The sequence below is a fragment of the Hwanghaeella sp. 1Z406 genome, assembly GCF_048892425.1.
In the GTDB taxonomy this organism is placed as follows: Bacteria; Pseudomonadota; Alphaproteobacteria; order UBA8366; family Aestuariispiraceae; genus Pacificispira.
This window is the reverse complement of the sequence record NZ_JBLZHU010000002.1, coordinates 405010-625938: the sequence shown is the minus strand read 5'-3', so window position 1 is coordinate 625938 and position 220929 is coordinate 405010. Positions and strand designations below refer to the sequence as shown.

At 55.8% G+C, this 220929-nt stretch carries 207 protein-coding genes, 6 tRNA genes and 2 pseudogenes; 62 read left to right on the top strand and 153 right to left on the bottom strand.

Features of this window, described 5'->3' with window-relative positions; all coding sequences use genetic code 11:
• From ACOSDR_RS07320 to ACOSDR_RS07305, 4 genes and pseudogenes are all read left to right on the top strand, one after another.
• Positions 1–121: pseudogene (locus tag ACOSDR_RS07320) on the top strand (ISAs1 family transposase); the annotation flags it as partial.
• 218 nt (positions 122–339) lie between these two features.
• Positions 340–1530 carry a tRNA 2-thiouridine(34) synthase MnmA gene (gene mnmA, locus ACOSDR_RS07315; protein ID WP_420730814.1) on the top strand — a complete coding sequence of 397 codons (1191 nt, stop codon included), beginning with the start codon at positions 340–342 and terminating at the stop codon, positions 1528–1530.
• A 90-nt stretch (positions 1531–1620) separates the two neighbouring features.
• Positions 1621–1697: transfer RNA gene (locus tag ACOSDR_RS07310), tRNA-Met, on the top strand.
• A gap of 165 nt (positions 1698–1862) precedes the next feature.
• Positions 1863–4202 carry a molybdopterin-containing oxidoreductase family protein gene (locus ACOSDR_RS07305; protein ID WP_420730813.1) on the top strand — a complete coding sequence of 780 codons (2340 nt, stop codon included), beginning with the start codon at positions 1863–1865 and terminating at the stop codon, positions 4200–4202.
• Positions 4203–4222: 20 nt separating this feature from the next.
• On the opposite strand, the gene ACOSDR_RS07300 is transcribed toward ACOSDR_RS07305, so the two are convergent.
• Together ACOSDR_RS07300 and ACOSDR_RS07295 are read right to left on the bottom strand one after the other, a co-directional pair.
• The gene (locus ACOSDR_RS07300; protein WP_420725948.1) at positions 4223–5341 is read right to left on the bottom strand and encodes an aromatic ring-hydroxylating oxygenase subunit alpha; all 1119 of its coding nucleotides are present in this window, start codon (positions 5339–5341) and stop codon (positions 4223–4225) included.
• Between the two features lie 37 nt (positions 5342–5378).
• The gene (locus tag ACOSDR_RS07295) at positions 5379–6533 is read right to left on the bottom strand and encodes an aromatic ring-hydroxylating oxygenase subunit alpha (RefSeq protein WP_420725949.1); all 1155 of its coding nucleotides are present in this window, start codon (positions 6531–6533) and stop codon (positions 5379–5381) included.
• Between the two features lie 124 nt (positions 6534–6657).
• Between ACOSDR_RS07295 and ACOSDR_RS07290 the strand changes: the two genes are divergently transcribed.
• Positions 6658–7587, top strand: a complete 930-nt coding sequence (locus ACOSDR_RS07290; RefSeq protein ID WP_420725950.1) for a LysR family transcriptional regulator — start codon at positions 6658–6660, stop codon at positions 7585–7587.
• 44 nt (positions 7588–7631) lie between these two features.
• Here ACOSDR_RS07290 and ACOSDR_RS07285 read toward each other — a convergent pair whose 3' ends face one another.
• From ACOSDR_RS07285 to ACOSDR_RS07275, 3 genes are all read right to left on the bottom strand, one after another.
• Complete coding sequence (locus tag ACOSDR_RS07285; RefSeq protein WP_420730812.1) at positions 7632–9302, bottom strand: hypothetical protein; 1671 nt, start codon at positions 9300–9302, stop codon at positions 7632–7634.
• Positions 9303–9401: 99 nt separating this feature from the next.
• Positions 9402–10148 carry a hypothetical protein gene (locus ACOSDR_RS07280; protein ID WP_420725951.1) on the bottom strand — a complete coding sequence of 249 codons (747 nt, stop codon included), beginning with the start codon at positions 10146–10148 and terminating at the stop codon, positions 9402–9404.
• Between the two features lie 145 nt (positions 10149–10293).
• Positions 10294–11094, bottom strand: a complete 801-nt coding sequence (locus ACOSDR_RS07275) for a GntR family transcriptional regulator (protein ID WP_420725952.1) — start codon at positions 11092–11094, stop codon at positions 10294–10296.
• Positions 11095–11220: 126 nt separating this feature from the next.
• Here ACOSDR_RS07275 and ACOSDR_RS07270 point away from each other — a divergent pair, with 126 nt between their 5' ends.
• On the top strand, positions 11221–12159 hold the full coding sequence (locus ACOSDR_RS07270; protein WP_420730811.1) for a hypothetical protein: 939 nt from the start codon (positions 11221–11223) through the stop codon (positions 12157–12159).
• Between the two features lie 449 nt (positions 12160–12608).
• Here the strand turns inward: ACOSDR_RS07270 and ACOSDR_RS07265 are convergent, their stop codons facing one another.
• The 13 genes from ACOSDR_RS07265 to ACOSDR_RS07205 form a co-directional block, all read right to left on the bottom strand.
• Positions 12609–12992 carry a RidA family protein gene (locus ACOSDR_RS07265; RefSeq protein WP_420726292.1) on the bottom strand — a complete coding sequence of 128 codons (384 nt, stop codon included), beginning with the start codon at positions 12990–12992 and terminating at the stop codon, positions 12609–12611.
• 16 nt (positions 12993–13008) lie between these two features.
• Positions 13009–14169, bottom strand: a complete 1161-nt coding sequence (locus ACOSDR_RS07260; RefSeq protein ID WP_420730810.1) for an iron-containing alcohol dehydrogenase family protein — start codon at positions 14167–14169, stop codon at positions 13009–13011.
• Between the two features lie 13 nt (positions 14170–14182).
• A complete protein-coding gene (locus tag ACOSDR_RS07255) occupies positions 14183–15658 on the bottom strand; it encodes an aldehyde dehydrogenase family protein (RefSeq protein ID WP_420730809.1) in 1476 nt (491 codons plus the stop codon).
• Between the two features lie 37 nt (positions 15659–15695).
• The gene (locus ACOSDR_RS07250) at positions 15696–15917 is read right to left on the bottom strand and encodes a hypothetical protein (RefSeq protein WP_420726289.1); all 222 of its coding nucleotides are present in this window, start codon (positions 15915–15917) and stop codon (positions 15696–15698) included.
• Positions 15918–15986: 69 nt separating this feature from the next.
• Positions 15987–16985: a TRAP transporter substrate-binding protein gene (locus ACOSDR_RS07245; RefSeq protein WP_420730807.1), complete on the bottom strand. Its 999-nt coding sequence runs from the start codon at positions 16983–16985 to the stop codon at positions 15987–15989.
• A 48-nt stretch (positions 16986–17033) separates the two neighbouring features.
• On the bottom strand, positions 17034–18950 hold the full coding sequence (locus ACOSDR_RS07240; RefSeq protein WP_420730806.1) for a TRAP transporter large permease subunit: 1917 nt from the start codon (positions 18948–18950) through the stop codon (positions 17034–17036).
• Positions 18934–20748 (bottom strand): gamma-glutamyltransferase family protein, encoded by a 1815-nt coding sequence (locus tag ACOSDR_RS07235; RefSeq protein WP_420730805.1) that lies wholly within the window; start codon positions 20746–20748, stop codon positions 18934–18936. The genes ACOSDR_RS07240 and ACOSDR_RS07235 overlap by 17 nt, the downstream gene beginning before the upstream one ends.
• A gap of 99 nt (positions 20749–20847) precedes the next feature.
• Positions 20848–21534, bottom strand: a complete 687-nt coding sequence (locus tag ACOSDR_RS07230; protein ID WP_420730804.1) for a FadR/GntR family transcriptional regulator — start codon at positions 21532–21534, stop codon at positions 20848–20850.
• 80 nt (positions 21535–21614) lie between these two features.
• A complete protein-coding gene (locus ACOSDR_RS07225) occupies positions 21615–23459 on the bottom strand; it encodes a TRAP transporter permease (protein ID WP_420726284.1) in 1845 nt (614 codons plus the stop codon).
• A gap of 104 nt (positions 23460–23563) precedes the next feature.
• Positions 23564–24559 (bottom strand): TAXI family TRAP transporter solute-binding subunit, encoded by a 996-nt coding sequence (locus ACOSDR_RS07220; RefSeq protein WP_420726283.1) that lies wholly within the window; start codon positions 24557–24559, stop codon positions 23564–23566.
• 161 nt (positions 24560–24720) lie between these two features.
• Positions 24721–25713, bottom strand: a complete 993-nt coding sequence (locus ACOSDR_RS07215; RefSeq protein ID WP_420726282.1) for an ABC transporter substrate-binding protein — start codon at positions 25711–25713, stop codon at positions 24721–24723.
• Entirely contained in the window at positions 25710–26915 is a 1206-nt protein-coding gene (locus tag ACOSDR_RS07210) for a Gfo/Idh/MocA family protein (RefSeq protein ID WP_420730802.1), read from the bottom strand. Before ACOSDR_RS07210 ends, ACOSDR_RS07215 begins: the two co-directional genes overlap by 4 nt.
• Positions 26905–27840 (bottom strand): PDR/VanB family oxidoreductase, encoded by a 936-nt coding sequence (locus ACOSDR_RS07205; RefSeq protein ID WP_420730801.1) that lies wholly within the window; start codon positions 27838–27840, stop codon positions 26905–26907. The genes ACOSDR_RS07210 and ACOSDR_RS07205 overlap by 11 nt, the downstream gene beginning before the upstream one ends.
• Before the next feature lie 155 nt (positions 27841–27995).
• Between ACOSDR_RS07205 and ACOSDR_RS07200 the strand changes: the two genes are divergently transcribed.
• Positions 27996–29270, top strand: coding sequence for a Rieske 2Fe-2S domain-containing protein (locus tag ACOSDR_RS07200; protein WP_420730800.1), 1275 nt, complete (start codon positions 27996–27998; stop codon positions 29268–29270).
• Between the two features lie 92 nt (positions 29271–29362).
• Here ACOSDR_RS07200 and ACOSDR_RS07195 read toward each other — a convergent pair whose 3' ends face one another.
• Both ACOSDR_RS07195 and ACOSDR_RS07190 read right to left on the bottom strand, forming a co-directional pair.
• Positions 29363–29911: a MarR family winged helix-turn-helix transcriptional regulator gene (locus tag ACOSDR_RS07195; RefSeq protein WP_420726278.1), complete on the bottom strand. Its 549-nt coding sequence runs from the start codon at positions 29909–29911 to the stop codon at positions 29363–29365.
• Between the two features lie 172 nt (positions 29912–30083).
• A complete protein-coding gene (locus ACOSDR_RS07190; protein WP_420730799.1) occupies positions 30084–31361 on the bottom strand; it encodes a 4-aminobutyrate--2-oxoglutarate transaminase in 1278 nt (425 codons plus the stop codon).
• 149 nt (positions 31362–31510) lie between these two features.
• Between ACOSDR_RS07190 and ACOSDR_RS07185 the strand changes: the two genes are divergently transcribed.
• Complete coding sequence (locus ACOSDR_RS07185) at positions 31511–32092, top strand: cupin domain-containing protein (protein ID WP_420730798.1); 582 nt, start codon at positions 31511–31513, stop codon at positions 32090–32092.
• A 132-nt stretch (positions 32093–32224) separates the two neighbouring features.
• Here ACOSDR_RS07185 and ACOSDR_RS07180 read toward each other — a convergent pair whose 3' ends face one another.
• The 10 genes from ACOSDR_RS07180 to ACOSDR_RS07135 form a co-directional block, all read right to left on the bottom strand.
• A complete protein-coding gene (locus ACOSDR_RS07180) occupies positions 32225–33133 on the bottom strand; it encodes an NAD(P)/FAD-dependent oxidoreductase (protein WP_420730797.1) in 909 nt (302 codons plus the stop codon).
• Positions 33123–33587, bottom strand: a complete 465-nt coding sequence (locus ACOSDR_RS07175) for an Rrf2 family transcriptional regulator (RefSeq protein WP_420726274.1) — start codon at positions 33585–33587, stop codon at positions 33123–33125. Before ACOSDR_RS07175 ends, ACOSDR_RS07180 begins: the two co-directional genes overlap by 11 nt.
• 225 nt (positions 33588–33812) lie before the next feature.
• Complete coding sequence (locus ACOSDR_RS07170; protein ID WP_420726273.1) at positions 33813–34745, bottom strand: glutaminase; 933 nt, start codon at positions 34743–34745, stop codon at positions 33813–33815.
• Entirely contained in the window at positions 34738–36249 is a 1512-nt protein-coding gene (locus ACOSDR_RS07165; RefSeq protein WP_420730796.1) for an aromatic amino acid lyase, read from the bottom strand. The genes ACOSDR_RS07170 and ACOSDR_RS07165 overlap by 8 nt, the downstream gene beginning before the upstream one ends.
• Before the next feature lies 1 nt (position 36250).
• Complete coding sequence (locus tag ACOSDR_RS07160) at positions 36251–37258, bottom strand: ornithine cyclodeaminase family protein (RefSeq protein WP_420726271.1); 1008 nt, start codon at positions 37256–37258, stop codon at positions 36251–36253.
• 340 nt (positions 37259–37598) lie between these two features.
• Positions 37599–38153 carry a hypothetical protein gene (locus tag ACOSDR_RS07155; RefSeq protein WP_420730795.1) on the bottom strand — a complete coding sequence of 185 codons (555 nt, stop codon included), beginning with the start codon at positions 38151–38153 and terminating at the stop codon, positions 37599–37601.
• A gap of 10 nt (positions 38154–38163) precedes the next feature.
• A complete protein-coding gene (locus tag ACOSDR_RS07150) occupies positions 38164–39744 on the bottom strand; it encodes a PepSY-associated TM helix domain-containing protein (RefSeq protein ID WP_420730794.1) in 1581 nt (526 codons plus the stop codon).
• A gap of 490 nt (positions 39745–40234) precedes the next feature.
• Positions 40235–42613, bottom strand: coding sequence for a TonB-dependent siderophore receptor (locus tag ACOSDR_RS07145; protein WP_420730793.1), 2379 nt, complete (start codon positions 42611–42613; stop codon positions 40235–40237).
• Positions 42614–42837: 224 nt separating this feature from the next.
• On the bottom strand, positions 42838–43899 hold the full coding sequence (locus tag ACOSDR_RS07140; protein ID WP_420730792.1) for a FecR family protein: 1062 nt from the start codon (positions 43897–43899) through the stop codon (positions 42838–42840).
• Positions 43900–44017: 118 nt separating this feature from the next.
• Positions 44018–44518, bottom strand: a complete 501-nt coding sequence (locus ACOSDR_RS07135) for a sigma-70 family RNA polymerase sigma factor (protein WP_420730791.1) — start codon at positions 44516–44518, stop codon at positions 44018–44020.
• Between the two features lie 349 nt (positions 44519–44867).
• Between ACOSDR_RS07135 and ACOSDR_RS07130 the strand changes: the two genes are divergently transcribed.
• Positions 44868–45491: a DJ-1/PfpI family protein gene (locus tag ACOSDR_RS07130; protein ID WP_420730790.1), complete on the top strand. Its 624-nt coding sequence runs from the start codon at positions 44868–44870 to the stop codon at positions 45489–45491.
• On the opposite strand, the gene ACOSDR_RS07125 is transcribed toward ACOSDR_RS07130, so the two are convergent.
• Together ACOSDR_RS07125 and ACOSDR_RS07120 are read right to left on the bottom strand one after the other, a co-directional pair.
• Positions 45481–45849, bottom strand: coding sequence for a carboxymuconolactone decarboxylase family protein (locus tag ACOSDR_RS07125; RefSeq protein ID WP_420730789.1), 369 nt, complete (start codon positions 45847–45849; stop codon positions 45481–45483). The two genes, ACOSDR_RS07130 and ACOSDR_RS07125, sit on opposite strands and share 11 nt — an antisense overlap.
• 12 nt (positions 45850–45861) lie before the next feature.
• The gene (locus ACOSDR_RS07120; RefSeq protein ID WP_420724993.1) at positions 45862–46623 is read right to left on the bottom strand and encodes an HpcH/HpaI aldolase family protein; all 762 of its coding nucleotides are present in this window, start codon (positions 46621–46623) and stop codon (positions 45862–45864) included.
• Between the two features lie 226 nt (positions 46624–46849).
• Between ACOSDR_RS07120 and ACOSDR_RS07115 the strand changes: the two genes are divergently transcribed.
• From ACOSDR_RS07115 to ACOSDR_RS07100, 4 genes are all read left to right on the top strand, one after another.
• Positions 46850–47662, top strand: a complete 813-nt coding sequence (locus ACOSDR_RS07115; protein WP_420724994.1) for a class II aldolase/adducin family protein — start codon at positions 46850–46852, stop codon at positions 47660–47662.
• Between the two features lie 30 nt (positions 47663–47692).
• The gene (locus ACOSDR_RS07110) at positions 47693–48634 is read left to right on the top strand and encodes an N-carbamoyl-D-amino-acid hydrolase (RefSeq protein ID WP_420730788.1); all 942 of its coding nucleotides are present in this window, start codon (positions 47693–47695) and stop codon (positions 48632–48634) included.
• A 9-nt stretch (positions 48635–48643) separates the two neighbouring features.
• Positions 48644–49498: a D-amino-acid transaminase gene (locus tag ACOSDR_RS07105; protein WP_420730787.1), complete on the top strand. Its 855-nt coding sequence runs from the start codon at positions 48644–48646 to the stop codon at positions 49496–49498.
• Between the two features lie 394 nt (positions 49499–49892).
• Positions 49893–51524 carry a GMC family oxidoreductase gene (locus ACOSDR_RS07100; RefSeq protein ID WP_420730786.1) on the top strand — a complete coding sequence of 544 codons (1632 nt, stop codon included), beginning with the start codon at positions 49893–49895 and terminating at the stop codon, positions 51522–51524.
• A 12-nt stretch (positions 51525–51536) separates the two neighbouring features.
• Here the strand turns inward: ACOSDR_RS07100 and ACOSDR_RS07095 are convergent, their stop codons facing one another.
• The 21 genes from ACOSDR_RS07095 to ACOSDR_RS06995 all read right to left on the bottom strand — a co-directional run bounded on the left by ACOSDR_RS07095 (position 51537) and on the right by ACOSDR_RS06995 (position 72756).
• Complete coding sequence (locus ACOSDR_RS07095; RefSeq protein WP_420730785.1) at positions 51537–52496, bottom strand: Gfo/Idh/MocA family protein; 960 nt, start codon at positions 52494–52496, stop codon at positions 51537–51539.
• Positions 52497–52896: 400 nt separating this feature from the next.
• Entirely contained in the window at positions 52897–53784 is an 888-nt protein-coding gene (locus ACOSDR_RS07090; protein WP_420730784.1) for a DNA adenine methylase, read from the bottom strand.
• A gap of 3 nt (positions 53785–53787) precedes the next feature.
• Positions 53788–55215 carry a hypothetical protein gene (locus tag ACOSDR_RS07085; RefSeq protein ID WP_420730783.1) on the bottom strand — a complete coding sequence of 476 codons (1428 nt, stop codon included), beginning with the start codon at positions 55213–55215 and terminating at the stop codon, positions 53788–53790.
• A gap of 298 nt (positions 55216–55513) precedes the next feature.
• On the bottom strand, positions 55514–56296 hold the full coding sequence (locus ACOSDR_RS07080) for a short-chain dehydrogenase/reductase (protein WP_420730782.1): 783 nt from the start codon (positions 56294–56296) through the stop codon (positions 55514–55516).
• Positions 56297–56320: 24 nt separating this feature from the next.
• A complete protein-coding gene (locus tag ACOSDR_RS07075) occupies positions 56321–56620 on the bottom strand; it encodes a Dabb family protein (protein WP_420730781.1) in 300 nt (99 codons plus the stop codon).
• Between the two features lie 24 nt (positions 56621–56644).
• Positions 56645–57568 (bottom strand): branched-chain amino acid ABC transporter permease, encoded by a 924-nt coding sequence (locus ACOSDR_RS07070; RefSeq protein WP_420730818.1) that lies wholly within the window; start codon positions 57566–57568, stop codon positions 56645–56647.
• A gap of 47 nt (positions 57569–57615) precedes the next feature.
• Entirely contained in the window at positions 57616–58500 is an 885-nt protein-coding gene (locus ACOSDR_RS07065) for a branched-chain amino acid ABC transporter permease (RefSeq protein ID WP_420730780.1), read from the bottom strand.
• A gap of 13 nt (positions 58501–58513) precedes the next feature.
• Positions 58514–59236, bottom strand: coding sequence for an ABC transporter ATP-binding protein (locus tag ACOSDR_RS07060; protein ID WP_420725002.1), 723 nt, complete (start codon positions 59234–59236; stop codon positions 58514–58516).
• On the bottom strand, positions 59229–59981 hold the full coding sequence (locus ACOSDR_RS07055) for an ABC transporter ATP-binding protein (RefSeq protein WP_420730779.1): 753 nt from the start codon (positions 59979–59981) through the stop codon (positions 59229–59231). Before ACOSDR_RS07055 ends, ACOSDR_RS07060 begins: the two co-directional genes overlap by 8 nt.
• Positions 59982–59988: 7 nt before the next feature.
• A complete protein-coding gene (locus ACOSDR_RS07050) occupies positions 59989–60771 on the bottom strand; it encodes an SDR family NAD(P)-dependent oxidoreductase (RefSeq protein WP_420730778.1) in 783 nt (260 codons plus the stop codon).
• Between the two features lie 150 nt (positions 60772–60921).
• Positions 60922–61767: an IclR family transcriptional regulator gene (locus ACOSDR_RS07045; RefSeq protein ID WP_420725005.1), complete on the bottom strand. Its 846-nt coding sequence runs from the start codon at positions 61765–61767 to the stop codon at positions 60922–60924.
• Between the two features lie 112 nt (positions 61768–61879).
• Positions 61880–62629 (bottom strand): SDR family NAD(P)-dependent oxidoreductase, encoded by a 750-nt coding sequence (locus ACOSDR_RS07040; protein ID WP_420725006.1) that lies wholly within the window; start codon positions 62627–62629, stop codon positions 61880–61882.
• Between the two features lie 15 nt (positions 62630–62644).
• Positions 62645–63850 carry an ABC transporter substrate-binding protein gene (locus ACOSDR_RS07035; protein WP_420730777.1) on the bottom strand — a complete coding sequence of 402 codons (1206 nt, stop codon included), beginning with the start codon at positions 63848–63850 and terminating at the stop codon, positions 62645–62647.
• Between the two features lie 79 nt (positions 63851–63929).
• Positions 63930–64328 (bottom strand): cupin domain-containing protein, encoded by a 399-nt coding sequence (locus tag ACOSDR_RS07030; RefSeq protein WP_420725008.1) that lies wholly within the window; start codon positions 64326–64328, stop codon positions 63930–63932.
• Between the two features lie 195 nt (positions 64329–64523).
• Positions 64524–65693 (bottom strand): quaternary amine ABC transporter ATP-binding protein, encoded by a 1170-nt coding sequence (locus ACOSDR_RS07025; RefSeq protein WP_420725009.1) that lies wholly within the window; start codon positions 65691–65693, stop codon positions 64524–64526.
• Between the two features lie 5 nt (positions 65694–65698).
• On the bottom strand, positions 65699–66571 hold the full coding sequence (locus tag ACOSDR_RS07020; protein ID WP_420725010.1) for an ABC transporter permease: 873 nt from the start codon (positions 66569–66571) through the stop codon (positions 65699–65701).
• Positions 66572–66687: 116 nt separating this feature from the next.
• Positions 66688–67692 carry an ABC transporter substrate-binding protein gene (locus ACOSDR_RS07015; RefSeq protein ID WP_420725011.1) on the bottom strand — a complete coding sequence of 335 codons (1005 nt, stop codon included), beginning with the start codon at positions 67690–67692 and terminating at the stop codon, positions 66688–66690.
• A 282-nt stretch (positions 67693–67974) separates the two neighbouring features.
• Positions 67975–68550, bottom strand: coding sequence for a DUF3726 domain-containing protein (locus ACOSDR_RS07010; protein ID WP_420730776.1), 576 nt, complete (start codon positions 68548–68550; stop codon positions 67975–67977).
• A complete protein-coding gene (locus ACOSDR_RS07005; protein WP_420730775.1) occupies positions 68547–70256 on the bottom strand; it encodes a hypothetical protein in 1710 nt (569 codons plus the stop codon). Before ACOSDR_RS07005 ends, ACOSDR_RS07010 begins: the two co-directional genes overlap by 4 nt.
• A complete protein-coding gene (locus ACOSDR_RS07000; protein WP_420730774.1) occupies positions 70256–71299 on the bottom strand; it encodes a membrane dipeptidase in 1044 nt (347 codons plus the stop codon). Before ACOSDR_RS07000 ends, ACOSDR_RS07005 begins: the two co-directional genes overlap by 1 nt.
• A 5-nt stretch (positions 71300–71304) precedes the next feature.
• Complete coding sequence (locus ACOSDR_RS06995) at positions 71305–72756, bottom strand: aldehyde dehydrogenase family protein (RefSeq protein ID WP_420730773.1); 1452 nt, start codon at positions 72754–72756, stop codon at positions 71305–71307.
• Positions 72757–72857: 101 nt separating this feature from the next.
• Here ACOSDR_RS06995 and ACOSDR_RS06990 point away from each other — a divergent pair, with 101 nt between their 5' ends.
• On the top strand, positions 72858–73775 hold the full coding sequence (locus ACOSDR_RS06990) for a LysR family transcriptional regulator (RefSeq protein WP_420730772.1): 918 nt from the start codon (positions 72858–72860) through the stop codon (positions 73773–73775).
• Between the two features lie 130 nt (positions 73776–73905).
• On the opposite strand, the gene ACOSDR_RS06985 is transcribed toward ACOSDR_RS06990, so the two are convergent.
• Positions 73906–74403: an Lrp/AsnC family transcriptional regulator gene (locus tag ACOSDR_RS06985; RefSeq protein WP_420725017.1), complete on the bottom strand. Its 498-nt coding sequence runs from the start codon at positions 74401–74403 to the stop codon at positions 73906–73908.
• 155 nt (positions 74404–74558) lie between these two features.
• On the opposite strand from ACOSDR_RS06985, the gene ACOSDR_RS06980 reads away from it, so the two are divergent.
• From ACOSDR_RS06980 to ACOSDR_RS06970, 3 genes are all read left to right on the top strand, one after another.
• Positions 74559–75590 (top strand): mitochondrial fission ELM1 family protein, encoded by a 1032-nt coding sequence (locus tag ACOSDR_RS06980; RefSeq protein ID WP_420730771.1) that lies wholly within the window; start codon positions 74559–74561, stop codon positions 75588–75590.
• Between the two features lie 96 nt (positions 75591–75686).
• Positions 75687–77060, top strand: coding sequence for a cytochrome ubiquinol oxidase subunit I (locus tag ACOSDR_RS06975; RefSeq protein ID WP_420730770.1), 1374 nt, complete (start codon positions 75687–75689; stop codon positions 77058–77060).
• A gap of 5 nt (positions 77061–77065) precedes the next feature.
• A complete protein-coding gene (locus tag ACOSDR_RS06970) occupies positions 77066–78076 on the top strand; it encodes a cytochrome d ubiquinol oxidase subunit II (RefSeq protein WP_420725020.1) in 1011 nt (336 codons plus the stop codon).
• On the opposite strand, the gene ACOSDR_RS06965 is transcribed toward ACOSDR_RS06970, so the two are convergent.
• The 5 genes from ACOSDR_RS06965 to ACOSDR_RS06945 form a co-directional block, all read right to left on the bottom strand.
• Complete coding sequence (locus tag ACOSDR_RS06965) at positions 78073–78711, bottom strand: MliC family protein (RefSeq protein WP_420730769.1); 639 nt, start codon at positions 78709–78711, stop codon at positions 78073–78075. The two genes, ACOSDR_RS06970 and ACOSDR_RS06965, sit on opposite strands and share 4 nt — an antisense overlap.
• A gap of 13 nt (positions 78712–78724) precedes the next feature.
• The gene (locus tag ACOSDR_RS06960) at positions 78725–78997 is read right to left on the bottom strand and encodes a DUF6460 domain-containing protein (RefSeq protein WP_420725022.1); all 273 of its coding nucleotides are present in this window, start codon (positions 78995–78997) and stop codon (positions 78725–78727) included.
• A gap of 99 nt (positions 78998–79096) precedes the next feature.
• A complete protein-coding gene (locus ACOSDR_RS06955) occupies positions 79097–80683 on the bottom strand; it encodes a lysine--tRNA ligase (protein ID WP_420730768.1) in 1587 nt (528 codons plus the stop codon).
• A gap of 372 nt (positions 80684–81055) precedes the next feature.
• Positions 81056–81643: a D-sedoheptulose 7-phosphate isomerase gene (locus ACOSDR_RS06950; RefSeq protein ID WP_420725024.1), complete on the bottom strand. Its 588-nt coding sequence runs from the start codon at positions 81641–81643 to the stop codon at positions 81056–81058.
• Positions 81644–81652: 9 nt separating this feature from the next.
• Positions 81653–84022, bottom strand: coding sequence for a Lon protease family protein (locus ACOSDR_RS06945; RefSeq protein WP_420730767.1), 2370 nt, complete (start codon positions 84020–84022; stop codon positions 81653–81655).
• 137 nt (positions 84023–84159) lie between these two features.
• On the opposite strand from ACOSDR_RS06945, the gene ACOSDR_RS06940 reads away from it, so the two are divergent.
• Complete coding sequence (locus tag ACOSDR_RS06940; RefSeq protein WP_420730766.1) at positions 84160–84945, top strand: MOSC domain-containing protein; 786 nt, start codon at positions 84160–84162, stop codon at positions 84943–84945.
• Between the two features lie 66 nt (positions 84946–85011).
• Here the strand turns inward: ACOSDR_RS06940 and ACOSDR_RS06935 are convergent, their stop codons facing one another.
• From ACOSDR_RS06935 to bchF, 16 genes are all read right to left on the bottom strand, one after another.
• Positions 85012–86829, bottom strand: coding sequence for an ABC-F family ATP-binding cassette domain-containing protein (locus ACOSDR_RS06935; RefSeq protein WP_420730765.1), 1818 nt, complete (start codon positions 86827–86829; stop codon positions 85012–85014).
• Between the two features lie 71 nt (positions 86830–86900).
• A complete protein-coding gene (idi, locus tag ACOSDR_RS06930) occupies positions 86901–87455 on the bottom strand; it encodes an isopentenyl-diphosphate Delta-isomerase (protein ID WP_420730764.1) in 555 nt (184 codons plus the stop codon).
• The gene (gene hemA / locus ACOSDR_RS06925) at positions 87452–88666 is read right to left on the bottom strand and encodes a 5-aminolevulinate synthase (protein ID WP_420730763.1); all 1215 of its coding nucleotides are present in this window, start codon (positions 88664–88666) and stop codon (positions 87452–87454) included. Before hemA (ACOSDR_RS06925) ends, idi begins: the two co-directional genes overlap by 4 nt.
• Positions 88667–88718: 52 nt before the next feature.
• The gene (puhE, locus tag ACOSDR_RS06920; protein ID WP_420730762.1) at positions 88719–89537 is read right to left on the bottom strand and encodes a putative photosynthetic complex assembly protein PuhE; all 819 of its coding nucleotides are present in this window, start codon (positions 89535–89537) and stop codon (positions 88719–88721) included.
• A gap of 15 nt (positions 89538–89552) precedes the next feature.
• Positions 89553–90599 carry a magnesium-protoporphyrin IX monomethyl ester (oxidative) cyclase gene (acsF, locus tag ACOSDR_RS06915; protein WP_420730761.1) on the bottom strand — a complete coding sequence of 349 codons (1047 nt, stop codon included), beginning with the start codon at positions 90597–90599 and terminating at the stop codon, positions 89553–89555.
• On the bottom strand, positions 90599–90928 hold the full coding sequence (locus tag ACOSDR_RS06910) for a hypothetical protein (protein ID WP_420730760.1): 330 nt from the start codon (positions 90926–90928) through the stop codon (positions 90599–90601). Before ACOSDR_RS06910 ends, acsF begins: the two co-directional genes overlap by 1 nt.
• A gap of 13 nt (positions 90929–90941) precedes the next feature.
• Positions 90942–91424, bottom strand: coding sequence for a photosynthetic complex assembly protein PuhC (gene puhC / locus ACOSDR_RS06905; protein WP_420725033.1), 483 nt, complete (start codon positions 91422–91424; stop codon positions 90942–90944).
• A gap of 38 nt (positions 91425–91462) precedes the next feature.
• Complete coding sequence (gene puhB / locus ACOSDR_RS06900; protein ID WP_420730759.1) at positions 91463–92125, bottom strand: photosynthetic complex putative assembly protein PuhB; 663 nt, start codon at positions 92123–92125, stop codon at positions 91463–91465.
• A complete protein-coding gene (gene puhA, locus ACOSDR_RS06895; protein ID WP_420730758.1) occupies positions 92122–92898 on the bottom strand; it encodes a photosynthetic reaction center subunit H in 777 nt (258 codons plus the stop codon). The genes puhB and puhA overlap by 4 nt, the downstream gene beginning before the upstream one ends.
• Positions 92899–92937: 39 nt before the next feature.
• Positions 92938–94377: a BCD family MFS transporter gene (locus ACOSDR_RS06890; protein WP_420725036.1), complete on the bottom strand. Its 1440-nt coding sequence runs from the start codon at positions 94375–94377 to the stop codon at positions 92938–92940.
• Positions 94374–95072 (bottom strand): magnesium protoporphyrin IX methyltransferase, encoded by a 699-nt coding sequence (gene bchM / locus ACOSDR_RS06885; protein ID WP_420725037.1) that lies wholly within the window; start codon positions 95070–95072, stop codon positions 94374–94376. Before bchM ends, ACOSDR_RS06890 begins: the two co-directional genes overlap by 4 nt.
• Before the next feature lie 14 nt (positions 95073–95086).
• On the bottom strand, positions 95087–96013 hold the full coding sequence (gene bchL / locus ACOSDR_RS06880; RefSeq protein WP_420725252.1) for a ferredoxin:protochlorophyllide reductase (ATP-dependent) iron-sulfur ATP-binding protein: 927 nt from the start codon (positions 96011–96013) through the stop codon (positions 95087–95089).
• A 17-nt stretch (positions 96014–96030) separates the two neighbouring features.
• Positions 96031–99807 carry a magnesium chelatase subunit H gene (locus tag ACOSDR_RS06875; protein ID WP_420730757.1) on the bottom strand — a complete coding sequence of 1259 codons (3777 nt, stop codon included), beginning with the start codon at positions 99805–99807 and terminating at the stop codon, positions 96031–96033.
• Entirely contained in the window at positions 99779–101368 is a 1590-nt protein-coding gene (bchB, locus tag ACOSDR_RS06870) for a ferredoxin:protochlorophyllide reductase (ATP-dependent) subunit B (protein WP_420725039.1), read from the bottom strand. Before bchB ends, ACOSDR_RS06875 begins: the two co-directional genes overlap by 29 nt.
• Positions 101369–101372: 4 nt before the next feature.
• Positions 101373–102680 (bottom strand): ferredoxin:protochlorophyllide reductase (ATP-dependent) subunit N, encoded by a 1308-nt coding sequence (locus ACOSDR_RS06865; RefSeq protein ID WP_420730756.1) that lies wholly within the window; start codon positions 102678–102680, stop codon positions 101373–101375.
• Positions 102677–103231, bottom strand: a complete 555-nt coding sequence (bchF, locus tag ACOSDR_RS06860) for a 2-vinyl bacteriochlorophyllide hydratase (RefSeq protein ID WP_420730755.1) — start codon at positions 103229–103231, stop codon at positions 102677–102679. The genes ACOSDR_RS06865 and bchF overlap by 4 nt, the downstream gene beginning before the upstream one ends.
• A 489-nt stretch (positions 103232–103720) precedes the next feature.
• Here bchF and ACOSDR_RS06855 point away from each other — a divergent pair, with 489 nt between their 5' ends.
• The 7 genes from ACOSDR_RS06855 to ACOSDR_RS06825 all read left to right on the top strand — a co-directional run bounded on the left by ACOSDR_RS06855 (position 103721) and on the right by ACOSDR_RS06825 (position 110425).
• Positions 103721–104620: a cobalamin B12-binding domain-containing protein gene (locus ACOSDR_RS06855; protein WP_420725042.1), complete on the top strand. Its 900-nt coding sequence runs from the start codon at positions 103721–103723 to the stop codon at positions 104618–104620.
• 35 nt (positions 104621–104655) lie between these two features.
• Positions 104656–106083, top strand: coding sequence for a transcriptional regulator PpsR (gene ppsR, locus ACOSDR_RS06850; protein ID WP_420730754.1), 1428 nt, complete (start codon positions 104656–104658; stop codon positions 106081–106083).
• 115 nt (positions 106084–106198) lie between these two features.
• On the top strand, positions 106199–107113 hold the full coding sequence (chlG, locus tag ACOSDR_RS06845) for a chlorophyll synthase ChlG (protein WP_420730753.1): 915 nt from the start codon (positions 106199–106201) through the stop codon (positions 107111–107113).
• On the top strand, positions 107114–108442 hold the full coding sequence (locus ACOSDR_RS06840) for a BCD family MFS transporter (RefSeq protein ID WP_420730752.1): 1329 nt from the start codon (positions 107114–107116) through the stop codon (positions 108440–108442). It abuts the gene before it with no gap.
• Positions 108443–108466: 24 nt separating this feature from the next.
• Positions 108467–109669, top strand: coding sequence for a geranylgeranyl diphosphate reductase (locus ACOSDR_RS06835; protein ID WP_420730751.1), 1203 nt, complete (start codon positions 108467–108469; stop codon positions 109667–109669).
• A 4-nt stretch (positions 109670–109673) separates the two neighbouring features.
• Positions 109674–110171, top strand: coding sequence for a TspO/MBR family protein (locus tag ACOSDR_RS06830; RefSeq protein ID WP_420730750.1), 498 nt, complete (start codon positions 109674–109676; stop codon positions 110169–110171).
• Entirely contained in the window at positions 110168–110425 is a 258-nt protein-coding gene (locus ACOSDR_RS06825; RefSeq protein WP_420730749.1) for a hypothetical protein, read from the top strand. The genes ACOSDR_RS06830 and ACOSDR_RS06825 overlap by 4 nt, the downstream gene beginning before the upstream one ends.
• A gap of 28 nt (positions 110426–110453) precedes the next feature.
• On the opposite strand, the gene ACOSDR_RS06820 is transcribed toward ACOSDR_RS06825, so the two are convergent.
• Entirely contained in the window at positions 110454–111221 is a 768-nt protein-coding gene (locus tag ACOSDR_RS06820) for a diguanylate cyclase domain-containing protein (RefSeq protein WP_420725049.1), read from the bottom strand.
• Positions 111222–111327: 106 nt separating this feature from the next.
• On the opposite strand from ACOSDR_RS06820, the gene purE reads away from it, so the two are divergent.
• Positions 111328–111840 carry a 5-(carboxyamino)imidazole ribonucleotide mutase gene (gene purE, locus ACOSDR_RS06815; protein WP_420725050.1) on the top strand — a complete coding sequence of 171 codons (513 nt, stop codon included), beginning with the start codon at positions 111328–111330 and terminating at the stop codon, positions 111838–111840.
• Positions 111833–112942 carry a 5-(carboxyamino)imidazole ribonucleotide synthase gene (locus ACOSDR_RS06810; RefSeq protein WP_420730748.1) on the top strand — a complete coding sequence of 370 codons (1110 nt, stop codon included), beginning with the start codon at positions 111833–111835 and terminating at the stop codon, positions 112940–112942. Before purE ends, ACOSDR_RS06810 begins: the two co-directional genes overlap by 8 nt.
• Here ACOSDR_RS06810 and ACOSDR_RS06805 read toward each other — a convergent pair.
• Genes ACOSDR_RS06805 through def form a run of 3 tightly spaced genes read right to left on the bottom strand, consistent with a single transcriptional unit; the run spans position 112908 to position 114567 of the window.
• Positions 112908–113258: a hypothetical protein gene (locus ACOSDR_RS06805; protein WP_420730747.1), complete on the bottom strand. Its 351-nt coding sequence runs from the start codon at positions 113256–113258 to the stop codon at positions 112908–112910. The genes ACOSDR_RS06810 and ACOSDR_RS06805 overlap by 35 nt on opposite strands.
• A 9-nt stretch (positions 113259–113267) precedes the next feature.
• Positions 113268–113972, bottom strand: a complete 705-nt coding sequence (locus ACOSDR_RS06800) for a COQ9 family protein (protein WP_420730746.1) — start codon at positions 113970–113972, stop codon at positions 113268–113270.
• A 25-nt stretch (positions 113973–113997) separates the two neighbouring features.
• Positions 113998–114567, bottom strand: a complete 570-nt coding sequence (def, locus tag ACOSDR_RS06795; RefSeq protein WP_420730745.1) for a peptide deformylase — start codon at positions 114565–114567, stop codon at positions 113998–114000.
• Positions 114568–114709: 142 nt separating this feature from the next.
• Here def and rpsU point away from each other — a divergent pair, with 142 nt between their 5' ends.
• Complete coding sequence (rpsU, locus tag ACOSDR_RS06790; RefSeq protein ID WP_169624038.1) at positions 114710–114913, top strand: 30S ribosomal protein S21; 204 nt, start codon at positions 114710–114712, stop codon at positions 114911–114913.
• Between the two features lie 109 nt (positions 114914–115022).
• Here rpsU and ACOSDR_RS06785 read toward each other — a convergent pair whose 3' ends face one another.
• Positions 115023–116330, bottom strand: coding sequence for a DUF2254 domain-containing protein (locus ACOSDR_RS06785; protein WP_420730744.1), 1308 nt, complete (start codon positions 116328–116330; stop codon positions 115023–115025).
• A gap of 2 nt (positions 116331–116332) precedes the next feature.
• Entirely contained in the window at positions 116333–117079 is a 747-nt protein-coding gene (gene ubiG / locus ACOSDR_RS06780) for a bifunctional 2-polyprenyl-6-hydroxyphenol methylase/3-demethylubiquinol 3-O-methyltransferase UbiG (RefSeq protein WP_420730743.1), read from the bottom strand.
• A 143-nt stretch (positions 117080–117222) separates the two neighbouring features.
• Between ubiG and ACOSDR_RS06775 the strand changes: the two genes are divergently transcribed.
• From ACOSDR_RS06775 to ACOSDR_RS06730, 10 genes and pseudogenes are all read left to right on the top strand, one after another.
• Positions 117223–118443: an aspartate kinase gene (locus tag ACOSDR_RS06775; RefSeq protein WP_420730817.1), complete on the top strand. Its 1221-nt coding sequence runs from the start codon at positions 117223–117225 to the stop codon at positions 118441–118443.
• A 228-nt stretch (positions 118444–118671) separates the two neighbouring features.
• Positions 118672–120957, top strand: coding sequence for a phosphoenolpyruvate--protein phosphotransferase (gene ptsP, locus ACOSDR_RS06770; protein ID WP_420730742.1), 2286 nt, complete (start codon positions 118672–118674; stop codon positions 120955–120957).
• A 145-nt stretch (positions 120958–121102) separates the two neighbouring features.
• Positions 121103–122647: a RodZ domain-containing protein gene (locus ACOSDR_RS06765; protein WP_420730741.1), complete on the top strand. Its 1545-nt coding sequence runs from the start codon at positions 121103–121105 to the stop codon at positions 122645–122647.
• 108 nt (positions 122648–122755) lie between these two features.
• Positions 122756–123883, top strand: a complete 1128-nt coding sequence (ispG, locus tag ACOSDR_RS06760; protein WP_420730740.1) for a flavodoxin-dependent (E)-4-hydroxy-3-methylbut-2-enyl-diphosphate synthase — start codon at positions 122756–122758, stop codon at positions 123881–123883.
• Positions 123884–123926: 43 nt separating this feature from the next.
• The gene (hisS, locus tag ACOSDR_RS06755; RefSeq protein ID WP_420730739.1) at positions 123927–125186 is read left to right on the top strand and encodes a histidine--tRNA ligase; all 1260 of its coding nucleotides are present in this window, start codon (positions 123927–123929) and stop codon (positions 125184–125186) included.
• A gap of 3 nt (positions 125187–125189) precedes the next feature.
• A complete protein-coding gene (gene hemA / locus ACOSDR_RS06750; protein ID WP_420730738.1) occupies positions 125190–126524 on the top strand; it encodes a glutamyl-tRNA reductase in 1335 nt (444 codons plus the stop codon).
• Entirely contained in the window at positions 126521–127603 is a 1083-nt protein-coding gene (prfA, locus tag ACOSDR_RS06745) for a peptide chain release factor 1 (protein ID WP_420730737.1), read from the top strand. Before hemA (ACOSDR_RS06750) ends, prfA begins: the two co-directional genes overlap by 4 nt.
• A complete protein-coding gene (prmC, locus tag ACOSDR_RS06740; RefSeq protein ID WP_420730736.1) occupies positions 127600–128499 on the top strand; it encodes a peptide chain release factor N(5)-glutamine methyltransferase in 900 nt (299 codons plus the stop codon). Before prfA ends, prmC begins: the two co-directional genes overlap by 4 nt.
• Positions 128500–128662: 163 nt before the next feature.
• Positions 128663–128839 (top strand): annotated as a pseudogene (locus ACOSDR_RS06735) (DUF4167 domain-containing protein); the annotation flags it as partial.
• On the top strand, positions 128840–129505 hold the full coding sequence (locus ACOSDR_RS06730; RefSeq protein ID WP_420730819.1) for a hypothetical protein: 666 nt from the start codon (positions 128840–128842) through the stop codon (positions 129503–129505).
• A gap of 72 nt (positions 129506–129577) precedes the next feature.
• Here ACOSDR_RS06730 and folD read toward each other — a convergent pair whose 3' ends face one another.
• The 3 genes from folD to ACOSDR_RS06715 are packed head-to-tail and all read right to left on the bottom strand — an operon-like array spanning position 129578 to position 131117.
• On the bottom strand, positions 129578–130471 hold the full coding sequence (folD, locus tag ACOSDR_RS06725) for a bifunctional methylenetetrahydrofolate dehydrogenase/methenyltetrahydrofolate cyclohydrolase FolD (RefSeq protein WP_420730735.1): 894 nt from the start codon (positions 130469–130471) through the stop codon (positions 129578–129580).
• Positions 130472–130503: 32 nt separating this feature from the next.
• The gene (locus tag ACOSDR_RS06720; protein WP_420730734.1) at positions 130504–130821 is read right to left on the bottom strand and encodes a DUF167 domain-containing protein; all 318 of its coding nucleotides are present in this window, start codon (positions 130819–130821) and stop codon (positions 130504–130506) included.
• Positions 130821–131117 carry a YggT family protein gene (locus ACOSDR_RS06715; protein WP_420725068.1) on the bottom strand — a complete coding sequence of 99 codons (297 nt, stop codon included), beginning with the start codon at positions 131115–131117 and terminating at the stop codon, positions 130821–130823. The genes ACOSDR_RS06720 and ACOSDR_RS06715 overlap by 1 nt, the downstream gene beginning before the upstream one ends.
• 202 nt (positions 131118–131319) lie before the next feature.
• Between ACOSDR_RS06715 and ACOSDR_RS06710 the strand changes: the two genes are divergently transcribed.
• Positions 131320–131395, top strand: a tRNA-Ala gene (locus tag ACOSDR_RS06710).
• A 54-nt stretch (positions 131396–131449) separates the two neighbouring features.
• On the opposite strand, the gene ACOSDR_RS06705 is transcribed toward ACOSDR_RS06710, so the two are convergent.
• From ACOSDR_RS06705 to ACOSDR_RS06695, 3 genes are all read right to left on the bottom strand, one after another.
• Complete coding sequence (locus ACOSDR_RS06705) at positions 131450–132199, bottom strand: DUF6969 family protein (protein ID WP_420725069.1); 750 nt, start codon at positions 132197–132199, stop codon at positions 131450–131452.
• 121 nt (positions 132200–132320) lie between these two features.
• A complete protein-coding gene (locus ACOSDR_RS06700) occupies positions 132321–132713 on the bottom strand; it encodes a hypothetical protein (protein WP_420730733.1) in 393 nt (130 codons plus the stop codon).
• A gap of 184 nt (positions 132714–132897) precedes the next feature.
• Entirely contained in the window at positions 132898–133512 is a 615-nt protein-coding gene (locus ACOSDR_RS06695) for an FMN-dependent NADH-azoreductase (protein ID WP_420730732.1), read from the bottom strand.
• Positions 133513–133749: 237 nt separating this feature from the next.
• Between ACOSDR_RS06695 and rmuC the strand changes: the two genes are divergently transcribed.
• Positions 133750–135204, top strand: coding sequence for a DNA recombination protein RmuC (gene rmuC, locus ACOSDR_RS06690; protein WP_420730731.1), 1455 nt, complete (start codon positions 133750–133752; stop codon positions 135202–135204).
• A 43-nt stretch (positions 135205–135247) separates the two neighbouring features.
• Here the strand turns inward: rmuC and ACOSDR_RS06685 are convergent, their stop codons facing one another.
• The 4 genes from ACOSDR_RS06685 to hflK form a co-directional block, all read right to left on the bottom strand.
• Positions 135248–135547, bottom strand: coding sequence for an NfeD family protein (locus ACOSDR_RS06685; RefSeq protein ID WP_420730730.1), 300 nt, complete (start codon positions 135545–135547; stop codon positions 135248–135250).
• Between the two features lie 3 nt (positions 135548–135550).
• Complete coding sequence (locus ACOSDR_RS06680) at positions 135551–136498, bottom strand: SPFH domain-containing protein (RefSeq protein ID WP_420725074.1); 948 nt, start codon at positions 136496–136498, stop codon at positions 135551–135553.
• 146 nt (positions 136499–136644) lie between these two features.
• Positions 136645–137526 (bottom strand): protease modulator HflC, encoded by an 882-nt coding sequence (gene hflC / locus ACOSDR_RS06675; RefSeq protein WP_420725075.1) that lies wholly within the window; start codon positions 137524–137526, stop codon positions 136645–136647.
• On the bottom strand, positions 137523–138674 hold the full coding sequence (gene hflK, locus ACOSDR_RS06670; protein WP_420725076.1) for an FtsH protease activity modulator HflK: 1152 nt from the start codon (positions 138672–138674) through the stop codon (positions 137523–137525). Before hflK ends, hflC begins: the two co-directional genes overlap by 4 nt.
• A 302-nt stretch (positions 138675–138976) precedes the next feature.
• On the opposite strand from hflK, the gene apbC reads away from it, so the two are divergent.
• The 7 genes from apbC to ACOSDR_RS06635 all read left to right on the top strand — a co-directional run bounded on the left by apbC (position 138977) and on the right by ACOSDR_RS06635 (position 144837).
• On the top strand, positions 138977–140086 hold the full coding sequence (gene apbC / locus ACOSDR_RS06665) for an iron-sulfur cluster carrier protein ApbC (protein ID WP_420730729.1): 1110 nt from the start codon (positions 138977–138979) through the stop codon (positions 140084–140086).
• A 15-nt stretch (positions 140087–140101) separates the two neighbouring features.
• Complete coding sequence (locus ACOSDR_RS06660; RefSeq protein ID WP_420730728.1) at positions 140102–141037, top strand: CAP domain-containing protein; 936 nt, start codon at positions 140102–140104, stop codon at positions 141035–141037.
• Positions 141038–141078: 41 nt separating this feature from the next.
• Positions 141079–141501, top strand: coding sequence for a DUF4399 domain-containing protein (locus tag ACOSDR_RS06655; protein ID WP_420730727.1), 423 nt, complete (start codon positions 141079–141081; stop codon positions 141499–141501).
• An 11-nt stretch (positions 141502–141512) separates the two neighbouring features.
• On the top strand, positions 141513–142268 hold the full coding sequence (locus ACOSDR_RS06650) for an HpcH/HpaI aldolase family protein (RefSeq protein WP_420725080.1): 756 nt from the start codon (positions 141513–141515) through the stop codon (positions 142266–142268).
• 82 nt (positions 142269–142350) lie between these two features.
• The gene (locus ACOSDR_RS06645; protein WP_420730726.1) at positions 142351–143463 is read left to right on the top strand and encodes an S-(hydroxymethyl)glutathione dehydrogenase/class III alcohol dehydrogenase; all 1113 of its coding nucleotides are present in this window, start codon (positions 142351–142353) and stop codon (positions 143461–143463) included.
• A 22-nt stretch (positions 143464–143485) separates the two neighbouring features.
• The gene (locus tag ACOSDR_RS06640) at positions 143486–144415 is read left to right on the top strand and encodes a diacylglycerol/lipid kinase family protein (RefSeq protein ID WP_420730725.1); all 930 of its coding nucleotides are present in this window, start codon (positions 143486–143488) and stop codon (positions 144413–144415) included.
• Positions 144416–144432: 17 nt separating this feature from the next.
• A complete protein-coding gene (locus ACOSDR_RS06635) occupies positions 144433–144837 on the top strand; it encodes a hypothetical protein (protein WP_420730724.1) in 405 nt (134 codons plus the stop codon).
• Positions 144838–144840: 3 nt separating this feature from the next.
• On the opposite strand, the gene ACOSDR_RS06630 is transcribed toward ACOSDR_RS06635, so the two are convergent.
• Positions 144841–145659, bottom strand: a complete 819-nt coding sequence (locus tag ACOSDR_RS06630; protein ID WP_420730723.1) for a hypothetical protein — start codon at positions 145657–145659, stop codon at positions 144841–144843.
• Between the two features lie 185 nt (positions 145660–145844).
• Between ACOSDR_RS06630 and fghA the strand changes: the two genes are divergently transcribed.
• Together fghA and ACOSDR_RS06620 are read left to right on the top strand one after the other, a co-directional pair.
• Positions 145845–146687: an S-formylglutathione hydrolase gene (gene fghA / locus ACOSDR_RS06625; protein ID WP_420730722.1), complete on the top strand. Its 843-nt coding sequence runs from the start codon at positions 145845–145847 to the stop codon at positions 146685–146687.
• Between the two features lie 12 nt (positions 146688–146699).
• Positions 146700–147089: a DUF427 domain-containing protein gene (locus ACOSDR_RS06620; RefSeq protein ID WP_420730721.1), complete on the top strand. Its 390-nt coding sequence runs from the start codon at positions 146700–146702 to the stop codon at positions 147087–147089.
• Positions 147090–147095: 6 nt separating this feature from the next.
• Here the strand turns inward: ACOSDR_RS06620 and ACOSDR_RS06615 are convergent, their stop codons facing one another.
• On the bottom strand, positions 147096–151163 hold the full coding sequence (locus tag ACOSDR_RS06615) for a PAS-domain containing protein (RefSeq protein ID WP_420730720.1): 4068 nt from the start codon (positions 151161–151163) through the stop codon (positions 147096–147098).
• Between the two features lie 222 nt (positions 151164–151385).
• Between ACOSDR_RS06615 and ACOSDR_RS06610 the strand changes: the two genes are divergently transcribed.
• Positions 151386–152279, top strand: coding sequence for a trypsin-like serine peptidase (locus ACOSDR_RS06610; RefSeq protein ID WP_420730719.1), 894 nt, complete (start codon positions 151386–151388; stop codon positions 152277–152279).
• A gap of 33 nt (positions 152280–152312) precedes the next feature.
• On the opposite strand, the gene ACOSDR_RS06605 is transcribed toward ACOSDR_RS06610, so the two are convergent.
• From ACOSDR_RS06605 to ACOSDR_RS06580, 6 genes are all read right to left on the bottom strand, one after another.
• Positions 152313–153146, bottom strand: a complete 834-nt coding sequence (locus ACOSDR_RS06605; RefSeq protein WP_420730718.1) for a sulfite exporter TauE/SafE family protein — start codon at positions 153144–153146, stop codon at positions 152313–152315.
• A 23-nt stretch (positions 153147–153169) separates the two neighbouring features.
• The gene (locus tag ACOSDR_RS06600; RefSeq protein WP_420730717.1) at positions 153170–154390 is read right to left on the bottom strand and encodes an MFS transporter; all 1221 of its coding nucleotides are present in this window, start codon (positions 154388–154390) and stop codon (positions 153170–153172) included.
• 55 nt (positions 154391–154445) lie between these two features.
• Positions 154446–156455, bottom strand: coding sequence for a biotin carboxylase N-terminal domain-containing protein (locus tag ACOSDR_RS06595; protein WP_420730716.1), 2010 nt, complete (start codon positions 156453–156455; stop codon positions 154446–154448).
• Positions 156456–156692: 237 nt separating this feature from the next.
• Positions 156693–157028: a GIY-YIG nuclease family protein gene (locus ACOSDR_RS06590; RefSeq protein ID WP_420725254.1), complete on the bottom strand. Its 336-nt coding sequence runs from the start codon at positions 157026–157028 to the stop codon at positions 156693–156695.
• Between the two features lie 416 nt (positions 157029–157444).
• The gene (locus tag ACOSDR_RS06585) at positions 157445–158977 is read right to left on the bottom strand and encodes an acyl-CoA carboxylase subunit beta (protein WP_420725092.1); all 1533 of its coding nucleotides are present in this window, start codon (positions 158975–158977) and stop codon (positions 157445–157447) included.
• A 91-nt stretch (positions 158978–159068) separates the two neighbouring features.
• Positions 159069–159983: a LysR substrate-binding domain-containing protein gene (locus tag ACOSDR_RS06580; protein ID WP_420730715.1), complete on the bottom strand. Its 915-nt coding sequence runs from the start codon at positions 159981–159983 to the stop codon at positions 159069–159071.
• Positions 159984–160081: 98 nt separating this feature from the next.
• Between ACOSDR_RS06580 and ACOSDR_RS06575 the strand changes: the two genes are divergently transcribed.
• Together ACOSDR_RS06575 and ACOSDR_RS06570 are read left to right on the top strand one after the other, a co-directional pair.
• Positions 160082–161215 (top strand): TauD/TfdA family dioxygenase, encoded by a 1134-nt coding sequence (locus ACOSDR_RS06575; RefSeq protein WP_420730714.1) that lies wholly within the window; start codon positions 160082–160084, stop codon positions 161213–161215.
• Positions 161216–161256: 41 nt separating this feature from the next.
• Positions 161257–161877: an HD domain-containing protein gene (locus ACOSDR_RS06570; protein ID WP_420725095.1), complete on the top strand. Its 621-nt coding sequence runs from the start codon at positions 161257–161259 to the stop codon at positions 161875–161877.
• Between the two features lie 67 nt (positions 161878–161944).
• Here the strand turns inward: ACOSDR_RS06570 and ACOSDR_RS06565 are convergent, their stop codons facing one another.
• Positions 161945–162670 carry an ATP12 family chaperone protein gene (locus tag ACOSDR_RS06565; RefSeq protein ID WP_420730713.1) on the bottom strand — a complete coding sequence of 242 codons (726 nt, stop codon included), beginning with the start codon at positions 162668–162670 and terminating at the stop codon, positions 161945–161947.
• Between the two features lie 153 nt (positions 162671–162823).
• On the opposite strand from ACOSDR_RS06565, the gene ACOSDR_RS06560 reads away from it, so the two are divergent.
• Positions 162824–164269, top strand: a complete 1446-nt coding sequence (locus ACOSDR_RS06560; protein ID WP_420725097.1) for a sensor domain-containing diguanylate cyclase — start codon at positions 162824–162826, stop codon at positions 164267–164269.
• Positions 164270–164281: 12 nt separating this feature from the next.
• Here the strand turns inward: ACOSDR_RS06560 and ACOSDR_RS06555 are convergent, their stop codons facing one another.
• The 38 genes from ACOSDR_RS06555 to rpsL form a co-directional block, all read right to left on the bottom strand.
• Complete coding sequence (locus ACOSDR_RS06555; RefSeq protein WP_420730712.1) at positions 164282–167284, bottom strand: AsmA family protein; 3003 nt, start codon at positions 167282–167284, stop codon at positions 164282–164284.
• Positions 167284–167967: an HAD-IA family hydrolase gene (locus ACOSDR_RS06550; protein ID WP_420730711.1), complete on the bottom strand. Its 684-nt coding sequence runs from the start codon at positions 167965–167967 to the stop codon at positions 167284–167286. The genes ACOSDR_RS06555 and ACOSDR_RS06550 overlap by 1 nt, the downstream gene beginning before the upstream one ends.
• A gap of 20 nt (positions 167968–167987) precedes the next feature.
• Positions 167988–168983: an RluA family pseudouridine synthase gene (locus tag ACOSDR_RS06545; protein WP_420725100.1), complete on the bottom strand. Its 996-nt coding sequence runs from the start codon at positions 168981–168983 to the stop codon at positions 167988–167990.
• A 28-nt stretch (positions 168984–169011) separates the two neighbouring features.
• Positions 169012–169392 carry a fluoride efflux transporter CrcB gene (gene crcB / locus ACOSDR_RS06540; RefSeq protein ID WP_420725101.1) on the bottom strand — a complete coding sequence of 127 codons (381 nt, stop codon included), beginning with the start codon at positions 169390–169392 and terminating at the stop codon, positions 169012–169014.
• Between the two features lie 71 nt (positions 169393–169463).
• On the bottom strand, positions 169464–170210 hold the full coding sequence (locus tag ACOSDR_RS06535) for a TerC family protein (protein WP_420730710.1): 747 nt from the start codon (positions 170208–170210) through the stop codon (positions 169464–169466).
• Between the two features lie 10 nt (positions 170211–170220).
• Entirely contained in the window at positions 170221–171561 is a 1341-nt protein-coding gene (locus ACOSDR_RS06530) for a replication-associated recombination protein A (protein ID WP_420730709.1), read from the bottom strand.
• 4 nt (positions 171562–171565) lie between these two features.
• Complete coding sequence (locus ACOSDR_RS06525) at positions 171566–172990, bottom strand: Do family serine endopeptidase (RefSeq protein WP_420730708.1); 1425 nt, start codon at positions 172988–172990, stop codon at positions 171566–171568.
• Between the two features lie 143 nt (positions 172991–173133).
• On the bottom strand, positions 173134–173550 hold the full coding sequence (rplQ, locus tag ACOSDR_RS06520; protein ID WP_420725105.1) for a 50S ribosomal protein L17: 417 nt from the start codon (positions 173548–173550) through the stop codon (positions 173134–173136).
• Between the two features lie 113 nt (positions 173551–173663).
• Entirely contained in the window at positions 173664–174698 is a 1035-nt protein-coding gene (locus tag ACOSDR_RS06515; protein ID WP_420725106.1) for a DNA-directed RNA polymerase subunit alpha, read from the bottom strand.
• A 125-nt stretch (positions 174699–174823) separates the two neighbouring features.
• Entirely contained in the window at positions 174824–175210 is a 387-nt protein-coding gene (gene rpsK, locus ACOSDR_RS06510) for a 30S ribosomal protein S11 (RefSeq protein ID WP_420725107.1), read from the bottom strand.
• 73 nt (positions 175211–175283) lie between these two features.
• A complete protein-coding gene (gene rpsM / locus ACOSDR_RS06505; RefSeq protein WP_420725108.1) occupies positions 175284–175652 on the bottom strand; it encodes a 30S ribosomal protein S13 in 369 nt (122 codons plus the stop codon).
• A 311-nt stretch (positions 175653–175963) separates the two neighbouring features.
• Positions 175964–176608: an adenylate kinase gene (locus tag ACOSDR_RS06500; RefSeq protein WP_420725109.1), complete on the bottom strand. Its 645-nt coding sequence runs from the start codon at positions 176606–176608 to the stop codon at positions 175964–175966.
• Complete coding sequence (gene secY, locus ACOSDR_RS06495) at positions 176605–177957, bottom strand: preprotein translocase subunit SecY (protein ID WP_420725110.1); 1353 nt, start codon at positions 177955–177957, stop codon at positions 176605–176607. Before secY ends, ACOSDR_RS06500 begins: the two co-directional genes overlap by 4 nt.
• A gap of 211 nt (positions 177958–178168) precedes the next feature.
• A complete protein-coding gene (gene rplO / locus ACOSDR_RS06490) occupies positions 178169–178708 on the bottom strand; it encodes a 50S ribosomal protein L15 (RefSeq protein WP_420725111.1) in 540 nt (179 codons plus the stop codon).
• Between the two features lie 55 nt (positions 178709–178763).
• Positions 178764–178958, bottom strand: coding sequence for a 50S ribosomal protein L30 (gene rpmD / locus ACOSDR_RS06485; protein WP_420725112.1), 195 nt, complete (start codon positions 178956–178958; stop codon positions 178764–178766).
• Complete coding sequence (gene rpsE, locus ACOSDR_RS06480; protein WP_420725113.1) at positions 178951–179568, bottom strand: 30S ribosomal protein S5; 618 nt, start codon at positions 179566–179568, stop codon at positions 178951–178953. Before rpsE ends, rpmD begins: the two co-directional genes overlap by 8 nt.
• Positions 179569–179586: 18 nt before the next feature.
• Positions 179587–179949 carry a 50S ribosomal protein L18 gene (gene rplR, locus ACOSDR_RS06475; RefSeq protein WP_420725114.1) on the bottom strand — a complete coding sequence of 121 codons (363 nt, stop codon included), beginning with the start codon at positions 179947–179949 and terminating at the stop codon, positions 179587–179589.
• A 12-nt stretch (positions 179950–179961) separates the two neighbouring features.
• Positions 179962–180501: a 50S ribosomal protein L6 gene (rplF, locus tag ACOSDR_RS06470; protein ID WP_420725115.1), complete on the bottom strand. Its 540-nt coding sequence runs from the start codon at positions 180499–180501 to the stop codon at positions 179962–179964.
• A 16-nt stretch (positions 180502–180517) separates the two neighbouring features.
• Entirely contained in the window at positions 180518–180916 is a 399-nt protein-coding gene (rpsH, locus tag ACOSDR_RS06465; RefSeq protein WP_420725116.1) for a 30S ribosomal protein S8, read from the bottom strand.
• Between the two features lie 13 nt (positions 180917–180929).
• Entirely contained in the window at positions 180930–181235 is a 306-nt protein-coding gene (rpsN, locus tag ACOSDR_RS06460) for a 30S ribosomal protein S14 (protein ID WP_420725117.1), read from the bottom strand.
• Between the two features lie 19 nt (positions 181236–181254).
• Positions 181255–181815, bottom strand: coding sequence for a 50S ribosomal protein L5 (rplE, locus tag ACOSDR_RS06455; protein WP_420725118.1), 561 nt, complete (start codon positions 181813–181815; stop codon positions 181255–181257).
• Positions 181816–181850: 35 nt separating this feature from the next.
• Positions 181851–182168 carry a 50S ribosomal protein L24 gene (rplX, locus tag ACOSDR_RS06450; RefSeq protein WP_420725119.1) on the bottom strand — a complete coding sequence of 106 codons (318 nt, stop codon included), beginning with the start codon at positions 182166–182168 and terminating at the stop codon, positions 181851–181853.
• A gap of 1 nt (position 182169) precedes the next feature.
• Entirely contained in the window at positions 182170–182538 is a 369-nt protein-coding gene (gene rplN / locus ACOSDR_RS06445) for a 50S ribosomal protein L14 (RefSeq protein ID WP_420725120.1), read from the bottom strand.
• Between the two features lie 28 nt (positions 182539–182566).
• Entirely contained in the window at positions 182567–182806 is a 240-nt protein-coding gene (rpsQ, locus tag ACOSDR_RS06440; RefSeq protein ID WP_420725121.1) for a 30S ribosomal protein S17, read from the bottom strand.
• Between the two features lie 31 nt (positions 182807–182837).
• Positions 182838–183050: a 50S ribosomal protein L29 gene (rpmC, locus tag ACOSDR_RS06435; protein ID WP_420725122.1), complete on the bottom strand. Its 213-nt coding sequence runs from the start codon at positions 183048–183050 to the stop codon at positions 182838–182840.
• Positions 183051–183062: 12 nt separating this feature from the next.
• A complete protein-coding gene (gene rplP / locus ACOSDR_RS06430; RefSeq protein WP_420725123.1) occupies positions 183063–183476 on the bottom strand; it encodes a 50S ribosomal protein L16 in 414 nt (137 codons plus the stop codon).
• A gap of 120 nt (positions 183477–183596) precedes the next feature.
• Positions 183597–184310 carry a 30S ribosomal protein S3 gene (gene rpsC, locus ACOSDR_RS06425; RefSeq protein ID WP_420725124.1) on the bottom strand — a complete coding sequence of 238 codons (714 nt, stop codon included), beginning with the start codon at positions 184308–184310 and terminating at the stop codon, positions 183597–183599.
• A complete protein-coding gene (rplV, locus tag ACOSDR_RS06420; protein WP_420725125.1) occupies positions 184310–184690 on the bottom strand; it encodes a 50S ribosomal protein L22 in 381 nt (126 codons plus the stop codon). Before rplV ends, rpsC begins: the two co-directional genes overlap by 1 nt.
• 2 nt (positions 184691–184692) lie before the next feature.
• On the bottom strand, positions 184693–184971 hold the full coding sequence (rpsS, locus tag ACOSDR_RS06415) for a 30S ribosomal protein S19 (protein WP_420725126.1): 279 nt from the start codon (positions 184969–184971) through the stop codon (positions 184693–184695).
• 11 nt (positions 184972–184982) lie between these two features.
• The gene (gene rplB / locus ACOSDR_RS06410; RefSeq protein WP_420725127.1) at positions 184983–185813 is read right to left on the bottom strand and encodes a 50S ribosomal protein L2; all 831 of its coding nucleotides are present in this window, start codon (positions 185811–185813) and stop codon (positions 184983–184985) included.
• A gap of 38 nt (positions 185814–185851) precedes the next feature.
• A complete protein-coding gene (locus ACOSDR_RS06405; RefSeq protein ID WP_420725255.1) occupies positions 185852–186139 on the bottom strand; it encodes a 50S ribosomal protein L23 in 288 nt (95 codons plus the stop codon).
• Between the two features lie 32 nt (positions 186140–186171).
• On the bottom strand, positions 186172–186792 hold the full coding sequence (gene rplD, locus ACOSDR_RS06400; protein ID WP_420725128.1) for a 50S ribosomal protein L4: 621 nt from the start codon (positions 186790–186792) through the stop codon (positions 186172–186174).
• Positions 186793–186805: 13 nt separating this feature from the next.
• Complete coding sequence (gene rplC, locus ACOSDR_RS06395) at positions 186806–187600, bottom strand: 50S ribosomal protein L3 (protein ID WP_420725129.1); 795 nt, start codon at positions 187598–187600, stop codon at positions 186806–186808.
• A gap of 16 nt (positions 187601–187616) precedes the next feature.
• Positions 187617–187925: a 30S ribosomal protein S10 gene (rpsJ, locus tag ACOSDR_RS06390; protein ID WP_169626973.1), complete on the bottom strand. Its 309-nt coding sequence runs from the start codon at positions 187923–187925 to the stop codon at positions 187617–187619.
• Positions 187926–188026: 101 nt separating this feature from the next.
• Positions 188027–189217 (bottom strand): elongation factor Tu, encoded by a 1191-nt coding sequence (tuf, locus tag ACOSDR_RS06385; protein ID WP_420725130.1) that lies wholly within the window; start codon positions 189215–189217, stop codon positions 188027–188029.
• A gap of 70 nt (positions 189218–189287) precedes the next feature.
• On the bottom strand, positions 189288–191366 hold the full coding sequence (gene fusA / locus ACOSDR_RS06380; RefSeq protein ID WP_420725131.1) for an elongation factor G: 2079 nt from the start codon (positions 191364–191366) through the stop codon (positions 189288–189290).
• Between the two features lie 12 nt (positions 191367–191378).
• Positions 191379–191849, bottom strand: a complete 471-nt coding sequence (gene rpsG, locus ACOSDR_RS06375; RefSeq protein ID WP_420725132.1) for a 30S ribosomal protein S7 — start codon at positions 191847–191849, stop codon at positions 191379–191381.
• A 17-nt stretch (positions 191850–191866) separates the two neighbouring features.
• Positions 191867–192238, bottom strand: coding sequence for a 30S ribosomal protein S12 (gene rpsL, locus ACOSDR_RS06370; RefSeq protein WP_420725133.1), 372 nt, complete (start codon positions 192236–192238; stop codon positions 191867–191869).
• 654 nt (positions 192239–192892) lie between these two features.
• Here rpsL and ACOSDR_RS06365 point away from each other — a divergent pair.
• Together ACOSDR_RS06365 and ACOSDR_RS06360 are read left to right on the top strand one after the other, a co-directional pair.
• The gene (locus ACOSDR_RS06365; RefSeq protein ID WP_420730707.1) at positions 192893–194038 is read left to right on the top strand and encodes a substrate-binding domain-containing protein; all 1146 of its coding nucleotides are present in this window, start codon (positions 192893–192895) and stop codon (positions 194036–194038) included.
• An 80-nt stretch (positions 194039–194118) separates the two neighbouring features.
• Entirely contained in the window at positions 194119–195258 is a 1140-nt protein-coding gene (locus ACOSDR_RS06360) for a substrate-binding domain-containing protein (RefSeq protein ID WP_420730706.1), read from the top strand.
• Between the two features lie 63 nt (positions 195259–195321).
• On the opposite strand, the gene rpoC is transcribed toward ACOSDR_RS06360, so the two are convergent.
• From rpoC to ACOSDR_RS06300, 12 genes are all read right to left on the bottom strand, one after another.
• On the bottom strand, positions 195322–199677 hold the full coding sequence (gene rpoC / locus ACOSDR_RS06355) for a DNA-directed RNA polymerase subunit beta' (protein ID WP_420730705.1): 4356 nt from the start codon (positions 199675–199677) through the stop codon (positions 195322–195324).
• 83 nt (positions 199678–199760) lie between these two features.
• A complete protein-coding gene (rpoB, locus tag ACOSDR_RS06350; protein ID WP_420725137.1) occupies positions 199761–203939 on the bottom strand; it encodes a DNA-directed RNA polymerase subunit beta in 4179 nt (1392 codons plus the stop codon).
• A 300-nt stretch (positions 203940–204239) separates the two neighbouring features.
• Positions 204240–204617: a 50S ribosomal protein L7/L12 gene (rplL, locus tag ACOSDR_RS06345; protein ID WP_420725138.1), complete on the bottom strand. Its 378-nt coding sequence runs from the start codon at positions 204615–204617 to the stop codon at positions 204240–204242.
• A gap of 54 nt (positions 204618–204671) precedes the next feature.
• The gene (rplJ, locus tag ACOSDR_RS06340) at positions 204672–205181 is read right to left on the bottom strand and encodes a 50S ribosomal protein L10 (RefSeq protein WP_420725139.1); all 510 of its coding nucleotides are present in this window, start codon (positions 205179–205181) and stop codon (positions 204672–204674) included.
• Between the two features lie 349 nt (positions 205182–205530).
• A complete protein-coding gene (gene rplA, locus ACOSDR_RS06335; protein WP_420725140.1) occupies positions 205531–206229 on the bottom strand; it encodes a 50S ribosomal protein L1 in 699 nt (232 codons plus the stop codon).
• A gap of 5 nt (positions 206230–206234) precedes the next feature.
• On the bottom strand, positions 206235–206666 hold the full coding sequence (gene rplK, locus ACOSDR_RS06330) for a 50S ribosomal protein L11 (protein ID WP_420725141.1): 432 nt from the start codon (positions 206664–206666) through the stop codon (positions 206235–206237).
• Between the two features lie 159 nt (positions 206667–206825).
• A complete protein-coding gene (gene nusG / locus ACOSDR_RS06325) occupies positions 206826–207356 on the bottom strand; it encodes a transcription termination/antitermination protein NusG (protein WP_420725142.1) in 531 nt (176 codons plus the stop codon).
• A gap of 75 nt (positions 207357–207431) precedes the next feature.
• A complete protein-coding gene (secE, locus tag ACOSDR_RS06320) occupies positions 207432–207623 on the bottom strand; it encodes a preprotein translocase subunit SecE (RefSeq protein ID WP_420725143.1) in 192 nt (63 codons plus the stop codon).
• A 374-nt stretch (positions 207624–207997) separates the two neighbouring features.
• Positions 207998–208073: transfer RNA gene (locus ACOSDR_RS06315), tRNA-Trp, on the bottom strand.
• Positions 208074–208155: 82 nt separating this feature from the next.
• Positions 208156–209346 (bottom strand): elongation factor Tu, encoded by a 1191-nt coding sequence (gene tuf, locus ACOSDR_RS06310; protein WP_420725130.1) that lies wholly within the window; start codon positions 209344–209346, stop codon positions 208156–208158.
• Between the two features lie 118 nt (positions 209347–209464).
• A tRNA-Gly gene (locus ACOSDR_RS06305) sits at positions 209465–209538 on the bottom strand.
• A 100-nt stretch (positions 209539–209638) separates the two neighbouring features.
• Positions 209639–209723, bottom strand: a tRNA-Tyr gene (locus ACOSDR_RS06300).
• Between the two features lie 204 nt (positions 209724–209927).
• Here ACOSDR_RS06300 and rlmB point away from each other — a divergent pair.
• The 3 genes from rlmB (at position 209928) to ACOSDR_RS06285 (ending at position 213342) form a co-directional block, all read left to right on the top strand.
• Positions 209928–210824, top strand: a complete 897-nt coding sequence (gene rlmB / locus ACOSDR_RS06295) for a 23S rRNA (guanosine(2251)-2'-O)-methyltransferase RlmB (protein WP_420730704.1) — start codon at positions 209928–209930, stop codon at positions 210822–210824.
• Positions 210825–210878: 54 nt separating this feature from the next.
• A tRNA-Thr gene (locus ACOSDR_RS06290) sits at positions 210879–210954 on the top strand.
• A gap of 852 nt (positions 210955–211806) precedes the next feature.
• Entirely contained in the window at positions 211807–213342 is a 1536-nt protein-coding gene (locus tag ACOSDR_RS06285; RefSeq protein ID WP_420730703.1) for an O-antigen ligase family protein, read from the top strand.
• 14 nt (positions 213343–213356) lie between these two features.
• Here the strand turns inward: ACOSDR_RS06285 and ACOSDR_RS06280 are convergent, their stop codons facing one another.
• On the bottom strand, positions 213357–214118 hold the full coding sequence (locus ACOSDR_RS06280; RefSeq protein ID WP_420730702.1) for a YdcF family protein: 762 nt from the start codon (positions 214116–214118) through the stop codon (positions 213357–213359).
• A 9-nt stretch (positions 214119–214127) separates the two neighbouring features.
• On the bottom strand, positions 214128–215177 hold the full coding sequence (locus tag ACOSDR_RS06275; RefSeq protein ID WP_420725147.1) for a tetratricopeptide repeat protein: 1050 nt from the start codon (positions 215175–215177) through the stop codon (positions 214128–214130).
• 116 nt (positions 215178–215293) lie between these two features.
• Between ACOSDR_RS06275 and fliN the strand changes: the two genes are divergently transcribed.
• Positions 215294–215617 carry a flagellar motor switch protein FliN gene (fliN, locus tag ACOSDR_RS06270; RefSeq protein ID WP_420725148.1) on the top strand — a complete coding sequence of 108 codons (324 nt, stop codon included), beginning with the start codon at positions 215294–215296 and terminating at the stop codon, positions 215615–215617.
• A gap of 3 nt (positions 215618–215620) precedes the next feature.
• On the opposite strand, the gene ACOSDR_RS06265 is transcribed toward fliN, so the two are convergent.
• On the bottom strand, positions 215621–215845 hold the full coding sequence (locus ACOSDR_RS06265) for a sulfurtransferase TusA family protein (RefSeq protein WP_420725149.1): 225 nt from the start codon (positions 215843–215845) through the stop codon (positions 215621–215623).
• A gap of 224 nt (positions 215846–216069) precedes the next feature.
• On the opposite strand from ACOSDR_RS06265, the gene ACOSDR_RS06260 reads away from it, so the two are divergent.
• Genes ACOSDR_RS06260 through ACOSDR_RS06250 form a run of 3 tightly spaced genes read left to right on the top strand, consistent with a single transcriptional unit; the run spans position 216070 to position 220765 of the window.
• Complete coding sequence (locus tag ACOSDR_RS06260; protein WP_420725150.1) at positions 216070–217008, top strand: sulfite exporter TauE/SafE family protein; 939 nt, start codon at positions 216070–216072, stop codon at positions 217006–217008.
• Positions 217005–217781, top strand: a complete 777-nt coding sequence (locus ACOSDR_RS06255) for a TIGR02186 family protein (RefSeq protein WP_420730701.1) — start codon at positions 217005–217007, stop codon at positions 217779–217781. Before ACOSDR_RS06260 ends, ACOSDR_RS06255 begins: the two co-directional genes overlap by 4 nt.
• 35 nt (positions 217782–217816) lie before the next feature.
• A complete protein-coding gene (locus tag ACOSDR_RS06250) occupies positions 217817–220765 on the top strand; it encodes a molybdopterin oxidoreductase family protein (protein ID WP_420730700.1) in 2949 nt (982 codons plus the stop codon).
• The last annotated feature ends 164 nt before the right edge of the window (positions 220766–220929 follow it).

Below are 220929 nucleotides of genomic sequence, written 5' to 3'. Positions count from 1 at the left end.
GCGCAAGCTCGCCCTCAACATCATCAAAGCCAATGACGACAAAGGCTCCATCAAGGGCAAAATCAAACGCGCCGGATGGGATGATGCCTTCCTCACAAAGCTCTTCGCTCATATGCGATAGCCCTGCCTCAAGGGGGAGGGAGCAAACAGACCCGTCCTCCCCCCTCAAGGGGGAGGGAGTAGATAAAACCGTCCTCCCCCCTCAAGGGGTTGGGCGCAGACAGAACCGTCCTCCCCCTCAAAGGGTTGGGCGCAGATAGTGCATCCCACTGCGGGATTACTATATCCCCCTGACACCACCCTTGCGTTCCAGCCCCCTTTTCCTATATCTCAGGCCTTATGAGCAACGCAGAAACCCTTCTCGCCGGTTTTGACCCGGCCACCCTAGACATGCCCGCCGGTGCGCGCGTGGTTGTTGCCATGTCCGGGGGCGTTGATTCCTCCGTCACCGCCGCGCTGTTGAAAGAATTGGGCTATGACGTGGTGGGGATCACGTTGCAACTGTATGATCATGGCGCGGCGATCCAGAAAAAGGGCGCCTGTTGCGCCGGTCAGGACATCCATGACGCCCGCAATGTCGCCGACCGGATTGGCATTCCCCATTATGTGCTGGATTACGAAAGCGCCTTCCGCGATGCGGTGATTGAGGATTTTGCCGATTCCTATGCACGGGGCGAGACACCGATCCCCTGTGTGCGCTGTAACCAGACCGTAAAATTCCGCGACCTGTTGAGTACCGCACGGGAACTCAACGCCGTCGCACTCGCCACCGGCCATTATATCCGGCGTCAGCGCCCCGCAGACGGCCCGTCCGAACTGCATGCCGCCGTGGACCCCGGCAAGGACCAGAGCTATTTCCTGTTCGCCACAACGCAGGAGCAATTGGATTACCTGCGCTTCCCACTGGGCGGATTGACCAAGGCGGAAACCCGCCTGCTGGCCGATTATTTCGACCTGCCCGTCGCCGACAAGCCAGACAGCCAGGACATCTGTTTCGTGCCCGACGGGTCTTATGCCCGCATTGTGGAGAAGCTGCGCCCGGAAGCCGCCCGCCCCGGCAATATCGTGCATCTGGATGGCACTGTGCTGGGCCAGCATGACGGCGTGTTGCGCTATACCATTGGTCAGCGCAAGGGGATCGGCATTGGCGGGCGCGCCGACGACACGGACCGGCTGTATGTCATCCGCCTGGACCCCGAAAACGCACAAGTCATCGTCGGCCCGCGTGAGGCCCTGGCGGTCAGCAGCCTGACCCTGGGCACGGTCAACTGGCTGCACCCGTCGCGCCTGTCCGATGGGCCGCAATCGGTGCTGGTCAAGATCCGCAACACCATGGCCCCGGTGCAGGCCACCGTCGCCACGACACCGCTGGGCGATGTCACGGTCGCCTTCGACCAGCCGCAATTTGGCGTGTCCCCCGGTCAGGCCTGTGTTTTCTATGCCCCGAACGACGACGCCCAAAGCCGCGTTTTGGGCGGTGGATGGATTTTACGGCAAGGAATGTCGACCCAAGGCAATGTCGCCGCTTGACAGGCCGGGTCAGTCTTTATATTGAAGCGCACCTCCGCAGTGCAAAGGCCCCCGCGCCCCAGCCTGCAGAGAAGATGCCCAGCGCATCGTGGCGGATTAGCTCAGCTGGTTAGAGCGGCGGAATCATAATCCGTGTGTCCGGGGTTCGAATCCCTGATCCGCCACCATTTTTCTCCAAGCACTTCCACTAAAGCCAAATCCCACAACTTTCCCTGTGCGGACGAGCCATTGCGCATTAGCGTGTTGTGGCTACTATTTCGCATGGACCGTCGTAACCCTACCCCCGTTGACCCAATCCGTTTCCCCCTGGGCGGACCCTTGGAGCGTTTATCATGACTAAGCAACAGCGTGTGCCTGCCTTTTGTACGCAATGCCGGTCGCGGTGTGGGTGCGAGGTGTTGGTTGAGGATGGGGCGATTGTGGGGGTTGAGCCGATGCCCGGTCATCCCAGTGGCAAGACGCTGTGTCCCAAGGGGAAGGCGGTGACGGAACTGGTCTATCACAAGGACCGCCTGACCCAGCCGTTGCGCCGCACATCCCCAAAAGGGGCCAAGGTGCCGACCTGGGAGCCGATTTCCTGGGATGCGGCGATGAGCGAAATCGCGGGCCATATGGGGCGCATTCGCGACGCGCATGGGACGGAGCAGGTTGCCTTTTCCGTTACCACGCCCAGCGGCACCCATATGTCGGATTGTATTTCCTGGGTTGAGCGTTTCATCCGTGCCTATGGCAGCCCCAATACGATTTATGGGACAGAGATTTGTAACTGGCACAAGGATTTTGTGGCCCGGCTGACCTATGGCAGCGATATCGGCACGCCGGATTTCGCCCATACGGATTGCGTTCTGCTGTGGGGTCATAACCCGGCAGCGACCTGGTTGGCGCGGTCGATTGAGGTGCAAAAGGCGATGCGGCGCGGCGTCAAGATGATCGTCGTCGATCCCCGCCCGACCCTGTATGCCAGGCGGGCGGAGTGCTGGCTTAAGGTGCGGCCCGGCACCGATCAGGCGCTGGCCTTGGGGCTGGCGAATCTGATGCTGAAATCTGGCCGGTTTGATGTCGCCTTTGTGCGGGAATGGACCAATGCGGCCTTTCTGGTGCGCGATGATACCGGTGCATACCTGCGCCAAAGCGATGTGGACCCACAAGGGGACGCGGCCGTCATAATGGCCGCTGGATCAGGGGATGACTCGCTGTTGGCCTTTGACACGGCGGGGCCTGGACAGTGGCGGGCGGACCCTACAAAGGCCACCCTGATGGCCAGGAATCAGGTGTCCACCGCCACGGGAGACATCCCTTGCCGGACCGCATTGCAGATCTTCGCAGAGGCGGCGGCGGAGTATCCCCCCGCCCGTGTGGCGGAAATCACCGGCATTCCGGAAGAACAGCTACAGAAGGCGGCAGATATTCTGGCCGACAGCGCATCGGTCGCCTATTACGCCTGGAATGGCGTGGGGCAGAGTGCGACGGCAAGCCAGACCGACCGCGCGATTTCCATTCTGTATGGCTTAACCGGCAGCTATGGCCGCGCGGGTGGCAATATCCCCGGTGGGGCGGCCCGATTCAACGATATTGCGGGCCATGACCTGCTGACCGACGCACAGCGCGACAAGGCTCTGGGCCTGGACACGCGCCCCATTGGCCCTGGCAAATTGGGATGGGTGACGGCACGCGATGTCTATGACGCGGTCCTGACGCAGAAACCCTATCCGATAAGGGCCTTGATATCCTTTGGCGGTAATATCCTGGCAGCCCAGCCTGATCCCGCGAAAGCCAGGGAAGCCTTCGAAAAACTAGAGTTCCATGTCCATACGGATTTCTTCCTGAACGCCACCGCAGAATACGCCGACATCGTCCTGCCCGTCGCCACGTCCTGGGAGCGCGAGGGCCTGAGACCCGGTTTCGATGTCAGTCTGGAAGGCATGCGCAAGGTTCAACTGAGGCCTGCCATCATCCCGCCCATCGGGGAGTCGCGCAGTGATACGGATATTGTTTTGGATCTGGCACAACGCCTGGGGCTGGCCGATGTTATGTTCGACTGTGACGCCGATAAGGGACACGCCCATATTCTGGCCCCGTCGGGCGTTGAGTTGGAAGAATTGAAAGCAAACCCGGAAGGGATCACACTGCCAGACAGCGTAAAATTGTCTGCCTATCTGGAGAATGGTTTCGCAACCCCGACAAAGCGACTGGAAATCTATTCCGAACAATTGTTGCAGAGCGGGTATGATCCGGTGCCGACTTTGGATGCCGGGGCGTTGCCCGCCAATACGGACACCGCCTACCCCCTGCGCCTCAGTTCTGCGAAGACCATCACCTATTGCCATTCCCAGGGCCGAAACATCGCTTCACTGCGGCGACTGACCCCGGACCCGGTTCTGGAACTGTCATTGGAAACGGCTGAGGCCTATGGCATCGCGCTGCATGACTGGGTTGAGATTTCCACCAAGGCCGGGCGCTTCATCGCCCGAGCCAAACCAACCAAGGACCTGGCCCCAGACGCGGTCTTTGCACAGCATGGCTGGGCAGTCAGCAACAGCGACGATGCCCCCAATCCGGACGGAAACAGAATGGCGACCAATTTCAATCAGGCAATCTCAACAGACCACCGGGACCCGATCAGTGGATCAATCCCCTTGCGTTGTTCCTGGTGTGATATTCGCAAAATCTGACGGTAGCCGACTTTTCCACCTCAGCCGACCGCCGCGATTTTAGGCATGGCAGGCAGTTGCCGCGCCAGATATCGATGGAAGTCTGCGATGGTGCCTTCGTAATCCTCCGGGGCCAGGGGGCCGGATGTGGCATGACGAGAGGTTAGGGCCTGTTGCATCTTTTCCAGTTTGATGCGGTCTTCCAGATTGACCTCCTGCCATAGGGCAATGCGGGCATCGAGCTCATCCTGTGTCAATTCATCGCCATAGGTGGACAAGGTCCAACGCACCCGAATGCGGTCAACGGCAAGCGGCTGGATTCCAAAGGACACCAACAGCGTTGCGGCTTGGCTGGCAATCTGAGTAGGGAAGACAGAAAACAGAGTGGAGCGGCGGCGTTCCTCTACACGTAACGTGTCTGCCCCAAGCCCCCTTGTTGCGGCCGTATCGGGATAATTGGCACAATAGGAGGTGAAAGCCTCGCCAGACAGTGCCTTCCGGCTAAGGCCTGTCGGAGTATAGGGATGCAGCGTCTTTGGATGCACGACGGAGAGATGATAGGACTCCATGAAATTCTCAACCAGGCATTTCCAATTGGTCTGCCATTCCTCCTCAAAACTCTGAACATAGCGCATCCCCTGGGTGCGATAGGGGGCCAGCACCTGATTGAGCGCCTCCAATCGAGGCGCCAAGGGTATCGCACCATCGTCCAGGTTGGCATAGATAAAACCGTTCCAAACCTCGCAGCGAAATTCTGGCAGGCGGCAGGTTTTTGCGCCAACACCCTTCTCCTGCATACGCGGCGCGGCACTCAATTGACCGGAACGATCATAACTCCAAGCATGATAAGAACAGACAAAGCGCCGTGTGGAACCGCTGCCTTCCGCCAGCAGCATGCCACGATGGCGGCAGACATTGGACAAGACCCGAACCTGTCCATCATCACCACGCACGACCAACAGGGCCTCCGCAAACAGGCGGGCGGTGAAATAATCCCCAGGATTGGGAATTTCATCTACTCGGCCCAGGCAATGCCATTCGCGGGACAGGAAGGTCTCGACCTCATATTGGAAATAATCGGGGTCGGTATAGAACCGACCGGGCAGCGTCTGAGCCTGATCCGCTGGCAGGGTCGCAATGATGCGGAGCGTGTCGGTCATGTGAGAGATTGATGCGCTCGGAGCGTCCATCGAGGTCTCACTCTGCCGCAAGCGCGGTGGAACGATCAAATCCCGCCGTTCGGTCCGCGATGTAATGCATGAAATCATACAAGGGGCGTTCCAGATAGGATAAATGCCCGGCCTTTGCTGAGTTAGCATTCATGCCCTTATACACTTTCTCCGTACAGCCTTTATCTTCCTCATTCACCGCGTCCAGCAGGGTCTTCAGCGTCGCGATATATTCATCCGCCTTTGGATCATTGATGAAGTCCGGCGACAGGCCCCCACCAAAAACCATAGCGACCTGGTCTGGCCCTTTGGGGTGCAGCGATAGATACCAAAAATAACCTGGCGTCAGAGTGATCAGGTGACTGGGGTATAGCGTCAGCAGCCCGGTCGTCTTGCGCCAACGGCCCTGTAGCTTGGTATTGCTGGGATGGGCATTGCCAATCGCCAGGGATGCCTCTTTGGTAATCCAATGATAATTGAAGGCGGGCAATCCCGGCGGACACTCCATCTCCTCCAGCTTGGAAAAGCCGCCCACCGTTGCCGCATGGCAGACCGGCAGGTGATAGGATTCCATGAAATTTTCGGCCAGGACCTTCCAATTGGTGTTCCAGACATGAGTTTCACGAAAGCATTCGACATAGTCTTCCATGCCATATTGCGCGATCATCTCCCGCAGGGGCTCCAGCGCCTCAGCAACAGAGGGACGATCATTGTCCAGCGTGATATAAATCCAACCCAGCCATTCTTCGCACCGTATGGCGGGCAGTTTGTAATCTTCCTTACAGAATCCTGTCGTCTGGCCCATGAAGGGCGCGCCACGCAATTGTCCGTCCAGACCATAGGTCCAGGCATGATAGGGGCATACAACAGCGCGGGTATTGCCACAGCCCTGCAGCATGGTCGACATGCGGTGCAGGCAGACGTTTGAGAATGCCTTAATCGCCCCCTCCCGATCTCGGATCACAAAGACGGGCTGGCCCGCCAATTCATAGGTCAGATAATCCCCCGGATTGGCCAAACTGCTGACACGACCGACACAGACCCAGTCTTTGGAGAAAATGGTTTCAAGCTCCTGCTGCAGAAACGCCTGACTGGTATAAACACTGGGCGGCATTGCGCGGGCGTCTTCAAACGGACGTTCGGCTGCTTTCAACAATTCGGCATTCGGCTGGATCAACGACATGATAGCAGTCCTTCAAAAATGGGCGCGTCGAAAAACAGGGAACAATGATCGTATTGAACAGAAGATTGAACTTTTCTGAAGATAGGCACAAACTCAATTATCCTAGCTTTAAAGAAGATAAAATATGGTTCGATACACCCTGCGCCAATGTACCTATTTTCGGGCTGTTGCCGAACAGGGCGGCATTGCACAGGCATCACGCGCGCTGAACATTTCCCAACCCTCCATCGCGCAAGCCTTGGACAAATTGGAGGATATTCTTGGCATTGTTCTGTTCGAGCGTCATCACGCCCGAGGTCTGACCCTGACTTTGCAGGGTCGCTTGTTTCTGCAACATGCGGTCGCGCTGGAAGAACAAGCTGAACAAGTTGCGCGCGAAGCCTCTGCCATTGCCGCAGAGGCATCAGGGGAAATCCGTCTGGGTGTTTTTTGGACGCTGGCACCGTTCTTTGCGCCGGGCCTGATCCGATCCTTCGCTGACACCGCGCCGGGGATAACGGTGCAACACAGGGAGATGTCACTGAGCGACCTTGCCGATGCGCTGCGCAACGGGACGCTGGATCTTGCCCTGACCTATGATCGGGGGGGCGCATTACAGGGGCTGACTTTTGTGGAACTGGCATCAATCCAGCCAATGGTCGTTTTGGCGGCGGATCATCCTTTGGCCAATCGCCGGTCCATCCGTCTGTCAGAACTGGCAAAGGAGCCTTATGTCATGTTCGAAGGGGCGGGCAGCCGCGCCTATTTTGAGGATTTGCTGGCAGAATGCGGAATCGATCCCCCGATATCCTATGTCTCAAAATCAATGGAAACCGTCAGAAGCGCCGTGGCAGCCGGGTTTGGCTTCACCTTACTGGTTATGCGCCCGCCATCGACAACCTATGACGGACGAAGGGTTAAAACTTTACGCATCGTAGACGTGGTTCGCCCCTTGAAGGTGGTTCTGGCTTCCCGCGATGCCGCCCATTTTGGGGCAATCCTTCAGCGTTTCACGGATCACACGATCACCTATTTCCGATCCGAAGGGGGATCGACTGGTCACCAATTTCGATAGGGCAATCTCACCAGAATCCGACGCAACCGCGGCATGTCGATTGCTTACATTTCTGAGGCGCAGGCGGAGTAATACGCGTTCTGGGCGCCTTCTAGGTCATCAATCATGTTGCAACTAACAGCCTTTGCATAACGCCGCATAGCATTTCGGCAAGCATTGCTGGCCGCTGAAATTGGTACACTGTGAGTCCGGCCTGTCGCAGGGCATGTAAATGAATACTTCTCAGACGTCCTGTTTAACGACGTATTGGAAGAACCGGCACCCGTGGCGCTTGAAGCGGGCTGTTGTTGCAGCTGTTGGTCCGCCTGATCATGCATTCGCGTAATATTGTCAGAGGTTCCGTTGATGACATCTGTCAGGCCACCGACCATAAATTCTGTGGCAGTATCATAACTCCCCTCCCCGGCCAGAGCACCTGCGCCTGCGATAATCGCGGCCCCGGCGAACAATTGTGTGATGTTGAAATCATCGCCCGGAGCATTTGCGCCGGGATGAACACCGCCATTCCGGGCATAAGCCAAGGCGGTATTTCCAAACGAGTCTTTCTTGTTCGGGTCACCACCAGCCGCGAGGAAGGCCTTAAGCTTGCCTGCTGGGAGCCATCTCCATTCAAGCTTATGCACAATGTCGCGCATGGTTGTATTGCGAGCAGCCAGATGTGTCGGGCTGACATTGGGGCAAACAATCACCGGTTCCCCATCGCGCATCATGCAAAATGGCAGTGTTTCGTTCACGTCCCCGGGAAAATTTTTGAGAATAAAGGAAACCGTCTTGAAGCTCCGATCTGTTAATTCCTTTTCATAGGCATCGGCTAAATCCCCTTGGACCGTCGCATCGACCATCGTCGCGGGACCGCCAAGTCTGGCATAAATTTCCTCCGAAGGTGTGCCAAATTGCCGGATTGTATCGTAGCGCCATCCAGGTCGCATTGACGCAGCATACCGGAACAGCAACCCGCGGCCAGGGGGTGATGTGTAGGTATCTTTTGGCTGTGCGTTAATGCGCTGAATGGTGCCAATGTCGTGATAAAAGGAGGACCAGGAACTTTCTTCAGGGGACAAGATAGAGAAATGCGAAGTGCTCTTTGGAGCTGGTTGGCTCGCCAACTTCGCAATACTGGGGATTACTCCAAGCGGCATACCTTCACGATAGTCGCCAGCTTGCTTTGCAACACCAATAGCAAGCCTTTCGGCTAATTCCGGACGGGACGCCGCGACCGCAATCTGAAACGCATTACCCCAGGTGTAGGGTGTGTTGAAGATATAGTCGTGATACAGGCGTTGCTGACTATCCATGTAATATTTATTAGGGCCACGAATGTCGGCGACTTCCATAATAATGTCGGGATGAGCGCCGCGATAAATCAGGCCGGCGACGTTTATAGTGGGCGCCCCTGGCGTGCGTAGCCAGGCAATCTGCTCGCGCACGCCGGGGGCTTCGAGATCCGGTGCAGCCTTCAACAACTCATAAGCCTGCGCAATCCTATCGTCATTGGGATTCGACGTCGTTTCGCATGCGGTTACCAATAGGATCGGAAAAAACCAAAACAAAGCAAAAATTAATTTTCTCAACGCTCTCGGCCCCCGCACCTTTCCCCAATAGACGATTTTGCCTGCCTGCTTTAATACAACAGCACTGTCAAAAAATACTACACCCTGAGAATGCGCGTCAACCCAATGAAAACATACAAGTATTCGAATGGGTACTTCGAACATCAAGGTGTTTAGAAGTTACGATACTGAGCAAGTTGCATGCGCGTCTTCCCGCGCAGGACAGGGCAAAACAGCGACCCTCTTTTAGATTCACATTTGGATTCAATAGCTAAACAGGCGCGCCATCTTCCAGGCTTTCTTCTTGCCTGAGAAGATTTCCGGGACACCGATATAGCTGCCATCCAGGAACAGATTGTAATAGGCGGGCACAACGCGACTGGTTATTCGGGCCTTGATGGAAAGTGGATCACGGTCATGCTCGAAATCCGGCTTTTTCGCGCGAATGGCCTCGATCAATGACATTGGATCCATACAGAAATCATAGAAATACGATATCTTGGTTGTAACACTAAGATCACCCTTTTCGTAGAACAGCATCGGCAAGTCGACTGGCAGCGAAAAGACCAGACCGGCCTCGTCTTCGAATACCAATCGGAAAGATAGACCCTGCTGGACTGCCTGGCGCAGCACCTCCAGATTATTGCGATCTTCCGAATCCCAAACCTTCTCAATCGGATCGCGGAGGATGAACTTAAAATCGCTGTATTGGCGCATATTGCAGAGGGTCAGTTGTTGGGTCTGGTCCCGAAGAGCGCTTTCAAAGTCTTTTCGCTGAGTCGAAAAGTAGAGAGGCGCGCTGTTCGTATAACCAAAATGCAGAGCTTCCTGAATTCCTTTGCCCATTTGATAAGGCAGATGTTCGCCATCGGTCATCGCCCAGAACTGATCTCCAGACAGGCAGACTCTATCAAGACGATAGCACTCCTCATACCGGGGCAGTGGGTTTGTATAATACTCCCTTAAAGAGTCGTCCGGCACCATAACCGCAACAATCTGCCCACCCGCCATAATCTTTTTTCGGGCGTTATTTAGGGTGTAGTTGAAACTGGACATTCAATCACTTTCATCAAGGGCAATCAGCACGATACCAACAACGCGTGTCGACCAGAGTACCGGACGCGGATTGACTGTCCATTCTTTAAGTTCGGTTCCTTTAGTTCAAGGCTTCCCCGCGTGCCATTTCCAGCAGGCCCGTGTGTTCCGGACCATCCAGCGGAAGCTCAAAGGCGCAACTGACAAGGTCGCCACGATGAAGACTGCGCCCCGTCAGCAGGATCGCGCCTTTCGGGTCCAGATAGGTCATTGCCCGTTCCAGAACCGGAGCCCCTTGATGGATGCTGAGGTTCAGTGCCAGGTCTTTATCGGCCAACAGGGCGCTCATTTGCCACTTAGCGCGGGCCAAAGGAACCGCGCGCCGTAACCGCGCAATGATCGATTGTACTGCATTATCAGCGGTGAAATTCGCCTGATCGGCAATGGGGGCGGGCATAACACGCTCGTCCAGGGCCAGTGGCAGGCCGTTGGCGGATCGTAACCGGCGAATATGAACAGCCGTTTCATCCGACTGCGCCCCAAAGAGTTTTTGTTCCCGCATTGTCATTGGACGACGATCGAAACTGAGAACCCGTGTTGTTTGACTGTGCCCCGCCGCCGCATATTGCTGATCGATATCCAGGACAGGGTCCAATTGTTCAACAAAGGCGCGATCCGTTACAAAGGTACCGCGACCACGATGCCGCTCAAGCAGGCCTGCTTCGACCAAGTCATCGATCGCCTGGCGAACCGTCATTTTGCTGACACTGAAACGCTGGGCCAGCGCCAGATCGGTGGGAAATTGCGCCGCCGTATCAGGCCAGCTTCGTATGTCAGCCAGCAGTGCCTGACGGATCTGTAGGAACAAAGGAACCGGTGAATTTCTGTCAATTTGGTTTCCCGCGAATGGCTCCGACACCATAGTCACTCCTAAAAATGAATTCTCTTCAGAATCCCACTAGACGAATTAGTCTATAAGACTATACTAATTGATCAAAGGGCCATCCAGCCTTTTAATGATCACTGTTTTGACACCGGGAGCGACGATATGGAAGCCTCAATGCTGGAAGAAACTGTTCAGAATCCGAACCCCTATCCTGTCGTCGGTAAATTGCAGTATGATGATATCTGGCAACTGTGCCTGCAGGCGCGCGATATGGCTTGGGACCCGGCCCAGGATATAGATTGGGCCGCATTGGCGAAAGAAACCGCATCCCTTCCTGCCGAGGTTAGGGAAGCAGGCGCTGAATGGTGGTCCCTGCGGGCCTGGATGGAACATGGTGCCACACCGTATGGCGCGGAACGGCTGCGCCAGGCAATCTATGAACACCTGCCTTTTGAGGTGAAACAGCATGTGGCGAACTTCATCATGGAAGAATTGCGCCATCATGAGGCCTCCTTCCGCATCGCAGATGCCCTGGGTGGGTATCAGCCAACACCGCGCAGTGATTATTTCCAACTGATCATTCCAAAATTCCACACGGAGTCAGAAGAAAAGCAAATGTCCTTCTATGCGGGGATGGCGGTCAACACGCTGTTTGAACAATTGTCCGGCGAATTGTTGACTGCTCGTTACAAAAACGCGACCTTCCCGGAAATTCGCAAGGCCTGTCAGTTGATCCTGCGCGACGAAGCCCGGCACATTCAATTTGGCCGCATCCTGATGCGTCGTTTCTTTGAGCAATTAAGCCAGGAAGAAAAAGTCCTTCTGGGTGAGAAATTTGCCAAAAAGCTGCGGGGCAGCCTGTTGAACGGTGTTTATTCCGTTGTGAACCTGCCGAAGGAAGAGCGTCAACGCTCCGCACGCGCCCGTGCTTTGGCGACAGAATATGGGCTGGGTGCGACCCATCCAGATGAAGAGGTCGATATCATCGTCGCGGCCTTAAGCAAAATCCGCGAAGATGTCGCCCCCTATAATGTCCCCATCCCCCTGATCCCAGAAATCGAAGGCGATGGTAAGCGCGAAAGCACGCTGGCGGTCGAGTAAGAGCCCGCCAACGCCGCGCTCCTTAAGATGGTATTGGTGTCGAGGGTCAGAACCGAATCCAGGGCCACCCGTGCAACTGGTGCCCGCTGCCCTAGACCCCGGATCCGGTCCGGGGTGACGATGTATCAGACAAGGGCACCCTCACCCCACATCCCCGTCATACCCGCGCAGGCGGGTATCCAGGGCCCCCCGCACCAATCCCGCCTGCCGCCCTGGACCCCGGATCACGTCCGGGGTGACGATGTGTCAGACAAGGGCACCCTTCCCCTGAGGGGCGTAGCGTCTCGAAGGGGGAGCCCTCTGAAAGCACGACACTTACAGCGCCTCCTTCGAGACGGCACTATCGCGCCTCCTCAGGATGAGAATGGGAATTTTTGGCATTGCGCGACCCGCCCCTCTGCGCCCTTTGCGGCTCATTTTCAAAAAAGGAAACCGCAAAGGAACTGGGCTTAGGCCTTGGCGGCGACGACTTCGACCTCAACCCGCAATTCAGGTTTCACCAGGCCTGCGACAAAGATCAGGGTGGATGTCGGCTTATGCCCAGCCAGGGCGGCGGTGCGGGCAGCGCCATAGTCTGCGAGGTCTTCCGGACCCAACAAGTAGGCCGTCATCTTCACAATGTCTGAAATTTCCATCCCTGCGGAAGCCAGAATCTCTGCGATATTCTGCCAGACAAGCTCCGACTGCGCCTTGGTGCCGGCTGGAATCGTGCCATCCTTTGCCATACCAATCTGACCGGAGACATGCAGTATCCGAGCGCCTGGCGCGGTTTCGAGGCCATGGACATAGGCCCCAACCGGGGCGGCGATGCTGTCAGGGTTGTGAATTGTCATATCAGAGTGTCCCTCCTTAAAGGTTAAGATTGGGCTGCAGCCCTTCGGTCGGCTGGCGCATATGTTCCAGGATCACGCGAATCTCGGCAGCACTGGCAAGGCGCGGATTGACCTTGATCTGGCCGCTTTTCGCAGCCCCTTCCGCCACCAGATCCCGTTCTGCATCGGTCGGGACAAATTTGTCCAGACCGATATCCAGCGCAACCTTCTTACGCATCGCAGACAGGCCAGCCGCGGAGCTCGCCCCCTTAAAGATCCCAGCCACGATCTCACCTTTTGCCCCTAGGGCTGGCTGGTTGAAAGCCATGCTCCACGGCAGCGCCAAGGCATTCGCCAGGCCATGCGGCACATGATGCAAGGCACCCAATGCACCCGCAATCGCATGTGCCAATCCCAAATGCGCGGAATTAAAGGCGATGCCAGCCTGCATTGATCCAATCAGGCAATTCCCCCGTGCCTCGATATCATCTGGCTTTTCAAAAGCAATGGGCAGCGACACGGCCAGAAGCTCCATCGCAGACCGGGCAAACGGATCGGTCATTACAGTCGCAAATTTCGACGTGTAAGCCTCCACCGCATGGGTGATGGCATCATAGCCTGCGGTTGCTGTTACACCTGGCGGTGCCGTTACACCCAGTTCCGGATCCAACAGTGCCAGACGCGCCGCCATATTAGGGGATCTTAGGACCATCTTATAGTCGGTCCCTGTCTTTGCGATGACCGCGGATTCTGAAACCTCGCTGCCGGTGCCTGCCGTCGTGGGAACCGCAACGAACAGGCTGTCATGGGCGATCATCGGCATGCCCATGGCACCGACAATATTCTCAATGGGCCCTGGATTACTGAGCAACATGCGCGCTGCTTTGGCAGTGTCCAGGGTGGAGCCACCCCCGACCGCCAGAATCAAATCCGCCTCAGCCTGCGAAAGGGCCGCACGGGCGCCTTCAACTGTATCGGTATCAGGCTCATGTTGTGGGACTGCGTGAAAGACAGGGGCAAAATCCTTCAGGATTTCTGATAGCCGATCCTGTAACGGCCCCCCCATGAAATAAGCATCCAGCAGAATAGCAGCCTTCCTTCGGCCCTCTGCCCTTGCCAAATCCGGCAGGGCTGACAGACAGCCCGGCCCAAATTGCACACGGTGTGTAGAATGAAGGAATACGAAGGGACCAGACATTGATCAAAACTCCTTAAGAACTGATATCCATAATAACGGCCTTGGATTGCAGATAGGCGTCCAAGCCCTCCAGCCCCAATTCGCGGCCATATCCGCTTTGCTTATACCCCCCAAACGGGGTTTCGATTCCAACCACGGCAGGGGTGTTCACACTGACGGTTCCAGCCTGAATCTGACCGGAAATCCGGTGCGCCTTGCCGACATCCCGTGTCCAAAGAGTGGCGGCTAGGCCATAGTCACTGTCATTGGCGGCGGCGATAGCGGCATCCTCATCTGATACACGAATGACGGCCATGACCGGACCGAATACTTCTTCCTGGGCCAGCACATCACCGGATTTCACCTGATCGAAAATTGTCGCGGACACATAGGGGCCGGTGTGATCCGGGGCCTCCCCGCCACAGACCAAAGACGCGCCTGCCTTCTGTGCATCCTGACACATCCCCAGAATTCTGGATTGTGCTTTGGTATCGATGACAGGGCCCAATTGCGTTGCAGGATCTGACAGGTCCCCGATCTTCAAGCCTGTAGCGATTTTTGCCAGGCGCTCAACGACCTCATCGGCACGGCTTTCACTGACAATCACCCGTGTGCGGGCGGCACATTTCTGTCCAGCATGCCCGAAACATCCCGCTGCAGAGGCAGGAATTGCCTTCTCCAGATCGGCATCGTCCAGAATGATGGTCGGGGACTTGCCACCCAATTCCAGGGTAACGCGCTTGACCGTATCGGCGGCAATCCGGGCAACCTGCTTCCCTATTTCTGTAGAGCCTGTGAAGCTGATCTTGGTGACACGCGGATGACGGACCAATGCCATGCCTGCTGCTTCTCCCGGCCCAGGCACAACGTTCAGGACCCCAGCCGGCAATCCGGCATCACTGGCCAGTTTCGCAAACAACAGGGCCGTCAGCGGTGTCAGGCTGGCAGGTTTCACAACCACCGTGTTTCCCGCCGCCAGAGCCGGCGCCACCTTCCACACCATCATCAGAAGGGGGAAGTTCCACGGCACGATCAATCCACATACGCCAAGGGGTTCACGTCGGATGTAACGATGCACCGTCTCCGCAGAGGCAACAACGCGCCCATCAATCCGATCTGCAAAACCGGCGAACCAGCGCAGGGTCATGACCGCCGATACGATATCGATCCGCGCATCCGACAACGGCTTCCCGGCATGATGCGCCTCCAGTGAAATCCACTGATCCATTTCTGCCGCCAGACGATCTGCCATGGCATACAGCAGGGCGGCCCGGGCGGATGGTGCCATTGCACGCCAGGCGGGCCACGCCTTATCCGCACTTGTCACTGCCGCATCAATCACATCGGCGTTTCCAGACCCGACGTCGCAGATCGTGTCGCCAAACTGTTTGCCATATACAGTCAAACGCGACGGGGACACGATGAAAGCGCCATCGATGTAAACAGTACCCTCAGGATAGCGGGCCCGCAGATCCGCGCTGGCAGTCATTAACGGCATGGCCTGGGCCATTGCTCTCTCCATTCTATCAACAGGATACGCGGTGCCTCTAGTGTGAGTGCAGCGCGTCTATCAGGGACAAGACAACCGGCATTGGGCGACAGTCTTTCAGCAAATCAACGGCTGCAGCGCGATGATCCGGATCACCGAAAATCGATTCATGCGTGGCATTTGGAAAGCCCTGATGGCGCAGTGCTTCAACCACCATGGTCAGGATTTCCTGATCCATTGGCCCGTCGCGCACCCGGTCTTCTTCGATGAAATCTGCCATGCCGGACCTCTCACTCTTGAATCGGAAGGCGTCGGGTCCGGGGCGCAAAACCCCAGACCCGACCCTCATTTACTTGGTATTCACAATGGTTTCGATTTTTTCGATCCCACCGACCTTATCGGCATAACTGGCCCAGAACGGTGCCATCGCCTTTTGCCATTCGGCGGTATCCTGTTCGACCACCGTTGCGCCCATTTCAACAGCTTTCGCCAGGGATTCTTCCTGTTCCCCAGCAGCCAGACCATTGAAATAGGGAATCGCTTCCGCTGCGGCTTCTTCCAGCGCGGCTTGCTGTTCCGGTGTCAGCGATTCCCAGAACGGCATGCTCATATACATCACGCCCAGCGCCCAGATATGGGATGTTCTGGCAAAGTTTGGCACGACTTCGTACAATTTCAGCGCTTGATAGCCCGACATGGTCATATCCATGTAATCCACCACACCGGTTTCCAGCGCATTATAGGCTTCTGTAATCGGAACCGGCGTTGGGCTGGCTCCAAGTGACTCCCACAAGGCAATGTGCAGCGGGCTTTGAATAACCCGCATCTTCAATCCTTTCACATCGTCCGGACCAGTAATCTTGGCCTTGGAAATCACATGACGTGCGCCATAGGTGATGAAGCCAAAGGCTTTGAAACCCTGTTTTGCGAACAGGTCCTTGAACTCATCCCCGATTGGGCCAGCCATCACCTTGTCGATATGGGCCTGGTCGCGGAAGATGAATGGCATGTCGAAAAGAGACGTTTCCGGAACCCATGTGGACATATTGGCCAGGGTTGATATCCCTGCCTGAATGGAGCCCAAACGGACGCCTTCGACTTCCTCTTTCTCACCACCCAAGGCACCGTCCGGGACGATGTTAAAGGTGATCTGACCCGGAATCTTCTTCTCGACCAATTCATTCATCTTGGTCCAGATCTTGCCTTGCGGCTTGTCTATTCCATAGATAACACCGACCGTGATCTGTGTTGGATCCGCCTGAGCGACCCCGGCCCAGGTCAGTGATAATCCCATCGCCACGGCCAGCAACAGCCCCGGTCCTGTCTTCAGTGTGCGTCTAACAAACATCCCTCTGCCTCCTAGTGTTGTACCTGTGAATATCTGGCTTTTCCGTCATTAGTTTCCTTGTAAAAGCCAACCAAGACCGAGCGACACCGCGGGTACGTAAGTGATGATCACCAAGGCGATCAACAGCGCGCCCAACAGGGGATACATCGCACGGAAAACGTCATGCACCGGCGTTTTTGAGATCGCCGATGAAATAAAGACCAACATACCAACCGGGGGCGTTAAACCACCCAACATCAGATTAACGACCACAATCAGACCGAAATGGATCGGATCTACGCCCATGCTGACCATAACTGGCATCAATAGTGGCGTTAAGATCAGGATCGCTGCGCCAATATCCAGGAACATGCCAAAAAACAGCATCAGCACATTCGCCAGCAACAGCACGATATAGGGATTATCCGACAGGCCGGTGATCAGTGCCGACAGCGATTGAGGAATCTGTTCTGTTACCAGAACGAAGGTGAAAGGCGCCGCCGCACCGATTAAAAGGCCAACCATCGCCGCTTCCACCGCTGCCCCACGCAAGGTCTGCCAAAGTTCCCGCCAGGTGAATGTACGATAGACCGCAATCCCTAAGACAAAGGCATAGGCAACCGCCAGAACACCAGCCTCTGTCGGAGTGACAACGCCGCCGCGAATCCCACCGATGATCACGATCGCCAACCCCAGAACCGGCAGCGCCTTGATCCCGGCGCGTCCCCGATCGGACCAACTGGCGGCCTGATTGGCGGTGCCATAGCCCCGCATCCGGGCAATTACATAAATACACAGCATCAGACTGGCGCCCATCAACAGGCCAGGGACAACACCTGCCAGCCACAAACTGCCAACAGAAAGATTCGCGACCGACGCCAGAATCAACAGGGCGATAGAAGGCGGAATGACATTGGGCAATGTCGCAGCCGCCGCCGTGACGGCACAGGAAAAGCCCGGCGAATAGCCATGCTTGACCATCTGCGGCACCAACAGCTTTGTGCCCAACGCAGCTTCCGAATAGCTGGACCCGCTGATTCCGGCATAAAAGCCGCTGGACACGATGTTCACCTGTGCGAAGCCACCGCGCAAATGCCCTACCAGCTTGAAGGCGAAATCCATCAGGCGTGACGTCAGCCCCCCCACATTCATCAACGCCCCTGCTGCGATGAAAAACGGGATCGCCAATAACAGGAACTTACTGGACCCATTCACCATCGTCTGAACCACGGCGGCGGGGGGCATTACCGCACCAGCGGCATTGGCGGCAAAGGCTGCAAAAATCATGGCGAAAGCAACCGGCGTTCCAATCGCCATGGCGACCAGAAAGCTGACAATCATCGTGGTGCCGGGATCAAGGCCCTTAAGGCTGACCAAGCCTCCTGGCTGCAACAGAAAATACAGGCCAAAGGCAAGCGCGATGCTGATGATCCCGCGCCAGGGGCGTTTCCCCTCATCCAGACCTTGCAGCGCCAAATACAAAAGACCCAACGCGCTGGTCACGGGGATCAGTGCAAACTTAACCCAACTTGGCAGATTAAGGGCGTAATTCACGCCACCGACCGCATCAATCAAGGTCATCCCGCCCAACAACAGCATCACCGTCGCATAGGCGATGATCAAATCGCTGAGAAAGCCAGCCGCCGTCTGCAATGGTACCGGCAGCCGTTCGACCAGAAACTGAATCGACAGATGCGCCCGCCCTCTATGCGCCAGGGGAACCGCCAGAAAGATCACGCCAATGAAAAGCCATTGCGCCGCCTCCCCGCCCCAGGTCAGGGAATTGTTGAAGCCATAGCGTCCGATAACATTGGCCAAAACAATCAGAATCAACGCGATCAGCGCCAGCGTTGCCGCCCCGCCAATGACGCTATCGAAAAACCCGAGAATCCGTTGAGCCGCCAACCGTAATCCCGTCGCAGATTGCCCGCTGTTTGCATCCCGCTCTTTTGTGTATCCAGACAGGGCGTCATCGACCAACGGCATAGCCCAGCCCTCCTCTTGGATTTGCGGCCGCCCGCACGCGGCCATCTGGGTCTCGCGCAGCGGCGGTCAGACGGCCTTCCGACCAATCATCGCCAATGCTTAAATCGTGGCCCCGATGCTTCAGATCATCGCATACCTGGGAACCAAACCGACCCTCAACCACCAGGCGACCGGGTGAAGCATGGCGGGGATAGAACGAATTGGGCCAATGTTCGCTATGAAACGAAGGGGCTTCTATCGCCTCTTGAAGGCCTATTTTATGCACCAGATGCCGGATCAGAAAAGCCGCTTGCCATTGATCCTGCTGGTCCCCACCCGGTGTGCCACAGGCAAGATATCCCCGACCGGCCTTATCCAGAACAAGCGTTGGCGTCAGTGTGGAGCGCGGGCGTCGATCCGGTCCCAAACCCGATGGGGCGACAGGGTCCAGCCACATCATCTGTGCCCGCGTTCCAAGGGGAAATCCCAGAGACGGAATGGCGGGCGAGGATTGCAACCACCCACCGGATGGGGTTGCTGACACGATGTTCCCGGCAGCATCGATCACATCGATATGACAGGTATCCCCGCTGACGCTGGCACGATAGCCCAGCGCTTCAATCGATTGAACCGTCGGCTCCCCGCCGCCATAGGCGGCCAGCAAGCCGGTTTCCCGTTTGCGGGCACAGGCGGCGGCATAATCGATCGGTGCGCCACAGCCTGCAATATTGCCCGGTCGCCAATCATTGCAGGCCCGCGCGGAGATCTCGTCACGCCGCAAGGCCGCATAGTCTTGTGACAACAATCGGTTCATCGGGACACGGGCGGTTTTTGGGTCCCCGTAGAATACTTCCCGATCCGCGAAGGCCAGTTTCAAGGCTTCGGTCACCCGATGCACAAATTCTGCCCCATTGGGGTCCAGTGCCGCCATCTCTTGGGCCGGCAACAAGGCCAGCGCTTGCAACAGAACAGGCCCCTGCGTCCAGCTATCGCATTTCAGCACCTGATAGCCTGCATACTCCAGCGACAGGGCTGGTTCGAACCAGGCCCGCCAACCCGCCAGATCTGACCCCCGCAACAATGCGCCATTCACCTGACCAGACACATCCATCACTTCTGTCTGGCGGCAAAAGGCATCAATTTCCTGGGCGACAAAACCATCGGACCATATCGCACGGGCGGCTTCAATCTGTGCCAGCCGATCCGATCCGACCGCTTCTGCTTCATCCAAAAGACGGTGAAAAACGGAATACAAAGTTGGATTGCGCAGCAATTCCCCTACCGCCGGGACCGTACCATCAGGAAGAAACACCTCCACTGAGGTCGGCCAGTAGCGCTGAAAAACGGATTGTGCCGCCACAAGCGTGGCATGCAGGCGGCCATCCACAGGGACGCCCCGATCCAGATAGTCCAATGACGGTTCAATCACTGTGCGCAGTGGTAATGTTCCCTTTTCCGCCAAAAGCAGCATCCAGGCATCAAATGCCCCGGGCACCACGGCAGACAGTAAACCTGTCCCTGGAATGCGATCCAGACCTAGGGCGCGTATCGCGTCTATCGTCGCTGTTTTTGGTGTCGGCCCCTGTCCGCATACGGCCTGCGCGCGCCCATCGGCGGCATCATAAACCAGCATTGCAACATCCCCGGCGGGACCATTCAGATGGGGGGCCACCGCTTGCAGCACGAAGCCACCGGCCACAGCCCCGTCAAAGGCATTCCCCCCCAGTTCCAACATGCGCATCGCAGCTTGACTGGCAGCGGCATAGGTCGACGTCGCGACGCCGAACCAACCCTGTACCTCTGGCCGTGACACTTGCATGCTCACTCTCCAGCCTTTAATTGATCCAATTTTGAACCAATGTGACGATTTAGTGAACCAATAGTGACGCAATCCTAAAATAATTCCAACAGGAATCTGTCATGTAATCATTAAATTTGTCCGAACTCGGCTCAGATGGCTTAAAATCGCCTCCCTGGCCTGTTCTCCATCACGACGTACCAGGGCTTGAACAATGGCCGTATGATCCTGTTGGTAAATCTGCCGACGCTCGTCGGTCAACCCGCGGCGGCGCAATCCAAACCAGGCCGGGGATTGCCGGGCCTTATGAATCCCTTCGACGATTGTGATCAGATATTGGTTCTTTGACGCCTCAGCGATGGCCCGATGCAGTTTATTGTCCCAATATTCGAATTCCGCCATGGTTTCTGATTTTGCACCGGCGGCAAGGATGTCTTCCATAGATGCCAGTTCTGCATTGCTGGCACGAATGACAACCAGCTTCGCCAGCAAGGGCTCAATCAGCAAACGTGCCTCCATAACCTCTTCCGGGTTCACGGTGCTGGCGTCAGGGTCAGAAACGCTCGATACGCCAGGCGGCGCACACGCAAAAGTGCCCCGCCCGACATGGCGGTCGATCCAGCCATCCTTGACCAGTTGCAGCATTTGTCGGCGCACCGTGTTGCGGCTGATGGCGAATTGATCCGCCAGCTCGCGCTCCGTCGGTAACTGTGTCCCGGGGGGCCAATGCCCCTCCAGAACCTGCGTTTCCACAAATTGACGCAACGCCGCCAGGGCCTTACGGGCATGCCCCCGCATATCGGACATCGGATCACCCTTTAATGAACCATTACTGGACCATTGTGATCCATCTATCCGATAAATGCCACTGTTTCTTTATCGCGTCCTTAGGACAAAACATACTGCGACAGGGGACGAATGAAAATTATCAGCAAGCCCGCAGCCCCCAAAAGTACCCGAACCGGGGCATTGAGACGCTGTTTCCAATAACCTTCCTGGGCGATGACGAACAAGGTCAGACCGACAGCTGTAAACACTGTGGCCATAATGATCCCGATCACACTGCCCTGCAGCAGCAATGCCTGATCAAAGACAAAGGCAAAGGGGATCAGGAAGGCACCGATGGCAATACGCACAGCCGCCCCTGCAATCTTCATCGGGGCCTCATCCGCGATCGCACTGGCGGCATAGGCCGCTACGGCAACGGGTGGTGTCAGGGCGGACATCACCGCAAAATACAGCAGGAACAAATGCCCGGCCATCAGATCAATCCCCAGATCATGCATGACCGGGGAAATCAGAACCGCCGCCAGAATATAGGCGCTGGGCGTTGGCATACCCAGTCCCAGAAGAATGGTCAGCCCTGCCGCGACAATCAGGGAGATCAGGACGTCCTGATTGGAAATCAGAAAAACCAGTGTCCCGAATTTGGAAGCCAGCCCGGTCATGGTGATGCCGCCAATGACCAGTCCCGCTGCTGCGCAGGCCCCCGTGACGGCAACCATCTTAATGCAGGTATCAGACAGGATATCGAACACCTTGGCCGGGGTTAACCGGGTGCTGCGCCGGACCATGGACACCGCAAGAACAGTCAATGTCCCATAAATTGCGGCATAGGTGGGCGTATACCCATTCACCAGGGCCCAGGTAATAACGACCAGAGGTACCAGAAACAGGCCACCCTCTTTCATGGTTTGCATCAGGGCTGGAATTTTCGACATATCCATACCCTGCAGGTTTTCCTTACTGGCCCGCAGATGAACCTGCATATAGATCGGCAGATAGTACAGAATCGCCGGTATCAAGGCCGCAATGGCGATATCGATGTAAGGAATGCCGATCTGCTCTGACATGATAAAAGCAGCAGCGCCCATGACAGGCGGCACCAGGCTGCCCCCGGTTGAGGCTGCGACTTCGACGCCCCCGGCAAAGGCGGAATTATAGCCAAGCCGTTTCATCATCGGGATGGTGACCGACCCCGTGGTCACAACATCAGAGGTCGGGCTGCCGGATATCGTTCCATACAAGCCAGAGGAGATAACGGCGATCTTTGCCGGTCCGCCCTTTGACCCACCCGTCAATGACGCTGCGAAGTTAAAGAAGAAGTCCGCTCCACCTGTTTTAGAAAGTGTCGTCCCAAACAGAACAAACAGAAAGGCATAGGTCGCAGCCACCCGGATCGGCACACCAAACAGGCCGTCGGTTGTAAACACCATGATATCCAGGAAATGCTCCAGGGTGATTTCACCGTGGCTCAAGGGACCGGACAACTTGTCGCCAAACAGGTTATAGGCGATGAAGGCGATAACAATAAATGTCAGCCCCAGGCCAACCGTGCGTCGCATCGCCTCAATCGACAAAATGATCAATGTCAGGGATGCCAGAACATCCAGGTCAGACAAGGGATCCAGCAATGTGATCCGTTGTGAAATGGTATCACTTTCTGTCACGAAGTAAGCGCCACAGGCAAAAGCAGCCGCCGCCAGAATCCATTCATAAAATGGAAACTTATCCGGGTTGGACTTTGTTGTCGGCGTGATCAGGATGAAGGTTAAGACCAGCATCAAAGATAAAAAGGTAATGGTCAGGGGTAAAATATCGGTTCGGGAGAACCCTGCCGCATAAATCGTCCAACCGGCCACCACAGCGGCATAGACTTTTGTGACCAGGGCAAGGGTCCCAACAGGGCGTCTGCGCAGACCGGTATCAAATGCAATAGAGAGAAAAGACACAGCTTTGTTCCAAACCTGAGATGCGGATGTGATAGTCGATTTGAGGATGCACACCCCCGCCAAACCAAACCGGTTCAACGGGGGTGCAGACGTCCCTATCTAGATTACTGCAGGCCTTTTGCCTTAAAGACAGCAGCGGCGGCCGGGTGATACGGCGCAGCCGTTCCAGACGCCATCAGCTTGGCATCCAAAGACCCCATCGCTTTATGAACACTGCTGACCTGATCGGCATGATCGGCCAACGCTGTGGCCAAATCCTCGACCAACTTGGGGTCCGCGTCTTCCCGCACGAAAAGCTGGGCGGAAACCGTCACCGTCAGCGTATCGTCCGGTGCCCAGGGATAGGAACCGCCTTTGATTACGAATTCACTGATATTCCATTCCTTGGCAACGGCATCAGCCGTTTCCTTTTGAACCGGCACCAGCTTCAGATCAATTGCGGAAGCCAGCTCCCGGATCGACCCATGACCCACGAACAAAGAATTCAGAATTGCATCCGCCCGACGGTCACGCATCAATTCGCCCTGTTCCTTGGACGCGGCATAGGTCACACCGCCACCCCAGGATTCAATGTTTTCAGGAGACGCACCCACCGTTGTCAGCATCGTCGCCCCAATATCACTGACCACATTACCTTTTCGATTTAACAGGATCTGGATCGGCAGTTTCTGGGTCGCGATGTCTTCCATCGTATTGATGTTATGCTCGGTCGCATAGTCCTTGTTCACCAACAATTGCATCGGTGCCCAGGTATACATAACCGCCAGGGTCCGCATCGAATCGACCGGGGCCTTGAAAGGCTCGGCCCCCGCCAGCGCTGATTTCACCTCAGCATCATGAATGATGGCGATATCACATTTCTTTTGATCCAACTGCACGACATTGGCAAAGCCGCCGCCAGAGGTTTGATAGGTAACCGTCGAACCAGGGAATGCGGCCTTGACTGCATTGTCGACACCAGCACCCAACAGAGACCACAGGCCCCCAGGGCTGGCGCCACATAAGGTCAGGTTATAGGCCGCATTGGCCGGCGCAGATGCCAGCGCCGCCCCAGCAACAACCGATAGTGCAAGCAGACTCGTTTTGATGGATTTTCTCATTCTATCCTCCCAATTGAGCCCGTAATCCGGGCTATTATTTGCTGCCGGAGTATCCGGTCAGCTCCATCGCCATCGGTTCTTCCGACGGACATATTATTAGATATCTAATTATTACTGTAGGCTGGCTTTTTTAGGCCTGTCAATTTACCAAACGCCTCCCCCTACAAACTGTAGGCCTCGTAGGTTGATGGATGAAACAACTCTTCGACCGTCACACGCCTTGGTGACAAGCCCTGGCGGTGATGTTGCTCCAGGAAATAGTCCAAAACCTTGTAGTTTGACGCGGTGCCGTAAGACCAGAAATCCGGGCCTATTAGTGCCCTGGCCCGTTGCAGCGTATCTTCCACGAACGGCATGGTTACCTTAGTCGCGGATGTATCATCCAAGGCCGATTGCGACAGCGCCTTTGCCTGGGTAAAGGCCTTCTGGAACGCCCCCGGAAGCCAGGGATGGTCTTCGACCAAGGATCGGCGCAATCCCAGTAAATGCATGATCGGGAACAGCTGTGTGCGCTTGTAGTACTCTTCCGCGACCCCAACAGTATCTTCAAACAAGCGCCCAACACGGGGGTCGCCTTCGTTAAAGCTGCGCGGCCAACGGGGACCGACGAAGGCATCGATCTCCCCTTCCGCCAACATATGGTTCAGGGTCGCCCCCTCAGGCGCCTGCTCCAGCTTTACATCTGCGGGCAGGTCAATTTTCAGTTTCTCCGGGCGACCCGCTGTATCCATGCCACCCCGCACCCATTGGACGTCAGAGGGTTTTACACCGTATTCATCCTCCAGAATCGCGCGTACCCAGACATTGGCGGTCAATTGATATTCCGCGATTCCGATGCGCTTACCGATCAGATCCTTCGGCGTCTTAATGCCCTTGGTCGTATTGATATAGATCGACGTATGACGGAAGGCCCGCGAAAGGAACACCGGAATGGCGATGTAATGGGGGTCGGGCCGCGTCAGGCTGACAACATAGGAGGAAAAAGAGATTTCCGACGCATCATAGGCCTGATGCCGAAAGGCACGGAAGAACATTTCTTCTGGAACCTGCAACATGCAGACAGGATCAACACCATCGATCTGCACGCGCCCGTCGTAAATCGCACGGGTTCGGTCATAATCCCCCATCGCGATGGACAGCTGTAGTTTACTCATATCTGATTTTTCCTCTCTTCTGTGCGGCGCACGGGAACCTGATGGTGCATGCGAATATCTGTGCCAGCTTCTGATGATTGCAGTATCCCATGACACACTTCCAGGCTGGCAAGCCCCCATCTGGCATCCTGGATCGGGCTCTGTGATTGCCGAACCGCAGCAACCAGAGACTCCATCACACCCTTGCGGGGGATGGCATCCAAAGGGGTTGATAAGAAGTCACTCTGTGTATGCCCATAGACCCAAACTCCATCAGGGGTCAGACGCAAATCGGCCCCGTCGCAACTGACCAAAATCGTTCCGAAATGTTCATTATGGGCCGGAACAGCCGGGTCTGGAGAGGCCCCAAAAGTGCGCTCTGTTTTCAGACGGATTTCATCCTGGGGCGTTTGGACCGATTGCAACGCCTTGCGCGCCTTGCCATAGGCCGTGGGATCGGTGTCATGGCCCAATTCCCCAATCCAGTCACAGAATTCATCACTGTTGAAATGGGCAAAACCGGAATAGGTCAAACTGGCAAACGCCCCTTGCGCAAAAGTCAAATGGGCGGAATAAGCGCATTCGGTGGGTCGTTTATCATCCCATTGTCCGGTTGTCGCCCGCACGGTGGAGACCATGCCGCCTGCCAATAAGCGCACAATATCAATCTGGTGCACGCCCTGACTGAAGATCACGCCGCCCCCTTCCGATGTCATCAGTTCTTCCGGTCGGCGGGGGCGATACAGAAAATCCGTGTAATTCAACGCATGCACCATGCGCACCTGACCCAGGCTGCCGCTGTCAATCAAAGCGCGCGCCTTCAGGACCGGCGCGTCGAAGCTGTGGCTGGGCCCGACAATGACAATCTTTCCGGCACGCTCTGCTGCCTGGGCAATCGCCTCCCCATCTTCCAGAGTGACGCATAACGGCTTGTCGAGCAGCACATGTTTACCCGCCATAACCGCGCAAGTGGCGTGGGTGCGATGCATCTGGTGCGGGGTTGCGATATAGATCGCATCCAGTGTCGGGTCTCCACACAAGGCCTCAACACTGTCATAGGCAGCCCCGCCAAAGCGCTGCACAAATGCAGTGCGTGACGATTCCCGAGGGGCCGCACAGGCGGCCAATTCCACCCTGGGATCATTTTCAAAGCTGGGCAGCATCAGCATAAAGGCGCGGCCCAGACCCGCCACGCCCAGCCGGATCGGTGGATCACAGGTCAAGGGTCAGGTCCCCTTCTTTGGCCCTGGATACGCAAATCATGATGCAGGATGATTTTTCCTCAGGCATCAAAACCATGTCGCGATGATCAACTGTCCCGGCGCTGTAGCGTGTCTTGCAGGTACCGCAGGTGCCACTTTCGCAGGAACTGACGGCAGACACGCCAGCCTCTCGCACTGTCTCAAGGATCGTGCGGTCTGCCGGCACGGTCAGGGTCTTGCCGGATTTGGACAGATGAACCTGAAAGGCCACATCATCGGCGCGCACAACTTCGACCGGTTTGAAATCTTCGAAGTGAACCGCAGATTCCGGCCAATGCCCGGTCATGCCGCGCACTTCTTCCATCAAGGGCTTCGGACCACAGCAATAGATATGCGTGTTCGATGGACGCTCAAAATGATCCCAGAAGTCATAGACCTGATCCAGGTCACCCATATCATGATGAATGATCACCTCCCCGGTAATCTCATCAGAATGCAGCACGTCCAGATAAGCCGCCTGATGTGCGGAACGTGTGCAATAGATCACCTGAAACGGTTTTCCCTCGGCACTCAACTGGCGCGCCATAGACAGGATTGGGGTGATGCCGATCCCGCCCGCAATCAGCAAATAGTTTGGTGCGTCCACCAGGGGAAAGTCGTTGCCTGGCTGATCTACCTTCAACGTGGAACCAATCTCGGTCTCTTCAACCATCGACCGGGACCCGCCCCGACTGTCTGGCTCATGTTTTACCGCGATGACATAACGGTGATGTTCTGTGGGGATATTGCTCAGCGAATAATGCCGCATCGCCTTGCTGGGTGTTTCCAACGACAGATGCCCGCCCGCCGTAAAAGGCGGCAGGCCTGACCCATCCGCAGCGGTCAGTTCAAATTCCCAAATGCCCTCGGCAATTTCCCGTTTGCCGCGGATCACCAAATCCATCATGCCAGAACGCCCATCCGTAACTATTTGTTTTTATGGCGTATCACCTCATTTTGGGTGATGCGTTTCCTCATCTCTTAGAAACACTCTAGACGGAAAGACTCGATTGCGCTAGTTTTTCTTAGATATCTAATAATAAAAAATTTGGAGGACACTAGATGCTAACATCAGAAGAAAATGATCTGCTGTGTCGGGTCGAAAATGACGCCCCGATGGGACAGTTGATGCGCCGCCATTGGGTTCCTGTTTGCATGTCTGAAGAAGTTGCAGAGCCAGATGGCGCGCCTGTGCGGCTGCGCATCCTGGGTCGGGAATATGTCGCCTTTCGGGACAGCGACGGTCGGTTGGGGGTTCTGGACGGGCATTGTCCGCATCGCGGTGCATTGCTGGCGCTGGGTCGCAATGAAGACTGTGGCCTGCGCTGCCTGTATCACGGCTGGAAAATCGATGTGGAAGGCACCGTCCAGGAGATGGCGTCGGAGCCGCCTGAAAGCGCCCTGAAGACAAAGGTAAAGCATGAGGCCTTCCCGGTGGAAGAGAGCGGGGGATTCGTCTGGGCTTATCTGGGGCCCCGCGACGCCATGCCTGCCTTTGAACCGCCCCCCTTCGCGGCCGATAAATCTGCACAGGTCAGCATTCTGAAAATCAAGATCCCCTGTAATTGGGCGCAAATTCAGGAAGGACAGATCGATTCCGCTCATTCCTCCTCTCTGCATTATTCTGATATGAAACCAGCGCGGGTCGGTGGCGCGGAAGCGGATGATAAAAGCTGGTATCGTCCCTCGACCGACAAATCTCCAAAACTCCAGATCGAACGGACGCCCTATGGCTTTCACTATGCGGCCATTCGTCGGCCCATCAAGAATGCCGCCACCCACAATTACATTCGGGTCACGGAATATCTGGCCCCCTTTGTTTCCCTTATTCCACCCAACAATATTTACAATGTCGCCAGCGTGAATGTGCCGGTCGATGATACGACGACGATGTTTTACTTCATCGCCTGGGGCAATCCGGAAACCTGCACCCCGACCGACGAATGGCGACGCTTCTGCCATGCGGTTCCAGGGGTGGATTTAAATCCTGACTGGTCCCCGATCCGCACATTGGATAACAATTTCCTGCAGGACCGCGACGCAATGCGCGGCGATGATAGCTTCACCGGCATTCCCGGTATTCCCAATCAGGACATCGCGATGTGGGTCGGCATGGGTCCCATTGTGGATCGCAGCAAGGACATTCTGGGGGCTTCCGACATGGCAATTGTGGAATTCCGTCGCCTGATGGTCGATGCCGCCAAAGTCATGGCCGAAACCGGCGAAGCCTTTGGCGTCGGTGCCACCCTGCAAGGCGTCCAATCCTATCAGGAGGTCATACCCAAAGAGGTCGATTGGCGCACCAAGGTCGCCCGGGAAAGCCAAGCCGCCGAATAAAGTCCGAGATTTCATATTTTACCCCTCCCTCCTTGAGGGGAGGGAGAAAACAGAGCCGCCCCCTCGTCAAAAAGGAAGGCGCCAAACGCCGTCTAAACAGCGTGGCTGCGGGTGGCTGGGACGGAGACGCCGTCGCGCAAGGCAGCGGCCTCGTCTTCATCCAGATTGCGCGCCATCACCAGAAGCGCAGCGCGCAAATCTGCAATTTGCTGTTCGCTCAACCCCCGCAAAGAGGTTTCATTCACATCCTCCGCCAGGGGTTGCAAAAGTTTGCGGGCATCCCTGCCTTCCTGGGTCAGGTATACCAGCAACCGCTTTCGATCTCCGGGGGGATGTTTACGTGTCAGATAGCCCAGCGCTTCCAATTTACGCAAGGCCGTATGGGTGGTGGGTTCCATCAGACCCGCGCGTTGACTGAGTTCCCGTTGGGACAATCCATCCTGTTCCCATAAGATGCGCAGGAAAACCCAGCCACCAAACTGCACCCCATGATCCGTTAGACGCAATTGCAGGGATCGCGTCACGCCACGCGCCACATATCGTACCAGATGCGCCATACGATCCTGGGCCAGATGCTCCGCCTCGCCCCCCGGGGTGACACCTGCTTTCAGCGCCGCTGCCGCGTCGATATCATCGGTCATAATGTTTCCAGTTTTCCTGTTTCTACCGCGCGAGTCGCAAAAAGGCCCATAAGCTCAGTATCATACACTTTTGCGGCGAAACAAGCTTAGATATCGAAGAATGGACGTAAAAGAAAAGGACCTGCAGCAGACATCCGATTGGATGGATGCTGCAGGTCCTTGCCGTCAAACTTTACGCAACGCGGGCTTCTTTGATCGACTCTTCCAGGATATTCAGGGCCTCACTGAAAACCGTATCCTGAATTGTGATCGGCGCCAGGAAGCGGATGACATTGCCATGAACACCACAAGTCAGAAGGATCAGGCCCTTTTCCAATGCCTTGGCGCGAACCCGATTGGCAAAATCGGCGCTGGGCAGGTTGGTCTTCACATCATTGAACTCAACCGCATTCATAAAGCCAGGCCCCCGGATATCGACAATTTCCGGCACGGAGTCCCGCAGGCTTTCCAGGCGCTGTTTCAAACGCTGGCCCAGCGAATTGGCGCGATCGCACAGCTTTTCCTCGTCAATCACGTCCAGAACCGCATTTGCCGCGGCGATGCCCAACGGATTGCCGCCATAAGTGCCACCCAGACCGCCCGGTGCGGGGCCATCCATGATCTTCGCCTTGCCGGTCACGGCTGCCAGCGGGAAACCACCCGCCAGGCTTTTCGCCATGGTCACCATATCCGGCTCGATCCCATAATGCTCCACCGCCAGCATTTTACCGGTCCGGGCAAAGCCGGTCTGTACCTCATCCACAATCAACAGAATGCCATGCTGGTCACACAAGGCGCGCAGGCTTTTCATGAAGCTGACCGGGGCCACGTAAAAGCCGCCTTCCCCTTGAACTGGCTCAATCACAATCGCTGCGACCCGGTTTGGATCAACATCCGCCTTAAACAACTTATCCAGGGCCGCCATTGAATCCGCTTCGGTCACACCATGCATTTCAACCGGAAATGGCGCATGGAATACATCTGCGGGCATCGATCCAAAGCCCAGCTTGTAAGGGGCGACCTTGCCCGTCAGAGCCATGCCCATAAAGGTCCGGCCATGGAACCCGCCGGTAAAGGCGATCACCGCATTCCGTCCGGTTGAGGCCCGCGCGATCTTGATGGAATTTTCCAGCGCTTCCGCCCCGGTCGTGACAAATATCGTCTTCATCGGTTCAGACGACGGCACCAGCGCATTCAATCGCTCAGCCAGGGTCACATAATTCTCGTAGGGGACGACCTGGTGGCAGGTATGGGTGAAACGATCCAATTGCGCCTTTACTGCCTCAATCACCTTGGGGTGACGATGGCCGGTATTCAGCACCGCAATGCCAGATGCAAAATCGATATAGCGATTGCCCTCCGCATCCCAAATTTCTGAGTTTTCCGCGCGCTCTGCATAGATCTGTGTCATCACACCGACCCCGCGCGAAATTGCATCTACACGCCGCGCTTCAATATCCTTGTTCTGCATTCTTTCATTCCTTTGGGTTTCGAGGGTTTAGAATGCCCCGCGTCGAAATTCACAGTCGACATTGCATAACAATTGCTCAATATATTTATCACCGAGGCGGTCCGTCCGCAATATCACCTTAGGGACAGGATGCAAGAAGGAGAGAGTGGGTGCGTGACGTGGATATCGGTGCAAGATTGAAGGCCTTTCGCGAGGCCCAAGACCTTTCGCAACGGCAACTGGCGCAAGTGGCGGGCGTTACCGGCTCTATGATATCCATGATCGAACAGAACCGCACCAGCCCCTCTGTCGCAACCCTGAAAAAGATCCTGTCCGGCCTGAAAATCTCTCTGGGCGCTTTTTTTGAAGAGACCCCGGCTGATGGCGTGAAATGGCATTTCACGCGCGCCGAGCTTGGCGAAATCAATCCAGAGATCAAACGCGGCGCCCCGCCAGAAGCCGCCAAGGCGATCAGCTTCTTACAAGTTGGCGGGGCTGGCACCAGCGCCTTGCAAATGCTGTATGAACATTATCCACCCGGTGCCGATACCGGCCCGGAATTATACAGCCACGAAGCAGAGGAGGCTGGCATCGTCATTGACGGCCAAATCGAAATCACAGTTGGCAGTGAAACCCGGCTGCTGAACACAGGCGACGCCTATCTGTTCAACAGCCGCCTGGCCCACCGTTTCCGCAATCCAGGCAACACCCCCTGCATCATCGTCAGCGCCTGCACCCCTCCGACATTTTGATCAAACGTTAAGTACGAGCTGCCGGCGGCGCTTTAAAATCGTGCATACACGCGCCATAAAGGACGCTGCGAGCGGATCTGATCCCGCAAAGAATTGCATGCTTCAACCGCCTGTTCGATCTAACGCATATATTCAAGCAGCGAGCGGCTCGAACACGAGCGACTGGTGCAGGAAAACACCGGCGGTCACGCCGTCGGCCGCTGCCCAGCTTGCGTTATGCGGGGCGCGTGCAATATCGCCCGCGGCATAGACACCGGCCACTGTTGTCTGCTTCTTCTCATCCGTGCGGATCATCGTGCCCAATGGCCCTTCATCCAAAGCGCAGCCGAGCTGTTCAGCGATATGGCTGTTAAGGCGCGAATTTGGGACGAGATACAACGCGTCGATCAGTGCCTCCCGCCCATCCGAAAGAAGCAGAGCGGACAGCCCCCCACTGTCACCCTTAAGCGCGTCAATGCGCGCCGCCTCGATCAAGACTTCACGCTTCGCCAGCTTTGCCTGTATCTCTTCGTCGGGCATTTCATTGCCATTGAGATAAAGGGTCGTCGGCCCCCAATCGGCGATGAGTTGAGCTTGATGTGCCGACATCGGCGCCGAATACAAAACACCCTGGCGCTTTCCAGCAAATTCGAAGCCGTGGCAATAGGGACAGTGAAGCACGCTCTTGCCCCAGCGCTCGGCAAGGCCAGGCACGTCTGGCAACACGTCGGAAACGCCAAAGGCAAGAACCAACTTGGAGGCCGTGAGCGTTTTGCAATTACTCACCGCGACTTCGAACCCGCCAGGCACCGGACGGGCGCCATCGGCTTCTCCGGCAATCATCTGAACGCTCGGATAGTGTTGCAGTTGTGTCCGCGCCGAGTTGATAATGACGCGGGGATCATGGCCGTCATGGCCGAAAAAGCCGTGCGATTCCGCCGCGAAGCGGTTGCGCGGATTGCCCGCATCGATAACGCAGACGGATCGTCGCGCTCGGGCGATATGAATGGCTGCGGAAAGCCCGGCAAAGCTTCCACCTATGACAATAGCATCAAGTTGCATGAATGGTCTCCAGATCAATAGTTATCCCGCTTGCCACTATGCGAGCGTGAAAATCAGCGCTGAGTTGCGCCAGCGTCACCGCGCCAAACCGCTCAAGTAGCAGCGCCTTGGCGTCGCGGAAAGCGTCGTTGAGCGCGGCATTCACCGACTGCTCGACAAGGCATCCCGGCGCTTCTGTCCGGTTACCCATGGCGAAGAGTTCAGGCTTTTCGAGCGCTTCGTAAACATCAACCAAGGTGATTGCGGCAAGTGGCCGGGCGACTGTCCAGCCGCCACCATGCCCCTTCTCGGACCGGACAAACCCGCGATCACGCAATCCCGCCAATATCCTTCGTATGACGACGGGGTTCGTGTTCATTGCCCGCGCCATGGCTTCAGATGTCACCGGACCATCTGCTTCGGCCATGTGCAGCAGGACGTGAAGAACACCTGACAGTTTGCTATTGCGTTTCATGTGACTTTATATGTTACGTGAAACGGAGAAGTCAAAGAGAAATTGTATTTTCGCAAGCCCGCTCCGCAACGCACCTGACTTGCAGTCGCTCCTAAGGATAAGAGATATGCAGAATAAGAATTCCGTCACGTCCGCGCTGGCGGGAGTCCAGGGCAACTCACATAGATCATGACAGCCGCCCCTAAGCCCCGGATCAAGTCAGGAGTAGCGGAGAAACAAACCTCCTCACCGATCTGCAGTGAAAACGGTCCAATTCATGGCGGTGGACAGGCGTTCCAGAGCGATGGTGCCCAGTTTGGAATTGCCGACTTCGTTCAGGCCAGGCGACCAGACGGCGATGGAGGCCTTGCCGGGAACGATGGCCAGAATGCCGCCACCGACACCGGATTTCCCGGGAATACCGACACGGAAGGCGAAATCGCCCGATGCATCGTAATGCCCGCATGTCAGCATCAGGGCATTGATGCGCCGCGCCCTGGCCTGGGACACGACATAGCCACCATCAGGATGACGCCCGTCCAGCATCAGAAACCGCCCTGCCAGGGCAAGCTGCTGGCAATTCATCTCTATGGCGCATTGATGGAAATAGGTGCCCAATACCCGGTCCACAGGATTTTCCAGATTGCCAAAGGCGCGGATGTAATTGGCCAATGCGATGTTGCGGAAGCCCGTTTCTGCTTCCGACTTAGCAATTTCCTCATTTATGGTAATGGTGTCGTCGCCGGACAGATACCGCATGAACCGGATGATCTCGCCAATCGCTTCCTTGGCATGATGGCCGGCCAGATTGACATCATTGATGACAATCGCCCCGGCATTGATGAAGGGATTGCGGGGAATGCCCTGTTCCCGTTCCAACTGAACGATGGAATTGAAGGCAGAGCCAGACGGTTCCCGCCCGACCCGCTTCCATAGGTGATCGCCAATCTTGCCCAGCGCCAGGGTCAGCGAGAAGACCTTGGAAATTGACTGGATAGAGAAACCGATATCGGCATCGCCGCCGGTCAGCATCTCCCCCTGTGCGGTCGCTACGGCGATGGCGAAACGGGACGGGTCCGCGCTGGCGAGCCCTGGAATATAGGTTGCAACCTTCCCCCGATCTGGGATGGCACGCATATCCGTGACGATCTGGTCGATTATGCCCTGTAGGTCATTCACGATTGGGGCCTTGAAGATCGCCGGTCGCGATGCGGTGCGCCAGCGTCATAATATCCCCCCCAAGCGGTCGATCATCTACCAAGGGGGCGGAGGTTTCGCGAATCCGCGCCAGGCTGGCGGTCAGCCAGGGGCCCATCTGATCCGCTGCGCCGCGCAACTCCACCGCCTGGGCCGCGACGATCAGTTCAATCGCCGTCAACATTCTTGCATGGTCAACCACCTGTGCCAACGCGCTGACCGCCGTGGGAGAATTGGTCAGACAATCTTCCACCCCATTGGCATTGATGCTGGGCCACAGGGCGACCGGCTGCGCCGCATGCTGCACTTCCGACAGCAGCGATTCCACAACCTTCATCACCGGCGCAAAACCATTGGATCCGCTTTGCGATTTTGCCAGGAATGTCGGTAGATTGCTGAATACCGGATTTAAGTGTTTTGACACCCGCGCGACCTGAGCCACCGTGACATGCACGAAAGCCCGGCTGATCGCTTCAATAACGTGAGTCAGTTCCGCGGTGAAATAGGCCCCGCCCGACACGATCCGATCTTCTGCCAGCAATGTCACCGGATTGTCACTGGACCCGTTGAGTTCAATTTCCACCGTGATCCGCGCGACATCCAGCGCAGCCGCCAGCGCCCCGTGGATCTGGGGAATGTTGCGCAGAGAGATCGGATCCTGCAAACGCCGGGCGGCTCCTTCCTGATACAACAGGCTGCCTTTTAACTTCGCATGCAGGTCCGCCGCGGCACGGCTTTGGCCCGGCAGGGGCTTTGCTCCCAAAACACCGTCGGAGATCGGGGCCAGATTGGCGCGAAACGCCTCCATCGACAGAGCCCCGGCTGTTTGCAGTGCATCGAAGACGGTTTCCGCCTGTGACACGGCAAGGGCCGCAGCGCCAGCGGCACAACTTGAGTGATTGGCCAGGGCCAGCCCATCGCGGGGGCCCAGAACCAGCGGCTCTATGCCATGGTCCCGCATCATTTGTACGGCAGGTCCAGTCTTGCCATCAGCGTTCTGCATTTCCCCCTGCCCGGTCAGACACAGGCCGATCGTGGCATTGCGGATCAGATCCGCCGCCCCGATGGAGCCCAAGGACCCCACCACCGGCGTCAGCCCCGCATTCAGGCAGGCCAGTAAGTGATGGGCAACAGCGGGACTGGCCCCGGAATACCCCTTCAGCAGTGTATTCAGCCGCACGATCATGCTGGCCCGGATGTTTTCCACCCGGTCGGGCGGCCCCACTGCATGGGCGCGACCCAGCAGGGTCTGTTGCGAAAAATCCGCCAGGGTCTTGGCATCCAGGACTTCTGTCACCCGCGCGCCCAGGCCCGTAGTGACGCCATAGACCGGAACCTTATCCTCAATCGCCCGGTCGATCAGGCCGCGCGCCCTTGCCATCTCTGAAAGGCCCGCCGGATCCAGATCCAGCAGGCGCCCCATGACCGCTGCTTGGGCCAGGTCTTCAATGGTAAGGGATCGGCCATCCAGAACCAGCGGGGTCATATCAGTCTTCCCGATAGAGCAGGTTCTGCGTCACACCCATTTTGCGGGCCTTTTCCAGAATGGCGGCCCCCAGCGCGATATCACCCGTCGACATGCCGCGATGCCAGAACAGGATCGTCTCCTCATCGGACTCACGGCCCGGCTTCAGGCCGGCGGCAATTTCACCGATTTCCGCATAAAAGCTTTCTTCTGTGATCTTCCCGGCATTGATTTGCGGGCGCAGCGCGCCCAGGCTTCCGGCCCGCATTTGACCCAGATCATCCATCACGAATTTATCGAACCCGTCGGTGAAATCCAGCGGCAGGCTGCTCATCGTGCCATAGGGAACGACCAGCGTGCCGGGCTTGACCCAGGACCGCTGAAACATCGGTGTAGGTTCGTTCAGCCGGGTGGCTTCGATCATGATATCAGCGTCTTTCAGACAGGTTTCCCAATCTTCCGTGACGATTACTTTCTTGCCCAGATCCCGGCTCAGCTTCTCGCCAAAGGCATCGCGGCTTTCCTTGCGGCGGGAATGGACGCGGATTTCTTCGAAATCAAACAGATGATCCAACAGACGAACATTCCAATAGGCCGTGCCACGGGCCCCAACATGACCCAGCACGCGCGGGTTCTTCGGTGCCAGCCATTTCGCGCCCAGCGCCGTCAAGGCGCCCGTGCGCATATCGGTGATCCCGGCAGCATCAATCACAGCCTTTGGCATGCCGGTGCGAGGGTCGAACAAATTCAGCAGCGCCAGTTCCGACGGCAGTCCCTGCTTATAGTTATCGACATAATCGCCGACGATCTTCACCCCGGCATAGCCCAGCGGCTCAACATAACCACGCAGCACGTTGAAATGGCCATTAAAGGCGGGGTCTGGCGTCAGATGCATGCGGGGTTCAATCACTGTTTTGCCCTGCCCGGCTGCGATCAATCCCTGTTCAATCGCCGCCAGTATTTCCTCATCCGTCAGCGCAATCGCATCAATGTCCGCCTTGCCCAGATACTCAATCTCATGCCGTGCCATACCAAATCCCTAAATTGCCATACGTTGATTTCGCAAGCGCTAGAAAGCAACGAAATCATCGTCATGTCAAAGTGATCAGCGATATTTTTTTGACGGTTTTGATGATCCGACCGGATCATCACAATCGGGAAGGAAAGCACGCGCAGAAACCGGACCGATAAGAAGTAAAGGGGCAGCAGGCTGGCTGGCGATTTGGCTGGCGTGCCGGCTGCGTGACGACCAAGCGGGTCAACCGGCCAAAGCCGAAATCCCAATGCGAGGTGTCACAACTTTTTGCCCTAGTGCGCCCGCTCTGACGCTTCTGTTGACGGAAGATATGGATAAACGCACAAGGAAAAGGTCATTGTCCCACTGCCTCGCGACCGAGTAATCGTTCTTGAACCTTGAGTGTGTTTCGGCCACTGGTCTCGACATCGATGGCTTGGAGGCGTTGCGGCGCAGATTTTATTCTTTGAACCTCGGATTCCAGTTGATTGATCCGTGCTTCCAGTGCGGCTATGCGTTCGGTGCCGTCTCGAAGGAATACGGTGACCGCACGAGCGCTCCGCGCGGCCGAAACGAAGCTCGACCAGCCAAGAACGGTGATGCGGCCTGTTCTGTTCAAACAGGCTTGGGCTGTTGCGCGCCACGCCTCGGCGCGCGCCGGGTTTGTGGCGGCGACTCCCCAGCCGACGACGGTTAGCCCGCCCAGCCAGATGGTGAATCCGGCACCGTTCCCCGACATCAGGAGCCATATGCCCGGCACCGACAGGATGAAGAGGGACGACCACACCCGTCTGCGCTTCTCGTATGGGGGACGACCAAACACGCGCCGACGTTTCGGGTCCGTATGGGCGAGATAGACGAGGACGGCTGTGCTTATACAAAGCCCGGCGATGACGGTGAGGGTATCCATGTATCCTCCGTCATTCCGCCGGTGTCGGTTCGGGTGTCGGAAGCGCGTGCATCCGCCGTGCCCACCACACAAGGCCCGCCCCCAAGAGGAGCAGCGTCAGGTCGACCGACAGCACGGTGCCTTGACCCTGAGCGATGGCGGTCGCCCAGTCGAGGCCGCCGGTCGCCATTCGGACGACAGGCAGCAGGATCAGGCCGATACCCAAAAGAAGACGATAGAACCGGCGCAAGCTGTCTTCGTCCCTCGCCACGAACCCCGGCACCACGCCCGGTGTGAGCCCGATCAGGAAGCCGGCCGGGGTCCACCAAAATTCATCCGCCGCTGCCCCGAGCGCCAGGAAGTAGGCATAGGCGCACATGAGCATGGCTACCGGGAGACCGTAGCCGACGACGGTCACCGCACGCCCGAAGCGCTGCCACAGGGGCTCGTCTTCGCGCCGGCGCACCCACAGCCGGAGGCCCGAGATCACCACGAACGCCATGGCGGAACCCAACCCAACCCAAACGGCTTTCGACAGCACGCCGGCGAAATCACCGGTATGCAGGGGCCACATCAGTCCATTGATCAATGACCCGCTAGACGGTAGCCGGCCAACGTCTGGTTTGAAATATTGGAACGCGCCCGTGGTGCCGTCATAGACGGTCTGCTTGTAGACTAGTTCACCAGACGGAGCTGGGTGATATATCCGCACCACAGCATCTCGGCGTCCGTAGTTCTTGATCGAGATGAAATTAACAGGCGCACCCGCACGCATGGTCGAGTCGGCTATCATTTCATCCAGACTTGCGAGCCGCGCAGAGCTTGGATCCGACATAACCAGTGGCGCGTATAGCGTTTCGCTCGCCTTGTCCTGGTCGCCGCCGAAAGCGGTCTCGAGCAGTAGCGGATAGACTACCGTCCCCGAAAAACTGAAGTACGCTCCTGTGAATCCAAGAAGAAAAGCGAAGATAAGGCCCCAAGTACCTGCTAGTACGTGGCGGTCGCGGAATGACACAAGCCGTTGTCCACTACGTTCGGGAACGAACAGATCGCGGATCATGTGCCGATGCAAGATCAAACCGCTGATCCCAGTTGAGATCATCAGAAGCCCCAGCACGCCTGTCAAAATCAATCCCCAAGGCGAGGGCACATACAATTGGACATGTAGATCGACTAAGAAGTGTTCAAGCGCGCTGTCGACGTACCAATGGGTGTCGTGGTAGACGAAGCCGTCGCGCCTCTGGAGCAGTTCACCCGTGTCTGCATTGAGGATGAACATGCTCCCATAAGCCTCATTCCAACCAGTGGCGGAGTTCAGCACGTTGGCGTGCGGGAACACGGTTAATTCGCCGCGAATGCCGTCGTTGATACTGATCTCCCTCTGATAGCCCTTGCTCATCTTGTCGATGAAAGGCCGTACCTTGGCGTCCAGGCCCGGACCAAATGGATGTGAATGGCTCGTGCCACCGATGGACCACACCTCTAGTTCATGTGCGAACACAACTACGATGCCGGTCAATACGACGGCATAGAGCAGCAGTCCAAGGACAGTTCCGGACCAACCGTGCACAGCCATCAGACGTTTCAACTGCGTTTGCGTGAAAGCAGTCATGAGTAGCCTCTTTCTCGACCCCATTCCCTGGAATGGAAGAGGAATTGGATCGAGCATTGCGTCGATCCTCTCCTCCCTTGATCCAAGTGAGAAGGTCGGTAAGAGGGGTGGCTGAGCGAGGATATCATCACACCCATCCCGCAATGGCGAATACGCTTAGCAAACCACATACAGCGATGATGCCGGCCGTTATCGTGGCGCAACGGAGTAGGTTTTCGTCCACGCATGCATACGTGAACAGCAGCCCCCAGACCAATGGCGCCAAGATCGTCGGCCAAGCGACATGGTTCACTCCGGCCACGCCTTGCGGAAACCAAACAGGCATCGACATCGTGATCAGCAACGCTGCGACCACCTCTCCCGGACCGGCTAGCAACCAGCGGATAATGGTCGGATGGGCTGCGACGGCCCTGCGAAGGTAATCTAGGGATCGGAAAGGTTTGGCTATCACGCCGGCCCGCCATACCACTTCTTGGCTCGCCATATCTTATTACCAGCGGTATGTGATGTTTGCTGTGACTGTCCGGCGGCTCCCGAAGAAGCAGTTTCTATCACTGCTTCTGCACGTTGATATGTACTCTTTATCGAGTAGATTGGCCGCATTGAGGGACAGTCGGAAACCTTCGAACGTTCCATTCGGCACGTCATAATGTAGAGCGGCGTCAAAAATTCCGTAGCCCGGAACCGTCAGCGTATTTGAGCTGTCGAGCGTTGAGCTTGCATATCTATAGCCTGCACCAAGACCGAAGCCATCCAGCGCACCGCTTTGCGCTGAATAATCTGCCCAGATAGAAAACAGGTGCTTTGGAACTCCATAAGGGCGAAATCCTAGTGTTCCATCATTACTCTTTGTAATCTCAGCGTCGGTGAAGCTATATGCGCCTGTCAGGTTCAATTCTTCTGTAACGTTATGTTTAATTTCCAGCTCTACACCTCGAGATCTTATTTCACCAGTCTGTGTACGAAAGCCGGGGTTGTTGGGGTCCGCTGTCGGCAAATTTTTCTGAGTTAACTCAAACAGAGAAACTGTGGCGAGAGTGTTCGAGTTTTCTGGTTGAAATTTAACACCAATCTCATACTGCGTACCTGTGGTCGGCGCGAACGGATTTCCGCCTGCGTCAGTTCCGCCAATCGGATCGAATGACTCCGCATAGCTGATGTAGGGTGCGACTCCGTTGCCGAAGAGATAGGTTAGTCCCGCATGCCCGGTAAACGCAGAATCCCTCTGTCGCGTGGTTGAGCCGGAGAAGTTGTTAGTAGTGTCAATCCCCGCCCAGTCATGTCGTCCACCAAACGTTAGTATAAATTTTTCATAGAACTTTACTTGATCCTGAACGTAGACGCCGACTTGGTATGAATCCTGATCTTGGTCCAGATACGGTGATGGTACCGTAATCGACTGTCCATAGACTGGGGAGAACGCATCGAGGCCAGGCGCGGCGCCATCAGCAAAGACTTGCGCTAATGCTGTTTTCTTGTAGTCCGCTCCTACGAGCATCGTATGAGAGGTGGGGCCGAAGTCAGCTCGAACTTGCGTATTTGTATCGGTGGTCAATGACCAACTATTTTCATCTGCCACGAACACGCGCCGCTGCAGCGTTCTATTGTCTGCTAGGAATCTCAAAGAATAAACATCTTTATAGTTCAAATCGGAATGGGTGTATCTCAGGTCATGGTTAATTTCCCAACCACTATTAATATGATGATTAAGATCGTATCCAAGGGAGTATTCCGAGATTACGAACTTGTCGAAATCCGGTTCCCCGGTGTTTAGGTTTGACGAAATGGTTCCATTTGGATTTGAAAATAGAGTGCCAGAAGCTGGCAAAAATTGTGCATCTACCGTGTCGTCTTTCTGATAGCTGCTCAGAATAGTGAACGTTGTGTCTTCCGACGGATTCCAGGTGAAAGCCGGAGCCAGGTAGAGTCGCTTGTCGTCTGTAAAATCGATTTGCGTATGGCCATCTCGAACCAGACCTGTGAAACGAACTAGGAGGTTTTTTGCATCATCGATCGGCCCACCAATGTCGAACTTTCCGCCATGCTGACTGAATGTTCCTGCCTCTCCACCAACTTCCGAATGAAACTCGTCCATTGGGCGTTTGGTGACAAGATTGACGATGCCTCCAGGGTTGCCTGAGCCGTATAGTGTCGATGCTGGTCCTTTGAGTACCTCCACGCGTTCGAAACCATAAACTTCATGGTTTGCAAAAGCGTAGGACCCGGTTTCGCCCCGCATTCCGTTGACGTAAGTATCCCCGGAGAACCCCCTTATCACGAAATCGGAACGGCTCAGATCCACGCCACGTTGTTCTGTCGCTACGCCTGATGTGTAGCGCAGTGATTGATCAACCGATTGGATGTTCAAGTCAGATATTTGGTCTGCAGTTATTACGGAGATGGACCGCGGCACTTCGATCAATGGCGTATCTGTCTTTGTTCCGGTCGCGCTGCGGTGAGCGACATACCCTTCGACTGGGCCATAGGCCGATTCCGCCTGACCCTCTACGGTGACGGGGTCCAGTACAATTGTCCCGTCCTTGCCTTGTGCAAGTTTTTCGATGGCGACAGTCGATCCCGACATGGTGTAAGTGAGACCGCTGCCGGCGAGGAGTTGGCGGAGGGCTTGCTCGCTTGTCATTATGCCCTGCACGGCGGGGGCGGAGACGTCTCGTGCCACTGTGCCGTCGACCGTGACTTGGACGCCGGATTGTTGGCCAAAGGCGACCAGGGCGTCGGTCAGGGGTTGGGCCGGAATGTCAAAGTTTTGCTCGCCTTGGAGCTGGGCAACTTTGGGCGTCGCTGCCATGGCTTGTTGTGCCAGTGCCGGGGAAACGACAAGGGTCGTCGCCAGAGCCGTTGTCACCATCAGCGCGGCGGCCAGAACCTTTCCCCGATTGCCAACGCATGCCGTTTTATTCACCCCCACCATCGCACCAAATCTCCGCCTTTAAGTGTCATCTCGATAGCAACCGCACACAGTCAAATATTGAGAATGCGTCGCAATATCGTCTCTATAGAGGGAACGTCGGCAGAAAGGGGTTTTCTCAAAAAAGTTTGAATTTTCTGAAAAAATATAAAAATCCGTCGCCTTTAGGACCTGGAAACCACGACAAGCCAAGGCGTGATGCGCCGGACCACGGCGTTCTGGGCCCGTGCAATCCCGCGCAGCGCCTCCACCGGATCGGCGAGGTTATAAACACCAGTGACTGATTGCGCGGCCAGGGCATCATCGGTGACGATGATCTTGCCGGTGTAATAACGGCGTAATTGATCAACGACGATGCCCAATGGCTCGTCGCGGGCGATAAGCTGGTTTTGGCGCCATGCTGCAACCTGCTGCACCGGGCTATCGCCGCGCTTACTGTGACCGGACCAACTGATGCGGACGGCCTGTCCCGCGGTTAGAGTTTCAGTCACGGGGGGATTGACCGCCGCCGTGTCCACGCGCACGACGCCATGTGAAACTGCAATATCTGTTTCATCCGCGCCCCGCCGCACATCAAAGGCGGTCCCAAGCACGGTGACAGTGACGGCCTCAACCCCCACCTGGAACGGGCGGTCCGGGTTGGGTGACACATCAAAATAGGCCTCTCCCGCCAGAAGCCGGATTTGCCGGTCACCGGGCGTATAGACAACGGAAATCGCGCTTTCCGGGGCCAGGGTTACCATGCTGTCATCCGCAAGGCGCACGGTTCTGGTTTCCGCCGTGCCGGTCGCATAGTCCGAGCGCAAATTCCGCAACAGATCAGGTCCAACGACTGCCAGCATAAGACAGGCCGCGGCCGCAACGGCGCCAAATGCCACGACCTGGCGACGGCCGATATGCCTAGCTCCAAGATATGAGGCGAAACGCGAGGCTTCCGGGCGTGCATTCTGTGAGACGGGGGTCGATACAGACGGGCCTCCCCTTTCACCGCGCATATCTGCCAGCATTGGCTGCCATTTATCCGCAAAGACCGGCACCGCCCTGTCCATAGCCTTAGAGGCGCGTTGCATATCCTGCCATGCGGAAACATGAACCGGGGACTTACTCAGCCAGGCCTCAAATGCGGTGTGCAGAGCGGCATCATCCGGGTCGTCCTTCAGCAGGATCATCCATTCGGTGGCTTCCCGCGACGCCTGTTTTTCACCGGAAAATTTGTTCTCAGCCATGCCATACCCTTAACCCTGATCGAAACAGGACAGATCGTCCATGATCGTCGAGAGGCGTTCTATACATACAACGCATTCGGCCCCGCATTTTCTCCAAAAATACCTGACATGGAGATGGTTATGACCATCCAAGCCGCTCCTTGCAATGCTGTAGGGCATCGGCGACCAGCCTGTGCGCAAAGGGAAGAGAGATGTTCAGGGCGACCGCAATCTCGCGCAGTTTTGCATCGCCGAACCGGTGCATTTCAAAGGCGATGCGGGTGCGCTCCGGCAATTCCGCCAGGGCGGCCATGACCACTGCATATTCGTCCCGATACAGGGCGACCGTTTCCGGCGTGGGGACGCCATCCTGACACACCTCGACCGTCGCTTCGTAATCATCGTTTGAGATATACTGGTTTTCGCGCTTCATGCGCCGCCTGCCATCCAGCGCCAGATTACGGACAATCCGGTAAAGATAACCGGTTGCGTCTTCCAGAAGGCGGCCCTTGGAGGCATCGTCAAAACGAAGCCAGGCTTCCTGCACCACATCCTCTGCCTGCGCGCGGGTGCCGACAATGCTGCTGGCATAGTTCACAAGCGCGCGACGATGCGTCACAAAAAGAGTCAGATGGGTCATGTCCTGGCTCAATGCCGTTGGCTCCTTCTGGACCAAGAGGGACACGATGGTCGGGTTTCAGGTCATTGCCGCGACGCAAGAGGCCTGGTCCAGATGCGAATGATTCTTAATATTGTCTAACCCGTTAGCATCATTGCCGCAACACATCTTTGGGTCGTGACTCCTGAGTAATATCTGTCATTTACCCTGCTATAGGTGAAAAGTCATTTCCAGGCTGACATAAGAATGCGTTCGGTAACTCTGCGGGACGGCGCGCGTTTATTGTAATGGTGACATTCTAGCGATTGCCGCTATGAAAACTCCGCCCTAGCCTGCTTACCGACGAGAACCATTGGTAAGGGAGATGGCCATGCAAATCGCGGTGCTGACATTTGATGGCTTCAATGAATTGGATTCATTCATCGCGGCTGGCATATTGAACCGGATGCGACCACAGGGGTGGAAAGCTTTTATCACCTGCCCTTCAGAAACCGTCACCTCGATGAATGGCGTCACTATTCAAGCGGAAAAGCCGCTGGAATTTGCTGCACAGGCCGATGCGGTCCTGATCGGCAGCGGCATGAAAACCCGCGACATCGCAAAAGACGCCGCCCTGTTGGCGCAAATCCAGCTGGACCCGACCCGTCAGTTGATTGGCGCACAATGCTCGGGAACGCTGCTGTTATCGAAATTAGGATTGTTGGGGGGCCGGCCCGCTTGCACCGACCTGACCACCAAGCCTTGGGTGATCGAGGCCGGCGTAGAGGTTCTGGATCAACCTTTCTATGCCGATGGTAACATCGCGACAGCGGGGGGATGCCTGGCATCCCAGTATCTGGCGACCTGGATTCTGATGCGGGCCGCTGGAAAGGATGCGGCGGCATCAGCGATCCACTATGTCGCGCCTGTTGGACAGAAAGAAGACTATGTGGCGCGCGCCATTACAGCGGTCCAGCCTTTCCTGCCAGTTCAACAGGCTGCCGCTACTCATTGAAGACTTTCTGGGCGGTGCGGAAACATTCCAAGGCCTGGGGCACGCCGCAATAAATGCCAACGACATGGATGATGGCCCGGATTTCGTCCTTTGAGACCCCATTGGTGATCGCGCCCCGGCAATGGATTTCCCATTCGTGCATTTTGCCAAGCGCCCCGATCATCGCCAGATTCATCATAGAACGGGTCTTGGCGTCGATCACCTCATCACCCCAGCCAAAGCCCCAGCACCAGGCGGTCATCGCCTCCTGAAACGGGCGGGTAAAATCATCTGCGGCGGCCAGGTTCTTATCAACATAATCCGCCCCCAGCGTCGCGCGACGTTTTTCCAGTCCCTTTTTGAACAGGTCTTCATCCATGGTCTTTCCTCCTTACCGTACTTCCGCCAACAGATCGTCAGCGCCCTGGACCAACAGTTTTAAATCCATCCCGCAGGCAACAAACAGGAAGCCCCAGTCGATATAGCGCTTCGCATCTACCGCAGTCGTCGCCAGAATACCAGGGGCCTTGCCAGCGGCGCGGATTTTTTGTGCGGCTTGTTTTATGACCTCCTGCACCTCTGGATGACCGGGATTGCCCAGATATCCCATAGAAGCGGACAGATCCGCAGGCCCGATAAACACACCATCCACACCCTCGACCGAAGCGATCTCTGATATCTGCCCCATTGCCTCCATGGTTTCGACCTGAACCAGGATACAGATTTGATCATTGGCATTCTGGGCATAGTTCTGAATGCGACCATACGCACTGGCGCGATGCATCCCGCCGACACCGCGAATACCGTGGGGGGGATAGCGACAGGCACGCACCGCGCTCTGCGCCTCTTCAGGTGTTTGGACAAAGGGCAGCAGCACAGATTGCGCACCGATATCCAAAACCCGCTTGATCATCACAGGGTCATTCCAAGCGGGCCGCACCACAGACGTTGCCGTACCCGCTGCAGCGGCCTGCAGCAAGGGTTGCTGATCGGCAATTTCAGACGGGGCGTGTTCACCATCAAATAATATCCAGTCAAAACCGGACCGGGATAGTATTTCAGCGACAATCGGGCTGCACAGGCTGCTCCACAAGCCACGCTGCAATTGTCCTGCCGCAAGGGCTGCCTTAAACTTATTTTTCTGAATGTCCATTGTCTTTCCTCCCCGATCTCAGCCCCAGCATCCCTGTCAGGCCGTTACAAAAGTTGTGCCGCTAACGCCATTGATCCAGGCTTGGACCCTGCGTAGAGTTATTCGCAGCGGCGATAAACGTCGCATCGGGACACAATGATGCCTGTAATAGAAGATCGCACGCTAATTTGTTCACATAGCGTGAACATATTGGCCAAAACAAGCAGCCAAATCGGGAGAGAGAGTCATGCCTGACCTAGGAACACGCACATCGATTTATCAACCGGAACAACCCGGTCGTATTTTTCCGGAAGAACCTAAATTCAACTCCCCCGAAGAATTGCGTATGGATCGCAAGAAACGGCTTGTCGCTGCCTGTCATGCCTTTGCCGAACACGGGCTGGATTATGGGTTTGCCGGTCATCTGACCGTGCGCGACCCGGAACACCCGGAGCTTTATTGGACAAATCCAATGGCGGTCCATTTTGCCCAGGTGTCCATGTCCAACCTGATCCTGGTCGATCATGACGGAATGGTTATCGAAGGTGATTATGCGGTCAACCGGGCAGGCTTTGTCCTGCATGCTGCGATCCATGCCGCCCATCCCGATATTCTGGCAATGTGCCATGCCCATTCAATCTATGGCACTGCCTTCGCGGCCCTGGGTCGCCCGCTGGAGCCGATCACACAGGATGCCTGTGCCTTTTTTGAAGACCACGCGGTGGTTCTGGAAGAGGCCGGACAGGTGGCCGTCGAGGCCGATGCCGGGGCCAATTTTGCCAAGGCCTTTACCGGTGTGAAGGCCGCGATCCACCAGAACCATGGCCTGCTGACCGCCAGCCGCCACAGCATCGATTCCGCCGCCTTCTGGTTCATCGCACTGGAACGCTGCTGCCAACAGCAATTGCTGATCGAAGCGACCGGCCATAAGCCAATTCATATCCCGGAAGACCGCGCCCGCTATAGCCGCGAACATGTCGGCAGTGAATATATCGGCTGGCTGCACTTCCAACCCCTTTACGAAAACATCCTGGCCACGAAACCGGAAATGTTCAACTGACCCGGCAGGCCATTCCTTAAGGAGACATAAATGCGTGGCGGCGTTATTGGTGTGGCCCAGATGGGCCCGATTGCTAAAAGTGAATCCCGCCCGCAGGTGGTCAAGCGACTGATCGACATGCTGAAAGAGGCGAAGGGGCGCAATTGCCGCTTCGTCGTCTTTCCGGAACTGGCGCTGACAACCTTTTTCCCCCGCTGGGTCTATCAATTGGGCGACCCGGAACTGGAAGCCTTTTTTGAAACGGAAATGCCCGGCCCGGAAACAAAACCCCTGTTTGAAACGGCCGCGGAATTGGGGATCGGATTCTATCTGGGCTATGCAGAGAAGACCAAGGGAAAGCACTATAACACGGCCATCCTGACCGATGGGACCGGCAAGATCATTGGCAAGTATCGCAAAGTCCATCTGCCGGGCCATGTCGAACCAGACCCCAGTCGCAAAGGGGAGCATCTGGAAAAGCGCTATTTTGATATCGGCAATCTGGGCTTCCCGGTCTATGAGGCCCTGGAGGGGCGCGTTGGCATGGCGATCTGTAATGACCGTCGCTGGCCGGAAACCTATCGCGTCATGGGCCTGCAAGGGGCCGAGTTAATTACTCTTGGCTATAACACCCCGGTTGGTTTGGGGGAGCCGTTTCAAGCCGCCGCCCTGGCGAATTTCCACAATTCCCTGACCATGCAGGCCGGGGCCTATCACAATGCCTGTTGGGTCGCTGCTGCCGCCAAATGTGGCAATGAAGAAGGCTTTGAGATGATCGGCCAGAGCATGATCATCGCCCCAACAGGCGAGGTCGTCGCCCAATGTTCCAGCCTGGAGGATGAGGTGATCAGCGCCCGCTGTGACTTTGACCAGGCGCAATATTTCAAGCGAGAGATTTTCAATTTCGCCCGCCATCGTCGCCCGGAAGCCTATGGATTGATTACAGAACGCATCGGGGCTGGCGATCCTTTGCCGCCGGTTGAAAGTTTCTAAGGGGATATCATGCCACGCACAGTTTATATCAACGGTCGCTATTGCGCACCGGAAGACGCCACAGTGTCGATCTTTGATCGGGGCCTGTTGTTTGCCGATGCGATTTATGAAGTCGCTGGGGTCATCAATGGCAAGCTGCTGGATTTCGCGTCCCATATGCAACGTCTGGATCGGTCCCTGGATGAAATGCGGATGCCTGCCCCCCTGACCCATGACGAAATCCTGAGTGTCATGCGCGAATTGGTGAAACGCGACCAGGTGGAGGAAGGCCTCGTCTATATGCAGATCAGCCGTGGCTCCACCGGAGATCGGGATTTCCTGCCGCCGGAGAATATGAAACCCACGGTTTTCATGTTTGCGCAGCACAAGAGCGACGTCACCCGCCAGGAATTCCAGAACGGTATCAAAATGATCAGCGCGCCTGATATCCGCTGGGGCCGCCGCGACATCAAAACCGTGGGCCTGATGGGCAGCGTGTTTGCGAAGTGGACGGCCAAAGAACAGGGCGGCGCGGAGGTCCTGATGCATCAGGATGGCTATGTCACCGAAGGCGGCGCGACCAGCTTCTATATTATCAAGGACAACACCATCATCACCCGCCCCCTATCGAATGACATTCTGCATGGCTGTACCCGCAAGGCACTGCTGAAAATCCTGGAAGACGGGGATATCGGACTGGATGAGCGACTGTACACACTCGACGAGGCCCATAGCGCCGATGAGGCCTTTATCACCGGTGCATCCACCTTCGTCTGTCCGGTGGTGCAGATTGATGAGGCTGTTCTGGGCACCGGCAAACCCGGCCCGGTCACGCGCCGCCTGCAAGACATCTATATGGATTTCATCCACAAGGACGCGATCTAAGAACACCGTGCCTTTCACTAGTGTGGTGCGCGGTTATTTGGGATCGACCAGGACGCTGTTTGCGGTGCTCCGGTTAGGAGCGTTTCGCGAAGCGATGCGGGGCATCGCAAGCGGAAGGCGACGCGGCCCGGAGCGCCGCAAACAGCGCCTTTGGTCCCTTTATCGGCCCGTCGGACGGCGTCGAGAGCGCTTGACGATGAACCACATCGCCTGCACGCTCTCTTCTAGCCGACAGGCCGATAAAGAGATCCTGGTGATTCCAAATAATCGCGCACCACACTAATGTCTTGAGAATGATAATTTACACCGCTTTTCTTATGGATTGCGATTGCGGAACTGTCAGTGTGTCGTCTGTTTGATCTAATGCTCTGAACCGTCACCATATGAGGATCCCTTGGCCTCGCATTCCTCCGATTACGATTACATTATCATCGGGGCTGGATCAGCTGGATGTGTCCTGGCAGACCGCCTGTCAGCGGATGGTCGCTATACTGTCTGCCTGCTGGAAGCGGGCGGCACGGATCGGCGCTTCTGGGTCACGGTCCCTCTGGGCTATGGCAAGCTGTTCTATAACAAGGCCGTAAACTGGTGCTACACGACCGAGCCCAGCAAGGGCCTGGGTGGGCGTCCTGATTTCTGGCCGCGCGGGAAATTGCTGGGCGGGTCCAGTTCGATCAACGCCATGGTCTATATCCGCGGCCAACAGCAGGATTTCGATGGTTGGGCAGAGGCTGGCAATCCCGGTTGGGATTGGGACAGTGTGCTGCCCATCTTCAAGGAAATGGAAACCTATGATGGGGGGGGCAATCACTTTCGCGGGGATAAGGGGCCTTTGCATGTATCCCGCGCCGATCGGGATGCCCACCCCCTCTGTGCCGCCTATTTCGAGGCCGGTCAGGCATTGGGACTGCCCCTGAATGAGGACTTTAATGGACCCAGCCAGGAAGGCGTCGGCTTCTATCAGGTGACGACCCGCAAGGGCCGCCGCCATTCCTCAGCAAAGGCCTTCCTGCGCCCCGCCATGGGTCGCAAGAATTTAACCGTGCTGACCGGGGCTCAGGCGAAACGCATCCTGTTTGACGGCAAACGGGCAACCGGCGTTGTGTTTCAACAGGGTGGGCAGGAAAAGACAGTGCATGCCGCGCGCGAGGTCATTTTGTCCGCCGGTGCCATCAACTCCCCCCAATTGCTGCAATTGTCTGGCGTTGGACCAGCGGATTTGTTGCGCAAGCATGGCATAGACCCCGTGCTGGACCAGCCGCAGGTCGGGGCCAATCTACAGGATCACCAGGGACTAAATATCACTTTTAAGGCCCGCATCCCGACCTTGAACACAATCCTGCGGCCCTGGTGGGGCAAGCTGTGGGTTGGCATGCGCTATCTGCTGACGCGGTCTGGCCCGTTGAGCCGAAGCATCAATCAGGCGGGGGGATTCTTTCGCACTGATCCCAGCCGCAATCGCCCGAATATGCAGCTCTATCTGCAAGCCTTCTCCACGCTTCAGCCCCGGCTGGGGGAGCGGCCATTGCTGACGCCAGATCCGTTTCCAGGGTTTTCGCTGGGCCTGTCAAACTGTCATCCGCGCAGCCGGGGATATCTGGAAATCACGTCCAATGATCCCTTTACCCCGCCGCGCATTGTCGCCAATCCCTTCGAGGATGAGGAAGACATGCAGGAAATGCTGCAAGGCGTGAAATTCGTGCGTCAACTGGCCCAACATCCCGCCCTGGCCGCCCTGATTGAGGAAGAAATTGTCCCCGGCCCGCAGTGCCAAACCGATGAGGACCTGATCGAAGACATTCGCCAGCGCGGCGGCACGGTCTTCCATCCCAGCGGCACCTGTCGCATGGGTCCCGACCCCGCCGCAGCCGTTGTGGATTCGCGGCTGCGGGTGCATGGATTACAGGGATTGCGGGTCATCGACCTATCCATCTATCCAACCATCATCTCCGGCAATACCAATGCGTCCGCGATGATGATCGGCGCAAAAGGGGCATCAATGATCCTGGAAGATGCACAAGGATAACGTTTGGGACGATCAGTCTGTAACCAGTGAACAGAAGGGGTGGTATTCTCCGGTCAGTCCCTTTGGTGCTGTTTTCCGTATATCGCTGACGATCCCAATACTGGCGCGGGCGTCCTTTAGAGTGAAGCCATTCCCGGTAAAGACTTCTTCATAACTTCGGGTATGCAGATCCACGAAGCCTTCGGAAAATTCGATCTCTTTGCCCTCAATCGTCAGGGACCTGTGGGTGGTTCGTCCCGCCGCTTTGGCAGCATCCGGCAGATATTTGGAATTGATCGACAGGAACCAGCGGACCCGCGCGCGTTCAAATTCCAGGTAGCCTGCTGCGACATCGCCTGAATGGATATGAACATCATTCTTCGTCACATCGCCAAACACCCAGGCAAGCATGTCAAAGAAATGAACGCCAATATTGGCGGCAATGCCACCCGACTTTTCATCCTGACCCTTCCAGGAGGTAAAGTACCAATGCCCGCGCGACGTGATGTAGCTGAGATCGACATCGAAAATCTGATCCTTGGGCGCCGCCGCGATTTGCGCTTTCAAGGCCTGAATTTGTGGATGCAGGCGCAGTTGCAAGATACAATTGGCCGTGCTGTTGAACTCACTCTCTATCTCGATCAGCGCTTCCAGGTTCCAGGGATTCAGGACAACCGGCTTTTCACAGATCGCATTCGCCCCATTGCGCAGCGCGAATCGAATATGGGCGTCATGCAGATAGTTGGGCGAACAGATCGAGACGTAATCAATACGCTTTCCGCTGCGCCGCAGCTTGTCAAAGCCCCGGTCGAACCGCTCAAACTCAACGAAGAAATCAGCATTTGGGAAATAGGAATCAATGACGCCAACACTGTCATTGGGATCCAGGGCGATCAACAAATTGTTCCCGGTATCCTTGATCGCGCGCATATGGCGGGGCGCGACATAACCAGCCGCCCCGATCAACGCAAAATTCTTAGCCTCGGAACTCATACAGGCTCGCCCCTCTTCAAAACAGCCAACAATACAGACGTCACGTCCAAGGCAGATACCCTTAACAAACGCGATCTAAGCCTACCTATATCAAACCCTGAACCGATAGCTCAAACCTAATGCGCAGAAAATCCTTTGTGGTGTGGGTCAAAATGATCGTCGCAATCAATATTGATCGGCGCCGGACCGGCCAAAGAAGAGGGTATAGGAATAGAGTCCGTGTCCCCATCAAACGCGCTAATACTTTTTTTAGCCTTATGAATCCATCCTGAGAAACAATGAATACTGGATAGTGATCCAAGAAATGCCAGATGAAGGATACGCGAAGGTGAACAGTCCGTTTCGAAAAACATCCAAACCATTCATACAACATGGTATATTTTCGCTATCAAATACTGCGTTACTTGGGTTCAGATTCTATATGCGATTTAGAAATATTTTGGTGAGGTAAAGTGATATGATCACTATAAAAAAGAACCTCTGATCCAATTGGGCTTGAATGGGAAACACTATATCTCAAGTTATAAACTATTTTATTATTTAAATCGTATATTTCATTTATTTGATCTGCATTATCATAAGTTACAATCCAATACTTTAGAATACTCTTTTTTATAGCTTCAGCAACTTTCACATGATCTCTATGATCATAGAAGCTGGTGTACAATCTTTTTCCCTGCACATAATATGGCGGATCAAGAAAAACTAATCCCTTTGTTTCTTTTCTGGGGATTGTTTGAGTGATAAACTTCAATGCATCTTGTCCGTATATTTTTATACTTTTAGAATGATTGGCTATGGTGTTTATTCTCCTAACCAGCTCTTCTTTATTATATCGCGCATCAATTTTGTAGTTCCCTAATTGGTCATTCCCACCAATTACTCCCGCTTTCAGAATACCTGATCTATTCGTTCTGTTTAGAAAGAATGTTGAAAACCCTATATCAAGATAATCATGGCTATCTTTGTGGGCTTGAATAGCCTTCTGCTTTTTCCATTCATCTGTTGTGACAGGCGTATCCCAAACGCGTTTTATAAACTCATCGGGCTGGCGTAATATGGCGCGCCAAAAGCTAAAAATAGATGCATCAGAATCATTAATATGGATTTCTGAAACATAGTCTTCTATTAGAAGTCCAAGAGCAATACTAGCGCCGCCTGCGTAAGGTTCACTATAAGAACCGCCATCAAGGCCATTATGAATAATTAAGTCTTTGACGAATTTAAATAACTTCCCCTTACCACCTGGGTATCGTAGGGGGGAATAATACTGACTTTTCTGCGTCATGTACTACTTCACACCCTTCTTTTTGTTTGATATCAAAATATCAAGCAAATCACAGATAAATGGCTCTAAGGTGTTAAAATCTTCTCTAAGCTGATACGCACTTGTGGAGTGATAAGTGCCCGAGTGTTTGTTAAGGTTTCCAGAATCACAAATATCTTTGACTGGTTTAGAAAAATCCTTCTTTTGTATTCTTGTATATCCTTTTTCGTTCATCTTTGAGCCAAGATAACTTTCAAACGATGTTAATTCTGGTTTCCCCATGAGCGTACTCAATGACTCAAAGAAACTCCAAGCACCTGTGTAGAGCAGCTGCGGATGCCGCACGAGTGATACCGCACACATGGATTTGTACAAGCCTATTAACTTCCGCGATTCTAAATCCTCTAACTTTTGCAATATTTTGTCTGATGAATCTATTCCATAGCCTTGCCTATCTTTTTGAGCTGCGACCCCTGATGGGGTAAAACCCCCAGCATTACCCTCACTTTCAGTTTCTTCACCATCTCCTGTAGATATTGGTGCGTCGCCTGTAGAAGCGCCGTTTATACCCGTGGCTTTTGTCTCTGTGGACGCTTCTGAAGTTCTAGGTTCCGGGGGCTTTGTACGAATATTATCAGGAGATAGTTCAAAATCATCCATGTATTCATCTACAGCAGCCTTGTCGGCGTATTTTCCATTGCGCGACAAACTAAAGTCTTTTGCCTGCATTGCCTCTAAAAATCGATTTGTTTTTTCAATCGCGTCGCTGAGCAACTTCTTACTAACACTTGTTTTAATCCGTTGGTTTCGGTCCGAAAAAATAGCGCGCGAAATAACCCCTTTATCCAAAGCTGATTTGAATATCCGACGAAATACTTCATGCGAATAGTCCTTTGAATCAATAAAATCCGCCCAGACAGGATACTTTCTTTCTGTCTCTAATAAGACAGCCATCGCATACCAGTCTTTACTATCCTCTGTCTGTTGATCATATCGAAACCGTGCAGCACTATAAGCTGTCCAATCAATGCGTGATTTTCCCTGACCGGCCGCATGACGCTCATACACGGTTTTATAAATTAACTGCTTATTGTTTGAAACTTGAGCCTGAATATCAGAAAAATCTACAACGTGTTCAGAAAGCAAAGCTTCAGCATGCTTTCTCATCGCCTCAGATGGTGCATATTTTGAAGGATCGCTGAGAGCCTTAAACGCGGCCAGCCGTCTATTGCCATCCAGAACAATATGCTTGCCTTCATTTTGATAAACTAAAAGCAGCTCGCCGAGATCATCCTCCGCAATACTTGTCATCATATTTTTGAAATTAGCAGGGCCTTTGGCAAAGATTTTCTGAACGCAAGCAGGTTGATCCTGTGCTGCCATAAACCTGTAGTTATCTTCGTCTAAAAGCAGGTCGCTAACTTTGTATCTTTGTATGTCCTTAAAACGCATTAGCCATTTCCCTGTTTCTTATTTATTATAATCGATGTTACCATCGATTGCATTATTGTAGCTAAGCATCTTAAGAAACTAGATGAAAAGCATTTTCCCAGAAAAAGCACGGAAAACACCATCAAACGAAGACTTAAAACTGGATCAAAACAAATTTAGCAATAGTTACCCTCCGTATCCGAGCGATTTCTTACAAAGGTCTCCGCTGGCTTCTTTCCCTGCATTCAGAGTAATATGGTGCGTTGACGTCGCGGCACGGTTCCTGTTTTAGAACGTATGGAATGGTAATGCGGCTCGATCAAAAATTCCGGTTGGCGCTGCCGCCGTCGATTGTGACGATTGTGCCGCTGATGTAGCGGGCGCGGTCGGATGCCAGGAAAGTGACAAGATCTGCCACTTCTTCAGGCTTTGCCATGCGCCCGAAAGGCAGGTTCATGTCGGCCAGGATCTCCGCCCCGCGATCCGGGGTGCCAAATCGGGTCTGGCTGTAGGATCGCACCATGGTTTCCGCCCGTTCTGTGGCGGTGACACCGGGATTCACCCCCAACACCCGGACTCCATATTCGGGTGACTTTGCGCCCAGTGCCCGCGTCATCGCCATCAGGGCCGCATTGCCGCTGCTGCCCATGATGTAATTCGGGTTCACGCGCTCGCCAGAATTGCCGATCACATTGACGATGACGCCCGATCCCCGACGTTGCAGGGCGGTCAGGTACAAACGACACAGATTGATATAGCCATAAACCTTCAGGTCCCAGGCGCGTCGCCATTGATCCTCATCCGCCGCGTTCAGTGAACCCGCCGGTATCGCCCCGGCATTGTTCACCAGGATGTCGATTTCCCCATGGGTTTCATACAGTTTATCCTGATCGGCAGATTGGGACATATCCCCGCTGAATACAGTGACAGAACAGGAAAAGCGCCGCAGCAATTCAGCCTTAAGGGTGTTCAATGCCACCCCATCCCGCGCCACCAGGATCAGATCACAGCCTTCCTGAGCCAAAGCCACAGCAATGGCACGACCGATCCCTTTGCTGGCCCCCGTGATCAAGGCCGTCTTACCCGCCAGGTTAAGATCCATCTCCGTCCCCTAATGCAGTCAGCCTTAAGACGCGGTGCAATCCAGCACGACCATCTTTTCGATCTGGGTTGCCATGAATGTCTTCATCGCGACATGATTGGGGTCGATCTGATAGGCATCATGATGGTCTTCGCTTTCAAACCGCGCCAGAATGGCAAAATCGTACCCTTGGGATCGGGTCGCCTTGTTCGTCGCATAATCATAAGACAGCACGCCGGCGCAGGCCTCTTGTATGGCCTGGCAATACTCCTGAACCTTTTCATGAAAGGCCGCATCCGCACCGTCGCGATATTTCATCATAACGACGTGATAAAAGACTGACATAGGAATTCCCACCTCTAGAGACTGTTAATTGAAGCCAATGCGTTTCCGGATGCGACCCAATAGACCCACAATGCCATCCCGGAAGACCAGGACACACAGAACAAACACCACCCCCTGGATGATGAAGACCCAGGATCCAAACGGTGCCAGATAGTTCTGTAGCGCGACATAAGTGAACGCGCCAACCACGGGTCCCATAGCCGTCCCAATGCCACCCAACAGGGTCATCAGCACCACCTCTCCCGAGGCATGCCAATGCACATCCGACAGGGATGCGATCTGAAACACGATGGCCTTCAATGCCCCGGCCAGTCCTGACAGGCCCGCCGATAGGGTAAAGGCCAGCAATTTGTAATTATCAACCTGATACCCCAATGACACCGCCCGGGGTTCATTATCGCGAATGGCGCGCAGCACTTCCCCAAAGGGGGAGGATACAATCCGCTGCATCATGAAGAAACAGGCCAAGAAAATCGCCAGCACGACATAGTACAGAACCAGGCTGTCCGACAGATCAAACAGGCCGAACAGGACACCGCGCGGAATGGCCTGCAAACCATCCTCTCCACCGGTCTGGGGTGCCTGCAAGGCGACAAAGTAAACCACCTGTGACAAGGCCAGGGTGATCATCGCAAAATAGATGCCCTGGCGCCGAATGGCCAGCCAGCCGACAATCGTGCCCAGAAAAGCCGAAGACAGGGTGGCGATCACTAAGGCCAGTTCAATGGGCAGGCCCCAGACCTTCAACGCATGCCCCACGATATAAGCCGCCGCCCCGAAAAAGGCCGCATGACCAAAAGATAGCAGCCCCACATAGCCAATCAGCAGATTGAAGGCCATGGCGAACAGGGCAAAGCACAACCCCTTCATCAGGAAGGTCGGGTACAGCACTGCAGGTGCCAGACAGGCCAGCAGGATCAAAGCGCCTGTAAACACTGTCCGCTGCATCGTGCCACGACGAGGATTTGCCGCCGGGCTGGAGAGATTGACCTGGTTCATTGCTTCCTCCCAAACAGTCCAGCGGGCCGGATCAGCAGAATGGCCGCCATGAATATAAAGATCACCAGTTGCGAGGCCGGCGGGTAGAAGACCTTGGTCAGTCCCTCTACAACCCCGAGCGCAAAGCCGCTGACGATGGCGCCCATGATCGACCCCATGCCGCCAATCACCACGACGGCAAAGACAACAATGATCAGATTGGACCCCATCAAAGGATTGACCTGATAGATCGGGGCCGCCAACACACCGGCAAAAGCCGCCAATCCAACCCCCAGGGCATAGATCAGCGTGATCAGTCTGGGCACATTGATGCCAAAGGCCTTGGTCAAAGCCGGGTTTTCCGTCGCCGCCCGCAATGTGGAGCCAAGCTTCGTGCGCTCAATCACATACCAGACCAGGAAACAGACCACGAAGGAAACAACCACGACCCAACCGCGATAGATCGGCAGATACATGAATCCCAGATTAACCCCACCCGATAACGTCTCTGGCAGGTTATAGGGAATACCCGATACGCCATAGCCTTGACGGAAGCCACCTTCGATGATCAGCGCCATACCATAGGTCAATAACAGGCCATACAGATGATCCTGTCGATAGATCTGCGATACAAGTGTCTTTTCCAGGAATATGCCGATCAAGGCGATGATGCCCGGCGCGAACAGCAACGCCCCCCAATAACCAATTCCCAGATGTTCCAACAACAGCCAGGCGACAAACGCCCCAGCAGTATAGACAGCCCCATGGGCAAAGTTGATGATGTTCAGCAATCCGAAGATCAGCGCCAAACCCAGGCTGAGGATCGCATAGAATCCCCCATTGATCAGACCGATAAGAACTTGCCCCAGCAAGGCCTGGACCGGCACACCGAAAATATCCATATCCACGCCCCCCTTAAATGCCCAGATATTCGTGCAATCGACCGCTTTCACGTCCGATATCGGAATTGGCTATCTGATCGATCACCTGTCCATGTTCGACGACGTAATGGCGATCGGCCACGGTCGCGGCGAACCGGAAATTCTGTTCAACCAGCAGGATCGTATAGCCACGGGATTTCAGCGTTTTCAGAACCCGCCCGATGGCCTGAACAATGACGGGGGCCAAACCTTCCGTCGGCTCATCCAGCAACAGCAAGCGACAGCCCGTGCGCAGAATGCGGGCGATGGCCAGCATTTGCTGCTCCCCACCGGACAGGTTGCCGCCGCCGCTGTTCAACCGTTCCGCGATATTGGGGAACAGCTCAAATATCTCGTCAACGGTCATACCACCCGGTGCGATCACTGGCGGCAACATCAGGTTTTCCCGGACGGTCAGCGATTTGTATATCCCGCGTTCTTCCGGGCAATAGGCTATACCCATGGGACTGATCATATGGGCAGGAACCGACAAAGCGGATTTGCCATTGATTTCAACCATGCCCGTGCGCGTTTCAACAATCCCCATGATCGATCGCAACGTCGTCGTCTTGCCCGCGCCATTGCGCCCCAGCAATGTCACAACCTCGCCTTCGTTCACATCGAATGTCATGCCATGCAGAATGTGGGATTCCCCATACCAGGCTTGCAGATTCTCAACCTTCAGCACGGCCGATTTGTTGGAGGATGTATCACTCATAGTCACCTCCCAGATAGGCTTCCACGACGCGCTTATCGGTGGAGACGCTGGCATAGTTGCCTTCCGCCAGAATTTCACCCCGTTGCAGGACCGTGATCGTGTCAGACAGATCCGCCACGACGGACAGGTTGTGTTCCACCATAATGACCGTGCGGTCGGCCTTAAGGGCATGAATCAGCTTGCTGATACCGGCGATATCTTCCTGACCCAGGCCCGCCATTGGTTCATCCAACAGCACCAGTTCAGGATCCAGGGCCAAAGTCGTCGCCAATTCCAGCGCACGCTTTCGGCCATAGGCAAGATCGGCCGCCCGGATATCGCGAAATTCCGTCAGGCCAACGGCTTCCATCAACTCAGTGGCCCGTGCATCGGTCGATTTCAAACTGTCCAGATGCCGCCAGAACTTATACGACAAACCCAAAGGTCGCGCTAAGGCGACACGCAAATTTTCAAACACCGTCAGGCCAGAGAACACCGCCGAAATCTGAAAAGACCGAACCAACCCCTGCCGCGCAACCTGCACGGGGGTCTTATTGGTAATCTCTTTGCCCTTGAAAAAGATCTGCCCGCTGGTTGGTGGCATAAATTTGGTTAGAAGATTGAAAACTGTGGTCTTGCCTGCGCCATTGGGGCCAATCAGGGCATGGACCGTGTTGGGGCGAACCTTTAGGGCAACATCCTTGACTGCCGTAAAGCCACCGAAGGCCTTCACAAGGCCTTGTGTTTCTAAGATATAATCTGACATGACGGCCTCAGAACTTCGCCAGAAGGCCGCCGTCGATTGTCAGCACCTCCCCATTTACAAAGTCGCCAGCCTGGCTGGTCAGATAAATCACAGCCGGACCAAGCTCTTCAGCCTTGCCCCAGCGTCCCAGCGGCACGTCGCGTTTGATGTAATCCTGAAACTCTTCATTCGATTGCAGCGCCGTGGTGAATTCCGTCTGCATGAAGCCTGGTGCCAGGGCGTTGACTGTGATCCCCTGACCCGCATATTCCACCGCCAGCGCCCGGGTCATCGATGCCAAACCACCCTTCACCGTCGCATACAGAGAGATGGCGCCACGCGATGCACGGCTGGCAACGGACGACATCATGACGATGCGGCCAAAACCATTCTTCTGCATTGATGGCAATGCCGCCCGCAACACATGGAACGCCCCGTTGATATGGACATCAAACAATGAGTCCCATTCGTCGCGCGTATAGTCATGAAAAGGTTTGCGATTCTGATTGCCGGCATTGCTGACAATGATGTCCAAATGGCCGTGCTTTTCGATAATCGCCTTTACGCCTGCATCCGCAGCCGCCTCATCAGAGACGCTGAACACGGCAGGTTCCGCTGAAAATCCTTGATTACGAAGCGCGGCAACGGCTTCGTCTGCGGCTTGTGCGCCAACATCGTTGATCACAACATGAGCACCTGCCTTGGCAAGCGCCTCAGATATGGCAAAGCCCAATCCCCGTGCAGCGCCGGTCACAAGAGCAACTCGCCCTTCCAACCCGAATGTACGGCGCAAATATTCTGCGTCGATCATAATCTGGCGTTCCTTCCTATATAGCGGCGGGCATTCATGCCCATCCATCTTGGCAATTCGTTAAGTCATTTGCCTTAATCTCACTATATAAGATTTTTATGAATTATTGCAATATGAATTTTGAGTGGGTTTATAGAAAGAAATCAAAGATTAATGCGTTCCCGCCGCCAATCGGCGGGGGGATCGCGACGCCTGATTTCCGCCATTCGTGACAGACATCACCAGATCCAAACGCTCTGATATCTCCGCCGCTGCGACTTTTACCGCAGCCCGCAATTCTTCAATACGGGTGTCTTTCAAGCCCGCGCGCGACACGATGAAAGACAGGCTGCCTGTGACATCCCCCTGACCCAGGAAAATCGGCGCACCAATTCCCACCAAAGTGTTATCGATTTGTCCAAAAGACACACAACTTCCATCCCGGCGCATTGCCTTCAGGTTGCCACGAAACTCTTCCCACGTTTCGCCCAGGCCAGAATCCGCAATCTCTTTTGCGTGATTCAACAGCAGGTTCTTTTGCTGATAGGTTGGCAGATAGGCCAGGATCATCCGGGCGGTCGCACCGCGAAACAACGGCATCGGGCGTCCGCGTTCATAGCTGGACTGGACCTTCGCATCGATCCATTCCTGATGAACGCACATCACCTTTTCACCATAGAAACTGCACAGCATCAGATTGGCCTGATACTCATCACAAACACGCGACATAACATCACGCGCCGCCGCCAATAGCGGATCACACAGCCGGATTTGCCGATCCAGTTCAATGATGCGCGCGCCCAGAACGTAGGCCCCGCCAGCGGCTGGTGCCAACAGACCCGCATCCACCAGCGCCTTGACATAGCGATAGGTGGTGGCGCGGGATCCACCCATTTCTGCTTGCAGGGCGTCAACGGTCCAGGCCGGGGTTTCCGTCGTGAAGTAATCGAGAATTCCCAACATGCGATCAGCGCTGCTGCCCCGCCGCGCTGCCGTATCGTCCATCTTAGTCGCCAAAATGATAATTCCTTAAGAAGCCATTCAAAAACATCTGCCCTAACCGCAGGGCCCAATCATTCGAATTTTGCATCATAGAGTATTATTTAGCTGAACCGACACTTCTGTCCACTTAATGCAGGAAATATCCACCATTCACATCCAGTGTGACACCCGTCATATAGCATGAAAGGTCGCTGGCCAGAAACAGGCATGCTTTGGCAATGTCATCGGGACTTGCGAACCGTCCCAGGGGAATTTGATCCAACAGCATTTTTTCCCAATCCGGCCCGAATTTGCCGCGGGTCATGCTGGTATCAACTATTCCAGGCGCCAGGGCATTGACGCGTATCTTTGCCGGGCCCAATTCCCGCGCGGCCCCTTTGACCAACCCCAGAATTCCGGCCTTTGATGCAGCATAATGGCTGCTGCCCAACAAGCCACCGCCGCGCATTCCCGCCATGGAGGATATGGCCACAAAACTGGCGTTTCTACCCTCTGTCATAGCAGGGATTGCGGCTTGCAGAAGATTGAAAGTTCCCCCCAGATTGACATCAATCATGCGATGCCAATCGGCGTCGGTAATGTCACTCAGGCGGGTTGCATTCACGATCCCTGCGCTGTTGACCACGCAGTCCAGGCCGCCCAACAGGGCAACAGCTTGGGCAACCGCAGTCCGAACCGCGCCTTGGTCAGAGACATCACAGGCAATTGCACCCAAGGCCCCCATCTCTGTCGCTGAGGACTGGACGGCGTCCTGATCCATGTCAATCAGAACAACCTGTGCACCATTTGAAAGAAAAAGTTGAGCGACCGCCCAACCGATGCCGTCCTTTCGGGCGGCACCGGTGACGATCGCTCTAGTCTGAGGCAAGAGGGTCATGAAGAAAGTAAATCCTTACTTCTTGACCAACGGGCACTCGCTTTCAGCCAAGGGACGGAAAGCTTGCTCACCCGGAATGGTGCGCACGACGTTATAATAATCCCAATCGCGCTTGGAGTCGGATTTGTTCTTCACGCTGTAGAGATACATATCGCGGATCACGCGGCCATCTTCACGGATATAGGCATCCTTGGTGAAGAAGTCGTTGATCTTCGTGCCTTTCATTTTCTCCAGAACCGGGCCACTGGCATCGGTACCGGCGGCCTCAATGGCCTTCAGATAATGCATAACAGCCGCATAGTCGCTGGCATGCAGCATGGTCGGCATCACACCGGTACGCTTGTAGAACCGTTCAGACCAGGCACGGGTTTCGTCCGTCTGATCCCAATAGAAGGCTTCCACCAGGTTCACGCCTGCGGCCAGATCCAGACCCAGTGAATGCACATCGGTCAGGAAGAACAACAGGGCCGCCAGCTTTTGACCGGACTGGGTAATCCCGAATTCATTGGCCTGTTTGATCGAGTTCACGGTGTCGGCACTGCCATTGGCAAGACCGATAACCTGTGCGCCCGAAGCCTGAGCCTGCAAGAGGTAAGAAGCAAAATCAGCGGTATTCAGCGGATGCTTCACTTCACCAACGATGGTGCCACCATTGTTTTCCACGACCTGCCCGGCATCTGCCCGCAGCGCATGACCAAACGCATAGTCACTGACCAGGAAGAACCAGCTCTTGTCACCATTTTCCAGCATGGCCGTGGCAACACCGCGCGCCAGGGCATAGGTGTCATAGGTCCAGTGAATGCCATTCGGAGAGCATTTCGCCCCCGTCAGAGCCGATGAGCCAGCACTGGTGAAAATCGCAATCTTGTCCAAATCACGAGTCAAATCGTTCACACCGATAGCAATTGCCGAATTCGGCACATCGATGATCAGATCAACGCCTTCACTTTCATACCATTTGCGAGCGATATCCAGGCCGATATCAACCTTGTTCTGGTGATCGGCAGAGACAACTTCAATCTTCTTGCCAAGAACCGTACCACCGAAATCTTCGACCGCCATTTCCGCAGCAATCACGCCATTGGGACCAGACAGATCGGCGAAGCTGCCGGACTGGTCATTCAACACGCCGATTTTAATGACGTCATCAGACACTTGCGCCTGAGCGCTTCCAACAAAAAGGGCCGTAACAAGGCCTGCATATAGGGCTAGTTTACGCATAGTTTCCTCCCATCTTTTTTGATTTGGGTGTTTTAATTGAACTTTTTCTGTGGATCAGGGATGGTCCTGGACCAACTCCCTACTCCAACTTCTCTCCAGCGAACTGCTCTAAAAAGACGTTCGGTCGCAGGAAGAAGGACAGGACAAGAGCGCCATTGGGTGAATAGGCATAGTGCTGGTTGCCTTTTGGGCGCCAGACATAATTACCTTCACTGACAGTGCCTTCATCATCTTCGATGGAGCCGGATAGAACATAGGTTTGTTCCACCTCGACATGTTCATGCAGCGGCAAGCGCGTATTGGGTTCCCAACGGAACAATGCCGTCAGAAGTCCAGCTTCCTTGTCCTGCATCAGAATCTTCATATCGATCCCGGGCACCTGGGTTGGTTTCCAAGACAAATCGTCCACGGTCACATATCGGGAATCAAGCGGCGTCAGTTTTTCCTGACCAGCCAGACCGGGCGTTTCAATCGCCATAATTTCCTCCATAATCCGCGCTTAAGCGCGTTCTTACTTACTTTATAAATTAACGTTATCTCACATTATGGGATTTGTCTATAAAATCTTATTTTGAGATATACGGCGCTCAAAGGCAATTTACCCCCCACAGGGCGATCCTGTGGGGGGCACTGAAACACCCGCTATTTCAATAATTGAAAAGACCTGGCCCGCCTAGAGGGCGGCCATAACCGATTTCATGGAGACCATTCCTTTAACCGCCCCCTTTTCATCCCGGACCAGAAGCGCGCCATCCCCTTTGGCAAAGCTTGGGAAGCATTCTTCAAGGGACAATGTTTCCAATACGACCGGTGTCATTTCCTGCCTTGTGGCGCAGTCGTCAATACAGCTTGGCGTCAGGGTGTTTTTCATATCCGGGCTGAAAACCTGCACCGGGTCATCATCCCGACACAGGGCGACACCGGTATCACGATCCAGGATTTCCTGGCACTGGCGATAATTGGCATTATGCAGGGACATCATCTCAACCGGCTTCATCAACGCGCCAATCTTAACGACCCGGCTTCGGTTCACATCCTTCACAAAACGACGCACATAGTCATCCGCTGGATTGATCAGAATATCGGCCCCTTTGCCAACCTGCCGCAATTCTCCATCCTTCAGAATGGCAATTGTATCACCAATGCGCAGCGCTTCATCCAGATCATGGGTGATAAACAGGATCGTCTTATGCAACCGGGCCTGCAGGTCTTTCAATTGATCCTGCATTTCGTTTCGGATCAGCGGGTCTAGGGCACTGAACGCCTCGTCCATCAACAGGATATCTGCATCCGTCGCCAATGCCCGGGCCAACCCGACACGCTGTTGCATGCCACCCGACAATTGGCTGGGATATTGATTGGCAAATCCGCTCAACCCGACCAGCTCTATCTGCTCCCGTCCTTTTTCAAGGGCCGATTTCCGATCCATGCCACTGATCCGCAGACCATAAATCACATTTTCCAGGACGGTCTTGTGCGGCAATAAGGCAAACCGCTGAAACACCATAGATATCTTATGCCGCCTGAAATCCCTCAACTCCCGTGTGCTAAGGCCCAAGACATCAACACCATCAATCAGAATGCGCCCGGCTGTCGGTTCAATCAGGCGGTTGAAATGGCGGATCAATGTGGACTTCCCAGAACCGGAAAGACCCATAATGACAAAGGTTTCCCCCGCCGGTATCTGCAAACTGATGTCCCGCAGCCCGATCACATGATCGCTTTGTGCCAACAGTTCCGATTTGCTGATTGTTCCGGCCTTGACCTGTTCCAGAACACTGGCCGGGTCGGGACCGAAGATCTTATAGATATTGTCGACCTGGATTTTTATGTCTTTTGTCATGACCGTTATGATTCCAGCTTCAGATGACGTTGAACCCGACGGCCATAGGCCTGGGCAATGCGATCAAACACGATGGCCAGAAAGACAATTCCCAGACCAGACAACAGGCCACGGCTGACTTCCAGTCGCTGAATGCCCTGCAGCACCTGATATCCCAGTCCACCAGCCCCGATCATCGACGCGATCACGACCATGGACAGCGCCATCATCGTAGTCTGGTTGATGCCTGCCATGATGGTTGGCAAAGCCAGTGGAATTTGCGCCGTCAGCAATCGCTGGCCCGGTGTCGCCCCAAAGGCACTGACTGCCTCAATAATCTCGGCATCCACCTGCCGTATGCCCAGATTGGTCAATCGGATGACCGGCGGAATGGCAAAAACGATTGTTGCCAGCAGGGCCGGAATTTTACCTGGACCGAACAACATGACAAAGGGGATCAAATACACAAATATTGGCATCGTTTGCATAATGTCCAACAAAGGCAACGCGACCGATTGCATCACATTGGATCTGGACATGGCGATTCCGACAGGAATGCCGATCAGGACTGCCATCAGGGTTGCCGTCAGCATCAGCGCGATCGTTGCCATCGCCGGTTCCCAGATCCCCACCACGCCGATCAGAAACAGCATCACAGCTGTGCCCATCGTCGCGGCCCAACTGCGCGCCGCCCAATAGGTCGCCCCACATAACAAAATCAGCACGACATACCACGGCAACCACAACAGGAAGCTTTCAATACCAGACAGCATGCGCAGGACCGGCAGGAATGCTATTTCCAGCGCCTCGCCATAATTGATGACGACCTGGTTAAAAGCGTCATCGATGAAGATACGCAGCGCTCTGGTATCAATAATTTCAGGGAAATCCTGGGTCACGATCCTATTCCTCTAAAAACGTGGGGCCCGAAAGATCGAGGCGGGCTTCAGTTAAAACCCGCCTCAATACTCTACATCATTGTCCACCTGGTTTAGCGTGAAATACTCGGCGACCGTTACAGGGAGGCTTTCACTTTATCCGCTACATCTGCGGGCACCCATTTGGTCCAGATCGGCTCATAATTCTTGAAGAAATATGCCGCGACTTCTTCCGGGGAGGCCTTGTTGTCATCGCCCCAGGCCAAGACCTTACTGATATCCGCATTCGGAACCTGCAGCTTGGACAGGAATTCGGCCACATTGGGGGCCTTGTTTTTCAGTTCCGTCACGACGGCCACGGCCACTTCGCCAACAGCCCAACCCGACACCTGAGGATCCGCACAATTCATATCCGTCAGACATTTGAATTTGTCGGCGTCATAGGCAGGCATTTCCAACTTGACCAAATTGTATTTCCCAATCACGTCGGTCGGGCCCCAGTAATAGCCGACTATTGCCTTGTCACGGGTAACCTGGCGCGCAAAGGAGGCTTTCAGATTTGCTCCCGACCCCGGCGAAAACAGCTCGAAAGTCTCGCCCAGCCCCAAAGCCTTGAAAAGATTGTTGGTGATGATTTCACATCCCCAGCCTGGAGGGCAGCCATACAGCCGTCCCATATCCGGATTGGACACATCCGCGAAGACTTTCGCATTTGCTTTCAAATCCATCACCGAGCGAATTTCAGGATGTTCTTTTGCAACATAATCTGGAATCCACCAGCCCTCTTCACCGCCGCTTTCAAAAATGTCACCCGCCTTATAGACATTGCCTTTTTCCATCATCTGTTCCCAGATGGAGGCAGCGGTCGAAACCCACAGTTCCGGTGCGATATCAGGCTCACTTTTTGACAGCATCGATGTTGCGGTCGGTACGGTATCGCCCGGCACAACCTCTGTCGTGCAGCCATACCCGTCCGCCAGAATCTTATTGGTGATATGCGCCAAAGTGCTGGCGGAAAGCCAGGTCATCTCTGCAATCGTAATTTTGTCCGTGGTTCCGCATTCCGTTGCAAAAGCCGGTGTCGTCGTGCCCAGGGCTGCGGCCACAAGTGCCCCGGCGAAAATCGTTTTAAAACCCTTCATCGTCTCAATCCCCTTGCAATACCTGTTCCCATGCGCCCGCCAGAACAGCAGACTTGTTTGCTTGCAATAAGGATGACCCATGAATTTATTTCAGACAAATCGAAATAATTTATTTTAATTTCAGATTTATTGAAATAATGAGAATGCCGGACAAATCACCCTGTGACACTGTCCAACCGTTGAAAACCGCAACCGTTGAAAACCACAGCGCATTCCGAGAACTCGAACTCTCGCGCTACAACAATCGGCAATACGTGCCACGCATTCATGCATGGCGATACTCTAATCATTATCGGTCAGGCCTGCCCCGGCGCCGCGCTGGCGTGATTCAGCCGTTGCAGGGACATAGGTTAAGGCCGCACGTTCAGTCAGGGACCGGATTAATGCCGGGGAGATATCCACACGCGTTGTCCGGGGGGGATGAATTCCCGGCGGCGCGCCAGAGCCCCGCACCATCGTTACAACAGCATCACCGCCACCGCTCAAAATGCCGGTAACGGTCATTCCATCAGGGTCAAGGACCGCGTGGCAGCCATTTAAGAATTCAATTCGGATCTGCGTACCGGTCTGAGCTGAAACAACACCGGCCATGCCCAGAAACAACAGGGGGGCATCCATGATCTGAACAGTCTGAGGGTTATCAATTCCGCGGGCAATGACCTGATCCAGAAGCGACGGCCCCTTCCAAATCACACCCCTGGATACCAGGCCCTCCCAGACAGCAGCGGCCCCATCCTGACCATGGCAAATCAACCAGGTTCCTGCTGCGGCGCAGTCTTCCGCCAAGCCCATGGGCAGTCCGGATCCTCGCGCCGCTTTCAGCATCAGGCTGGAAATCTCATTCAATGAATATGTCATGGGTTCAGCGCCAGAACAGGCAGCCACCAATCATCACAAGCTGCTACGCCTGTTTGGATATCCTCTGCCAGCGGTGCGCCTTGATACAGGGTGATACGAGTCCACCGATCCGATTTTGGATCGAATTTAGCCGCCCCGAAGAAGGCCAGCTTGCACCGCAGCATGTCGATAGGGTGACACGCCTGGCCGATCAGATTGTCCCGGATTTCAGAATATGGATAGCGCATCATCGTCTGAACCCGTCGCACACAATAGCGATGTTCCGGGTGGATTAACAGAAACTGCGCCACAGTGTGGCCCGGTATTGCCGCCTGTAAATCTCTGTATAGGGCCTGTATCTGACGGGCGATATCCAGCGGCAATTCCCTATCGGCACCGGGCTCTTCCTCCCGCAGCCCAAGGCGCGGCTCCAGCTTTTCTTCGGACACATACCAGAATTGGCTGGTAGACACCGGGGCCTGAAAATCAATCTTCAGTGCCCAAATGCATCCTGTCTGCACATACTCTTGCAGCACTTCCACCGTCATTGTGGGGTCCAGGCGAGGAGTATGGGAGCTGTCCATACACTCCGTATACCCATCAACCAGATCACCGTGGGGTTCCAGAATCAGGGCCACAACCAGTTCCTGACAATCCAGCCCCCAGTTTTCCGACAATGCCATCAATCGGTCCCAGGGATAGGCGTTTCCCAACAGCCAATCCAACGTCACGATTTGCTGTAATTCTTGCCATTCCCGACGCAGAACCGTGATCCGGTTCATATGCTGTTCATCTGGAACTACCCATTGATCCAGGTGCCGCGCGACCCGTGCAATCAATGAAACACAGTCTGCACGGGTCGCTTCTGTTGTCGATTCCAGCCCTCGAACCTCCGCCAGGGCGGTTTCCCGGGCAAGAATCCAGTTGTTCATCAGGATTGGATGGCTGACCAGAAACGGTGCCATGCCAAGACCTGTCGAATTGCCAATACCCAGGGCCCGCCTGAAGGCAGGGGATAATGACACCGCCGTATCGGGTGCCCGACAGGCGGCGATGTGACTGACCAGATCATGGGTAAATCCACGGATCAGCCAGACTGTCAGCATTTCGGCCTGAAACGGCCCGGCCAGGGCCGGTCGATTTTGAATGACCGCCCGATCCGCAATGCCGAATTTTCCATTCCCATAAACGGCCGTTGTCCGCATCAGATAGCCGGTTGCCGACACCAGGTCCGCCGCCGGTTGCTGTCCAGCCGCCAGAGACTCCACGACATGATTAAAAAGTCGGACAGATTTATTGGCCCGGCTTAAGACCAGGTCCGTCTCCTCAAAGCGCCCGGCCTCCTGACGTGGAGCATTCTCCTGCAGTCGATCCAGGTCTGCCCGAGTCGGGGTGCCATCAAACAGAACATAAGAGCTGTCCCAGGCCTGTGCGATTACACGATCGGTTCGATTTTCATCCGCCAGTTCGGTGGAAAAGGCGACCAGACTGTATGTATGGCCCGACAGGTGAAGCGAATATACCGCGCGCCCATATCCGGCCGCATTCATCTCCCAAACCGGTCGTGTAACCGTGACCTTCTGCGCCGCCATACGCCGTATCAGGGCCCGCATAAAGCTCAACCGGGTTGGAAAGGATGCCCCCATACGCGCCAACCGCATCACAGTGTCCGGATCGCGCAAGGCCTTTGGTTGCTGGACGGGAACGTGGGCTGGCGATGGATGCATTATCCCCTCGCGACCCCAATGGGGGTATCTTCGAAGGACGCATTCCCTGAAGCGGCGCTTCCAAAAGACAGATCAAAGAATCGAAGCCAGTTTTCCCCCATCAATCCCGCCACTTCCCCATCATTAAACCCGACAGCTTTCAGTCCTTCGGCAACATTCAGAAAATCACGATTATCAGAAAACCAGCTGGGTTGATCTGGAAAGCCCGGGCTCTTGGCGCTGCCTTCCCCATAATCAGTTTGTTTGGACCATCGCCCATTGCGCATCCAGGTCACAACGGAATCCGGCTGGGACTGACACAGGTCTGATCCCAGCCCCAGACTTGCGACACCATATCGACTGGCCGCTTCTGCCACCATGGTGCAGAAGTCATCCAGGGCGCAATCGCTGCCCTGCCTGAGGTGATGGGGATATAGGGAAAAGCCCAACATGCCGCCTGATTGCGACAATGCTTTCAGAACATCATCGGATTTATTGCGCAAAGCCCCATGCCACCAAGCAGGATTCGCATGGGTGATCGCGATGGGGCGTGTTGAAATTTCGATTGCTTCCAGGGTAGAGCGTTCCGCTGAATGGCTCATATCCACCACCAGACCAACCCGGTTCATTTCGCCAATCACTTGCCTGCCAAATCGGGTGATACCGGTATCATTCACTTCATAACAGCCTGTCGCCAGCAGAGACTGATTATTATAGGTCAACTGCATGAACCGAACACCCAACTGATGGCAGATTTCCACCAGACCGATATCACTTTCAATGGGGGAGGGATTCTGGAAGCCAAAGAAAATAGCCGTGCGCCCCTCTGCCTGCGCGCGCCTTATATCGTCGCCTGTGCGGCCCAGGAAAATCAGATCAGCGTGTTGCTCAAACAAGCGGTTCCAATGGGCAACCTTTTGGACCATTTCCTGAAACGTCTCGTGATAGGCGATCGTCACATGGACGGCACTAACACCCCCTTCCCGCATTTCGCGGAAAATAGACTCCGACCAATTGGAATATTGAAGACAATCAACAATCAGCATCGACGGTTTTAAGGGCATAGACATCACTCCGGCTCGCCCGCTCGGATATAAGCGGTCTTCACTTGCGTATAGAACTCTGCCGCTGCACGCCCCTGTTCTCTGGGGCCAGAGCTGGAATTCTTTCTGCCTCCAAAAGGAACATGATAATCCGTCCCGGCGGTTGGCAGGTTCACAGTGACACACCCGGTTTGAATATGTCTCCGAAAATGGGTCGCGCGCGCCAGGGATGCCGTAAAGATCCCCGCGACCAATCCATAATCAGTGTCATTTGCGACGGCGAGTCCTTCTTCATAGGACTCAATTCTCTGGACCGCTGCGATTGGCCCAAACATTTCTTCGCGATTGAACGGCATATCATTGGTCGATTCGCTGATCAGGGCTGGGGTCATATAAAAACCATCCTGTTCCAGGGTTATTCGCTCCCCACCATAAACGATCCTGGCCCCCGACTGCTTGATCTGGCCCATCCAGCGCAGATTTGCCGCCAATTGCGTATCACTGACGACAGGTCCCATCTGAGTCTGTGGTGCCAGGGCAGGCCCGACCTTCATGGATTTTAGGGCGTCCGCCAGCCGGTCGACAAAAGCATCATGAACCGCACTGTGGACCAACAATCTGGACGATGCCGTGCATTTCTGTCCGGTTCCTGAATAGCCCCCGCTAACGGCAGCGGCAACGGCAAGATCCAGATCCGCATCATCCATCACCAGAAGGGCATTCTTAGAGCCCAGTTCCAACTGGTACTTCCCAAGATTTCCCGCCACGGCAGCGGCTACCTGTCGCCCAACGGCGTAGGATCCTGTAAACGTGACGGCATCCACATCCCGATGCCCGACCAGGGCGTTCCCAATCGCAGCGCCAGGCCCCATCAGCAATTGAAACGTGCCCATAGGCAAACCAACCCGCGTCAGTATTTCCGCCAACGCCCAGGCGGAAGCCGGGGTTTGGTTTGCCGGCTTCCAGATCACGGCATTGCCATAGGCCAGAGCCGGGGCGATCTTCCAGCTTGCCGTTGCAATTGGAAAATTCCAGGGAGAAATCACCGCAACGACGCCCATAGGCTCCCGCCGGATATCAATCTCTATTCCCGGGCGCACGGAATCCGCTGTTTCCCCAATCTGTCGCAAGACTTCGGCGGCATAATAACAGAAGAACTGTCCGGCACGAAAAACCTCGCCCTTACCTTCCGCCAGCGGCTTTCCCTCTTCCCGACTTAACAGGCGACCTAATTCTTCCGACCGATCCATTAACTCCCGACCGACTGCATCCAGCACCTGTTGCCGCTGTTCCAGACCTGTCTTTTGCCATTCGCGCTGGGCATCCTTGGCAACCGCAACCGCATGATCAAGTTGCGCGGCAGTCGCCTGAGCATAAAGGCCGATTGTATCCGTCACATCAGATGGATTGATGTTGGCGATAGGGTCCGCACCTGGCACCCATTCGCCCCCGATCAGATTGTTGTATGTCTCTGCCATGACCTTCCTTTCAAAATACGAAAATCAAAATCGTGCAAGAAACAACTTCAATCAAACCGAAATTTCTGTTACTTATTTCAAAATAACTGAAGTTCGGCACCATGATCAAATTAGAAGCTTTGCGTGTTTTTGTTACCGTCGCGGAATTGGGGAACATTCGGGACGCCTCTGACCGATTGGGCCGCACGGCGTCGGCCATCTCCATGACCTTGAAGCAATTGGAGGAAGAACTTGGCAATCCGCTATTTGAAAGTGACCGCAAGAACAGCCTGACCGCACTGGGTCAATTCACATTGGAAACCGGGCGCGAACAGATCCAGAGTTATGACAAGTCCATTCGAATGATACAGGACTTTGCCCATGACAAGATCGGCCATCTGGCGCTTGCCTCTGTGCCGTCTGTTGCGGCTAATCTGATCCCGCTTTTGCTACCACGCTTTATCAATGAACGACCCGGCATCACCGTCGAATTGTTCGACCTGGACAGCCGTAATGTCTGTGCCATGGTAGAATCCGGACAGGCGGATTTGGGTATTGCCAGCACACCAAAGGCATCCGCGCCTGTTGCCTTCACGCCCCTGTTCCGGGATCGGTTCAAAGTGATCTGCAACGCTGAGTCTGACCTGACGGCGATCACGGGGCCTTTGCAATGGCATAATCTTCAGGATCAGGCCCTGATAAAAAACGGATCATCCGACGCCATCATGGCCCCACAGTTCCTGCAGTTGACGGAAAAATCGACGATGGTGGTCCGGAATGTCACATCCCTTTTCGCCCTGGCGAAGGCCGGTGTCGGGATCACCCTTTTGCCAGCGCTGACCACCCTGAACCTGCCAGAGGGTATCTGCGCCTTGGATCTTGCCGACACATCGGCAGAGCGCATTGTCGGCCTGTTGGAGCGAAAATCCGGCTTTCTAAGTCCTGTTTCCAGCTCTTTTAAGGCCTTTCTGCGCATGAACCTGAAGACACTGGCCAGCGCGCTTTCCCCCCACCGGCAGGAAAGCTTCGTGATTGTCTGAACCGGAGAATTAACCGATAGCGGCAGATTAGCTTTGGCGTTCGAATGACACACATGTGCACGGCAAAGCCGCAAACGCGACAGCCGGATTCCGGGTCTTAACGCAAAAAGCGAAACGCAATCGCCGAACCTTAAACAAGGTCCTCGATATCGACATCAGGGCCGACCGGCACGCCATATTCCCGCTTGGAGGTGCGAATCCCGATGGCAGAGCGCACATTGGCAACATTCGGGGCGGCGGTCAGTTGGCTTGTCAGAAAGCGATTATAGCTGTCCAGGTCCCGGGCAACGACCTTCAATAAGAAGTCCGTATCACCCTGTAACATGTGACATTCCCGAACCAGGGGCCAATCCGCCGCCATTTCTTCAAATTTGCGCAGGTCGCTTTCAGCCTGGCTGACCAGTCCAACAAAGGCGAAAACTGTAACGTCAAAGCCCAGCATTTCCCCATCAAGATCTGCATGGTAGCCCCGGATAAACCCGGCTTCTTCCAACGCCCGCACGCGACGCAGGCAGGGCGGTGCAGAGATTCCAGCATTATGGGCCAATTCAACATTCGTGATCCGACCATCCGCCTGAAGATCACGCAGGATTTTCTTATCAATTTTATCCAGTTTTGCCCGTCGCATTCATGCACCGTCCTATTGGAATTTTACCGCATACCAAGATAACAAGAATTACCCTTTTTGCCCCGTTCGCGCAATATTATTATCTATCTTATTCATAACAGATATCCAGCCAGAGATACTTGCCCTGCCATGGCAGGCGGGGCATAACCGCTGATATGATAACAGATAACGCCCCTTTTGGCCCGCAAGCGCCGACCTGTTGTTGGGTTCTGACCGATGGTCGGGCCGGCAACCGATCCCCTGCGCGCGGCCTGGCGGAAGCCGTGGGCCTGCCGATTGTGGAAAAGGTCATTACACTGGCCAAGCCATGGCAATGGCTGCCCGCCAACTATTGGCCAAAATGTCTGATTGGGAAATACATGGGGACCCGCCCTGCAGCTTCCGACCCGCTGATGCCCCCCTGGCCTGCGCTTATTATTTCCTGTGGACGCCGCAGCATCGGTCCATCCCTTGCGATAAAGCGCCGCAGCAAGGGCCGCACCAGCATTGTTCATATCCAAAATCCGCGCATGAATACCGATGCCTTCGATTTGATCGCTGCGCCAGCCCATGATGGGATCACAGGGGAAAATATCGCCGTGACGACGGGATCGCTGCATGGCGTGACCCGCGCGAAACTGGATGAAGCCGCCACCCACTGGCAATCCAGACTGTCGCATCTGCCGCAGCCCAGAATTGCTGTCCTTATTGGCGGCAGCAACAGCGCCTATCGACTGGATGCAGAAACCGGCACGCAAATCGCCCAGGATCTGGCCAGTTTGGCCCAAACTTCCGGCGCAGGTCTGATGGTCACGACATCGCGCCGCACTGATCCCACCGCAATTGCTGCCATTCGCACGGCCCTGGCGGGCGCCCCTGCGGTGGTCTGGTCCGGTGATGGAGAAAACCCCTATTTTGGGTATCTGGGATTGGCGGAACGGATCATTGTCACCGGGGATTCCGTAAATATGGTATCAGAGGCCGCAGCCACAGGTCGTCCGGTTCAGGTCATTCATCTGCCCATTACCGGCCGCGCCACGAAATTTGAACGCTTTCATCGCGCCATGGAAGACGCCGGGGCCACGCGCAAATTTGAAGGCGCATTGGTTGACTGGGAATTTAACGCCCTAAATGATACCCTGTCCGTGGCGCAACGGGTCAGAGAAATCCTGCGGCGCAAAGGGATTGATACGCCAGAAGCATCCTGAGTGCTGAATGCGACACGGTGTCAAGTGGACATCTCTGCACGATGCATTGATAAGAGGAATGGCTTTAAACCCGTGAAATATTAGGGGTATTTTGAAATGGATGCCATAACACTCGCCCGCATGCAATTTGGTGCGAATATCTCATTCCATATCCTGTTTCCGACGATCACCATCGCGCTGGGTTGGGTGTTACTGTATTTCAAAATGGCCTATGCGCGCAGCGGCGACAGCAAATGGATGGATGCCTATTTCTTCTGGGTAAAGATTTTCGCACTGTCCTTTGCCATGGGTGTCGTTTCCGGCATCACGATGAGCTTCCAATTCGGGACCAACTGGCCCGGATATATGGAGCGCGTCGGCAATATTGCAGGCCCTTTACTGGCCTATGAGGTTTTGACGGCCTTTTTCCTGGAGGCCGTGTTCCTGGGAATCATGCTGTTTGGGTTCAGCCGTGTTTCCAATCGTGTCCATACGATTGCGACGTTCCTGGTCGCCTTTGGCACCACGGTATCTGCCTTCTGGATTATCGCCCTGAATTCCTGGATGCAGACCCCGACAGGGTTTGAGATGCGCGACGGCGTCGCCCATGCGACGGACTGGTTTGCCATCGTCTTCAACCCCTCCATGCCCTATCGGCTTGTCCATATGCTGCTGGCCTCAGGCTTGACCGTCTCCTTCCTGATTGCCGGCCTATCTGCATTCCGATGGTTGCGCAGCGATCGCAGCCCCGGCAACCGCGTCGCCTTGAAAACCGGCACCACATTGGCTGCGATCCTAATCCCCATTCAGATTTATGCAGGCGATCTGCACGGCTTGAACACGCTGGAACATCAGCCAGCCAAGGTCGCGGCGATGGAAGCGAACTGGACCACCCAAAGCAATGTGCCGCTGGTGCTGTTTGCAATTCCAGATCAAGAGACACGCGAGAACAAATTTGAGATCGCAATTCCCAACGGGGCCAGTCTGATCCTGAAACATGATTCTGACGGCGTTATTCCGGGCCTGAATGATTTCGTTACCGCCGATGGGACCATCAATCACCCCCCCGTCGCACCCGTCTTTTTCGCCTTCCGGATCATGGTCGGCGTTGGCCTGGCCATGCTGGCCGTTTCCTGGTTTGCGACATGGTATCTGCGCAACGGTCGGGATTTGCGGCCCTGGTTGGCCTGGATCCTGGTCGGGATGGCGTTTTCCGGTTGGATTGCCACCCTGGCTGGCTGGTACACAACAGAAATTGGGCGCCAACCCTGGCTGGTCACCGGTGTTCTAACGACCAGTCAGGCCGCGTCTGACGTTGCCGTTGGAATGATCGCCAGCACATTTATTGCCTATCTTGTGGTCTATGCAGGGCTGATCATCGCCTATATCGCGACGCTGATGTATGTCTCTGACAAGGCCGCCAGGCAATCCTCTGGTGCCCAATCCGATAAAGGGTACCAACCGGGCTTCTCATCCTCACCAGCGGAGTAGGCATTATGGGCGATTTATCCGATCCGACTGTTTGGCTGCCGCTTGTTTTTGCGGGGTTAATGGGATTGTCGATCCTGATCTATGTGGTCCTGGATGGGTATGACCTGGGCATTGGCATGTTGATGGTCGTCGCAGAGGATGATGAAAAAGACCGCATGATTGCCTCTATTGGACCCTTTTGGGATGCGAATGAAACCTGGCTGGTCCTGGCGGTCGGTCTGTTGCTGGTCGCGTTCCCCGTCGCCCACGGAACAATCCTGACCGCCTTATATCTGCCTGTCGCATTGATGCTGATCGGATTGATATTGCGGGGCGTCGCGTTTGATTTCCGCGCAAAGGTATCGCCGCCGAGAAAGCCCCTATGGAACTTCCTGTTCTTTCTGGGGTCGCTGGTCACCGCCTTGTCGCAGGGTTTCATGCTGGGCATGTATGTGATGGGGCTGGATTGGACACTGGCCCATGTCGCCTTCGCGGCGCTGATCGCCTGTTGTCTGGCGGCCGCCTATATGACCATCGGATCCACATGGTTGATCTATAAGATGGAAGATATCTTGCAGAAAAAGGCCGTTACCTGGGCCAAACGGACGCTGATTTTTACTGCCCTTGGTATGGGGACGATATCCTTGGCAACCCCGCTGGTCAGTCCGCGCATTTTTGACAAATGGTTCACCTTCCCGGAGATACTGGCCCTGGCGCCCTTGCCTTTGGGGGCGGGTGCCCTGTTCCTGGGGCTGGTTCTGATTCTGCGTAAGCTGCCAAAAGACAAGGACCGGCATGCCTGGCTGCCGCTTTTTCTGACCGGCAACATCTTCGTGCTGGGGTTCCTGGGGCTGGCCTATTCCTTCTATCCCTATGTCGTGCCAGACAAACTGACGATTTACGAAGCCGCCGCCGCGCCGGAAAGCCTGATGATCATTCTGATTGGCACATTGTTCGTGCTGCCCGCCATTTTGATTTACACCGCCTTCGCGTATTACGTTTTTCGCGGCAAAGCGAGGGACTTAAGCTACGATTAGGGCACGTTTTGCAGGCGACGGCCACAGCCGGTATAGGTCGTGTCATCCACCGTCAGCGTCACTGTCAGGGGGGAGTATTCCCCACTCATCGGATCGCGGCATCCATCCTCGCGATAGGCGATGGTGATGCGATGGTCCTGTGTTTGTATCGTCAGGGGATAGATTTTCAGGCGCGGGGGTGGCGTCTGAATAATCCTGGATCCATAATCCAACAGGATGAAGACACCCCGCTCCTGATCTAATTCCAGCAACCAACCTGGTTCATTGCCGACGGCGCGAAAATCGACACCCCGCACCGCCGCCCCACGCCAGGGGGTATTGACCAACTGCCCCTTGCAGTCTTTCAAGGTCATACCTCGGGCGCCTTCAAACAAGGCCTCCCGGCCTTTCATGAATAGCAGATTTCCGGATTCATCCTGATATTTCTGGCCGGATGCGGACGGCACCAGCGGCAAGACGACCTGTGACCCCTGATGCAGCACCCGCGCCTCATCGTCTCCCAATTTGACCTCGAAGGCGCCATCGGGACAGCGATAGGCGAAATACGTGGGGGGCGTATAGGGTAAGCTGGCGGGCATTCCGGCACAGCCCAACAGCAGGCTTATCAGTCCAGAGATCAGCGCAAGCCGAACCATTTATCCTGCCTGATCAATCATTGCGACGCCCGCGCCCTTTCAAGACATTGAACAGGACAGAAATCAGCCATAACGGAATGACAATGACGGCCCCGATGACAATGTAACCGGCGCTCCATTCAATCGCGCCCTTGGCCATGTCATAGATCCGACGGACGGTCTCGCCAAAGTTATTAAAAATGTCTTCCGGCGTGACATCAAATTGCACCAACAGCCATCCAATGATGAAGCTGATCACCGCCAGTTTAAAAAGTGTCGACAGTATCCGGCTTAAATCAGGGCGCATGGTCGTCCTTTCACAGAAAAGGGGGTCCAGACACACAGCCTGAACCCCGATACCCTTACTGTCACAAACTGATTTCGGCAAGTCTGCAGCGTGCCGAAGCTATGCTAACATATCCTGCCCCGCCAGTGCCTGATCAATCAAGGCGATGGTTTCCGGCAGGCCATACAGCGCAAAGAACGAGCCAATGCGCGGCCCCTGTTCCTGACCCAGCAGAATCTGATACTGCGCCTTGAACCAGTCACGCAGGTTTTCATATCCGTGGCGTTTACCAACTTCATAGACTTGGGTCTGAATTTCCTCTGCGGAGGCCGTTGCATCAAAGCCAGACAAAACGTCGCGCAAATCCATTAAGGCAGCTCGATCATTTTCCTCCGGCACTTTGAACGTCTTATGCGGCTTCACAAAATCCTGGTAATAACGAATAGCGAAACCCACCAACTGATCCAAAAGCGGATCATTTTCCGGGGACGCCTGTGGTGCATAGCGCGTGATAAAGCCCCACAACACATCCTTGTCTTCTGTGTTACAGACCGCCGCTAAATTCAGCAGAAGGCTGAAACTGACCGGCGGTACATCCTTGGGCACATCCCCCTGGTGGATATGAAACGCGGGATTCTCCAACTGCTGTTCGGGCGTTTCCTCAGGAAATTTTGCCCGGAATGTCAGGTAATCATCCACGGCCTTGGGGATCACGTCGAAATACAGACGCTTGGCCGTGCGGGGCTTCTGGAACATGAACAGGCCCAGGCTTTCGTCGGGCGCATAGGCCAGCCATTCTTCCATCGACAGGCCGTTTCCTTTGGATTTGGAAATCTTCTGTCCCTGATCATCCAGGAAAAGTTCATTGATCTGGGTCTCGGGCGGCGGCGCACCCAAAGCCTGGCAAATCCGGGTGGACAGCTTGACAGAGTCAATCAAATCCTTTCCAGACATTTCGTAATCAACGCCCAGCGCATACCAGCGCATGCCCCAATCCGGTTTCCATTGCAGTTTGCAACGCCCGCCCGTGACCGGTGTTTCCACCTCGCGCCCATCGGGATGGCGATAGACGATGGTCCCCGCCTTGGCATCCGTATGCAGCACGGGCACCTGATAAACTTCATGCGTTTCCGGATCGACCGGCAGAAAGGGGGAATAGGTTTCACGCCTTTCATCGCGCAGGGATGGCAGCATGATCTTCTGGATCGCCTCATAACATTCCAGCATGCGGATCAGGGCATCATCGAACCGGCCAGAGAAGTAATATTCCGTCGAGCTGGCAAATTCATATTCAAAGCCAAAACCATCCAGAAAATCCCGCAGCCTGGCATTGTTATGGGCTCCGAAACTGTCATGGGTGCCAAATGGATCGGGCACTTTGGTCAGGCGCTTGTTCAACGCGGCCGTCAACATGTCCTGATTGGGCACATTGGTCGGCACCTTGCGCAGCCCGTCCATATCGTCGGAAAAGGCCAGCAATTTGGTTGGAATATCACTCATCAATTCAAAGGCGCGGCGTACCATGGTCGTGCGCAGCACTTCCCCAAAGGTCCCGATATGGGGCAAGCCCGACGGGCCATAGCCTGTTTCAAACAGAACATAACCTTTTTCAGGCTGTTTATTCTCATAGCGTTTCAACACTTTGCGCGCTTCTTCGAAAGGCCAGGCTCGGGCATTGAGGGCTCTGTCGCGCAGTGTTGTTGTCATCGCTTTTTCTCATTCTGTTAAGGATAATGGGCATAATGCGCCAAACGCGCCGGAAACTAGGCTTGGCAGCCCGGTTCGTCAACTATGGGGCTATAGATCGCTGCGCTGCCTGCTGTTTGTCACCCGTGGACTTGATCCGATATCTGCAGCGACAGGTGCTTTTGGTGCATGCAGCCCTGGATTCCCGCCTTCGCGGGAATGACGAGATTTATATACCACCGCCCCCCAACAGCGGCAGGCGAAAGTGGTGCAGGCCGCCCCGGTCACCTGCCTGTGCGGGAACGTCAGGATTTGTGTTGTGCGCCACCGTCACCCCGGACTTGATCCGGGGTCCAAGAGCGGCAGGCACCGACATATCCGGCAGGAATGGAATTATTCGGAGACCAGACCCAGGTCAATTTCCAGGGCGGCGCACAGCATCTGACCGATCAGGATATGCATTTCCTGAATACGCGCCGTTGTATTGGACGGCACGATGATCATCGGTTCTGCCAGTCCGACCAGTTTACCGCCATCGCGCCCGGTCAGCGCCGCAGGGGTCAGGCCTTTGCGGCGCGCCATTTCCAGGGCAAGGGTCACATTCGGACTTTGCCCCGATGTGGTAATGCCAACGGCCACATCCCCCGCCCGGCCGATCGCTTCAATCTGTCGCGAAAAGACGTGATTGAAGCCCATATCATTGCCAATGGCGGTCAGGGCAGAGGTATCAACGCTGAGCGCCAGGGCCGAAATGGGCGACCGGTCCGCGCGATAGCGCACGGCCAGTTCTGTCGCCAGATGCTGGGCATCCCCGGCGCTGCCACCATTGCCAAAAAACAGAATCTTGCCGCCCCGGCGAATACAACTGGCCCAGACGGACAGCATCTTCGCCATATCCTCACGGCATGCCTCATGTGTCCGCGCCAGGACAGAGGCATGTTCGGCAAATTCATCGTCAAAGAAGGTCTCAGAAACGCTCATGCGCGCAGATTACTCTGCGTCTGCCGTGCGAACAAGTGCCGCTTCACGCTGAAACAGGGCTGCGTCAAAAGCGGCCAATTGGCGTTGCACGCGCCCATACAGCGTGTCGGACGGATAGTCGCCGGACTTACCCGGCTTTCCAATCTTAAGCCCGGTCATAAGACTGGCGGCTTCTTCTACCGTCTGGACGGTATGCAAGTGGAATTTACCTGCGGCAATGGCATCGCGCACTTCATCATCAACCACCAGACCGTCAGCGACAGAGTGCGGCACAATAACCCCCTGATTGCCGGTCAGGCCGCGTGCAGCACACAGTTTGAAGAAGCCTTCAACCTTATGATGAACGCCGCCCACCGCCTGGGCATCCCCACGTTGATTGACCGATCCGGTAATCGCAAGATCCTGTCGCAGGGGGGCACCCGCCAGATCTGACAGCACGGCAATCAGTTCCGCCATAGAGGCACTGTCCCCTTCTACACCGCCATAATTCTGCTCAAAAGTGATGGAGCAATTAAAGGATAGGGGCGCAGTGCGGGCGAACAGGCCGGAAAGATAGCCCTGCAACACCAAAGCGCCCTTTTGCTGGATAGGGCCGCTCATCGCGATCTGGCGTTCAATATTCAAGACACCGTGACGCCCGACACTGGCCCGGGCCGTGATGCGCGACGGGCCACCAAAGGCATGATCACCGGTATCGCGGACTGTAAGGCCGTTAATCTGACCAATCACCGATCCTTCGGTCGCGATCATCACCACGCCACGGTCAATCATATCCTGACTGCTGACCTCAACACGGTTATTGCGTTGCTCCTGTTCCCGACGCGCCTTGATCAGATCCGCCTCTGTCAGGGCCCCCTTCCCCGATGTCCGGGCAGCGGCTTCTGATATCAGATCATCCAGCAATTCAAGGCTGGCAGACAGGCGGGTCCGATCGCCGATCATGCGCGCCGCAAGCCCCAGCAAATAAGAAATTGCCCCGTCCTTCAGCCCCCGGCCGGTCTGGGCCTTGGCCCGCGTCTGCAACACGGTGCCATAGATCGACAAATTCGCTGCGCTGGCGGGCATATCCTGGGCGATATCCGCCTTCACCTTAAACAAAGCGCGAAAATCAGGGGAGGGAGAATATCCACCATAATACAGTGCAGGCGTTCCCACGATAACCACCTTCAACGACAAAGGAATGGCCTTTGGCGAGGGCGCGCCTGTCACCGGCATGGCGTTCTGGCGGTGGCGTTCTTCAATGCGGATATATCCATCCCGCAGGGCAGATATCAACGCCTGCCAACTGCCAGGCAGCGCCGCCAGTGCATCGGCACGCAAGACCAGCACCCCGCCATTGGCCCGATGTAATGCGCCCGGCCGGATCAGGGTGAAATCCGTTTCCAGATGGGATGCGCCGGGCCGATACTGAATTTCCCCGAACAAGTTCTCATATTCAGGGGTCGATTCCAGTATGACCGGCGGGCATTTGGTATCGCCATTATCGACCAACAGATTAACCGCATACCGTCGTTCTGGCTTTTCCACCGCAATGGGCTGCCCCTGAGGGTCGACCGCAGGCCCGAAGCTGCGCAGGTGATCCAGAATATCCTGTTCCAGTTCAACGAACCATCTATTCAGCCCCTGTCCGGAAAACTGCGCAATCAAAGGTCGCAACAAAATATCGCAGGCATCGCGGGCGACATCCTGTGTAATGTCGCCAATCGCCTGCATGAGGCCGGCACGATCCTGAGTGATTTCCTCATTGATCGCCTGTAACTTCGCAATCAATTGCTTGGCGTTGGCGGTCATCGCCTCCCGATCTTCCGCGGGGACTTTATCCCAGGGCAATGCAGCCCCCTGTGGGTCCAAGGGGGCAAAGGCCGGGCCCTGTTCCCCCTGGAATATGCCCAGACCAACCTGTGCTGCTTCTTCCCGCAGGCCAGCCAGGGCGGCTTCCGCCTTTTTGGTCAAACGCTGCGTTACGGCCTGAACACGCGCCTGATAGGTCTCCCCCTCGAATGTCTGTTTCAGGGCGGTGCGTAGCTGGGCGATGAAATGTTCCATCGACTGTCGCAATTTCCTGCCAGATCCGGCAGGCAGTTCGAAGGGTTTGGGCCGATGTGGGCGCAGAAAATTGTTTAGATAGACCCAGTCGCTGGCCGGCTTTTTCGACGCATTGCATTCACGCAGATAGGCCAGGGTTTCCGTCATCCGCCCGGCCCGATCCGGCCCCAGAACAAAGATATTGAAACCGGGCGTTTGCATCGACAATCCAAAGTCCAGGGCAGCGCGGGCGCGCTCATGGCTGGAAAGATCGAATAAGGTCGCCGCCTTGCGCGCCTTCCATTTAAAGCGCGGAATACCAACCTTGTCGGCTTTCAAACTGCGCGCGACCATAAAATCCTCCACCGAACAGACTGTCTAAACACATATCACTGTCACCTTGATACACTGGCAGGCTAGGCCGTTACAGCACATTGGAAAAGCCGGATATTTTGACACAGCCAGGTCGTGCAGAAAGTCTTGTCTGTTCGATGGCATCGGATACTGTCGGTGTCATGACAGTGACACTTGATCGAATCTATCGTTTTCCCGTTAAGGGAATGGGGCCGGACCCTTTGGACAGCGTCGCCTTGCAAGAGGGCGATGGGCTGCCCTTTGACCGTCATTGGGCGGTTGTGCATGGCTCCAGCAAGGTCGACCCCGCCGCCCCAACCTGGGCAAAGAAGGCGAATTTTCTGTGTCTAGCCCGGGATGAAAAACTGGCGCAACTGGATATCGCTTTTGATGAAGAAACCCGCACCCTGACGGTTCTGCGCAAGGGAAAGCAGATCAGCCGCGCCAGGCTGGACGACCATATGGGTCGCACCCTGTTACAGACATTCCTGGCAGGCTTTATGCCCGACGGCCCACGGGGCAACCCGAAGGTTGTCGAGGCCCCGCAAGGTGTTGCCTTCACCGATGTCGAAGCCGCTAAAGTTTCGATCATCAACATGGCCAGCGTCCGGGATATTGAGCGTGTAACGCGCGAACCCGTTGACCCGATGCGGTTTCGCGGCAATCTGTATCTGGAAGGCCTGGATGCCTGGAGAGAGTTCGACTGGATCGACAAGCAAATTCAAATCGGGGACTGTGTCTTACAGGTTCTGGAGCGCATTGATCGCTGTGCGGCAACCAATGTCAATCCACAGACCGGCACCATCGATATGAACATCCCGCTGAGCCTGCGAAAAGGCTTTGGTCACATTGATTGCGGCATTCATACGAAGGTTGTCCGCAGCGGCACGATCAAGCTGGGCGATACGATCACTGTGCTATAACGCATCATGCGGTCGCATGAGCAGAAGAAAACCACGCATCATGCGGTCGCATGAGCGAAATGTTTCCTACCCTTCGATCTCTTCCCGCAGAATTTCCAGTTCCAGCCATTTTTCCTCTGCCACGGCCAAAGCAGATATCGTTGTTTCCAGCGCCTTTGATGATTTTTCCGCCAATTCCCGTTTTTCTGTAAAAACTTTAGGGTCAGCCAATACGGCCTCCAGCTTAGCCTTTTGGGTGCGCAGAGTTTCAATCTGACCCGGCAAGGTTTTCAGGGCTTCGCGCTCTTTCATCGAAAACTTGCGCTTGGCATCGGATGTGGTGGCCGACAGCATTGATTTCGCCGCTGATTTGGTGGATTTCTGAGCCGTTGCGTTTTCTTTGATATCACGAATGGCGCTGCCACGCTGATCCAGCATATCGCTATAGCCGCCCGCATATTCCTGCCAATGGCCCTTCCCTTCGGCAACCAGAACCGATGTGGCGACACGATCCAGGAAATCGCGGTCATGGCTGACCAGAATGACGGTGCCTGGATAGTCGTTCAGCAACTCCTGCAACAGGTCCAGGGTTTCAAGGTCCAGATCATTGGTCGGTTCGTCCAGGATCAACAGATTGGACGGCCGCGTCAGCGCCCGGGCCAGCATTAATCGCCCCCGCTCTCCCCCTGACAGCCGCCCAATGGGCTGGCGCGCCTGTTCCGGGGTGAACAGAAAGTCTTTCATATAGCCGATGACATGGCGGGATTGACCGTTCACGATCACCTTGTCGCTGTCACCGCCGGTCAGGGCATCTTGCAAGGTGACATCGGGTTCCAGTTCCGCGCGGCGCTGATCCAATGTCGCAATCTCCAGCGCGGTGCCCTGAATGGCCGTGCCACTGTCGGGGGCCAGTTCTCCGGTCAAAAGCTTCAACAGGGTTGTCTTGCCTGCCCCATTCGGCCCGATGATTCCCAACCGGTCGCCCCGCAGCACCCGCAGCGACAGGTCTTTGACAATCGCGCGGCTGCCGAAGGATTTCGACATATTCTCGGTTTCCATCACCCGCTTACCAGAGGTACCCGCATCCCCGGCGGCAAGCGTTACCGTGCCCTGGGCACGACGATAGTCACGCCGGTCCTGGCGCATGCTGACCAGATTGCCCAAGCGTTTCTGATTGCGCTTGCGCCGGGCGGTGACGCCATAGCGCAGCCAGTCTTCTTCCATTGCAATCTTGCGATCCAGCTTATGTCGGTCCCGCTCTTCTTCTTCCAGCGTCTGATCGCGCCAGGCCTCAAAGGCTTCGAAACCACGATCCATACGCCGGGCGCGACCCCGATCCAGCCACAACGTTGCCTTTGACAACCGCGTCAGAAAGCGCCGATCGTGGCTGATCAGGATCAGGGCAGAGCGCAGGCCCAGGATTTCTTCTTCCAACCATTCGATGGCTTCCAGATCCAGATGATTGGTCGGCTCATCCAACAGCAGGATATCGGGCTCTGCGGCCAGGACCCGCGCCAGGGCGGCGCGGCGGGCCTCTCCTCCAGACAGGGTCATTGGATCTTCCGCCCCTGTCAGGCCCAAACGCTCCAACAGATAGGAAACGCGATAGCCTTCCATGTCCAGATCCAGCCCATCCTGGGCATAGTCCAGGACGGTCTTATATCCAGACAAGTCTGGTTCTTGCGGCAGATAGCGCACCGTCGTTCCGGGATGAACCCACCGCTTGCCGGAATCGGGCTCAATCTGTGCTGCTGCGATTTTCAACAGGGTCGATTTGCCAGACCCATTGCGCCCGACCAGGCACAGGCGTTCGCCCGGTCCAATGGACAGGCTGGCCCCATCCAGCAGCGCGTGACCGCCAAATGTCAGGTGAATATCGTCTAGTGTCAGGAGTTGTCTTGCCATGCCCCGCGATGTACGCGCCCCGCCACAACTCGGCAAGCGAATTGAGGGGGATTTTAACGGAAATTACCGGATTATAATGAAAGCTCTTCCCAGCGGCGCAAATATATCCGGAACCAGGGGGTAAACGCCTGGGGTGTTGCAAATACTTCGGCGCACAGATGATTCAGGGAAACCCATCGAGTCTCGCTGACTTCATCAGGATTGATAGCAAGGGTGATACTTTTTGGATCCGCCTGCCCACGAAATACAACGACCTGTTCATGCTCCCACAGGCCGCCGCCCACATCCGCACGATACTCGACAGTTGTCCGGCGTTCCAGGGGAAGGGTCAGGCCCAATTCCTCCCGCATGCGCCTTGCTGCGCACTCCTCATGGCTTTCCCCGAAATGTGGATGGGTGCAGCAGGTATTCGCCCATAAGCCACCGCAATGATACTTTTCCGCTGCCCGCCGCTGGATCAGCAATTCCCCTGATAGAGAGAAGACAAAGGCCGAAATCGCCTGATGGAACACACCCAAGCGATGGGCCTCCATCTTCTCAATCGGATATAGCGACTGATCCGCCGCAATCGCGGGGATCATCCCGGATGCGCGCACAGCGCCTGATTTGGGCGGAACATAGGTCACGCCGTTGCCCGGTTCAGGCCCATCTGGGACCAGATTTCTGACAGGGCATTGATCAGCTTATCGATATCCTCATTGGTATGCAGCGGAGATGGGGTAACGCGCAAACGCTCCGTTCCCCGGGCGACGGTCGGATAATTGATCGGCTGAACATAAATGCCATGTTCATGCAGCAATTGATCGCTGATCTGTTTACACAGAACCGGATCCCCCACCATGACCGGCACGATATGGCTGGGATTGGGCAGATGCGGCAGACCCGCGGCATCAAGGCGACGGCGCACCAGGGCGACACGCTCTTCCTTGCGGTGCCGCTCGATCTGGCTGACCTTTAAATGCTTCACACTGGCGCGCGCACCAGCGGCGATTGCCGGCGGCAGGGCGGTTGTGAAGATAAAGCCTGCGGAAAAACTGCGGACAAAATCACACAGGGCTTCCGACGCGGCAATATACCCCCCAATCACCCCAAAGGCTTTGGCCAGGGTACCTTCGATCACAGTCAACCGATGGGCCAGGCCTTCCCGTTCTGATATGCCGCCGCCGCGCGGACCGTACAGGCCCACCGCATGCACCTCGTCCAGATAGGTCATGGCATTGTATTTATCGGCCAGATCACAGATTTCCTTGATCGGTGCGATACAGCCATCCATTGAATAGACACTTTCAAAGGCGATCAGTTTGGGACGATCCGCTGGCAGGGATTTCAGCACCCGTTCCAGATCCGCCACATCATTATGTTTGAAGACGACCTTATCTGCGCGGGAATGGCGGATGCCTTCGATCATCGACGAATGGTTCTTTTCGTCGGAAATCACGATGCAGCCCGGAATTTTTGAGGCCAGCGTCGACAGGGTCGCCCAGTTTGAGACAAAGCCCGATGTGAACAGCAGGGCGGATTCCTTGCCATGCAGATCGGCCAATTCCTGCTCCAACAATACGTGATAGTGATTGGTGCCGGAAATGTTCCGGGTGCCCCCCGCACCCGCGCCGCATTTGTCCATCGCCTCATGCATGGCATTCAGAACCGTCTGATTCTGGCCCATACCCAGATAGTCGTTGGAGCACCACACCGTGACGTCGCGCTCTCCGTCTTCGGCATGATGCGTGGCCCGGGGAAAGTTCCCACGTTGGCGTTCCAGATCGGCAAAGATCCGATAGTTCCCCTCTTCGCGCAAACCGCTCAAGGCATCCTGGAAATAGCCTTCATAATCCATGGTTCAACCTCCCACTCGGGTTCTTGGGCCTTATCTGGCCTGTGTTATCCCTCTACGGCGTTCCCGCAACAGTGGCGTTGCGTTTCACAGTGTCGGGAGCCGGTTCCACCGGCCGGGTTTCTGATTTGGGCGAAATTGCCCATTTCCAAAGGGCTGCGTCCTGAATGGGCAGCACCAGCAACCAATGTTCCAGCAAGGCCAGCGCCATCATGGTGCCGACCAGCATCGCGGCTGTGATCTGAAACGCACTGCCATGAGCACCATGATAGATCAACGCGGCCAACACTGTTCCCGCTGTGACAGACAGGGCAAAGAAAGCAGAGATACGCCGGGTCCCAAAGTAACTTTTCAGGTAAGCCAGATGCGGTGGCAAAAGATCAGCGGCCAAATTGGCAACGCCAAAAAAGACATTCAGTTTCGCACTGAGCCGCATGATCCACAAAACGCCAAATGTCCACCATGCAACGCGATTGGTACCATTCTCTGACAATAGAATGATGACCAGCCCGGAGACCAGAATGGCCAACTCGTGGTACAGCACCGTCCCCGCCGCCAACAGGAATTTCTTCCCCGCACCAGTACCCTTTGGCAATGCATGTTGAACCGGACCAGTGACATAGCCCAGAAGGAACATAACCTCGTTCCAGGCCCAGATTCCCAGACCACAGCCAAAGGCCAGATAAGCCCCAGTAACCGTTGCCATGTCGCGGGTGAACCAGACACCGAGAAGGCTTGCAAACAGAAGGACGGTAACACCGATCAGAATCCAACCCCGTGCCTTGGGCGCGCGACCATCGGTCATAAAGACCAGTCCAGTGGAAAACCACCAGATGAAGACCGCAAAAAACAGAGGGATCAGATATGTGTCCATCCTGTCTGTAACCTCCTACCAGGCCGGCTGCATGCGGCTGGTTTCCGGGATTTCGTTGCTGATCGTCGGCAACAGATACAGCCGCGCAAAGGTCGCAGCCGCTGCCAGGGTCAATGCTGCCTTCTTAATCCGTCCAGCCCCCTTCATCCGGTCATTCAGCACCCGCAGACGCTCAAACCCTGCCCGAAGTTTCGGATTGTCCGTGTCCAGTGTGAAGGGGAAAACCTGCTTGGTGATTTCAGAGCAGATATTGAAGACTTTGTAGTCATACTCGGTTGGGTCAAGTTGCGCCGCCTTATGGAATTCCGGGCGGTTGTGGTCGCGGACATACATGGTCGCGTAGACCGCCATCAGGAAGAACCGGATCCACAACTTGTTATGGCCTTTCAACAATTCCGGTTGGGAACGCATCAACAGGGCAAAAGCCTCCCCATGGCGGAATTCGTCATTACACCAGCGCTCAAACCATTTGAAGATCGGATGGAAGCGCAGTTCCGGATGCCGTTCAAACTGGCGGAAGATCACGATGTAACGGGCATAACCGATCTTCTCTGACAGATAGGTGGCATAGAAGATGAATTTGGGCCGGAAATAGGTGTATTTCTTCGCCTTGGTCAGGAAGCCCAGATCAATCCCGATATTATATTCTTTCAGCGCGTCATTGATGAAACCGGCATGGCGGCTTTCGTCCCGCGCCATCAGTTTGAACAATTCGCACATATCCGGATTGGAACCACGCTTGCGCATTTCCGCATACAGGATGCAGCCCGAAAATTCCGACGTCATGGAACTGACCAGGAAATCGACGAACTCTTTGCGCAAGGCTGGCGGCAGATCGTCCAGACTGGGCGCTTCCCAGTTTTCGTCCTTCTTGAAATGCAGGCGGTTCGGGTCGCTGCGCATTTCCGCGATCAGCGCATCCCATTCCTTGCGCACTGGGGTGACATCCATCTTGTCCAGAGCATCGAAATCCGTGGTGTAAAAGCGCGGGCTCAACACCGTTGATTCCTTAGCGATGTTTAACGTGTCATCAGTCGTGATCGACATGCTGGTGATGGTCATTATGCATCTCCTGCTGAAAAGCTGACTTCCAAAAGCTCCAGGCATTCAAGACGTCCTGTAAGCTTGGTCCAGGCGCGCTCCAACCGTCCGGCCCGTTGTACTTCCGCTGTCCGAAACAGAGTGAATTTGGACCCGTAAGGGGCAACGATCTTGTCCCCCAGAACACGCACCGTATCCCCTGGACCGACGGGCACATTCGCCTTCAAATCGACATGGGCATAGACACCATCAAATGTGTTTTCGACATCCACGACACAGGGCACTTCTGACACAAGGCGCTTAAAGAAGTGCGGGTTTGCAGCGGGTTGAGGGTCTAAATCAGGGCTCATCTCAGTCTCATCCTTATGACGCGTGGGCAAAAAACAGGCGGCTGAACGCTTGTGCATTTGTTGGCCCGAAAGCGTTCAGGAACACTTCCCGATTGGTCTGTGGGTCCGACAAGATCAAGGCGCCATCTGCCGTCAGGATCAGGTGAAACGGGGGCGTCGGGCCAATTCCCATCGACCGGCGCTCTCTGGCAAATCCCCGCAAGACACCTCGCACGAAGCCATCTTCCTTTGGCTCCACGGCGGTAATGATGGCAGAGGTTTCACCATCCAGAACAGCAATCGCGCCATTGGGTTGATCCGCAAATCCAATGGCGCGGATACGGGTTTCACCCGCCTGGATGATTTCTTGAATATCCGCGTCACGCTGGGCAGTGGTTTGATGCTTCTGATAGCTGGACCAGGCCGATAGGATGAGTGTCAAAGCCACCATCACCGCGACTGCGATCAACAAGGGCCGCGGGACGGCGGTGTCATGATGATGATGAACTGGCTTCATCGGATCGTTCCTTTAGCGTGACGCGGAGTCATCAAGCTCTACTCCGCTGGTTCCGGCATCATGCCTGGCGCATGCTGGGCTTCTGTCTTCTCTTCCATGAAGGTGACAGGGTTGCCAGCAATCGCGTCTGCCAATAGCTGTGCCACTTTTTCTGGATTCTTCACTGCACGCAGCATTGGCTGCGGACGGGCAAATTTCATCGGACGAACAAAGGGCCACATGTGAATATAGCCAACCCGATGCTGTCCCCCGAAATCCAGAGGCAGATCCCCTGTCCCATCCCCGCAAATTCGCATATCTGCAGATTTAACGAGAGAGAATGGCAAATTGACCGTCAGTGTCAGGGCCATGCCGAACCGCATCACCAGTCGCTTAGACGTGATGGTATAGACCGTGGTGCGGGCATAGAACCATGCCAGCAAACACAGAACGCCAACCGTCACCGCCGCGATGGGGGCCATCATCGCAAAAGTCCTGCCGACATCTGCCAATGTCTGCCCATCATGATACCCAGAGGCCGCGCCCCAGGCCAGCAGGATGGCGAAATAGATCGCAACCTTTCGAACATGAAAGACGCGATAGGCAAGCCCGGTCCAGCTCGGTTTGCCCCGCCACAGGATGCGCTCATCCTCCGGCGGGGCTTCCGGCAGGCCCTCTACGGGTTCAAACTCGTGCTCGCCAATGACAGGGGCCGATTTCATAGCAACGGCTCCGACCGGGACGGCGTTGCATACAGGGTGCCGCCGCCATAGAAGCCACAGATCTTATCTTCTTCCAGGCGTGTCACCACATCTGGATTCTTAGTCGCGGGAACCTGAACGAAATGTCCACCCAGGATCGATTTGACCTTGATCTGCCGGCGCTTGGCATCGACCCGCGACAGGGTCATCGGCAACAGACGCATGCCCGCACCTGGGACATCGACTTCCAGATAGCGAATGATGTATTCGCCGGTATCGACCCAGATATCGGCAACCGTGCCACCAACAACGCCATCGGCCCCGACAACATCCATGCCACGGGGATCAGGATCATCTTCATCCACATGGAAGCTGCCCGCGATCCGCATCGGCTTCAGTTTTGGAGACCCGTCGATCGCGGCGTCTGGAATATCCTGACGCTGCGCATAGGCAGCGGGACCAACCCCGTCGACCATCGGATTGCCGGTGGGAACCAGGGGTGCACCAGGATGACCGGCCGACGGCTTGGCTGCTATCGGGCGATCATCAGACAGGCCATTGGGGGCCATCACCGTAGACCCATCCGCCATGCGGAAGGTCTTGGGGGATGGTACATCGGGATAACCCCGACTGGACGCGCGGGGATTGCGCTCCGTCAGATCATTCTGCAGCGGATACCCTTCCCGCTTGCTTTCCTGATGCAGATGGAGAACCAAAAATGCAAAGAATACCCAGAATACATACAGCACGATCTGCGCTGCATCAATGTATCCTGTTATCGCTCCGACTTCCATGGGAAACCTCCCTTTCTTTATGGTCTAAGCCGCTCTCGGCTAGCCCGGAAATTGAACCAGGCCAAATTTTGTTCCAACAGGTACGGACTTTTCAGACCGGTAATTGACCAACGGCCCGATCGCCGCCAGCGTGGCAAACAACAGCAAAATTTCTAAATGATAGACGACCGAATACCCCACCGACGGATCGGTCAGGGCCACACCCAAAGCACCCTTGGCAGACAATGTGCCGACAAAGTCCCGCAATGCCCCGCCCAGGAAGGCGGCGACACCGGTTGCGGTCGCGGTCACCGCGCCCCAAGCCCCCAGCGCCAGACCGCTGTAGCCATCCCGTGCAAGGGCCATCGCTGCCGTTAATGTTCCCGTGACAAACAGCCCGCCGCCCACACCAATCATAAACGTGCCGATGCGGAACAAAGTCGGCGAATGAAACGGTGCAGAGAAAATTACAGCGGAAAAGGCAAAAACACCTATTACCGCACCGAACCCAGCCAGCCGATGCACGTCACCGCCCTGGCCCAATTTGCGTGCCGAATAAGCCAGACCCAACAGGGTCCCCCCCGCCAGCAATGCCGTCAACAAGGTGGTTGCACTGACGCTGAGGCCCAGGATTTCCCCGCCATAGGGCTCTAACAGAATATCTTGCATACTAAAGGCGGCGGTTCCCAAACCAACCGCAATCAACAGACGCTTCACCCGACCCGCCGCCAGAAATTCGTTCCAGCTTTCCTTAAAACTGGGGCGTTCCAGATCAGGGGCGGTTTGTGCCGGGTCGCGGGTTTCCTGTTTCCAGACCGCGATCAGGTTTAAGACGACGGTCACCGCCGCTGCGCCCTGAACCAGTTGGATCAGCAGTTTTGGATTATAATTCTGCAACAGAAAGCCATAGACCAGAGACGCCCCGACCATGCCGACCAACAGCATGACATATAGCAGCGCCACGACGCGGGGGCGCTTGTCTTCCGGGGAAATGTCTGTCGCCAGCGCCAGACCGGCAGTCTGGGTCGTATGCATGCCCAGGCCAACCATCAGGAAGGCCAGGGCTGCGCCAACGACGCCAAGCTCCTGCGGCCCGCCGCGCACATCACCCGACAGAACCAACAGTGCGAAGGGCATGATCGCCAAGCCGCCAAACTGCAACAGCGACCCGTACCAGATATAAGGCAGGCGCCGAACGCCCAGATAGGATTTATAGGTATCGGACTTAAACCCGATCAAAGCCCGGAACGGGGCCACCAATAGGGGCAGGGAGACCATCACCGCCACAACCCAGGCCGGCACATTTAATTCAACGATCATTACGCGGTTCAATGTCCCGGTCAGCAGCACGGCTGCCAATCCAACGCTGATCTGAAACAGGGATAAGCGCAACAGGCGACCCAGTGGTAGTTCCGTTGAGGCGGCATCCGCGAAAGGCAGATATTTTGGTCCTAACTGAGACCAGAACCGCTGAATCTTTTTGACCCGGCTGCGTTTCATCGCACCACAAGCTCCTGTGCGTGGGACATGTAAAATCCGGTCGTAACCCGCAAATCACGCCCAGTGCTCCATCCCTGAATTTCAGGACGGGCCAGGAATAACTGACGGATTTTGGTGTTGCTGATCGGCTCAATGAAGGGTGCGCGGTTGCCTTGCGGAAACATCCGCCCGACCGCATGCATCACTGTCAGCATCGGGGTGCGCGGCGCATGGGTGAACAGGATCGACTTGCGTGTGCGCTTGGCCAAACCAGCCAGCATCGCTGCCATATCTGCGGCCTTATAATGGATCATACTGTCCATCCCGACGACATGATCAAATGACCCCAGATCAGGGGACAGCATATCGCCAGACAACCAGGCCACGGTGCCCGCCAGATCCGTCGGTGCGCGCTCCCGCGCCAATTCCACCAGGGTCGGGGACAGATCAATTGCCGTCACATCCGCGCCCCGTCTGGCCGCCTCTATCGACAGAGCACCGGTGCCACAGCCTGCATCCAGGATTGTCACACCAGTCAAATCTTGTGGCAACCAGGACAGCAGGGCATTGCGAATCTGATCCCGACCAGCCCGAACGGTCGCGCGGATCTTGCTGACCGGGGCATCGGTGGTCAGCTTCGCCCAGGCTTCAACCGCAGTGCGATCAAAATAGGTCTCTAACTGACCCCGGCGTGCAATATAGGTTCCGGTTTCCATTGGTCCGGCCTTTCTCAATCAAAGCCCAGAAAGTCAAAAATATCGCGGTCCTTCATCGGGATCGCATCCAGCGGTTCCACCCCGGCATACAAAGTAGCAGCCAGCTTCATATACTCGTTCTGAACCGCCTCAAGTTCCGGCGATGGTTCCATTTCAAACAGCACACTTTTCTTCAATCGGCTGCGACGAATGACATCCAATTGTGGGAAATGGGCCAGGGTCTTCAGGCCCACGGCCGCGTTGAAGCGGTCTATCTCATCGGTGGCATCGCTGCGATTGGCGATGACGCCGCCGACGCGAACATCATAATTCTTGGCCTTGGCATTGATCGCCTGGACAATGCGGTTCATCGCAAAGATCGAGTCAAAGTCATTCGCAGTCACGATCACCGCGCGTTCGGCATGCTGCAGCGGCGCGGCAAATCCGCCGCAAACCACATCACCCAACACATCGAAGATCACCACATCGGTATCTTCCAGCAGATGATGTTCCTTCAGCAGTTTTACGGTCTGGCCGACGACATAGCCGCCACAGCCGGTGCCAGCGGGCGGGCCACCGGCCTCCACACACATCACACCGTTATAGCCTTCGAAAACGAAATCTTCGATGCGCAGCTCTTCGGCATGGAAATCAACCTGCTCCAGCGCATCAATCACGGTGGGTTGCAGTTTTTTGGTCAGGGTGAAGGTGGAGTCATGCTTGGGATCACAGCCGATCTGCAGCACCCGCAGGCCCAGCTTTGAAAAAGCAACCGACAGGTTGGAAGATGTCGTTGATTTCCCAATCCCCCCCTTGCCATAGACGGAAAAGACCTTGGCCGTGTCAATCTGCATGGCCGGGTCCAGATGCACCTGAACGCTGCCATCGCCATCCATGCCACGGCGCAATCCTTGAGGCTTGGCCACCGTCGATTTCGCTAGGGTCGATCCGTCGCGCTTCATTGTGTCGAGTACAAAACTCATGCCGCTGCCTCCGCGTTAATGCCTTCGAGCCGGTCTTCCAACTCGTCTCCCGCTGCCTGAAGGGCAGCGAGCGTTTCGGGATCTGGTGTCCAGTAATTGCGCTCATGCGCTTCCAGCAGACGGTTGGCGACGCGCGCCGATGCCTTTGGATTAAGCTCCGCCATCCGGCGACGCATGTCTGGATCCAGGACGTATGTTTCTGTGATCTGTTTAAAGACCCAGGGGGTGACTTGACCGGTCGTCGCCGACCAGCCCAGTGTGTTGGTGACGCAGGCTTCAATCTCGCGCACGCCTTCATAGCCATGCTTCAGCATGCCTTCATACCAGGTCGGGTTCAGCATGCGGGTGCGCGCTTCCAGGGAAACCTGTTCCGTCAATGTACGGATTTTGCCGTCATTGCTGGTCTGATCCCCGATATAGACGGGAATGCCCACGCCGCCGGAGGCGGTTTTTGCGGCCCTGGTAATGCCGCCCAGCGTATCAAAGTAATGATCGATGGTGGTCACACCCACTTCCACCGATTCCAGATTTTGATAGGCCAGTTGCACACCGGCCAGCATCGTATTCATCAATGCCTTTTGCGGCTGCGGGCTGCCATTCACGCCATAGGCGAAGCTTTTATGTTCCGTGAACATGGCGCCCAGTTCGCCTTCGTCCTGCCATTGGCCGCTGCCGACCAGACCATTGACGTTGGAGCCATAATTGCCATCGGAATTGCTGAACACGCGCAGGGCTGCCGTGTCCATGTCGCAGCCCTTTTCCACCTGATAGGCCAGCGAATGCTTGCGCACGAAATTCATATCCAGCGGTTCATCCGCCTTGGATGCCATAAGTGCTGCTTGCGCCAACAACTTGGTCTGCAAGGGCAACAGATCCCGGAAGATGCCAGACAGGGTCATAACAACATCAATCCGGGGACGCCCAAGCTCTTCCAGCGGGATCAAAGAGGCCCCAACCAAACGCCCGAAACTGTCAAAGCGGGGTTTAGCCCCAAACAATGCCAGGGCCTGACCAATCGGCCCGCCTTCGCTTTTCAGATTGTCGGTGCCCCACAGAACCATGGCGACCGATTCCGGGAAGCCATTGCCGTCAGCCACATGGCGTTCGATCAAGCGTGTTGCTTGCCGCGCCCCATCTTCAACCGCAAAGGCACTGGGCAGGCGGAAGGGGTCGAAGCCATGAAGATTCCGCCCGGTTGGTATGATTTCAGGCGTGCGCAGGATATCGCCCCCCGGAACAGGCCGCACATAGCCGCCGTCCAGGGCATGGATCAGGGCACCCAGTTCATGATCTTTTGCCAGCAGAGCATTTGACCGAACCAAGCCTGCCAAAGCCGCCATTTCTTCAGCGGATCCAGACAATCCGGCCATTTTCGCCGCCGCCTTGGCATCCGCCCCGGCAACAATCGCCTGAATGGCACTGCGCGGCAGGGCCTGGTCATAGGCCGACTGGCTCATCAATTCCAACAGATCTATGCGGGCGTCTTGTGACATGCCCTGACCGACAATATGCAGACCATCCGGGATCAGGGTCGCTTCCAATTCCCGCAACCGGGTCTGTAATTCAAAGATTTCCGGTTCGGAGGAAACGCCCCACTGTGGGTTGTCTTCCGCCAAGTCCAGGGCGACAGCCTGACTTTGAATGATTTCAGCCAGACCCATGCGCGATTCGACGTCATCTGGATGTGACGACCGCCACCGATCCAGCGAGGCCTTCAAATCGATCAGTCCTTTATACAGACCTGCCTTATGTACCGGCGGGGTCATATAGCTGATCAACGTCGCAGCAGACCGACGCTTGGCAATCGTCCCTTCTGACGGGTTGTTTGCGGCATACAGATAGAAATTCGGCATGGACCCGATCAGCCGTTCCGGCCAGCAGGTTGCCGACATGCCCGCCTGTTTGCCCGGCATGAATTCCAAGGCACCATGGGTGCCAAAATGCAGCGCCGCATCGGCCTGGAACTCTTCCCGCAGATAGCGATAGAAGGCGGAAAAGGCATGGGTCGGGGCGAAGTCTTTTTCAAAGAGCATCCGCATCGGATCCCCTTCATAGCCAAAACCCGGCTGAACCGCGACCAGGACATTGCCGAACTGCATGCCCAGCACGAAAAGGGACCGACCATCGGTCAATTGCCGACCCGGCGCGGGCCCCCAACAGGCTTCGATCTGTTTCAGATAGGGGTCATTGCGGACATGATCATCGACCGATATCGTCGCATGGACATTGGCATCGGTTCCGTATCTGTCGCTGTTCCCGCTGAGAACCAGTGCGCGCAGGGCGTCGGCATCCTGAGGCAGATCGCCCACTGTGTATCCCTGGGCCTTCATTTCCGTCAGCGTGTTGAACAGGGATTCGAATACAGACAGGAAGGCTGCGGTTCCCGTCGCCCCGGAATTTGGGGGGAAATTGAACAGAACAACCGCGATTTTCTTCTTCGCCCGTTCGGTCTGGCGCAGGGATACGATCTTTTCGACCCGGCGGACCATGACATCGACCTGGACCGGATCAGCGACCATGGAACTGCCGCCTTCCACTTCTCCACCGCGGCGCCCGCCATAGACACTGGGCGCGATCACACCATCCAGTTCAGGGATCGCGACCATGATCGTTGCCTCAAATGGCATCAATCCCTGATCCGACCCACGCCACTGATCCAGGGTCTGGAATTCCAGCGCATGGCCCGACAGGCAGGGTACATTTAATCCATCCAGCATTTTCGATGCGGCGACGGAGTCATTATAGGCTGGCCCACCAACCAGAGAGAACCCGGTCAGGCAGATCATCGCATCCACCGTCGCCGTGCCATCCTTTTGGAAGAACTTCTCCACCGCCGGGCGCGAATCCAGACCATTGGCAAAAGCAGGGATCGCCCGCAGACCGCGCCGTTCCAGCGCCGTAATCACGCCGTCATAATGGCCGGCATCGCCTGCCAGCACGTAGGAGCGCAACAGGATCAAACCGACGCGGCCTTTTTCGGGCACGGCCATTTCCGGCAGATCTGCAACTTCCGTGACAGTGCGCGCGCCCAATCTGGGGTGATACAGACCAACGTCTGGATAATCGATAGGCGGGGCCGCCTGAACCATGCTGCGCAAGGGTAACCGATCCCCCGCCGCGCAGGTCTGGATCAGGAAGCGAACCAGGCTGGCCAGATTCACATCACTGCAGGCCAGCCAGTATTGCATGACCATGAAGTAGGCCCGCACATCCTGGGCGGAACCTGGAATATATTTCAAAATGGCAGGCAGCCGACGCAGCATTGCCATCCGGTTTTCGCCGGAATTGCACAACCCACGACAGGCCTGTTGCGACTTACAGGGGATCGGCTGATTGCATTTCCGGTCTTTCTGGCCACCGGACCCTTTCAGCTTTTTCAACAGATTGATTGCAGCTGAGGGCTTTGCCTGCATGTCGAACCGGCCCAGGCGTGTCAGCTTCACGATTTCTGCCGCAGACATGCAGGCAATCATCGCATCACAATTTTCCCGGCGGGCCATCAGATCAGGCATAACGGCCTGGATCTGGTTTTCAACAAACAGCATCGCCACCAGAATGATATCACCCGTCACGATATCCGCCCGGCAGGATGCCAAGGCCTTTTCGGATTTGTCCCAATCAACGGCGGCATGGAATTTCAGGTTAAGGCCGGGCAATTCTTGCTCAAGGACCGGACGGGCGCGGTCCATCGCCCCGCGCAACACGCTGTCGAGGCCGATAATCACAACATTGATCGGGACGGCGTTACCGTCCGAAATGCGCTTTTGCATCATACAATGTCTCTAAAGTGATCGGGGAAATGCCCTTTTCCCGCGCGTAAAGCTCTGTGTTCTTCCGTGCCTTGCCCCGCACGAAAAAGGGTATTTTCTTCAACTCTGCTTCTGCATCCGGCAGCCAGTCTGCGGTCCATTCTGTAAGGGTCGCCGTACTGTCGCCTGCTGGAGAGGGGGAAATCGGGTCCTGGGTTTCCGGGCGCTCTTTCACCGCGCCATGTCCCAGATGCGACGCCTGCGCATCGCCATGAAATTCGAAATCTTCCCGGAACATGCCCAGCAGATGTTCTTCCAGCCCCATCATCAGGGGATGCACCCAGCTATCAAAAATGACATTCGCGCCTTCAAATCCCATCTGAGGGGAGTAACGCGCCGGGAAATCCTGAACATGAACCGGGGCGGAAATCACCGCACAGCCAATCCCCAACCGCTTGGCAATATGGCGCTCCATCTGGGACCCCAGAACCATTTCCGGCTCCAGCGCTTCGATGGCAGCTTCGACTTCCAGATAATCGTCGCTGATAAGTGCTTCCAGACCGTATAGTTTCGCGGCATCACGGACATCGCGCGCCTGCTCCCGGCTATAGGTGCCCAGACCCACAACGTTAAAGCCGAATTCCTTATCTGCGATACGAGCAGCAGCAATGGCATGGGTCGCATCACCGAAGATGAAAACCCGCTTGCCGGTCAGGTAATTCGAATCCACAGACCGGGAATACCACGGCAGCCGTGTCGGGGATTGGGCCAAAACCTCACTTGGGTCGATATCGGCTATTTCTGCGACTTCCGCGATGAAATCGCGTGTTGCGCCAACGCCAATCGGCACCGTCCGTGTATAGGGTTGCTTGAAGGTGCGGTGCAGCCATTTTGCTGCTGTTTCAGCGATTTCCGGATACAGTACGACGTTGAAATCCGCATCACCCAAATTCTGAATATCTGCCGCAGTCGCATCCATTGGCGCGACGCATGCAACCTCTACCCCCAATGATGTCAGCAGCCGCGTGATTTCGGTTATGTCATCGCGGTGACGGAAACCCAATGCCGTTGGGCCCAGCAGGTTACAGCGTGGGCGCTGTCCCTGTGGGCGCGCGGGGCGCTGCCAACCGGCTTCCGGAGCCTTCGCCCCGGCAAGGCCGCGCACCAGATGATAAAAGGTTTCCGACGCGCCCCAGTTTTCCTTACGCTGATAGGACGGCAGTTCCAGGGGAACAACGGGAATCGGAAGGTTCAGAGCCTTTGCAAGGCCCGCAGGGTCGTCCTGAATTAACTCAGCGGTGCAGGAAGACCCAACCAGCATGGCCGCTGGCTTGAACCGTTCATAGGCTTCGGCCATAGCAGATTTGAACAATTCCGCCGTGTCCGTTCCCAAATCGCGGGCCTGGAACGTCGTATAGGTGACCGGCGGGCGTTTTTGGCGGCGCTCAATCATCGTGAACAACAGATCCGCATAGGTATCCCCCTGCGGCGCGTGCAAGACATAATGTACATCCTGCATTGCAGTCGCAATCCGCATTGCCCCAACATGAGGGGGGCCTTCATATGTCCAGACGGTCAGTTGCATCGCGTCAGACCTCCAGCCGGGTGCGGCGCACCAGGGGGCGCGCGAAAAGTTCTGCCAGATCGCCCGCCTGCTCAAAGCCCTGGATCGGCGTAAAGACCAGTTCGATGGACCATTTCGTAGCGCGGCCTTCCGCCTCTAACGGGTTGGCCAGACCAAGACCACAGACGATCAGGTCCGGATTGCTGTCGCGGCATCGGTCCAATTGCTTCTCAACATCCTGCCCTTCGCTCAACTGCACACCCTCCGGCAACAGATCAAGTTCCTGTTCCAGGTGCTGGCGATGCAGGAAGGGGGTACCGACTTCGATCAGTTTCATGTCCAATTCACGGGCTAGGAATCGGGCCAGCGGCGGCTCCAATTGGGAATCCGGGAAAAAGAAAACACTCTTCCCGCCCAGCGTTTTCTTCTGGCGGTCAACAGCAACCCGGGCCCGTTCCTGCCCCGGTGCGACAACTTTCTGGAAATGCTCCGGATCGACAGCAAATGCCTGTGCCGCAGCTTTCAGCCACCGCGTTGTTCCTTCCGCGCCCAAAGGGAATGGCGCTGAAAGTCGTTTGGCGCCGCGATCTTCCAATATCCGACCGGTATCGCCCAAAAAGGGCTGGGCCAGAAGATATCGGGTATTGGGGCCAACCGGCGGCAGAGAGCGGCTGTTGCGCGGCGGCAGAAAATAAACAGGACCAATCCCCAATTCTTCGAACAAACGACGGAATTGATCTTCCACCACATCCGCCAACGACCCCACGATCATCAACGAGGCGGGCGCATCGGCGTCTTCCATCGGCAATTCCGGAACCAGAGAGGCCAGACAGGCGTCTTCCCCCTGAGTGAACGTGGTTTCGATCCCACTGCCAGAATAATTCAGGATTCGGACATCTGGCATATATTGGCGCGACAACCGTTGCGCCGCGCGGGACAGGTCCAGCTTGATCACTTCTGAAGGACAGGATCCGACAAGGAACAGCAGTTTGATATCCGGGCGTCGCTGCAACAGGCGCGTTACCACCCGGTCCAATTCTTCATTCATATCGGCCAGACCGGCCAAATCCCGCTCGTCAATGATCGCCGTACCAAACCGGGGTTCCGCAAAGATCATCACGCCGGCGGCTGATTGGATCAGATGCGCACAGGTTCGCGACCCAACCACCAGAAAGAAAGCGTCCTGGATTTTACGATGCAGCCAGACAATTCCGGTCAGTCCACAGAAGACTTCCCGCTGACCCCGCTCCCGGATCACAGGCTTTTCTGAATCCTGCCGAAGTGCGGGTGCCGTGGTGCAGGCGATTGGTTGGTCCAGAACAGAACTGGTCATAAGGCTATCCTCAACTGATTGGGGAAAGCCTTATTCGTGTCTGTTTCAGTGCGTGCCGGTTGCGCCTGAAGTCTTGCATGCTGAAGGCGCGCGGCCCGCAATTTCCAGATGAATTGCGCGGCGTTGATGACGTAGGTCGCATAGGCCGCCAAAGCCAGAAGCATCAGCTCAAAAGGCGTTGCCAGACCAAAAAACACCATTGCCAGATAGGCAGTGTGCAACGCCAGCACCAACATGCTGAACACATCTTCCCAGAAGAAAGCCTTGGCAAAAAGCCATTCACCGAACACGACCTTTTCCCAGATCGATCCGGTAATCATGATTGTGTATAGCGCGAAAGTCTTGACCACGACGGACGCGGTAGCGATCTCATAGCCCTGCCCCGTCGCAAGATAGGCGAGAACAAAATACAGGCTGACCAGGAAGATAACGAATTGCGCTGGCGCCAGAACACCTTGGACCAGCGTCCAAACCGACGCATCACGACGTTTGCGCTGTTCTGGCGTGTAAAGCTCCCGCACCACCCTATTTGGCTTATAGCCTGTTTTCATCGGCCTGCTTCTCCTGCATGTCGCCTTATTACCGACAAGTCTAAATCGGAATAGGCGCGAGTGTCAATTAAAGTTGACGTAAAAGAAAACTTACATTCTGAATTTTATTGGTGTACAGTCGACAGACAGCGCCAAAGGGAGGCGCCCGTATCGCGTTTTGGTAGGACTGACGGCATTAATTTTGGCTGGATGACGTTATAGGACGGCTTGTTAGGAAGTCTAAGAAGGCGCGCCACCAGAAATTTTCGTCACGGATGACGATTCAGGAAAATCCTGCTTCTGCATTCACCATAAAGTGTGGTTAACTAATTACTGGAAACGAACGCGGATTGGGAAAGAGGTTGCCTGACACAGGCAATTCCTGGAAAACAGCCCCGAAAAAATCAGGCTGACCCAGGAAAAATACAACCCGACCAATTCAAACAGCAGTGATTGGCAGACCATGTTCCCGCTCCCGGGGCGCGATTCCAACTATACGGGAGGTCAGAAATGGCGAGCCTAATGCTGCGTAGCACGATCGCACAAGACGATCGAGTAGAAGGCCGATTTGGCCTTGGGGGGATCGCGGTAAACCGCGATAGACGACGGGTGACGACATCAAATAATGGTGCACAGAAATCACGCCTAGATCTTGTCATTGAAGCAGAAATCATTCCGCGCCTGATGGTCGCGCATAGTGTATCGGTTGGCGTGGAGGCCTATCAGGATCCGCCAGTGGCGGCCACTCTGGACGACGCAGAGATAAAAGACTTTTGTCAATTGATCTTGAAACAAGAGGTCCCCATCGCCTTCTCTTACATAGAGGCGATACAGAGCCAGGGGATGAAGCTGGAATCGGTTTTCCTGGATTTACTGGCCCCGGCGGCAAGAAATCTGGGGACAATGTGGGAAGAAGATACAGTCAATTTTGCGGATGTGACGGTTGGGCTGTCCCGCCTGCAACAGATTCTAAGAGAGTTGAGCCCAAGCACAGACACCACACTGGATGAGCTATCGGTTGGGCACCGCGCCTTATTGGCATCGGTACCGGGAGACCAGCATACATTCGGTGTCTTTATGGTGGAGGAATTTTTCCGCCGCGGTGGCTGGGACGTCGTGACATGCGTTTTGGAATCGTCAGAAGAATTACTGGAGCTGGCCTCTATGGAAGAATTCTCCATTATTGGCTTTTCCACCGGACGAGACGATTTGTTGGATCAACTTGCATCGGATGTCCGTAGTCTTTATAGGGTTTCCAAGAATAGAGATGTTCGAATACTTGTTGGTGGCCGTTGTTTCCGCGATGACCCGGTCTTGGTGGAGAGAATTGGCGCAGATGGAACTGCTTCTGACGGTCGGGAAGCCGTCTCAATCGCAAATGCACTTTGTGGCGTAGCAATGCGAGGGTAATGGTGGCGAAAGCCATCACAAGAAAAGGGTTGAGGATGGACACGCGAGCAGACAGCAGCATGAATGGCGGAACCCCCTCCGCCAAACCCATGCTGCTAAGCCTTAACCCACAACAAGCCGGGTCCGTTGTCGCCGCTGCGGCCGATATTACATTGGTGATGGACAGCGATGGCACGATTCGCGATCTGGCAGGCGGCTCAGAAGACCTTACACAATTTGGTTTTGATCAATGGCTGGGCAAATCTTGGTTTGATGTTGTCACTATTGAAAGCAAACCAAAACTGAAGGATATGCTGGAAAGCGCTGCAAATGCTGCGGCACTGAGATGGCGACAAATCACCCATAAGACAGACAATGGTACGGAAATTCCCGTCCGGTATGCCACCATCTCGCTGGGGGATGGTCGGGTTCTGGCAATTGGCCGCAACATGCAGGCCATGGCGGAAATGCAGCAACGTCTGGTCGAAGCCCAGATGTCGATGGAACGGGAATATGCGCGCATGCGCCGGGCCGAAACCCGCTATCGCCTGCTATTCCAATTGGCATCCGAAGCAATTCTTATTCTGGATGCCACGACCAATAAAATTGTCGAAGCCAATCCCGCAGCATGCAAACTGTTATCGCGTGAGGAAAAGCGGCTGGTCGGCAGTTCCGTCGCCTCCGCTTTTGACAGCGAAAGCCGAGGCCGGGTGCAGGATTTTGTTACCAAGATTCGCGACGGTGCGACGGGTGAAACAATATCGGCTGTGACGGCGGAAAGCCATGCCGACCTGACACTGGCCGGATCGTTCTTCCGTCAGGATGGCAATTCATTCTTTCTGATCCGACTGGTTTCAAAGGATGCGACGTCAGCGGGCGAGGCATCGTCCCATAGCAGCAATGTCGTTCAGAATGTGATGGAAACGCTGCCGGAAGGGTTTGTCGTCACCGATATGAATGGGGAAATCCTGAAGGCAAATGACGCCTTTCTGGATATGGCCCAGGTCGGCACGGAAGAACAGATCAAGGGACGTGCGATCAATCGATGGATCGGTCGGTCCTCCGTTGACCTGAATGTCCTGATGGCGAATTTGAAAGAGCATGGTTCTGTCCGGTTCTTCGCCACCGTATTGCGGAATGAATTTGGCAGTTCAGTCGATATCGAAATTTCTGCCGTTTCAGTTGAAGAGGGTGAAATTCCCTGTATCGGCTTTATCATTCGCAATCTGGAAGGGCGCGTCACCTTGCCGGAAACCCGAGCTGGAACAGGCCCCCGGTCGGTTGAGCAATTGTCCAAACTGGTCGGACGAGTGCCGCTGAAAGACCTGGTACAGGAATCGACGGACATTATCGAAAGCATGTGCATTGAGGCGGCCCTGGAACTAACCGGTGACAATCGTGCCTCTGCTGCGGAAATGCTGGGATTGAGCCGCCAAAGCTTGTATGTGAAGCTGCGCCGGCATGGCCTGAGCCAACGGGATTAAGGGCTGAAAAGCGCTATCATTATCGCCGAAATCCTTACCCTGTGTGTCATTTTAAATTTACATTTTATTGTCAACTTAGATTGACATAATTCTGTCTCAGCCCTAGGCTGATTGCATGACAGAACAGATTGCCTTGAAAGCACAATCATCCCTGCCAACGCCCGGCGCGTTGTTGGAATTGCTGAAGCCAATCACCTGGTTTCCGCCAATGTGGGCCTTTGCCTGTGGCGCTGTTTCTTCCCCTGTCTCTTTCATGGACCGGTGGGACGTCATCTTGCTGGGCATATTGCTGGCAGGCCCTCTGGTTTGTGGCACCAGTCAGGTTGTAAATGACTGGTTCGACCGTCATGTCGATGCCATCAATGAACCCGGACGTCCAATCCCATCCGGTCGTGTTCCCGGACGCTGGGGCCTGTATATGGCGCTGGTCTGGACGGTGCTGTCGCTGGTCGTCGCCTACAGTCTTGGGATTTGGGTGTTTTCCGCTGCCGGCATCGGCATGGCGCTGGCCTGGGCCTATAGCGCTCCCCCGTTCCGGTTAAAGCGCAATGGCTGGTGGGGAAATTCCGCCGTGGGGGCCTGTTATGAAGGGTTGCCCTGGTTCACCGGTGCGGCTGTCATGGCCGCAACCCTGCCCGATACCAAGATCATCCTGATCGCCGCGCTATACAGCATCGGGGCGCATGGCATCATGACCCTGAATGATTTCAAATCCATCGATGGGGATCGCCAGATGGGCTTGAAGTCCCTGCCCGCCATGCTGGGAACGGACAAGGCAGCCCGGTTGGCCTGCTGGGTCATGGGCGTGCCGCAGGTTGTTGTCATCGGCCTGCTAATTTACTGGGGTGTGCCGCTGTTTGGCGCGTTGGTCGCCGCTGTGCTGACGGTTCAGATTTATCTGATGTTCCAGCTGTTGGAATCTCCCCGGGAAAAGGCCCCCTGGTATAATGCAACCGGCATCAGCCTGTATGTCAGCGGCATGATGGCCTCTGCCTTTGCCCTGCAAAACCTGTTGGACGGAGGGCTGTAGATGAGCACGGCCCGATCATCCGGCATGGGATGGATTGATATTCTGCGGTGTGGCCTTGTGCAGACCGCGCTTGGGGCCATCGTCGTCTTAACCACCTCTACCTATAACCGCGTCATGGTCGTGGAACTGGCCCTGCCCGCCATGGTGCCAGGGGCCCTGGTCGCGTTGCATTACGCCATTCAATTATCGCGCCCCCGCTGGGGCTATGGCTCTGACATGGGGGCCAGGCGCACAAACTGGATTATCGGCGGTGTTGCGGTTTTAGGCATCGGGGCCGTGCTGGCTGCCATCGCAACCGGCTGGATGCAAACAGCCGCAACGGCAGGCATGGTGCTGGCCGTGTTCAGCTTCGTGTTGATCGGGGCCGGTGTCGGGGCGGCGGGAACATCCCTGCTGGCCTTGCTGGCAACACAGGTGGACCCCGCCAGACGGGCCGCGGCCGCCACAATAACCTGGTTGATGATGATTCTAGGCATTGCGGTCACTGCCACAATTGCAGGGAAAATGCTGGACCCGTTCAGCCCGGAACGCCTGATCGCGGTTGCCGCCAGCATCGCAGGCATCGCCTTACTGGTCACCCTGTTGGCGACATGGCGGCTGGAACGATCCAATTCATTTCCCGCAGACCAATCAGAACCATCCCAGAAGCCCCCCTTCCGGCAGGTCTTTGCCGAAGTATGGGCCGAACCAGAGGCCCGCCGGTTTTCAATTTTCGTCTTTGTTTCCATGCTGGCCTATAACACCCAGGATCTGATCCTTGAGCCTTTCGCGGGGCTGGTCTTTGGCATGACGCCTGGCGAATCAACACAACTGACCGGCGTGCAGCATGGCGGCGTTTTTCTAGGGATGATCCTGGTGGCGCTGGCGGGCAGCAGCCCCTTGCGCCGCTGGATCGGGTCTTTGAAGGGATGGACCGTCTGGGGATGCATCGGGTCTGGCGTGATGATGGCCAGCCTGTCGCTGGCAGGGATCGTGGGCCCGGAATTCCCCCTGCAAATCACTGTATTTCTATTAGGGCTGGCAAATGGGGCCTTCGCCGTTGCCGCCATCGGATCGATGATGAAACTGGCCGGGTATGGACGTCCGGGGCGCGAAGGAATTCGCATGGGGGTCTGGGGCGCAGCCCAGGCGCTTGCCTTTGGGATCGGCGGATTCATGGGAACGATACTGGTTGATATCACACAGGCCGTGTTTCGAGATCCGGCCCTTGCCTATGGCAGTGTTTTCGCTTTTGAGGGAGTGCTGTTTCTTATCTCGGCCATCTTGGCCGCGCGCATTGATAGTCCGGATCGTCCGGCACAGCGTTTTATGGCCGCCCCCGCAGAATAGGCGGCCCGTAGGGGAGTTTGATCAATGAACTCGTTACACATTTATGATGTTGTGGTGATCGGTGGTGGCCCGTGTGGCGCGACTGCTGCTGAGGATCTCGCGCGGGCTGGACGCTCAGTCCTGTTGCTGGACAGGGCGGGCCGGATCAAACCCTGTGGCGGTGCAATTCCCCCGCGGCTGGTGAGAGATTTTAATATCGACGAACGGCAACTGGTCACCAAAGTGCGGGGCGCGCGCATCATCTCCCCCAGCGACCGACTGGTTGATATGCCCATTGATGATGGCTATGTCGCGATGGTGGACCGGGAGCATTTCGACGAATATCTGCGCCGCCGGGCGGGTCTGTCCGGGGCGATGCGGGCGACGGGCACGTTTGAGCGTCTGGAGCGCGACACCGATGGGACCGCGATCATCTGCTATCGCATGGGAAAAGACGGACCGCTGGAAACGGTGCGCTGTCGCACCGTCATCGGGGCCGATGGCGCGCGTTCCGTGGTCGCCAAACAGGCGTTGCGGGAAGAACATGTCCCCTGCGTCTTCGCCTATCATGAAATTGTCCGCGCGCCTGCCAATGACAGCGGCACCCCTGCGCGGTATGATGGTCAACGCTGTGATGTCTATTATCAGGGCGGGCTGTCCCCTGATTTTTATGCCTGGGTCTTCCCGCATGGCGACACGGCCAGCATCGGCACCGGCAGCGCCAATAAGGGGTTTTCCCTGCGTGGTGCGGTGGCCACCTTGCGGGAACAGAACGGCATGGCTGGGCTGGAAACCGTAAGGCGGGAAGGCGCGCCAATCCCGATGCGCCCACGCAAATGCTGGGATAATGGCAAGGATGTCCTATTGGCGGGCGATGCGGCGGGGGTTGTCGCGCCGGCATCGGGTGAGGGGATATATTACGCCATGATCTGTGGTCGCTTTGCGGCTGAGGCGGTTGAGGAATTGCTGGCGACCGGCGATGTGAAAGCTCTGGCGCGCTGTCGCAAACGGTTTATGAAAGACCATGGGCGTGTCTTCTGGATTCTGGGAATCATGCAGAAATTCTGGTACAGCAGCGACAAACGCCGGGAACGGTTTGTTTCCATGTGCAACGATGCGGATGTGCAGCGACTGACTTGGGAATCGTATATGAACAAGAAACTGACCCGGCGGGACCCCATGGCCCATATCAAAATCTTCTTTAAAGATATGACCCATTTATGCGGGTTCGTATCCTCCAAAGCTTAGGCATATGATGCGTTTGCAGAGTTTCCGCCCCTGGAAACCAACCCTGGCGGCGGCGGCCTGGGCTGTTGTCACTGCCGGGGTCGGCGGGGCCCTGACCACGATTGGCCCCTGGTATCACGATCTGACAAAGCCGGTGGGGCAGCCCCCCGATTGGGCGTTCGGTCCCGCCTGGACCCTTATCTTCACGCTGACTGCCATTGCCGGTGTCTGGGCCTGGCGCGACAGTAAAACCGCCCGACAGCGCCGCCGCATTATAGCCGCCTTTATCCTGAACGGTGTGTTGAATGCGGGATGGAGTGGGCTGTTCTTTACTCTGCAACGACCGGATTGGGGTCGGATTGAGGTCGTCTTTCTGTGGCTGTCGGTCGCCTGGATGATGTGGGTGGTTGCTCCCTATTCGCGGCGTGCGATGCTGATATTGATCCCATACCTGCTGTGGGTCGGCTATGCGTCGCATTTGAATTGTGGCGTCGTGCGCCTGAATGGGCCTTTTGGCGGATGATGCCCCCCTTCCCCCTGGTCCATATCGCAGATGCGATTTTACTTATCATCGCAGCAGAAGCGCTGTTTCTGACTCATCGCGCCACCAGGGGGGGACCGGCTTTGGCACGGTTTCTGCCAAATCTGATTTCAGGCGCCTTTCTGGTTCTGGCCCTGCGCCTGGCTTTAGGGGGGGCCCATTGGCTGGCGCTGCTGGCCTGTCTGGCGGGCAGTTTTGCCGCCCACCTGTATGATCTATGGCGCATGCATCGTTAGGATATCCGGCTGAATTAAAACGGATGTTCTAACGCGCATCCTTATCCGCGCGGGCCAGGGCCGCCATCGGATCTTCCCGTGGCCCCAGAACTGCCTGACCAATCGCAACTTCCCCCGGTCGCAATTCCACCGCATCCGAATTGGAATCGATTTCGGCCGTTATTGCCTGGGCCAGGGCCAGGACGCGTTCTTCCGCTGCGGTACCAGCAAGACCGGTCAGCAGAACCAGGAACTCCCCATCCCCAATTCTACCCGCAGGTTCACTGTCTTCCAGCGCTGCCCGCAGGGCCTTGCCCAGGGCAATCATGGTTTTTTCCGCCCCAGATCGACCGACCTTATCGCGAAACCGGGCAAAGCCGGTCACCCGCAATAAGGCGATTTCACTGGCGCGCCCTTCCTGACGGTCCAGCATTTCCAAATGCCGGATTTCCGCCAGCAAGGTATCATGACGCAACAGCCGCGTGTCGGGGTCATGATGCCGCTCATCTTCCAGCCAGGCCACCCGTCGATCCGCCGCCTGCAAGGCATCCTGTAACTGCTTTAGTGTATCGGTAAAGGCCTGCAGCGCGGCTCGTGCATTGGGCTCTGTGGAGTCCAGATCCAATTGATGAATCTCAATCGGATCTTCTTCAGCCCTCCCTTCCGCCTGTCGGTCCCGCCATGCGTCCAGGGCATCCCGCTCCCGCTCCGCTGGTGATTTTAAATGGGTCGATGTGATGCCCGCATATGCAGAGACACCGCTGCGCTGAACGAACGGAATTTCATGCTTCACAAGGTTGGTTTCGTCTGTCTTCATGCTGTCACCATACACCACTTGCGCCCGCGCGCCGCGTCCTTATACTCGCGCCCTTCCCGGTCACTTACCGGGCTATTACATACTAGCACAAAGGTGAGGAAAGACGATGAGCGATGCGCCCCTGATCGGCATTGTGCCCCTGGTCGGCATTGTTATGGGCAGTCAGTCTGACTGGCCAACGATGAAACACGCCGCCGCCGTTCTGGAGACTCTGGGAATCGCCCATGAAGTCAAAATCGTTTCCGCCCACCGCACGCCAAAACGCATGGTCAGCTATGCCGAAACCGCGCGGGACCGCGGGTTAAAGGTTATCATCGCCGGGGCCGGGGGGGCCGCCCATCTGCCGGGTATGATCGCCTCTATGACCCCGCTGCCGGTTTTTGGTGTCCCGGTAGAATCCACTGTCATGAAGGGCCAGGACAGCCTGTTATCCATCGTCCAGATGCCAGCGGGCATTCCTGTCGGGACGCTGGCCATCGGGCGTTCCGGCGCGGTGAATGCCGGCCTGCTGGCAGGATCCGTGATCGCCCTGAACGATCCAAAGGTCGCTGCTGCCCTGGACACGTATCGCGCGACACAAACTGCAGCCATTGCTGAGGAACCCAACCGTGATGAATGATGGCACGCTTCCCCCCGGCAGCACGATTGGCATTCTGGGTGGTGGGCAATTGGGCCGCATGCTGGCAATCGCTGCTGCACGTCTGGGCTATCGCTGTCATATTTTTGAACCCCAGATCGATTGCCCGGCCAGCCATGTCGCCCAGCATACCGCCGCTGGATATGATGATACCGCCGCCCTGGATGCCTTTGCCCAATCGGTTGATGTTGTCACCCTGGAATTTGAAAATGTCCCGATTGCTGCGGTTCAGCGTTTGGTTAAAACCGTGCCGGTCCGCCCGGGGGCCACTGCCCTGGCCATCGCGCAGGACCGGGTGACAGAGAAATCCTTCCTGAATAAGGCCGGAATCGAAACCGCCCCCTGGGCCGCAGTCCAGTCACAATCAGATTTGGATGCTGCCTTGCAGAACATCGGTCTGCCCGGCGTTCTGAAAACGGCCCGCCTGGGCTATGATGGCAAAGGGCAGGCAACCCTGCAGAGCGCAACGGATGCGATGGGCGCGCATGAGAAACTGGGGTCCGTGCCCTGTGTCCTGGAAGGGTTTGTCGATTTTGCGCTGGAAATTTCCGTCCTTGCTGCGCGCGGTCTGGATGGATCTATCGCCTGTTTTGAGCCGGTAGAGAATATTCATCGCGATCACATTCTGCACAGAACCCTTGTCCCGGCGCGCATTGATGCGACCGTCGCCCAGCGCGCGACCCAGATCGCAACCCAGACGATTGAGGCGCTGGATTACATCGGCTTGCTGGCGGTGGAAATGTTTGTCTGTCGCGATGGGCGCGTGCTGGTCAATGAAATGGCTCCCCGGCCCCATAATTCCGGGCATTGGTCGATAGACGGTGCCGCGACCTGTCAGTTTGAACAAACAGTGCGCGCCATTTGCGGCCTGCCCTTGGGCGATACGACGCGGATCAGCGATTGTGAAATGCGCAACCTGATTGGCGATGAAGTCAATGATTGGCGTGAAATTCTGGCACAGCCCGGCGCGCGGCTGCATCTGTATGGCAAGGCCGAAAGCCGCCCTGGCCGCAAAATGGGCCATGTGACGACGCTTCACAGCCCAGCCATCACCGCACGGCCCAGTAAATCCCAGAGCCAATGAAGACCGGTATCCACAGGAACGGAGCCAGCGCAAACAACATCGACAATGTATAAATTTTCCGGCTATGCAACAGAACAGCCAACCCGATCAGGGTTAAACCGCTGACCGGATAGTAAATCGCCGCATCCGCCATTCCCCAGGGCATCTTGCCCAATGAATCCCATAGAATCATCACCACAACAGCCATCAGCACGCCCAGGGGACACAAGGCCGCTGCGGCAATAACAATGGCATTGCGAGAGACCAATTGCGCCTCTTCCCGCCATCCCTTGGCCTTCGCGTCTTGCAATTCCTCCCGCAGATGCTTGATCAGCATTGGGCAGGCTTACCAAGTGCCGCGCATACCGCCGCGCCCGAACGACCGAAAGGCCTTCATCCGGGCCGCCACACGACCTGGAACATTCAACGGCAAGCGTTGCGCCACAGCAGAAACGCGGCTTTTCAATTTCGGGATTTGCATCACGTTTTCGATCCGACGATCCAGAAACGCGCGTGTTTCGGAAAAATCCTCCGTCTGATCATTCAACCAGACCATCAGGGTCGAAGAGTAAACCCCGCTTAACAACATCCGCTTGGAATAGAAATTCCAATCCGTCGACCGATCCCCCGCCGCGAACCACATATCGTCAACCGTCCGATACAGCAGTTGCAGGGCCAGACCGGCATTCTGGGGTTTTGACAGGATGGCCAGCCCCCGTCGAATGGCTTCGCGGTCTTGGGCATTCTGCTCCAGCCGCGTCATCACGGCGGTGGCAATCCTTTCGCGAATTTTCAGACTGTCCAGATTTGCCTTCTCCAATGCGACCATCATGCGCCGGTCGGCCATCTGACTGTGCCAGGCGATCATATCGCGGGCATCGCCTGGAAACAGCGCTTGGGCGTCTGACTTATCCAGGCCGATATCTTCCGCCCCGCGCAGCAATGCCGCACGGGTCCAGCCGTCAAATGGGACATGCGTCACAACGGCTGTGATCAATTGATCGCGCTGGGCTCTGATATCCGATTGATCGGCGTCAGGGATTTTTACCATTGCTGCATCTCTCCTTCTGCTTTGCCTAGTCTTTTGGCACAGACGCCTGTGCCGACAGCAAACGCTGGGCTTTCTCGGGCACACCATGGCGCAACTCTTCCCGAAAGATCAATAAACTTAGATCATCCATACGCTGAGGGTAGAGGATTCCATCAAGATGGTCACATTCATGTTGCAACACCCGGGCATGAAATCCGTCATAGTGTTCATCAATCAAACCCCCATCCCGGGTTTCCGCCTGCAGGCGAATGCGGGTCGGGCGCGGGACGACCCCCACCATATCGGGCACAGACAGGCACCCTTCCCAATCATAGGCGATTTCTTCCCCGATTGGCGTGATGATCGGGTTGATCAAACAGGTCAAGGGCACGGCGGGTTTATCCTTCCCGGCCCGGCCTGCTGACACGTAATAGACAACCGCTCGCAGCGGCGCGTATACCTGGGGGGCCGCCAGCCCTGTCCCTTCGGCATCTTCCATTGTCTCGATCATATCCGCCAGCAGGCGTTTAATGTCTGGCGAAGCGGGATCAGATATTGGCTGTGCGACCTGTCGCAGGACCGGATGACCCATACGCGCGATCTTAAGAATTGCCATAATTAAGCCCTTTCCCTGTCTGGCTGTCTTTAAGGGTTCACAAACCCCTAATGAAGTGCTATACGCCGCCCTCATCTCCGAGGGATACGCTCTCGGTGTCTATGGATTAAACTTCAATCGCTTGAAAGGCGGGTGAAAGCAAGTGCAGGTCATCGTACGCGATAATAACGTCGATCAGGCTCTTCGTGCGCTCAAGAAAAAGTTGCAGCGTGAAGGCGTCTTCCGGGAAATGAAGCTTCGTCGGCATTTTGAAAAGCCGTCGGAAAAGAAAGCCCGTGAAAAGGCAGAAGCGCAGCGGCGCCACCGTAAACTCTTACGGAAGCGCCTGGAGCGTGAAGGGTTCTAGATTAACGGACCTGTCACCGACCCTGCAAAGGATCGGTTGATCGTTACAGTGGAAACGCTCTTGAGCCCCAGGTTCGAGGGCGTTTTTGCATTTAAAGCCAGCTTTAATGCTATTGCTTGATATCCACAAAATCCAGTCGTGTCTTCAAATGCGCCAGATCTTCAGGCAGGGGATTGCTGCTGGCATAACTGTCATAGACCAACTGACCATGGACCCGCAGCAAATCGCCCAGCTTGGGATGGGCTATTTCGCTTAAACGGGACAGGGCATTTGCCAGTGTCACCAACATCAGCAAATTGTCCGAGGAAGACCGACGCAGCGGATGAAATACGGCATCGATCAGGCTATCGGCAGTGTAACCCGGGATTAAAACCCGCACACAGCCATCATCATCGACAATACTTTGTTCTGTCAGGCCACATTGGACGCTGCTGTTCAGCGCACCGGTCAGCCGGTCAATGCAACTGATTGCGGTAAAAGTGTCATTCACACCGGGCGACAGCGCACGCAACGCGATCTCGATCAGAACATTGATTGCATATTCGATGTCATCAACGGAACTGCGAGATTTGGTCAGATACACACAATTGATTATCTGCTCATGGATTGACTCGCGGGTCTCATCGTCCAGCTTTCTGTCGGCGGTTACAGTAATAAACTGCTGGTCTTTCAACACGAAGGTGCCGATCTTTTTCAGCAATTTTACTTCCAGGTCATGCTCACAGGCCAGTGAATACAGGGTTTCCTGTTCCACCATGGTCAGATACCCGTTTTCAACGCTTTTGAGGGGGATACAGTCTTTCTCTTTGAGAGACTTGCTGGTCTTGTCGGCCTGTTTCTCAACACTTTTCACGATCTGGGACAGTTTATCTTCCAAGCGTCGTGAAATTTCCGCGACTTCTTCGTCAATCATCACGCTGCGCGACACGGATTGAACAAAGTAGATCAGCTGCAAAACCGACAAAACCGCCAGCAGGAACGAAAAATTGACCGACAGGACCGGGACGTTGGTTTCTGATGTCTGGTGCAGCACCGTCAAGGAAACCAGAAATGTCGCGCCCAATAGTCCCGCAGTAATCTGATTGACACGATCACCGGTAAAACGCTGCAACAGGCGCGGCCCAATGTTTCCTGCCGCCAGTGTGAATACAATCAGGACCAGTGAGTAAACCAGACCCAAAGTCGTGATGGCCGCACCAGAGATAACCGACAGAACACTTTCCGCTGTATCCTTTGCGACCCAGAACCAACCCGCCTGCAAAAAATCCGGCAGATGCGGCTGCAGCGTGCGATCCAGGTACAGAAGGAGCATCGAAAACAGCCAGATCGAAATGGCAATGACACCAGGAATCGTCGCCAGGGCCCGTATCTTGAAAACTTCGCCTATGGCGTATTTCAGCGTTATCAGAAAACCCACAACTATCCTTTCACAGCAAAGGCCAGATAATTCACGTCTATATCACGTGGGGCCAGATGGAAGTCATCCTGAATCGGATTATACGCCATCCCACAGATATCACTGACGATCATCCCGGCCGGGCGCAACGCAGCAGCCAATTCGCTTGGTTTTACAAATTTTCGCCAATCATGGGTGCCGCGCGGCAACCAGCGCAGCACGTATTCGGCCCCCACGACACCCAAGGCAAAGGATTTTGCCGTCCGGTTGAATGTCGACAGCGCCATCGCGCCGCCCGGTCGAACCAATGCCGCGGCATCATCAATGAAGGCCTGCAAATCGGACACATGTTCGACCACTTCCATATTCACGACGGCATCGAACTGTTCGCCTTGCGCCACCAGATCATCGGCGGTTGTGTGGCGATAGCGGATGTCTAACCCCATGCGTTGGGCATGGTTATAGGCGACATCAATAGACTGGCCGGTGGCGTCCACCCCCGTCACGGTTGCGCCAAGGCGGCTCAGGGGTTCACAAATCAACCCACCGCCACAACCGATATCGCATATCGTAAGACCAGATAGCGGCTTTGGCCCCAGGGGATCGCGCCCGAACCGGGCACACAGGCGATCACGGATATAGCCGATACGCACGGGGTTTAACATGTGCAGCGGTTTGAATTCCCCATCCGGGTCCCACCATTGGTCTGCAATGGCGGCAAATTTTTCGATCTCTTTCGGATCAACTGTTGATGCAGCACGTTCAGTCATAGGGAATTTCCGATTCAGGTTGGTAATTCTTGCACGCGAAACCTGTAGCGAGTATGGATACGCCGCCCGCGCGGGGCAAGCGGTCGCATGCCGCAACAGCCAAGGTTTTTCTGGTTATTCTTGAAGAAGGCGATCCCGAAGAGATGGCGCGTATTGTTATGAAGTTTGGCGGAACCTCCGTCGCTGACATAAATCGCATCGCCAATGCAGCCCAACGTGTGAAGCGTGAAGTGGATGCAGGCAATGAAGTGGCCGTCGTGGTTTCCGCCATGTCCGGAGTCACCAATCAGCTGGTCGGTTATGTTCAGGAAACATCGCGCATTTATGATGTGCGCGAATATGATTCCATTGTTGCCTCTGGCGAGCAGGTCACCGCAGGTCTGATGGCGCTGCGCCTTCAGGAAATGGGGATATCAGCCCGCTCCTGGCTGGGTTGGCAAATCCCGATTACCACCAATGAAATGCATGGAAAGGCCCGCATTGACGATATCGACACCTCTGAGATCGTTAAACGCTTTTCGGAGAATCAGGTCGCCGTCGTTGCAGGATTCCAGGGGGTGACACCCCGCAATCGCATTGCAACCCTGGGGCGGGGCGGGTCGGATACGACGGCAGTTGCGCTGGCGGCCGCGCTGAAGGCGGATCGCTGCGATATCTATACCGATGTTGACGGGGTCTATACCACCGACCCGCGCATTGTGCCGAAGGCGCGAAAAATTGATCGTATCGCCCATGAAGAAATGCTGGAAATGGCGTCTCTGGGTGCCAAAGTGTTACAAACCCGTTGTGTGGAAATTGCCATGAACCATGGCGTGCGCCTTCAGGTCTTGTCTTCCTTTGAAGATAAGCCGGGCACACTGGTTGTCGATGAGGATGAGATCGTGGAAAAGCAAGTCGTAAGCGGCATCGCCTATAGCCGGGATGAGGCCAAGATCACGCTGGTGAAGGTTGCCGACAAACCAGGCGTTGCAGCCCATATCTTTGGCCCGCTGACCGATGCATCGATCAATGTTGATATGATTGTGCAATCCGTCTCTCCCGATGGGGAACGCACCGATATGACCTTCACAGTGGCCCGCGCGGACATTGATCGCGCAATTTCCGTGCTGAAAGGGAATCACGATAAGATCGGGTATGAAACGCTGCTATCGGATGGCGCCGTTGCTAAGATCTCCGTCATCGGGGTTGGCATGCGCAGCCATGCCGGGGTCGCTCAAACGATGTTTAAAACCCTCGCTGAGAAGGGGATCAACATCCAGGTCATCTCAACCAGTGAGATAAAAATATCCACTCTGGTTGCAGAAGAATACGCTGAACTGGCGATCCGGGCGCTTCATACCGCCTATGGCCTCGACGCCGCCTAGGGCAAAGCCTTCGCAAACGAGGACGTTTGCGACGACGTATTTGCTGAAAAGAGAGATAAGAGCATCCTGTGTGAGCTCTTGCGAGCGCATGATGCTCTGGGGCAGGAACAAGAAAACCCGGTTTGGCGGGGCTGGATCGCGATCAGGATTCGGCTCTATCCGGTTTGAACAGGCAGAACCCGTTCTGAACAGTCATAACGGGCATGATGATGGGAGACGACTGGGCGAATGGTCAGAGAAACGGCACCATCCCCGACAGCTTGGGCAGGGCCTCGCAAATTGCTGCGGCGGCTGCGCGATGTCATGGCCGGTCCTGGTGATGCCCAGGACCGCCTGGATCGCATTGCCAAGCTGATCGCCGGGGATATGGTCGCTGAAGTGTGCTCCATCTATGTCAGGCGCGCCGGGGATGTATTGGAACTGTTTGCCACCCAGGGCCTGAAGCCGGAAGCCGTCCATAATACCCGCCTGCGCATTGGTGAAGGGATTGTCGGGGCCGTTGCCGCTGACAGCCGCCCAATGGCTCTGGCAGAGGCCCGCAAGCATCCCAGCTTCGCCTATCGCCCGGAAACCGGGGAAGAAATCTATACCTCCATGATGGGGGTGCCGATCCTGCGCGGTGGCCGTATGCTGGGCGTTCTGGCAATTCAGAACCGGACGCAGCGTGACTATACCGATGAGGAAGTGGAGACGATGGAAACCGTCTCCATGGTCGTCGCGGAAATGGTTGCCAGCGGGGAATTGATCGAAACCTCAGAACAGCGTCCTGCCGATGGCATTGGAATTGCCCCTTTGCGCCTGGACGGGATCAAGCTGAATGGCGGCCTTGCCATGGGTCATGCGGTTTTGCACCGACCCGCCATCCCTGTCGGGCGTACCGTCGCTGAGGATTCCGAAACTGAAAAGCTGCGGCTGAAAGAAGCCCTGGCCAGCATGCATAAAAGGCTGGATGAATTGCTGGCCCAAGCGGATGCGGAAGGGCCCGGCGATCACATTGACATCCTGAAAACCTATCGGATGTTCGCAGAAGATAAGGGTTGGATCCGGCGCATTGTGGAGAATATCGACAATGGCCTGACCGCAGAAGGCGCCGTCGTACGCGTACAGGATGATACACGCGCACGGATGAAAAAGGTCGATGACGCCTATCTGAGGGAACGGTTGCTGGACCTGGAAGATCTGGCCTTTCGTCTGTTGCAGCACCTGACCGGGGATGCGGATGGCACCCGCGCCCATATGCTGCCGGAAGAGACCATCCTGGTCGCCCGCAATATGGGACCGGCGGACCTGCTGGATTATAACCGCAGCAATCTGAAAGCGCTGATCCTGGAAGAAGGATCATCAACATCCCATGTCGCGATTGTCGCGCGGGCCCTGCAAATACCAGTGATCGGGCGCGTAAAAGGCATTCTGGACCGCGTCGAACCGATGGATCCAATCCTGGTCGATGGCGGGAATGGACTATGTTACATCCGCCCCGGCGATGAAGTACGGTCTGCTTTTAAAGCATCGATGCGGATGTTTGAAGAAAAGCGCGCCCATTATCGGGCCGCAAAGGATTTACCGTCGATCACGAAAGATGGCGTCGAAATCTCTCTGATGATGAATGCCGGCCTGTTGATCGATATGGGACATCTGCAAGATTCCGGCGCTGCGGGCATCGGCCTGTATCGCACCGAAGTACCCTTTATGGTGCGATCTGACTTTCCCGACACGGCGACCCAGGCCGAACTGTACAGCGCCATTCTGGACCAGGCAGAAGGCAAGCCTGTTACCTTTCGCACCCTGGATATAGGCGGCGACAAGGTTCTGCCCTATTTTCACGAGATGCAGGAAGAAAACCCGGCGATGGGCTGGCGCGCCATTCGCATTGCGATTGACCGGCCGGGGCTGATGCGCGGGCAATTGCGCGCCCTGATCCAGGCCAGCAATGGTCGCCCCTTGCGGGTGATGTTCCCAATGGTCGCGAATGCCGATGAATTTGTACAGGCGCGCGCCATGTTGGATAAGGAATTGTCGCGCGCAACCCGGCGCGGTTTGCCGCTGCCGTCAGAATTGAAAATCGGCGCAATGCTGGAAGTGCCGTCCTTGATATTCCAATTGGACGCCCTGGCAAAAAAGGCGGATTTTATCTCCATCGGCAGCAATGACCTGTTGCAATTTCTGTTTGCCAGCGACCGCGGCAATCCCCGCATGGACGGTCGATATGACGCATTGTCCGCACCGGTCCTGAATGTCGTGAAAGAAGTCGTGCACCGCGCCCAGCAGAATGGCCTGGAACTGTCCGTCTGTGGCGAAATGGCCGGACAGCCGCTGGAAGCCCTGGCCCTGATCGGGCTTGGAATCCGCACATTATCGATGTCTCCGGCCAATATCGGCCCGCTGCGTGATACGGTTCGGGCCTGCACTGTTTCCGCCTTGTCTGACTTTACAGAAGCCCTGACCCATCGACCGGATCGGTCCCTGCGCGGTGCAATGGCCAACTTTGCCCGCGACCATGGCATAACAGTTTAGGAACAAGACCTGTTACCAGCGTCGTTTTGGGTCTTTGCAATCCGGCACCAATCGCGCCATAGTATTGAGACAGGAACGTTTTTCGTCGATTGCCCATGCTGAGAAAACAGAATGGGCGTGGGCAATTTTGTTATGGTTGGGGTATATGAAAGCGTCTGAAGATCAGGAACAGGCGCGTAAGGGCGTCAATCCCGAAAATCCGGGTGCCGGTGTTGGGGCGATCTTACGTGGAGCGCGACTGGCGCGCGATGAGGACCTGCGCGAAGTGGCTGCAGCGCTGCGCATTCGCCTACCCTATCTTCAAGCCCTTGAATCCGGGGCCATAGAAGACCTGCCCGGTGTGACCTATGGTATCGGTTTTGTCCGCGCCTATGCCAGCTATCTGGACCTGGACAGCGCCGAAATCGTCGACCGGTTCAAAGTTGAAGCGCGTGGCATCAGCCATCGAACCCAATTGCAGTTCCCGGAACCCCTGCCCGGCAATCGGGTACCGGGTGCGGCCCTGCTGCTAATTGTATTGCTGTTGGCAGGCGGGGTTTATGGTGTCTGGCTTTACAGTTCCTCCCAGAATATGACCATTGTTGAAGCTGTCGAAGCTGTGCCAGCCCGGTTGATGGCGTTGGTTGAACAGGAATCGACACCGGACACATCGGCGCCAGTTGAAACCGCTGTGGACACCCCCAGCGCCCCTGAAAACAGCGATACCCCTTTCGCAGACGGTGCGGAAACAGAGTCTAAACCGTCCGTCACACCATCGGAAACCGACGCTTCCAACGCCGTGCCCGCGCCGGAAACGTCAACAGGTGAGACAGATACTGCCAATACTGCGGACGTGATCGCACCGGCCACTTCGGATACAGCGGCGACACCGACACTGCCGTCCACTGAAACAACGCCAGCAGAAACCGCCCCATCTGAGGTACCAAGTTCCGAAGCACCAACCAGCACAGAAACACCCAGTGCAGAAACACCCAGTGCAGCGGCACCCCAGGCAACAGCAAGTTCTGATGGCGCGGAGACTGAGGCTGCGACACAAAACGCGGCCACCGCATCAACACAAGCGGAAACGCAATCCGGCGCGGCAGAGAGTGCATCGACAGAACAACAGCGTGTAGATGCCCTGCCGGAACCAGAAGTACCTGCGCCGCCACCTCAACCCAGCCCGACTCAACCCAGCCAGCCTGAACCCAACTCAGCGCAAGAATCACCAACCGCTGATACGGGCGCCGCGTCAAACGCGCCCCAGTCAGAAAGTTCGGCGATCACGACACAGGATCTGGCACCTCCGCCACAGCCTGCACCACCTGAAAATTCAACGGATCCGGCACAGCCTGAAACCGTGCAGGGGCCTGTGACAGATCCAGCGCCGACAACGCCACCCCCCCCCGCTGTGACACAAAACACAAACGACTCCCAAACGGCTGCCTCCCCGTCTGATTCCCGCATCATCATTCAGGCAACCCAGGAATCCTGGATCCAGGTGAAGAATGCTCAGGGTCAGGTGCTGATTGAAAAGCTGATGCTTATGGGGGAAATCTACCGCGTGCCGGACCGTCCCGGCCTGACGCTCAGTTCCGGCAATATCGGTGCGCTGAAGCTGATTGTGAACGGCACCATGGCCCCAACGCTTGGGACATTGGGCGAAGTCCGCCGGGACATTCCATTGACGCCAGAGAATTTACTGCCTTAGAGTATCCGTCTTCATCAAGCTTGTGTTAAAAGTTCAGGGCAACCTTGATCTTCGGGACGAAAGCGCGCATTTTCTGGTGGTCACCGCCGACCCTGAAAGAGAATGATCATGAGCGTTAGACCCTATCGCGAAATACACCGCCGACCGTCGCGCAAGATCATGGTTGGCCCGGTCGCCGTGGGGGGCGATGCACCAATCACCGTGCAGACGATGACAAACACCCTAACATCGGACGTACAGGCAACAATTGATCAGATCCGTCGCTGTGAAATTGCTGGGGTGGATATCATTCGGGTGTCCTGCCCTGACGAAGACTCCACCGCCGCCCTGGCCAAAATTATTCCCGAAGTCACGGTGCCGGTCGTCGCGGACATCCATTTCCATTACAAACGTGCGATAGAAGCCGCCAAAGCGGGGGCTGCCTGTCTGCGGATCAATCCGGGCAATATCGGGTCCGCCCAGCGCGTGAAAGACGTGGTTCAGGCCGCAAAGGATCACGGCTGTTCCATGCGGATTGGGGTGAATGCCGGATCACTGGAAAAGCATCTGCTGGAAAAATATGGCGAACCCTGCCCCGAAGCGATGGTGGAAAGCGGCCTGGAGCATGCCCGCATTCTGGAAGATGCCGATTTCACCGAATTCAAGATCAGTGTGAAGGCATCCGATGTCTTCCTGGCAGTCGCGGCCTATCATGGATTGGCCGAAGCCTGCGATTACCCCCTGCATCTGGGAATTACCGAAGCGGGCGGATTGCGATCCGGCACGATCAAATCTTCCATCGGCATGGGCTCCCTACTTTGGGCTGGCATTGGCGATACGATCCGCGTCAGCCTGTCTGCAGAGCCTGAAGAGGAAGTAAAAGTCGGCTTTGACATGCTGAAAGCCTTGAATCTGCGGCATCGCGGCGTGAATGTGATTTCCTGCCCATCCTGTGCCCGGCAGCAATTCAATGTAATCGAAACAGTAAAAGTGCTGGAAGAGCGGCTGGCCCATATTACCACGCCGATGACTGTCAGTGTGATCGGCTGTGTCGTTAATGGCCCTGGCGAAGCGCGTGAAACCGATATTGGCTTTACTGGTGGCGGCAAAGGCACCCATCAGGTTTACATTGCAGGGATGCCCCATCATCGCCTGAAAGACCAATCCATCGTTGACCATCTGGTTGAACTGGTGGAACAGAAGGCGGCGGAAATTGAGGCTGAGAAACCCGAAACCGCCACCATCGCGGCGGAATAGCGACCCATTCTCCACAATTTGTAGACGTTAAGGATTCTGACCCATGGCAGATTTACAGCCGGTACGCGGCACCCATGACCTCCTGCCCGATGACATGCGCGCGCATCGCCATGTCAGCGATACAGCGCGGGGTACAGCCGCCTTGCATGGCTTTGACGAGATCGCCACACCGATCTTTGAATTCACCAACGTCTTCGCGCGCACCTTGGGCGATACCTCTGATGTCGTGACCAAGGAAATGTACACATTCGAAGACAAGGGCGGCGACATGCTGACCCTGCGCCCGGAAAATACAGCGGGCGTGTGTCGGGCTTTCATCTCCAATGGCTTGGCGCAGCATACCCCGGTGAAATACTTCTATTCCGGCCCCATGTTCCGCCATGAACGCCCCCAGAAAGGTCGTCTGCGCCAGTTCCACCAGATCGGCATCGAACTGATCGGGGCCGCACAGCCCCTGGCCGATGTGGAGGCGATTGCTTGTGGCCACGCCATCCTGTCCGATCTGGGCATTGTCGATAAGACCGTGCTGGAACTCAACACATTGGGCGACACGGAAAGCCGCGCCGCCTATCGCGAGGCCTTGGTTGAATATTTCCAAGGTCATCTGGAGAAATTGTCTGTTGAATCAAAAGACCGCCTGACCCGCAACCCGATGCGTATCCTGGACAGCAAGGATGAGGACGACCGAAAGATCGTCGCCGATGCCCCGATTTTTTCAGATTATCTGAACACGGAGAGCGTCGAGTTTTTCGCCGCGGTCAAAACCGGCCTGGATGCGCTAGGCATCAAATACACGCTGAACCCCCGTTTGGTGCGGGGTCTGGATTACTATTGCCATACCGCCTTTGAATTCACCACCGATGCGCTGGGCGCGCAAAGTGCGGTGATGGCAGGCGGCCGCTATGACGGGTTGATTGGCATGTTGGGCGGACAGGAAACGCCGGGCGTTGGCTGGGCCGCTGGCATAGAACGCCTGGCAATGTTATCGGCTGAAGCTCCGCCTGTGGACCGCCCGCTGGTCATCGTCCCAATGGGGGACGCAGCGGAAGCACAGGCTCTGGTCATTGCAAAGACCTTGCGCGGCAGCAGCCTGCGCACCGAATTCGCCTTTTCCGGCAATATGAAGAAGCGCATGAAGCACGCCAACAAGGTCAATGCCTGGGCGGCGATTATTTTGGGGGATGAGGAATTGTCCAAGGGCGTGGCCCAGGTCAAAACCCTGGATGATGGCGAACAGAAAGAAGTGGCGATGACCGACCTGGCGGCAACCTTGACTGTGATGCGGGTTGAAGATCGGGGGTAGACCATGACCGGGATATCCGCTGGGACAACCGCTGGGACAAGTGTCGATGGCGCTGGCCCGGCCCCAATGGATAGACCTTACATCGTGGGGGCCAGCTTTCGCACGGCCGACGCGCGGATCCGGGACCGCCTGTTTGTTGAACCGCCTGCCCAGCCTGAATTCCTGGCAGCCTGTCGCGATGCGGGACTGACGCAATTGGTGTCACTGTCGACCTGTGACCGGGTAGAGTTGATTGGCACATCCACCGACCCTGAACGGGCCAGTGGCACAGCAGAACGGCGCTTGCGCAGTCGGTTGGAGGGAATGAGCGTCCCCGAATCCACCTTCTACCGCTTGTATGATGTGGATGCCGTCGCCCATGTCTTTCGCATCGCCAGCGCCCTGGACAGCCAGATGATCGGGGAGTCCCAAATTCTGGGTCAATTGAAGGACGCTGTGCAGGTTGCAAGCGATGCCGGAATGATCCAGGGAGAACTGGACCGGTTGATGCAAACCAGCTTCGCATTAGCAAAGCGGGTCCGCAGCACCACCCGAATTGGAGAAGGGGCCGTTTCCGCCGCCGCCGCCGCGGTAAAGGTCGCCCAGGACCTGCACGGCACGATGGCCCGATGCCGCGCCTTGCTGATCGGGTTGGGAGAGACCGGCGGACTGATCGCAGAACAGTTTCAGCGTGCGGGGATCGGGGTGCTGGATTTAACCGGTCCATCACGCCGGACAGAGCGGGAAGCAGCGCGGCGCGGGCTGACCTATCAGGATTATGAAAAGCTGGACCGCGCCCTGGCGCATTCTGACATCGTGATCACCGCTGCCGGTCGGGGCCGATATCTGTTGGACAGCGATAGTGTCACCAAAGCATTAGAAGCCCGCCGATCAAAACCGATCCTGCTGATTGATGCCGGGATTCCGCTGGATATCGATCCAGCCGTGGACACTCTGCCCGATGCCTTCCTGTATACGATGGAAGATATTGAACGGCTGGCAGAAAAGGGCCAGTTAGACCGCAAGGCAGAGGCTGCGGAAGCCGCCGCTATGGTCGACAGCGCGCTGATCGATTGGCGGCGCAGCCAGGCAGAGCGGGAAGGCGTCCCCGGCCTGATCGCCTTGAGAGAACAATTCGACCGCCTGCGTGAAGATGTGCTAAACCGCCATCCCAGTGCCGATGCAGCAGAGGCGACCCGCCTTCTGGTCAACCGCATTTTGCATGAACCCAGCGAAACCCTGCGCGCCATCGCCAGCGAAGGCGGGGCAGCAGACCTGCGTGACACAATTACAGTAAACCGCGTGCTGGAGCGCCTGTTCGCGCTGCGCATTCAGGATGAAAGAAGCGATACAGAATGAGTTGGACCGATAATATTGACCGCGTCATCAGACGCCATATGGAACTGTCTGATCGCATGTCTACAGGCACATTGCCTGCAGAAGAGTTCCAGGCTGTTTCCATGGAATATGCCGAACTGACACCCATTGTGGAGGCTGCCCAGACATTTCGGGCGGCAGAGGCGGAACGCACAGACCTGGTGGCGATGATCGAGGATCACAGCAGCGATAAGGAAATGCGCAGCCTGGCCCGCGAGGAATTGGAAAGCCTGGACGAGCGCCTGCCAGAGCTTGAACAGGACCTGAAACTGTTGCTGCTGCCAAAGGACGAGGCCGACCGGCGCGCCTGTATCATGGAAATCCGCGCAGGCACCGGCGGGGACGAGGCCGGCCTGTTCGCAGGCGACCTTTTGCGCATGTATCAGCGCTATTGCCAGAATCATAGCTGGCCGTTTGAAGTGATCGATATCAGCGAGAATGAAGTCGGCGGCATCGCCCAGGTGACAGTCTCCATCAATGGGGCAGGCGCCTATGGGAAACTAAAATTTGAATCCGGCGTGCATCGTGTCCAGCGCGTGCCAACGACCGAAAGCGGTGGACGCATCCACACCTCAGCCGCAACAGTCGCGGTTCTGCCCGAAGCACAGGAAGTCGACATCGAAATCAACGAAGGCGACCTGCGGGTGGATACCTATCGCTCTCAGGGTGCGGGCGGTCAGCATGTCAACACCACCGACAGCGCGATCCGCATCACCCATTTGCCGACCGGCCTTGTCGTGACCTGTCAGGATGAAAAGTCCCAGCACAAGAATCGCGCCAAGGCGATGAAGGTTCTGCGCGCGCGTCTGTATGATCAGGAACGGGAACGCCAGGCGTCGGAACGGGCTGCGGATCGCAAATCCATGGTTGGCAGCGGGGACCGGTCCGAACGCATCCGGACCTATAATTTTCCCCAGGGTCGCGTCACGGACCACCGCATCAACCTGACCCTGTACAAACTGGACAGGATGATGCTGGGGGAAGCGCTGGATGAAATCCTGGATGCGTTGATCCTGGAAGACCAGTCCTCTCTGTTGGCGGAATTAGGGGAAGCGGTGTGAGCCCAGACACGGCGCGCCAGACCGCGTTGCGCGCCGCAGTGGCCCAATTGCAGGCCGCTGATATCCCCTCACCGTTATGGGAAGCCCGCCATCTCTTATGTGATCTGGAAGGGATTACGCCCACCGACATAATCGCTTATCCCGACCTTCCTGTGCATCATATCACCCAATATCAGGATTGGGTCGCCTTACGTGCGTCAGGGGTTCCGATGAGCCGGATCACCGGGCGCCGCAATTTTTGGGGACTGGAATTTCATGTCACCCCCGCAACGCTGGATCCGCGCATGGATAGTGAGGTTCTGGTAAAAGAGGCACTGGCGCTTATACCGACGGATCAGACATGCGACATTGCTGATATAGGAACCGGAACCGGCTGCCTGATACTGGCATTGCTGCATGACCGCCCTTTGGCAACAGGCACAGGCCTGGACATTTCCATTGAGGCGCTGAAAACAGCGCAATCCAATGCGGACGCCCTGGGTCTTTCCGGTCGCGTTCGCCTTGTTGAAAGTGACTGGCTGTCGGCTCTACAGCCACAATCGATCGATATCCTGGTCTCCAACCCGCCTTACATCGTTCAGGGGGAAATTCAGCATCTGGACCCTGCTGTGCGGGATCATGATCCCATTCTAGCCCTGGATGGCGGCACAGATGGTTTGGATGCCTATCGCGCGATTATTGAAACGGCGCCAAAAGTGTTGCGCCCCGGCGGCTGGATTGCCCTGGAAATTGGCTGGGATCAGGGTCAAACTGTCCCAAATCTGCTGAATAAGGCCGGTTTTTTACGCATATCGTGTCATCAAGACACTGCCGGGCGGGACCGTGTCGTGCTGGGGCAGAAACCAGACACGACAGCCTTAAAAAAAACACTTGGAAAGGACCGGGCAAAGGGCTAGGTTGCAGTGCGTCGCGTTTCGTGGGGGACGGCCTGTAATTATGGGCATTCCGAAACCGACTTTCCGAGAGAGAAGACTTTATCGACCCATTTTGACCGGGTGCTGCAACGATACGGTTCAGCTTGTCTCTCGTTTGATTCAATCGCACCTCAAGAGGTAACGCGTGAATAATCCAAAACAAAATCGCGGACGGCATCGCAACAATGCCCGGCGTAGTAACCCTTCCCGTCAGAATTTTGATTCTAACGGACCGGGCGTTCGTATTCGTGGAAATGCTACGCAGGTGTATGAAAAATACATCCAGCTGGCACGTGACTCGCAAGGGTCCGGGGACCGCGTGATGGCAGAAACCATGTTGCAGCATGCGGAGCATTATTACCGCATCCTGAATGAAAACAACACGGGGGACCGCCCGCGCCAAAGCCATGACGAGTCTGCATCAGATCAGCAGAACAGCTTTGATGACACCAATTACGAAGACGATGGCGACGACAGCAACGATGCCGACGGTAATACCGGCGGCTATAACGGCAATCGCAATGCCAATAGCGGCCATGGCAACAATGGCCAGGGTAACAACAGTCAGGGTAACAACGGCCAAGGCGGCGGCAATCAGGGCAATGGCGGCCAGGGCAATGGCGGCCAGGGCAATGGCGGCCAGGGCAATAACGGGGGCCGAAATAACCCGCGTAACAATGGCGGTCGCGGCCGTGGGCGTCGCCCGCAACAGAATACGGCGGAGGGCAGCGAAACCCCGGCGTCAAATTCTGCCGATACTCAAACCAAGAACCAACCCGCCAATAATGATGCAGATCCGGCACCCAAAGAGCCGGCCAGCACCCCAGCAGCAGCCCCGGCGGCCAATACGGATGAGGCCCCAAAAGCCCCACGAGGACGCCCGCGTCGCGCCCCGCGCAAATCTGCCAGTTCGGAAGACGGTGCCGCTGTGGAAGCCCCTGCAAGCTCAGAGCCAGCACAACAGGAAATGACGATCATCGCAGATTAAGCGGTAGACGGATCAAATAGAAACGGGCGGAGAAATGTCTCCGCCCGTTTTTCTATGCGTTCTTGTCTGGGATTACATGTCCGGTTCCGGATACCCATTCTGACGGCAGAAGGCGGTGACCGTGTTGCGCAACAGACAGGCAATGGTCATCGGGCCAACACCGCCTGGTACCGGCGTAATGGCGGACGCCACCGGACTGGCTGAAGCGAAATCCACATCCCCAACCAGGCGCGTACCACCATCGGGCTTGTCGATCCGGTTAATGCCAACATCGATCACCACCGCACCGGGCTTTAGCCAGGACCCCTGCACCATTTCGGGCTTTCCAACAGCAGCAATGACAATATCAGCCTGAGCGACTTCTGCGGGCAAATCCACCGTGCGGGAATGCGCAACGGTCACGGTACAGCTTTCCTGCACCAACAGGGTCGTCATCGGCTTTCCAACGATGTTGGACCGCCCCAGCACGATGGCTTTCTTGCCCGCTAAAGAGCCCTTGAAATGGTCGCGCAGCAGCAGCACACAGCCCAAAGGCGTACAGGGGACCAAGGCGCTGGGATTTCCCGTATTCAACCGCCCGACATTGACCACATGAAACCCATCGACATCCTTATCCGGGTTAATTTCGGTCAGCACCGCCTGTTCATCAATCTGCTTGGGCAGGGGCAGTTGCACCAGAATGCCATTGACCGTTGGGTCTTCATTCAATTGCCGAACTTTTGCCAACAGGGTTTCCTGATCGGTGCTGGTATCCATCTTGAACTCGAAGCTTTCCATGCCTGCTTCGACGGTTTGTTTGCCCTTGCTGCGGACATAAACCTGACTGGCAGGATCTTCCCCGACCAGCACGACCGCTAGGCCAGGCGTTTTGCCATGATCGGCCTTCAAGGCGGCGACCGCGGCTGTAACCCGTTCGCGCAGGCCTGCTGCAAATGCCTTACCATCGATGATCTGTGCTTCCGCCATGCGCTATGCTCCCCCGATTGTGTCTTTGTGTCTTAAAGCCGCTCAAGGACCGCGCGAAGGCTGTCTTCCAGCCGCGCTCTTTCCCCTGACAGCGCAATGACCTTAGTGCGATCCGTTGTGCCCGATACGATACTCAGCGACGTTTTTGGACATTTCAACGCCTTCGACAACAGCTTTATCAGCGCCTTGTTGGCTTTGCCGTCTTCGGGAACCGCCGTCACCTGGATTTTCAGATGGCGTGCACCCTGGGCATCCTGGGCGATGGCTTGCAGGCGATCCGCAGAGGCTTTGGGGGTCAGGCGGACGGCCAACAGCATCACATCCCGCCCGGCGTCCCATCGGAACGGCATCAGATGCGATAGGCCACGTCGGTCAGTACTTTCTGCAGGAAGAACAGGATCAGGAGCAGCACGATGGGTGAGATGTCGATTGGCCCCATATTCGGCAAAATACGCCGGATCGGGCGCAAGGCTGGTTCGGTCAGGCGGTACAGAAAATCGCCGATCATATAGACGACACGGTTGCTGGTATTGACCACATTAAAGGCCACCAACCAGCTTAAAATCGCCGACGCGATGATCAGCCATGTATAAAGAGACAGCGCCACCAAGACGACCTGTATCAAGGCGTTAAGCAAAATATCCATCGACCCGCTTCCACCATGCCGTTGTCACTGTGCGGAGAGACCCCCCTCTGCATTTCCGTAAAAACAGAGATAAGGCGCAAGACCTTCCGGCGCAAGTCATGATCCCAGAAAGCGGTACAACCCCAACAATTTCACACCTTGACACAAACGCCCCTCAGACCGATATTCCGCCCGTCTGGACAGGTATTCAGGCCAGATTTATGGGGTCGTAGCTCAGCTGGGAGAGCGTCGCGTTCGCAATGCGAAGGTCGGGAGTTCGATCCTCCTCGACTCCACCAATTTCAAAAGCGCCGATCAGGTCACAGGCCGGGTCGGCGCTTTTGATTTAGCTCCTAAGATGCCAGCGCCGCCTGGATCGCCTTGATCTGCTTGTCCACATCGATCTTGCATTCCGATGTGACTTCCAGGGCGCGATCCTCAAACACATCCAGGCCGGGATTGCGAGCCGTCCAGGTCGTGATGCGGGCATCGCGCTGCTCCAGCAAGGACAGAATCTGGGGTTTGAACAGGATCAGCATATGCGACAGCCAGCGATTGCTGGCCCAGGACGGAAAGGTGTGATCGATTTCAAACTTGTCGATCATGCGCGCGACATCTGGCGCAGCATACCAGGTTTCGTCCGTAACCCAGCGATTGACCGTGAACATCTTGATCCCATAACCCTTTTTATCCATCGATACGGCAATGATATGCGCCCCGATCCGATTGTCGTTAGGAGCCTGAGGATGCACCAGCGGCGCCGGAGCCACACCCTTTGGCATGCCGGTATAACGCAGGAAGGTATGAAAATGTCCGTGCTCTCCCGGACGTTCCCCCTTGGGGTGGGCATGATAATAGTATTGCGAATGCGTTTCCCAATCGATGGCATCGCCCGCGGGGAAATGGTTCCATTCATAGAATGTGCCCTGGTGGCGCAATAGTTCCGCTACGACATTGCTGGACGTTTTGCGCAGCACACGCTGACAGGTCAGCACCTCTTCCCCCGCCGCCAACATGCGCCGCAGGCTGGCCTTTGATAGCATCGACAAGGCCGCATCAAGGTTTTGTGTCGCATCCATCGGGTCAGAAATATCGGGTGTCACTCTATGTCCCTCGGGCAAATCCACCATCCATCCGCAAAGTGTTTCATTCCCCGCCGCTTCACACAAGACTGAGGCGTCGCAGGGGATGCGACGCCTCAAATCCGGGCAAGACGCCGGGGCGTCAGGCAGGGATTGCATCCATATTCACCAGATCCATGGATGCTTGGCTGGCATCGGGGTTATCTGCACCACTGCCACATGGGTTTTTCTTCGCAGCACAGGGATTGCACGGGTTACAGGCATTCTTGGCCGCGCAAGGGTTGCACGGGTTACAGGCATTCTTTGCTGCACAAGGATTACAGGGGTTACAAGCCTTGGCCGCACAAGGGTTGCAGGGATTGCACGAACCGCCGCCTTGAAGCGGGGTTTCCTGTGGCTGGGCGTCGACCATCAGAGGTGTCGCTGAAACGGCGCCCGCTACGCCAACCGAAGAGGCCTGGGCACCTGCCGCAAATGCCGCCCCGGCCATCAGGGAGGCAATCGTCGTTGAAAGAAGATGTGTCTTGAAGCTCATGATCTCGCTGTTCCTATTGTTGTTGGTATCAGAACCGGTTGGGACACGAGCAAAAACCGCCGCATCCCTGAATACCGATCTGTCAGTATCGGTACACCGGAATGCGGCGGCGCAAGAATCAAGTCGACTCACATTGGTGTGAAAGCGCCGGATCAATTGGCCTGGCGCGCGATCACCGCAACGGTCAGGCGGCCAGAGCTTCAATCGATTTTTCGGCCTTTTCTGAGGCTTTTTCGTCCATCATTTGTTGACCAGCAGCAATCACGGTTACGTCGGTAACACCAATAAAGCCAAGAACGTGCTTCATGTAAGGCGTCGCATAATCAATCCCCGACTCCACTTCGGTGCCGCCAGAGGCAACAACAAGATAGGCCTTCTTGCCACTCAACAGACCAACGGGGCCGTTTTCGGTATATTTGAAAGTCTCACGCGCCCGGGCGATCATATCGATCCAGGCTTTCAAGGCCGCAGGAACGCCAAAATTATAGACCGGCACGCCAATCACCAGAATATCCGCCGCACGCACTTCTGCGATCAGGGCGTCAGATTGCGCCAGAGCCTTCTTTTGTTCCGTATTCCGCTCTGCGGGATCGGTGAAATTCGCACCGACCCAATCGGGCGATACGAAAGGCAGGCCTTCCGCAACATTCCGCAGGGTGATGTCCAGGTCATGGCTTTCTGACAGATGCGACAGAAGCGAGTCTGTCAGCTTCCGCGTTGTCGAATTCTCCGCGCGCGCACTGGAATCAACGCGTAAAACCTTTAGCGCCTTGTCACCTTTTTGGGATGCATCAGACATATTGAAAATCCTTTCACTGTTCCGGGCCGCCCAACCCCTGTAAGGGCGATTGTTCTTCACCCGAAACGTAAGCCCGGCACACCAAAAGAATAATCAGCCCATTTGGAATATTATTGTTTCTGGTAAGTGCCTAATCATCCTTTGGAGTCACTGCTTCCTCCTTTCACTTGCTCAGAGAATCAGGCTTTCTGAGGATGGTCCCGTGACCGCCCCACTATCATGACAGGAGCACCCGCCATGCTGATCGATATCGCAACGATTGCTGCCCTAACCGGCGGAGGGTTGTCGGTCGGGTTGTTTCTGGCCTGGGTCTTTATGGTCCGAGGGAAAGAGGAGCAGCTGCAAGCCCTGCAGACGCGGGAACGCGAACTGTCGCAAACCATTGAAGATATCAGATCTGAACTTTCCGGTGCCCTGGCCAATCAAAAGGCCCTGGAAGAAGCGCGCAGTGAATTGCGAACGGATCGGGATGAATTGCGCCAGAAGGTGGAGGCGTTGCAGTCAGACCTGTCCAACCGCCGCGTGGAAATCGAAAACCTGCAAACCACCCTGTCCTCAGAAAAGAAGGCCCATGGCGAAAAGCTGCAGGAATTGAGCAATGTCAGGGGCCAGATTGAAAAGGATTTGCAGGTCCTGATGAATGGATTGCTGGACACGTCTTCAAGCAAGTTCCTGGAGCGCGCCAACGAAGTTCTGAAGGCGCAGCAGGAAAAGGGTGAGACCGGCATGAAATCCATGGTTGGCCCGATGAAGGAGGCGCTGGATAAATTCCAGCAACAGGTCAACGAGATGGAAACCAAGCGCAAACAGGATGAAGGCGCGCTGACACAACAGATTCAGCATATCGCCAACAGCCATACCAAGCTGAACGACACCACTGTCAGCCTGGTCAATGCCCTGCGCAGCGCCCCCAAAACCCGTGGCCGTTGGGGGGAGCAGCAATTGCGCACCCTGTTGGAAATGGCTGGGATGGCCGAATATGTGGATTTCGAGACGGAAAAGCATTTCGAGACCGAAGACGGCGCCAGACGGCCCGACGTGATCCTGAAAATGCCAGGCGGGCGCACACTGGTGATTGATGCGAAAACCTCTCTATCGGCCTATCTGGAGGCGATGGAGGCCGATACTGAAGAAGCGCGAGAGGCGAAACTGGTCGAACATGCCCGCCAGATCCGCACCCATATGGAACAATTGGGTCGCAAGGATTACTGGAAGACCCTGCCGTCGGATACGGTGGATTTCGTCGTCATGTTCGTGCCCGGCGAACCGATGTACAGCGCCGCCATGGCCCGCGATCCCGGCCTGTTCGACACCGCCTGGGAAAAGAAGGTCATCATCTGCTCCCCCACCACATTGCTGGGCCTGGCAAAGGCCATCGCCTATGGCTGGCGTCAGGAAAAGGCCTCAAAGGATGCGCAAAAGGTGCATGAGGCGGGCATTGAGCTATATAAACGGCTGGTGAAACTGGGCAATGACGTTGCCGGCATGACAAAATCCCTGAACGCCCATGTCGGCAAACACAATGCCTTCGTCGCCAGCCTGGAAGGTCGCGTCCTGCCCCAGGCCCGCAAGATGACCGAACTGTCCATCGGCGACAACTATGGCGAAGTCCCGGAGCTGGAACCCGTAGAACATGAAGTCCGCGAACCCCTGCAGGACCGGGATCTGCTGATCGATGGGCCGAAAGATTAGAACCAGCCCGCAACTGCAAGCGCGTCTGGACGCGCAATGACGTTCAATACTGATTGATATCGGGCGTATCGATGTTGCGTCGCTGGAACAGCTTGCGGATCAGAAAGATGGCAGCGACTGAGAGGATGGCAAAGGCGATCAGGACCTCGCGCCAGCTTTCCAGCAGGATCGTATCGCTGAACCAGAAGCGGCTTTCCGCGAACAACATCGCGGACACCACGGCAGCAGCAATACCCACGGGCAACACAAAGAAATCCAGTCCAACAACGATGTCGGCAATGATCAGGATCAGCGCCAGGATCAACCAGACTTCCGCCTGAAACAGCCAATAGGTAATCGACATCGCTTACGCCCCCTTCCGTGATCCAGCCAGGCTTTCCGCCAATGTATGCAGCGACCCGATGGCTCCGGTTATATCCGTTGGCACGATGATGGTTTTGGTGTTGGACGAAGACGCCACCGCCCCCAGGGCTTCCACCTGTCGTTTCATGATTTCAAAATCAATCGCAGGCTGACCATTCGCAGCAATCGCCTGAGAAATCAGTTTCGTCTGCTCCGCATCTGCTTCTGCGGCGACCTTTACGGAATAGGCATCCGCATCCGCCTGAACCCGCACGGCCTCTGCATGGCGCTGGGCCTCATACAATCTGGCGTCAGCAGCCAGTTCGACGGCGCGCTTCTCCCCTTCTGCCGTGGCAATCGCGGCCCGGCGCTGCCGTTCTGCGTTCAATTGCTGGCGCTGAGCATCCTTGGTCTGTTCATCGACAATGACATCCGTGATTTCCGTGCGGGTGATCTCAATCCCCCAGACCTCGGCGGCCTGTTGCAGATTGCGGGCAATTTCCTCATTCATCGATTCGCGCGACGATTGCAGATCATCCAGTTCCAGCTTACCTGCTGCCGAGCGCACAATGGACGTCGCCGCAGTATAGATTGCCTGGTTGATATCCCGAATACGATAAACCGACGCGGCAGCATCGGTGATGCGATAAAACACGGTTGCTTCCAACCGCACCTCAACATTGTCGCGGGTGATGACAGAAATATCAAATTCCGGCAATTGCCGTTCCAATATGGAGACCCGATGCGCGACACGATCCAGAAAGGGGACAATAAAGTTCAGGCCCGCCGGCAGAGTTTTTGTATATTTTCCGAACCGCTCAACCACATAAACTTCACTTTGAGAGACAACCTTGACCCCCTTGGAGATCAGAACCAATGCAAAGACCACAAGGATCAAGGCGATGATGCTAGAAAGCGACTCTTGGATCATGTAAGCGATTTCCGGGCCCATGGCACAGTCCTTGTTGGTGTAGCGTATCAGCAGATTTCATATAACGCTAAGTTGTGCACCGCGAAACTGAAAAACACCGATAAAAAAAACCCCGGCCTGAGAGGATGTCTCGGACCGGGGCTTTTCCGCACTGATTATCCAACAGGCTACTGCGAAATTGGTGCCGCACCTGTCTCGTTCTGGAAATAGCGGAAGAAATCGCTGTTGGGCGCACCGACAAAGGTCGTCGTGTCACCCCCCAGCCCCTTCTGCATTGCCTGCATAGACCGCCAGAAGTCAAAGAACGCAACATTCTGACCATAGGCACTGTTATACAGGCCCTGGGCTTCCGCATCGCCCTTACCACGCAGGATTTCTGCTTCCCGTCTGGCTTCGGACACAATCACGCGCTGGCGCTTGTCCCCTTCGGCGCGGATTCGCTGGGCTTCCTTATCCCCTTCGGCCCGCGCCAGACGTGCTTCCTGCTGGCGCTGTGTGGTCATGCGCTGAAAGATTGCCTCGCTGTTGTCTTCCGGCAAATCAATACGCTTGATGCGCACATCAACCACTTCAATCCCAAAGGTTGCCGCTTCACGCGCAACGATGCGGGTGAAATCTTCCATCAGGCGGGCGCGTTCCGGCGTCAAGACAACAGAAAGGTTTACCTCCCCGATGACTTCCCGAAGCGATGCGTTGATCAATGAGTTAAACCGCTGCTCTATGCCGCGTTCCGTACCAACCGTCTGGAAGAACCGCAGAGGATCAGTGATGCGATAGCGCGCAAAGGCGTTCACAACCAATTGCTTCTGATCTGCCGTCGGGATTTCCTGTTGGTCTGCGTCATAGTCCAACACGCGCTTGTCAAAGAAACGGGCTGTGTCGACAAAGGGTACTTTAAAATGCAGGCCCGGTTCCGTGATTTCACGCTGCGGTTCCCCGAAGCGCATGACAAGAACCTGTTCGGTTTCCCGCACGGTAAAGGCGGCACTGATCCCGGTGATGAAGATCACAACCAGGAGGCCAAGAATTATGAGAGAACTGCGTTTCATTTGGCGGCTCCCGTCTTCAGTTGATCCAGTGGCAGATAAGGAACAACCCCACTGCCTTCTGCCCCTGGTTCAATCAGAACCTTGTTCATTTTAGAGAGCACATCTTCCATGGTTTGAAGATAGATGCGTCGTTTGGTGATGTCGGGCGCCTGCTTGTATTCCGTCAGGATCGCCAGGAACCGCTGAGTGTCCCCCTGTGCCTGGTTGACGCGTTCCTGACGATAGGCTTCCGCCTCCCGCAGGATCTGTTGCGCTTCACCTTCTGCCCGCTGGGTGACTTCGTTGAACTGACCCGTTGCTTCGTTGATTTTCTTTTCCTTATCCGCCTGCGCAGCCTGCACATCGCGGAAGGCATCGATCACCTGATTGGGCGGATCAAATTTCTGAGGGTTCACCTGAGTGATTTCAATTCCCGCGCCATAGCTGTCCAGAATTTGCTGAATGCGTTGATGAGCATCCTGCGCCACGGCATTCCGCCCGCGCGTCCGGATATATTCAAATGCGCTTTTACCGACGATTTCCCGCATTGCCGCCTCAGCAGCGTTCTTCACGCTTTGCTCTGGATTGCGTACATTAAACAGGAATTCCCCCGCATCGCGAATTTTCCAGAAGACCGAGAACTGAATGTCGATGATATTTTCATCGCCCGTCAGCATCAGACTTTCCGCCCGCAATTCAGAGGCCGAGGTACGTCCGGCGCTGCCGTTAAACCCGATCTCTACCGTATTGACCGCCGTCACGCGCGGCAACAGAACCTCTCCCAGCGGGGCGGGAACATTATAATTCAAACCCGGTCCGGTAACAGATGTCAGCTTGCCAAAGACCAGTTCAACGCCCTGTTGGTCGGCCTCAACGCGATAAAAGCCGGTTCCCAGCCAGATCAGGATCAGCAAAAGACCCACTGCGATCCCGCCCTTAACACCAAAGCCACCGGGGATCATGGAGCGGAGCTTCTCCTGCCCCTTGCGCACCATTTCCTCAACATCAGGGGGCTGGCCGCCGGGACCACGCCCGCCGCCGCCGCCACCCGGGCGTCCCCAAGGGCTGTTCGGGCCGCCGCCATTGCCGCCACCACGATTTCCACCGCCGCGATTTCCGCCGCCGCCCTGGCCGCCCCAAGGGCCGCCACCATTATTTTCCCAAGGCATCCTGTTCCGATCCGTCCGCCGTTAATACACTAATTGTCACGATCGATCCTGTTACCCTTATCGGCTGCAGGTCGCGTCAAATTCAGCCTCGCACGCCCATCCAGACTGCGACGGGCGCATAACACTTGATTTTTGCGGGTCAAACAACCCTGCACGCATGTTTTATCATATGCGGTCTTTGCGCCATGCTTCCTGTTCATATATGTACGACAAGACAAGTTCCCAACCATGTGGCGTTGATTTTTCGAGATTTCTGAACAAATTTTCACCACACACCCGTTCATGACAGGAGTTTCTGAATTATGTCCGATATTACTGAGGTCGCAGTCCGAAAAGCTTTGGCGGGCATTCGTGCGCCAGGCGGCGGCGATATCGTCAGTTCCGGTCTGGTATCAGGCATCGCCATCCGGGATCGCATGGTCCAGATTTCCCTGGAAATCGGCGACCCGTCCAAGGCTGAAAGTTATGAGCCAACCCGGCGCGATGTTGAAAAGGTCGTTGGCGCAATGCCCGATGTCTTGTCGGCAACCGCTGTGCTGACTGCCGAAAAGGGTTCCGGCAGCACCACATCGGCAAAACCGGCATCAGATCAAGGGGGCATAGAGAAAGGCGCTGGCAAGATCCGCCATATCGTCGCCGTCGCCAGCGGCAAGGGCGGCGTTGGGAAATCCACCACGGCGGTCAATATCGCACTGGCCTTAAAGCAACTGGGCCTGCGGGTGGGCATGCTGGACGCCGACATCTTTGGCCCGTCGCAGCCGCGCATGCTGGGCATTTCCGGCAGCCGCCCCAATTCACCCGATGGGAAGACGCTGGAACCCTTGGAAAGCTATGGCATCAAAGTCATGTCGATCGGCTTTCTGGTCCCCGAAGATCAGCCCGTTGTCTGGCGCGGCCCGATGGTTATGGGCGCGCTGCAACAAATGCTGGACGATGTCATCTGGGGTGAATTGGATATCCTGATCGTCGATATGCCGCCCGGTACTGGGGATGCCCAATTGACGATGTCGCAAAAGGTGCCTTTGGCCGGTGCCGTGATTGTATCCACGCCACAGGACATTGCCCTGCTGGATGCCCGCAAGGGCCTGAACATGTTCCGCAAGGTCGATGTGCCCGTATTGGGTATTATTGAAAACATGTCGATGTATATCTGCCCCAATTGCGGCCACGAAGCCCATATCTTTGGCCATGGCGGCGCAAAGAAAGAGGCGGAGAAGCTGGGCACGCCGTTCCTGGGAGAAATCCCGCTGGAGATTGAAATCCGCCTGACCGCCGATGGCGGCAATCCCATCGTCGTATCCGATCCTGAAAGCCCCCATGCCAAGGCCTATCTGGCGATTGCTGAGAAAATCCAAACCGCATTGGATGGGCCAGGTGCGGGGCGCGCGGCCCCCCTGTTCACAACAGAATAAGCCCCGGGCGCGATCATGACGGGTCAACGGATCATCAGGGGAATTGCACGCGGCACTCGCGCCGTCATCCTGATGACCCTTCTGATCGCGCCCTTGCAGATTTCGACCACAGGTCCAGCAGGCGCGCAGGCGGATGAAAAAGAACCCCGCCTGATTGAAGTGATCAATCGGGCCCGGGCGGAGCGCAATCGTGCCCCCCTGCGTTATGAACCCCGTCTGACGCAAATCGCCCGCCAGATGGCCCAGGCAATCTATCAAGGTCAGAAACTGGACGCCCTGACCGATGGGTTGGAGACCCTGTTAAAATCAAAAGGGTACCCATACACATTGTATGGGGGGCGCTATGCCATCAATTCGGATTCCGTCGAGAAAATGGTCACTGAATGGCTGGAGGATGGCGGTCAACAGAGCATTCTGACCAACAAGACTGCGACAGAAATCGGTGTGGCCTATCTAAGCAGCGAAGGGTCCCTGGTGCCGGATATCGAACCCAGCATCTGGACTGTTGTAATTGCCGCCCCAGCCAGGCCCGCCGATTCAGATTGGGCACAGCAGATCTTGCAACTGGTCAACCAGTTTCGCGCCACTTATCAATTGCCACCGTTGCAGCCTAACGCTTTTCTGAACCGGGCCGGTATGGCCCAGGCGCGGGATATGCTGGCGCGGGATTTTTTCAGCCATACGAACCCGGATAATGTCGGGCCGGGTGAACGCGCAACCAAGGCCGGGTACAAATGGTCCCTGGTGCTGGAAAACATCGCAGCGGGCCAGTCCACCCCCCGTGATGTCGTTAATGCCTGGATCGCCTCAAAAGAAGGCCACCGGGAAGCCATGCTTAACCCTGATGTCACCGAACTTGGTATAGGATATGTCTTTGCCCCATTCGATCCAGGGCGCATAAAATCACTGCATTACTGGGCAATGACCCTGGGTAAGCCTAGGGACCCATGATAACGTTCAATGCGCATAGAAACGATTTGAAAGGCTTGAAGATGAGACTTTTGTGCAGCGTGCTTGTCGGGGCAATTGTGCTGTTGGCGCCCAGCGTATGGGCACAAAGCCCACCGCCGCCAGGCGCACAGGTTTTCTTTGCCAATCTTCAGGATGGCGCGGTCGTCAAAAGCCCGTTTCTGGTTAAGTTCGGCGCAGAAGGGGTAAAAATCACCCGTGCAGGAATCAACATCCCCGGCACCGGTCATCACCATCTGCTGATCAATACGGAACTGACCGCCGAAGATAAGGGATATTCCATTCCCCAGGATGAGCGCCACCTGCATTTCGGTGGCGGTCAGACAGAGGTGGAACTGAACCTGGATCCCGGCACCTACACGCTGATGATGGTCCTGGGCGATGGCGACCATGTACCGTTTGAGCCGATGATCACGTCCGACAAAATCACCATAACTGTTGAATAGGAAATTTTCAGATGACCGCATTTGACCGCTTGCGCGATGGGGATTTTGCCATCGGAACCATGATCATGACCGACAGCATGCTGACTGCAGAAGTGGCGGCGCGATCAGGCTTCGATTTTTTATGTCTGGATCGTCAGCACGGCCTGATTGACGACGCGACCCTGTGGCAGCAGATGGCCGCCATCGGGCGCATTGGCAAGGCCTGCCCCTGGGTTCGGGTGCCCTGGAACACGATGGCGGACGCAATGCGGGCGCTGGATGGTGGCGCGGCTGGCATCATCGCGCCCATGGTCGGCAATCGCCAAGAGGCTGAGGCCCTGGTTCGGGCCTGCCGCTATCCCCCGATGGGAGAACGCAGTTGGGGCCCTGTCCGCGCAGGCATGGATGATGGGGTTGGCTATACCAAGGCGGCCAATGACACCCTGTTCGTGGCCGCCATGATCGAAACCAAAGACGGCTATGAGAATCTGGAAGAGATCGCCGCCACGCCGGGTCTGGATGCGTTGTTTGTGGGACCCAATGACCTGAGCCTGGCCATGGGCAATTGGCAACCGGCGATGCCGACCGATAAGGACTTTATCGCCGCCCTGACCCGCATTGCCGACATTGCCAAGGCCAATGGCAAGCTGGCGGGCATTCATTGTTCCGACGCCGCCATGGCGCGGGCCTGCCGCGCCTGGGGCTTCCGCTTTGTCACTATTGCCGCCGACATCGCCTTTCTGGGTCAGGCCGCCGCCGCCTGTGTCCAGGCTGCTCAGGAAAAGTAAGGACATAGATACTTGCACCACCGGAAGAGGGCTGGCAGTCTCTGGCCCGAAAAATTGTTCCAAGTTTAGGGAGAAACCACCAATGAAAACCCGTGCCGCTGTTGCCTTTCAGGCTGGAAAACCACTGAGCATTGAAGAGGTCGATCTGGAAGGACCGCGTGCAGGCGAGGTATTGGTGGAAATCAAGGCGACCGGCGTTTGCCACACGGACGAATTCACCCGCAGCGGGGACGACCCTGAAGGCGCATTTCCAGCGATTCTGGGCCATGAAGGGGCTGGTATCGTGGTCGATGTCGGACCGGGTGTGACCACCCTGAAGAAGGGCGATCATGTTATCCCCCTGTACACGCCGGAATGCCGTGTCTGCGAATACTGCCTGAACCCAAAGACAAATCTGTGTCAGGCGATCCGCACCACCCAGGGTCAGGGCCTGATGCCTGATGGCTCTTCTCGCTTCTCTCTGAATGGCGAGCCGATCCTGCATTATATGGGCACTTCGACCTTCGCCAATCACACGGTTGTGCCGGAAATCGCCCTGGCAAAAGTGCGGGAAGACGCCCCGTTTGATAAGATTTGCTACATCGGCTGTGGCGTGACGACGGGGATTGGTGCGGTTATCAACACGGCAAAGGTTGAGATCGGCTCAAATGTCGTGGTCTTTGGACTGGGCGGGATCGGCCTGAATGTCATTCAGGGTGCCCGACTGGCGGGCGCAAATATGATTGTCGGGGTTGATTTGAACCCTGCGAAAAAGGAAATGGCAGAACGGTTTGGCATGACCCATTTCGTTAATCCGAAAGAGGTCGAAGGCGATCTGGTCCCCTATCTGGTGGATCTGACCAAGGGCGGCGCGGATTACAGTTTCGAATGCATCGGGCGCACCGACACAATGCGCCAGGCCCTGGAATGCTGTCACAAAGGCTGGGGCGAAAGCATCATCATTGGCGTTGCCGGTGCGGGTCAGGAAATCTCCACCCGTCCCTTCCAACTGGTGACGGGCAGATCCTGGCGCGGCACGGCCTTTGGCGGCGCCCGGGGTCGCACAGATGTGCCCAAAATCGTCGACTGGTACATGGATGGCAAAATCGACATCGACCCGATGATCACCCACACCATGCCCTTAAACGATATCAACAAGGCTTTTGACCTGATGCACAGTGGTGACAGCATCCGATCTGTTGTTGTCTTTGACTGATAGGCAGGGGCGGATTCACTAGGTGTCTCAATCCGCCCCCCCTGAATCCACATCCGGAGGTCATCCCCCGACCAAGGTGGATTGTTTCATCAATCCGAATGCGCGCGCCGCTCAGGAAATGGCCGAAACGTTCATTGAGGCTTTGGAACAGGCTGGAATTGACGTCACCGTTCATTGGATGTCGTCCTGTGAACAGGCCCTGGACGATATTGCCAACCTGCCCGAAACCGACGCCATCCTGGTCGGTGGAGGCGATGGGACGGTCAGCGGGCTGCTGCCCGCCTTGCTGGAACGGCGCGAAACGATTGGTATCCTGCCGCTGGGCACCGCGAATGACTTTGCCCGTGGGGCCGGCATTCCAACCACGCCGCAAGCTGCCGCGAAGGTCATATCCGAAGGGCACCGCCTGTCTGTTGATACCGGACTGGTTGCGGACCGCCCCTTCCTGAATGTCGCAAGCCTTGGGATCAGTGTTGAAATCGCCAGTCTGCACGAAGATCGTGCCAAGAAACTGCTGGGCCGGTTCGCCTACCCCATTCGCTGGGCCGAAGCATGGCACAAGCATCGCCCCCTGAAACTGAAGATCTCAACGGATGGCAAGAGCCGACGCGCGCGATGCTCATTATTGGCTGTCGGATGCGGGCGTCACTATGGCGGCGGGCTGACCCTGGACGAACAGGCGCAATTGAACGATGGCATGCTGCACCTATATTATGTAGCACCGCGCAATGCCCTACATTGGCTGTGGTTTCTGCCTGGCCTGTGGCGTGGCACCTTGAAAGACGGGGACGGTGCCCATACTGGTACCGCCCGGAAAGTTACGATTGAAACCGCATCCGGGCGCGCCAAAAAAGTAAACGTTGATGGAGAGATCGTGGCGCATACGCCGATTAACATTACAATTCGCCCTCAAAGTCTGACAATCTTTGCCCCTGCCGAACGGTCCAATTGATACCGCGAGGAAATCAAATGTCTCTACTAATCCCGCCGGAAATTGCTGCGATCAATGATGTGATAAAAGCGGCCAGAGATAGTGCTAGAGCCTGGTCGTGGGCCGCTGACATGGAGGGGGTCAGCGACGCAGCTGATATGCGCGCCAAGTCAAAGGCCAGAACGACACTTGCAGAGCAATTATGCGATCAGGTGCGTGATCTTGATGCGCAGCCCCCTGCGGAAAATACGCAGGGGGAAATAGAGGTGATTGAGACCCTCTGGTCGAACCTGCGCGCCAGTCTATCGGGCGATCCTGATTCTGCTGCTCAAGAACTTTGCAAATCTGCAGAAGACCGATTGTCGGCGGCGATCGATGCGGCTTTGGCGGAAGAAGCACTGCCTCCCGCCGCCGCCAGCACTATCAATCAATTCATACGTTAACCCCTAAGTGGTCGATTGAGATAGGGCCATCAGGGGGTTTTCGTCCTCCGCCTGAATCATCGGGCTGGATTGCGAGTCCTCTATGCTTTGCAGCAGGAAAGCCTGCATCGCATTTCGACGCTCCATTTGTTGCTGATACAGCTGCTCCGTTTCTTCCAGATGCGCTCTCGCACTCGCCAACGCGCTTTGATAACTCTCATAAGTATCATGATGCGGATACCATCGATTCGCAAATTCGGTTTTATTTAGCATATTTGACGTGTTGTAATTGGAAACCTGCAGGTTTCCATATCGCGCCGACAGAGCTTTTTTCCCTTCATCCTGAAGGTAGGCAATTTTCGCCTCTCCGCTCAGGCCCATCGCATCGGCTTTTTTCGCAATATCTTGCAGGACACTGCCGCCGGCATGAGTCGCCACACTGCCATCCATATTGATGTAACCCAGAATTTCAGATCCTGTTGCGAATACCGTCCGAACGCCGGAAGGCGAGCCAGGATCATTCTGCTCCAGATTTTGCACATGCTGTCGCGCCCGTTCGACACTTTGCAGACTGCCTGGGATGTCACCTGTGTCTGACATTATCCTGCTTTGCAGTTCCAGCCATTTGTCAAAACTGGGGACGGCGGCACGGTATTGTTCGGCACTTAACTCATGTAACTCGACCGACTGCCCATCGGGCATTGTCATTGACACCGTCGTTGGTGTCTCAGGCATTGCATCAATACGTTCATAGAATGCTGCATATTGCGAGTCATACAGCTTTTTTAAATGCGGCCGCATTGTCGGATCAGAATACATCTTGGCACTGAAATCTATATCCATTGACTTTACTCCCTCATGATAACCCGCAATGGATCAGCAAAGTTTGTGCCAAAATACATTGGTTAAGTAATTCGCGCTAAAAAAGCGAATATGGGAACAGAAAACCGGCTTGGCCTTGCAGATTTGGTTCGGCCCGGCCACATTCTAGACAGCGATACAAACAATCTCAGCCAGTCAGGAAAACGATGCCCTTAGAGACGCTTAATCAATGGAAATGCTTTGGTGGAACTCAATCTGTTTACGCGCATGACAGTAAGGCGACCGGGACGCGGATGGAATTTGCCGTATTTGAACCGGCAAAAAGCAGCGATGCCCCGCGCCCTGTTCTGTACTGGTTGTCGGGTCTGACCTGCAATTGGGAGAATTTTGTGACCAAGGCGGGCGCGCAGCGCTATGCCGCCGCCCATAACATCGTCATCGTCTGTCCTGATACCAGTCCGCGCGGAGATACCGTACCGGATGCTGCGGACGAGTATGATTTCGGCAAGGGTGCCGGATTTTACGTCAATGCGACCCAGCAACCCTGGTCGAAACACTATCATATGTATGACTATGTGGTCGGCGAGCTTCCCACAGTGATTGAGCCACATCTCAGCAATCCGGTTTCGGCGCGCGGCATTTCCGGTCATTCCATGGGGGGCCATGGGGCATTGACCCTGGCCCTCAGAAATCCGGATCAGTACAGCAGTGTTTCCGCCTTTTCCCCCATTGTCGCCCCCAGCCAGGTTCCCTGGGGCGAGAAGGCACTTGGGCGATATCTGGGGGATGATCGCGCCACCTGGGCGGCCCATGACGCCTGTGCGTTGATCGCCCAACAGGGCTGGTCCGGTGACATATTGGTAGATCAGGGGGATGCTGATAATTTCCTGGAAAACCAGCTGCGGCCCCAGCTTCTGATAGAGGCCTGCCGGGATGCGAATGTACCCTTGGAGCTTCGCCTGCAGCCAGGTTACGATCACAGCTATTACTTCGTTGCCAGCTTCATCGGCGACCACATCGCCTGGCACGCGAAACGCCTTTCGGCCTGAGGAGAATGCGGAATGCCCCAAGACATCCTGGAACAGGCCGGAACGCCGGACCATCCCATCACAGTGGAGCGCGCGCCCGGTCGCGTGACGCTTTCCGCCAAAGGAACGAAACTGGCTGAAACCGCCGATGCCCTGATCCTGCGGGAGGGGCGGTATCCACCCACCTATTACATCCCGAAATCAACCCTTCCAAAGGACCTGCTGGAACAAGCATCAAAGGTGACGCATTGTCCCTATAAAGGGGATGCGACCCATTGGAAGGCAACGTTGGCCGATGGTCAGGGTATTGATCCCATCGCCTGGAGTTATGAAAATCCAATCCAGGGCATGACATCCATCCAGGGATATTTGGGCTTCTACATCAGTGCTTTTGACGGAGTCTTTGACCCGCCCCCACAGTAAGGAAGCCTAATCGCCCAGCCCTTTGATTGAGGAAAGTAGATCGGACAGAGCCGCCTGAGCATCGGCGCTAAGTGTCTCTTGTGTGTCCTGACTATCCGTGTCCTTTGCGACAATAGCCGCTGACGCCCCTGTCTGGCGCTGGATTGCCGCCGCCAATTCCTCCATCTGGACCGGTTTGGATACGTAATCGGACATACCGCTATCAATATAATGTTCCCGTTGGCCTTCCAGCGCATTCGCCGTCAAGGCCACGATTGGGATATCGGCCCATCGTTCATCGCTGGCCCGAATCCATTGTGCTGCTGTCGGTCCATCCATAACAGGCATTTGCACATCCATGAAGACCAAGTCATAGGGAACCAGCCGTAAGGTATGCAGCGCTTCGGCTCCATTGGATACGGTATCTACATGATGACCCAGCTTCTGTAACATGGTGCCGATAACGATCTGGTTGACATGGTTGTCTTCCACCAGCAACAGACGCAGGCGACGGGTTTCATCCGATATGACCTGAACGGAATCCGACTCCAACGGAACAGATGCCGGGCCTGGCTTGCATTCCAATTCGAACCAGAATGTCGAACCGACGCCTTCCTGGCTGTCAAAACCAATCCGCCCGCCCATCAATTCAACCAATTGCTTACAGATCGCCAATCCAAGCCCGGTGCCACCATATTGCCGGGACGTGGAACTGTCCGCCTGCGTAAAGCTGTTAAACAGGCGCCCTTGCGCTTCTTCCTTGATGCCCACACCGCTGTCCTGGACTTCAAATCGAATATGAATGCTTTCTGCGTCTCCGGTCCCTTCTGATTGGGTCGCGACACGCAAAATCACCTCACCTTCCTTTGTGAATTTGATCGCATTACCCACCAGATTGAACAATATCTGCCGTATTCTGGTGGCATCCCCTAACAGGTTCTGAATTGCATCAGAATCCCCCTGCGTTACCAGCGATACTGATTTCTGCTCTGCCTGGGGGCGCAGCAATTGCACGACGCTTTGCAAGACATCGCCTAAGCGGAAGGCTTCCTGTTCGATCTCAATTTTCTTCGCCTCCAACTTGGAGAAATCCAGAATGTCGTTCAGGATGATCAACAAGTCGGATGCGGATTGACGGGCAATCTCGGTAAACCGGCGCTGTTCTTCCGTCATTTCGGTATCCAGCAACAGGCCCGTCATGCCCAGAATGCCATTCATCGGCGTGCGGATTTCATGGCTCATCGCCGCCAGGAACTCGGACTTGGCCCGGGTTGCCGCCTCTGCCTGATCACGGGCGACTGCGATGTCTTCCGTCATCGACACCAGTTCCGCACTTTGCCGTTCAAGGCGCTGCTGGGCGAGCTTTTGTTCTGCAACAATGCGCTGCAGCTCTAATTCAGCCTGTTTCCGATCCGTAATGTCCTGAAAAGTGCCATCAAAACCGATACAGGTTCCCGCCTCGTCAAATGCGAGGCGACCACGTTCCTGAACATGGCGCCATTCCCCGCTGGGCAATGTGATCTTGTATTCGTCTGCATAATCTTCCAGCGTCGCCGTTGCGGAAGCCGCCCGATTGCGAATTCGCTGGGCATCCCTTTCACTCACCAAGTTAGCCAGAGTGTCATAATCAACGACATTTTCACCCAGCGACTGAAGGCCAAACAAGGCGCAGGCCTGGTCGGACAGATGGGTGAAGCGTCCCTGTTCCAGGGAATAGGAGAAATCACCCAGCCGTGCCAAGGTCTGGGCCTCTTCGACGCGGGCGGAAGCCTGGGCCATTCGGGTCTCGCGCTCAACAACCTCAGTGACATCAATACGCAGGCCTACCACCCCCCCATCATCCAACGCGCGCTCCTCAACACGCGTGTAGGTGCCGTCTGCATTCTTCTGAATAAAGGAGCTTTGAGAAGATTTATGCGCTTCCAATCGCATTCTTATAAAATCTTCCCACTCTTCTCGTTCGATCTGGAACACGCCTGCTTCCAGACCATCCCACAACAAATCTTCATAACGGGCGCCAGGGACAAATTTATCGGAAACCAGTGGATGCATGGTTCGATATTGCGTATTGCACATCACCAATCGATCTTCAGAGTCGAAAATCACAAACCCTGCAGAAATCGATTCCACAGCTGTTTTCAGGACCATTTCCGCGCGCGCCTGAGCCACAAGCGCATTTTCCAGCTCTTTTTCCCGCTGCACCAGTTCAGTGACATCGACACGGAAACCGACAATTCCGCCATCGGGTGTGCGGCGCTCCTCAATACGCAACCACCGACCATCGTCCAGATTCTGCAAAACAGGCTCACCGGGATTCTGGTGCATCGCCAGTCGTTCCTGAACAAAAGCCTCTACAGAGGCGGGATCTGTGGCAATATTCGAATATTGGCCGTGTTGCGCGCCATACCGAATGATTTCCTCAAATGTATTGCCAATTTTTAACGCGGGCTTGGTCAGGGCATAAAAATCCGCGTATCGAGAATTGAACACTTGCAGGCGATCATCCGTGTCATACAGCATGAAACCCTCGCTTAAGGATTCCAGGGCGATACTCATTTGCTGCTCTGCTCGCTTTTGAGCACGCAGAGAGGATTGTGAGGTTGCCAATGCGGCCTCTGCATCCTGCTGTCGTTGTGCCGCGATGCCCGAAAGAACACTCATCCGATACACCAACACCGTCGCGGTCAGCCCGATCAATAGGATCAATTCCGGAAACCAGCTCATCAACCCACTGCGGGCGGCATGACCGACCGTGATACGCCAATCCCGATTAATCCGATCCAGCGGCATGGAAATTGTCAGCGGCGCACTTTCTTCTAGATCTGCGCCGAAATGAAATGCCTTTCCGGTATTGTCCTGCAGCAATATCGACAGATCATCCGAAAATGGGAGTTCCTGGTCATCGGTCAACAATGTCGGCAGGTCAAACACGCCAAAAGTCTGGCCGAAAAAAAGAACGCTTCGATTGGGCGGAGCAACAACCACAAATCCCAAATTTCCGGTTAACAGTTTGAAGAACCCTGAATAAGCCATCTTGCCAGTGCGCATGGCGTGTCGGAAACTCTCCCCAACCCTGGGTGACTCAAATACCGACATACCAATCGCCGCCGCATTTCCCCGAATGGGTTCAATCCACTTGATGATGCCATTCTGATCCGTGTGTTCAATCGACAGGATCCCTGGGAAATCCCGCACCAATTCACTAGCATCGCGTCGCCAGAAGGTTTCGAACTGGGGGGTGCTTGCGTTCCAGCGACCCGCCATACGCTCAATCCCATTGGCGCGGCGAATCACGATTCCGGACACCGCATCCGCAACGGCTTTCGCTTCAAGCTGTAACTCTCGCGATTCAGCGTCTTTCTGATTTTCCGTGGCCAACTGCCAGGCGATCAGGCTCAAAATCAGGCCAATCACAACGCTGGCGGCATTGCCTATTATGCGGCTTTGCATGCCTGAGACACGCAATGCCAGGTAAACATTACCCAGAACCGCTATTCCAAGGAAGATCAGGCTAGCGGATGTGAAAACGCCAACATCCGAATGTTGATCCAGCCGCGTCCCAGAATTAGTGCTGAAAATCCAGGCGGCGACACCACTGAATCCCGCAGGAACCAGAAAGACACTAACCGCACCACGAATAATAAGAGACAGGCGACCCGCAAAAAACGTGGCAATCACTGCGACGCACAGAAGAATGATGCACGCCGTCGTGATCAGCGACATGCGCTGTATCACGGGGACATTTTCAGTGGTCATTGAAGACACAAAAAAGCGATCATTTCCAATATTCTGCCGGAAAACGTCCTGCCCCAGCGCCAAGACACATATGATCAGAGCAAGAACTGTCAGGCCCGCGGCAAGCCACCGCCCCAGATACGCAGAGACCGCCCCACCGCGATACCAGCCCGGATTGAAGGGGAAATTCTGCAAAAGCAAAGCCAGCGACAAGCCGAACAGACTGACCGCTGTACCTGGATATGTTGGCGCGCTATCAATTGCACTGAAATATGCTTCCGGGTTGCGGAAGAACCACAGTCCAGACAAAATTAAACTTGAGACGGCAACAAGTCCGGCGGTTCCAATGGACAACGCCATTGCGCTCCACCAGCTTGCATTCGACCCGATAGAACTAGATTTTAAAACCGGCTTCAACAAAACAACTTTCTATCTGTGACCAACACGGTCTGGAACTCAGAATAGCTTCGCAGCGTAACCAGGAAACGCTAAAAAAGTGCTAACAAATTGGTCAGAAACATATGATCGCAACGTACATACAGTATGCTAAAGTCGAATGCGATAACAGTAGGTACTGATGATATGCGTCTTTCTTCAAGTCTGTTACCCCACGTGTTCGTTCGTCACTGTCACGTGATCATGATCTTGTGGGCGATTGGATTAGCCATTGGCCTGCCTTTTCGCAGCGGATATGCGGAATCGATTGCCAATGCCCCCTCGACCCTGGCGCGCACGGTGGTTGATGCCTCACAGTATCCTTGGAGCGCGGTTGGACGGGTCAATATCAGTGGCGTCAGTTCAAGGTCCCATTGCACAGGGTCATTGATCGGGGAGCGTATCGTCCTGACGGCCGCTCATTGCCTGTATTTTCGCCCGACAAAACGCTATGCCGCACCACAGCTTATTAACTTTGTTGCAGGCTATCAGCGCGAAAAATATGTTGCCCATTCAACAGCCATTCAGATCATCCCCTCCCCCAATTTTAATGGGGAGCTTTGGGCAGATCCATCCAATATGGAACACGACTGGGCGATCGTGATTCTAAAAGATCCAATTGGCCGCAAAGCCGGGTATCTGGGCTTTCAGGCCTTGGATGCAGAAACCCTGAAGCAGATGATCGATACAAAACAGTATTTCTCTTTGGCTGGCTATCCCAAGGACCGTGCCCATGTAATTTCCGTCGACAATGCCTGCCGTATCCTGGGCTTTCTGGGGCATGGTGAATTGTTAAGCCACAGTTGCGAAATCGTCAGCGGCGATTCCGGCGCGCCCATCGCAATTCGCACCAAGTCCGGCCTGCAAGTGATTGGCCTGAACAGTGCGACCAATGTCCCGTTGACCGACGGTACTGTCACAAATACCGCCGTGCCAATTTACACCATCCTGAATCTGGTGGAACGTGCCATTCGCCATACGGAAATGAATGCTGTGTTTACACCCAACAACAGCCGCGAAGGGCAGGGTCCGGTCGAATAAGCATTGCCTGACTATCGACCGGATATCCGCACATCAAGATCCAAAAACCGCCCAGGCCATGCGACATGCCGTGATCAACAGAAACACAGCAAAGGCCTTGCGCAACAGAGGCGGAGAGATGGTATGGGCCAGCTTTGCCCCCAAAGGTGCGAAAGCAATCGTTGACGGCACGATAACCGCAAAAGCCAGCAGATTGGCATAGCCCAGGCTGAAGGGTGGCAGGCCCGGTTCGCCAAAACCACTGATGATAAAACCGATCACGCCAGGCAATGCGATCACCGGCCCCAGCGCCGCCGCGGTTCCCACCGCTCGCCGTATCGGGACATTGAACAGGCTGAGCGTTGGGACCCCCAGCGTTCCTCCGCCGATCCCCATGACGACACTGAAACCACCGATAAACATCCCAATCACGGCGCGACCCGGCCAGGATGGTAAGGATTTGCTGAGGCACCATTCCTGCTTGCCCAGTCCCATATGCACGGCAACCAGCAAAGCGACAGACGCAAAGATGATCTTCAGGGTTTCCCCACCGGCACGGGTGCCAATGACAATGCCGACGGCAACGCCCAGAACCACAAAGATGCCCAATTTCTTCAACAGATCAACATCAACACCGCCGCGTTTCCAGTGCGACTGTGCCGACACAAGGCCGGTCGGTACGATTGTCGCCAAAGACGTTCCGACCGCCAAATGCATGCGCAACTCCTCCGGCACACCAAAGGCCGGCAACAGCATATACAGGATTGGCACGATCACGATTCCACCGCCAACCCCCAGCAATCCGGCCAGGGTACCCGCAAAAGCCCCCGTCGCCAGCAAGGCCAAGGCAAACGGCAATAAAAAGGCGAAATCGAATTCAATCGGCACAATCAGTATCCTTTCAAACCTACTTAAACCGGATGGCGGGCGGATATCCTGACCGCCAGACCAAAACAACACAGCCCGATCAGCGCCAAAGCGATCAAGGCCCATACGACCAAATCATAGCCGCCCCAACGCCAAATCAGACTACCCGCGCTGGGGCCCAATGCCGTCGCGGCAACAAAAGGCACAGCCACCGCACCGGAAATGGTGCCAAACCCGGTCCGCCCCAGCAGATGCGCCGTGACAAGCGGACGCAGAATGCTGACGACCCCATGGCTGGCACCTTGCAACAACACGAACAGATAAATCAGCACCGGAATCACCGCCGCCAGCCCCAAAAAGACGCCGCCAACCGCGATGGATACAAAGATTACACCACACAGTGTGATCACCCCTATCCACCGTTCCGTCAACAGCATAACGATACGCCCGACCACCTGCATTGGTCCCAACAGGGAAATCGCCAGGACGGCAGATGCCAATGATATGCCCCGTTCGTCCAACAGGGGCAGTAAATGCGTGACAACAATGGCATGGTTTAGACCCAGAACCGCAAAACTGGCAGCCAGCAACCAGTAAGTCGGGCGCGATAATGTCTGGCGCAGCGCTGATTTGCGCAATTTTGTAACGTCGCCCTGACTGGAGTGATGCGCGGAACTGTCAAACGCGACATCCCCGGCCCTCAATCGGGTGCCAAACCAGAACAAGGGCACCGCAACGGCCAGGATCAGAACGGCCATCGTGCCACTTGCCGCCTGCCAATTGGCCGATACTGCAATCCAGTTACACAGCGGGAAAGCGACGGTTCCCGCAAATCCAGCCATCAGGGTGATCATGGTAATCGCGCTTCTGGCCTGAACCCCGCGACGGTGTGTCAGGAAGGCGAAACACGGCTCATACAGGCATCCCCCCATGGCGATGCCGATACCGATCCAGAGGGCGAAAAAGACAGGATAGGACTGGACCTGGGTCAACAGCAACAGCAACACACCGCCCAAAGCCGCACACCCTGTCAGAATCCAGCGCCCTGCATCCTGATCAATCAATCCCCCGATCTTTGGCGCAACCACCGCAGAAACCAGCAAGGCACAGGTTGCCGCCAGGGTCAGCTCCGTCTTGGACCACCCCAGATCGGATTCCCAATGCACCAACAGGGCCGGGAAAAGATAATACATCCCTGCCCAAACCAGGGTTTCGGCAATCCCAAGGCACCATATCCGACTGTCTAGATAGATCGCGCGGCTCATGGAAATGGGTTAGACCCCAACGCTTGTTCCCCGTCAATCACTCACACGGACAAGATCATTCGAATTCCAGGATCATCTGATCCACCGCAAGGCCATCCCCCTGGGCAGCGTGGGCGGTCTTGACTGTGCCATTGCTGACGGCGCGCAGAACATTTTCCATCTTCATCGCCTCAACAACCGCCAGTTCCTGTCCAGCCTCCACCGCATCACCGGGTGAGACACTGAGCCGCACCAACAAGCCCGGCATGGGGGACAGCAGGAATTTCGACATGTCTGGTGGCGGCTTGTAGGGCATCAACCGGCGCAGACCGGCATGGCGGGCTTCCAGCACCAGCGCCCGAATGCGCGCGCCATCATGGCTCAATACAAACCCAGCGCCGTCCCGATCCACCTGGAACAGACGCAATTCATCATCCACCGTGGCGCGGAAAATGATCATGCCCGGCCGCCATCCGCTTTCAATGAACAGCGTTCGGTCTCCCAGAGTCAGGCGATCGCCATCCTCTCCCCGTTCCAGATGCAGGGAGATTTCCTGCGCATCCTTATCGCCCAGAAATACTGTGTAATCCGATGGCAGGTCCGGCTCGCGGCCCTGTTCCTGGCCAGAAATGCGCCGCTCCCGCTGTTCAATCCGGTCCTGGATGACCGCTGCAATCGCCGCGAATAGGTCTGGATCATCCGGCTTCAAATGCGCTTCTGTCAGGCCATCTGGATATTCTTCTGCAATAAAATTGGTGGTGATCCGGCCTTCGGCAAAGCGGGGATGCTTCGCCAGATTGGCCAGGAAGGGCATGTTATGGCTCAGGCCGCGCACGACATAGCCATCAATCGCCCGGCGCAATTCCGCGATGGCCGATGCCCGGTCCTTGCCCCCGACAACCAGTTTGGAGATCATCGGGTCATAGAACATGGAGATTTCAGCGCCATCATAGCAACCGCTATCGACCCGCACCTTTCCTTCCACCGCCTGCGGCTCAATATAGCGGCTCAGGCGGCCTGTCGAAGGCAGGAAGCCACGCTCTGCATCTTCTGCATATAGCCGGGCCTCAATCGCCCAGCCTGTCAATTTGATGTCAGACTGCTTCATCGGCAGCTTCTCGCCATAGGCAACGCGGATCATCCATTCAACCAGATCATAGCCGGTAACCAGTTCCGTGACCGGATGTTCCACCTGCAGGCGGGTGTTCATTTCCAGGAAATAGAAATTGCGATCCTTATCGACGATGAATTCCACCGTCCCGGCCGTGCGATATTTCACCTGTTGGGCCAGCGCGACCGCCTGTTCGCCCATCGCCTTGCGGGTTGCCTCATCCAGGAACGGGGATGGGGCTTCTTCGATCACCTTCTGATGGCGTCGCTGGATGGAACATTCCCGCTCCCCCAGATACAGGCAGGTGCCCTGTCCATCGGCCAGAACCTGAATTTCGATATGGCGGGGTTCTTCAATGAATTTTTCAATGAAGACACGGTCGTCGCCAAAGCTGCTGCGCCCTTCATTCATGGCCGATACCAGACCCTCCCGGGCCTCTTTATCATTCCAGGCCAGGCGCATGCCCTTACCGCCACCACCGGCAGACGCCTTCAGCATCACCGGATAGCCGATGTCGTTAGAAATCCGCACCGCCTCTTCGGGGTCGGTAATCGCCTCCAGGAATCCCGGCACAGTGCTGACGCCCGCGGCCAAAGCCAGCTTCTTGGATTCGATCTTGTCGCCCATCGCCTCAATCGCGCCGACCGGCGGGCCGATGAAGGCAATGCCCTCTTTCTCCAGCCGCTCTGCAAAGCGCTTGTTTTCCGACAGGAAGCCATAGCCAGGATGCACAGCCTCTGCGCCCGTCTCCTTACAGGCCTTAACGATGTTATCGATCACCAGATAGCTTTCAGAAGACGCCGCCGGTCCGACCAGCACCGCTTCGCCACCCAGCGCCAGGGCCGTCTTCACATGCAGCGCCTGCGCATCCGCCTCAGAATACACCGCGACCGGCACGATCCCCATCTTATGGGCCGTGCGCATCACCCGACAGGCAATTTCCCCGCGATTGGCAATTAGGATTTTCTTAAACATGTTAACCAACACCCCGTTTTGTTAAACCTTTGGGCTGCCTCTTTGCCCGTCCCCCATCCTTCGAGACGCGGCGTTGCCGCTCCTCAGGATGAGGGATTTACTATTGTGAACCCTCAGTTCTCTCCACCATCATCATTCTCATCCTGAGGAGAAACTCCTGCGTCGTATCAAAAGAGAGAGCGACTACCCTTTTTTTACTGCGGCTCCTTAGGATGAGGGGACCACAGTTATTCAACCTCACTTTTCTCCACCATCACACTTCTCATCCTGAGGAGACGCGTCAGCGTCGTCTCGAAGGAGGGCCCGCGAGGCACCTCGTTTTCCCAAAGCACTTATCCTCTTCCAATCCCCAGAAACCAACGCTTCCTTCTTGGCCCGAGACCACCCTTTTAACTGCTGCTCTGAAGCTATCGCATCTTCAACACGCACAAACCGCTCACTAAAGACAAGGGCAACAGGGCGTCTTGATGTTGTATATCCGGGATAGGCACCCTGCTGATGCTCTTGTACGCGCCGATCCAAAGACCCGCGAGCCGATCCGACATAGTAACTTCCATCTGAGCATCGGAGCATATAGACCCAGAAATCCAACTTGCCTCACTTTCCTGCCATCCCCCATCCTTCGAGACGCGGCGTTGCCGCTCCTCAGGATGAGGGATTTACTATTGTGCACTCTCAATTCTCTCCACCATCACGACTCTCATCCTAAAGAGAGGCGTCGGCGTCGTCTCGAAGGAAGGCCCGTGATGATCCGTTCAACCTGCGACCCTCACGACGCGGGATTTACCAATGCGCACTCTCAACTTTCTCCACCATCACAACTCTCATCCTGAGGAGACGCGTCAGCGTCGTCTCGAAGGAAGGCCCGTGATCATCCGTTCAACTTGCGGCCCTCACGACGCGGGATTTACCAATGTGCACTCTCAACTTTCTCCACCCTCACCATTCTCATCCTGAGGAGACGCGACAGCGTCGTCTCGAAGGAGGGCTTACAGCGGAATATTGCCGTGCTTTTTCCACGGGTTCTTGATGTCTTTCGTGCGCAGCATGCTGAGCGCGCGGGAGATGCGGCGGCGTGTGCTGTGGGGCATGATGACGTCATCGATGAAACCGTGCTGGCCCGCCACGAAGGGATTTGCGAATTTATCGCGGTATTCCGCTTCCTTTTCCGCCAATTTCGCGGGATCATCACGATCCCCGCGGAAGATAATTTCCACCGCGCCCTTTGGGCCCATGACGGCGATTTCCGCTGACGGCCAGGCATAATTCACATCACCCCGCAGATGCTTGGACGACATCACATCATAGGCCCCACCATAGGCCTTGCGGGTGATCACGGTGACCTTGGGCACCGTCGCTTCGGCATAGGCATAGAGCAGCTTCGCGCCGTGTTTAATGATGCCACCATATTCCTGGGCCGTGCCGGGCAGGAAGCCTGGCACATCGACCAGGGTCACGATGGGAATGTTAAAGGCATCGCAGAAGCGCACGAAACGACCCGCCTTGATGGAACTGGCAATGTCCAGACAGCCCGCCAGAACCATGGGCTGATTGGCGACGATGCCGACCGGGTGGCCTTCGATCCGCGCAAAGCCAACTACGATGTTGCCTGCATTATTGGGCTGGATTTCAAAGAAATCTTCCTCATCAGCGATCTTGTGTATCAATTCCTTGATATCATACGGCTTGTTGGGATTGGGCGGGACCAATGTGTCCAGCGACATGTCCAGCCGGTCATGGGGATCGTCAGTCGGGCGGTGGGGCGGCTGTTCTTTATTATTCAACGGCAGGAAACCCAGGAAGCGGCGCAGTTGCAGCAGTGCCTCCACATCATTTTCGAAGGCCAGGTCAGCGACACCCGATTTGCTGGTATGGCTTGTCGCCCCGCCCAGTTCTTCAGCGGTCACGGTCTCATTGGTGACTGTTTTCACCACTTCCGGCCCAGTGACGAACATATAAGAGGAGTCTTTGACCATGAAGATGAAGTCGGTCATGGCGGGTGAATAGACAGCGCCCCCGGCACAGGGGCCCATGATCATGGAAATCTGCGGCACCACACCCGACGCCATCACATTGCGCTGAAACACATCGGCATAGCCTGCCAGAGAGGCAACCCCTTCCTGAATGCGCGCGCCGCCGGAATCGTTGAGGCCGATCACCGGGACGCCAACCTTCATCGCCTGATCCATGATTTTACAGATCTTGCGGGCATGGGCGGCAGACAATGACCCGCCAAACACAGTGAAGTCCTGAGAAAAAACGAAAACCCGTCGACCATTGACCAGACCATGCCCCGTAACGACGCCATCGCCGCGGATTTTCTGATCCTGCATCCCGAAATCGGTGCAGTCATGTTCGACAAACATGTCCCATTCTTCAAAAGAGCCTGGATCCAGCAGCAGATCCAGCCGCTCCCGCGCGGTCAGCTTTCCCTTGCTGTGCTGGGCTTCAATTCGCTTGGCACCGCCGCCTTGCCGCGCATCTTCGCGCATATCTTCAAGGCGTTGAAGAATATCTTGCATGGGCTTCCCCCTGTTTTTAAACCTTGGCGTCCGTTTTAGCGCGTCATTTTCTGCTTTACCAGCGACGAAAAGACCCAGCCAGATGGAATGCTTAAGGTGGGTCGATTAACTGAATCTGTATCCAGCGCCGGATCTGATCAAAGCTGGGGTCCCGCACGCCGTCGCGCCAGACCAGCCACCAGCCATATTCTTCCCGCACCACTTCCGGACCAACAGGCACCAGCGTCCCCGCCAGTATCATCTCATCCACCAGGGGTCGCCAGCCCAGGCCAACGCCATTTCCCACCAGAATTTCCCGGATGACCAATGGATAATTGTTCAGTCTAATGTTTGCAGGCGGGGGTGTGCGATGGACCCCGGCCAAACGGAACCACACTGCCCAGCTCATCCAGGGTCGATCCCCCTCGTCCATATGGATCAGGCGTTCTGTCATCAGGTCTTCTGGAGTCGCCACCAAAAGTTCTGGGCGTTTTGCCGCCAGTCCGGCACTGATCAGGGGTAAGACTGTTTCCGGGCGCAGCAGCACCCCTTCCATACCCGGCCAATCGCCCCGCCCATGGCGCACCGCAACGTCAAAATCGGTCCGGTCAAAATCTGATGAACTGTCAACAATCGCCAGGTTGATCGTGCGCCCGCCCAGATCCGCGCGCAAATCATTCAGGCGCGGCATCAGCCATTCCTGTCCAAACCCTGAATGCGTTGCAAATGTCAGGGACCGCGCCTCCTCCTGCCGACGCAATGCCTCTACGACCTGGGCGATATCCCCGAACCCGGTATTGACCGCATGCCACAGCCGAAGACCGGCCTCTGTCAGGGCGATGCGGTTATGACTGCGCACGAATAATGGACGCCCCAGCGACTCCTCAAGCCCCCGAATATGACGGGTGACCGCAGGCTGGCTGATCCTTAACTCTTCTGCCGCCTTGGTGAATCCCCCCAGACGCCCGGCGGCCTCAAAGACCGCCAGCGCATTCAACGAAGGCAGGCTGTGTCGAATTTCTTTCATAACTTTATGTTATGATAGGCATTGCCATTTTATGGGTTTTTTTGCGACACGAATTATTGAATTTTCCACCACAGTAGATAATGGCGAAAGGGCGTACCGTGGCTGGTTTTCAAATGAACTGGGAGTCCGGGTTTCTGGAATTGCACCATCAGGGTCAGGTCATCCCCCTGACAGCAGAATGGCTGCGGCAATTGAGCGATGCGCCAGACCAGATTGATCACAACAGCTATCAGCGTTTCTATGATCCAACCCAATTGCCCATCGACCTGGCAATTGTGGAGGCGATGGCGAATGATCAGGGAGTCGACCTTCTGTTTTCCGATGGTCACCGGCATTTCTACCCGCTGGAGCGGATGATGATAGAGGCCGGGTTACAGACCCATCCTGACGACCTGCCGCAACCGACCCCCTGGACCATAGACACACTGGTGCCGCCAACCCTGCACTGGGAAAACCGCCATGACTCCTGGACCCGGCTTCAGGTTCTGGAGGGATTCTTCCAATATGGATTTGCCCTGTTGCGCGACACGCCCAGCACGGAAGACAGCCTGTTGGATATCGCGCAGGTCTTTGGCCCCATCCGCGAAACCAATTGGGGGCGGCTGTTCAATGTCCGAACTGAAGCCGTGGCAACGGATCTGGCCTATACCGGGCTGGCGCTGACCGCCCATACGGACAACCCCTATCGCCGGTCAGTGCCGGGGATTCAGTTCCTGCACTGTCTGGCCAATGACGCCACGGGCGGTGAAAGCACGATTGTCGATGGATTGTCGATCTGCACCGCGCTGAAACAAGAATCGCCGGCGGAATATGATGTTCTAAGCAGCCTGCCGATTTCATTCCGATATCTGTCCAAGGATGTGAATGACCGGGAAACTGCGCCGATGATCCGATTGGATTCGTTTGGCAATCTGCGCCAATTGCGCCTGTCGACCCGTCTGGATTTTGCCCCCGCCGTTGATCCGGAAATCCTGAAAACCTTCTATGCCGGGCGCCGGCATTTGGCCCGCCTTGCGGCGGAGCCCCGCTTCGTCTTTTCCTTTAAGTTAAAGACGGGGGATTGCCTGATGATGGACAATCACCGCACCCTGCATGGCAGGACAGCCTTTGCCGAAGACGGATTTCGCTTTCTTCAGGGCTGCTATATCGACCATGATGGGCCCGAGAGCCAATATCGCACGTTAAGCCGTCATCTAAGGCAGGCACAGGACGCCCAGACGGCCGCTGCATAATCCCAATAAACGGGATCGATTGTAATTTGAGGAGAAGAGTGATGAGCACGGTTTCCTTCACCCGCATGAGAGATGGCACCCAAGCCGATTATGATCTGCTGCATCATTATGAGCAGGAATTTATCAATGGCCTGGCTGATCGCGTGCTGGACCATTTGAAAATGCTGGACGGGTCCCTGGGCGGCTATCAGATCAGCCGCTTTGAACATTCCCTGCAATCAGCGACACGGGCCCAAGCCGATGGCGCGGATATTGATTGGATCGTCACGGCGCTGCTGCACGATATGGGCGACACGCTGTCCCCGATGAACCATGATTCCATGGCCGCTGCTGTCCTGGCCCCCTATGTCCGGGAAGAATGCACCTGGGTCCTGAAACACCATGGCATTTTTCAGTTGAAATATTATGGGGCCAAGATCGGCGCCGATCCGGAAAGCCGCGCCAAATATATCGATGATCCGAATTATGAGTCCTGTGTGACTTTTTGTGAGCGCTGGGACGAAAACTGCTTTGATCCCGGCTATAAAAGTGCACCGCTGTCACATTTTGAACCCATGGTGCGTCAGGTCTTCGCCCGCAAGGCTTGGGATCCGACTGTTCTGCTGCCAGGGGTTCAGGTGCCGATGATAGTTGAAAGCGCGAAGGTCGCCGCCTCAGCCTAGAGCATCATGCGCTCGCATAAGCGCAGGCAGGATACTCTAACCACTTGTTTTTTAATAAAATACGTCGTCACAAATGATTCAGTTTGTTCGGGGTTTGCTCTAAGCGAAGCAATTCGATGAAATGCTGCGCGGATGTCACTTCGCGCAATAATCGCTGATGCCGTTTTTCCGCCTCTTCATCCGTGCCCCATAACTCAGCCTGAAATGTCTCATCCACACGAGAGATCGCAAGGGCCTCCGGGGCTGTCAGGCGTCCCTCCACCACGGCAAGCGCCAGAAGGAAGGATCCATAGGCCGTGGTCATAACATGCAGCCCTGTCAGGGTATGGGGATCAAAAGCCAGAGCGACTGCGGTGAACCGGGCCTTGTTCTCAGCAGGTTGTTCAACCGGCATGATCCCTGTCGTAACTGAAAAAGTGACATCATAGCGGGTCCTGGCCCAATCCAGGAGCGGATCCCACGCGTCTGCCTGACGCTGCGCCAGTTCGATTGGTTGATCGGCGCGGTAACACAGCAAGTCCGACGCCGCAAAACCCGACGCTTCCGCCGCAACGGCCTCCATTGCCCCGGAAACCCGATCAATCGCGGTGGAAGCAAAAGACATCAAGGGCATTGTATCAGGGATGATTTTATCCCCCTGAGCATTCCATTCCGCCGCCACGGCTTCCCCAAGAGCCAAACCTGGCAAAACAAGCGGTGCGCGGGCCGGCGTGCGCACGGGGCGACCATCCAAATTAACCATGTACCCGCTTTCCGTTTGCACGGCCGCAGCAGATTTATAAAATCGCTTCATATTTACTCCAAATCTTTGGGTTTTCTTAAACTTTATCCCATATGGTCAGATTATTAAGTTTTGGTCTTACAGATGAAATCGCTTGTGTGCATGCCAGATAGGTGCGCCTAAGTAAACGGTATAGGATTTTATAGGGTGATAGGATTTGGATCAATGCGAGGGCGATTGCTCTCAATTGTTGCTTTGGTTTTGGCAGTGGCGTTTATCGGCACAACAGCGACCAGTTATCACGTAACCCGGGATGCCCTGAAACAGAGCGTTGTAGAGACAGAGCTGCCGCTGACGGGCGATACGATCTATTCTGAAATTCAGGCCGACCTGGTCCAGCCGATCTTTATTTCCTCGCAAATGGCCAATGACACTTTTTTGCGGGATTGGATTTTGTCCGGCGAGACAGACCCCGAGGCTGTTACACGCTATCTGGAGTCGGTGCGGTCGAAATATGGATTTTTCACTGCTTTTTTCGTTTCTGAATTTTCCAGGCACTATTACCACTTTAGTGGCGTTACCAAAGCAGTCGATGAAAACGATCCCCGCGATGAATGGTTCTTTCGGGTACGGGGGATGACATCGGATTATGAAATCAACGTCGACCCCAATCAACAGCAAGACGACAAAACCACAATCTTCATTAATTATCGTGTTTATGACTACCAGAACCGTTTCATTGGTGTGACCGGTGTCGGCATGGATCTGGACACGATGGGGCAGATTATTAACCGCTATCGCAGTGATTTCAGCCGCACCGTCTATTTCATTGATCAAACCGGCAATGTCACACTGCATCCCAATCGAGAGATCAGCTATAAAAAGAGCATCACCGCCATTCCGGGCATAAGCGACATTGCCAATACCATCCTGAAAAATCCTGGAGAAAACTTTGAGTTTCAGCGGGACGACGAAACAATTTTGCTGAACACGCGCTATATTCCAGAGCTTGAATGGATCCTGATGGTGGAACAAAGCGAGTCGGACGCCACAAAAGCGGCGGGGCGCGGCATCACCTTAAATGTCATTATTGGCCTGGTTGCGATTCTTGTAACGGGGCTGGCCATATTCCTGGCGATTGCGCGGTTCCAAAACCGATTGGAAGAAATGGCGACGACAGACCCCCTGACGGGGCTGAACAATCGCCAGGTTTTTGACATTGCCTTGCGCCACGCCGTCGAACGAGCCAAACGGACTAAACAGCCGCTGTCAATTATCATTATCGACCTGGATCATTTTAAACTGATCAATGATCGCCACGGGCATCTGACCGGGGATGAGGTGCTGAAGTCTTCTGCAAACCTGCTGAAAGCCTCCGTCCGCACATCGGATATCCTGGCCCGATGGGGGGGTGAGGAATTTGTACTCCTAATGGAAAACTGCTCTCAGGAAGCCGCCCTTGAAGCCGCCGATTCACTGCGCCGGAAACTCAGCGAAAGCACACCCGTCAACACCTTGAAGGCCCTGAAACAAACAGCCAGCTTCGGTGTTGCCACATTGTCTGGAAACGAACAGCCAGAGGCATTGGTGGATCGTGCAGATCGGGCGCTGTACAAGGCCAAGCATGATGGGCGTAACTGCGTTCGTGCAGCCACGCCCACCCCAAACTAACCAGAGCCCGCTTTAGTTACCAAACAGGCCTTTCAGCGCACCGCCAACACCTTCTTCGATGGCCTTGCCAGGATCCTTGAGAACATCGGCCGGGGCAGACTGTTGCTGCGCTGGGGCATTCTCAACCTGTTCTTTGCTTTCCTCGACCTCTTTCTTACACGGATGATCCGCCGGAAGGTCACCAACCACTGCCAGCAGGGCGGGTGCAATACCGCCCGTCAACAGGCCCGTAACAATTCCCAAACCAATCGCCTTTGGATCCGGAATAACGGATGGATTGGCAAAGGTCCCTGTAATTGACAATGGAACACTGGTCAAACCACCCCCACCAGCAGGCTTTGCAGTCAGGTTCAGCTCTTCCGTCTTAAGATTGATATTACCTTCTGTAATGACTGTGATTGGACCAGAGGCTGTATAACCCGCCTTGGTTTCCATCAGGCCATCTTTCAGATCATAGTCCAACACGGTGCAATCCATCACGACCCAGCCATTCTCGGTCGCCAATAAACCTGCCAGAGTATCGCCCATCGCATCCTCAAAAGCCTTCTTCAAGACGCGACTGTCATACAGGCTGACCAGGGTATTGCCTGTCAGAGAGCCTGCAATGGCACGCGGCGAGGCCCCGGCCCCTTTCAAATCGATATTCACATCCAAAGGTCCAACGATCTTGTCCCGCATACCGGCCCCGGCCAACAGCGACTCCAGGCCCATTTTCTTACCCTCTATGGACACAGAGACAGATGGGTTGTCCTGGCTGCCATCCAGCGAGAGCGCACCATCCAGGGTGCCTGCGCCGACACCCGCTTTAAACGGGCTGACATCCAGCTTACCATCCTCAAGCACGATTTTGATTTCAAAATCTGTCAATTCCGCAACCGCTGCAACGAAGGTTGCTGCCTTGTATTCGATATCCGCATTCACAGACTTCATCACATCCAACGGCAGCGGATCATTCGGGATCAAGCGCCCATCAGACGAAGCGCTAGAGGTGCCCCCGCCCGTTGTTCCGCCAGATGTTGAGGCCTTAGAGGCACCCCCCTTGGCGGGTGGATTGACATCATTGATGTCGAACCGGGTTGAAGACAGCCGCGCCACAATGCTGGGGACGTCGCCTGTCGCATCAATGGTCGCGGTCCCGGCGATATCGCTGCCTCCAATTTTCGCTGTGAAGGGGTCCAGGGTTATGGGCTTGCCATTATCCCCCTTCAAACTGCCCGACACATCAACCGGCCCAATCGGTGGAATGCCCGGGGCTAGATCAGACAGGACCGACAGATTGGGGGAGATCACCTTAAACGCGACATCCGCCCCTGACAGTTTGACCAAATCGGTCACCGTGCCCTTGGCTTCGACCAGCAGCGTTTTTTCCGTGCCAAGGTTAAGGTCAAGCTGGCTGAGCGTCAGCACATCCTGTGCATCCCCTGCGACCTTCAAATTCAAATTCAGCGGGCCCAATGCGGGAACGGATGCATTGGAGAATGCCTTAACCAACGGAGACAGATTGCCAACTTCCGGCGACACGGCCTTGACCGACAGATCAACTCCCTTTTGCGCCAACAAATCCTCTATACCGCCATTGACCTGAACCTGAATGGTTTCAGGCTTGCCAAAGTCCACCGCCAAATCTGTCAGACCCAGGCCAGCCTCCATGCCGCCATTGACTTTCGCCGTCATCGACATCGGACCCATGTTGGGAATGCTTTGACCAGAGAATTCCTTGGCAATTGGAGACAGATTTCCAAGCTCTGGTGAATCGGCCGTAATATCCAACGCGATGCCATTCTGCTTCATGATATCCTTGATACCACCGCTAACGGCAAGCGTGACCATCTCCTGGGTGCCAAGATTGAGCGATAGGTCTTCGACGGACAGTTCATCTGCCAAATCACCGCGCACATTCAATGAAACATCCAATGGACCTAAAGCCGGGACTTTCTGACCGGAAAACTTCTGCGCAATGGGTGACAGATTGCCCACCTGATTGCTTTTCACCATAACGGCCAGATCGACACCTTCGGTCGCGACCGCGTTTTCAATTGTCCCATTCACCGTCACATGGATGACATCGGGAGATCCCATATCAACCACAAGCGGGTTGACTGACAGGTTATCCCCGTCGCCTTTCAGCGTCGCATCAACCTTGAAACCACCCAGCCGTGGCACATCGATACCCGCAATCTGGGCGACATTAGCCAATTCTTCGCCCAAGGCAGATACCTTAACATCAATGCCTTCCTGCCCGGCCAGATCTTGAATCTGGCCCTGAATTGCGACGTCGATTCCCGCCAGATTACCGACAAAATCAATCGGCGTTGGCTGACCGGAATCCGTCATTGTTTGCAAGGAGCCCATTTCGCCAGACATGACCAGATCCAGATCATCAAAAGCGGCATCCAGATTAAGCTTCAATGGATCGGTTTCCGATTGGCTGCCCAAGGTTAGTTCCGTCAGGGTAAACACCCGGTCCGGACCCAGGGCCGGGTCTTTCATGACCACTTCGACATCCGCAATGCGAACGTCGCGCAGAATCGGTAACACCAGATCGCCACCACCACTATATCCGCCACCGCTATGGCTTTCACCCGCATCGGATTTCATGTCAGCGTCGCTGGCGCCCGCCGTCTGGAACTGCGTATTGCTGACGCCTTGTTCATTCTTTTCGAGTATCGCACGGACGCCATCCACATGGGCCAGCGTGATATCCGGGGTGGATCCCAACAGAGAGAACAGCTTCAGGCTGACCTCAACAGAATCCACTTCCACCATATTTGGGCGAGACCCCCAATCGGCGTTACTGAGCGCAATGCCCGTCGCCTTCAACCGGGTATCGGTGCCCAATTCGAATTCAATCGGCCCCTCAATCACCAATGTGCGGCCGGTCGCATCCTTGACGGCGCTTTGGATTTCAGGTTTCCAATCATTCAAATCAATATTCAGGATATAGACGATGGCGCCGACCGATACGACGACCAGAACCGCCAGAAATCCGCCTAGAATTTTAATAAAACGTCGCATTATTCCGTGCTCCATAGGTTTTCAATTAAGCCGGGCAATTCGGTGAAATGGTTGGCAACCACACTGGCCCCGGCCTCTTTCAACATCTCCGGGGCATGATATCCCCAGGAAACACCGATTGCCTTGGCCCCGGCGCGCACCGCCATCGTCACATCAAAGATGGTATCGCCAATCACGACGGTTTGCCATGGGGAAACACCCATTTCCGCCATCGCATTTATTAAGATTTCAGGATGCGGCTTTCCGGGTCCATCCTCACTTGTCTTCAGAATGCTGAAATGATGCGCAATGCCGTGACGCTGCAAAGTGTGGTTCAGGCCGCGTCGCCCCTTGCCGGTCGCAACACCCAGAACATAATGATCAACCTCAGACAGCGCCTCTAAGACACCACTACAGCAATCATAGAGCGGTTCTTCATACTTTCCAGCCGCGCGATCACTGACAAAGGCCTTGCGGCAGGCCAAAGTCAATTGCTGTAGAATTTCGGGGTCCCCATCCGGATGCAGGGCCCCGATCGCGTGATCCAGAGATGTCCCGATCTGATGGCGTATCTGGTCGGGCGTCGGCGGAACCAATCCCGCCCCTTGCCAAACCAGGGTCATGGTATCGACAATGATATGCCCGCTATCAACCAGGGTTCCGTCGCAATCAAAAACGATCAGGCGGGGTGTCGGCTCACTCATTGGTCATCTCACCCGCAGTCTTACTGTTCAAGTTCGGCGAAGGGATCTTCTATATCGGGACCCGATGTATCAAATTCAAACAGCGCAAGTGTACGCCGGAAATGGGAAGGCGGGGCCGCCTTGATCAACGTGCCCGCCCCAGAAATGCCGGGCGGCAGAACGATGGAGCGCGCATGCAGATGCATCCCCTTGGGCAATTCATCCCCGTCTGGAAAGGCCGCCTTGCCGCCATATTTCCCGTCACCCAGAATTGGCGTGCCCAGGGCGGCCAGATGGGCGCGAATCTGATGGGTGCGCCCAGTCCTCGGCCACAGCGCCACCAGCGCCATCTTCTGGGCTGCCTGGTCCAGCACCTTAAATTCGGTGATGGCGACATCGCCATTTTCCTCGTCCGGTACGACTTTCTCGCCCCCGGGTCCACCGAGCTTCGACAGCGGTAAATGGATTGATCCTTCGTGGGGGGTCGGAACACCAACGGTGATGGCCCAGTAAATCTTTTTGACCTCTCGCCCTTTTAGCGCCTGCCCAAGAGCCGCAGCGGAATTCCGGTTCCGCGCCAACAACATCACGCCGCTGGTATCCTTATCCAGGCGGTGCACCAGGCGGGGCCGGTCAATTTCCTCGAAATGCAGGAATTCCAGCATGGCATCGACATGCCGCTCTGTCTTGCTGCCACCCTGGACCGCCAGGCCCGGCGGCTTATCAATCGCCAGAACGGCGTCATTGCGGAAAATCACCAGCTTCTTGGCAAAGGCTTCATCTTTTGGATCAACCGGCTTGGGGGGGCGTTTATGGGGGGCCGTGGAGGCAGGTTCATAGGGTGGTACACGCACGGTTTGACCGGCACCGACGCGGGCATCGCTTTTCACGCGCCCGCCATCGATCCGCAGTTCCCCCTTGCGCATCGCCTTTTGCAGGCGACTGTGGGGCATGTCTGGAAACTTCAACTTGATCCAACGATCCAGTCGCATGCCGTCTTCATCATCGCGCACTTCCAGTGTTTGAACACCTTGCACCACAGTCTCTCCTAGAAATTATAAGGCATCAGCCCAGAATTGCGCGCGCCAGCATCATGCCGGCATAAAGGCCCAGCACAGCAAGGCAAACCGACCCCAGAGTGTAAAGCGCCGCCATTCCAAGATGCCCCCGGTTCAACAGGGAGACAATCTCCAGCGAGAATGTCGAAAATGTCGTAAAGGCACCCAGAACACCCACCGCCAGAAAGGCGCGCAGATTTGGCATCGGTTCCGCCAGATGCATAAAGACCTGAACCAGCACGCCCATCAGAAAGGATCCCAGAACATTCGTGACGAAAATTCCCCACGGGAACCCATCCCCGGTCCAGCGCATAACCTGGGCGGCGAAATAGTGACGGGCCAGCGCACCAACAGCGCCCCCCGCCGCAATGGCGATAATCGGGTTCATAAAAGACGTTATGCTGCGCCAATCAGCCAGATGCAAGGGCTGCTATCGGCAATTTCGAAACTCTGCCAAGACTAGTGCATCTGTCCCTTTCGCTTTCGGGTGCGCCTGGCCAGCATATTCAAAGCCTCAACACCGCCAGAAAATGCCATCGCCGCATAGACATACCCTTTTGGAACATGGACGCCAAAGCCATCTGCAATCAACAACATCCCAATCATCAGCAGGAAGCCCAGCGCCAACATCACAACTGTGGGATTCTGCTCAATAAACCGCGCCAGGGGACCACTGGCGACCAGCATCAGAATGACCGACACAATCACAGCACAGATCATGATGGGCAAATGTGGAGTCATCCCCACGGCGGTCAGGATACTGTCCAGGGAGAAAACCAAATCCAAGGCCAGAATCTGGACAATGGTAAGGCCGAAATTCATCACAACAGCGCGTTTGGGGTCGATTTCTTCTTCCACATCCGGGTCAACGGAATGGTGAATTTCCGTGGTGGCCTTCCAGACCAGGAACAATCCGCCCGCAATCAGTATGATGTCACGCCAGGAAAACTCTTCCCCAAAAACAGCAAATATCGGGTCGGTCAACCCGACCAGCACGAATAACAGACTCAACAGTAACAGGCGCATGATCAGCGCCCCGCCGATCCCGATCGTGCGGGCACGGGCGCGGTTTTCTTCCGGCAATTTATTGGTCAGGATGGAGACAAAGACCAGATTGTCGATCCCCAGCACGATCTCCATAACGATCAGGGTCAAGAGCGCAATCCAGGCTGCTGGGCTGGCGACTAATGTGAGTATCTCTTCCATTCCAGGTCCCCTAATCCGTATCTGTTTCGCGGCGTTTGCGCCGAAGGCCATCCCAGTATTCTAAACGCTTCTTGATTTCCCGCTCGAACCCACGTTCCACTGGTTGGTACAGGGAAACGCGCGACATGGATTCTGGAAAGTAATTCTGGCCCGAAAACCCATCCGGGGCATCATGATCATAGGCATAGCCTTTGCCATAGCCCTGGTCCTTCATCATCGATGTCGGCGCATTCAGGATGTGTTTGGGCGGCATCAGGGAGCCGGTTTCCTTCGCCGTGCGCCGCGCCGCTTTATAGGCTGTGTAGGCAGCATTGGATTTCGGGGCGGTCGCCAGATAGATTACCGCCTGAGCCAGCGCCAATTCCCCTTCCGGGCTGCCCAGCCGTTCATAGGTATCCCACGCCATCAAGGCCTGATGCGCCGCCTGAGGATCTGCAAGACCGATATCTTCATAAGCAAAACGAGCCAATCGCCGCGCGACATACAGAGGGTCTTCGCCGCCTTCCAAAATTCGGGCGAACCAATACAGCGCCCCATCACAATCCGATCCGCGTAAGGATTTATGCAAGGCACTGATCAGGTTGAAATGGCTATCCTGATGTTTGTCATAGACCGGCAGGCGTTTCTGAACCACACCGGCCAGGCCTTTCGGGGTCAGCTTTTCCGTGGTGCCCAGGGCAAACAGCGCTTCGGCCATGTTCAAAAGATACCGGCCATCGCCATCGGCCATGGCAATCAGGGCAGTGCGCGCGTCATCATCGATGGGCAGGCTGCGCCCTTCTGTTTCCTCAGCGCGCAGCAGCATTTCGCGCATCGCAGCCTCATCCAACCGGTTCAGGACAAAGACCTGACACCGCGACAACAGCGCAGCATTCAGTTCAAAGCTGGGGTTTTCCGTCGTCGCCCCGATCAGAATGATGGTGCCATCTTCCACCACTGGCAGGAATCCATCCTGTTGCGCGCGATTGAAGCGATGGATTTCATCAACAAAAAGCAACGTTCCCTGCCCGGCCTGGCGACGGGAAAGGGCGCGATCAAAAACCTTGCGCAAATCCGCCACGCCGGAAAAGACAGCCGACAGGGGCTCGAACACCAATCCGCTGCCTTCTGCGATCAGGCGCGCCAATGTGGTCTTGCCACAGCCCGGCCCACCCCACAGGATCATGGAGGTCAACCGCTTGTTATCCAGCATCCGGCGCAGGCTGCCCTGGGGCCCGATCAGGTGATCCTGACCATAGACTTCTGTCAGGTCCTTTGGGCGCAACCGATCCGCCAGGGGGCGGGGGGCATCTGCTTCGAACAGACCACCAGACAGTCCACCACCTGACACTCCGGGGGGCGGCGTTGCCATGCTGTCACCGGGCTTCGATGGTTCGGGTTTCCCCGTTGCGATCAAACACCATGCGCCATGTCCTGGGCGGATCAGACAAGACGTCGCGCAAATCTTCCGTCAGCTTGATCGCATAGTCATTCACAGATTTCAGCAAATCACCCGGACGCAGCCCCATCCGCGCGGCCGGTGATCCACGGGCAACTTCCATCACCATCACCCCAGAGCGATCCAATCGCAGATTTAATTCCTCCGTCAATGCCGGCGACAGATTAACAAAAACCGCACCCGCAAAGGGAGCATTGCTGCGCACCACGACCGGGTCTTTCGGGGGGTCTTCCGGCGGCACTTGCAACACGAAGTCTGCTTCCATCGCGGTGCCGTCCCGCAGAAATCTGAGTTTTACAGTCTGACCGACCCCTTTGGTCGCCACCCGGAAACGCAGGTTTTGGGCATCCTCAATAATCTTCCCATCTGCGCTGAGAATGATATCGCCCGATTTCAGGCCGGCCTGATCGGCAGGACCGTTCTGGCGCACATGTTCAACGATCAGGCCATGGGGAACATCCATTCCCAAGGCATTGGCAATATCCCAATCCACCACCTTGCTGTCAAAACCCAGCCAGGGGCGCAGCAGGGGCGTTCCAGATGTCGCGCTGGTCAGAATGGCTTTTACCATGATCGATGGAATGGCGAACCCGATGCCCTGGGACCCGCCGGTCTTTGAGAATATCGCTGTATTGATTCCGATGATCGACCCATCCATTGCAACCAACGCGCCCCCGGAATTGCCGGGATTGATCGCGGCATCGGTCTGGATAAAAGATTGATAGTCCGAGATATCCAGCGATGTTCGCGCCAGACCCGAAACAATCCCACTGGTCACCGTCTGACCAACGCCAAAGGGATTGCCAATCGCCAGCACCAAATCCCCAACCGCAACGGCATCAGAATCCCCCAGCCTGCCAACGGGCAAGGCCCCTTTTACATCGACCAATTGCAGGACCGACAGATCCGTGCGCTCATCCGATACCAGCACTGTTGCTTTAAATTCGCGCCGATCCCGCAGGATCACCTGAATATCATCCGCATCGGCGATCACATGATGGTTTGTCACAACCAGTCCAGACTCGGAAACAATGACGCCCGACCCCAGGGAGTTTTCCTGGCGGCGCTGTTGGGTACCGGGAAAGGCATTGCCGAAAAACCGCTGAAAGAAGGGATCGCTGAACAAGGGACTTTGCGGTCCCCGGGCGGCCACTGTCTTGCGGGTGTAAATATTCACAACCGCAGGAGCAACCGCATCCACCAAGGGCGCATAGCTGAGTCGTACCTGTTGCGCTGATTGGGGGACGACAGGCGTTGTTTCGGCGATGGCCCCTTGAGGAAGGGCCAACAGTCCGAAGAGCAGAACAACGCGGGGAATGAATTTCATGAATGTATCTCGCATGGCGGTAATCTAAGCATTCCATCGGTGTTTGGGAAGGCATTGCGACAATCCTTCCTGAACCAGACGCCGACAGAAAATCAGCCTAAAGAAAAAGGGCGGCCCGATTTCGGAACCGCCCTTCTGTCAATTCAGTGGCTTGCGCCTTATTCTTCAGTTTCGACCTTTTCAGCCACAGGACCGCTGTCCTGACCCTTGGCCAATTCGTCGCGTTCAACCAGTTCGATCACGGCCATCGGCGCGTTGTCGCCATAGCGGAAACCGGCCTTCAGAACGCGGGTATAACCGCCCGGGCGCGATTCATAGCGCGGGCCCAATACGTCGAACAGCTTCTTGACCATGGTTTCATCGCGCAGTTGCGAATAGGCCTGGCGGCGGCGATGCAGGCCACCCTTTTTGCCAAGCGTGATCAGCTTTTCCGCGACGCGCTTCAACTCTTTGGCTTTCGGCAGCGTGGTCACGATCTGCTCGTGTTTGATCAGGGCATTGGACATATTGGCAAACATCGCTTTGCGGTGTTCGGCTGTCCGATTAAGTTTCCGTCCGTCTTTCAGGTGCCGCATGGCTTTCGTCCTTTAAAATAACAATGGTTTCGGGTGCGTCTCCGCCGGTCGCTCTAGGCTACAGCCGACGGGGGACTTGAACGCGGTACTCTTACGCGCTGGGAAAGTCCTTCTTAAAAGGGCTCTTCCAGTTTCTTGGCCAGATCTTCGATATTCTCAGGCGGCCAATTGTTGATTTCCATACCCAGTGACAGACCCATCTGGCCCAGCACTTCCTTGATTTCGTTCAGCGACTTGCGACCGAAATTCGGGGTCCGGAGCATTTCCGATTCCGTCTTCTGAACCAGATCGCCGATATAGACGATGTTGTCGTTCTTCAGGCAGTTGGCAGAGCGAACCGACAGTTCCAATTCGTCGACCTTGCGCAGCATGTTCTTGTTGAACGGCAGTTCCGACGGGCGATCTTCTTCGGTACGGATTTCCGGCTCTTCGAAGTTGATGAAGACCTGAAGCTGATCCTGCAACACGCGGGCGGCCAGGGCTACGGCATCATCCGGGGTAACCGCGCCATTGGTTTCCAGCGACATGGACAGCTTGTCATAGTCGGTGACCTGACCAACGCGGGTATTTTCCACCTTGTAGGATACCTTGCGGACCGGGCTGAACACGGAGTCGACCGGGATCAGGCCGATTGGCGCATCTTCCGGACGGTTCTGGGTCGCAGGCACATAGCCCATGCCATTTTCAACGGTGAATTCGATGTTCAGTGACGCACCGCTGTCCAGCGTGCAGAGCGGCAGGTCGGGGTTCATGACTTCGATGTCATGGCCGGTTTCGATCATGCCAGCGGTCACTTCACAAGGACCTTCACAGGACAGGCGCATCTTCTTCGGGCCTTCGCCATGCATACGCAGAGCCAGGGCTTTCACATTCAAGACGATGTCAGTGACATCTTCCCGCACACCCTGGATCGAGGAGAATTCGTGCAATACGCCATCGATCTGGATTGCGGTGACCGCAGCGCCCTGCAAAGAGCTGAGCAAAACGCGACGCAGGGCATTCCCCAGCGTCAGGCCAAAGCCACGTTCCAGCGGCTCAGCAACAACAGTCGCGATGCGACGGGCATCATAGCCCGAGGCGATTTCCAGCTTCTTCGGCTTGATCAGGGCTTGCCAGTTCTTCTGGGCGTTCGCGGTAACATCATTCATGTTGGTTCTCGCCTCACAGCTAAAGTAAAAAAGGATCCTGCCTTATAATTCGATCCTATCAGATCGATGGCGGGATCGCGGCGCGCCCCATCCCGAAATCAGGGATGGGATCGCAAGCCGAAGAATTAAACCCGACGACGCTTGCGCGGACGGCAACCATTGTGGGGAATGGGGGTGACGTCGCGGATACCGGTAATCTGGAACCCAACCGACTGCAGCGCGCGCAGCGCCGACTCACGCCCTGAACCAGGACCCTTCACATTGACTTCCAGGGTCTTGACGCCGTGGTCCTGTGCCTTGGCACCCGCATCTTCCGCCGCCATCTGTGCCGCGAAAGGAGTGGATTTCCGACTGCCCTTGAAGCCCTTAGAGCCTGCAGACGACCAGGAAATCGTGTTTCCCTGCACATCGGTGATGGTGATCATCGTATTATTGAACGTCGAATTCACATGGGCGATGCCCGCTGCGATATTCTTCCGCTCTTTACGCTTACGAACCGGAGCCTTAGCCATAGTCTATTCCGTCCTTCATTTCGCACGCGGGTACAGAAATGCCCCGCGCCGCCCTGCCAACTGGCAGACCGTATTACTTCTTCTTACCAGCGATCGCGCGGGCAGGGCCCTTGCGGGTGCGCGCATTCGTGTGGGTGCGCTGACCCCGAACCGGCAGGCCCTTGCGGTGACGCAGGCCGCGATAGCAACCAAGGTCCATCAGACGCTTGATGTTCATCGCGACTTCACGGCGCAGGTCACCCTCTACCGTATAGTCCCGATCGATCACTTCACGGATCCGGGCCAGTTCATCTTCCCCCAGCTCGTTCACGCGCTTGGTGGGATCAATGGTGCATTTGCCCAAAATCTCTACAGATTTCGCAGGGCCAATGCCGGTAATGTAAGTCAGCGCGACCAGCACTCGCTTGTTGGTCGGGATGTTAACGCCGGCGATACGTGCCACGTCGCGTACTCCTTCAAACGTGTTTAGGAGACGTCTGCGACGTCTCCATCGATCAACTCAGATTACGATCAGATCAATTTTTTGAACTTTTTTAAGTCCGTCTCTTGATCTGCCTGGACCCTATCGGTCCCAAATTCGATTCAACTGCATGGCGTGACTCGCGAAGTCGCTTATATTTCAAGCGCTTCTGGACAACCACCCAGTAAAGCGCGCGGAGTATAGGGAAAACCGCCCGCTTGTCAACGCACCACCACCCTGAAAACATCCAGAGTTTCAGTTTTTCTTACACCATCATGACAAGGGTCTCGATCTTAACCGAGCACCTTCTCGATTTGACGGGTTACTTCGTCCATATCGGCCATGCCATCTACAGATTTCAGCATGCCCTTATCCGCATAATACGGCAGGATTGGCGCCGTCTGTGCGTGATAGGCTTCCAACCGTGATGTCACGGTTTCCGCATTGTCATCGGCGCGACGCTTAAACTCTGTCCCGCCGCATTTGTCACATATGCCTGGCTTTGCCGGCTTATGAAATGTGTCGTGATATCCCTGACCACAGGTCCCACAGGTATAACGCCCGGTGATCCGCTCTGTCAGTGCCGCGTCATCAACCTTCATTTCGATGACCGCATCCAAGGTCATACCTTTTTCTTCCAGCATCCCGTCCAGGGCTTCGGCCTGCGCAACCGTGCGCGGGAAACCGTCCAGGATAAAACCATTATTGCAGTCCGGCTGGTCAATGCGGTTGCCAATAATGCCAATCACCAGGGCATCGGACACCAGTTTGCCCGCATCCATCACAGCCTTTGCTTCCTTGCCCAGGGCGCTTTCGCTTTGTACTTCGGCGCGCAGCATATCGCCGGTAGACAATTGCACCATGCCGCGAGATTCTTCCAGACGCTTCGCCTGGGTTCCCTTCCCCGCGCCGGGCGGACCCAGCAGAATGATGTTCATCGTTTTTTCCCCCGCAGCTTGGACTTCTTGATCAGCCCTTCATACTGATGCGCAATCAAATGGCTTTGAATTTGCGTTACCGTATCCATCGTCACCGTGACAACAATCAACAACGTCGTTCCGCCAAGATAAAAAGGAACAGACAGGTTGGCGATCAGAATTTCCGGCAGGATACAAACGATTGCCAGATAGGCCGCACCAATCACCGTCAGGCGTGTCAGGACATAATCCAGATAATCAGCCGTATTCTTGCCGGGGCGAATCCCTGGAACAAAACCACCATTGCGCTTCAGATTGTCAGCGGTGTCGGTTGGATTGAACACAACTGCGGTATAGAAAAACGCAAAGAACACGATCATCGAGACATACAAGGCCAGATACAGGGGCTGACCATGGCCCAGATTGGCCGTCAGGAAGGACAGAATCCCACCATCAGTGCTGGACGGGCCAGAGAAATTAGCGACCGTCAACGGCATCAACAGGATCGAGCTTGCGAAAATCGGGGGGATCACGCCTGCCGTGTTAAGCTTCAACGGCAGGTGTGAGCTGTCGCCGCCAAACATCTTATTGCCAACCTGGCGCTTGGGATACTGAACCAGAATTCGGCGCTGAGCCCGCTCGACAAAAACAATGAACACAATCACAGCCACCGCCAGGATCAAAACACCCAGCAACAGGGGAGTGGACAGCTGGCCGCTGCGGCCCAGTTCAAAGGTCGCAGCCAGGGCAGCAGGGAAACCAGCCACAATCCCGGAGAAAATAATCAGCGAAATACCGTTACCGACGCCCCGCTGGGTGATCTGTTCGCCCAGCCACATCATGAAAACCGTCCCGCCAACCAGCGTGATAACCGCAGAGGCCCGGAAGAACATGCCCGGATCCACAACAGCACTGGCCCCGGTTGAGGTTTGCAGACCTTCCAGACCAACAGCGATCCCATAACCCTGAACCACAGCCAGAACGACGGTCAGGTAACGGGTATACTGATTGATTTTCTTGCGGCCGGTTTCGCCCTCTTTCTTCAATTGCTCCAGCGTTGGAAACACGGTGGTCAGCAACTGCATGATAATAGAGGCGGAAATGTATGGCATGATGCCAAGCGCAAAAATTGCCATGCGCCCGATGGCCCCGCCCGCAAAGGCGTTGACCATATCCAGCACGCCGCCGCGCTGTTGTTCGAAAATGTCATTCAGGATGGTCGGATCAATGCCCGGCAGAGGAATATAGGTTCCGATCCGGTACACAATCAATGCGCCAAGGGTAAACCACAGTCGCTGCTTAAGCTCTGTCGCTTTCGCGATCGAGCTGAAATTGAAGTTCGCTGCCAGTTGTTCCGCGGCTGATGCCATGGGTCTGTCCCGTCCTCATCCTCTGACCACCGGGGCGCGGATCCCACTTCTTCAGGAGGCTGAAGCCTGCAGGGACGCCCTGTGTGTGCACACATACCGTATATACGAGCATCGTATATAGGAAATGCGCGAGCGGGGCGAAAGGACTTTATCTCGTCTCATCGCCCCGACCCGCGCGTTACCGTCCGACCCTTGCGGGCCAGCAGAAGTCTTACTTTGCGGCGAGCCGCGCTTCGCGTTTTGTTGCCGCTTCTTTGCGACGCGCGACGCGCTTGCCTTCCTTCTTTGCAACCGGGGTCGGCACAGTGACAGAGCCACCGGCTTTTTCCACCGCATCGACTGCCGTTTTAGAAGCACCCGCAATGTCAAAATTGATCTTAGCCGTCAATTCCCCATTGCCCAACAGGCGCACGCCATCCCGGGCCTGGGTCAACAGACCGGACGCGACCAGCGCAGCCGCATCCACGGTCTTGCTGATGTCCAGCTTGCCGTCGTCGACCCATTTCTGGACGCGACCGATATTGACGGTGACAAAGTTCTTGCGGCTGACATTGTTAAAGCCGCGTTTCGGCACACGCCGATACAGCGGCATTTGCCCGCCTTCGAAACCATTGATCGACACGCCCGTGCGGGATTTCTGCCCCTTTACACCGCGACCACCGGTTTTGCCCTTACCGGACCCGGCACCACGGCCAACACGCATGCGGTCCTTGCGGGACCCTTCGTTGTCGACGAGTTCGTTGAGTTTCATGATACGCATCCTCAAACGCTTGCGAAAAGACGGTTGCTGGGGACAGTCCCCGGCGTTACTTGGTCTCTTCGACGATTTCCACCATGTGATGGACCTTGCGGATCATTCCGCGCACCGACGGGGTATCTTCCAACACCCGCGTGCGGCCCATCTTGTTCAGGCCCAGCCCGATCAGCGTGTCACGCTGTTCTTTGGGGCGACGGATCGGGCTACCGATCTGACGCACGGTCAGGGTTTTCTTATCAGCCATTGCTCATCGCCTCCTGGGCGCTGTTGTCCACGCCGTCATCACGACGACCGACCAGATCAGCGACCTTCAAGCCCCGACGGGACGCCACCATACGCGGTGACTGGCTGTTTTTCAGCCCGTCAAAAGCAGCCTTGATCATGTTATAGGGGTTGGACGTGCCAATAGATTTGGCAACAATGTCCTGAACGCCCAGGGCTTCAAACACCGCACGGGTTGGACCCCCTGCGATAATTCCCGTTCCCGGAGGGGCTGCGCGCATCATCACACGACCGGCACCGAAATGCCCCTTGATGTCATGGTGCAATGTGCGACCTTCCCGCAACGGCACGCGGATCATTGTCTTGCGGGCCTGTTCGGTCGCCTTGCGGATCGCTTCGGGCACTTCACGCGCCTTGCCTGATCCGAAGCCAACACGACCCCGGCCGTCCCCGACAATTACCAACGCGGCGAAGCCAAAGCGACGCCCACCCTTCACGACCTTGGCGACGCGATTGATCGCGACCAGCTTTTCGGTCAGATCCGGTTCGTTGCTGTCCCGGTTGCTATTGTCGCGGTCCCGATCGCGTCCGCGACCTTTACCACCACCATCTTCTCTCGGTCCTCGTGCCATATCAGCGGCTCCCGACTCTTAAAACGTCAGACCGGATTCACGCGCGGCATCCGCCAGCGCCTTCACCCGACCATGGAATTTATACCCGCCGCGATCAAAGACCACGACTTCTACACCAGCGTCTTTTGCCCGTGCCGCCAGCAATTTGCCGACTTCTGAAGCAGCCTCTACCGTTGCACCGGTCTTCAGCTTCCCTTTCAGATCCTTGTCGATCGAAGACGCTGCAGCCAGGGTACGCCCTGCCTGATCGTCAATGATCTGTGCATAGATCTGTTTGGAAGAGCGGAACACCGACAACCGCGGACGCCCATTCGCAAGTTTGCGGACCTTGAAGCGGGTCCGCTCTTTACGACGCTCGAATAATTCTTTCGTCTTGAGCATTTTACCCGTTCCTTACTTCTTCTTACCTTCTTTACGAAGGATGGTCTCGTCCGAATACTTAACGCCTTTGCCTTTGTAAGGCTCTGGCGGCCGATAGGCGCGAATTTCGCTGGCAATCTGACCGACGCGCTGTTTAGAGGCGCCGGAAATCGAGATCACGTTGCTCTTGTCGCCTTCCACAACGATCTTCAGATCGCTGGGGATTGGGAAATTCACGTCGTGGCTGAAACCAAGCGACAGCTTCAGGGTAGACCCCTGAACCGCCGCGCGATATCCAACGCCGTTCACTTCAAGACGCTTTGTGAAACCGGTGCTTGCCCCTTCAACCGCGTTTGCGATCAAGGCGCGGGTTGTACCCCAGGCCTGACGGGCGCGTTTGGTTTTCAGCAACGGGGTCACTGTGACCTTGCCGTCGTCAATCGTGACTTCGACATTTTCCAGAACCTTAACCAGCTGTTCGCCATTCTTGCCCTTGGCAGTAATGACGCCGTTGGCCAGCGTTACATCTACGCCGCTGGGGATCGTTACTGGATTGATACCAATGCGTGACATCGTTCTCTCCTCCCGATCAATAAACGCGGCAAAGGATCTCGCCACCGACATTCGCTTCGCGGGCTTCGGCGTCAGACATCACACCCCGGGGGGTAGAGAGGATCTGAATGCCAAGGCCGTTGTAGAAACGGGGCAAATCCTTAATTTTTGAATAGACGCGACGGCCCGGCTTGGACACGCGCGACACTTCCCGAATGGCGGGTTCGCCATCTGAGTATTTCAATTCGATCGACAGCTCCCGGATACCCTGGCGGACTTCCGACTCAGAATAACCACGGATGAACCCTTCGCGCTTCAATACGTCCAGAACACGCATGCGCATGTTGGATGCAGGAACCGGAACCACGGCCTTGCGGGCGTGTTGACCGTTACGAATGCGGGTGAGCATATCGCCAAGCGGATCACTCATAGACATGACTTGATCCTCCTTACCAGCTTGACTTGACCACACCGGGGACAAGGCCAAGAGAGGCCATGTCGCGCAGCGCGATACGGGAAATACGGAACTTGCGGTAGAAGGCGCGCGGACGCCCCGTGATTTCGCAACGATTGCGCACACGGATCGGGCTCGCATTCTTCGGCAGGCTATCCAGCTTGATCACCGCCGCGAACCGCTCTTCCGGAGCAAGGTCGCGATTGTGGATCAGTGCCTTAAGCGCCTCACGTTTTTTCGAATAACGCTTGGACAGCTTACGGCGGCGATTGTTCTTTTCAATGGAGCTTTTCTTAGCCATTGGATTTCTCTCCTCCGCCTTACGCTTTTTCGAACGGCATATTGAACTTGGTGAGCAGGCTCAAAGCCTCCTCATTCGTTCCTGCCGTCGTGCAGATGATGATATCCATGCCGCGAACGTCTTCTACCTGATCGTATTCGATCTCAGGGAAAACAATCTGCTCGCGCAGGCCCATGGCATAGTTGCCGTATCCATCGAAGCTTTTGGCACTGATACCGCGGAAATCGCGAACGCGCGGCAGCGCGATGTTGATCAGACGGTCCAGAAATTCCCACATGCGGTCCGCGCGCAGCGTAACCTTGCAGCCAATTGCCATGCCATCACGGATTTTAAAGCCCGCGACGGATTTCTTGGCTTTGGTCGATACCGGCTTTTGCCCGGTGATCTGCGCCATTTCCGCAATTGCGTTCGTCAGCTTCTTACGGTCTGCCGACGCTTCGCCGACACCCATATTGACGACAATCTTGTCCAGCCGCGGCACCTGTAGGGCATTTTTGTACCCAAATTCCTGCAACAGGTCAGCTTTAACCTTCTCGTCGTAAAGCTGCTTCAGCCGCGGGACGTAACGATCTTCAGCCATCGCTCGTATCCCTTACCTTCCTAAAACCGTCGCCCTTAGGCGTCGATATTTTCGCCGGATCGCTTGGCAAAACGTACCTTGCGACCGTCCTCGAGAGTTTTGAAACCAACGCGAGTCGGTTCCCCTGTTTTCGGATCCTTGATCGCCAGGTTAGACAAGTCGATCATGGCTTCCTTTTCAACGATACCGCCCTGGGTCGTCTGGCTGGGGCGGGTATGGCGCTTGACCATATTCACACCCTGCACAGTGGCCCGGTTTTCTTTCGGCAGAACCGTCAGAACTTCACCTTCTTTGCCCTTATCGCGGCCCGACAGGACCACAACAGTGTCGCCTTTTTTGATCTTCGCAGCCATATCAGATCACCTCCGGCGCCAGGGAAACGATTTTCATGAACTGTTTGGCGCGCAGTTCGCGCACGACCGGGCCAAAAATACGCGTGCCGATCGGCTCTTTCGTTTTGTTGATCAGAACCGCCGCATTGGTATCGAACTTAATGGTCGATCCATCCGGACGGGCGATTTCCTTACGGGTCCGCACGATAACGGCGCGATGAACCGCACCCTTTTTCACGCGGCCGCGTGGAATGGCTTCCTTCACCGATACGACGATAATATCGCCAACCGATGCGAAGCGGCGTTTTGAACCGCCGAGCACCTTGATGCACTGGACTTTCCGGGCACCGGAATTGTCCGCTACATCGAGTGTGGTTTGCATTTGAATCATTGCACCTACTCCCGATCAGGTATCGACGTTAAGCGTCCGCGCCGACCAGCAATTCCCAAGACTTACGCTTGGAAATCGGCCGACATTCGCGGATGCGGACGTGATCGCCCACTTGCGCCGTGTTGTTTTCGTCATGCGCCATGAATTTCTTCGACAAGCGCACGAATTTTCCAAATACCGGATGCTTAACCCGGCGTTCGACCTTGACCACGATGGTCTTGTCAGTCGCGTTGGAGACCACTGTCCCCGTAAGAATGCGTTTCGGCATGAATCCGAACCTCCGTCTAAATCCGCGACCGTTAAGCCGTGGTTGCCTGCGCGGCGCGCTGGCGATCATTCATCAATGTCTTGATACGCGCGATATCGCGGCGCACCACCTGAACCCGCGCGGTATTTTCCAACTGGCCACCGGCCGCCTGGAAACGCAGGTTGAATTGTTCTTTTTGCAACTCGGTCAGTTGCGCTTTCAATTCGTCGTCCGTCTTGGGACGCAGATCCGTGATCTTGGTCATGACTTTGCTTCCTTACCCACCAATGCGGGTGACAATTTTGCACTTAATCGGCATCTTGGCGGCCGCAAGTTCAAATGCCACTGTGGCCAATTCAGGCGCCACGCCGTCCATTTCAAACATCACGCGACCAGGCTTGACGCGGCAGGCCCAAAATTCAACGGACCCTTTACCTTTACCCATCCGGACTTCGGCAGGCTTTTGCGTGACCGGCACATCCGGGAAAATACGAATCCACACCTTACCCTGACGCCGAATGTGGCGGACCAGAGCACGACGGGCGGCTTCGATCTGACGTGCGGTAACACGGCCCGGCTCCATGGCTTTCAGGCCGATCGAACCGAAGTTCAGCGCGGTTCCACCCTTGGCATTGCCATGGATGCGGCCTTTATGCTGCTTGCGGTACTTCGTGCGCTTCGGTGACAACATCGTCTTGAACCCATTTTCTTAGAGGGGCGGATCATCAGACCCAGCCCATCATGTTCGCTTTCAGTGTCCAGCCGCCCAACAGAGGCGACCCTCAATTCCGGCAAACCCTTGCCGATAGTCTTAGCGGTTGCCACCGCCCGTATTGCCGGTGCTGGACGACGCTGTGCCGCCCTGTTCCGCCAAACGCTTGTCTTGGGCATATGGATCATGGGCCATGATTTCGCCCTTGAAGATCCAGACCTTTACACCACAGATCCCGTAGGTCGTGGCTGCTTCAGCCGTGCCATAATCGATATCCGCGCGCAACGTGTGCAGCGGCACCCGACCTTCGCGGTACCATTCCGTGCGCGCGATTTCCGCGCCGCCCAAACGGCCACCACAATTGATCCGGATGCCTTCTGCGCCCATGCGCATGGCATTTTGTACCGCACGCTTCATGGCGCGACGGAAAGCAACGCGACGCTCAAGCTGCTGCGCAATGTTTTCAGCGACCAGCTTGGCATCCAGTTCCGGCTTGCGGATTTCGATAATGTTCAGCGCGATGTCACCGCCAAAGCGGGTCGACAAATCACGACGCAACTTTTCGATATCCTGACCCTTGCGACCGATCACAACACCCGGACGGGCAGTATGAATGGTTACACGGGCGCGGCCTGCCGGACGCTCAATCACCACACGGGAAATCCCGGCGGCCTGCAGCTTGTCCTGCAGATAGGCACGCATTGCAACATCTTTATGCAACAATTCTGCATAATTCTTATCGGCGTACCAACGAGAGTCCCATGTGCGGTTGATTCCAACGCGCAGACCGACTGGATTGATTTTCTGACCCATTATGCGGCCTCCTCACGCTCACGCACCACAATGGTGAGATTTGAAAACGGCTTTTGAATTTTGCCGACGCGACCGCGCGCCCGGGGGCGCATGCGTTTCATCACGAAGGCCTTGCCGACGAATGCTTCTTTGACATACAGCCGGTCAACGTCCAGCTGGTGATTGTTTTCCGCATTGGCCACAGCCGATTCCAGAGCCTTCTTCACCGTGTCCGCAATGCGACGATGCGTGAAGGTCAGATCATGCAATGCCGAACCGACATCTTTGCCACGGATCATCGTCGCGACCAGGTTCAGCTTTTGCGGGCTGACCCGGATCGAGTGGAGGACCGAGCGGGCTTCCGTATCGGTCAGCGACCGTTCTCTTGCCGACTTACCCATCGTTACTTCCTCTTCGCCTTTTTATCAGCCGCGTGACCGTAATAGGTCCGGGTCGGCGCAAATTCACCGAATTTGTGGCCGATCATCTGCTCATTCACCATAACGGGAATGAATTTCTGACCGTTGTGAACGCCGAACGTCAATCCGACGAATTGCGGCAGAATGGTGGAGCGGCGGGACCAAGTTTTGATCACCTCCTTGCGGCCTGAATCGCGAGTCTTTTCTGCCTTTTTGAGAAGGCTCAACTCCACGAAGGGCCCTTTCCATACCGAGCGTGCCATGGTCTCTACCCTTACTTCTTCGCGTTACGGCGGCGGATAATGAATTTATCCGTCGACTTGTTGGAACGGGTGCGCTTGCCTTTGGTCGGCTTGCCCCACGGGGTCACCGGATGGCGACCACCAGAGGTGCGGCCTTCACCACCACCATGCGGGTGATCGACCGGGTTCATGACAACGCCACGAACTGACGGGCGCTTGCCCAGATGACGATTACGACCTGCTTTACCCAGGTTGATGTTCTGCTGATCCGGATTTGATACCGCACCGACCGTCGCCATGCATTCCGCACGAACGACGCGCAATTCACCAGAAGACAGCTTCAACTGAGCATAGCCCTGATCACGACCAACCAACTGGGCATAGGTCCCAGCGGAACGGGCGATCTGACCGCCCTTGCCCGGCTTCATCTCCACATTGTGGATGATGGTACCAATCGGCATATTGGCCATGGCCATCGCATTGCCGGGCTTCACATCGACCTTCTTACCGGCGATGATCTTGTCACCGGCTTTGAGGCGCTGCGGGGCCAGGATATAGCTCAGCTCACCGTCGTCATATTTGATCAAGGCGATGAACGCCGTGCGGTTCGGATCGTATTCCAGCCGTTCCACAGTCGCCGAAACATCATGCTTCAGGCGCTTGAAATCCACGACGCGATAGCGGCGCTTTGCCCCACCGCCACGACGGCGCTGGGTAATGCGACCAGTATTGTTGCGTCCGCCATGCTTGTGCAGGCCTTCGGTCAGGGACTTAATCGGGTCCCCTTTATGAAGGTCTGAGCGGTCGACCAGAACCAGACCGCGCTGGCCTGGTGTGATCGGTTTATAGCTCTTAAGCGCCATTGCTTAACTCCTCTTTCGATCCGGTCTATCGATACGGCTTAAATGCCGGCACCGACGTCGATCGAATGCCCTTCTTCCAAACTCACCACAGCCTTTTTCCAGTCGCTGCGCACGCCCAAGCGGCCTTTAAAGCGCTTGGTCTTGCCTTTTACCAGCAACGTGTTCACGGCCTTTACCTTCACATCGAAGATCTTTTCGATCGCCGATTTGATTTCCGGTTTGGTCGCGTCATTGGCCACTTTGAAAACAACCTGACCATGTTCGCCAGCCAGCGTTGCCTTTTCGGTGATCACTGGTGCCAAGATGATGCGGTACATCCGCTCCATCGTAGGCGTCGATTTGTTGAAATATCTCCAGCTCATTTTAACCGTGCCTCCAGACCTTCGACGGCCGCTTTGGTCAAGACCAGCGTGTCGCGGCGCAGGATGTCGTAAACGTTGGCGCCCTGGGTTGGCAGAACATCGATATTCGGAATGTTCTGTGCAGCCAGCGCAAAATTGCGATCAAGTTCCGCACCGCCAACGATCAAGGCATTCGCCAGACCCATTGCGGCCAGTTGAGCCTTCAACAGCTTCGTCTTTGGCTCCGATGACAGCGCATCGTCCAGGATGATCAGCTTGCCAGCCGTCGCTTTCGACGACAGGGCATGCATCATGGCCAAACGACGGACCTTTTTCGGCAGATCAATCGAATGATCCCGAGGAGTCGGTCCGAATGCGCGCCCACCACCGCGGAAATGCGGGGCTTTACCGTTACCCTGACGGGCACGACCGGTGCCCTTCTGGCGGTAGATTTTGGCGCTGTTGCCGTTGATTTCTGCCCGGTTTTTGACCTTGTGGGTCCCGGCCCGACGCTTCGCCAACTGATAGTTGACCATGCGTGCAAGGATGTCCTTGCGAGGCTCGAGCCCGAAGATGGCATCGCTTAGATCGATGTCACCAGCGGCCTTATTGTCGAGCGTGAGGATTTTGGTTTTCATTGTCCCTTACCCCTTACGCGCCGGACGGCTCGCCGTCGGTTTCAGATTCGACCGCAGGCGCTTGCGTTGCATCAGAAACCGGTGCGTCATCGGCGGCTGCCGCGACGGGGGTTTCATCTTCAACCGGCGCATTGGTCGGCTTGAGCGACGCCGGCGACGGAGCGCCTTCCGGCAAAGCTTTTTTCACGGCATCCTTCAACAGGATCCAGGCATTCTTGGAACCAGGAATGGCACCCTTCACCAGGATCAAGCCACGAGTAACATCCGTTTGCACGACTTGCAGATTCTGCTTCGTGATCTGGCTGGCACCCATATGACCGGCCATTTTCTTGCCCTTGAACACCTTACCCGGATCCTGACACTGACCGGTGGAGCCATGGGAACGGTGCGAGACAGACACACCGTGGCTGGCCCGCAGACCGCCGAAGTTGTGTCGTTTCATCGCGCCGGCAAAGCCCTTACCGATGGTGATCCCCGTGGCGTCGACCCATTGGCCGGCCAGGAAATGATCCGCCTGAAGCTCGTCGCCTGGGGCCAGCAGGTTTTCCGCATCTACACGGAATTCCGCCAGCTTGCGCTTCGGCTCCACGCTGGCCTTCGCGAAATGACCGCGCATGGCTTTGGTGGTGTGTTTCACCTTACGCTTGCCCAGACCCAGCTGCACCGCAGTGTAGCCATCGGTTTCCTGGGTGCGCACGGCAGTGACTTGCAGCCCGTCCATCTGCAGCACGGTCACTGGCACATGGGTGCCATCTTCCGTCCAGATGCGGGTCATGCCCAATTTCTTAGCGATAACGCCGGTTCTCATCGTTCCGTCCCCCGCGTCAGAGCTTGATTTCGACGTCGACACCAGCAGCCAGGTCGAGCTTCATCAGCGCGTCCACGGTCTGTGGGGTCGGGTCCACGATGTCCAACACGCGCTTATGCGTGCGAACTTCAAACTGCTCACGGCTCTTTTTATCGATGTGCGGCGAGCGCAACACCGTGAACTTCTCAATGCGCGTCGGAAGTGGGATAGGACCCCGTACTTCTGCGCCCGTCCGCTTAGCGGTGTTACAGATCTCCTTGGTCGACTGATCGAGGACCCGGTGATCAAACGCCTTAAGGCGGATACGAATGTTCTGGCTTTCCATGCCGTTCACCCTCTGTCATCCCCGCCCGCACTCATATGAGCCGTTTTGGGGAAGGCTTGCGGCAGTCTCCACCGTGGAGACCGCCGCTGTGTCTACTGTTATTACTTAATGATCGACGCGACGACGCCTGCACCGACGGTGCGTCCGCCTTCGCGGATAGCAAAGCGCAGACCTTCGTCCATGGCGATCGGGGCGATCAGTTCGACCTGCATCGACACGTTATCACCCGGCATCACCATTTCCGTGCCTTCCGGAAGTTCGACCATACCGGTCACATCCGTCGTGCGGAAATAGAACTGAGGACGATAGTTCGTGAAGAACGGCGTGTGACGGCCCCCTTCATCCTTCGTCAGAATATAGGCTTCGCCCTTGAAGACCGTGTGCGGCGTGATCGAGCCCGGCTTCGCCAGAACCTGTCCGCGTTCCACATCATCCCGGCCAACACCGCGCAACAGCGCGCCAATGTTGTCGCCCGCTTCGCCGCTGTCCAGCAGCTTGCGGAACATTTCAACACCCGTCACAACCGTCTTCTGCGTCGCCTTGATGCCGACGATTTCAATTTCTTCGCCAACCTTCACAATGCCCGTCTCAACGCGGCCCGTCACAACAGTCCCACGACCAGAGATCGAGAACACGTCTTCGATCGGCATCAGGAACGGACGATCCTTCGGGCGTTCCGGCTGAGGGATATAGCTGTCAACAGCCGCCATCAGTTCCAGGATCTTCGCCTTGCCGATCGCTTCGTCACGGCCTTCCAATGCTGCCAGGGCAGAACCGGCAATAATCGGAATATCGTCGCCAGGGAAATCATAAGACGACAGCAGGTCGCGCACTTCCATCTCAACCAGTTCCAACAACTCTTCGTCGTCAACCTGGTCAACCTTGTTCAGGAACACAACAATCGCAGGAACGCCAACCTGACGCGCCAGCAGAATGTGTTCGCGGGTCTGTGGCATCGGGCCGTCCGCGGCGTTCACAACCAGGATCGCGCCATCCATCTGTGCCGCGCCCGTGATCATGTTCTTCACGTAATCCGCGTGGCCAGGGCAATCAACATGCGCATAGTGACGCGCATCCGTCATATACTCAACGTGCGCCGTGTTGATCGTGATACCGCGCGCCTTCTCTTCTGGCGCCTTATCAATGTTCGCGTAATCCATGAACGACGCGCCGCCGGTTTCCGCCAACACTTTCGTGATCGCTGCCGTCAACGTCGTCTTACCATGGTCAACGTGACCAATCGTGCCGATGTTGCAATGCGGCTTCGTACGCTGGAACTTTTCCTTACCCATGTCTCTTCTCCATACCCGGTCGGCGCTGTGCCGACTGATTCAAATTCAATCAGGCGTTAATCCACGAGGATCAGGCCAATTTTGCTTTCACCTCGTCGGCAACCGCTTGCGGCACCGGCTCATAGTGGTCGAACTGCATCGTGTACTGGGCGCGACCCTGGCTCAAAGAGCGCAGCGTGTTCACATACCCGAACATGTTTGCCAGCGGTACGCTTGCATTCACAACCCGGGCGATGCCGCGCTGATCCATGCTGCTGACCTGACCCCGACGGCTGTTCAAGTCGCCAATGATGTCGCCCATGTAATCGTCTGGTGTCACCACCTCGACCTTCATGATCGGCTCCAGCAAACGTGCGCCAGCTTTTTCCATTGCCTCGCGGAACGCAGCCCGCGCGGCGATTTCAAACGCCAGAACCGAGGAGTCAACATCGTGATACGCGCCGTCTACCAAGGTAACCCCGAAATCGATAACCGGGAAACCGGCCATGATCCCGCTGCCCATCTGGGAAACAATACCCTTCTGAACGCCAGGAATGTATTCCTTGGGAACCGACCCGCCGACAATCTTGCTTTCGAAGGTGAAGCCTTCGCCTGGCTCATGCGGTTCAAATTCAAGCGTGATCTTAGCGAACTGACCTGACCCACCGGTTTGCTTCTTGTGGGTGTAGTCCACGGTAACCTTCTTCGTGATGGTTTCACGATAGGCAACCTGCGGCGCACCGATATTTGCGTCCACCTTGAATTCCCGCTTCATGCGGTCAACCAAAATATCCAGGTGCAATTCGCCCATGCCGGCAATGATGGTCTGGCCTGATTCTTCGTCGGTCTTCACGCGGAAGGACGGATCTTCAGAGGCCAAACGCTGCAGCGCCTGGGACATTTTTTCCTGGTCAGACTTGGTCTTCGGCTCGACCGCGATTTCGATAACCGGATCCGGGAATTCCATCCGTTCCAGAATGATCGGGTTTGCCGGATCGCACAGCGTATCGCCGGTCGTGGTGTTCTTCAGACCTGCAATAGCGACGATATCGCCCGCCATGGCTTCCTTGATGTCTTCCCGGCTGTTTGCATGCATCAACAGCATACGGCCGACGCGCTCTTTATTCTCTTTAACCGAGTTCTGAACATAGGAACCGGCTTCCAGAGACCCAGAATAAACGCGGCAGAAAGTCAGGGATCCAACGAATGGGTCAGACATGATCTTGAAGGCCAGCGCAGAGAAAGGCGCTTCATCAGACGTCTTGCGTTCCAGCTTGGTTTCCAGATCCTTCACCGACACACCCTGGACGTTATCAACGTCTTTCGGGGATGGCAGGAAATCGACAACCGCATCGAGCAGCGTCTGAACACCCTTGTTCTTGAACGCGGTTCCGTTCAGCACGGGCACGAATGCGCCGGCCAGAGTGCCACGACGGATGCATTTATTCAGCGTATCGATATCGGGCTCTGTGCCTTCCAGATAGGCTTCCATGGCTGCATCATCAAATTCAACGACGAGCTCCACCAGCTTGTGGCGATATTCTTCGGCCTTGTCTTTCATATCGGCAGGGATGTCGACATATTCAAATGCCGCGCCCAGATCTTCACCCTTCCAGACAACGTGCTTCATGCGCACCAAGTCGATCAGGCCGTCATATTCGGATTCAGAACCAACCGGCAGATTGATGATGCACGGCGTTGCGCCCAGACGGTCGACAATCATATCGACACAGCGATAGAAGTCGGCACCCATGCGGTCCATCTTGTTGATGAAGCACATGCGCGGCACTTTATATTTATCAGCCTGGCGCCAGACCGTTTCGGACTGAGGCTCGACACCAGCAACCGCATCAAACACAGCAACGGCACCATCGAGCACCCGCAGGCTACGCTCCACCTCAATGGTGAAATCCACGTGGCCGGGAGTATCGATGATGTTGACGCGGTGATCCCGCCAGAAGCAGGTCGTCGCAGCAGACGTGATCGTGATGCCGCGCTCTTGCTCCTGCTCCATCCAGTCCATGGTCGCATTGCCATCATGAACTTCACCGATCTTATGAGACCGACCGGTATAGTACAGGATGCGTTCAGTAGTGGTCGTCTTACCCGCATCAATATGGGCCATAATGCCAATATTGCGGTAGCGATCGATCGGGGTCTGGCGTGACATCAGTGTCGCTCCTTACCAGCGATAATGGGAGAAAGCGCGGTTCGCATCAGCCATTTTATGCGTGTCTTCACGCTTTTTAATGGCGGCGCCGCGATTGTTTGAAGCATCCATCAACTCACCGGACAGACGCTCAATCATGGTGTTTTCAGACCGCTTGCGGGCCATATCGATCAACCAACGGAACGACAGAGCCTGGGCACGGGTCGGGCGAACTTCGACCGGCACCTGATAGGTCGCACCACCAACACGGCGGGAGCGCACTTCCAGATGCGGCTTCACATTTTCCACGGCTTCGTGGAAAACCTTGATCGGATCCACACCGCCCTTGCCCGCCATGCGGTCAAGTGCACCATAGACAATCCGTTCAGCCGTGGATTTTTTACCATCCAGCATCACAGAATTGATGAATTTCGACAGCACGAGGTCACCGAATTTTGCATCCGGGATGATCTCACGTTTTTCTGCACTATGACGACGTGACATTTCTTAAAGACTCCCGATCACTTCGGACGTTTCACGCCGTATTTCGAACGACGCTGTTTACGGTCTTTCACGCCCTGTGTATCGAGCGTGCCGCGAATGGTGTGGTACCGCACGCCGGGCAAATCCTTTACCCGTCCGCCGCGGATCAGCACAACCGAGTGTTCCTGAAGGTTGTGGCCTTCACCCGGAATATAGCTGGTCACTTCGTACCCATTTGTTAAGCGGACACGCGCAACCTTACGAAGGGCCGAGTTCGGCTTCTTCGGCGTGGTTGTGTAAACGCGCGTACATACGCCGCGTTTCTGCGGGCACGCTTCCAGAGCGGGAACTTTTTCCCGGACCGGTTTGTCTTTCCGCGATTTGCGGATCAGCTGGTTGATCGTCGGCATATGATCTTCCCGTCGCCGTTTCTATCTCTTAGGCGGCCCTCACGGCAGCCCGCTGTCTATCCAAATCGCATCACCCAAGCAAAATCCGCTTGGCAAGATACGAACCGTGACGTCGGCAGAAGGTTATCCTTCCCACCCCGTCACGCCTGAAACTTTCAAATCCCAACGACCCCATCCAAGCGGAGGAGATCGATACTCTAAATTCGATTTGCCAGAACTGCGTTTAGGCTCATACCGCTTCCGGTTTTGTGAAAAGCAATCCCTGGGGATTTTTCACTCAGTCGAAGCGTCTGATATGTCTCTTTCGAAACGGACCAGATCGGGCCTACCGCCAGCTCTCTTGAAGGCGCGCGGATACTATGCACGGACCCCCGCCACGTCAAGCGGGATTCTGTCCGTTTTTCATGGAATCTTCACGCAGGTTAATATTGCTGTATTTTACGGATTTGTGAAATCTAATTTCAAAAATGCGAATCATACTGTGCGAAGTGACCCCGCAATGGGGTCAACAGGGGTGCTGTACCAGGATTATGCGGCATCCAAACACGACACCCTGGCTCTGCAACGTATTTTCCAATGCATTTCACCAAAAACGCTTTTCTTTCGCACAAGACATATTCATGATTTGTAAGTTATTCCTTGGGGGGCGTGCATATGGTGATAAAAGTCTTGGTGCGTTTTTTGACGGTAGTTCTTCTGGCGCACAGTTTTGTGGTTTTCAGTGTCACGGTGTCACCGCCGCTGGCGCAGGCGCAAACCGCACTTCGGGTTGCCTATCTTATACCTGGCAGCAATAAGGAACCCTTCTGGCTCAGCGCCGCATCCTTCGCGCAGGCGGCAGCTGACGATCTGGGCTTCATTCTTGAAGTTCACTATGCCTTTAACGACGGGCGCAAGTTGCTGGAGATTGGCAAAGACGTTGCCAATCGCCCCAAGGACAAACCCAACTATATTATTTTTCATAATTATGAGGGGGCTGCCCCCTATATTATGAATGAGATTGAACGCAATAATCTATACGGCTTTGTTGTGGGGACAGGCCTTTCCGAGAATGTGCGCCAGACAGTAAAGGGACCCCGGGAGAAGTTCAAAAGCTGGCTGGGAGAAATCAAAGTCGATAATGTCGGTGGCGGCAACATGCTGGCCAAACTTTTGTTCCGGGCCGCATTTGAACGGGGCCTGACCAGCGCATCAGGTCGTTACACGATGGCATTGGTCAATGGCAGTGCCGGCGATTCCGCCGCCCAGGATCGGCAGGAAGGGGCTATTCTTGCGTCTAAGGAGTATTACCGGGGAGAGATCATCTCTCGCTCCATCGCCGATTGGTCCCGGATCAAGGCCCGCGCCATTGCAGCGCGCGCTTTTGAGAAAAACCCGACAACACCGATGTACTGGGTTGCCAATGATCTGATGGCACTTGGGATACTGGATACCTTCGAACGTACCCGGCGCATCCCCGGTCAGGACACATTGATCGGATGTTTCAACTGGTCGCCCTGGGCGTTGCAAGCGGTCGCCAACAATCAGATTGAATATGTGCTGGGGGGTCATTTTATTCATGCCGGCGCCGCTCTGGTGATGCTGTTTGATCATTCACGCGGGACTGATTTTCGGGACAAGGGTCTAAGCCAGGTCGCACGCTACGGCCTGGTTACCAAGACCAACGTCAAAGCGGTCTATCAAAGAATGATCAAGAATGATTATAGCAGCATCGATTTTCGGAAATTCAGTCGCGTCTTAAATCCGAATTGGCAGGACTATTCGTTTGACGCGCTAACCTATCTCTCGGAAGTTCGCTGAACGCGAAATGCCCGTGACGTCTGATGCTTGCCGTGGCATTCATGCTGGGCTAGGCATGCGGACGAAAGGGGAAGCGCGTCATGCAAGGGAGAGCACTGCGCGCCATCAGGGCGCTGCTGTTTGGTGTAATATGCGTGGGTCAGGCTACAGCTTTCAGCCCTTCCGGAATGGCCGCTAATGAGGCTGTTCCGCGTGTTCTGTTTATCAATCCCGCTCCGCCTGAGGATCAGTATTGGACATTGGTCACTCGTATGATGCAGGCGGCCGCCCAGGATCTTGGGGTTGAGCTGGAAGTACAACATGCGTTTCACAGCGGCGACTATACCCTGAAATATGCCCGCCTGGCGTCAGAGCGCCCGGAGAAGCCCCATTATATAATCTTCCGCAATGTGGACGAAATCGGGGAGGACGTGTTTAAGGTCACCGGCGTGGCGGGGATTAATACAATCACGATAGACGCCCCCTTTCAGGAGAAAGAACTGGCGCCATTGGGCGGCCCGAGGCAAACCTATCCCCGTTGGCTTGGTCAAGTCGTCCCGAATTCATTGGGTGCCTCGGACCAGATGACCAAGGTCCTGATTGGCGAGGTTATGCGTCGCGGGTTCAAAGGGCTAATTGATATCGTCGCGATGACCGGGCCCGAAGACGATATTGGATCGCAGGTGCGATTATTCGGGCTGAAGCGGGGATTAAAGGACCATCGCAATGCCCGCCTTATGCATGCGTTTCCCTCCGCCTGGGATTCAAAGGTCGCTGACAGGGAAGCATTCAAAGCCTTCCGCTATGCACTGAATGCGCCGATCTGGTGGAGTGCCGATGACAATATTGCGGAGGGAATGGTGAATGTTCTGCGCAATACGCACCGAAAGCTGGGGCAGGACACCTTTGTCGGGGCCTTTAACTGGACACAACCCATGCTAACCGCGATTGTCCAGAACCGCGTGCACTACTTGGCCGGGGGCAGCTTCGTGCAGGGAGCCGCCGCCCTGATCCTGGCCCATGATCATTTCCGGGGTAAGGACTTTGCGGAAGTCGGGCTAAATTACACGATGGATCTCGGTATTTTGTATCGCGATAATTTGAAATCGATTGGCCGGATCATGATTTCGGATGCCTGGGACCGGATTGATTTCCGACGGTTCAGCCGCGCCACAAATCCCGCGCTGACCCAATACGATTTTACCGTAAACAGCTTCCTGCGCGCCGTCCTGGGCCAATAAACCACCAAAGGAAAAGGGCCCCGGATGTCTCCGAGGCCCCTTATTAAATGTCAGGCGAGTTGCTTATTCGGCAGCGTTTGAGGTTTCATCCTCATCCGTGTTTGCCGCAGCCGCCGCCTGTTCTGCTTCCAGTGCTGCCTGAGCGGCGGCACGTTCAGCCTGAATGGCCTTATCACGACTGTTGGCAACACCCCGCAGGCGCTTCATGACCGAGCCGGTACCGGCTGGGATCAAGCGACCCACGATGACGTTCTCTTTCAGCCCTTCCAGCGTATCGACCTTGCCGTTTACGGCGGCTTCGGTTAGCACGCGGGTGGTCTCCTGGAAGGAGGCCGCGGAGATGAAGGAGTTGGTCTGCAAGCTTGCCTTGGTGATCCCCTGCAGAACCGGCTTGGCGACGATGGGTGCCTTGCCCTTCTTCTCCAGGTTTTCATTCATGGTCTGCACTTCATAGCGATCCAGAATTTCACCAACCAGGTTATAGCTGTCACCCGGATGCTGAACTTCGACCTTCTGCAGCATCTGGCGGACGATCACTTCGATATGCTTATCGTTGATCTTCACGCCCTGCAGACGATAGACGTCCTGGATTTCCTTGCACAGATAATCGGCCAAGGCCTCAACACCCATGACTTCCAGAATGTCGTGCGGCACCGGGTTCCCGTCCATCAGCATTTCACCCTTTTGGATGAAATCGCCTTCCTGAACGGTGATGTGCTTGCCTTTCGGGATCAGGAATTCGGTTGGCTCCCGATCTTCTTCCGCGGGGCGGATGACGATCCGGCGCTTGGCCTTATAATCTTTCCCGAACTCGATATACCCGTCCTGATCCGCGATGATCGCGAAGTCTTTCGGCTTGCGGGCTTCGAACAGCTCGGCAACCCGAGGCAGACCACCGGTGATGTCGCGCGTCTTCGAGCTTTCCCGTGGAATACGGGCCAGCACGTCCCCGGCCTTAACTTCGGTCTTGTTGTGGATCGACAGAATAGCATCACTGGACATGAAATAGCGGGCTTCCATGCCATTTGGCAGGGTCACGACGCCATCTTTTTCGTCCCGCAGGGTAATGCGTGGGCGCAATTCATTGCCACTGGCCTGCTGCTTCCAGTCGATAACCACTTTCGAGGAAATCCCCGTCGCTTCATCGACCACGTCCCGTACCGACACGCCTTCGACCAAGTCGACATAATGTGCGATACCGGCGGTTTCGGTGATGATTGGAATGGTATAGGGATCCCATTCTGCCAGGGTCTGGCCCCGCACAACATCGGCACCATCGTCAATCCGCAGACGCGCGCCATACGGCACACGGTGCTTCGCCCGCTCCCGGCCCAGCTCGTCCAACAGCACCAGTTCGCAGTTCCGACCCATGATGACCATGCGGCCTTCGGAGTCGATAACGACGTTCTTGTTCTGAATGGTCAGCTTACCGTCAATCGAGCTTTCGACTGAGTTCTGCTCTGCCCCACGCTGTGCGGCCCCACCGATGTGGAAGGTACGCATGGTCAGCTGGGTGCCAGGCTCGCCAATCGACTGTGCCGCGATGACGCCAATGGCTTCACCGATATTCACAACCGTTCCGCGGGCCAGATCACGACCGTAGCAAGTGCCACAGACGCCAACTTTGGTTTCGCAGGTCAGAACCGAGCGGATCTTGACCGAGTCAATACCAGCGGTTTCGATGGCATCGGCTTCCGGCTCTGTGATCAGTTCACCCTTCTTGATGATGATGTCGCCGCTAAGCGGATCCACAACATCTTCTGCGGTGCAGCGACCCAGAATACGTTCGGCCAGGCCTTCGATCAGATCGCCGCCTTCAATCACGGCCCGCATGGTCAGACCCTGCGAGGTGCCGCAATCGCGTTCGACAACGATGGCATCCTGCGCAACGTCAACCAGGCGACGGGTCAGATAGCCAGAGTTCGCGGTCTTCAACGCCGTATCCGCAAGGCCCTTACGTGCCCCGTGGGTGGAGTTAAAGTATTCCAGAACCGTCAGCCCCTCTTTAAAGTTGGAGATGATCGGGGTTTCGATGATTTCACCCGACGGCTTGGCCATCAACCCGCGCATACCGGCAAGCTGTTTGATCTGCGCTGGTGACCCACGAGCCCCGGAATGCGCCATCATATAGACCGAGTTCAGGCTCTTCTTGTCGCCGCCCTGCATGATTTTCATCATCTCGTCGGCGACTTTATCGGTCGTACCGGACCACAGATCGACCACCTTGTTGTATTTCTCAAGCTGGGTGATCAGGCCGTCCAGATATTGCTGTTCGTATTCCTTAACCTGCGCCTGAGCTTCGTCGATCAGTTTGATCTTCGCTTCTGGCACCAACAGGTCATCCTTACCAAAGGAAATGCCGGAACGACATGCCCAGGCAAAGCCCAGACCCATCAAGCGGTCACAGAAGATCACAGTCTCTTTCTGACCGGTGTGACGATAGACGATGTCGATCAGGTTGGAGATGTCCTTCTTGGTCAACAAACGGTTGATCAGGCTGAAAGGCAGATGCGGATCGCGCGGTAGAATTTGAGCCAACAGCATCCGACCCGGCGTCGTAACCACACGCTGGCGAATTTCATTGCCCTCTTCATCCACGGTCTCATAGATCGATTTGATGCGGGTGTGCAGGCTGATTGCCTTGGTTTCCATCGCATGTTCGATTTCGGCCAAAGTCGCATAAGATGGCACACGGTGGGCTTTCGCCTTTCCGTCGGTGATCATCTTGAACGCTTTTTTCGCATCGGTTTCCAGGATGATATTGCTGGCATCATCGGCTTCACGCAGAACGATGTCTTCCCGCTCCATCGCCGCTGTCAGGGCCTCGATACCATCGATATGAATTACCGGGCTCGGGGCATCCGTCCGCTCATGGGTGATATAGTACAGACCCAGAATGATATCCTGAGACGGCACAATAATCGGCTTACCATTCGCAGGCGACAGGATGTTGTTGGTCGACATCATCAACACGCGGGCTTCCAACTGGGCTTCCAGCGAAAGCGGCACGTGAACGGCCATCTGGTCCCCGTCAAAGTCCGCGTTAAACGCCGCGCAGACCAGCGGGTGCAGCTGAATGGCCTTCCCTTCGATCAGCTTGGGTTCGAACGCCTGAATGCCCAGACGGTGCAGGGTCGGCGCACGGTTCAGGAGGACCGGATGCTCGCGGATAACCTCTTCCAGGATATCCCAGACTTCCGGGCGTTCCTTTTCAACCAAGCGCTTGGCCGCCTTAATGGTCGACGCCATGCCATAGGTTTCAAGCTTGGAATAGATGAACGGCTTGAACAATTCCAGGGCCATCTTCTTCGGCAACCCGCATTGATGCAGCATCAATTCCGGACCCACCACGATGACAGAACGACCGGAGTAATCGACGCGCTTGCCCAACAGGTTCTGACGGAAACGACCCTGCTTCCCTTTGAGCATGTCGCTCAAGGATTTCAGCGGACGCTTGTTCGCACCGGTGATGACACGACCGCGACGGCCGTTATCGAACAGCGCATCGACAGATTCCTGCAGCATACGCTTTTCATTACGCACGATGATATCGGGCGCACGCAGTTCCATCAGACGACGCAAACGGTTGTTCCGGTTAATGACGCGGCGATACAGATCGTTCAGATCCGACGTTGCGAAACGGCCACCATCCAGAGGCACCAGCGGGCGCAGTTCCGGCGGGATAACCGGGACAACGTCCAGGATCATCCATTCAGGGCGCGCCCCAGAAGCCAGGAAGGCTTCCAGCAGTTTCAGACGCTTCACCAGCTTCTTGCGCTTAGCTTCAGAACCGGTTTCAGCGATGTCTTCGCGGGTTTTCTCAATCGCTTCTTCAGGATCGATCTGCGACAGCATGGATTTCAGTGCTTCCGCACCGATTTCCGCCGTAAACGCATCTTCACCATACTTGTCCTGAGCGTCCAGATATTCTTCTTCCGACATCAGCGACTGAATCTTCAGATCGGTCAGACCCGGTTCCGTCACGACGTAGTTTTCGAAATACAGAACCCGTTCCAGATCCTTCAGGGTCATGTCCATCAACAGACCGATGCGGCTGGGCAGGGATTTCAGGAACCAGATATGCGCAACAGGTGACGCCAGCTCAATATGGCCCATGCGCTCGCGCCGGACTTTAGAGAGCGTGACTTCAACGCCGCATTTTTCGCAAACAATGCCTTTATACTTCATGCGCTTGTATTTACCGCACAAGCATTCGTAATCCTTGATCGGGCCAAAGATCCGCGCACAGAACAGGCCATCCCGTTCCGGCTTGAAGGTACGGTAGTTGATCGTTTCCGGCTTTTTGATTTCGCCGAAGGACCAGGAGCGGATACGCTCCGGGGAGGCCAGGGAAATCCGGATACTATCAAAGCTTTGGAGACCTTGGGGTTGTCCAAAAAGCTGCATCAACTCATTCATAGTGCTCTCCTTTGCGCCCGTTTAGCTTAGCGGCGCTGTCAAGCTTGGAGGGAAAGGCGACGGCAGTGGGGTTCTCCACCGCGTCACATTTCCTCCTGGATCAACTCCACATTCAGGCCCAGGGACCGAAGTTCCTTCACCAACACATTGAAGCTTTCTGGAATGCCGGCTTCGAAATTATCGTCACCACGCACAATCGCTTCATAGGTCTTGGTACGCCCAGACACGTCATCCGACTTCACCGTCAACATTTCCTGCAGGGTATAGGATGCGCCATAAGCTTCCAGCGCCCAGACTTCCATTTCCCCGAAGCGCTGACCACCGAACTGCGCCTTACCACCCAGCGGCTGCTGCGTAACAAGCGAATAAGGACCAATCGAACGGGCGTGGATCTTGTCATCGACCAAGTGGTGCAGTTTCAGCATATAGATGATGCCAACTGTCACCGGACGTTCAAAGACTTCCCCGGTCCGACCATCGGTCAACCAGACCTGACCGGACTTCTGCAAGCCCGCCTTGGTCAACATATGGTTGATGTCGTCTTCCCGTGCGCCATCGAAAACCGGCGTGGCGATCGGAATACCGCGGGTCAGGTTGTTGGCCAGCTCAAGAAGCCCAGTATCATCCAGACTCTTCATTTCAGACTGGATCTCATCGGTTTCGTAGACACCATCCAAGGTTTCCCGAAGCGCGGTAATCTTGCCGCCTTCCTTATAGGATTCCAGGGCGCGGGCGACTTCATTGCCCAAGCTGGCGCAGGCCCAACCCAAATGGGTTTCCAGAATCTGCCCCACATTCATACGACTGGGCACCCCAAGGGGGTTCAGCACGATGTCGACATGGGTCCCATCTTCCAGATAAGGCATGTCTTCGATCGGCATGATCTTGGAGATAACACCCTTGTTGCCGTGACGACCGGCCATCTTATCGCCGGGCTGCAGCTTACGCTTCACCGCAACGAAGACCTTGATCATCTTCATAACGCCTGGGGGCAATTCATCCCCGGCCTGGACCTTTTCGACCTTATCGTCGAAACGGGCCTGAACGCGGGCAACGCTTTCGTCAAACTGCTTGCGCAGAATGTCCAGGTCGTCATTGGTCGCAGCATCATCCACCGCGATCTGGCGCAACTGACCATTGGTCAGCTCATCCAGGGCGGCCTGTTCAGCAACAGACCCGGTCTTGAAGCCCTTCGGCCCGGCCGTGACTTTCTTGCCTGCAATCATTTCCAGGAAACGGCTGCGGAAAGACCGCTCCAGAATGCCGCGTTCATCATCGCGGTCCAGAGCCAGTTTTTCAATTTCAGCGCGTTCAATTGCCAGCGCACGTTCGTCCTTGTCCACCCCACGGCGGGAGAAGACGCGGACTTCAACAACCGTCCCCTTGGTGCCAGGAGGCATGCGCAGGGATGTGTCACGAACGTCAGAGGCTTTTTCACCAAAGATCGCGCGCAGCAGCTTTTCTTCCGGGGTCATCGGGGATTCGCCCTTGGGCGTTACCTTTCCGACCAGGATGTCGCTGGCTTCGACTTCGGCCCCGATATAGACGATACCGGCTTCGTCGAGGTTCTTCAGAGCCTCTTCACCGACATTGGGAATATCGCGGGTGATTTCTTCCTGACCCAGCTTGGTATCGCGGGCCATGACTTCGTATTCCTCAATATGGATCGAGGTGAAGACGTCATCGCGCACGATCCGTTCCGAAATCAGGATCGAATCTTCGAAGTTGTACCCGTTCCAGGGCATGAACGCGACCAGCACGTTCCGGCCCAGGGCCAGTTCACCCAGATCAGTGGACGGGCCATCGCCGATGATATCGCCAGCGGAAATATGGTCCCCAACGCGGACCAGCGGGCGCTGCGTGATGCAGGTCGACTGGTTGGAGCGCTGGAATTTCAGCAGGTTATAGATATCGACCGAGCTTTCCCGCGCTGCATCCGGATCGGTCCGGCGCACAACGATACGGGTCGCATCGACCTGGTCAATGATCCCATCATGCTTGGCAACGATGGCAACACCGGAGTCTTTCGCCACGCGCGCTTCCATCCCGGTCCCGACCAGCGGGGCGACGGATTGCAGAAGCGGCACGGCCTGACGCTGCATGTTCGAGCCCATCAAGGCACGGTTCGCATCATCGTTTTCCAGGAATGGGATCAGCGCCGCAGCTACCGACACCAACTGGCGTGGCGAAACGTCCATCAGATCCACATCCTGCGGCCGGGCGACCATATAGTCCCCACGGGCGCGACACTGCACCAGATCCTCGATCAGCATGCCATTGTCATCAACGGTGGAGTTTGCCTGCGCCACGGTGTAGCGGGTTTCTTCCATCGCGGACATATAGATCACCTCGTCGGTGACCTTGCCTTCGACGACACGACGATACGGCGTTTCGATAAAGCCGTATTTGTTGACACGGGCATAGGTCGCCAGGGAGTTGATCAACCCGATATTCGGGCCTTCCGGCGTTTCAATCGGACAGATACGACCATAATGGGTCGGGTGCACGTCGCGCACTTCGAACCCGGCACGCTCGCGGGTCAAACCACCCGGGCCAAGCGCCGAAAGACGACGCTTGTGGGTGACTTCCGACAGCGGGTTGGTTTGATCCATGAACTGCGACAGCTGCGAAGAGCCGAAGAATTCACGCACAGCCGCCGCAGCAGGCTTCGCGTTGATCAGATCATGGGGCATAACGCTGTCGATATCGACAGAGCTCATCCGCTCCCGAATGGCGCGTTCCATGCGCAACAGACCGATGCGGTATTGATTTTCCATCAATTCCCCGACCGAGCGCACGCGCCGGTTACCCAGGTGATCGATGTCATCAATTTCACCGCGACCGTCTTTCAGTTCCACCAGAACCTTCATGATATGCAGAATGTCTTCCCGGCGCAGGGTGCGCTGGTGATCCGGCACGTCTTCCAGGTCAAAGCCCAGACGGGAATTCATCTTTACCCGGCCCACAGCCGACAGGTCATAGCGTTCTGAATCAAAGAACAGGCTGCGGAACAGCGCTTCTGCCGTTTCCAGCGTTGGCGGCTCGCCAGGGCGCATCACGCGATAGATATCGACCAGCGCGTCTTCACGGCTGATATTCTTGTCAGCCGCCAGGGTATTGCGAATCCACGGGCCGACAGTAACCAGATCGATATGCAGGGTTGGCAATTCGGAGATACCGATATCCACCAATTGCTGCAGGTTCTCTTCGGTCAACTCATCCCCGGCTTCGACGATGACCAGACCGTTGGATTCATCAATCAGGTCTTCAGCGACATAGCGACCGATCAGATCTTCCTGACGCGCCAGGACTTCCTTCACGCCCTGTTCCGACAGCTTCTTGATCAGACGCGGGGTAATTTTGCCTTCCGCTTCGATGATCACTTCGCCGGATTTGGCATCGACCAGATCATGGCGCAGTTTTTGACCGCGCAGACGTTCCGCATCAAAAGGCGTTTTCCAGCCTTTCTTGGTCAAGGAATACGTGACGGTGTCATAAAAGGCCTTCAGGATGTCCTCTTTGGACATGCCCTGGGCCAGACCCGGATCCAGCGTTTCGCCTTCCTTGGCCAGTGCTTCACGCTTGGCAGCGGTTTCTTCATTGTCCAGCGCCAATAGCAGCGTCGTGGCCGGCAGTTTGCGGCGGCGATCGATACGGACATAGGCAAGGTCCTTGGCGTCGAATTCGAAATCCAGCCAGGAACCGCGATACGGGATAACGCGGGCGGCAAAGAGATACTTACCCGACGAATGGGTCTTGCCCTTGTCATGGTCAAAGAACACACCCGGCGAGCGGTGCATCTGAGACACAATCACACGCTCGGTGCCATTGACGATGAAGGTACCGTGCTCTGTCATGAGCGGAATATCGCCCATATAGACTTCCTGCTCTTTGATATCACGCAAAGAGCGGGCACCGGTTTCTTCATCCACGTCCCAAACCACCAGGCGCAGCGATACCTTCAACTGCGCGGTATAGGTCAGGCCCCGTTGGCGGCATTCCTCAACGTCGTATTTCGGGCGCTCTAATTCATAGCGCACAAATTCCAAACGGCTGCGATCAGAAAAATCCTTGATCGGGAAGACGCCATTGAACACTTCCTGCAGCCCGACAACCTGTCGGTCTTCCAGCGGCACGCCGCTTTGCAAAAAGGCATCATAGGAGGTCTTTTGAACTTCGATCAGGTTGGGCATTTGCGCAACTTCGCCAAGACGCCCAAAACTTCTACGGATACGCTTCCGACCGGTGAACGACATCGCCATCTCGTTCCTCATCCTTCATCTGTTTGCACCCGATCCGCCACACCGCACCGCCTTGCACGGGCGCGGGAGATCAATGCGGTAAAATTCCGACCCGACCCAATTCCATCCAAACGACGCGCGTCTGAGCGGCAGGATCGTCCCGGTTTCGCACCCCATTTTCCCATCCATCGCCGCATTCGCAGCGCGCCGGGACTCTGAGGCGCGTCGAGGGACGACGCCGAATGGCCTCGCCCCCCTTGTAAACGCCGTCGCAAGAGAACCCCGGACCAGGCCGGTTTGTCCCCTTGCGACGTAACCCGATTACTTCAGCTCGACGGTAGCGCCAGCTTCTTCGAGTTGCTTCTTCAGCTTCTCGGCTTCGTCCTTTGCAACGCCTTCCTTTACGGCTTTCGGCGCAGCTTCGACGAGGTCTTTAGCTTCTTTCAAGCCCAGGCCAGTGATGGCACGGACTTCTTTAATGACGTTGATTTTCTTTTCGCCTGCGGCGGCCAGAACAACGTCAAAGGAGTCTTTTTCTTCAGCAACCGGAGCAGCATCGCCGCCACCAGCAGCCGCTGCGACAGCAACCGGTGCTGCAGCAGAAACGCCCCATTTTTCTTCAAGCATTTTCGAGAGCTCAGCCGCCTCGATGACGGTCAGGTTTGAGAGCTCGTCGGCCAGTTTCTCTAGATCAGCCATTTCAATTCACTCCTAAGGCAGTTGTGTTGACTCGTGATTGTCCCGAGCCGCTCCTCAATTTGAATTCCCATACGCTGCGAACACGCGCGCCAACTGACCACCAGGTGCCTGAAGCACGCCAGCAATCCGTGTGGCAGGGGTCTGAATAAGTCCCACAAGCTTGCCCCGCAATTCGTCCAGTGATGGCAGTTTTGCCAACGCTACGACTTGTTCGGCATCAAGCCCGGAGCCATCAAGCCCCCCGGCAACGATTGAAATCTTCTCATTGGTCTTCTGGTAGTCGGTCACCACTTTGGCAGCCGCAACCGGATCTTTTGAGAAGGCAATCGCCGTCGGACCCGTGAACACCTCGTTCAGGTGCTCAAACTTCGTTCCCTTCAGCGCCAAACGAACGAGCGTGTTTTTGGTTACCTTGTAACCAGCACCCACGTCGCGCATCTTCTGCCGAAGGTCCGAGACTTCTGCTACGGTCAAACCTGATTGGCTGGTAACAACCACCAGGCTGGCCGTTTCAAACGTCTCGTGCAGCTCGGCGACCAGGGCTTCCTTTTTTGAACGGTCCACTGATCGTCTCCGCTAGTTTGGTTCCGCCTGATCCACACGGGATCTATTGGAACCGGTTTTCAAAATCGAACGCGCCCACGTGACGCGCCCGCCTTCCTGCCCGGGAGGATGGAAATGACCAAGAGCAATCCGTCGCCGAACCGAACTCAATCATCCTTTATTCCAGTCCTACCTATCTCATGACGGCCAGAAGGCCCGCTTAAGGTCAGATTGGCGAAATCGCTTTTCCAACCACCGTCAATCTCGGACAGATATTTACAGCATGATCCCCAGATGGGTCGGCGATCATGCTGCGCACTCTCCAGGACGATGGCCCAAAGGCCACCACCCTGAATTCTTCAGCCGCAGGTTATTGCGGTTGTGCCGATGCCAGGTCCAGCTTAATGCCCGGACCCATGGTCGACGAAATCGATACCTTCTGAATGAAGGTGCCTTTTGCGCCCGACGGCTTGGCAGTCTGGATCGCACCAACAAAGGCACGAACATTTTCTGCCAATTGATCAGGAGAGAAGCTCAACTTGCCAATACCGGCATGCACGATCCCGGCCTTTTCGGCACGGAACTGAACTTCACCGGCTTTCGCAGCCTTCACAGCATCCGCCACGTTTGGCGTTACCGTGCCCAGCTTCGGGTTCGGCATCAGGCCGCGCGGACCCAGCACCTTACCAAGGCGACCAACGATGGCCATCATGTCCGGGGACGCGATGACACGGTCGAAATCCATCATGCCGCCCTGTACTTGTTCCATCAGGTCTTCCGCCCCGACGAAATCAGCACCGGCTGCCTTGGCTTCATCCGCTTTATCGCCACGCGCAAACACGGCCACACGCACCGTTTTACCCGTACCGTGCGGCAGGGCGCACGCGCCACGGACCTGCTGATCCGCATGGCGTGGGTCAATGCCCAGATTCAGCGAAATTTCAATGGATTCATCAAAATTCACCTTTTTCGCCTTGGTCAGGAACCCAACCGCTTCTTCAAGACCATATTGCTTGTTGCGGTCCAGGCCCTCATAGACGGCCTTCATTCTTTTGCTCAGCTTTGCCATGACCGTTACCCCACAACCGTAATGCCCATGGAGCGCGCAGAACCCTTAATGGATTCCATCGCTGCTTCCACGGAGACAGCATTCATGTCTTTCAGCTTGGTTTCGGCAATCTCGCGCACCTGGGCGAGCGTTACCTGACCAACCTTATCCTTGTTCGGCACACCAGATCCTTTGCCGATCTTGGCGGCCTTTTTCAGGAAATAGGCTGCCGGCGGGGTCTTGGTCACAAAGGTGAAGCTGCGGTCTTCATAGGCCGTGATCACAACAGGGGTCGGCGTGCCGGGTTCCATCTGTTGAGTCGCGGCGTTGAAAGCCTTACAGAATTCCATGATGTTAATACCGCGCTGACCCAATGCAGGACCAACTGGCGGAGACGGGTTTGCTTGCCCCGCCTTGATTTCGAGCTTGATGTAGCCCGCGATTTTCTTCTTTGCCATTTCGAACCTCTATCTCTCTTTGTTGACATCGGCGCCTCACCCTTCAGGGGCAATCTTCCGATGCTAGGTCACGCCGCGGGTGTAACGGCCCCCGGTGGTCTTTTCCGGGACAGGCCTACCGCGACGGTTTTTCGATCGCTATTGCCGATCCGAACAGCCTCAGAGTTTTTCAACCTGAGAATATTCGAGATCAACCGGTGTCGCGCGACCGAAGATCGACACCAAAACCTTAAGCCGGGCTTTTTCTTCATCCACATCTTCAACGGTGCCGTTAAAGGAGGTGAAGGGCCCGTCGCTGACACGCACCTGCTCGCCAATATCAAACGTGATCGACGGTTTGGGCCGATCAACGCCTTCCTTGACCTGCTCCAGAATGCGCATTGCTTCTTTTTCCGAAATCGGCGACGGACTCTTATCCGCGCCCAGGAAACCGGAAACCTTTGCCGTATTGCAGACCAGATGCCAGGTCAGATCGTTCATTTCGCAATGGACCAGCACATAGCCTGGGAAGAACTTGCGCTCTGCGTTCACTTTCTTGCCGCGGCGCATTTCGACAACGGTTTCGGTCGGAACCTCAACTGTTTCGAACATATCTTCCAGGCCCTGTGTCTTCACCTGCTCCATGATCGACTCGGCGACCTTTTTTTCCGAGCCCGAATACACGTGCACTACGTACCAGCGTTTCGCCACGTCCAACCTCTCGTTCCAACACGGGACCGCATGACCGTCATGCGCATCCTTTAATTTCCATTCAAAATTCCAGGCTTACTGCCCAAGAATCAATTGCACCAAAAAGGCGATCACGCCGTCCACGGCCAGAAAAAACAACGCCATGATAACGACCATAACAAACACCATCAGGGTCGCGACGCCGGTTTCCTTGCGGGTGGGCCAAGTGACCTTATTGGCCTCTTGCCGAACCTGCCGGACGAACTGTGCGGGATTTGTCTTCGCCATAATCCTTCGTTCCACCTTATCGCGCCGCCTGGGGTACGCCCTTGCGGTTATGCTTTTACCTATGTTGGGCGGTTTGATTTCTCAAGCCACCTGGGCTCTGGACAAGGCGCCCGAACCACTTCAATCTTCATCCCACAGGCGCCCCGTCAGATCGCGTCTGATTTCGCCATGCGGAAAACGCGGGAACTGCGCCCCGCGAAACCGGCGTGGTTTAAGCCCTCTGAGCCCAGAGTACAACACCCGAAACGCAAAAAACGTGTCCACACCATAAAAAAGTCACGCGCACCCGCGAGCAAACTCGGCGGATGCAACGGTGACTTTTTCCACTCCCACCTCAATCTGACCAATCAAGCAATTGATCTGATTAAGAAATCTGGCAGGGGCACAAGGACTTGAACCCTGGACCTACGGTTTTGGAGACCGTCGCTCTACCAACTGAGCTATACCCCTTCACGCGAACGTGTACTGTGCTGTCACAGGTGCGGGGATCTTAAACAATCCCCGCACTTTGACCAAACCTTATATGATACCCTTACTTAATGATCGACGCGACGACGCCTGCACCGACGGTGCGTCCGCCTTCGCGGATAGCAAAGCGCAGACCTTCGTCCATGGCGATCGGGGCGATCAGTTCGACCTGCATCGATACGTTATCACCCGGCATCACCATTTCCGTGCCTTCCGGAAGTTCGACCATACCGGTCACATCCGTCGTGCGGAAATAGAACTGAGGACGATAGTTCGTGAAGAACGGCGTGTGACGGCCCCCTTCATCCTTCGTCAGAATATAGGCTTCGCCCTTGAAGACCGTGTGCGGCGTGATCGAGCCCGGCTTCGCCAGAACCTGTCCGCGTTCCACATCATCCCGGCCAACACCGCGCAACAGCGCGCCAATGTTGTCGCCCGCTTCGCCGCTGTCCAGCAGCTTGCGGAACATTTCAACACCCGTCACAACCGTCTTCTGCGTCGCCTTGATGCCGACGATTTCAATTTCTTCGCCAACCTTCACAATGCCCGTCTCAACGCGGCCCGTCACAACAGTCCCACGACCAGAGATCGAGAACACGTCTTCGATCGGCATCAGGAACGGACGATCCTTCGGGCGTTCCGGCTGAGGGATATAGCTGTCAACAGCCGCCATCAGTTCCAGGATCTTCGCCTTGCCGATCGCTTCGTCACGGCCTTCCAATGCTGCCAGGGCAGAACCGGCAATAATCGGAATATCGTCGCCAGGGAAATCATAAGACGACAGCAGGTCGCGCACTTCCATCTCAACCAGTTCCAACAACTCTTCGTCGTCAACCTGGTCAACCTTGTTCAGGAACACAACAATCGCAGGAACGCCAACCTGACGCGCCAGCAGAATGTGTTCGCGGGTCTGTGGCATCGGGCCGTCCGCGGCGTTCACAACCAGGATCGCGCCATCCATCTGTGCCGCGCCCGTGATCATGTTCTTCACGTAATCCGCGTGGCCAGGGCAATCAACATGCGCATAGTGACGCGCATCCGTCATATACTCAACGTGCGCCGTGTTGATCGTGATACCGCGCGCCTTCTCTTCTGGCGCCTTATCAATGTTCGCGTAATCCATGAACGACGCGCCGCCGGTTTCCGCCAACACTTTCGTGATCGCTGCCGTCAACGTCGTCTTACCATGGTCAACGTGACCAATCGTGCCGATGTTGCAATGCGGCTTCGTACGCTGGAACTTTTCCTTACCCATGTTCTCCGCTTCCCTACCGTTTGCGACCGATCCGGATCGCTGATGACCATTGCCTTGCGAAAACCCGCGACAGGCACCCTTAACCAACTGTTCGGGCCGACCAATTGCGCCGACTTACTGGAGCGGGTGAAGGGAATCGAACCCTCATAGCCAGCTTGGAAGGCTGGAGCTTTACCATTAAGCTACACCCGCAAAAAACATAGCCACAGGGCCAAGTCTTTTGCCCTATGACACCGCACATCACGACAAATCAGCCAGCCTACAGGGTCACAGCCCATCAGGCGCTCGTCGGTGGTGGAGGGAGTTGGATTTGAACCAACGTAGGCATAGCCAACGGATTTACAGTCCGTCCCCTTTAACCACTCGGGCATCCCTCCACGATACCGACGCAGCCGTGTCGCACGGCGAAACGGGGTTTAGTGTTCCCTCCCGTTCTTGTCAACGGACAATATCTGGAAAACATGCAACTATTCTAAGGGACTTGGTCATATCGCAGAAGACTGGGTCATATCGCAGGAGACTGGCATATTTTGTATCTTGCTCTCTTGCCGCAGCGCAGACTTCATCGTAAGAGCCATGTCATGATAAAACACACTCCTTCTAAAGGCCCCGCCAGAGATGCACGCAAAGCCGGGCATTTTGGAAAGAAGGCCCCCCGTGATCCCGGCTCCACTGAAAATGCCGCCGGCCAAAAATCAAACCGTGGAAAAGAGGCCCGAAAAGGTGGCCCGAAGGTTCCTGGCGGCAATCGCTATTGGTTGACGGGAACCCATCCCGTTCTGGCGGCTTTGGCTAATCCAGAGCGCCGGATCAATCGTCTGCTGGCGACAAAAAACGCTTTGGAGGTGATCCAGCAGGCCGCAGAACAGCGAGGCATCACGCCGGAAGTGGTGGACCGCAACGAGATTGAACGTCTGACCGGCCCGGATGAGGTTCATCAGGGCCTCGCCCTGGATGTCTTTCCGCTGGAGCCCCTGGCGTTGACAGACCTTCCCGATGCGCAACAGGGCCACCCCATCCTGGTCCTGGATCAGGTGACCGATCCCCGCAATGTTGGCGCAATCTTAAGATCTGCCGCCGTTTTCGGGGCCGCAGCGGTCATTGTCCAGGATCGGCATGCCCCGCCGGAAACTGCCGTACTGGCAAAGGCGGCCTCTGGCGCGCTGGAAACCACCCCGCTTGTCCGGGTGGGGAACCTGGCCCGTGCAATGGCAGATATCAAGCAATTGGGATATTGGACCGTGGGTTTGTCTGGTGCAGCCCAAGAAACCTTATCCGCCCTGCCGATGGACCGACCCATCGCCCTGGTATTAGGAGCGGAAGGGGACGGCATGCGCAGGCTGACTGAAGAAGCCTGTGATAAAATTCTGAAAATCGCCATGCGACCAAACGCGGTGGGATCGCTGAATGTCTCCAATGCAGCCGCAGTCGCCCTTTTTGCCGCTGTAAATTCTCAGCCACAGAAGATAGAGGATTGATTTTCACCGCGAGCAAGGCTAGACCCCATCCAAATAGTCGTGAGAGCGCTATGGGCCGGATTAGCTCAGCTGGTAGAGCAGCGGTTTTGTAAACCGAAGGTCGCGGGTTCGACTCCTGCATCCGGCACCAGTTTTTTTCTGAAATTAAAGGGTGCGGCGCTGTTTTTATGGCACCCTGTTACCCTTCTAACCAAAAGATCCAGAGCATTTTAAAAGACCTTTCTTTCTAGAATCTGTTTCAATGCGGATCACTCTGGCAAATTGACTAGGAAGAGATATCCCATTGTTCCATCCGTTGAGGCGCATCCGCGCCATCCTTTCGCTAGGCGTAACGGGCCTGCTGTTCGCGCTGGCAATGCTGCCTTTGAAATCTACAGATTTCATTGATTTTAGTCTCTTACCCTTTTTATACATCCTGCCTTTTATTGTGGTTCTGCTTCTGCTGACCGCCATCATCGACGCGTGTCACAGCCACCGCTTTCAAATGCGACTTTCTAACCCCGCCAAAGAATGGCGCGCTCTGCCTTCCTTAATATGTCGCGGGCTGTTTGTGACAACCTTTGGAAGCAGAAGCGATGTGGGTCCACAAACGGCGCATGGGACGATTCAAGGCAGGCTTGGCTGGATATTGATTTCAGGACTTATGGCCCTGTTGGGACTGTGGATCCTATGTCGGGAATACCTAACCACATCAATCAATCTGGATATCCAAGTTTGGCAATTCGGTGCTGCCATAACCTTGGCAGGCCTGTTGAGCCTGTGGTGGGGCAGGCGGTTTCATTTTGCGCGACTGCAGGCTGCTGGCGATGTCCCGCTGGTCCTGAAACAGTTCTCAAGAGTTGTAATCTGCAGTCTTGTTTCACAAGTGCTGGCTCTGATCAGCTTTTCCCTTATCTTGCGCGCATCTGGTGCCGATACCGATTTCACCATTCTGTTGGCTGGCGCCGCTGTGGTTTGTTTCGCCGCTGCCTTGCCGATCGGATTGAACGGCTGGGGCGTTCGTGAGCTCGCGGCACTCTTTGTTTTTGGCATATCTGGGGTAAGCCCCGGTATCTCCGTCTTGGCCGCCATCACTTTTGGGCTGGGCCAAGCCGTCGCCTCCGCCCTAATTCTGGCCCTCTTTCAAACAACACCAAGAGATAGGGTGAGAAACGAGACACCCCCTGAATCCGGCCTAAAATTTATACATTTGATGCACCCGTCCAGCGGTAACATCGCCCGGACTACGACAACCGCATCGCTTGTCTTATGGTTTGGCCTGTTCGCGGCCATTTTGTTGTTTTTTCAGTTCAAATTTACTTTAGGTGGCTTGACCATCACCCTTAACCTGGCAGACCCCATCGCCTTAGGGTTTCTTGCTACCGGCATCATATTCGTGGCGTTCAGGGTGAATGTGATGTTCAGATTGCCGCGCCTTGCCTGGTGCTGGCTTGCGGGTATGACCATAATCCTTGGCCTGACATTTCTGATCGGCGTTGATAAGTTTGGTGTGACGTCCTGGGCACTGACAAACCGACTTGCCGGATGGGTCGTGCTTATGGGATATGCGGTCTGTGGCGCAGCAATAATCACCGTCTTCGGCGCTGTTGGCCGCAAAAGAATGCTGGAAACCATTCTAGCAACCACGGTATCGGTAGTTCTTGTCCATAGCTGCGCACGACTTGGCTATGCCTCCGGACTTCTGGACACTCAGCCACCGCTCAATTTTGAGGGATTCGCCACGAATCGGAACAGTTTCGCTTTTCAGACTCTAATCGTGTTTGGCCTCTGCATCGCCACCTTTAAACCAAACAAGCAGTTACCCGGTGCCCTTTTTACAGTTGCAATCACGATTTTGATTTATGCCATTCTGCAGAGTGGCTCCTTGACGGGAATCATTTCGACCGTGATCCTGTCACTGATTTTGGGGTTTCACTTAAAACATCAGCGACGCCGCCTGTTGATAGCCGCAATGTCGGCGCTGGTGCTTTGGAAGGTTGGGGGTGTCCTGGCGACCGAGGCAATCGACTACATACAGAGTATCATGTCTCCTCCTTCAGTACCGCGTGACAGGCGATTCCGCGCAATCACGCACCTGCTTTTCATTGAAAGTTCGATCACGGCGCGATTGCTGTCCGTCCAGGCCGCGCTGCAGGCTTTCCTGCAGAACCCTGTCTTCGGGGCTGGTCTGGGATGGGGCATTCATTCCATCATGAGTGCCACCGGCGAGAAAATTGTTATCCACTCAACGTATTTGTGGATTCTTGCTGAAACCGGTCTTGTCGGCTTTATCGGTGCCTTTTGGTATCCGTGCATGGTTCTACTACCCAAGGTTCGGGACCTCATCACACACCATTCAAATCAAGTTCGAATGGTTTCCATAAAGGCGGCACCAGGGCTTTGGGCACTGGTTATCAGTGTTTGTTTTGGCCTGTTCAGCATTACCCATGAAATTGGGTATCAGAGACTGTTATGGCTGATGATCGGCGCTGCATGCGCAATACCGATCGGCGCCCGCAGATCCAAGACTGCTCGTTGATTGAAAGTCGTCGATCAAAATATATCTGCCAGAGTGATGCGACCCGTTATGCTGTAATAGACAGTCGCTGAAATCTCATAGCCTAAGATACGCCACCGGGACAGGCCACTGACCGTTGGCAGGAAATCCGCCGCGTCTATTACAGCAGCAGGCCCCGAACCGGTCGGCCAGAAACGAACATCGGAAACACCCGCCGCCCGCAGGCAAGCCACAGCACGCCGGGAGTGGATCATATCAGTGACAGCATACAGCCCCGTCCATCCGTTCTGCCGCAGGATCGCATAGGAATTATTGGCGTTTTCCCATGTGTTCAGAGACTCCCTTTCGACATAAATTTTGCCCGAAAATCCTCTAAAATTCAAAAATTCTGCTATGGCTTCGGCTTCTGATCGGCCTTCCCCATGAGTGATGCCCCCCGAAATCAATAGAGGCGCGCTAAGCCGTGCTGCCAACCACATTCCCTCAAACCCACGCATCAATGAATTGCCGCTGGGCCAGATGTTCCCATGGTCGTCAGAGCCCAACCCGCCCCCAAAAACCAGAACCGCCATATTGGGCGAGGGTTGTGACAGGCCGAAATCTTGCGCCTCCACAGCCCATATTTCTGATGCGATCCTGGAAGACACCGGCAATGACAGCACAAGAAGAAGCAACGCTGACAGTTTCAGCAGCAGATTGCCACGCCTCAAACCCTGACGGATGCACAGAAACAAGACCCCCAGAAGCACACCCCAAAGAGCCAGATTAGGAAGAATATCAGCGCCGAATGATTTCATCCCATGACCTTATTGGATAATTGTGCTCTCGATGGCACCGGATGCGGGCGGGGGCGTATTACCCAATCGCCGGAGAAAGTCCTGTTGCGCCGCCAATTCCTGTCGTTTCAGGCGGATGAGTTCCCGCAACTCAGGATAGGCGCCCTCTGATCCCTGGACCGCCGCGCGATAGGCATCCTTTATTCCTGCGCGGGCCGCAAATTCACGGGCGACGGCATTGTAATCATCCGGGGCAGCCGGCGTGCTGCCATCCTGGGCCATATCCAGCCATCGATCTACTGCGCGGCTATCCAACCCGGTCGCCGGGTTTTCCCGGGCATTTTCCATCATAGCCGACGCAACATTGTACTGAGCCGCCGGCAAGCCATTCTGCGCCGCTGCGATCAGCCAATCCATCCCCTGCGTGCGGTCATTGGGATCCGTGGAGCGACGCAAGGCAAGACCGACCAGATTCCGGGCCTGAATATCGCCATCCTGGGCCAACAGGCGCAATTTGGCCAGGACATCCAGCCCACCCCCGGCATTCAGTTTCAGGCGCAAGGCCTGTACTGTATCCCCCGGCTGTAGGACAGGATCAGAGGCGACCGCAAGCGACGGCGCCTGCGCCGTTGTCGGGATTGGAACCGACAGACCCGCCAATGCGTCCTGTGCCAGTTGGGCCCGCCTGTCCGCATCCAAAGATCGCGCCAGGGCATCGCGCTGATCCGCCGCCCCGTGCGCCCCCAATGCCGTGGCCCGGACGAACCAGAAATATGCCTGATCCAGATCCTTGGAAACACCATAGCCATTGGCCAACATCCACCCCAGATCCAAGGCTGCGGGTGGATAGTCCTGTTCGGCGGCAGCCCGCAGCCACCGAACCGCCTGAAAATCGTCCTGCCCGACACCATCGCCGGATTCATAGGCCAGGCCTAACTGATACTGAGCCTCTGCCTTGCCTGCCGCTGCCCCCGCCTGCAGGGCAGCAATATCCGCCGCATACCCTGCCGTGCTGATACCAAACAGGATCACAATCACAGACACGAAACGCAGAATGAGGGAATTGGGCATGGCTTTCATGGCGCTGTTTTGACCCCCAGGCCACCCTGTTGGCAAGCCGATATCGGATGGACGTGGTTCCGAATCACAGCGTAGAGTGACTTGTGTTGAAATTCTATTGAGAAATTGAGGCTTTCATGGCTGAGGAAAAGGGCGGCGAGGAAGAAAACGGCGCTTTGGCCGCCGCCGCTAAAAAAGTGATCGGCAAGGCGAGCAACAGCAGCGCGGTCAATAAAATCTCCGTCGATATCACGGCGGTGCTGGGCACTGCTGAAATGAAAGTCGCAAACTTGCTGAAAATCGGGCGCGGCGCCGTGATTGAATTGGACCGCAAGGTTGGCGATACCGTTGAGGTGCGCTGTAACGGCATGCCGATCGGTCGGGGCGAGATTGTCGTGGTGGACGATCACCTAGCCGTATCATTCACCGAAATCTACAACAAATCCCAAATCGACGATTAGACTTTAGCCTTTTAGAATTTGGAACAGGAATACACCGGATTCGGGTTCGCTTGCCTCCAGGCTGTGGCCAAAAGTCTCACAAAACGCGCGAATATCCGCCGGAGAGCCAGGGTCTGTCGCACGAATGTCCAACCGGTCCCCCGGCGCCAGTCCCTTAAGTGCCTTACGCGCCTTCAAAACCGGCAGGGGACATTTCAGGCCCGTTGCATCCAGTTCAACTGTCTTCATGTAACGATCCGCTTCCATTTATCGCAATTAACATAAATCAACGCACATTTTTTGTCTGTTGCCCGGATTGACGACAGGGGCAGGCGCGGGCCATTGTGGGGATGGTGATTAACTCAGCAATCACATTTACCTAGGCGGCCTGCGCACTGCGCGTTTCTTAAGATATCGTTGGGGGATATCTTAAACGCAAGGACACCGCGCCGCAAATGGGGGCCGACGCGCAGATGCATATATACCTGCCGATCGCCGAGATGTCGGTGAATATCTTCCTCATTCTGGGGATGGGCGCGGGTGTGGGGGTCATGTCGGGTATTTTTGGGGTCGGGGGCGGCTTTCTTATGACCCCCCTGCTGATTTTTCTGGGCGTCCCAGCCCCGGTGGCTGTCGGCACGGGCGCAAATCAAATTATCGCCTCTTCCGTGTCGGGCGTTCTGGCGCATTGGCGGCGGGGCAATGTTGATCTGATGATGGGCCTGATGTTGCTGTCAGGAGGTGTGGTCGGATCGACACTGGGTGTTTTCGTTTTCAAATTCCTGCAAACGCTGGGTCAGATCGACCTGGTCATTAAGTTATCCTATGTGATTTTCCTGGGCATCATCGGTGGCTTGATGATGGCGGAAAGCCTGCGGTCCCTGCTGCGGTCCCGCAAAAAATCCGGCGGTCGCATGCAGCGCAAATTGCACCAGCACAATTGGATGCATGGCCTGCCGCTGAAGTTCCGATTTCGAAAGTCAAAGCTGTATATCAGCCTTCTTCTGCCCATCGGGATTGGCTTCCTGGTAGGAATCCTGACCGCAATCATGGGGGTCGGCGGGGGCTTTGTCATGGTGCCGGCAATGATTTATCTGTTGGGTATGCCGACCAATGTTGTGGTAGGGACATCCCTGTTTCAGATTATCTTCGTCAGCGCCAATGCGACATTCTTTCAGGCCACATTAAATCAGACCGTGGATGTGGTTCTGGCGATGTTGCTGTTAATCGGCGGAGTCATTGGGGCCCAGTTCGGAACGAAGATTGGGGCCAAGCTGAAAGGAGAGCAGTTGCGCAGCCTGTTGGCCGTAATGGTGCTGATGGTCTGTGGTAAGTTGCTGTTTGATTTGGTCATCACGCCTGATGACGTGTATTCGATTGTCGCGGTTAGCGACAAGGCGGGGCCGCAATGATCGCAGTCCCGTCTCGCCCTGCCTTTCGATTGCGCCTGTCCTGGCCGCGCTGCATCCTGAGCCTGTTTTTATTGATCCCGGCATCACTCAGCGCGGATGAGCCTTTGGTCGCAGACCTGGACAACCATCTGGTCGCGATAACCGCAGGTTTCACCGGCGAGGAATTGTTGTTATTTGGAACGATGCAGGGCGATGGTGATATTGTCGTTGTCGTCCACGGGCCAAAACAAGATATCGTGGCGCGTCGGAAAGACCGAGTGGCCGGTATCTGGATGAATACAGAATCTGTTGAGTTCAAAGGTGTTCCGTCCTTCTACAGCGTCGCCACGACTGCAAAATCCGGACTGGATTTACCTCCCAGTGCATTGCGACGGCACCAGATCGGCCTGGAAAACATTCGCCTGCAAACCGATGATATCCTCAGTCAGAAGGACTATGACCAGTTTGCGGCCTCCGTCTTGCGAAACAAGGTCGCCATCGGCCTGTTCAGTCCAGATGCGGGCGTGGTTGAACGTCGGGGCCGACAGTTGTTTCGAGCCTCGGTCCTGATCCCCACCAATGTGCCTGTTGGGACCTATACGGTCGAAACATTGCTGGTGCGCGATGGTCAGGTCGCCGCAGCCCAGACAACGCCCCTGTTTGTGAACAAGGAAGGTTTTGGGGCGCAAGTCTACAGAACAGCTTACATGCAACCGGCCTTATATGGCCTGGCCGCGATCTTCATTGCCGGATTTGCCGGATTGGCTGCCAACTGGATCTTCCAGAAACTGTAACCGCGACGTCAGTATCAATTTGTTAAGGTAGGATAATGTCAGGACCCTTTACGACCGTTCAAGAGCAGGTGGATGTTACCCCAAACGCCATTGATCGGACCGAATACACAACATGCTATATGTGTGCCTGTCGCTGCGGTATCCGCGTCCATTTCAAAAATGATGAAGTCCGCTATATCGATGGCAATCCTGATCACCCGATCAACAAGGGGGTCTTGTGCGCCAAAGGGTCCGCCGGGATTATGAATTACAAATCCCCGGGGCGTTTGACGAAGCCCCTGAAACGCGTTGGTCCGCGCGGATCCGGGGAATTTGAAGAAATTGAATGGTCTGAGGCGATGGATCTGGCGACAGACTGGTTGTCGGATGTCCGCAAAACAGACCCCAAACGATTGGCATTTTTTACCGGGCGCGACCAAAGCCAGTCGCTGACCGGCTGGTGGGCAGGGCGGTTTGGGACGCCTAATTTTGCCGCCCATGGGGGATTCTGTTCGGTCAATATGGCTGCGGGTGGGCTGTATTCCATCGGCAGTTCCTTTTGGGAATTTGGCGAGCCGGATTGGGAACGCACCCTGTATTTCATGATGTTTGGCGTCGCTGAAGACCATGACAGCAATCCAATCAAAATGGGCCTGGGCCATCTCAAAAGCCGCGGCGAGGCAAAGTTTGTTTCGGTAAACCCGGTAAAGACAGGCTATTCCGCGATTGCCGATGAATGGGTTGGCATCCGCCCTGGGACAGACGGCCTGTTCGCCGGGGCGCTGATCCATGAATTGCTGGCGGCGGAGAAAATCGATTGGGATTATCTGGCCCGATACACCAACGCCCCCTGGCTGGTTATTCAGGCGCCGGGCACGGCAGATGATGGCCTGTTTGCCCGCGATCGCGATGGAAACCCCCTGATTCTGGACGGTAAAACCAAGAAACTGGTCAGCGCGCTGGAAGCCGGCGGTTCCCCGGTGATGAACGGCAGCGTCGATATTGCCGGTCAGCGGGCCGTCCCGGCCTTTCACCTGATGGCAAAGCGGTTTCTGGATAAAAGCTATTCGCCGGAAGAGGCGGAAAAATCCTGTGGCGTGTCCGCTGAAACGATCCGACGGATTGCCGCAGAACTGGCCCATGCCGCGTTTGAGCGCAGCATAGAACTGGACGTCGATTGGACCGATTGGGCCGGGCGCAAACAGACCAAGATTATCGGTCGGCCCGTCTCCCTGCATGCCATGCGCGGTGTTTCAGCCCATTCCAACGGGTTTCATACCTGTCGCATCCTGCATTTGCTGCAAATGATCCTGGGCACGATTGATGTGCCAGGCGGTTTTCGCTCCAAGCCACCCTTCCCACGCCCGGTGCCGCCGGGACCAAAACCGGCCGGCCATAGATCAGAGGCCAACAAGCCCCTGGAAGGGATGCCATTGGGCTTTCCCACCGGTCCGGAAGACCTACTGATCAATCCGGACGGCACGCCCAAACGCATCGATAAGGCCTATAGCTGGGAACATCCGCTGGCCGCCCATGGCCTGATGCAAATGGTCATTCACAATGCCTGGAAGGGCGACCCCTATCCCATTGATGTGCTGTTTATGTATATGGCCAATATGGGCTGGAACAGCTCGATGAATGTGCCGGGCGTGCTGCATTACCTGACCGATACGAATGAGGATGGCAGCTATAAAATCCCCAAGATCATCTATTCCGATGCCTTCTATTCAGAAACGGTTCCTTATGCCGATCTGGTGTTGCCCGATACGACCTATCTGGAGCGGTGGGATTGTATCTCTCTGCTGGACCGCCCGATCTGCAGTGCTGAGGGACCAGCCGATGCGATCCGCCACCCGGTCGTCCCGCTGGACCGCGATGTGCGGCCCTTTCAGGATGTCCTGATCGAATTGGGTGCACGCCTGAAACTGCCCGGTTTCGTCACGGCAGAGGGCAGCCCCGCTTACCCCGGCGGCTATCAGGATTACATCACCAATCACGAACGCGCGCCGGGCATTGGTCCGCTGGCCGGATGGCGCGGTGAGTTTGGCACGGATCAAGGCCGGGGCGCGCCCAATCAAGGCCAGCTGCAACGCTATATCGACAATGGTGGATTTTGGGAGGACCCCTTTACGGAATCCGAATCCTGGTTAAAGCACGGCAATAAGGACTATCTGACCCGCGCCCATAAAATGGGCTGGATTCCGTCCACGGACCGCATCGTCATGCAGATATATTCCGAACCTTTGCAAAAGTTCCGACTGGCAGCCCAGGGATTTGGCCCCGCCGTGCCGCCAGACCGCCACAGGCACCGCGTCGAAACCTATTTCGATCCAATCCCCTTCTGGTATCCACCGTTTGAAACTACGGCCACAGCACAGGACTATACCCTGCATGCCATCACCCAGCGCCCGATGCATATGTATCACAGTTGGGGGGGGCAAAATGCGTGGCTAAGACAAATCACCAATCAGAATCGCCTGTATCTGCATCCCGAAACCGCCGCGACTATCGATGCCGGCGATGAGGATTGGGTCTGGATCATCAGCCCCCAGGGCCGCGTGAAAGCCCAGATCAAAACCATGCATGGCGTTGAAAAAGGCACCATCTGGACCTGGAACGCGATTGGCAAGCGTAAGGGGGCCTGGGGCCTGAAACCCGGTGCACCAGAGACGGAGAAAGGGTTCCTGCTGAACCACATCATACCGGAATTGCTGCCTGCCCAGGGCGACGGCTTCCGCTATGCCAATGCCGATCCGGTGACGGGCCAGGCTGCCTGGTATGATTTGAAGGTGCGCCTGGAAAAATGCCCCGAAGACGAGGCCGGGGCGACAGAACCTATGTTTGAGCGGTTTGAGGTGCCTGAACTGGCCCCCAGCGCAGTCTCGACTGACGGCGTTTTGCGCTATGGCAAGGATCTGCACCCCGATCCATCCGGCAAACCCGCCGCCCCAATGGCGGAATGGATCGGCAATCAAAAAGGCCATAAAGAGGGAGGAAATCAATGACCGCCCCAATCCAACCACAAAGTGCCGTCATTCCCGCGAAGGCGGGAATCCAGAGCCGCATCGCACCAGTCTTCGGGCCGCTCTGGACCCCGGATCACGTCCGGGGTGACGAAGATAGGGGCCGGTGGGTTCCTCATAAGCGTAACACCACGGGAGGGACACAG

What these genes read in the sequence shown, in the direction of transcription:
- mnmA (WP_420730814.1), top strand. Translation starts at nt 340, where the DNA reads ATGAGCAACGCAGAAACCCTTCTCGCCGGTTTTGACCCGGCCACCCTA.
- ACOSDR_RS07305 (WP_420730813.1), top strand. Translation starts at nt 1,863, where the DNA reads ATGACTAAGCAACAGCGTGTGCCTGCCTTTTGTACGCAATGCCGGTCG.
- ACOSDR_RS07300 (WP_420725948.1), bottom strand. Translation starts at nt 5,341, where the DNA reads ATGACCGACACGCTCCGCATCATTGCGACCCTGCCAGCGGATCAGGCT.
- ACOSDR_RS07295 (WP_420725949.1), bottom strand. Translation starts at nt 6,533, where the DNA reads ATGTCGTTGATCCAGCCGAATGCCGAATTGTTGAAAGCAGCCGAACGT.
- ACOSDR_RS07290 (WP_420725950.1), top strand. Translation starts at nt 6,658, where the DNA reads ATGGTTCGATACACCCTGCGCCAATGTACCTATTTTCGGGCTGTTGCC.
- ACOSDR_RS07285 (WP_420730812.1), bottom strand. Translation starts at nt 9,302, where the DNA reads ATGTTCGAAGTACCCATTCGAATACTTGTATGTTTTCATTGGGTTGAC.
- ACOSDR_RS07280 (WP_420725951.1), bottom strand. Translation starts at nt 10,148, where the DNA reads ATGGCGGGTGGGCAGATTGTTGCGGTTATGGTGCCGGACGACTCTTTA.
- ACOSDR_RS07275 (WP_420725952.1), bottom strand. Translation starts at nt 11,094, where the DNA reads ATGGTGTCGGAGCCATTCGCGGGAAACCAAATTGACAGAAATTCACCG.
- ACOSDR_RS07270 (WP_420730811.1), top strand. Translation starts at nt 11,221, where the DNA reads ATGGAAGCCTCAATGCTGGAAGAAACTGTTCAGAATCCGAACCCCTAT.
- ACOSDR_RS07265 (WP_420726292.1), bottom strand. Translation starts at nt 12,992, where the DNA reads ATGACAATTCACAACCCTGACAGCATCGCCGCCCCGGTTGGGGCCTAT.
- ACOSDR_RS07260 (WP_420730810.1), bottom strand. Translation starts at nt 14,169, where the DNA reads ATGTCTGGTCCCTTCGTATTCCTTCATTCTACACACCGTGTGCAATTT.
- ACOSDR_RS07255 (WP_420730809.1), bottom strand. Translation starts at nt 15,658, where the DNA reads ATGGCCCAGGCCATGCCGTTAATGACTGCCAGCGCGGATCTGCGGGCC.
- ACOSDR_RS07250 (WP_420726289.1), bottom strand. Translation starts at nt 15,917, where the DNA reads ATGGCAGATTTCATCGAAGAAGACCGGGTGCGCGACGGGCCAATGGAT.
- ACOSDR_RS07245 (WP_420730807.1), bottom strand. Translation starts at nt 16,985, where the DNA reads ATGTTTGTTAGACGCACACTGAAGACAGGACCGGGGCTGTTGCTGGCC.
- ACOSDR_RS07240 (WP_420730806.1), bottom strand. Translation starts at nt 18,950, where the DNA reads ATGCCGTTGGTCGATGACGCCCTGTCTGGATACACAAAAGAGCGGGAT.
- ACOSDR_RS07235 (WP_420730805.1), bottom strand. Translation starts at nt 20,748, where the DNA reads ATGCAAGTGTCACGGCCAGAGGTACAGGGTTGGTTCGGCGTCGCGACG.
- ACOSDR_RS07230 (WP_420730804.1), bottom strand. Translation starts at nt 21,534, where the DNA reads ATGTCCGATATGCGGGGGCATGCCCGTAAGGCCCTGGCGGCGTTGCGT.
- ACOSDR_RS07220 (WP_420726283.1), bottom strand. Translation starts at nt 24,559, where the DNA reads ATGAGAAAATCCATCAAAACGAGTCTGCTTGCACTATCGGTTGTTGCT.
- ACOSDR_RS07215 (WP_420726282.1), bottom strand. Translation starts at nt 25,713, where the DNA reads ATGAGTAAACTACAGCTGTCCATCGCGATGGGGGATTATGACCGAACC.
- ACOSDR_RS07205 (WP_420730801.1), bottom strand. Translation starts at nt 27,840, where the DNA reads ATGATGGATTTGGTGATCCGCGGCAAACGGGAAATTGCCGAGGGCATT.
- ACOSDR_RS07200 (WP_420730800.1), top strand. Translation starts at nt 27,996, where the DNA reads ATGCTAACATCAGAAGAAAATGATCTGCTGTGTCGGGTCGAAAATGAC.
- ACOSDR_RS07195 (WP_420726278.1), bottom strand. Translation starts at nt 29,911, where the DNA reads ATGACCGATGATATCGACGCGGCAGCGGCGCTGAAAGCAGGTGTCACC.
- ACOSDR_RS07190 (WP_420730799.1), bottom strand. Translation starts at nt 31,361, where the DNA reads ATGCAGAACAAGGATATTGAAGCGCGGCGTGTAGATGCAATTTCGCGC.
- ACOSDR_RS07180 (WP_420730797.1), bottom strand. Translation starts at nt 33,133, where the DNA reads ATGCAACTTGATGCTATTGTCATAGGTGGAAGCTTTGCCGGGCTTTCC.
- ACOSDR_RS07175 (WP_420726274.1), bottom strand. Translation starts at nt 33,587, where the DNA reads ATGAAACGCAATAGCAAACTGTCAGGTGTTCTTCACGTCCTGCTGCAC.
- ACOSDR_RS07165 (WP_420730796.1), bottom strand. Translation starts at nt 36,249, where the DNA reads ATGACCCCGCTGGTTCTGGATGGCCGATCCCTTACCATTGAAGACCTG.
- ACOSDR_RS07160 (WP_420726271.1), bottom strand. Translation starts at nt 37,258, where the DNA reads ATGGCACGGCATGAGATTGAGTATCTGGGCAAGGCGGACATTGATGCG.
- ACOSDR_RS07155 (WP_420730795.1), bottom strand. Translation starts at nt 38,153, where the DNA reads ATGGATACCCTCACCGTCATCGCCGGGCTTTGTATAAGCACAGCCGTC.
- ACOSDR_RS07150 (WP_420730794.1), bottom strand. Translation starts at nt 39,744, where the DNA reads ATGACTGCTTTCACGCAAACGCAGTTGAAACGTCTGATGGCTGTGCAC.
- ACOSDR_RS07145 (WP_420730793.1), bottom strand. Translation starts at nt 42,613, where the DNA reads ATGGTGACAACGGCTCTGGCGACGACCCTTGTCGTTTCCCCGGCACTG.
- ACOSDR_RS07140 (WP_420730792.1), bottom strand. Translation starts at nt 43,899, where the DNA reads ATGGCTGAGAACAAATTTTCCGGTGAAAAACAGGCGTCGCGGGAAGCC.
- ACOSDR_RS07135 (WP_420730791.1), bottom strand. Translation starts at nt 44,518, where the DNA reads ATGACCCATCTGACTCTTTTTGTGACGCATCGTCGCGCGCTTGTGAAC.
- ACOSDR_RS07130 (WP_420730790.1), top strand. Translation starts at nt 44,868, where the DNA reads ATGCAAATCGCGGTGCTGACATTTGATGGCTTCAATGAATTGGATTCA.
- ACOSDR_RS07125 (WP_420730789.1), bottom strand. Translation starts at nt 45,849, where the DNA reads ATGGATGAAGACCTGTTCAAAAAGGGACTGGAAAAACGTCGCGCGACG.
- ACOSDR_RS07120 (WP_420724993.1), bottom strand. Translation starts at nt 46,623, where the DNA reads ATGGACATTCAGAAAAATAAGTTTAAGGCAGCCCTTGCGGCAGGACAA.
- ACOSDR_RS07115 (WP_420724994.1), top strand. Translation starts at nt 46,850, where the DNA reads ATGCCTGACCTAGGAACACGCACATCGATTTATCAACCGGAACAACCC.
- ACOSDR_RS07110 (WP_420730788.1), top strand. Translation starts at nt 47,693, where the DNA reads ATGCGTGGCGGCGTTATTGGTGTGGCCCAGATGGGCCCGATTGCTAAA.
- ACOSDR_RS07105 (WP_420730787.1), top strand. Translation starts at nt 48,644, where the DNA reads ATGCCACGCACAGTTTATATCAACGGTCGCTATTGCGCACCGGAAGAC.
- ACOSDR_RS07095 (WP_420730785.1), bottom strand. Translation starts at nt 52,496, where the DNA reads ATGAGTTCCGAGGCTAAGAATTTTGCGTTGATCGGGGCGGCTGGTTAT.
- ACOSDR_RS07090 (WP_420730784.1), bottom strand. Translation starts at nt 53,784, where the DNA reads ATGACGCAGAAAAGTCAGTATTATTCCCCCCTACGATACCCAGGTGGT.
- ACOSDR_RS07085 (WP_420730783.1), bottom strand. Translation starts at nt 55,215, where the DNA reads ATGCGTTTTAAGGACATACAAAGATACAAAGTTAGCGACCTGCTTTTA.
- ACOSDR_RS07080 (WP_420730782.1), bottom strand. Translation starts at nt 56,296, where the DNA reads ATGGATCTTAACCTGGCGGGTAAGACGGCCTTGATCACGGGGGCCAGC.
- ACOSDR_RS07075 (WP_420730781.1), bottom strand. Translation starts at nt 56,620, where the DNA reads ATGTCAGTCTTTTATCACGTCGTTATGATGAAATATCGCGACGGTGCG.
- ACOSDR_RS07070 (WP_420730818.1), bottom strand. Translation starts at nt 57,568, where the DNA reads ATGCAGCGGACAGTGTTTACAGGCGCTTTGATCCTGCTGGCCTGTCTG.
- ACOSDR_RS07065 (WP_420730780.1), bottom strand. Translation starts at nt 58,500, where the DNA reads ATGGATATTTTCGGTGTGCCGGTCCAGGCCTTGCTGGGGCAAGTTCTT.
- ACOSDR_RS07060 (WP_420725002.1), bottom strand. Translation starts at nt 59,236, where the DNA reads ATGAGTGATACATCCTCCAACAAATCGGCCGTGCTGAAGGTTGAGAAT.
- ACOSDR_RS07055 (WP_420730779.1), bottom strand. Translation starts at nt 59,981, where the DNA reads ATGTCAGATTATATCTTAGAAACACAAGGCCTTGTGAAGGCCTTCGGT.
- ACOSDR_RS07050 (WP_420730778.1), bottom strand. Translation starts at nt 60,771, where the DNA reads ATGATCGACGCAGAATATTTGCGCCGTACATTCGGGTTGGAAGGGCGA.
- ACOSDR_RS07040 (WP_420725006.1), bottom strand. Translation starts at nt 62,629, where the DNA reads ATGACCCTCTTGCCTCAGACTAGAGCGATCGTCACCGGTGCCGCCCGA.
- ACOSDR_RS07035 (WP_420730777.1), bottom strand. Translation starts at nt 63,850, where the DNA reads ATGCGTAAACTAGCCCTATATGCAGGCCTTGTTACGGCCCTTTTTGTT.
- ACOSDR_RS07030 (WP_420725008.1), bottom strand. Translation starts at nt 64,328, where the DNA reads ATGGCGATTGAAACGCCCGGTCTGGCTGGTCAGGAAAAACTGACGCCG.
- ACOSDR_RS07025 (WP_420725009.1), bottom strand. Translation starts at nt 65,693, where the DNA reads ATGACAAAAGACATAAAAATCCAGGTCGACAATATCTATAAGATCTTC.
- ACOSDR_RS07015 (WP_420725011.1), bottom strand. Translation starts at nt 67,692, where the DNA reads ATGAAGGGTTTTAAAACGATTTTCGCCGGGGCACTTGTGGCCGCAGCC.
- ACOSDR_RS07010 (WP_420730776.1), bottom strand. Translation starts at nt 68,550, where the DNA reads ATGACATATTCATTGAATGAGATTTCCAGCCTGATGCTGAAAGCGGCG.
- ACOSDR_RS07005 (WP_420730775.1), bottom strand. Translation starts at nt 70,256, where the DNA reads ATGCATCCATCGCCAGCCCACGTTCCCGTCCAGCAACCAAAGGCCTTG.
- ACOSDR_RS07000 (WP_420730774.1), bottom strand. Translation starts at nt 71,299, where the DNA reads ATGCCCTTAAAACCGTCGATGCTGATTGTTGATTGTCTTCAATATTCC.
- ACOSDR_RS06995 (WP_420730773.1), bottom strand. Translation starts at nt 72,756, where the DNA reads ATGGCAGAGACATACAACAATCTGATCGGGGGCGAATGGGTGCCAGGT.
- ACOSDR_RS06990 (WP_420730772.1), top strand. Translation starts at nt 72,858, where the DNA reads ATGATCAAATTAGAAGCTTTGCGTGTTTTTGTTACCGTCGCGGAATTG.
- ACOSDR_RS06985 (WP_420725017.1), bottom strand. Translation starts at nt 74,403, where the DNA reads ATGCGACGGGCAAAACTGGATAAAATTGATAAGAAAATCCTGCGTGAT.
- ACOSDR_RS06980 (WP_420730771.1), top strand. Translation starts at nt 74,559, where the DNA reads ATGATAACAGATAACGCCCCTTTTGGCCCGCAAGCGCCGACCTGTTGT.
- ACOSDR_RS06975 (WP_420730770.1), top strand. Translation starts at nt 75,687, where the DNA reads ATGGATGCCATAACACTCGCCCGCATGCAATTTGGTGCGAATATCTCA.
- ACOSDR_RS06970 (WP_420725020.1), top strand. Translation starts at nt 77,066, where the DNA reads ATGGGCGATTTATCCGATCCGACTGTTTGGCTGCCGCTTGTTTTTGCG.
- ACOSDR_RS06965 (WP_420730769.1), bottom strand. Translation starts at nt 78,711, where the DNA reads ATGGTTCGGCTTGCGCTGATCTCTGGACTGATAAGCCTGCTGTTGGGC.
- ACOSDR_RS06960 (WP_420725022.1), bottom strand. Translation starts at nt 78,997, where the DNA reads ATGCGCCCTGATTTAAGCCGGATACTGTCGACACTTTTTAAACTGGCG.
- ACOSDR_RS06955 (WP_420730768.1), bottom strand. Translation starts at nt 80,683, where the DNA reads ATGACAACAACACTGCGCGACAGAGCCCTCAATGCCCGAGCCTGGCCT.
- ACOSDR_RS06950 (WP_420725024.1), bottom strand. Translation starts at nt 81,643, where the DNA reads ATGAGCGTTTCTGAGACCTTCTTTGACGATGAATTTGCCGAACATGCC.
- ACOSDR_RS06945 (WP_420730767.1), bottom strand. Translation starts at nt 84,022, where the DNA reads ATGGTCGCGCGCAGTTTGAAAGCCGACAAGGTTGGTATTCCGCGCTTT.
- ACOSDR_RS06940 (WP_420730766.1), top strand. Translation starts at nt 84,160, where the DNA reads ATGGCATCGGATACTGTCGGTGTCATGACAGTGACACTTGATCGAATC.
- ACOSDR_RS06935 (WP_420730765.1), bottom strand. Translation starts at nt 86,829, where the DNA reads ATGGCAAGACAACTCCTGACACTAGACGATATTCACCTGACATTTGGC.
- hemA (WP_420730763.1), bottom strand. Translation starts at nt 88,666, where the DNA reads ATGGATTATGAAGGCTATTTCCAGGATGCCTTGAGCGGTTTGCGCGAA.
- puhE (WP_420730762.1), bottom strand. Translation starts at nt 89,537, where the DNA reads ATGGACACATATCTGATCCCTCTGTTTTTTGCGGTCTTCATCTGGTGG.
- acsF (WP_420730761.1), bottom strand. Translation starts at nt 90,599, where the DNA reads ATGACCATCACCAGCATGTCGATCACGACTGATGACACGTTAAACATC.
- ACOSDR_RS06910 (WP_420730760.1), bottom strand. Translation starts at nt 90,928, where the DNA reads ATGAGCCCTGATTTAGACCCTCAACCCGCTGCAAACCCGCACTTCTTT.
- puhC (WP_420725033.1), bottom strand. Translation starts at nt 91,424, where the DNA reads ATGAAGCCAGTTCATCATCATCATGACACCGCCGTCCCGCGGCCCTTG.
- puhB (WP_420730759.1), bottom strand. Translation starts at nt 92,125, where the DNA reads ATGAAATCGGCCCCTGTCATTGGCGAGCACGAGTTTGAACCCGTAGAG.
- puhA (WP_420730758.1), bottom strand. Translation starts at nt 92,898, where the DNA reads ATGGAAGTCGGAGCGATAACAGGATACATTGATGCAGCGCAGATCGTG.
- ACOSDR_RS06890 (WP_420725036.1), bottom strand. Translation starts at nt 94,377, where the DNA reads ATGAAACGCAGCCGGGTCAAAAAGATTCAGCGGTTCTGGTCTCAGTTA.
- bchM (WP_420725037.1), bottom strand. Translation starts at nt 95,072, where the DNA reads ATGGAAACCGGAACCTATATTGCACGCCGGGGTCAGTTAGAGACCTAT.
- bchL (WP_420725252.1), bottom strand. Translation starts at nt 96,013, where the DNA reads ATGAAGCGCGACGGATCGACCCTAGCGAAATCGACGGTGGCCAAGCCT.
- ACOSDR_RS06875 (WP_420730757.1), bottom strand. Translation starts at nt 99,807, where the DNA reads ATGATGCAAAAGCGCATTTCGGACGGTAACGCCGTCCCGATCAATGTT.
- bchB (WP_420725039.1), bottom strand. Translation starts at nt 101,368, where the DNA reads ATGCAACTGACCGTCTGGACATATGAAGGCCCCCCTCATGTTGGGGCA.
- ACOSDR_RS06865 (WP_420730756.1), bottom strand. Translation starts at nt 102,680, where the DNA reads ATGACCAGTTCTGTTCTGGACCAACCAATCGCCTGCACCACGGCACCC.
- bchF (WP_420730755.1), bottom strand. Translation starts at nt 103,231, where the DNA reads ATGAAAACAGGCTATAAGCCAAATAGGGTGGTGCGGGAGCTTTACACG.
- ACOSDR_RS06855 (WP_420725042.1), top strand. Translation starts at nt 103,721, where the DNA reads ATGGCGAGCCTAATGCTGCGTAGCACGATCGCACAAGACGATCGAGTA.
- ppsR (WP_420730754.1), top strand. Translation starts at nt 104,656, where the DNA reads ATGGACACGCGAGCAGACAGCAGCATGAATGGCGGAACCCCCTCCGCC.
- chlG (WP_420730753.1), top strand. Translation starts at nt 106,199, where the DNA reads ATGACAGAACAGATTGCCTTGAAAGCACAATCATCCCTGCCAACGCCC.
- ACOSDR_RS06840 (WP_420730752.1), top strand. Translation starts at nt 107,114, where the DNA reads ATGAGCACGGCCCGATCATCCGGCATGGGATGGATTGATATTCTGCGG.
- ACOSDR_RS06835 (WP_420730751.1), top strand. Translation starts at nt 108,467, where the DNA reads ATGAACTCGTTACACATTTATGATGTTGTGGTGATCGGTGGTGGCCCG.
- ACOSDR_RS06830 (WP_420730750.1), top strand. Translation starts at nt 109,674, where the DNA reads ATGATGCGTTTGCAGAGTTTCCGCCCCTGGAAACCAACCCTGGCGGCG.
- ACOSDR_RS06825 (WP_420730749.1), top strand. Translation starts at nt 110,168, where the DNA reads ATGATGCCCCCCTTCCCCCTGGTCCATATCGCAGATGCGATTTTACTT.
- ACOSDR_RS06820 (WP_420725049.1), bottom strand. Translation starts at nt 111,221, where the DNA reads ATGAAGACAGACGAAACCAACCTTGTGAAGCATGAAATTCCGTTCGTT.
- purE (WP_420725050.1), top strand. Translation starts at nt 111,328, where the DNA reads ATGAGCGATGCGCCCCTGATCGGCATTGTGCCCCTGGTCGGCATTGTT.
- ACOSDR_RS06810 (WP_420730748.1), top strand. Translation starts at nt 111,833, where the DNA reads ATGAATGATGGCACGCTTCCCCCCGGCAGCACGATTGGCATTCTGGGT.
- ACOSDR_RS06805 (WP_420730747.1), bottom strand. Translation starts at nt 113,258, where the DNA reads ATGCTGATCAAGCATCTGCGGGAGGAATTGCAAGACGCGAAGGCCAAG.
- ACOSDR_RS06800 (WP_420730746.1), bottom strand. Translation starts at nt 113,972, where the DNA reads ATGGTAAAAATCCCTGACGCCGATCAATCGGATATCAGAGCCCAGCGC.
- def (WP_420730745.1), bottom strand. Translation starts at nt 114,567, where the DNA reads ATGGCAATTCTTAAGATCGCGCGTATGGGTCATCCGGTCCTGCGACAG.
- ubiG (WP_420730743.1), bottom strand. Translation starts at nt 117,079, where the DNA reads ATGACTGAACGTGCTGCATCAACAGTTGATCCGAAAGAGATCGAAAAA.
- ACOSDR_RS06775 (WP_420730817.1), top strand. Translation starts at nt 117,223, where the DNA reads ATGGCGCGTATTGTTATGAAGTTTGGCGGAACCTCCGTCGCTGACATA.
- ptsP (WP_420730742.1), top strand. Translation starts at nt 118,672, where the DNA reads ATGGTCAGAGAAACGGCACCATCCCCGACAGCTTGGGCAGGGCCTCGC.
- ACOSDR_RS06765 (WP_420730741.1), top strand. Translation starts at nt 121,103, where the DNA reads ATGAAAGCGTCTGAAGATCAGGAACAGGCGCGTAAGGGCGTCAATCCC.
- ispG (WP_420730740.1), top strand. Translation starts at nt 122,756, where the DNA reads ATGAGCGTTAGACCCTATCGCGAAATACACCGCCGACCGTCGCGCAAG.
- hisS (WP_420730739.1), top strand. Translation starts at nt 123,927, where the DNA reads ATGGCAGATTTACAGCCGGTACGCGGCACCCATGACCTCCTGCCCGAT.
- hemA (WP_420730738.1), top strand. Translation starts at nt 125,190, where the DNA reads ATGACCGGGATATCCGCTGGGACAACCGCTGGGACAAGTGTCGATGGC.
- prfA (WP_420730737.1), top strand. Translation starts at nt 126,521, where the DNA reads ATGAGTTGGACCGATAATATTGACCGCGTCATCAGACGCCATATGGAA.
- ACOSDR_RS06730 (WP_420730819.1), top strand. Translation starts at nt 128,840, where the DNA reads ATGGCAGAAACCATGTTGCAGCATGCGGAGCATTATTACCGCATCCTG.
- folD (WP_420730735.1), bottom strand. Translation starts at nt 130,471, where the DNA reads ATGGCGGAAGCACAGATCATCGATGGTAAGGCATTTGCAGCAGGCCTG.
- ACOSDR_RS06720 (WP_420730734.1), bottom strand. Translation starts at nt 130,821, where the DNA reads ATGCCGTTCCGATGGGACGCCGGGCGGGATGTGATGCTGTTGGCCGTC.
- ACOSDR_RS06715 (WP_420725068.1), bottom strand. Translation starts at nt 131,117, where the DNA reads ATGGATATTTTGCTTAACGCCTTGATACAGGTCGTCTTGGTGGCGCTG.
- ACOSDR_RS06700 (WP_420730733.1), bottom strand. Translation starts at nt 132,713, where the DNA reads ATGAGCTTCAAGACACATCTTCTTTCAACGACGATTGCCTCCCTGATG.
- ACOSDR_RS06695 (WP_420730732.1), bottom strand. Translation starts at nt 133,512, where the DNA reads ATGTCTGATGCATCCCAAAAAGGTGACAAGGCGCTAAAGGTTTTACGC.
- rmuC (WP_420730731.1), top strand. Translation starts at nt 133,750, where the DNA reads ATGCTGATCGATATCGCAACGATTGCTGCCCTAACCGGCGGAGGGTTG.
- ACOSDR_RS06685 (WP_420730730.1), bottom strand. Translation starts at nt 135,547, where the DNA reads ATGTCGATTACCTATTGGCTGTTTCAGGCGGAAGTCTGGTTGATCCTG.
- ACOSDR_RS06680 (WP_420725074.1), bottom strand. Translation starts at nt 136,498, where the DNA reads ATGGGCCCGGAAATCGCTTACATGATCCAAGAGTCGCTTTCTAGCATC.
- hflC (WP_420725075.1), bottom strand. Translation starts at nt 137,526, where the DNA reads ATGAAACGCAGTTCTCTCATAATTCTTGGCCTCCTGGTTGTGATCTTC.
- hflK (WP_420725076.1), bottom strand. Translation starts at nt 138,674, where the DNA reads ATGCCTTGGGAAAATAATGGTGGCGGCCCTTGGGGCGGCCAGGGCGGC.
- apbC (WP_420730729.1), top strand. Translation starts at nt 138,977, where the DNA reads ATGTCCGATATTACTGAGGTCGCAGTCCGAAAAGCTTTGGCGGGCATT.
- ACOSDR_RS06660 (WP_420730728.1), top strand. Translation starts at nt 140,102, where the DNA reads ATGACGGGTCAACGGATCATCAGGGGAATTGCACGCGGCACTCGCGCC.
- ACOSDR_RS06655 (WP_420730727.1), top strand. Translation starts at nt 141,079, where the DNA reads ATGAGACTTTTGTGCAGCGTGCTTGTCGGGGCAATTGTGCTGTTGGCG.
- ACOSDR_RS06650 (WP_420725080.1), top strand. Translation starts at nt 141,513, where the DNA reads ATGACCGCATTTGACCGCTTGCGCGATGGGGATTTTGCCATCGGAACC.
- ACOSDR_RS06645 (WP_420730726.1), top strand. Translation starts at nt 142,351, where the DNA reads ATGAAAACCCGTGCCGCTGTTGCCTTTCAGGCTGGAAAACCACTGAGC.
- ACOSDR_RS06635 (WP_420730724.1), top strand. Translation starts at nt 144,433, where the DNA reads ATGTCTCTACTAATCCCGCCGGAAATTGCTGCGATCAATGATGTGATA.
- ACOSDR_RS06630 (WP_420730723.1), bottom strand. Translation starts at nt 145,659, where the DNA reads ATGGATATAGATTTCAGTGCCAAGATGTATTCTGATCCGACAATGCGG.
- fghA (WP_420730722.1), top strand. Translation starts at nt 145,845, where the DNA reads ATGCCCTTAGAGACGCTTAATCAATGGAAATGCTTTGGTGGAACTCAA.
- ACOSDR_RS06620 (WP_420730721.1), top strand. Translation starts at nt 146,700, where the DNA reads ATGCCCCAAGACATCCTGGAACAGGCCGGAACGCCGGACCATCCCATC.
- ACOSDR_RS06615 (WP_420730720.1), bottom strand. Translation starts at nt 151,163, where the DNA reads ATGGCGTTGTCCATTGGAACCGCCGGACTTGTTGCCGTCTCAAGTTTA.
- ACOSDR_RS06610 (WP_420730719.1), top strand. Translation starts at nt 151,386, where the DNA reads ATGCGTCTTTCTTCAAGTCTGTTACCCCACGTGTTCGTTCGTCACTGT.
- ACOSDR_RS06600 (WP_420730717.1), bottom strand. Translation starts at nt 154,390, where the DNA reads ATGAGCCGCGCGATCTATCTAGACAGTCGGATATGGTGCCTTGGGATT.
- ACOSDR_RS06595 (WP_420730716.1), bottom strand. Translation starts at nt 156,455, where the DNA reads ATGTTTAAGAAAATCCTAATTGCCAATCGCGGGGAAATTGCCTGTCGG.
- ACOSDR_RS06590 (WP_420725254.1), bottom strand. Translation starts at nt 157,028, where the DNA reads ATGCTCCGATGCTCAGATGGAAGTTACTATGTCGGATCGGCTCGCGGG.
- ACOSDR_RS06585 (WP_420725092.1), bottom strand. Translation starts at nt 158,977, where the DNA reads ATGCAAGATATTCTTCAACGCCTTGAAGATATGCGCGAAGATGCGCGG.
- ACOSDR_RS06580 (WP_420730715.1), bottom strand. Translation starts at nt 159,983, where the DNA reads ATGAAAGAAATTCGACACAGCCTGCCTTCGTTGAATGCGCTGGCGGTC.
- ACOSDR_RS06570 (WP_420725095.1), top strand. Translation starts at nt 161,257, where the DNA reads ATGAGCACGGTTTCCTTCACCCGCATGAGAGATGGCACCCAAGCCGAT.
- ACOSDR_RS06565 (WP_420730713.1), bottom strand. Translation starts at nt 162,670, where the DNA reads ATGAAGCGATTTTATAAATCTGCTGCGGCCGTGCAAACGGAAAGCGGG.
- ACOSDR_RS06560 (WP_420725097.1), top strand. Translation starts at nt 162,824, where the DNA reads ATGCGAGGGCGATTGCTCTCAATTGTTGCTTTGGTTTTGGCAGTGGCG.
- ACOSDR_RS06555 (WP_420730712.1), bottom strand. Translation starts at nt 167,284, where the DNA reads ATGCGACGTTTTATTAAAATTCTAGGCGGATTTCTGGCGGTTCTGGTC.
- ACOSDR_RS06550 (WP_420730711.1), bottom strand. Translation starts at nt 167,967, where the DNA reads ATGAGTGAGCCGACACCCCGCCTGATCGTTTTTGATTGCGACGGAACC.
- crcB (WP_420725101.1), bottom strand. Translation starts at nt 169,392, where the DNA reads ATGAACCCGATTATCGCCATTGCGGCGGGGGGCGCTGTTGGTGCGCTG.
- ACOSDR_RS06535 (WP_420730710.1), bottom strand. Translation starts at nt 170,210, where the DNA reads ATGGAAGAGATACTCACATTAGTCGCCAGCCCAGCAGCCTGGATTGCG.
- ACOSDR_RS06530 (WP_420730709.1), bottom strand. Translation starts at nt 171,561, where the DNA reads ATGGCAACGCCGCCCCCCGGAGTGTCAGGTGGTGGACTGTCTGGTGGT.
- ACOSDR_RS06525 (WP_420730708.1), bottom strand. Translation starts at nt 172,990, where the DNA reads ATGCGAGATACATTCATGAAATTCATTCCCCGCGTTGTTCTGCTCTTC.
- rplQ (WP_420725105.1), bottom strand. Translation starts at nt 173,550, where the DNA reads ATGCGGCACCTGAAAGACGGACGGAAACTTAATCGGACAGCCGAACAC.
- ACOSDR_RS06515 (WP_420725106.1), bottom strand. Translation starts at nt 174,698, where the DNA reads ATGAATGATGTTACCGCGAACGCCCAGAAGAACTGGCAAGCCCTGATC.
- rpsK (WP_420725107.1), bottom strand. Translation starts at nt 175,210, where the DNA reads ATGGCTAAGGCTCCGGTTCGTAAGCGTAAAGAGCGGAAGAATATCGCA.
- ACOSDR_RS06500 (WP_420725109.1), bottom strand. Translation starts at nt 176,608, where the DNA reads ATGAACATCATTCTGCTGGGTCCGCCCGGCGCGGGGAAGGGAACCCAG.
- secY (WP_420725110.1), bottom strand. Translation starts at nt 177,957, where the DNA reads ATGGCATCAGCCGCGGAACAACTGGCAGCGAACTTCAATTTCAGCTCG.
- rplO (WP_420725111.1), bottom strand. Translation starts at nt 178,708, where the DNA reads ATGAAACTCAACGAACTCGTCGACAACGAAGGGTCCCGCAAGGACCGC.
- rpmD (WP_420725112.1), bottom strand. Translation starts at nt 178,958, where the DNA reads ATGGCTGATAAGAAAACCCTGACCGTGCGTCAGATCGGTAGCCCGATC.
- rpsE (WP_420725113.1), bottom strand. Translation starts at nt 179,568, where the DNA reads ATGGCACGAGGACCGAGAGAAGATGGTGGTGGTAAAGGTCGCGGACGC.
- rplR (WP_420725114.1), bottom strand. Translation starts at nt 179,949, where the DNA reads ATGCTCAAGACGAAAGAATTATTCGAGCGTCGTAAAGAGCGGACCCGC.
- rplF (WP_420725115.1), bottom strand. Translation starts at nt 180,501, where the DNA reads ATGTCACGCATTGGTATCAATCCAGTAACGATCCCCAGCGGCGTAGAT.
- rpsH (WP_420725116.1), bottom strand. Translation starts at nt 180,916, where the DNA reads ATGTCTATGAGTGATCCGCTTGGCGATATGCTCACCCGCATTCGTAAC.
- rpsN (WP_420725117.1), bottom strand. Translation starts at nt 181,235, where the DNA reads ATGGCTAAGAAAAGCTCCATTGAAAAGAACAATCGCCGCCGTAAGCTG.
- rplE (WP_420725118.1), bottom strand. Translation starts at nt 181,815, where the DNA reads ATGGCTGAAGATCGTTACGTCCCGCGGCTGAAGCAGCTTTACGACGAG.
- rplX (WP_420725119.1), bottom strand. Translation starts at nt 182,168, where the DNA reads ATGGCTGCGAAGATCAAAAAAGGCGACACTGTTGTGGTCCTGTCGGGC.
- rplN (WP_420725120.1), bottom strand. Translation starts at nt 182,538, where the DNA reads ATGATTCAAATGCAAACCACACTCGATGTAGCGGACAATTCCGGTGCC.
- rpsQ (WP_420725121.1), bottom strand. Translation starts at nt 182,806, where the DNA reads ATGCCGAAACGCATTCTTACGGGGACAGTGGTCTCCAACGCGACTGAC.
- rpmC (WP_420725122.1), bottom strand. Translation starts at nt 183,050, where the DNA reads ATGACCAAGATCACGGATCTGCGTCCCAAGACGGACGACGAATTGAAA.
- rplP (WP_420725123.1), bottom strand. Translation starts at nt 183,476, where the DNA reads ATGTTGTCACCGAAGCGCACGAAGTACCGCAAGCAGCATAAAGGCCGC.
- rpsC (WP_420725124.1), bottom strand. Translation starts at nt 184,310, where the DNA reads ATGGGTCAGAAAATCAATCCAGTCGGTCTGCGCGTTGGAATCAACCGC.
- rplV (WP_420725125.1), bottom strand. Translation starts at nt 184,690, where the DNA reads ATGGGTAAGTCGGCAAGAGAACGGTCGCTGACCGATACGGAAGCCCGC.
- rpsS (WP_420725126.1), bottom strand. Translation starts at nt 184,971, where the DNA reads ATGGCACGCTCGGTATGGAAAGGGCCCTTCGTGGAGTTGAGCCTTCTC.
- rplB (WP_420725127.1), bottom strand. Translation starts at nt 185,813, where the DNA reads ATGGCGCTTAAGAGCTATAAACCGATCACACCAGGCCAGCGCGGTCTG.
- ACOSDR_RS06405 (WP_420725255.1), bottom strand. Translation starts at nt 186,139, where the DNA reads ATGGAGCGGATGTACCGCATCATCTTGGCACCAGTGATCACCGAAAAG.
- rplD (WP_420725128.1), bottom strand. Translation starts at nt 186,792, where the DNA reads ATGAAAACCAAAATCCTCACGCTCGACAATAAGGCCGCTGGTGACATC.
- rplC (WP_420725129.1), bottom strand. Translation starts at nt 187,600, where the DNA reads ATGAGAACCGGCGTTATCGCTAAGAAATTGGGCATGACCCGCATCTGG.
- rpsJ (WP_169626973.1), bottom strand. Translation starts at nt 187,925, where the DNA reads ATGGAAAGCCAGAACATTCGTATCCGCCTTAAGGCGTTTGATCACCGG.
- tuf (WP_420725130.1), bottom strand. Translation starts at nt 189,217, where the DNA reads ATGGGTAAGGAAAAGTTCCAGCGTACGAAGCCGCATTGCAACATCGGC.
- fusA (WP_420725131.1), bottom strand. Translation starts at nt 191,366, where the DNA reads ATGTCACGCCAGACCCCGATCGATCGCTACCGCAATATTGGCATTATG.
- rpsG (WP_420725132.1), bottom strand. Translation starts at nt 191,849, where the DNA reads ATGTCACGTCGTCATAGTGCAGAAAAACGTGAGATCATCCCGGATGCA.
- rpsL (WP_420725133.1), bottom strand. Translation starts at nt 192,238, where the DNA reads ATGCCGACGATCAACCAGCTGATCCGCAAATCGCGGAAAGACAAACCG.
- ACOSDR_RS06365 (WP_420730707.1), top strand. Translation starts at nt 192,893, where the DNA reads ATGGTGATAAAAGTCTTGGTGCGTTTTTTGACGGTAGTTCTTCTGGCG.
- ACOSDR_RS06360 (WP_420730706.1), top strand. Translation starts at nt 194,119, where the DNA reads ATGCAAGGGAGAGCACTGCGCGCCATCAGGGCGCTGCTGTTTGGTGTA.
- rpoC (WP_420730705.1), bottom strand. Translation starts at nt 199,677, where the DNA reads ATGAATGAGTTGATGCAGCTTTTTGGACAACCCCAAGGTCTCCAAAGC.
- rpoB (WP_420725137.1), bottom strand. Translation starts at nt 203,939, where the DNA reads ATGGCGATGTCGTTCACCGGTCGGAAGCGTATCCGTAGAAGTTTTGGG.
- rplL (WP_420725138.1), bottom strand. Translation starts at nt 204,617, where the DNA reads ATGGCTGATCTAGAGAAACTGGCCGACGAGCTCTCAAACCTGACCGTC.
- rplA (WP_420725140.1), bottom strand. Translation starts at nt 206,229, where the DNA reads ATGGCAAAGCTGAGCAAAAGAATGAAGGCCGTCTATGAGGGCCTGGAC.
- rplK (WP_420725141.1), bottom strand. Translation starts at nt 206,666, where the DNA reads ATGGCAAAGAAGAAAATCGCGGGCTACATCAAGCTCGAAATCAAGGCG.
- secE (WP_420725143.1), bottom strand. Translation starts at nt 207,623, where the DNA reads ATGGCGAAGACAAATCCCGCACAGTTCGTCCGGCAGGTTCGGCAAGAG.
- tuf (WP_420725130.1), bottom strand. Translation starts at nt 209,346, where the DNA reads ATGGGTAAGGAAAAGTTCCAGCGTACGAAGCCGCATTGCAACATCGGC.
- rlmB (WP_420730704.1), top strand. Translation starts at nt 209,928, where the DNA reads ATGATAAAACACACTCCTTCTAAAGGCCCCGCCAGAGATGCACGCAAA.
- ACOSDR_RS06280 (WP_420730702.1), bottom strand. Translation starts at nt 214,118, where the DNA reads ATGAAATCATTCGGCGCTGATATTCTTCCTAATCTGGCTCTTTGGGGT.
- ACOSDR_RS06275 (WP_420725147.1), bottom strand. Translation starts at nt 215,177, where the DNA reads ATGAAAGCCATGCCCAATTCCCTCATTCTGCGTTTCGTGTCTGTGATT.
- fliN (WP_420725148.1), top strand. Translation starts at nt 215,294, where the DNA reads ATGGCTGAGGAAAAGGGCGGCGAGGAAGAAAACGGCGCTTTGGCCGCC.
- ACOSDR_RS06265 (WP_420725149.1), bottom strand. Translation starts at nt 215,845, where the DNA reads ATGAAGACAGTTGAACTGGATGCAACGGGCCTGAAATGTCCCCTGCCG.
- ACOSDR_RS06260 (WP_420725150.1), top strand. Translation starts at nt 216,070, where the DNA reads ATGCATATATACCTGCCGATCGCCGAGATGTCGGTGAATATCTTCCTC.
- ACOSDR_RS06255 (WP_420730701.1), top strand. Translation starts at nt 217,005, where the DNA reads ATGATCGCAGTCCCGTCTCGCCCTGCCTTTCGATTGCGCCTGTCCTGG.
- ACOSDR_RS06250 (WP_420730700.1), top strand. Translation starts at nt 217,817, where the DNA reads ATGTCAGGACCCTTTACGACCGTTCAAGAGCAGGTGGATGTTACCCCA.